This window comes from Franconibacter daqui (genome assembly GCF_014644275.1).
GTDB lineage: Bacteria > Pseudomonadota > Gammaproteobacteria > Enterobacterales > Enterobacteriaceae > Franconibacter > Franconibacter pulveris.
In genome coordinates, this window is the sequence record NZ_BMKJ01000004.1 from 171,150 (window position 1) to 371,509 (window position 200,360).

Consider the following 200,360-nt stretch of genomic DNA (forward strand, 5'->3'; position numbering starts at 1 on the left):
TGCACGTCGCGCAGGCGCGCCAGACGCTGCGAGTCCTGGTCTTGCGGGCTGCGGGCCATGACGTCGTCAATCAGCAGGCGGGCCTGTTCCCACTCATAAAGATCCATTGCCACGTAAGCCTGCTGACGCTCCAGCTCGAGGTTATTCGGCTCCAGCACTTCAGCGATTTTCAGTTCCCGCTCCGCCCGACGGGGCAGACCGCGCGTTTCCAGCACGGAGGCATAACCGATGCGCAAACCCTGGTTGCCGGGGCCGGAACGGGCCAGACGTTCAGAAAGCTCTTCCGCCGCCGGCAGGTCGTTGGTCATCGCGCGATACTGCGCCTGTAATGTCTGACCGAGCAGCCAGTAGTCGTTCGGTTCCGGCGTCGGCGAGCCGTAATAACGGCGCAGATAAGGGGTGTTCTTAACCAGCTCGTCTATTTGCGCCTTCGCCGCTTCGTAATCGCCGTTTTCCATCCGGGTGAAGAAGAGCGCCTGGGTGTCGTCTTGCGAAAGCGACGTGACGCGGAAGGCTTTCGGGTTGTCGCTGCGAAAGACTTCATTCATCAGCACTTCCGCTTTGTCGGGGCGCTGTCGGGTCAGGTAGGCGGAAGCGACCCAGCGTTTGGCGTAGGCGGGCACCGGCTGGCCGTCGGCGCTGAGCGCTTCATACTCGCTAATGGTTTCGTCAATCCTGCCGCGCGCCATCAGGGCGCCGAGGCGGTCAACGCGCGCGCGGCGATAGTCCGCCTGAGCGGCCGGATCGTTGCGCCAGGTATTGAGCAGACGGTCATAGCGAGACAGCGCTTTGTCAGCCAGCAGGTAGCGCTCTTGCTCAGTGCGGGTAGGCATAAAGGCGGTGCGCACCATTTCAGCTGCCGCGTCGGTCTGCAGACGGCGGCCCATTTCCGGGGAGACGGCGGCGCTTTCGGAAAGCTCCAGCGCAGGCGAAGAGACGCGGTTAGCCGAGAGCGTGCCGGTCAGGAACTGCGCGGCGCCCTTGTTCTGCGGGTTCTCTTCCTGCGCGCGCGAGGCGGCGAACAGCGCATCCCAGCTCTTGCCCTGCGCGCGGTACGCGTAAGCCAGCGCTTCGTAGTTAGCCGACGTCGGGGCGCGGGCGACCATCTGACGCGCCTCTGACACCGCCGCGTTATAGTGACGGGCGTCCGCCATGGTCATCACCCAGCCCGCGCGGATATCGTCGTTTTGCGGCTCCATCGCCAGCGCGGATTCCCAGTGCGCCAGCGAGGCGGGATATTGCTTAAGGTTGCGGTAAGACCGGGCGACCGCCACCTCACCGCGCGCCGGGATAGCAAGCGTGTCGTGATAGCGCTGCCAGACCTTAACCACCTCGGTATCCTGGCCGGCCCAGTTCGCGACCTGCAGCCAGTCGGCCACCTGGTTGGCGGTGAGTGGGTTTTGCTGCTCATGCTCACGCAGATAACCAAGCAAGGCGGTGGTATTGCCACTGCGTGCTTCCTGCACCAGCGTGTCATAAACAGGGTCAGCGGCAAGTCCTGCCAGCGGAAACGCCATTGCCAGGCTGGCGGCAAGACAGGTTCTGAGCCGAATACGCAAAACGGCTTTATGATGTAGATGCGGGCTACGCATAGCTCTCCTTAATATATCTACCCTGATTATTGAGCGGCCGATATCCTGGATTGCCTAAGCAATTCATTTCAGCGAGCCGTGCCAGGTAGTTTCTTAATATTTTGTTGCGCCGTAACTCATGCGAAAGTCTGATTGGTCGGTAAATAAAAAATAATAAGCAATGAGCTCGGATTTAAACCTTGGGGCATATCGGTAACGACAGCAGGGTCGTTACTGAATAAATCCTCAGGCAGAATAAATTAACGGTGTTCAGGCTGCTTTTGGTGAGCGCTTTTATCGCTTATTTAAGTCTGATCATTATGAATAAGTTGCCATCATGAATAAGTGCTAATTTCGTCGGGAGGGAGTGAGAATCTAATTCTTTCGTGTGGGTTTAAGGTAAGCTAATGAATTGTATTGTTTTTACTGGCGAGGTGCGGCGGCTTCTTGAGGAGTAATCTGAAAGTTAGCCTGGAAACTAATCATCATGCTTGTGGTCTCTGTCGTTTTACAGAATGATAGGTTTTAACGTGGAGAAGCAGGAAGTTAAACCATGGATTAAATTAACGGATATATATTTTTCTCACCCTTTTGCGGGAATAAAGGAGAGCGAAGATAATACTTCGCAAAGGGAACAAGAAATATCCGTTGTAGCCGGGACATAAGCGGTCATACACGAATTAGTTAATTAAGAAAAATTAAAGCGGTAAAATAGCCCCGCGATATTCTGTAGAGAAAAGTTGAACAAATAATGACGCTAATGAGACAGTTCATTGTTTCTTAAGCGCTCTTTTTGCGTGCAAGAACTGAGCAGCGCGTTTGCGGGCGCCGTTTTTCACAGGGAAAACGGCGCCCGGGAGAGGCGTCGCAGCGGTTACTGCGGGTAGGGCACCCAGTCGCCGCCGCTCAGGCGGACATAAGGTTTGCCCTGGTACTGGATTACCACGGCGTTAGCGTTTTCAGACACTGGCGCGGTTTGCGGCAGATTTTTTGTCAGCGCGTCCCAGTCCACCCGGTCGGCGACAAAGTTTTTGCCATCCACTGAACGCGCCACCAGTTCCGAAATAGCCAGGAAGCTGCTGGGCTGATCGATTTCAATGGCGCTGCCCTGATGCGGCGCTTTCATGCCGACAAACTTCACCCCTACCGGTACATGGGTGATGGCGGGGGATGGAATATCACGCAGGCCGGAAACCTGCATTCTGTCGCCCTGCAGCGCCGCGCCATGTTCCGGCACGATAACCACCATTACCCGACGATTCTCTTTTTCTATCTGCGTCAGGAACGCGTCCAGTTCGTCAAACAGTTTCTGCGCCCGCAGCTTGTAATCTGCGGGTTTGCTGTTGCCAGGGAAATGGTTGCCGTCGTGCAGCGGCAACATATTAAAGAAGGTCGCGCTGCTCTTCGTATTATCGCGCCCCTCCTGTTCCAGCCAGCGGTTCAGTACGGCGGTATCGTTATAAACGGGCGAACCGTCGAAAGAGAGCAGGTTAACAGGCAGGTCAGCCTGGTTCATCAGCGGCGCTTTCATGCCGCCAAAGTCGCGCACTTCTTTTAGAAAATCACCGAACAGGCCGTTATGGTCCATCATCAGATGCTGCGTGAAGCCCAGCTTCTCCAGGTTATCGAACAGATAACAGGCTTCGCCGGCAGGCTGGTAAAGGTTTTTATGCGATGGCTGGCCGCAGCTGGCGCGCAGCAGGCGAATCGCCGCCGGGCCGCTGTAAGAGGTGCCGGCGTTAAAGTTTTTAAAGACGATATCAAAGTGCGACCACAGCGGATGGTTCATCAGCCCGGTGGCTTCAACATCTGACCAGGCGAGCGAGCAGATGTTGATCACTAACAGTTCAAACGGCTGCGCGTCGGCAGGCAGGCTGGCCGGAAGCGGGGTCTGACGTTTGGCTTCGCTGGCGTAAAAGCTGCTGAGCCACGCATTCAGGTTAGCGGTGGTGGGCGGGCCGTCCTGGGCGGGAATATCGCCTGAGACCAGCGCGCCGCCCGTACTGGCGCGCGCGACCGTATTGTCCGCGCCGCCGCCGGTCGCGGTGACCGTGGCGGCGGCGTTCTGGCCTGCAGGCCACAGCGAGATAACCGGGCCGGTCAGCGTAAGCACGTTCAGCCAGAGCATTATCGCCACCACAAAAACGGTAACCCGCAGCCACTGAGAGAGAAACAGCCAGGCTACCAGCAGCACAAACGCCGCGCCGACCATCTGCCAGTTAATAAAGCGCGTAATAAGGTCGAAAATATAGTCGCTGCTAAAGCCCGCGATTTGCGACCCCTGGCTGACCAGGCTTTGCGGCCCCGGCAGCCAGGTATCCCGCCAGAACAGCGCGAAGCCCACAGGCAGCGCCAGCCAGTGGCGCAGGCGGTGCAGGTTGCGGTTCGGTATTGGGAACAGTAAGAAAGCCATAAAAACCAGGTTATCCAGCGCGTGAAAATTGAGGTAACCGGTCCACAGCAGGCCAAACTTCAGTAAAAAATAGTAATTCCAGCCGGAAAGGCCGCGCCAGTATTGCCAGCCAGAGGCTGACGCCGGTGCGGAAGAGGTTTGATTAGTCATGTTGTTGGTCTGCCTTGACGTCGGTGCGGCGATGGAGCGTGCCGACCGGTTTCAGATAGCGGGGTTTAAAAAAAAGCGGTCGTACCAGCGCCGTTAACCGCCTGACGGAATGGCGGGCCGCATACCCCAGCGGAAAGAAAATGACGGCGCACAGCGCGACAAGCTGCAAAATATCGCTGACAGACATCATCTGCGGGGCTCCCCTTCGGGCTCGCTCAATAAGGTGATGAGCGTCGGAACGCGACGCCGGGCGTTGTCGTCATGGCGCTGGCTGGCGATAGGGGCGGCATCGGCAGTCATTTTTAACGGTTTGCTCCACTTTTCTGGCTGCATGGCGCGCATCTGTACGATTTCTGCGGCTATCTGCGCATCCTCATACCAGACCATCCGGTTGGAAAAAATATCGGCGACAGGCAGCGGGAAGATATGCTTCAGCGCGGTATCAAGATCGGGAATACGGCAAAAAGAGAGAAACAGCACCAGACGGTTTTCGCCCAGCGTAACAATATCCCCCGCTCTTGGCGGACGGCATAACGTTAGCGCCTGCTCGATGCGGATCCCCGGCACCGGGCGCAGCGCCACCAGGACGCCCTTGCCGTCTTTCGGCAGAAGCGTGTTATTCATCAATGCGCCGACCGAGTCGCAAAACGTCTCCCACGGCTGGTAACCGCGAAGCTTCAGCGGCTGCATCGATTCCAGCAGGATGGCGATCTCTTGCGGCACCTGACGAGAAAAAGTTTGTCCCTGCACGCTTTCAATCAGCGTCAGACAGCGTGAAAGCGGCGCGTTCCACGGGATCACGATATTGGCGCCGCAACCCAGCAGCAAACGCTCATCCGTCGCGCGCACGCTGCCCTGGCTCTCGCGCACGATGATTTTCATCGCCGAGCCGCGTTGCCGACGCAGCGCATGGATTTGCCGCGCCACGCTCTCCACCTGGCTGTTGCTGCTCAACGCGAAAATAACGGTAGCGGCCTGCGCCTGCCGCGCTTCGGTGAATAACGCATCGTTGCTGTCGAACAGGCTCCAGTTTTCTGACAGCGGCGGGGCGCCTTCCAGTACGGAAAGGTGGCTCAGCACGCGGCGCTCATCGTTGCGTGATTGCGGCGCAATCTCCTGCTGCGGCGGCAGCGTCCAGCGCTGTCCTGCCTCAATCAGGCGCAACTGCTGACGTGCGCTCACCCCTTTCTGGTTGAACCAGAAAGCCACGTCATAAAGCCAGGTATCGCCCTCATAGCGCAGCGTAGTAAGCCCGGACAGCAGCGTATACTGATTTGCCAACGCTGAAATATAGGGGTCGGGATCGAGGCTGGGATTCAATAAAAGCAAGGTACAGTGGTGATATTTCGCCCAGGCGTTAGCATCTTTAACCCAGCGGCGCAAGTGTGTGGCTGATATATTTTGCAAGCCATTTTCGTTGCACAAAATAATAATCATGCAGTGATGCGGATTAAGGCTGCATAATAAGTCCTGCGTCAATCCATCAAATGCCTTAGAATCATGTGGTAATGAAAATAAAAATAATCTTTTCGGACCGTGATCGCCTTCTAATTTTATGTGCTGATGCTGCATTTCGCCTGTGGTAATAACCGCGACTTTTGCGCTTTCATTTTGTGAAGCGACCGTACGATTTACCAGCTTTATGGCGTCTTCATACCTGTCTATGTTGACCCACCAGAGCCCTCCGGCGGGCAGCAGGCGCAATTCGTCCCATAATGCGTTGATGCCAAGATAAAAAACCGGATCCATTGCGCCCCTCATGAAGCAAATAGTCTCTTATTAGCTTACTAGCAAAATTCAAAAACATACCTACCATTGAAATTATAGGCAGCAGATTAGCAATGGGATTAATTTCGTTGCGCGGCAGTACGTTTCTTCCATTATTGACCTGAATGAGCTACAGGAGTGTATGCAAATAGCCGGAATAAATGCGAACCCTTTGTCGACGCCGGAACAGGGGTACACTTTCCAGAATGATTTAGCGACGCTTAAACACGTATTTCATCTGCCTGAAATTAACTATTCGGATATTTCGCAGCAGGAAAACCTTAAAGCGGCAATTAATCGCTGGCCGCTGCTGGCTGAATTGGCTGAATTAAATAAACGTCAGTGAACGGAGCTGCGGATGACAATACTGGGATTACAAGGCGTGCGCGGCGGGGTGGGAACCACCTCATTAACGGCGGCGCTTGGCTGGGCATTGCAACAGCTTGGCGAGACGGTACTGGTTGTCGACGCCTCCAGAGATAACCTGCTGCGGCATTTTTTTAACGTCGATTTTTCCCATGAGCAGGGCTGGGCGCGCGCCATGCTGGAAAAAGGGTCGTGGCGCGCCTGCGCGTGGCGTTATACCCCTGACCTTGATCTGCTGCCCTTTGGACAGTTAACCCAGGCGCAACTGCAACGCTGGCCGGAAACAGAACACTCTCTTATTGAGTTTGCCGCTGCGCTGCAAATGTTAAAGGCCAGCGGGCGCTACCGCTGGATTTTGCTCGATTTGCCGGCGGAGCACACCCTGCTTACCCGCAGCCTGATTAGCGTAACGGATAACGTGCTCAGCATCGCTACGCCAGACGCCAACTGCCATATCCGTCTTCATCAACAGGCGCTGCCGGAGGGCGCGGATGTGCTGGTGAACGGGCGCGCCCTGAACAGTCAGCTGCAGGATGATATTTATCAGCTCTGGCTGCAAACCCAGCGCAACCTGTTGCCGATAGTGATTCATCGCGATGAAGCGGTGGCGGAAGCGCTGGCGATAAAGCAGCCGCCCGGCGAATACCGGGCCGATGCCCTGGCTTCAGAGGAGATCATAACGCTGGCGAACTGGTGCATTCTTCATTACGGCGAAGAGGCGTTGCATGAGGGTCGCTAGTTGGCTGCTCGTCCCGCCAGTCGGCGCCCGTCTGAGCGAGCGCTATGGGCTTTACCGCCGCCATGGCGCGCCCGCCTTCAGCGCGGCCGTAGGCTGCCTGCTGTTTGTTATCGGCTGGATGTTTCTGCCGCTGGAAAATCGCCGCTGGCAGGCTATCCGCGCGCGGCATGATGCGCTGTTTCCCCATATTAATCCTCTGCGCCCGCGCCCGCTGGACTGCGCCCGTTATCTGTTGCAAAGCCTGTGGCTGATGCTGGTTAAGCCGCAAGGGTTGCTGACGACGCCGCGTTGGCGTTCAGTGTCCGGGCTGCAACGCTTACGCGCCCGCTATCATCTGTGGCTGGAAAACCTGCCGCAGCGCTTTAGCGAAAGCACGCAGCGCCATGACGACAAAAAGGAGCTTGAGCATCTTAGCGCGCGCTGGCGGCGGATAATTCTTGGTGTGGTGATTGTTTTCTCCCTGCTGCTGGCGGTGCTCTGCATCACGCAGCCCTTTAACCCTCTGTCGCAGTTCATCTTCCTGCTGCTGCTGTGGGGCGTGGCGCTCATGGTGCGACGGCTGCCGGGGCGTTTCTCCGTGCTCATGTTGGTAGTGCTTTCGCTCACGGTCTCCTGCCGCTATATCTGGTGGCGCTACACCTCAACCCTGAACTGGAACGATCCGGTAAGCCTGGTCTGCGGCCTGGTGCTGCTCTTTGCGGAAACCTATGCCTGGGTTGTACTGGTGCTCGGCTATTTTCAGGTGGTCTGGCCGCTTAACCGCCAGCCGGTTCCGCTGCCAGAGGAGATGGCGCAGTGGCCTTCCGTTGATATCTTCGTGCCGACTTACAACGAAGATCTCAACGTCGTGAAAAACACGATTTACGCCTCGCTTGGCATCGACTGGCCGAAAGACAAGCTCACCATCTGGATCCTCGACGATGGCGGAAGGGAGGCGTTCCGCCGGTTCGCCAAAGAGGTCGGTGTGAACTATATCGCCCGCACCACGCATGAGCATGCCAAGGCGGGCAATATTAATAACGCGCTCAAGCACGCCACCGGCGAGTTTGTCTCTATCTTTGACTGCGACCATGTGCCCACGCGCTCGTTCCTGCAGATGACCATGGGCTGGTTTGTGAAAGACAAAAAGCTGGCGATGATGCAGACGCCGCACCATTTCTTCTCACCGGATCCGTTTGAGCGCAACCTGGGCCGTTTTCGTAAGACCCCGAATGAGGGAACGCTGTTCTATGGTCTGGTGCAGGATGGCAACGATATGTGGGACGCCGCCTTCTTTTGCGGCTCCTGCGCTGTTATTCGCCGCAAGCCGCTGGACGAAATCGGCGGCATCGCGGTGGAAACCGTGACCGAAGACGCCCATACCTCGCTGCGCCTGCATCGCCGGGGGTATACCTCTGCCTACATGCGCATTCCCCAGGCGGCGGGACTGGCGACAGAGAGCCTCTCGGCGCATATCGGCCAGCGCATCCGCTGGGCGCGCGGCATGGTGCAAATTTTCCGTCTTGATAACCCCTTATTTGGCAAAGGGCTGAAATTCGCGCAGCGGCTTTGTTACGTGAACGCCATGTTCCACTTTCTTTCCGGTATTCCGCGGCTTATTTTCCTGACCGCGCCGCTGGCGTTCTTAATGCTGCACGCTTACATCATCTACGCCCCGGCGTTGATGATTGCGCTCTTTGTCTTGCCGCATATGATTCACGCCAGCCTCACCAACTCCAAAATTCAGGGCAAATATCGCCACTCTTTCTGGAGCGAAATCTACGAAACCGTACTGGCCTGGTACATTGCGCCGCCGACCTTCGTCGCCTTAATCAACCCGCATAAAGGGAAGTTTAACGTGACGGCGAAAGGGGGGCTGGTAGAAGAAGAGTATGTCGACTGGGTTATCTCGCGTCCCTACATCTTCCTGGTGCTTCTGAACGTGGTCGGGCTGCTGGTCGGCGTCTGGCGCTACGTCTATGGCCCGCAAAACGAAATTCTCACGGTTATCGTTTCCATGGCCTGGGTTTTCTACAACCTGATTATTCTCGGCGGCGCGGTGGCGGTTTCCGTTGAGAGCAAACAGGTGCGGCGCGCCCACCGCGTGGAAATGGTCATGCCGGCGGCAATCGCCCGTGAAGACGGCCATCTCTTCTCCTGTACGGTGCATGACTATTCGGACGGCGGGCTGGGGATAAAAATCCATGGCCAGGCGCAGGTGCGGGAAGGGCAAAAAGTGAAGCTGCTGCTTAAGCGCGGCCAGCAGGAGTACGCCTTCCCGGCCCGGGTAGCCCGCGTGTTCGGTACGGAGGTGGGGCTGCATCTGGACCAGATGAGCACCCGTCAGCATATCGATTTTGTGCAATGCACGTTTGCGCGCGCGGATACCTGGGCGCTCTGGCAGGACAGTTTCCCGGAAGATAAACCGCTGGAAAGCCTGCTGGATATTCTCAGGCTTGGTTTTCGCGGCTACCGCCATCTCGCGGAGTTCGCGCCTTCCTCAGTAAAAATGGTTTTCAGGGCACTCACTGCGCTGGTCGGCTGGGTAGTGTCGTTTGTTCCTCGCCGTCCGGCGCGTGGGGTTGCCGGGCAAGCGCCGGCCCCGGTTATGAGTCAATGATGATGAAAAGGCAATGAAAAGAAAATTCTCCTGGAGTTGTGCACTAGCTGTTGGAATAAGCGCGCTGTTGACGCTGACCGTTCAGGCGGCGCCCGCGGCGAATCCCCAGGCGACCGCCGCGCCGACGGTGCCGACGGTCGCGCCCGCAACGCAGGGCGTGGTGACGGCGCAGCCGACGCAGGCGGAGCAGGTCACGCCGGATGTGCCGCCGCCGGTCGGGCAGGCGCCGGTGCCTGCCGCAGGCGACCCTGTCGTCGGTCAGGTGATGCCCGGCGTCAACGGTGCCGGCGCGCCGGTTGCGCAGAGCGACACGCCTTCCCGTGAGGTCAAGCTCAGCTTCGCCTCTATTGCGCCTGCGCCAGGCAGCATGGTGCTGCGCGGCGTCAAGCCTGACGGGGCGGTGGAGTTCGGCATGCGCAGCGACGAGGTAGTTTCTAAAGCGATGCTGAATCTGGAATATACGCCATCGCCTGCGCTGCTGCCGGTACAGTCCCAGCTCAAGGTTTATCTTAATGACGAACTGATGGGCGTATTGCCCGTGACCAAAGAGCAGCTTGGTAAGAAAACGTTCGCCCAGATGCCGGTCGACCCGCTCTATATCAGCGACTTTAACCGCGTGCGGCTGGAGTTTATCGGCCATTATCGCGATGTCTGCGAAAACCCGGCCAGCAGCGCGTTATGGATGGATGTGGGGCGCAACAGCTCTGTCGACCTGACTTTCCAGAAGCTTCAGTTGCAAAACGATCTGTCGCATTTCCCGGTGCCGTTCTTTGACCCGCGGGACACGCGCCCGCTGGTGCTGCCGGTGATTTTCGCCGCCTCGCCGGACCTGACCCAGCAGCGCGCCGCAGCGATAGTCGCCTCCTGGTTCGGCGCGCGCGCGGCATGGCGCGGGCAAAATTTCCCGGTGCTCTTTAACCAGTTGCCGGAGAGCAGCGGCATTGTTTTCGCCACCAATGATAAGCGCCCCGACTTCCTGCGCGATCGCCCGCCGGTAAACGCGCCGACTATCGAGATGGTAAACCACCCGCAACACCCCTGGATGAAGCTGTTGCTGGTGCTCGGGCGCGATGACAACGATCTCCTGCAGGCGGCGAAGGGCATCGCCCAGGGCAATATTCTGTTCCGCGGTTCAAGCGTGGTGGTCGGTAACGTTAAGCCGCTGCTTGCAAGGCAGCCTTACGATGCGCCGAATTGGGTACGTACCGATCGCGCTATCACCTTCGCAGAACTGAAAACCTATGAAGAGCAATTGCAGTCGAGCGGTCTGGAGCCTGGCTCCATTAACCTGACGCTGAACCTGCCGCCGGACCTGTACCTGCTGCGCAGCAACGGGATCGATATGCGGCTAAATTACCGCTACAGCGCGCCGGTAGCGCGCGACAGTTCGCGGATGGACATCAGCCTTAATAACCAGTTCCTGCAGTCGTTTAGCCTGCAACCCAAAGAAGAAACTAACCGACTGCTGCTGCGCCTGCCGGTATTGCAGGGGCTGCTGGATGGCAAGACCGATGTCTCTATCCCGGCGCTGAAACTGGGCGCCGTTAACCAGCTGCGTTTTGATTTTCAGTACATGAACCCTATGCCGGGCGGTTCGGTGGACAACTGCGTTACCTTCCAGTCGGTGCGAAATAATGTGGTCATCGGCGATGACTCCACGCTCGACTTCTCGCGTTATCACCACTTTATCGCCATGCCCGATTTACGGGCGTTCGCCAACGCGGGCTTCCCTTTCAGCCGTATGGCGGATCTCTCCGACACGCTGGTCGTGGTGCCGCCTGAACCGCAGGCCGCGCAGGTGAGCGCGCTGCTCAACACGCTGGCGTCCATCGGCGCGCAGACCGGCTTCCCGGCGGTTAACGTCACGGTGACCGATAAGGGTGACGACATAAAAAATAAAGACGCCGATATTTTGATAATCGGCTCGCTGCCGACGCGCTTTAAAGACGATCAGCATCTGGATCTGCTGGTGCAGGCGAATGAAAGCTGGGTGAAAAGCCCGACGCGGGAGTATCAGTTGCCGACGGCGATACCGGATGAGCATGACCGGCAGGCGAAAAGCCAGTCCACCATTATCTCCAGCGCGCCGATGGCGGCCGTCATCGGCTTTCAGTCGCCTTACGATGACCAGCGCAGCGTCGTGGCGCTGCTGGCGGACAGCCCGCGCGGCTACCAGTTGCTTAATGATGCGCTGAATGACAGCGGCAAACGCGCGGCGGTTTACGGCTCGGTGGCGGTCGTCAGGGAATCCGGCGTCAATAGCCTGCGGGTCGGCGATGTTTACTATGTCGGTCATCTGCCGTGGTTTGAGCGGATCTGGTACGCCTTCTCCGGTCACCCCATCATGCTGGCGATTTTCGCCGTGGTTACCGTGGTGCTGCTCGCGTGGGTGTTATGGCGTCTGCTGCGCATCCTGAGCCGCCGCCGTCTGGGCTCAGAGGAGTAAGCGCCAATGACGCGCCTGAGCAAAGGAGCGATAGCGGGACTGCTGCTGGCAGCGACCGCCACGCACGCCGCCTGCGGCTGGCCTGCCTGGGAGCAGTTTAAAAAAGAGTATGTCAGCGAGGGAGGCCGGGTTATCGACCCGAGCAGCGAGCGCAACATCACCACCTCTGAAGGACAGAGCTATGCGCTGTTCTTCGCGCTGGCGGCTAACGATCAAAAGGCGTTCGACAGGCTGCTGGCGTGGACCGAAAACAACCTCGCCGGCGGGTCGCTGAAAACGTCATTGCCCGCCTGGCTATGGGGCAAAAAGGCGGAAAACGACTGGACGGTGCTGGATACCAACTCCGCCTCCGACGCCGATGTCTGGATAGCCTGGGCGCTGCTTGAAGCCGGAAGAGTGTGGCAAACGCCGCGCTATAGCGAAACCGGCAAGGCGCTGCTTGCGCGTATCGCTAAAGAGGAAGTGGTTAAGGTGCCGGGACTGGGGCTGACGCTGCTGCCGGGCAAAGTCGGTTTCGCTGAGCACAACGTCTGGCGCCTCAATCCGAGCTACTTACCGCCCCAGCTGGCGCGTTACTTCACCCGCTACGGTGCGCCCTGGACTGCCGTTCAGGAGAGCAACTTGCGGCTGCTGGCCGAAACCGCACCGAAGGGTTTTTCGCCCGACTGGGTCAACTGGACAGGCGCAAGCTGGCAGATGAAGCCGGAAAAACCGCTGGTGAGCGGCTATGACGCCATTCGCGTCTATTTGTGGGTGGGCATGCTGCATGACGGTGACAGGCAAAAAGCCGCCCTGCTGCAACGCTTCAAACCCATGGCGGCGCTGACGCAAAAGCAAGGCGTGCCGCCAGAAAAAGTGGGCGTGACGGATGGCAAACCGCAGGGGCAGGGGCCGGTGGGCTTTTCCGCGTCGCTGCTGCCCTTTCTTCAGAATCGCGACGCCCAGGCGATTCAGCGCCAGCGCGTGGCCGATAACTTTCCCAAAAATGACGCTTATTACAGCTACGTCCTTACCCTGTTTGGCCAGGGGTGGGATGAGCACCGTTTCCGTTTTTCAGCCCAGGGAGAAGTAGCGCCTGGATGGGGAGAAGAATGTCGAAGTTCTCCATAAGCCTGCTTGGCCTGACGCTCGGCCTCGGCCTGATGCCGCAGGCTTGGGCGCAGGCTGACGTTCGTCAACAATTGCTCGAGCAGATCCGCCTTGGCGAAACGACGCAGCGCGACGATCTGGTGCGCCAGTCGCTCTATCGCCTTGAGCTGATGGACCCGGACAATCCGCAGACGATTAGCGCGCGCCTGCGCTACCAGTTGCGCCAGGGCGATATGGCGGGCGCGCAGAGGCAGCTCGACAGATTAGCGACGCTCGCGCCGGGTTCTGACGCGCTGCGCCAGGCGCAGTTAACCATGACGCTCGCTTCGCAAGAAGTCCGCCAGCAGCTTCAGCAAGCCCGCCTGCTCGGCGCCACCGGCCACGTCCCACAGGCGCTGGCGGCGTACCAGAAACTGTTTAACGGCAAGCCGCCCCAGGGCGAACTGGCCGTGGAGTACTGGACGCTCGCGGCGAAGCTGCCCGCGCAGCGTAACGAGGCGTTAAGCCAGCTTCAGGCGATTAACCGCCAGGAGCCGGGCAACGTGCAGGCCGGCAGCACGCTGGCGCAGCTGTTTTTCGCCAGCGACCGCGATGAAGAAGGGTTCGCCGTTCTTGAACAGCTGGCGAAATCAGCCACCGGCAGAGAAACCGCGTCGCGACAGTGGTATCAACATATTCAGTCGATGCCGATAAGCGACGCCAGCGTAAAAGCGTTGCAGCGCTATTTATTGGTATTTTCTTTTGGCGACAGCGTCGCCAAAGCGCAAACGCAGTTGGCGGAGCAGCAGGCGAAGCTCGCCGACCCGGCGTTTCGCGCCCGCGCGCAGGGGCTGGCGGCGGTGGATGCCGGGCAGGGCGGCGGCGCGCTGCCTGAGCTTGAGCAGGCGCGACGCGCCAATCCGCAGGACAGCGAGGTATTGGGCGCGCTGGCGCAGGCTTACGCCCGCCAGGGCAACCGGGCGAAGGCGGTGTCGCTGCTTGAACAGGCCATGGCTATCGACCCGGCCAGCGACAATCGCAGCAAATGGGACAGTCTGCTGCAGACTAACCGTTACTGGCTGCTCATCGGGCAGGGCGACGCGGCCCTGAAGGCCAACGACATCGCACTTGCGAAGCGGAAATACCAGCAGGCGCGGGCGGTGGATAAGCGCGACAGCTACGCGGTGCTGGGGCTTGGCGATGTGGCGGTGGCGGAAAAGGATGACGCGGCGGCGGAGCGCTATTATCAGCAGGCGCTGCGCCTGGACCGCGGCAACAGCAACGCGGTGCGCGGTCTTGCCAATCTTTACCGCCGCCAGTCGCCGGTACAAGCCAGCGCCTTTATTGCAGGCTTAAGCGCCAGCCAACGGCGCAGCATTGATGATATCGAGCGCAGCCTGACTAACGACCGGCTGGAGCAGGAGGCCGCCGCGCTGGAAAACCAGGGGCGCTTTAGCGAGGCGGTGGCGCGTCACCGCGAACGGCTGGCGCTTTCGCCTGGCGATGTCTGGATAACATACCGGCTGGCGAAAGACCTGGCGGCGGCCGGTCAGCAAACCGCGGCTGACACCGCTTTTGCCGACCTCGCCCGGCTTAAGCCGCAGGATGCTGAACAGGTATACGCTCGCAGCCTCTATCTTTCCGGCCAGGACCGCGACCAGGAGGCGCTGGCGCAAATCGCCGCGCTGCCGCAGGCGAAATGGAACCCGAATATCCACGAACTGGCGCAGCGGCTGGCGAGCAACGGGCTTATTAATCAGGCTAACCGCCTGCGCGACGCAGGCCAGGAGCGCCAGGCCATCACGCTGTTGCTAAGCCAGCCACCCGCCACCCGCATTGATTTAACGCTGGCGGACTGGGCGCAGCAGCGCGGTGACGATGCTGACGCGCGCGCGCTGTATCAGAAAGTGCTGCAACGGGAGCCGGACAACGCCGACGCGCGACTGGGACTTGCGGAAGTGCTGGCGGACGAAGGAGATGGCGCAGGCGCCCGGGCGCAGCTTGCGCAACTGCCTGTCGCGTCCCCCGGTGAGCCGCCCGCGCTGAATGCCGAACGCCGCGTCGCCAACGTGCTGGCGCTGGCGGGGGATAAAACAGCGGCGCGCGAAGGCTTTCGCAAGCTTATCCCGCAGGCGACGTCGCAACCGCCCTCACAGGCCACCGCCCTGGTGTTGCGCGACGCGGCCCGTTTTCAGGCGCAGGATGGCGAGCCGCAGCAGGCGCTGGAAACGTATCGCGACGCCATGGTGGCGTCGGGCATTGCGCCTTCACGGCCACGGGATAACGGCGACTTCACCCGGCTGACGCGCAACCATGAAAAAGATGACTGGCTTAAGCGCGGCGTGCGCAGCGACGCGGCGGCGCTTTACCGTCAACAGGATGTGAACGTCACGCTCGACCACGACTACTGGGGCTCCAGCGGTACGCCGGGCTATTCGGATTTAAAAGCGCACACCACCATGCTTCAGGTGGACGCCCCGCTCAGCGACGGACGGATGTTCTTTCGCACCGACGTGGTGAATATGAACGCCGGAAGCTTTAAAAGCGAAGATGGCGTATATAGCCCCAGTTGGGGAACCTGCGAGGCAACGCCATGCTACGGCAGCGCCTCGCAAAAAGCGCATGGCGTAAGCGTCGCGGCGGGCTGGCGCAACGACACCTGGGAGGGGGATATCGGCACGACGCCGATGGGCTTTAAGGTCGTTGATATCGTAGGCGGCCTGAGCTACAGCGACGATCTCGGCCCTGTTGGCTATACGCTTAACGCGCACCGTCGCCCTCTCTCCAGCTCGCTGCTCGCGTTCGCCGGGCAGAAAGACGCCAGCGCCAATACCGGTACGACCTGGGGCGGGGTTCGCGCCACCGGCGGCGGGGTGAGCCTGAGCTATGATAAAGGCGAGGCGAACGGCGTATGGGCGAGCCTTAACGCCGATATGCTTACGGGTAAAAACGTTCAGGACAACTGGCGCGTGCGCTGGATGACGGGCTATTACTATAAGTTTATTAACGAGGATAATCGCCGCCTGACGCTGGGCCTGAACAACATGATCTGGCACTACGAGAAGGACCTGAGCGGCTATAACCTCGGTCAGGGCGGTTATTACAGTCCTCAGGAGTATGTGTCGTTCGCCGTGCCGCTGACCTGGCGCCAGCGCACAGAAAACTGGTCATGGGAAGTGGGCGGTTCCGCCTCCTGGTCGCATTCGCGTACCCGCAGCGGGCCGCGCTATCCGCTTTCCGGCCTGGTTCCTTCGCCGCAGGACACCGACGGCGACGGCGTTTTTGACCGTTATGGCGATAAGGCGGAGCCGGAATCCGGCGGCACCGGGTCCGGCTTCGGCTATACGGCGCGCGCGCTGGTGGAGAGACGCATCAGCAAAAACTGGTCGATCGGTGCGGGCATTGATATCCAGCAGGCGAAAGATTACACCCCAAGCCATGCGCAGATATTTGTACGCTACTCCCAGGCGGGCTGGCAGGGCGATATGGATATGCCGCCGCAGCCGCTGGTGCCATACGCGGACTGGTAGTCTGAATAAAGGGTTAGCGCCGAGAGTTCGCGGTCAAAATTCTACACAATGCAGTATACTCTGCCCGCAAAGCGCATTATTTGCAGCGGGCAGAGGCACAGTGGAGAGTTAACTTGCGAGTCAGTCGTTCCTTAACGATTAAACAAATGGCGACGGTGTCAGCCGTCTCCCTGGTGTTTATTTTTGTTTTTGTTGTGATTTTGCTGTTTCACTTCGCGCAGTCCAATCGCTATAACGTTGCCATGCAGATGGAGAGCGTGGCGCGCTCGGTGCGCCAGCCTCTCTCCGCCGCCATTCTGAAAGCCGATATTCCCGAAGCGGAAGCGATTTTGCAGCAGATCAAACCGGCGGGCGTTATCAGCCGCGCCGACGTAGTGCTGCCAAACCAGTTTCAGGCGTTAAGGGTGCGTTTCACGCCCGATCGCCCCATCCCGATGATGATTTCGCGCATTTTTGAGCTGCCGGTGCAGATTACCCTGCCGCTGTACTCCCTTGAACGCCCGGCGAACCCGCAGCCCCTGGCCTATCTGGTTTTGCAGGCGGACTCGTGGCGCGTTTATCGCTTTATCATGCACCTGATTTCAACATTGCTTACCGCCTGGCTGCTGCTCTCGCTGATTCTTTCCGTGGCCATTACCTGGTGCGTTAACCGGCTTATCGTCCACCCGCTGCGTAAAATTGCCCGCGAGCTTAACGAGCTGGACGCGGCGAAAGTGCTTCCTCACCAGCTTAAGCTGGCGCGGCTGCATAAAGATGATGAGATAGGCATGCTGGTGCGCAGCTATAACCGCAACCAGCAAACGCTGATGCGCCTGCAGGAAGAGACCACGGCGCTCAGCACCCACTCGCCGATTACCGGCCTGCCGAACCGGGCGCTGCTGATGTCGCTGCTGGAAAAGGTCGTCTCGGGCGGCAAAACCACGGCGCTGGTGTTTATCGCCTGTGAAACCTTGCAGGAAGCGGCGGCGGTGTTGAGTGAAGAAGAACGCAGCCGCGTGCTCGTCACCATTGTGGAAAGAATGCGGTCGGCGCTGTCGCCGAGAATGGTTATCGCCCAGGTCAGCCATTATGACTTCGCCGTTATTGCCCACGGCGTGAAGGAGCGGGGGCATGCGTTAACGCTTGCCCAACAGCTGCTTGCCGCGATCGGTGAAAACCTGCCTGGCGGCGAGTTGCATTTGCGACCTACCGCCAGCATCGGCATCGCGATGTACCATGGCGAACTCAGCGCAGAGCAGCTTTATCGTCATGCCGTGGTGGCCGCCTTCAGCGCGCGACGCAAGGGTAAAAACCAGGTGCTCTTTTTCGACCCCGAGCAGACGCTTCAGGCGCAGCGGCGGCTGACCGAAGAGAGCGATATCCTCAATGCGCTCGACAGCCATCAGTACGCCATCTGGCTTCAGCCGCAGGTCGATTTGCGCACCGGCAAAGTGGTCAGCGCCGAAGCGCTGCTTCGCCAGCAGCAGGCGGACGGCAGCTGGGCCTTGCCGGAAGGGTTGATTGAGACCATTGAATCCAGCGGCCTGATGGTGCTGGTGGGCAACTGGGTGCTGGAGGAGGCGTGTCGGCTGCTGGCGGCCTGGCAAAGCCGCAACATCACGATGCCGCTGTCGGTAAACCTGTCAGCGTTGCAGTTGCTGCACCATGAGATGGTGCCCTCGCTGCTCGCTTTGCTTGAACGCTACCGCATCGCGCCAGGCACGCTGGTGCTGGAGGTCACGGAAAGCCGCCGTATCGACGACCCGGACGCGGCGGTTTCTATTCTGCGCCCGTTGCGTAACGCCGGGGTGCGTATTGCGCTGGATGATTTCGGTATGGGTTACGCCAGCCTGCGTCAGCTGCACCATATGAAAACGGTGCCGGTGGACGTGATGAAAATGGATAAAAAATTTATTGAAGGGCTACCGCAGGAGCATGGCATGGCCGACGTGATTATTCAGCTGGCGGCGAGTTTGTCGCTGGACGTGGTGGCCGAAGGGGTGGAAACCGACGCGCAGCGCGACTGGCTCGCCAGCGCCGGCGTGAGCCTGGCGCAGGGCTACCTGTTCGGTAAGGCGACAACGGCGCAGGAGTTTGAGCGTCTTTATCTTTCTCGCTCCGGCCCTGCGGCGTAAGCGCTGCGATTCAGCGCGACTTATGCGAGCCAGCTCATAATTTTTAACATTAATGTTAACAAGCTGGTGTGTTGTTATTTCTGTGATGTATACCGGGTGTTACTTTTAGCCAACAGGATTGCTAAACAAGCACTTTTCTTGTGGTTATTACCTTCAAGGACACCCTATGAAACTCTCACTCTTCAAGAGCCTCTATTTTCAGGTTTTGACCGCCATCGCTATCGGCATTCTGCTCGGCCACTTCTACCCGGAGCTGGGCGCGCAGATGAAGCCGCTGGGCGACGCCTTCGTTAAGCTCATCAAAATGATTATCGCCCCGGTGATTTTCTGTACCGTGGTGACCGGCATCGCCGGCATGGAAAGCATGAAGGCGGTTGGGCGCACCGGCGCGGTCGCGCTGCTCTATTTTGAGGTCGTCAGCACGCTGGCGCTGATTATCGGCCTGGTTATTGTGAACCTGGTGCAGCCAGGCGCGGGCATGAACGTTGACCCGGCGACGCTGGACGCGAAAGCGGTGGCGGTTTACGCCGAACAGGCGCAGCAGCAGGGCGTAGTCGCCTTCCTGCTGGACGTTATCCCCGGCAGCGTCATCGGCGCGTTCGCCAGCGGCAACATTTTGCAGGTGCTGCTGTTCGCCGTGCTGTTTGGCTTTGCGCTGCACCGTCTTGGCAAAAACGGCCAGCTGATTTTCAACGTTATTGAAAGCTTCTCGCAGGTTATCTTCGGCATTATCAATATGATCATGCGCCTTGCGCCGATTGGCGCGTTTGGGGCGATGGCCTTCACCATTGGGAAATATGGCGTCGGCACGCTGGTGCAGCTCGGCCAGCTGATTGTCTGCTTCTATATCACCTGTATTCTGTTCGTGGTGGTGGTATTGGGCGCTATTGCCCGCGCGACGGGCTTCAATATCTTCAAATTTATCCGCTACATCAAAGAAGAGCTGCTGATTGTGCTGGGGACGTCGTCTTCAGAGTCGGCGCTGCCGCGCATGCTCGATAAAATGGAGAAGCTGGGCTGCAAGAAATCGGTGGTGGGGCTGGTTATCCCGACCGGTTACTCGTTTAACCTCGACGGCACCTCCATTTATCTGACGATGGCGGCGGTGTTTATCGCCCAGGCGACCAACAGCCATATGGATATCTTCCATCAAATCACGCTGCTGGTGGTGCTGCTGCTCTCTTCGAAAGGGGCGGCCGGGGTAACCGGCAGCGGGTTTATCGTGCTGGCGGCGACCATTTCGGCGGTAGGCCACCTGCCTGTCGCGGGGCTGGCGCTGATCCTTGGCATCGATCGCTTTATGTCGGAAGCGCGTGCGCTGACTAACCTGGTCGGCAATGGCGTAGCGACAATCGTCGTGGCGAAGTGGGTTAAACAGCTTGATGAAAAGCAGCTCAAAGCGACGCTGAACCCGAAAAAACGCGACGCCCGCCCGCAACAAATCTCCTCCTGATCTCACTCTTCTGCCCGCTGCCGCTTGCCTCGGCTGCGGGCCCCTGCGCATAATTGGCTTTTATTTCACTTTATTGCGTGACGTTTTGTTAATTTCGCGGTCAAACGAAAAGTTCTGACGTCACCTTTGATGGCCGTACATGCGCGACAGGTCATCGCTTGAATGATTTTTAACCAGGAATGTTGATCAGGGGTACACATGCAGGGCACTAAAATTCGTCTTTTCGCCGGGAGCCTGCTGATGATAGCGGCTACTGGCTACGTGCAGGCAGAAGCGCTCCAGCCCGACCCGGCCTGGCAACAAGGCACGCTGGCGAACGGTTTTCAGTGGCAGGTGCTGGCGACGCCGCAACGCCCCAGCGACCGAGTGGAAATCCGCCTCTCCATTAATACCGGCTCGCTTGCGGAAAGCACCCAGCAGAGCGGTTACAGCCGCTTTCTGCCGCGCCTTGCGTTGACCCAGAGCGGCAGCCTGCAACCCACTCAGGCGCGCTCCTTATGGCAGCAAAGCATCGACCCGAAGCGCCCGTTGCCGCCGGTTATTGTCTCTTATGACACCACGCTGTTTAATCTGAGCCTGCCCAATAACCGCAACGATTTACTCAAAGAAGCGCTGACGTACCTTGCCGACGCGGCAGGACAAACCAAAATCACCCCTGAGAGCATTACAAAGGCGCTGCAGGGACAGGATATGGTCGTTACGTCGCCCATCGATACCAAAGAGGGCTGGTGGCGCTACCGCCTGAAGGGATCGACACTGCTCGGCCACGACCCGGCGGATGAGATCCGCCAGCCGGTGGATGCTAACCAGCTGAAAGCGTTTTACCAGAAGTGGTATACGCCGGACGCGATGACGCTTATCGTCGTCGGCAACATCGACAGCCGCGCGGTGGCGGAGCAGATCAACAAAACCTTTGGCGACCTGAAAGGCAAGCGCGAAACGCCTGCGCCGGTGCCGACGCTCTCTCCGCTGCGCCATGAGCCGGTGAGCATCATGACCGATATGGTGCGCCAGGACAGGCTCTCCATCATGTGGGACACTCCCTGGCAGCCTATCCGCGAATCCGCGGCGCTGCAGCGTTACTGGCGCGCCGACCTCGCCCGCGAGGCGCTGTTCTGGCACGTTCAGCAAAATTTAAGCAAAAACAGCATCAAGGATATCGGCATCGGCTTTGACTGCCGCGTGCTGTTCCAGCGCGCCCAGTGCGCCATTAACGTGGAATCGCCGACCGACAAGCTCAACAGCAATCTGGCGCTGGTCGCCCGTGAGCTGGCGAACGTGCGCGGCAATGGCCTTTCCGGGGATGAGTTCAACGCGCTTATCGCGCAGAAAAAGCTGGAGCTGCAAAAGCTTTTCGCCACCTATGCGCGCACAGATACCGACATCCTTATCAACCAACGGATGCGCTCTTTGCAAAACCAGGTGGTGGATATCGCGCCGGAGCAATACCAGAAGCTGCGCCAGAGCTTCCTGGACAGCCTGACGCTTGAGCAGCTAAACCAGGATCTCCGTCAGCAGCTTTCGCAGACGATGTCGCTGATTCTGCTGCAGCCGAAGGGTGAGCCTGAGTACAGCATGCAGGAGTTGCAAACGACGTGGGATAAGATAATGACGCCTGCCGTCACGCCGGCCGCCGCCGACGACACCCATCAGGATGTGACCGATATTCCGCCTGCGCAGTAAGGCGTGTTGCAGATAAAAAAAGCGCCTCGCGGCGCTTTTTTTATGGCCTCAGGCCGGCATCGCCGAGGCGGGAATAATCGCGCCGCGATACTGAATGACGGTGCTCGCAGTCAGATGGCCGCGTTTTGCCGCCTCTTCTGCGCTGCCGCCGACGAGGCGCACCGCCAGATAGCCGGCGCTGAAGGAGTCGCCCGCGGCCGTCGTATCAATCACTTTCTCTTTTGGCAGTTTCACCGCCGGCACGTCCAGCACCGCCTCGCCCTGAATGGCGACGAGGCAAGAATCCGCGCCGCGCTTGATAACCACTTCCCACACGCCCGCCGCATGGGTGCGCGCAATCACCTCTTCTACCGGCTTTTCGCCCCACAGCGCGTCTTCATCATCCAGCGTCAGAAAGGCGATATCGGTGCAGCTTAACATCTGCTGATAAACCTGCTGTGTCTCTTCGCGGCTGGCCCACAGGCGCGGGCGATAGTTGTTGTCAAAAATCACCTTGCCGCCGTTGGCGCGGCAGTTGCGCAGCAGGTTGAGCAGTTTTTCACGGCTTTGCGGGCTGAGAATAGCAAGGCTGATGCCGCTCAGATAGAGGTAGTCAAAACCTGCAAGCTCGGCGCAGATGGCGTCCGCCTGGTCGCTCTCCAGCCAGTAGCGGGCCGCCGCTTCATTGCGCCAGTAGTAAAACGTACGCTCGCCGCTGGCGTCGGTCTCAATGTAATACAGGCCCGGCAGCCGGTTCTCCATGCGCTGCGTCAGGTCGGTCTTCACATATTCTGCCTGCCAGGCGTCGATCATCTGCTGGCTGAAATTGTCCTGGCCCAGCGCGGTGACGTAGTGCACGGAGAGGGCGGTCGGCGCGACCTGACGGGCAATATAAACTGACGTGTTAAGGGTATCGCCGCCAAAACCACGGTTTACCTCCGTGCCTTTTTGCGACAGTTCAATCATGCATTCGCCAATAACGGCAATCTTTTGCAAAGACATAGTGAAGAACCTGTACAGAGAAAATGAAAGCTAGTGTGTGCTCCGCTGATAAATCCGTCAAACATTTTAAAACATCGTTCCGATATTTATTTGAGCCAAACAGGTATTTTGAAAGTCCCGGAAAAACAGTGATTCATAAACAGGCAGAGATTGAACATAAAGTTCTCACCTGGCGGGCCGATAATTCGTTGGCGAGTCCAGGACAGCCATCACGTTTAACAGGACGACTACGATGAAGTTAAAACAGGTCACTCAACGGCTACCTATGCCTGCCGCGAACATTGAAAATCTCCAGGAGCGGCGTTTCTGGTTGCAGTGTGAGCGTGCCTATACCTATCAACCCATATATAAAACCGATGGGCGACTATTGGCGGTAGAGCTGCTGACGGTGGTCACGCATCCCCGCGAGCCGGATCGGCGCATTCCGCCTGACCGCTATTTTTCGGAACTGCCCGTTCGCCAGCGGCTGATGGTAATTGACGAACAGCTGTCGGTGCTGGAGGCGCGAGCCGCCTTTTTCCAGCAAAACCAGGTGCTGGCCTCGGTGAACATTGACGGCCCCACGCTGCTGACGATGCGCGAACACAGCGAACTGCTGGATCGAGCCAACCGGCTTGAGTGGGTGCGCTTTGAGCTGGTGGAGCATATCCGCCTGCCGCAGGACTCCTCGTTCGCCAGCGTTTGCGAGTTAGGGCCGCTCTGGCTGGATGACTTTGGCACCGGCATGGCGAATTTCTCGGCGTTAAGCGAAGTCCGTTACGACTATATCAAAGTGGCGCGCGAGCTCTTCACGATGCTGCGTAAAACGCCTGAGGGCCAAAACCTTTTCACACTGCTGCTGCAACTAATGAATCGTTATTGCGAAGGGGTGATTGTCGAAGGGGTGGAAACCGAAGAGGAGTGGCGCGACGTGCAGGCTTCGCCCGCGCTTGCCGCTCAGGGATATTTCCTCTCCCGTCCGGTCTCTTTTGATACCCTGGAGCGCGTAATGCTAAGACTTTCCTGATGTTGTTTCCGTTTCCCTAAACTATCTTTACTTAAGGCAAGGTAGAAAGGGAAGGCGCGGAAATGACAAAAACAGGCAAAATAATCAGTGCGGTAGCAGGGATCTTCGTGTTGCTGATCGTGATTTTAATCATTGTTATCGCCACTTTTGACTGGAACCGATTAAAACCGACCATTAACGAGAAAGTCTCCACCGAGCTGAACCGTCCTTTCGCTATTCGCGGCGATCTGGGCGTGGTGTGGGAGCGCAGCAAAGAGGAAACCGGCTGGCGCAGCTGGGTGCCGTGGCCGCACGTCCATGCCGAAGACATTATCCTCGGCAACCCGCCTGAAATCCCTGAAGTCACCATGGTGCATTTGCCTCGCGTGGAAGCCACGCTCGCGCCGCTCGCGCTGCTGACCAAAACGGTCTACATCCCCTGGATTAAACTGGTGCAGCCGGATGCGCGCCTGATTCGCCTGTCGGAAAAAAACAATAACTGGACCTTTAACCTGGCGAACAGCGATAAAAAAGAGGAGAACGCCCAGCCTTCCGCCTGGTCTTTTAAGCTCGACAATATCCTGTTCGATAAAGGCCATATTTCCATTGATGACAAGCTCAGCCGCGCCGATGTGAAAATTACCGTCGATCCGCTCGGCAAACCTCTGCCGTTCAATGAAGTGACCGGCGCAGATGATAAAGAGAACAAGGGCAACGTCGGCAACTATGTTTTTGGCCTGAAAGCGGACGGGCGCTACAACGGCCAGGCCGTTGAAGGCACCGGAAAAATCGGCGGCATGCTGGCGCTGAGAAGCGAAGGCACGCCGTTCCCGGTGCAGGCCGATTTACGCTCCGGTAATACCCGCGTGGCCTTTTTCGGCACCGTTAATGACCCGATGAACATGGGCGGGGTGGATTTAAAACTGAAATTTGCGGGCGATTCGCTGGGCGAGCTTTACGAGCTGACCGGCGTACTGCTGCCGGACACCCCGCCGTTTGAAACGGATGGCCGACTGGTGGCGAAAATCGGCGATAAAACTTCCACCTATGATTATCGCGGTTTTAACGGTCGCATCGGCGACAGCGACATTCACGGTTCGCTCACCTATACCAAAGGCGAACCGCGGCCGAAGCTGGAGGGTGATTTAGAGTCGCGCCAGCTGCGTCTGGCGGATTTGGGGCCGCTTATCGGCGTCGATTCTGGCAAAGAGGCTGACAAGAGCAAACGCGCCGAACAGCGCAAGGGCGAAAAATCGTCGCAGCCGGCGGATAAAGTGCTGCCGTACGATAAATTCGAAACCGATAAATGGGATGTGATGGATGCGGACGTGCGCTTTAAAGGCCGCCGCATTGAACACAGCGCCAGCCTGCCGTTAAGCGACCTCACTACGCATATCATTCTGACCAACGGCGACCTGCGCCTGAAGCCGCTTAAGTTCGGCATGGCGGGCGGCACCATTAATTCCACCATTCATCTGGACGGCAGAAAATCGCCGATGCAGGGCGCGGCGGATATTCAGGCGCGTCGCCTGAAGCTTAAAGAGCTGATGCCGGATGTGGAGCTGATGCAAAAGACGCTCGGCGAGCTGAACGGCGATGCGGATTTCCGCGGCACTGGCAACTCGGTGGCGGCGCTGCTTGGCAGCAGCAACGGCAACCTGAAGCTGCTGATGAATGATGGCTTGATTAGCCGCAACCTGATGGAAATTCTCGGCCTCAACGTGGGTAACTTTGTCGTCGGCCAGATTTTCGGCGATGAGGAGGTGCGCGTGAACTGCGCGGCGGCGAACCTCGATCTGGTGAACGGCGTGGCCCGTCCGCAAATTTTCGCCTTCGATACGGAAAATGCGCTGATTAACATTACCGGCACCACCAGTTTCGCCAACGAGCGGCTCGATCTCACCATTAACCCGGAAAGCAAAGGGGTGCGTATTGTTACGCTGCGCTCGCCGCTTTACGTGCGCGGCTCCTTCAAGAACCCGGATTACGGCGTGAAGCCGGGGCCGCTCATCGCCCGTGGCGCCGTAGCCGCCGCGCTGGCGACGCTGGTGACCCCGGCCGCCGCGCTGCTGGCGTTGATTTCGCCGTCCGAGGGCAGCGAGAATCAGTGCGGCGCGATTTTGTCGCAAATGAAGAAATAAGAAGAGCGGGCCGGTTCGTCTGAATCTCCTGCGGCGGTAAGCAACGCGTTACCCGCCGGGCCCGGTGTCACAGAGATAAAAAAGGCTGCCCGAAGGCAGCCTTTTTCATTAACGCGATGGCGGGATTACAGCGCCTGCTCGCGCGTCTCATGCGTTGCCACCAGCGCAATCAGCGTTAACGCCGCCATTGCCGCAAGGTAAATGCCAACGTAAGTCAGGCCATAGTTCGCCTGCAGCCAGGTGGCGATGTAGGGCGCAACCGACGCTCCCAGAATCGACGACACGTTATAGGAGAACGAGGCGCCGGTGTAACGCACTTCCGTCGGAAACAGCTCCGGCAGCAGCGCGCCCATCGGACCGAACGTCAGCCCCATCAGGCTTAAGCCAATCAGCAGGTAGGCCATCACCATCGCCTGGTTGCCGGAACCGAGCAGCGGCGGGAAGACAAACAGCGCGAACAGCAGGATCAGGCTGGTAATGGTTATCATGCTCTTGCGGCGGCCAAAACGGTCCGCCAGCAGCCCTGCTACCGGCACCATGACGCCAAAGCCAATCACCGCCATCATCAGCATCCACAGCACGCTATTGCGCGAGAAGCCAAGGCCGCCTTGCGCCGCTGGCGTGGTGCTGAAGGTCATGGAGTAGACCGTCATGATGTAAAACAGCGTATAGGTCGCAAGCATAATAAAGGTGCCGAGCACCGTCACGCGCACGTGTTTCGTCAGCAGGGTGCCAAGCGGGATTTTCACCTGTTTCTTCGCTTTGGCGATTTTGGCGAACACCGGCGTTTCATGCAGGGAAACGCGCACGTAGAGGCCAATCAACACCAGCACGGCGGAGAAGATAAACGGCACGCGCCAGCCCCAGCTCATGAACTGTTCGTCGGTCAGCAGCCAGGAGAGCAGCAGGAAGGTGCCGTTGGCGAAGAAGAAGCCGATCGGCGCGCCAAGCTGCGGGAAGGAGCCGTAAAGCGCACGCTTGCGCGGCGGCGCGTTTTCGGTAGCGAGCAATGCTGCGCCGCCCCATTCGCCGCCAAGACCCAGGCCCTGACCAAAGCGCGCCAGCGCCAGCAGCAGCGGGGCGAGCACGCCGATGCTCTCATAGCCTGGCAGCAGGCCGATCAGCACCGTTGAAATGCCCATGGTGAGCAGCGAGGCGACCAGCGTCACTTTGCGGCCCACGCGGTCGCCGAAGTGGCCAAACAGGGCGGAGCCAATCGGGCGCGCCACAAAGGCGATAGCGAAAGTAGCAAGCGATTGTAGCGTGGCGGCGGTCGGGTCGCCCTGCGGGAAGAAGATGTGCGGGAAGACAATTACCGCCGCAGTGGCATAAATGTAAAAGTCGAAGAACTCGATGGCGGTGCCAATGAGCGAGGCGATAACCACTTTACCGCGAGAGTTTACCGGCGTGGCGTCCTGGTCGTTTTCCAGAGTCGTTGCGAGTGATGCTTGCATAGATATTTCTTATTTTTTACCGTCGGACAGCCATATTAGCCACAGCAAAAGCGACATTTCAACGCGCTGCCCGCCGTCGCTTTGCGCAAAAAACAGGCAAAAAGCGAATAATTTTCGGGCTCGCCGAATATCTTCTATGAAATGCTTCACGATTTTTGATAATCAGAAGATAAAACTGGTTTTTGGTTAAACAAAAGTTACAGGCTGGATTTATATGCTGAAGTAGCGGCGGCGGGTGAAAAAAACAGAGGTTTTTCAACCCGCCTGCCGGTTTAGTCGAAGTGTTTGCCCGGCATTTTCGGGTCGTCTTTATATTCCGCGGTGGCTATCCAGGCCGCGCAGAAGAGCGTCAGACGGGCAAAGAAGTAGAAGAACGCCAGCAGCCCCAGTACCGAGCCAAAGGCAGCGCCGGACGGCGACGTCACCAGTGAAGGCAGGGTATAGGTCATGATGACTTTGATGATTTCAAACCCTATCGCGGCGATAAACGAGCCGCGCACCAGCGCTTTACGGCGCGGGCGATGGCGCGGCAGCCGCCAGAAGATCCAGAAGAAAAGCAGGAAGTTGGCGCAGATGGAAATCGCAAGGCCAATCAGATGCCAGACGGGTTTCAGCCAGGGAATGTAATCAAGGTAAAGCCAGCGAATAATCGCCTCCTGCGCGGAGCCGGCGACCGAGGTGATAGAGAGGGTGATGACCAGCGCCACCAGCAGGCCGATGAGCGAGATAAAATCGCGCAGGTATTTCACCCACCACTTTTCTTCGTCCTGCGCGCCACGCTCCCACACCTCGCGCGACTGGGCGCGAATAGCTTCACGTAGGTTGCCCATCCAGCTCACCCCGGAATAGAGCGCCACACCAAGCCCGACAATACCTACCGTGGTGCGCTGCTGCACGGCGGCGTTAATGCTGCTTTGCAGCGTCTGGGCGAGCGTCGGGTCGCTTACGTTCATCAGGATTTTGCTGAAGATGTCCTGCAAAAGCGTGGGGTGAGAGGCGAGAATAAACCCGGCGGCGGCGAATGAGACCATCAGGATAGGGATCATCGACAGGAACGAGAAATAGGTGATAGCCGCGCCGAACTGGCTGCCGAGCCGGTCGTTAAAACGCTCCGTTGCGCGGATAAGATGCGCCACCATCGGGCGACGTTCCAGCTTTTCCACGGTTTGCGTAACGGCGGCGACGGGGCCTTCGCCTTTCTCCTTAGGCTCCGCTTTTTTCTCCTCAGGCGGGCGGGTGTCAAGCTGCGGCACGGGTTTGTAATCCAGGTCTTCCGTTGGCCGTTTTGCAGGCTTCTCCGGTGTCGTCATTAAAAGCGGTTCCTTATGGGTGTTAATCGACATAAACAAAAGTATAGCCTGACGCTAATCAACGTAACTTTTCATCACCCCGCTGAGCCACTCCATAAAGAGATGCACCCGACGCGACAGGTTGCGGCGGTGAGGATAAATCAGCGAGACCGGCATCGGCGCGCCGCGGTATTGCGGCAAAATTTCCACCAGCGTACCGCTGCGCAGCGCCGCTTTGACCCCGACGCGCGGCACCTGAATAATCCCAAGACCCGCCACGCAGGCGGCGTGATAGGTTTCGGTGCTGTTGACGGTCAGTACGCCGCCGGTTTTGACCCAGCGGGTTTCGTTATCGCTCCACACTTCAAACCCCTGTGGGCGCGTGCCGAGGTTGGCGGCGTAATGCACCAGCGCGTGGGTGGCAAGGTCTTCCAGCGTTTGCGGGTAGCCAAACCGGGCGAGGTAGTCGGGGCTTGCGCAGTTCACCATCGTCAGTTTGCCTAGCGGTCGCGCCACCAGCCCCGACTCTTTTAGCTGGCCGACACGCACCACGCAGTCAAAGCCTTCACGCACGACATCCACCAGCCGATCGCTGCTGCTAAGCTCTACTTCAATACCGGGGTAGTGCTGCAAAAAGGCGGGCAGACGCGGGATCACGAGGTTTTTCGCCACGGCCACCGGCATATCGACGCGCAGCCGCCCGCTGACGCTTGCCGGGTCATGCAGGAAGAGGCTGTCCAGCTCATCCAGGTTCGCCAGCAGGTCGCGGGCGCGTTCGTAATAGACCATGCCGTCCTGGGTGAGCTGCACCCGGCGCGTGGTGCGGTGCAGGAGCCTTGCGCCAAGCGTCGCTTCCAGCGCCTGGATCTGGCGGGACACGCTGCCTCTGGGCAGGCCGAGCGTTTCGGCGGCGCGGGAAAAGCTCTCCAGTTCCGCCACCCGTACGAAGAGTTGCATTGCGTGAATTTTATCCATCGGAATGGCTCATTGTTGTTGTTATTGAAACAGTGAAACGCAATTCAGCACATTTATTGTTTTTTTATCAGCTAATAAGCTTTCTCTCAATCACTGCAACGGCAAAGAGGGGGTTTTTATGACGCAACGTATCGCAATCGTAACGGGTGGCAGCCGCGGCCTGGGGAAAAACGCGGCGCTGAAGCTGGCTGAACGAGGAACAGGCATCATCCTGACCTACAACAGCCAGCGTCAGGAAGCGGAAAAAGTGGTCAGCGAAATTGAGCTAAAAGGCGTAAAAGCAGTGGCATTGCAGCTGAACGTCGCCGAAAGCAACACTTTCGCCGATTTTGTTAAAGAGGTGAAGGCGCAGTTGAAAGATGTCTGGCAGCGTGACAGTTTCGATTATTTATTAAACAACGCCGGAACAGGCATCGATGTCCTGTTTGCTGAGACCAGCGAGGCGCAGTTTGATGAGATGATGCGCATCCATCTCAAAGGACCTTTCTTCCTGACTCAGCAACTGCTGCCATTGATGAAAAACGGTGGGCGGATCCTGAATGTTTCCAGCGGGCTGGCGCGCTTCGCGCTGCCGGGCAAGGCGGCCTACGCCATGATGAAAGGGGCGATGGAGGTGCTGACGCGTTATCAGGCGAAAGAGCTGGGCGAGCGGGGCATTTCAGTCAATATCATCGCACCAGGGGCGATTGAAACGGACTTTGGCGGCGGCGTCGTTCGCGACAACGAACAGATGAACCGCGCTATCGCGTCGCAAACGGCGCTGGGCCGGGTTGGCCTGCCGGATGATATTGGCGACGCCATCGCCGCATTGCTCAGCGATGAGTTGCGCTGGATGAACGCGCAGCGCATTGAGGTCTCTGGCGGGATGTTCCTGTAAGAGGCACGGCGTCGGGCAGTCTGCTTGCGGCGTTTGAGGATGTCATCGAATGTGAAAAAGAGAGTAAACAGGGAGGCGGATCGTAACCGATGCGCTAAAGGCCCCTCTCCTTACCGGGGAGAGGGGCGCAAAAACCTGAACTTTACTCTTTGATGATGCGGTCGATGCGCGCTACGGGCGGCTGCTGTTTCTTATCCAGCGTACCGTTAATCGTAATCAGCTGATCGGGTTCGATCTGACGGTCCTGGAACACCGCCATCGGGATCACCACGTCAATCTGATCCGATTTATCGCGAAACACATAGATATCGTTGCCTTTCTTCTGGATCAGGTTGCCCTGAAACGAAACGGAAGCGCCGTCATGCATCTCTTTACCTTCTTTGATGGACATGGTTTTGTGCGTTTCCGCGCCGCGATAGCCGCTATCGATTTTGTGCGGCGGCGGCGGCGCATCGCCCGTTTTCAGTCCCGGCTGGTCTTCAGCGACGGCGGGCAGCGTAAACAGGGTAGTAAATGCAGCGATGATAAGTGCCTTTTTCATACTTCTCCTTAGCATTGGCTTAGGGTCACATGTTTTAAGCCTGGCACACGGAGAAGAAAACGCCGATTAACAATATTCCTGGTTTAACAGGCCAAATACCCAGTCATCCTGCCAGCGGCCGTGCAGAAAGTAGTTTTCCCGCAGCGTGCCCTCAAGCATAAAGCCCGTTTTTTCAAGCAGCCTGCGCGAAGGATCATTGCCCACCGTAACGGTGGCGACAAGCTTACGGATGCCGCATTGCTTGAACGCAAGATGGCAGACCGCGCGCAGCGACTCGTAGCCATAACCTTTCCCCTGATGCCGCTTCGCCAGCAGATAGCCCACCTCGGCTTTATCCTCTTCACGGCGGATAAACCCCGTTACGCCCACCGGCTCGCCGCTTGCCTGCTCGCTTATTAACAGGCCGAGCCAGTGGCGGCTTTCCGGCGTCCAGACGGGCAAACGCGTGGCGAACGCCGCATAAATCTCCTCTTCGCTGCCCCGATCCGCCATAAAGCGCATCACCTCTTCGTCGTGCTGCAGGGAGAGGAAAAAGGGCCAGTCTTCGGCGGTAAGCTGGCGATAAGCGAGGCGGGAGGTGGTGAAAGTTGTCAGCATGGCGTCAATCCACAATAAACAGCGTGGCGCCGGTCAACGTGGAAGAGCGGTGCGCTTCGGCGTTATCCGCTACCTGATAGCTGACGCCCGGCGTCATAACGAAACGGCGGCCATCTTCAAGCTCCGTATGCAGCTCGCCGCTCAGGCAGAGCAGAATATGCCCTTTGCGACACCAGTGGTCGGCCAGATAACCCGCCGTATATTCCACCATTCGCACGCGCACCGCGCCGAATTGCTGAGTGCGCCATAGCGCTTTGCCGCTGATGCCGGCGTGTTCGGTGACTGGTACAGTCGCCCAGTCTGTAATGCCAAAGGGAATATTCTCAAGCTGCATGGTTATCCTTTTAATTCTCTGAAGCGGCGGCGGGTCTTTTACTCTCGCATCAAAAAAAGGTTTACGCAGCAGATTATTACGACGCAGAAGCTCCCTATTATTGGGGATCGATATCGTCCCGCGTCAGGCCGATATCCCGCAGCTTTGCGTCGTCCAGCGTACGCAGTAACCGGCGCGTCTGGTAGCATCGCCATGCGCTGCGAAGAAAGCGCCCCAGCAAAACAAAACCATAAAAGGGACGTACCGGGCGGTTTTCGTGAAATTCCATGATTAAGCTCCTCTTCATCAACGAGCTTTCATGGTCGACTTTTACGGGGGCGCAATACAGGCGCACAAAATCCTTTTCTTTACCATACAGAAGCGGCATAACAGAGGCTGAATCGCATACCGGGCGCGCCATCTGTACTGGTTAACGGCCCTGTATGATGAAAAGAGGGGATACAGCATGACGCGCTATCAGCATTTGGCGGATTTATTAACGCAGCGGATCCGGCAGGGGCTTTATCAACAGGGAGAGCGACTGCCTTCCGTTCGCAGCTTAAGCCAGGAGCATGGCGTTAGCATCAGTACGGTACAGCAGGCCTATAGTTTGCTTGAAGAGCGGCGGCTGGTGCTGCCGCAACCGCGTTCGGGCTATTTCGTCGCGCCGCAGAAAGCGGAGCCGCCCGCGCCGCGTCTCACTCGACCCGAGCAGCGCCCTGTAGAAATTTCTCAGTGGAACGAAACGCTGGCGTTGCTGGAAGCGCGCAAGGATAAAGCCGTATTTCCTTTTGGCGGCGGGTCGCCGGATATCTCCCACCCTACGCTTAAACCGCTGTGGCGAGAAATCGGCCGCGTTGCCTCACCTCAACGGGTGGAAGCGATGTTCGGCTATGACGAACTGGCGGGCAACCGCGAACTGCGCGAACAGATAGCCCGCCTGATGCTTGATGGTGGGGCGCAGGTTAACAGCGAAGAGATTATCGTGACCCCTGGCTGTCATGGCGCGCTGTCTCTGGCCGTTAGCGCGCTTTGCCAGCCTGGCGATATTGTGGCGATGGAATCTCCCTCTTATTACGGCACCATGCAGATGTTGCGCGGGCTTGGCCTCAAAGTTATCGAAATTCCTACTGACTCTCAGACTGGCATTAGCGTGGAGGCGCTTGAGCTGGCGCTGGAACAGTGGCCGATTAAAGCCGTGCTGCTGGTGCCTACCTGTAACAATCCGCTGGGTTTTACCATGCCGCTTGCCCGCAAGCGCGCGGTGCTCAACCTCGCTGCGCGGTTTGATATCGCGCTCATCGAAGATGACATCTATGGTGAAACCGCCTGGCAATATCCTCGTCCGGCGACGATTAAATCAATGGATGAGGAAGGGCGAGTGCTGTTGTGCAGCTCCTTTTCCAAAACCGTGGCGCCGGGGCTGCGCGTGGGCTGGATTGCGCCAGGCCGTTACTATGACCGCGTGTTGCACCGTAAATATATCGCCACGACCTCTTCTCCTCCGGCCACGCAAACAGCGGTAGCTACCTTTATTCGCGAAGGCCACTATCATCGGCACTTGCGGCGCATCCGCCAGCATTATCAGCGCAATTATGACGTATTAAGCTGCAAGGTGCGCTCCTTGTTCCCCTGCGGGATTTGCGTCAGTCGTCCGCAGGGCGGTTTTATGATGTGGGTGGAGCTGCCGGAAGAAATTGATTTAACGCGTTATACCGAACAGATGCAGCAGAGACGCCTCCATCTGGCTGCTGGCCACCTTTTTTCCGCGTCAGAAAAATACCGTAATTGTCTGCGTCTGAACTTCGCCGCGCCGTTTGATGAAAAGTGTGAAAACGCGCTGCGTAACATAGGCGAGTTCTTTCATGAAGTTATGCGCAAGGGATGATTTCATAACGGGTGCTTTGCCATCACTTTTATTCCCGCTATTTTCAGCTATGTTATTTAACTGTCTGTAAAACGGTAAAAATGGGTAACAACAATACGCCTGGAAAAGGCGAGCAAAGACCGTTAGCGAAACGGCAAACATTACTCCGCAAGAGGACGCGGTATGACATATTCCACACAGCAATCTCTACGAGAAGAGTTTGAAACCGCGCTTGGTATTATTAGCCAGGCGTCGGTGGCGATTCTCGCGCTGCTCGATATTCGGGTGGCCGAAGGCAAAGATCCACAGTGGTTTTCACAACAGCTTGAGCAGGCCCGCCAGAATCTGGGGAGCTGGGCGGTGGTTGGGCGTAAGCTCAATCTCGATGATGTGGAAATGTCCCGTTTCAGCCTGCGGCTACGCCATTTGCAGCAGTTGGTCCCCCGTTATGAAAGCGGTCAGGCGATAAGTCAGAACCAGCTTTTTGCCGCACTGCGCTTTGTGGCCTGCCTGGAGCGGCTGCGCGATAACCAGCCGAAGCTTGAGTACTCGACGGTTCTTGCTGCGGATAACGACGCGCAGCAGCGGCAGGCGCTGCAACAGTTACGGGCGCTGGAGTTAACCCTGAAAGGCCTGATAGCAAACGCCTGGCCCGATCAACAACAACTTATAAACCACCTGAAGCAGCGCATTGGCGGCGACAAAGTGCGCCGCTGGTTGAAGCTCGGCAAGCAGGGCGATGTGCTGAGCGGCATGCTGTTCAGCGAACTGGCCTTGTTGGTCATCGATAAAAAAGAGTATGCGCAGCATTACGAACGCCTGTTCAACGCCGCCGATTCGCTGACGCTGTTTGTCGAGCCGCGTAAAACGCTGCAAACCTTTCTGGATGATGTTCGCGTTATCCGCAACGCCGCCGTGCAACAACAGCCGTTGACGAGCGCGCAGATGACTATGCTGGATGCGTTTTATTCAGCTATTGCGGGGCCGGTGCAGGAGGCGTATGCGAAGGGGCGCGTGAGCGTTAATCCGCAGGCGTTCATGTCGATGGATACCGCGAAGCTCGACGCTTTCTTTGAAGAGGCGGCGCAGAAAAACCGCGCCGTTGGCGGCGATATTTTCGATCTGCGCGATACCATTGAACGGCCCGGCGCCCAACGCCAGGGCGCGGAGCGTGATACGCAACAGCTTCTCGTCAGCGTACTCTGGGGCGTAACGGGGGTGGCTTTTATCGCGGTAGCGCTGGGCGCGCTCTATCTTGCCAGCGATCGGGTTAACCCGCCCCAGACAGCGCAGAGCGTTAATCACGCTTCATCCCAGGCAGTGGAGATTTCGCAACCGGTAAACATCAACGAAACGCCGCGTGAAAAGCTGAGTCGCAAGGGAATACGCTGGGATGTAAATCATTTCCGCGCGGCAATCGATCGCAACGAGACGGATGTGGTTCAGCTCTTTCTGGACGGCGGCATGAGCTGGCAGGTCGCCTGGACAGAGCAGGCGCTGGCGGCAAAACAGGATGATTCGCTAAATCTGCTGCTGCGCCACCGGGCGCAGATGGATGAAATCAAGCCCTGCCGGCGAATGATCGCGACCTTAAGCCATGCGTTGGCGCAGGGCGAAACCTTTACGTCGATGCGCAAGCAGTTCCTGAAAAGCTTCTGCGTTACGCCGGGCGTGGTGAAAAGACAACAACACGCTCTCGACCAGGCGGAATTGCGCGCGCAGGCTAACCCGGATGCGAATACGAAAAAGTGGGCCGCGATTCAGCGTTCGATCTACCAGGAAATAAGTTCAGGCGCTTAAGTTGATTCTTAAGTACATAACTTTTAACGCTGCCGGGGCGATACCCCGGCATTATTTCAGGCGGATTAAAAAGCTCAGCGCAGGTTACGTGGGCAGGGAGAAATCGAGCACCGGGTCCCCAGAGTGCATTGTTCATCCGTAATATATTTTTCGCAGCCCGCGTGTTTTTTTAAATTTTCCCAAAGGTTATTGCAATAAAGCGTAACCCGGTAAATCTGGATGCGGTCAATCCGCTCGCCCTGATAGACCCAGGCCATGCCTGCGTGGACATAAAGAGGCTTTCGGGACGTTATCCGGGCGCAGTAAAGGTGCCAGAGAATGAATTTGTTATTGTTAGCGGAAACGACAAGCGTAAAGGCCATGCCGGTTTCCGGGCTAACAAGCGTTTCGAGTACAGTCCATTTCAAACCTTAATCTCCCTCCATTTGATTAAGCGGCCTTATCAAATTAGCGAGAGTGATTATTTCAGGCAACCTTTAAAATTAGAATTCATTCAATATTTTTTCAATTAACTGAAAGTTAAGTAAATAATTGTTTAAATTGGCGGGTTTACGGTTTTTATGCGTGTTATTTTTAGCCATTGCTGTATTTTGCGGAAACTTTAAATAAAAGTAATAACGTAAAAAAATTAAGTAACATTAATGAGAAAGGCTGTAAAAGATACATGTCCTGCATCACGAAATTAAAAAATCTCTTTTTATACAAAAAGGAGGCTTGCCGCTTCGTTGAGGCGCGCTTCTTCCCGTCTGAAACTGCCGCACTTCCGCGCATCACTTGCCTGCCCGCCGCAGCGCTTATCTTAACGTGAGTAACGATCACGCATGTGACCAAATAAAACTAAATGTTGCTAAATGTATTGCCAGCGCTTTGTAAATAATTATCATGTCGAGAATTATTATCATTAAAACAGCCCGGCTGGCGGAGGCGCGGCATCAAAGGAAGCCTTTTCCGCTGTGCTCCATCTGACAATATGGAAATAAAAACAATGAAAATTCAGCAAGTTTCTTTGTGGTCACCTTGCCTGCTGGCGCTTGCCGGCCCGGCTGCACACGCAGAACAAGCGCAAAGCGACAACATCGTCGTATCGGCCAGTCGCGCTCACCGCAGCGTAACGGAGCTGGCGCAAACTAACTGGGTAATTGAAGGGCAGGAGTTACAGCAGCAGGTTCAGGGCGGCAAAGAATTTAAAGATGTGCTGGCGCAGCTTATACCCGGGATGGATGTCAGCAGCCAGGGGCGTACAAATTACGGCATGAATATGCGGGGCCGCTCAATGATGGTGATGGTTGACGGCGTACGTCTTAACTCGTCTCGCACGGATAGCCGTCAGCTGGACGCTATCGATCCATTTAATATCGAACGAATCGAAGTGATTTCAGGCGCCACCTCCCTGTATGGCGGCGGCAGCACCGGCGGGCTAATTAATATCGTTACCAAAAAAGGCCAGCCGGAAAAGCAGGTTGAATTCACTGTCGGCGGCAAAAGCGGCTTCAACAGCCATAACGACCATGATGAGAACGTCGCGGCGGCGGTAAGCGGCGGCAACGAACACGCTTCCGGTCGGCTTTCGGTCGCTTATCAACGTTTCGGCGGCTGGTATGACGGTCGCGGCGAGGAGGTTATCATCGATAACACGCAGACCGGGTTGCAGTACTCTGACCGGCTGGATGTGATGGGAAACGGCACGCTGGACATTGACGATCATCAGCAACTCCAGCTCACCACGCAGTTTTATAAAAGCCAGTCTGATGGTGAGCATGGCCTTGATCTTGGTGAAAATTTTTCTTCGGTCACTGGACAAGGGCAGGCGCATAACGGCAGTAACCTCTCTTCAGACCGCATTCCCGGCACCGAGCGTCATCTGATTAATCTGCAGTATTCCAACACCGATGTCTGGGGTCAGGACCTGGTCGCGCAAATTTTTTACCGTGACGAAAAGCTGGCCTTTTATCCCTTTCCTACGCTTGGCCGCACGGGCGTAACCAGCATTGGCGCCTCGGAGCAGAACACCCATTTCTGGGGCGGCAAGCTAACGCTAAACAGCAATCCGTTCGACGGGCTGGGCCTCACCTGGGGCGTGGATGCGGAACACGAAACGTTCGACGCCAACCAGCAGTTCTTCGACCTGGCGAAAGCGAGCCAGTCAGGCGGGATGCATCTTGAGAGTGCTTATAACGTAGGGCGCTATCCGGGCTACTCGGTCACTAACCTGGCGCCGTTCCTGCAAGCTAACTATGACATTACCCCTGTCTTTACCCTGAGCGGCGGCGTGCGCTATCAGTACACCGAAAACAAGGTGGATGACTTTGTGGGATACGCCCAGCAGCAGGGGATCGCCACGGGGCTTGCGAGCTCGGCCGATGCGGTGCCCGGGGGAAAAACCGATTACAACAACGTTCTGTTTAACGCAGGCGTGCTTGCGCACCTGACGGAGCGTCAGCAAGCGTGGCTTAATTTCTCTCAGGGCTTTGAAATTCCGGACCTCGCAAAATATTACGGCTCCGGCACCTATCAGTTACGCAACGGCCACTACCGCCTGTTGAACAGCGTCAACGTGAACGACTCCCGGCTGGATGGCATTAAGGTTAACGCGTGGGAGCTTGGCTGGCGTTATACCGGCGATGCGGTTCGCACCCAGCTTGCCGCTTACTATTCGCTGTCTGACAAAACGATCTCCATCAACAAAACGGACATGACCATTAATCTGGACGACGACAAGCGCCGCATTTATGGTCTTGAAGGCGCAGTGGATTACTTCGTGCCGGATACGGACTGGAGCGCTGGCGTTACGTTTAATGTTATTCGTTCAGAAACGCGCGTGGCCGGGAAATGGGAAAAACTGACGGTGGATTCCGCAAGTCCTTCCAAGGCGACGGCCTATATTGGCTGGGCGCCTGATGACTGGACGCTGCGTTTGCAATCCCAGCAGGCGTTTGATCTCTCCGATGAGGCGGGCAATAAAATCGAGGGCTATAACACGATTGATTTCCTGGGCAGCTATGCGTTGCCGGTGGGCAAGCTCAGCTTCAGCGTGGAAAACCTGCTGGATAAAAACTACACCACCATCTGGGGCCAGCGCGCGCCGAAACTCTATAGCCCAACCTACGGCAGCGAGGACCTTTACGCTTACAAAGGCCGTGGCCGTACCTTTGGCCTGAACTATTCGCTGCTCTTCTGAGGATGGCCAGCGCGCAGCAATAAAAAAGGCTAAGAGCATTGCTCTTAGCCTGATTTCTTGTCTGAACAGCGCTTAGCGCATAGTCACGAATTCTTCCGCCGCGGTTGGGTGGATAGCGACCGTGTTGTCGAAATCTTTTTTCGTCGCGCCCATCTTCAGCGCTACGGCGAAGCCCTGCAAAATCTCGTCCATGCCGAAGCCGATGCCGTGAATGCCGACGATTTTCTCCTCTTCGCCAACGCAGACCAGCTTCATGCGGCACGGCTGGCGGTGCGAGGTCACGGCGGTGTACATGGCGGTAAAGGACGATTTATATACCTTCACCTTTTCATCACCATACTGTTCGCGCGCCTGCGGCTCGGTGAGGCCCACGGTGCCGATTGGCGGATGGCTGAAGACCACGGTTGGGATGTTGCTGTAGTCCAGATGCTCTTCCGGCTTGTTGTTGAACAGGCGCTCTGAGAGGCGACGGCCCGCGGCTACGGCAACCGGCGTTAACTCCACCGAGCCGGTATTATCGCCCACCGCGTAAATGCCCGGCACGCTGGTGTTCTGGAATTTATCGACAACGATATAGCCGCTTTCCGTGGTTTTAACGCCGGTCACCGCCAGGTTGAAGTTGTCGTTCGACGGCTCGCGGCCAATGGCCCAAATCAGGCAATCCACGGTTTGCGAGCGGCCATCCTCCAGCTCCAGCGTCAGGCTGCCGTCGCTGTTTTTAACTACCGCTTTCGGCGTGGCGTGGGTGTGCAACTGCGGCCCTTCGGCCTGCATCACCTCCACCAGCGTTTCGGAAATCATCGGGTCGAACGTGCGCAGCGGCGCGTGTTTACGCACAAACAGGTGCGTTTGCGCGCCCAGCGCGTTGACCACGCCTGCGATTTCTACCGCAATGTAGCCTGCGCCAACGACAGCGATGCGTTTCGGCATCTCCGGGAGCGCAAAGAAGCCGTCGGAATCAATGCCATATTCCGCGCCGGGGATGTCCGGCTGTACGGGACGGCCGCCGGTGGCGATCAGGATATGATCGGCGGTGATCGTCTCACCATTCACCTCAACGGTATGCGCATCCACAAAACGGGCGAAACCGTGGATAACATCAACGTTGTTTTTCCCCAGCACGTTCTCATACGAGGTGTGGATGCGGTCGATATACGCGGTGCGGCTGTTAACCAGCTTCTGCCAGTCGAAATGGTTGACGGTGGTATCGAAGCCGTAATCGGGGCCGTAAAGGTGAATAGCCTCGGCGATTTGCGCCGCATGCCACATCACTTTTTTCGGCACGCAGCCCACGTTTACGCAGGTGCCGCCCAGCGCTTTCGCTTCGATTAGCGCGCATTTCTGGCCATACATGGCCGCCCGGTTAATGGATGCAATGCCGCCGCTGCCGCCGCCGATAGCGAGGTAGTCGTAATGTTTGCTCATGGCCGTTTCCTTGAATTGCGTCGAAAAAGTTAGCTAAGTGTACGCCCTGGGCGTCTGGCTTGCGCCTATGGTTGCAATAAGCAACTTATTCCGGAACCACCCAACTCAGCGTGGTGTGGCCCGTACCGGTCGGCACCAGCGTTTTATGCAGCCATGGCAGCACGTTCGCCATCTGCTGCTCAAGCTTCCACGGCGGGTTAATAACAATCATGCCGGAGGCGGTCATGCCGCGCTGATCGCTGTCCGGGCGCACCGCCAGCTCAATTTGCAAAATACGGCGAATGCCGGTCGCTTCCAGGTCGTTCAGCATGCGTTTGATCTGCTGTCGCAGCACAACCGGATACCACAGCGCGTAAACGCCGGTCGCAAAACGCTTGTAGCCTTCGCTGATGCCGCTCACTACCGCCTGGTAGTCGGTTTTGATCTCATAAGGCGGGTCGATGAGGATTAATCCCCGGCGGGAGACCGGCGGCAGTTTGGCTTTTAACTGCTGGTAACCGTCGGCGCGCTCCACGCGGGCGCGTTCGTCTTTCTGAAATTCAGAGCGCAGCAGCGGAAAATCGCTCGGGTGCAGCTCCGTCAGTTGCAGGCTGTCCTGCGGACGTAAAAGCTGGCGGGCAATAAGCGGCGAACCGGGGTAATAGCGCAGCTGCCCGCTGCGGTTGAAATGCTGCACTACGCTGATATAAGGCTCCAGCTCGGCAGGCAAGTCGTCCTGCTGCCAGATGCGGGCGATGCCTTCCAGATATTCGCCGGTGCGCTCGGCATGCTCGCCGCTGAGCTGGTAGCGTCCGGCGCCCGCATGGGTATCCAGATAGAGAAAAGGTTTCTCTTTCTCTTTGAGCGACTCAATGATGAGGCTCTGGACGGTATGTTTGAGGACGTCGGCGTGGTTGCCGGCGTGAAAGCTGTGGCGATAACTGAGCATGCGGGATGAATTCCGGAATAAAAGAGGTCAAGCCCTAGTTTATCGCAGATCGCAACGGATTACCGCAGAAGCCATCCCAACGCCAGCACCCCGATGCGTAATCGTGCGCTAAGCGGGCGCCAGGTGGTTAAGCGCATCGCAGCAATAAGCGCTTGCGAGTCCCGCTCGCCATTGAAATTCACTACACTTAACCCCATGCTAAGACGCACAGGCAAAGCGCTGGAACGCGCGCTTCATTCACCCTTTTCGACAGGACTGCGCTTATGACCAATCCGTTACTCACGCCTTTTGAACTGCCGCCTTTTTCCACGATTAAACCTGAGCATGTGGTGCCTGCCGTTACAAAGGCGCTGGAAGATTGCCGCGCGCAGGTAGAAGCCGTGGTCGCCAAAGGCGCGCCTTATACCTGGGATAACCTTTGCCAGCCGCTGGCGGAAGTGGACGACCGTCTGGGACGTATTTTCTCGCCGGTAAGCCATCTGAACTCCGTACAAAACAGCCCGGCGCTGCGCGAAGCTTACGAGCAAACCCTGCCGCTGCTCTCTGAATACAGCACCTGGGTCGGCCAGCATGAAGGGCTTTATCAGGCGTACCGCAACCTGCGCGACGGCGAGCATTATCAGACGCTCGACACCGCGCAGAAAAAAGCGGTGGATAATGCGCTGCGCGACTTTGAGCTTTCCGGCATCGGCTTGCCGAAAGAGAAGCAAAAACGTTACGGCGAAATTGCCGCGCGCCTTTCTGAGCTGGGGTCGACCTACAGCAACAACGTGCTCGACGCCACGATGGGCTGGTCAAAGCTGATTACCGACGAGGCTGAACTGGCTGGCATGCCGGAAAGCGCGCTGGCGGCGGCCAAAGCGCAGGCGGAAGCCAAAGAGCAGCAGGGCTATCTGTTGACGCTCGACATTCCAAGCTACCTGCCGGTGATGACCTACTGCGACAACCAGCCGCTGCGCGAAGAGATGTATCGCGCGTACAGCACCCGCGCGTCCGATCAGGGCCCGAACGCTGGTAAATGGGATAACAGCCCAATTATGGCGGAAATTCTCGCGCTGCGTCACGAGCTGGCGGAGCTGCTGGGCTTTGAAAACTACGCGCAAAAGTCCCTCGCCACCAAGATGGCGGAAAACCCGCAGCAGGTGCTCGATTTCTTAACCGATCTTGCTAAACGCGCCCGCCCGCAGGGCGAGAAAGAGCTGGCGCAGCTGCGCGCTTTCGCCAAAGAGAACTTTGGCGTGGACGAGTTGCAGCCGTGGGACATCGCGTACTACAGCGAAAAACAGAAGCAGCATCTCTACAGCATCAGCGATGAACAGCTGCGCCCGTACTTCCCGGAGCAGAAAGCGGTTAGCGGCCTGTTTGAAGTGGTGAAACGCATTTACGGCATCACCGCCAAAGAGCGCAAAGATATCGACGTCTGGCATCCGGACGTGCGCTTCTTCGAGCTGTATGACGAAAACAACGAACTGCGCGGCAGCTTTTATCTCGACCTCTACGCCCGCGAAAACAAACGCGGCGGCGCGTGGATGGATGATTGCGTCGGCCAGATGCGCAAAGCGGACGGTTCGCTGCAAAAACCGGTGGCTTACCTTACCTGTAACTTCAACCGCCCGGTGAACGGCAAACCAGCGCTCTTCACCCATGATGAAGTGATTACGCTGTTCCACGAGTTTGGCCATGGCCTGCACCACATGCTGACCCGCATTGAAACCCCAGGGGTGGCGGGCATCAGCGGGGTGCCGTGGGATGCCGTCGAGCTGCCGAGCCAGTTTATGGAGAACTGGTGCTGGGAGCCGGACGCGCTGGCCTTTATCTCCGGCCACTTTGAAACCGGCGAGCCGCTGCCGCAGGCGCTGCTCGACAAAATGCTGGCGGCGAAGAACTACCAGGCGGCGATGTTTATTCTGCGCCAGCTGGAGTTCGGCCTGTTCGATTTCCGCCTGCATGCCGAATTCAGCCCGGAGCAGGGCGCGAAGGTGCTGGAGACCCTCGCGGAAATCAAACAACAGGTGGCGGTGCTGCCGGGGCCGTCGTGGGGCCGTTTCCCGCACGCCTTCAGCCATATCTTCGCAGGCGGCTACGCAGCGGGTTATTACAGCTATCTGTGGGCCGACGTGCTGGCGGCGGATGCCTATTCCCGCTTCGAGGAAGAGGGGATTTTCAACCGCGAAACGGGCCAGGCGTTCCTGGATAACATCCTGACCCGCGGTGGTTCCGAAGAGCCGATGGAGCTGTTCAAACGCTTCCGCGGCCGTGAACCGCAGCTCGACGCGATGCTGGAACACTACGGCATCAAAGGCTAAAGCATCACGTGAACATTTGCTTAATGGATGAATCAGGCGCCGGAGACGGCGCCTTATCTGTTCTTGCCGCTCGCTGGAGCTTAGAACACGACGCGGAGAACCCGATGGCGCTGGTCATGACGACAACGCATCTGGAACTGCGCAAGCGCGATGAGCCAAAACTTGGCGGTATTTTTGTCGATTTCGTCTCCGGCGCGATGGCGCACCGCCGCAAGTTTGGCGGCGGGCGCGGCGAGGCGGTGGCGAAAGCCGTAGGGGTAAAGGGCGACTATTTACCGGACGTGGTGGACGCCACGGCGGGGCTGGGACGCGACGCCTTCGTGCTGGCCTCGGTGGGCTGTCGGGTGCGCATGCTTGAGCGCAACCCGGTCGTCGCAGCGCTGTTGGATGACGGTTTGCGTCGTGGTTATGAAGACCCGGAGATTGGCCCCTGGCTGCGCGAGCGGCTCACGCTTATTCACGCCTCCAGCCTGACGGCGCTGGAGCGTATTACGCCGCGCCCGCAGGTGGTTTATCTCGACCCGATGTTTCCCCATAAGCAAAAAAGCGCGCTGGTGAAAAAAGAGATGCGGGTGTTTCAGTCGCTGGTGGGGCCGGACGAAGACGCTGACGGTCTGCTGGCCCCGGCTTGCCTGCTTGCCACAAAACGCGTGGTGGTGAAGCGCCCCGACTACGCGCCGCCGCTTGCGAACGTCGCTACGCCGAACGCGGTGGTGACCAAAGGGCACCGGTTTGATATTTACTCCGGCACGCCGGCGTAAAAGCGTAATAAAACGCCCCGCGAAAGCGGGGCTTATCTTTTAGGCTCCTGATGGCGCTTACTCGTCGTCTTCGTCACGCAGCGGCACAATCAGCATGTCGATATGCACCGTGTTGATGAGCTGGCGAGCGGAGGACATCAGCTTGCTCCAGAAATCCTGGTGATGGCCGCAGACGACCAGGTCGACGTCATATTTTTTAATGGCGTCCACCAGCACCTGGCCTAAATCGCCGCTGCCGCTTAAGGTTTCGGTAATCGGGTAGCCTGCATTGGTGGAAAGCTCGGTCAGCGCGTTGTGGGTCTCCTCGGAGATGCGCTTTTGCATATCGCCCAGGTTCACGTCGATAAGGCCGGTATAGAGATCGGAGTAATTCACATCGACATGAATCAAAGAAATTTTCGCGTTGTAAGGACGCGCCATGGATACCGCTTTTTCTACCAGCACTTTGCTTTCCGGTGACAGGTCGACCGCGATAAGAATATGTTGATAAGCCATAGTGTTACTCCTTCCATAAGATGTCGATGACCAGTGGACTGAACGGCGTTTTTGCTTTGCCGCTCGCGTGCCGGCGTCCTGCGTACCACCCTTGCGGGAGCTGACTCCAGCGTAAGGACTTCAATTATAGAGGCTATTTGTACCTTATAGCGCTCTGACTTATCCGTCAATTGACCCTGGTCACCCTTATTCAAATGAAAAATAGCTCGACTGGCATTGATAAGGATTAACGTTGTGGTAAAAAAATTAACGGATCTCCTACACTATTTAATGAGCCGTTCGGGTGAATAAATGTGATCCCCGGCGGGTTTTACTGCATCCATTTACTGAAATGTCAGACTGGGTATCCGGGGCGTCCGCGCCGGATAGAGCGACCGGGGGTGGGGTATGGTCAGCACTGTTGCGCTGTTTTGGGCCTTGTGTGTGGTATGTGTTGTCAATATGGCGCGCTACTTCTCGTCGTTGCGTGCGTTGCTGGTCGTGCTGCGTGGTTGCGATCCCTTGCTTTATCAGTATGTCGACGGCGGCGGATTTTTTACCGCCCACGGTCAGCCCAGCAAGCAGATCCGCCTCGTCTGGTATATCTACTGGCAGCGCTACCTCGACCATCATGATGATGAGTTTATCCGCCGCTGCGAGCGGGTGCGCCGGCAGTTCATCCTGACCAGCGCCCTGTGCGGCCTGGTAGTGGTAAGCCTGGTGGCGCTGCTTATCTGGCACTGAGCATAAAAAAAGCGGGCCAGTTGCCTGACCCGCTTTATTTTTCTTAAGCCTGATGCTTACACAAAGCGCAGCGCTATCCAGTACAACACGCCGGAAAGCATAATCGACGCAGGCAGAGTAAAGACCCAGGCCATCAGGATGTTGGTTACGGTTTTACGCTGCAGACCGCCGCCATCCACAATCATGGTGCCCGCCACGGAAGAGGAAAGCACATGGGTGGTGGAAACCGGCATCCCGGTGTAGCTGGCGATACCGATAGAGACCGCCGCTGTCATCTGCGCGGACATGCCCTGCGCGTAGGTCATGCCTTTCTTACCGATTTTTTCGCCGATAGTGGTCGCCACGCGGCGCCAGCCGATCATCGTGCCAATACCCAGCGCCAGCGCTACGGCCATGATTATCCAGACCGGCGCATACTCGATAGTGCTAAGCATATCGCCTTTCAGCTTATTCAACAGACGCTTGTCATCCGCGCTGGTCTCCGGCAGCTTCGCGACTTTATCCGTCGTGTCGGAGATGCAGAGCATAATGCGGCGCAGTTGGCTGCGCTGGTCAACGCTCAGCTTGTCATAGTTGTCGATAGAACCCAGCATCGCTTTAGCGCGGTCCAGCGCGATAATGGCGCGGCTGGCGTCGCAGTGGAACTCTTTCGGGTTCACTGTCGAGCTTACCTGTTCCGGCGTCGGGATCAGCGGATCGACCCCTGCTACCTGGCGGACCGCTGTCGGGTGCTGCTGGAAGTAAGTTTCGACGTTGTTGACCGCATCGCGGGTACGCGTAATGTCGTAACCGGAGGCGTTCATGTTAACCACGAAACCCGCCGGCGCCACGCCAATCAGCACCAGCATGATAAGACCGATGCCTTTCTGGCCGTCATTCGCGCCGTGGGAGAAGCTCACGCCGATAGCCGAAAGGATGAGCGCGATACGCGTCCAGAATGGCGGCTTCTTCTTGCCGTCTTTCTTTTCACGCTCGGCCGGGGTCAGGTGGATACGGGCGCGTTTTTTCGTGCCGCTCCAGTAGCGACGCAGCAAAAACACCAGCCCGCCCGCAAAGACCAGGCCGACAATAGGCGAAATGATTAGCGAGCCGAAAATATTAATGACTTTCGGGATGTTCAGCGCGTCCACCACTGACGTGCCGGTCATCAACGCATTGGTGAGGCCAATGCCGATGATAGCGCCAATCAGAGTATGGGAGCTGGACGCCGGCAGGCCGAAATACCACGTGCCCAGGTTCCAGATGATGGCCGCCAGCAGCATGGAGAAGACCATCGCCAGGCCGTGCGCGGAGCCAACGTTCAGCAGCAGATCGGTGGGCAGCATATGCACGATGGCATAAGCCACGCTCAACCCGCCTAACAGCACGCCGAGGAAGTTAAAGATTGCCGCCATCGCCACCGCGAGTTGCGATCGCATAGCGCGAGTGTAGATAACCGTTGCTACTGCGTTTGCCGTATCATGGAAGCCGTTAATGGCTTCATAAAACAGTACAAATCCCAGAGCAAGTAATAACAACAGGCCAGTATGCAGATCCAGCCCGGCAAACAAATGTAGCATAGGACGTTACGCCATTTTGAGGACATGAACGCGGCGCATTATCTAAGACAACCGCGGCGCGGGCAAAGTGAAATATAGACTTTTTTAAGGATTTACGTGCGGTTGTCATTTTTATTAATAATTTTATCCTTTAAATTCAAAGATATAAATTTTGAAACAGGTGTTACGCTGGTGCGACCAGCGCCGAATATTTACAATTCGCGGCCCAGTCATTAAGAGGAAAAGGCAGTGGAACAGTTTGATGCCGTCATTATCGGGGCGGGCGCAGCGGGGCTTTTCTGTGCGGCGCAGGCCGGGCAGGCGGGCTGCCGGGTGTTAGTGCTGGATAATGGTAAAAAGCCAGGACGAAAAATTCTCATGTCAGGCGGCGGGCGCTGCAACTTCACCAACCTCTATGTCGAGCCCGCCGCCTACCTGAGCGAGAACCCGCATTTTTGTAAATCGGCGCTGGCGCGTTATACCCAGTGGGATTTTATCGAGCTGGTGGGTAAGCACGGCATCGCCTGGCATGAGAAAACCCTCGGCCAGCTTTTCTGCGATGATTCCGCTCAACAGATAGTCGACATGCTGATGGCGGAATGCGAGAAGGGGAGCGTCACGCTGCGCCTGCGCACCGAGGTGCTCAGCATTGAACGTGACGACAATGGCTATACCCTGCAGCTTAATGGCGCGGAAGTAAAAACGCCGAAGCTGGTTATCGCCACCGGCGGGCTTTCCATGCCAGGCCTTGGCGCCACGCCGTTTGGCTATAAGGTCGCGGAACAGTTTGGTTTAAACGTTTTGCCGACGCGCGCAGGCCTGGTGCCCTTTACGCTACACAAGCCCTTGCTGGAGCAGCTACAGACGCTCTCCGGCGTGGCGGTGCCCTCGGTCGTCACGGCGGAAAACGGCGTCACCTTCCGCGAAAATATTCTTTTTACCCATCGCGGGCTTTCCGGCCCGGCGGTACTGCAAATCTCCAGCTACTGGCAGCCGGGCGAATGGGTTTCGGTAAACCTGCTGCCCGATACGGATTTGTCAGCGTTTCTTAACGCGCAGCGTGAAGCGCACCCCAACCAGAGCCTGAAAAATACGCTTGCCATGTTGCTGCCAAAGCGGCTGGTGGAGTGTTTACAGGAGCTCAAACAGATCCCCGATGCAACGCTTAAGCAACTCAATGGCCGCCAGCAACAGGCGCTTGAAGAGACGCTGCAAAACTGGCGCGTACAGCCTAACGGCACAGAAGGCTACCGTACTGCGGAAGTGACGCTTGGCGGCGTGGATACCCATGCGCTCTCCTCGCGCACCATGGAAGCGCGAAACGTGCCAGGCCTCTATTTTATCGGCGAGGTGGTGGACGTGACCGGTTGGCTGGGGGGCTACAATTTCCAGTGGGCGTGGGCCAGCGCCTGGGCCTGTGCGCAGGCGCTGGCGGAAAGCCGTCGCTAAACGCGCTTCGCTTCTTCGCGCCGGTAAACGTCATCTACCGGCGCGTTTTTATTTTATGTGTTAGCCCAACAGCGAATAAATTATCCGTGCCGTCACTGGTTCTTTTTTATTAATTTAAAACCGCTACTGATTAATTTCATTGGAAGAAGCGCTTTAATTTTCGTTGCGCTTGTTGAGCTTTAATTTATATATTTTTGCTATTGACCGAAACGACAGTGATTATTTATTCACCGTTTTAGATTTATTTTTCCCTCGCCGCTACGTTTTTGTTTTTTCCTGCCTTCAGGCCTTTTGTAGCAAGGTTTACAGGCTATAAAGGTTAATTAGCGAAGCGCTGAATAATGCCTTGAAAATACCGCTTTTATGGTTGCCGGCTGCATAACCTTGCAGAAAGGGTGACGTTACCTATACTTTTCATTGATGGATTTCTGCGAGCAACTATTCATTATTAAATTATAAATGAACGTGACCGGGAGATATTTCTCCCGTCTTTTTCTTTCACCTGCGCGATATTTTTCACCCGGCGCAGATACATTTTTCCGCTTCGTTTAATAAGGCTCTGTCGGGTATCCGGCGAAAAGGGTCGGCCACCTTTAGGCGCGCCGCTTTCGCCACGCTTTCGGCTTTTTTTACGCTGCTGAACCATCCCTTACGGGTGGGTTTGGTAGGGAGGTTTTGTCTGTAATAAACAGGGGAGTAGGAACGCGTGGCGATATTCTCAACGTTCTGGCAGGCAGGTTATGAAGGGGCGGACCATATCAATCCGCAAGGTATCCCGCTCTCGCTGAATACGACGACGGGCCATCTGCTTCGCGTGCAGGAAGATTATGCCGCGCTCGCCGCCTTTTCTATCGCCACCGTGCGGGAAAGCGTGGGGTGGCGGCTTACGGAAACGCCGCAGGGTTATGATTTCACTGATGTCGCGGCCCGCATGGAGGCGGCGCGCGAGCATGGCGTGCAGGTGTGCTGGACGTTATGCCACTACGGCTGGCCTGATGGCCTGAGCCTTTTTTCCGCTGATTTTGTTTCTCGCTTCGCCCGTTTTTGCGGCGCGCTGGCGCGCTTTCTCGCCCCTTACTACGACCAGCCGCCGGTCTATTCGCCGGTTAATGAAATCTCTTTTATGAGCTGGGGGATTGAGGTGGGGGTATTTCCCTGCCCGGACCGACCGGAAAGCGGCGTTGCCGATGCGGCCAAACGCCAGCTGATCCGCGCCGCTATCGCTGCGTGCGACGCCATCTGGGAAGCGGACAGCCGCGCCCGCATTCTGCATTGCGACCCGATTATCCATGTCATCTCCCGGGATGCCGACCCGGAGGCGCAAGCCGCGGCCCGGACATGCTCTGACGCACAGTTTCAGGCATGGGATATGCTGAGCGGCCGCCTCGCGCCGGAGCTTGGCGGCGCGCCGCGCTATCTCGATATGATCGGCGCGAACTATTACCACAGCAACCAGTGGGAAGACACAACCCACTACCGCCTGCCCTGGCATTTGGGCGACAGACGGCGTAAGCCGCTCCACGAAATGCTTTACGAACTTCATCAGCGTTACCAGAGGCCGATATTGCTGGCGGAAACCAGTCATGTCGGCAGCGGGCGCAGCGCCTGGGTTCGCCATATCACCGCGCATGTGGCGCAGGCGCAGCTTTCTGGCGCCGATATTTGCGGCATCTGCCTTTACCCGATTGTAGACCGACCTATGTGGGAGGACCCCACGCACTGGACGCAAAGCGGCTTATGGGATCTCGACCTGAGCGGGCCGGACCCGACCGCTCGTCGTCTCCACGCGCCCTACGCCGCCGCGCTCCTTCAGGCGCAGCGCACGCTACGCCATTTTCAATCGTTTATTCACCCGGCGAACCGGGTCGAGGAGAAGGGTATGCATCAGAAAACACTGCTTGTATTCAGCCACTTACGCTGGGGTTTTGTTTTCCAGCGACCTCAGCACCTGTTAAGCCGTCTGGCAGAATATTACCGGGTGTATTTTATTGAGGAACCGGTGTTTGAAGCTGGCCCTGCCGGGTTATACCAGACCGCTCCCGCCCCTAACGTGACGGTTATTCAGCCCCACACGCCTGTGGAAGCGCATGGCTTTCATGACGATCAGATTGCCGTGCTGCAGCCGCTGCTGAGCGAGTTGCTGAGCGAAGGACAACAGCCGGTCGTCTGGTTCTACACGCCGATGGCGCTGCCGCTGCTGACCACGTTTAAGCCCGCCGTAGTGGTTTATGACTGCATGGATGAGCTTTCCGCGTTTCATCAGGCGCCTCGCCAACTGCAACAGCGCGAATCGGCGCTGCTTGGACGAGCCGATCTGGTCTTTACCGGCGGTTCGAGCCTCTATGAAGCCAAGAAAAACCGCCACAGCAGCGTTCACTGTTTTCCGAGCAGTGTTGATGCCGCGCACTTTGAGCAGGCGCTCGATCGCGGCAATGGGCATCCGCTCCAGCAGGCCGTGCCGGGTCCCCGGCTTGGCTATTACGGCGTAATAGACGAACGTATGGACCTGGGGCTTATCGCCGCGCTCGCCGACAGCCATCCGGAGTGGCAAATCGTGATGGTGGGACCGGTGGTCAAAATCGACCCGCAAAGCCTGCCTCAGCGCGACAATATTCACTGGTTCGGCCAGCAGACTTACGAAGCATTGCCTCATTTCCTTGCTGGCTGGGATGTCTGCCTTATGCCTTTCGCCATTAACGCGTCGACTAAATACATCAGCCCGACCAAAGTGCTGGAATATATGGCCGCGCAGTTGCCTGTGGTCAGTACCGCCATTACGGATGTGGAGCGCCATTATGCAGGCCTGGTGGCGATTGCCCGCAGCGAGGAAGAGTTTATACGCGCCTGTGAACAGGCGCTCGGCTTAACCTCTGAGGTGCGTGAAACCATGGCGCGGCAGATGGCTGACGTGGTGGCGGCCACCTCCTGGGATGACACTGCGAAGCGTATGCACTCGCTGATTGAAAATGCGCGCACTGCCGGGCAGACGCCCACGGCGCAGACGACGCCTGATGGCGAGCCGCAAACGCGGGAGAGCGCGGTGGTGCGGCTTAAAACGCTGGCGGCCGATGACGACATCATCCCCTGCCTGGTTATCGGCGCCGGGCCGACCGGGCTGAGCGCGGGTTATCACTACGGGGAAGGGGCCGTACTGTTGGAGAAAAATGCCGCGCCAGGCGGCTGGTGCCGCTCGATAACTGATAAAGGTTTCACCTTCGATTATGCCGGGCACATTATGTTTTCTGACGACGCTTATGTGCTGGAGATGTATAAACTGCTGCTCGGCAACAACCTGCACTGGCAGATGCGGGAAGCCTGGGTCTATAGCGAAGGCGTGCATACTCGCTACCCGTTCCAGGCCTCGCTGTTCGGGCTGCCGCCGGAAGTGATAAAGGAGTGTATTCTGGGGGCTATCGAAGCGCGCTATGGCGCGGCGCAAAAAAGCGGCGTAGCCGCTGTGAACGGGCCTAAGCTCGCCGAAGCCTCCGCGCAGTTCCGGGATTGCTGCGCCGACGGCGCGGTGCCGGACGGCGAAGCGTGCCGCGCGGCGAATGAAAGCGAAGGCGAAGAGAACTTCGAGCGCTTTATCCTGAAAACCTGGGGCCGGGGCATCGCCAAATATTTCGCCATTCCCTACAACAAAAAGCTCTGGACGGTGCCGCTTAGCGAGATGGAAACCTCCTGGCTCGGCGGGCGCGTGCCGCTGCCGGATCTCGGGCAGATTATCGAAGGGGCGCTCGCGCCGCTCGCCAAACCCATGGGACCCAACGCCCGCTTCGGCTATCCGCTGCGCGGCGGCTTTCAGGCGCTAATGTCAGGGTTTCTTCCGCATCTCAAGTGCAAGCTTGAAACCAATACGAAGCTTGTAAAAGTGCAGCCGCGCGAACATATCGCCGTGCTTTCCGATGGCCGCCGCTACCGCTACGAGCAGCTCATCAACACCATGCCGCTGCCGGAGCTTATCAACCTGATGGGCGACGAAGCGCCGGAGGCGGTCCAGGAGGCGGCGAAAGGGTTGCGGCACGTCTCGATACGCTGCGTCAACCTGGGTGTCGGCCGTGCGGATCTCACTGAAAAGCACTGGATCTATTACCCCGGCGAGACGATCTTCCACCGGATTTTCGTACAGGGCAACGCCAGCCCGTTTTGCAATCCGCCGGGCGGCTGCGGGTTGACGTGCGAAATAAGCTACTCGCCCGAAAAACCGCTGCCGGTGGATGGCGATGCGCTTATCGCCCGCTGCGTGGAAGAGTGTATTGCGGTGGGAATGATAACGCGGGAAGACCCGATCCTGACGGCGAATATGATTGATATCCCTTACGCTTACGTGGTTTATGACCATGCGCGCAAGGCCAACGTTTCGCTGATTCGCGAGTGGCTGCTGGGGTATGACATTCATCTGTCAGGGCGTTACAGCGAGTGGGAATATTATAATTCCGACCATGCTTTCCTGGCCGGGAAGCGGGCGGCGGAATATGTGAAAACGCGGGTGAAAACCCGCGGCACGCTGGCCTGACAATAGGTTCAGGTGTGTAAAAATAACCAACAGGCCCTGGGCCTGTTGGTTGCTTTTCAGAAGCGGTACTGAATACCGGCAGTGATCATATAGCTTTCGTTTTCAATTCCTGAAGTGTTGCTGCCATAATAATCACGCTCGCCAGTACGGTAATTGATAACTTCCATGCTGCCTTTTTCTTTTTCATATTTAGCCCAGCTTAATTCAGTAAAGACTTTTACGTTTGGCGTGACGTAATAGCCCGCATCGACAGAGGCAAAATAATAGCGTGAGTTTTTAGTATTAGAGCGGAAAGTGGTATCGCGAAGATAGTGCTCATCATTATCTTTAGCTTCAACCCAGGGGCTGAACTTAAACAGCGCGTTAAATTCAATGTCCTGATAGCGGTACATACCCGCTACGCCCATATAGGGCGCGCTAAATTTTTGCTGGTAGCCGATGCCGGTTTCACCGCGGGGAAACTCGCCTTTGTCCGTACCGTTATTGTAATTATACGTGCCGCCATACGAGGTCCAGCTATAACGAGTCTGTTGATAACCGACTACGCCGCCAAAGCGGTAGTTGGGCTGGTTAAAAATCCAACCTTTGATATTAATATCAAACTCATTGGCGTAATTAAGAGGCGTATCAGGATGGGTAGATTTATCTGTCCAGTGCGACTGGTTTTCATCCTGCCAGTCATAGTCTTCCATTTCGCCGCTGCCGGAAGCAAGGGTCGTCCAGCCACGCGCGTTAAGTGTTATATAAGACACCGGCGTCCATGAAATGTCGCCTTTAATAATCGCCGCGTTTTTTATCTTCCAGTCAAGCTGGCTGACCTTATGCCCTTCATCATAAACATATTCTTTAGATTCGCCGCCAAGCCAACCCAGACTGGTATTAAACGTAACTTCATTATTTATAGACTGCCAGTTTTGTGCAGTTGCAGGAAAACATACGATAAAAGTAGTCATCCCAAGGGGAAGGATATATTTCTTAAGCATCAATAAATTCCTTTTGATAAGCGTGGGTCAGTCCGGTTCGATTAACGAGCTTAACCTTTATATTTTGTATATCTAAAAAAAGACAGAGCATCCTCGATTTGGCGGCGGTACTATAACCAAACTAAAAAACATTAAAAATTGCGCAGGTCTACATATTTCCTTAATGCATTTTTTTATTCTTTTTGAAACTTCTTCATTGGTGGATTGTTTCACTGTAAGTGAAGCGGTTAATCATTCATGAGTGGCAGCTGCGGAAAAAAAAGATTTTATCAATCTATGCAGGGAATCAATAAACCCCTGTAAAAGTTAAAGCGGGCAATTGCCCGCTTTAACCTATTCTTTATTTTTATGCTATCCCGGCAAGCGGCTTTTCGGTCTACCGGGCCCCAGCAGAATCGCGAGTTTGGCGCCGCCGGTGGTGGTTTCCATCCAGATTTTACAGACGCTGGTGAGCGGCACGGAGAGCAGCATGCCCACCGGGCCGAGCAGCCAGCCCCAGAAAAGCAACGAGAGAAAGACCACCAGCGTCGACATGCCGAGGCGGTGTCCCATCATGCGCGGTTCCACCATATTCCCCAGCACCATATGTACCGCCAGGAAAAGCAGCCCCACCATCACGCATTCGTAAAAGCCGTTAAACAGCAGCGCCTGGATCATGGGCGGAATGGCTGAAAGCACAGAGCCGATGTTAGGAATGTAGTTAAGCAGGAAGCCGAGCACGCCCCACATCAGCGCGAACTGCACGCCAAGCAGCGTTAACCCGAGCCAGATAATGGCCCCGGTCCAGAGGCTAATGAGCGTCTTAAGCGCCAGATAATGGGTCACTCCCTTCAGCGCGCGGTGCAGCCCGGCGATATGAATCTGCGGGTTGGAAAGGGCGAAACGCAGTTTGTAGGGCAGATGGCGCACTTCAAAAAGCATAAACACGACGGTCATCACCAGCAGCACGATGCTTGCCATCGCGCCGGAAAGCTGTGTCATCAGCATGGTGGCATAGCCCATCATCTTTTCGGAATCCATTCGCTGCAGCATGCGCTCCGGCGAGAGATGCAAATGCATAAACGGCACCATCCGTTCCAGATGCATTATCTTGCGTGAGAATTCGTTCGCATATTTTGGCAACAGCGCAACGAACTCATTGAGCGAAGCGGCCAGCAGGCCGAGCAGCAGCGTGAGCACGAAAAGCATCACGATGACCACAATAGTAATGGCGAACGAGCGTTTAAAGCCCCGGCGCACAAACCACGTGACCAGCGGGTTAAGCACGATGGCGAAAAACAACGCCAGCAATAATGGAACAATAATGTCGGCGGCGGCGTGGATGCCGGCCAGAATAATGACCAGCGCCGCCAGCTTTTGCAGCATATGCAGGCCAGCCTTCTGCGTGGCCGCAACCTCGTTGCTGCTGCCCGTCTTTCTGAGCATGGTGAAGTCCTTTTAAGTAGTCGCCCGTACTGTGTGGTTGTTTACAGTGTAGCCCTTTGCAGAAAGCGCGCCGGAGTAGAGCGTTCTGAAAGTGAAGGCTGATTTTCCGGGGTCGACATGTTTATACTGGCGCACTGTTGTTAATTTCCGGTGATTTCCATGCCCGACCGCGCCGCTGAACCGGCTATTAGCGGATTACGCCTTAATCTGCGCATCGTATCTGTTGTTATCTTTAACTTCGCCAGCTTCTTAACCATCGGCCTGCCGCTTGCGGTGCTGCCCGGCTATGTGCACGACGTGATGGGCTTTAGCGCCTTCTGGGCGGGGCTGGTCATCAGCCTGCAATACTTCGCCACTCTGTTAAGCCGCCCGCACGCCGGACGCGCCGCCGATACGCTCGGGCCAAAGCACGTCGTGATCCTTGGCCTGTGCGGCTGTTTCTTAAGCGGGCTTTGTTACTGGCTGGCGGCAGAAACGCAAGCCTGGCCACTTGCGAGCCTGGCGCTGCTCTGCCTTGGACGACTTATTCTTGGCGTAGGGCAGAGTCTTGCGGGAACCGGGGCGACGCTCTGGGGCGTGGGCGTTGTGGGTTCGGTGCATATCGGTAAAGTGATTTCGTGGAACGGCGTAGTGACTTACGGGGCGATGGCGGTTGGCGCGCCGCTGGGGGCGCTGTGCTACGCGTGGGGCGGGCTGCGGTTGCTGGCGGGCGTGATTATGGGCGTATCGCTGCTGGCGGCGCTGCTGGCGCTGCCAAGACCGAAGGTGACGGCCAGCAAGGGCAAACCGCTGCCGTTTCGCGCGGTGCTGGGGCGCGTCTGGCCCTATGGCATGGCGCTGGCGCTCTCTTCGACCGGCTTTGGCGTTATCGCCACCTTTATCACACTCTTTTATCAGGCCAAAGGCTGGGATGGCGCGGCTTTCGCGCTGACGCTCTTCAGCGCCGCGTTCGTCGGCGGGCGCCTGCTGTTCCCCAACGGCATTAACCGTCTCGGCGGGCTGAACGTGGCGATGATCTGCTTTGCTGTAGAAGCACTGGGGCTGCTGTTGGTGGGGCTCGCCGTTACGCCGCTGATGGCGAAGATGGGCACGCTGCTCGCAGGCGGCGGGTTCTCTCTGGTCTTCCCGGCGCTTGGCGTGGTGGCGGTGAAAGCGGTGCCGCAGCATAACCAGGGTAGCGCGCTGGCGACCTACACGGTGTTTATGGACTTATCGCTCGGTATGACCGGGCCGCTGGCGGGCGTGATGATGGCTTACGCGGGCGTGCCGATGATTTATCTGGCGTCGGCGGCGCTGGTGCTGGCAGCGATGGGGTTGGCGTGGCGGCTAAAAAAACGGCCTCTGACGCAGGCGCCAGAGGCCGGTGAAACGCGGCAGTGATTACTTCAACACGATGGTGTTGATGATATTTTCCGCCGCGCTCTGCGCCTGCTGCTGATTGTCGGCAGGCAGGGTGATTTGCATGGTCAGCAGTTTGTTATCCACATGGCCCAGCACAACAGACGAGTAGGCGGTCTGGCCTTTGGCGGAGATAATGCTGTCAAGCTGCTGCAGCTTCTGGCCTTTGATCTCAACGGCTTTGTTGGTGACCACTTGCAGGTTCGGATCGCGGCTGCGCTGCTGGTCTTCCAGCCGTTTAGCCAGCACATCGAGCGGCTCCTGGGTGTTGTCGCCAAGAATGACGATAACCGCTTTCTCGCCGGTGGTGTCCGAGTAAACGTGCATGTTGTTCGCCTGGGTGCCGAGTTTGCCGCTCTGGTCGGACATATCCGCTGGCAGGGAGAAGCTCAGCTTGCCATCCAGCAGGCTTACCGGCTGACCGCTGGCGGCGCTGCTTTCGGCCGCGTTGCCGGCAGCAGGCGCTTTGCTGTCGTTGTTGTCACAGGCCGCCAGCCCCATTACCAGCAGGCCAATACCGACATATTTTACCAGGTTGCGCATTGACTTATTCCTTTACATAAACGGTCATAACGACCCATCCCTGCATCTTAACACAAGAAATTCCGCGAACGTTTAACCGTGCTGCAACGCGGAGAAATCGGATTTATCTGCCAGTTTTTTCAACAGCATATTCAGCAGCACGCCATACATCGGCAGGAAGAAAATAATGCTGATAAGCACCTTAAAGCAGTAGTCCACCGCAGCGATTTCCATCCAGTGCTCGGCCATGAACGGATCGGGGCTTCGCCAGAAGGCGATAAAGAAGAACGACAGCGTGTCGCTGATATTGCCAAGCAGCAGGGAGGCACCAGGCGCAAGCCACCACTGGCGGCTCTGGCGCAGACGGTTAAAGACATGCACATCCAGAATCTGCCCAAGGGCGTAAGCCATAAAGCTCGCCGTGGCGATACGGGCAACGAACAGGTTAAAGTGCGCAAGCGCGCCGAACCCTTGCCAGCTTCCCATGTAGAAAAGCGACGAGACCACGTAAGAAATCAGCAGCGCCGGCACCATTACCGCGAAAATAATGCGGCGAGCCAGCGGCGCGCCAAAAATGCGCACGGTCAGGTCGGTTGCCAGAAAAATAAACGGGAAGCTGAACGCGCCCCAGGTGGTGTGAAAACCGAAAATGGAAACCGGCAGTTGCACCAGGTAGTTACTGGACGTGATAACCAGCAAATGAAACAGCGAAAGCCAGACGAGCGCACGGCGGCGCTGGCTTGAAGTAAAGGACGTCATATTGTGACCTTTTTGTTAGTTGGGGTGAGGGAACCCAGTTCATTCTTGCTTGAGGGCAGACGCGGCGCGTTTGCGCAAAAGCCGCCGCATAATACTGCTTTACGTCGTCAATGCAATGGTTAATTTTAACGCAATCGTTAAGCTCGCTTGCGCCTCTGCCTTCTGCGCGTAAACTAAGGCGGTTTTTGACTGATCCGAGAATAAAATGACCGACCTGTTCGCCAATCCCGACCATACGCTGGACGCCCAGGGGCTGCGTTGCCCGGAACCGGTAATGATGGTGCGTAAAACCGTTCGCCATATGCAGACAGGCGAGACGCTGCTCATTATTGCCGATGACCCGGCCACTACCCGTGATATACCGGGCTTTTGCCGTTTTATGGAACATGAATTGCTCGCCCAGCAGACGGAAACGCTGCCCTATCGCTATATCTTGCGCAAAGGGCACTGATAATGCGTGGGCAGTCCCGATTAAGCGGCTGCCCTGAACCTTCGTCACATTCTTTTTAAAACCTTGTTTCAAAGCTTTCACTTTTGTGAGGCGCTTCACCTCCGTTTTACCAGGCTTAAGCTAGTTTTAAGCGGCAAATCAAAACAGCGTTTTATATCTTGCCTCTTACTCTGCTGGAGCTGACCCGATGAAAAAGACCTTATTAACAGGCCTGGCTGGCCTGTGCCTGTCCACCGCGTCACTGATGTTTGCGACCGCCGCGTCGGCGCAGGTGATCAAAGCTGCCGATGTGCATCCGCAAGGGTACCCGAATGTCGTCGCCGTCCAGCATATGGGCGATAAACTCAAACAGCAGACTAACGGCGAGCTGGAGATTAAAGTGTTTCCGGGCGGCGTGCTGGGCGATGAAAAACAGATGATTGAACAGGCGCAGATGGGCGCCATCGACATGATTCGCGTCTCGATGGCGCCTGTCGCCGCCATCCTGCCGGAAATCGAAGTCTTCACGCTGCCTTACGTTTTCCGCGATGAAGACCATATGCACAAGATTATCGACGGCGACATCGGCAAGCAGATTGGCGATAAACTCACCAGCAATCCGAAATCTCGTCTGGTTTTCCTGGGCTGGATGGATTCCGGCACCCGCAACCTCATTACCAAAAACGCAGTGGCGAAGCCGGAAGACCTGAACGGGATGAAAATCCGCGTACAGGGCAGCCCGGTGGCGCTCGCCACGCTGAAAGACATGGGCGCGAGCGCGGTCGCGATGGGGGTGAGCGAGGTTTACAGCGGCCTGCAAACCGGCGTGATTGACGGCGCAGAGAACAACCCGCCGACTTATATCGCCCACAACTACCTGCCGGTCGCTAAAAACTACACCCTGAGCGGCCACTTTATCATTCCGGAAATGCTGCTTTATTCCAAAGCGAAGTGGGACAAGCTCAAGCCTGAACAGCAGCAAACCATCCTGAAGCTCGCCCGCGAAGCGCAAATGGAGCAGCGCGAGCTGTGGAATGCCTATAACAAGCAGGCCCTCGACAAGATGAAAGCGGGCGGCGTGCAGTTCCACGACATCGACAAAGCCTGGTTTGTGAAGGCCACTGAGCCTGTGCGCCAGCAGTATGGTGAAAAGCATCAGGATCTGATGAAAGCGATAGCGGACGTTCAGTAATTCCCTGCGCCGGACAACCGGCGCTGCACCTTTTCCCGGAGGCGTTATGTCCCGCTTTTACTTATCCTGTATGGACAAGCTTTACCTGTTCGCCATGGCCGTCGCCGGGCTGGCGCTGGTGGTGATGACCGTTATTATCCCGATTAACGTTTTCTCCCGCTATGTTCTCAATCGGGCGGAGTCCTGGCCGGAGCCGGTCGCCATTATCTGCATGGTGACGTTCACCTTTATTGGCGCAGCCGTGGGGTATCGCGCCGGGTCGCACATCGCCGTGAACATGCTGACCGACCGTCTGCCGCCGTTCTGGCAGGGCCTGCTGGCGCGCGTTGTGGACGTGCTGATGCTGGTCATCTCGCTGGTAATGTTTTACTACAGCTACTTTCTTTGCCTCGAACTGTGGGAGCAGCCTGTCGCGGAGTTCCCTGTCGTCACCTCCGGGGAAACTTACCTGCCGCTGCCTGTCGGCGCGGCGATCTTAATCCTGTTCGTCATTGAACGCCTGCTGTTCGGTTCCCAGGAGAACCGCCCAGTAGTGCTGATTGGCAACCACAGCTGACGGGGTGACATACCAATGGACGCATTCATTTTACTGGCCACCCTCGCGGTGTTGCTGGCGGTGGGCATGCCGGTGGCTTTCGCCGTAGGGTTAAGCGCTGTGGCGGGCGCGTTATGGATCGAGCTGCCGCTGGAAGCGCTGATGATTCAAATCACCAGCGGGGTGAATAAGTTCACGCTGCTGGCTATTCCGTTCTTTATCCTCGCGGGCGCCATTATGGCGGAAGGGGGCATTGCGCGCCGTCTGGTGAACTTCGCCTACCTGTTTGTCGGATTTGTGCGCGGCGGCCTGTCACTGGTGAACATTGTCGCTTCCACCTTTTTCGGCGCCATTTCCGGCTCGTCGGTTGCGGATACGGCCTCTATCGGCAGTGTGATGATCCCGGAGATGGAAAAAAAGGGCTACCCGCGCGACTACGCGGCGGCGGTGACAGCGAGCGGTTCGGTGCAGGCTATCCTCATTCCGCCAAGCCATAACTCGGTGCTTTATTCACTGGCGGCGGGCGGCACGGTCTCCATCGCCACGCTGTTTATCGCCGGCGTCTTGCCGGGATTGCTGCTCGGGATGTGTCTGGTTGTGCTCTGTCTGGCCTTTGCCCGCAAGCGCGGCTACCCGAAAGGCGAGCGCATTCCGATGAAACAGGCGCTGAAAATTTTTGTCGACGCGCTCTGGGGGCTGATGACGGTGGTGATTATCCTGGGCGGCATTCTGACGGGGGTATTTACCGCGACGGAATCGGCGGCGGTCGCCTGCGTCTGGGCCTTCTTCGTCACAATGTTTATTTACCGCGACTACAAATGGAATGAGCTGCCGAAACTGCTTTGCCGTACGGTAAAAACCGTCACTATCGTCATGATCCTGATAGGCTTCGCGGCGGCGTTTGGCGCGGTAATGACCTACATGCAGCTGCCGACGCGCATCACCGAGTTTTTTACGTCGCTCTCGGATAACAAGTACGTCATTCTGATGTATCTCAACGTCATGCTGCTGCTTATCGGCACGCTGATGGATATGGCGCCGATTATCCTTATCCTCACGCCCGTATTGCTGCCGGTGACCAATACGCTTGGCATCGATCCGGTGCATTTCGGCATGATCATGATGGTGAACCTCGGGATCGGCCTGATTACCCCGCCGGTGGGCTCGGTGCTGTTTGTGGCAAGCGCAGTCAGCAAGCAGAAGATTGAGGCGGTGGTGCGCTCTATGCTGCCCTTTTACGCCGTGCTGCTGATTGTACTGGCGATGGTGACTTACATTCCGGCGATATCGCTCTGGCTGCCGGGAATGTTGGGGATGATGTAAGAGGTTGGTTAACGTTGCGCTTAGCCGCCCTGGATACGCTGTTCGGGCGGCGGAAGAGCCTGTTTGCTGAAGCGCGGGCTTTCCATGACGCGCTCCCTCACGCGAAGAGGTTACGGGGGCGCGCCGCCCCCTTAATCATCCTGATTTGCGGCAAAAGGGCCGCCGCCATAAACAACCGCCGCATCGACGGTGGTTGTTTTGTCGTATGGGTAAGCGCAGCGCCACCCCATTTTACCTGTATACCCCTCACCGCCCTTTACGCAGCAGCCGCAGGGCGTTGGCGGTTACCAGCACCGTGGCGCCCGTATCCGCCAGCACCGCCAGCCACAGGCCGGTCATGCCGAGCAGCGTGGTGACCAGGAAAATGCCCTTTAACCCCAGCGCGATAGCGACATTCTGCCGGATGTTGCGGTGAGTCGCGCGAGCGAGTTTTATCATCGACGGCAATTCCGTCAGGCGGCTGTGGGTCAGCGCCGCATCGGCGGTTTCCAGCGCCACGTCGGTGCCGTTGCCCATGGCGATGCCAATGGCGGAAGCCTTCATGGCGGGCGCGTCGTTAATGCCGTCGCCCACCATCGCCAGCGGCGCGCGGCGGTTAAGCTCGTTAATGGCCGCGACTTTATCGCCAGGCAGCAGGTTTGCGCGATAATCCATGCCTGCTTCACCGGCGATGGCTGCCGCAGCGCGCGGATTATCCCCGGTCAGCATTACGCTCTGAATGCCCAGCGCGCGAAGGCGTTCTACCGCCTCGCGAGCGTCCGGGCGAAGCGTGTCGCGCAGCGCCAGCGTGCCGAGCAGTTCGCCTTCACATTCTACAAGCACCACGGTCTGCCCCTGCGCCTCTTGCTCGCGGATCCGCTGTCGCCAGCGGTCCGGTATCTCCATCTGCGTTTTATCCGGCGCGCTAAGGCGCACGACGCGTCCTTCCACTTCGGCTTCCACGCCCACGCCCGCCAGCGTACGCTGCGCCCGGGTTCGCAACGGCGCCACGTTACGCTGGGCCGCCTCATGAATGATGGCCTGCGCCAGCGGGTGCGTGCTGCCCTGTTCAACGGCGGCGGCAAAAGCCAGCAAGGCGGCCTCTTCCAGGCCTCGCTCAGCGGTTATCGCCGTGACGTGCGGCTTGCCGGCGGTCAGCGTGCCGGTTTTATCAAACGCTATCTGTCGCACGCGGCCTAACATCTCCAGCGCCGCGCCCCCTTTTATCAGCACGCCGCGCCGCGAAGCGGCGGCAAGGCCCGACGTGATAGCCGCAGGCGTGGAGATAACCAGCGCGCAGGGGCAGCCAATCAGCAGCAGTGCCAGCCCTTTATAAATCCACTCCTGCCAGGCGGCGGCGAAAAAGAGCGGAGGGATAACCATGACCAGCAGCGCCAGCAGCATGATCGCAGGCGTATAGAGGCGGCTGAAGCGGTCAATGAAACGCTCGATGGGCGCGCGGCGCTCTTCCGCTTCTTCAATCAGCCGAAGAATGCGGTCTATAGCGCTGTCGCCCGGTTCGCTCACCACCTCAAGCTGCACCAGCCGGTCCACGCTGGTGGCGCCCGCCGCCACTTTTTCCCCCTGCTGACGTTCAACGGGCAGCGACTCACCCGTCAGAGCGCTTTCATCAAAGCTTGCGAAAGGAGAAAGCAGCCTGCCATCCGCGGGCAAACGTCCGCCCGCCGCCACCTCTATCACATCGCCGGGACGCAGCGTTTCCAGCGCCACGCTTTCACGCTGGCCGTTGTGCAGACGAACGGCGGTCTCCGGGCGCAGCGCCACCAGCGCGCTGACGCCTTTTCGCGCGCGCTTCGCCGCCCAGCCTTCCAGCTGCTCGCCAATAAGAAACAGCAGCAGCACCATCGCCGCTTCAGCGGTCGCGCCGATAATTAAGGCGCCCGTCGCCGCCACGCTCATCAGCGTCTCTATGGCAAACCAACTGCCGCTGCGCATCAGCCGGAACGCCTGCCGCGCCACGGGCCACAGGCCGACCAGCGTGGTCGCCACAAAAGCCAGCTTGCCGTAAGGGTGATTGACATGCTCAAGCCCCCAGCTGATAAGCATCAGCGAGAGGAGGGTAATAATGGGCAGGTAATCGCGCCAGCTGGCAGTGTCGGCCACCGGCGCGCGGGCGTCGCGTAGCGTATAGCCTGCGGCGTTGACGGCGCGCGCTATCGCTTCACGGGCCTCATCCGGCGCGTCCACCAGCAGTTTTTCGGTAGCGAACGCGACCTGCACCTGGCGTACGCCGGGAACCTGACGCACGGCATTCTCTACCTTGCGCGCGCAGGCGGCGCAGTCCATCCCCTCCACGCGCCAGCTCAGGCGAGCGGCGATATCCGGCGTCGCTTCCGGCGCATCCGCTGCACACGTACCGCCCGGGCAGCAGGGCTTCGCTTCAGGCAATGGATTAAGTTTCATCTTCTCGAATTGCGGTGTTTTAACGGGGCCAGGAGAAGAAGAGGGCATGGCATCCTCCGGTAACGATAATTTTCTCATTACCGGAGGATACACTCTGGAGTCGACTCCAGAGTCAAGGGGGGATGTGAGTTTTCGTCGGCTATCAGAGATAGAGCGAACGTACGATCATGAAGTGGCCGGCGAAGTAACAGGCCGCTGCGATGGCGCTGTCGCCGGTAAAGCGCTTACGGTAATGGCTGCCGAGCCAGACGATAACGCCGAGCAGCAGCAGCGACGCGCCCACAAAGCCGGAGAAACTGGTATCGGTCGGGCGGAAGAAGTAGAGCTCGCCCGCAAGCCACACCATCACCAGCGTCATGCCGATATACGTGCAGACCGGCCAGCGCAGCGTATCAAGCCGCGTCCAGATGGTGGCGATAAGCGCCGCGCCAATCACCAGCAGCGCCAGCGGCAGCGGCCAGAAGAAAGACATCGACATCTGGCTGGCGAAATAGATGGTGTAAAGCAGGTGCGAAAGGAAAAACGCCCCGGTGGCATAGAGCAACTGCTGGCGCGGCAGCAGCGTCAGCGCATCGCCCGCAAGCGTCGCGACCAGCCCGGCAAGCACCAGATAGCCCACGGGTTCCGCCAGCGGCGCCTGCCAGGCGAGCAACAGCAGCAAGAGCAGCGTAAGCGGCTTAAATACCCAGCGTTGCCACGCCGGACCACGGTAGGAGGCATCCACATACAGCCAGCCGGAAAGAAGGACAGCAATAAACGACCAAAGCATGATAAGTCCCTGAATCAGTTATGGTAACGGGTGCGCTCAGCGCACGGCTCTACCTTTCAGTCTAGTGGTCGAAGCGTCGGGATGACAACGTCAGTCGCTACGGGGTATTCTTAAAATGTATCCGCGATTCAGGCAGCCAGCATGAGTAAACCACCGCTTTTTTTCATTATTATCATCCTCTTAATCGTTGTTGCCGCTTCATTTCGCTTCATGCACCAGCGGCGCGAAAACGGCGCCAATGACGCCGCGCCCGTGGTGGAAAAGCGTATGAAAGTGATGAACAAACGTGAAAAAGCGGCGAACGAGCAGCGCTCGCGCCAGCGTGAGGTGGCGCCGCCTGCGCAGACGATGCGTTATGAGGCGAGCTTTCGGGCGCCAGACGGCGGGCTGGCGATGACGTTTCGTCTGGAGGCGGAGCAATATCATGCGTTAGCGGTGGGAGAGACCGGCACGCTCAGCTATCAGGGGACGCGCTTTATTCGCTTCGTCCTCGACCCGGCCCGTTAACGCGGGCGCTTTTGCTGTTTCTGCCAGGCGAGAAGTTCAAACACGCCAAAGATAAAAATGCGCAACTGCTGTGCGCGGCTAAGCGCCGGCCCCTCTTTCGGCTGTGTCGCTTTCAGCAGGCTCAACTGCAGGCCATGCATCAGCACCATAAAGATCAGCGCCACGTTGACAAAGATATTGAGCGGCCGCGGAAAAGGCTGAACGATATTCAGAATAAGAAAGGCCCAGACGCAGAGCATCAACAGGCGACCCAGATTAATCAACATCTTCTTCTCCTTGTGTTTCAAGCGAATAAAGGCGGTAAGCAACCTGTCCCGCGACTTTTTCGCGATGCAGCCGCCAGCTTGCCGGCACTGGCGGCAAGCCGTTTTCCACTTCGCTTTCAACATAGACCATCGCGCCGCTGGCAAGCCAACCCTGCGTTTCCAGCAGTTTCAGCGTCTCTTCCAGCAAGCCTTTACGAAAAGGCGGGTCGACAAAAACAATGTCGTACGGTTCGCCCGGCTGGTTAAGGTAATTAAGTGTGTTAGTGTTCACTACCTGTGCGTTGCTCGCCTTTAGCGTCGCCAGGTTCTTTTGCAACTGCTGCGCGACGCCGCGCTCCATCTCAAGCAGCGTGGCTTTGGCCGCATAGCGAGAGAGCGCCTCAAGGCCCAGCGCGCCGCTGCCGGCGAAACAGTCGAGGCAGCGGGCGTCTACCAGATAAGGGGCGAGCCAGTTAAACAGGGTTTCGCGCACCCTGTCAGTGGTAGGACGAAGGCCGGGGCTGTCGGGGACCGGAAGTTTCCGGCCGCGCCACTGCCCGCCAATAATGCGGATCTGTCCGCTGCCGGAGGTGGTGGGTTTCTTCATTATGCTCACTGCGCTCAACAATCTGGCCTGCTATTCTAGCGGCGCAGAGGGGCGGACGAAACCTCAATCCCCTCGCGTGCCGCCCCGCAGGGAAAGTGGTAGACTAACGTATTCATTTGCAATTTTTTCAGTACCCGCGCGGTGACGACGGGACTGCGCCATGACTTAACCGCGAGGAGTGTATTCGCCAATGGCAAAAGAGAAAAAACGTGGCTTTTTTTCCTGGCTCGGTTTTGGCCAGAAAGACGAGGCGCCAGCGCAGGAAGAACAACAAGTAGCAGAGCAGCAGGCGGTTGAAGAAAAACCGGCTGAAGCCGCGCCCGTCGCGCCTGAAGAAACGCAGCGCGAAGAACAGGCCGAGCCGCACACGCTCGCGGAGTCGGAGACGTTTGCGCAGGATGTGGTTGAAGTCAGCGAGCAGGTAGCGCAAGAGCAAGAGGCGGCCGCCGCTCATGAAGAGCAGGAAACCGTCCAGCAAGCCGCGCCGCTTGAGGCGGAACCCGAGGTCGTTGCCGAAATTGAGCCAGAGCCCCTCGCTGAGATTGAGCACGAAACGCTGCCGCTGCCGGAAGAGGTAACCGCAGAAGCGGAGCCGGAAGCCTGGCAGCCGGAGCAGGAAATCGAGTCGCAGGAAGAGGCCATCGACGAGGAAGAACTCGCGGCGCTGGCCCTGGCGGCGCAGCCGGAAGCGGAAGAGATCCTTGATGACATCGAGGCGCAAGATGCGCCGGAAACCGCTGAAGAAGCGGCGCCCGTTGAGCAAGAGAAGCCGACCAAAGAGGGTTTCTTCGCCCGCCTTAAGCGCAGCCTGCTGAAAACCAAAGAGAATCTCGGTTCCGGATTTATCAGCCTGTTCCGCGGCAAAAAAATCGACGACGATCTGTTCGAGGAACTGGAAGAACAGCTGTTGATTGCGGATGTCGGCGTGGAAACCACGCGCCGCATCATCAACCATCTCACCGAAGGGGCCAGCCGTAAACAGCTGCGCGACGCCGAAGCGCTCTACGGTCTGCTGAAAGAAGAGATGGGTGATATTCTCGCGAAAGTGGATGAGCCGCTTAATATTGAAGGCAAGAGCCCGTTCGTGATTCTGATGGTCGGCGTAAACGGCGTGGGTAAAACTACCACCATCGGCAAGCTGGCGCGCCAGTTTGAGCAGCAGGGCAAGACCGTCATGCTGGCGGCCGGGGATACGTTCCGCGCGGCGGCGGTTGAGCAGCTTCAGGTCTGGGGCCAGCGCAACAATATTCCGGTTATCGCTCAGCACACCGGCGCGGATTCCGCCTCGGTTATCTTCGACGCCATCCAGGCGGCGAAAGCGCGTAATGTTGACGTGTTGATTGCCGACACCGCAGGGCGTTTGCAGAATAAAGCGCACCTGATGGAAGAGTTGAAAAAGATTGTGCGCGTGATGAAAAAGCTCGATGTGGACGCGCCGCATGAAGTGATGCTCACCATCGACGCCAGCACCGGGCAGAACGCGGTAAGTCAGGCGAAGCTGTTCCACGAAGCGGTTGGGCTGACCGGCATTACGCTGACCAAGCTCGACGGCACCGCCAAAGGGGGCGTTATCTTCTCGGTGGCGGACCAGTTCCACATTCCGATTCGCTATATCGGCGTCGGTGAACGTATTGAAGATTTGCGTCCGTTTAACGCGGGCGATTTTATTGAGGCACTTTTTGCCCGAGAGGATTAACAATGATTCGCTTTGAACACGTCAGCAAAGCCTATCTCGGTGGGAGACAAGCGCTGCAGGGGGTGACTTTTCACCTGCAGCCGGGCGAGATGGCGTTTCTGACCGGCCATTCCGGCGCCGGGAAAAGCACCCTGCTCAAGCTCATTTGCGGCATTGAGCGGCCCAGCGCCGGCAAGATTTTTTTCAGCGGTCATGAAATCAGCCGCCTGAAAAACAGCGAAGTGCCGTTCCTGCGCCGCCAGATTGGCATGATCTTTCAGGATCACCATCTGCTGATGGACAGAACGGTTTACGATAATGTGGCGATCCCGCTGATTATCGCTGGCGCCAGCGGCGAAGACATTCGTCGTCGCGTGTCGGCGGCGCTGGATAAAGTGGGGCTGCTGGACAAAGCGAAAAACTTTCCGATTCAACTCTCCGGCGGCGAGCAGCAGCGCGTCGGCATCGCCCGTGCGGTGGTGAACAAACCGGCGGTGCTGCTGGCGGATGAACCGACCGGCAACCTGGACGACGCGCTCTCGGAAGGGATTTTGCGTCTTTTTGAGGAGTTTAATCGCGTAGGGGTAACCGTATTGATGGCGACGCATGACACCGGGCTTATCTCCCGCCGTGCGTACCGTGTGTTATCCCTGAGCGACGGGCATTTGCATGGAGGCCTGGCTGGTGAATAAACGCGACGCGCTTAATCAGATTCGCCGCTTCAGCAACAAGCTGAACGATTACAACCAACAGCGGCGCGGGGGCGAGCCGGGCAAGCCTTCGCCAAAGCGTGCGAAAGCGACGAGCGGCAAAGGTAAATCCCGTAAGGGCGGCATTAACGAACAGATGCGTTACGCCTGGCAGGGCGCGCTGGCGGACCTGAAAAGCAAGCCGTTCGCGACGTTTCTGACGGTGATGGTTATCGCCATCTCTCTGACGTTGCCAAGCGTCTGCTATATGGTTTACAAAAACGTCAACCAGGCGGCCTCGCAGTATTATCCTTCGCCGCAAATCACCGTCTATTTCGACAAGGCGCTGGATGATGACGCAGCGCAACAGGTAGTGGGTCAGCTTCAGGCCGAGCAGGGCGTGGAAAAGGTGAATTATCTTTCGCGCGATGAGGCGCTTGGCGAATTCCGCAACTGGTCGGGCTTTGGCGGCGCGCTGGATATGCTGGAAGAAAACCCGCTGCCCGCCGTGGCGGTCGTCGTGCCAAAGCTGGATTTCCAGAGCACCGAAGCGCTTACTACGCTGCGCGATCGCATCTCCCGTATCCACGGCATTGATGAAGTGCGTATGGACGACAGCTGGTTCGCCCGGCTGGCGGCGCTGACAAGCCTTGTGGGCCGCGTGTCGGCGATGATCGGCGTGCTGATGGTCGCCGCAGTGTTCCTGGTTATCGGCAACAGCGTGCGTCTGAGCATTTTCGCCCGGCGCGACACCATCAACGTGCAGAAACTGATTGGCGCAACGGATGGGTTTATCCTGCGTCCGTTCCTGTACGGCGGCGCTTTACTTGGCTTTTCGGGCGCTTTACTTTCACTGATTCTTTCAGAAATTTTGGTGCTGCGGCTCTCGAGCGCGGTTTCTGACGTGGCGAAAGTTTTCGGAACCACTTTTGAAATCAACGGCTTGTCTTTCGATGAGTGCCTGTTGTTGCTGCTGGTTTGCTCGATGATCGGCTGGCTGGCTGCCTGGCTTGCCACCGTGCAACATTTACGTCACTTTACCCCCGAATAAAAAATATTTGTTATAATCATCCCCTGCTACGAGTTCCCGTTGCAGGGGATGCAGTAACGCTTATCACCGCTGTACCTCTTGCCGCGTTTTCATTGCTCTGTCACAGAATGTGTGTAATTTATTCACAGCTTCGCATGGAACTTGTGGATAAAATCACTGTCATAGTAATGAGTGAATGGTAGTCTCGTTGCTCACAACGCCGGTGCGTCTGTTGCCTGATGGGGACATACCAACGCCGGTAAGATGTCGAATGAGAGGATTTGAATGACCAAAGAAATGCAAAATTTAGCTTTAGCCCCGGTAGGTAACCTGGAGTCTTATATCCGGGCCGCCAACGCCTGGCCGATGTTGTCGGCAGACGAAGAGCGGGCGCTGGCTGAAAGGCTGCATTACCAGGGCGATCTGGAAGCAGCTAAAAAGCTGATCCTGTCTCACCTGCGCTTTGTTGTTCATATTGCCCGTAATTACGCAGGCTATGGCCTGCCGCAGGCGGATTTGATTCAGGAAGGCAATATCGGCCTGATGAAAGCCGTGCGTCGCTTTAACCCAGAAGTGGGCGTGCGCCTGGTTTCCTTCGCCGTACACTGGATTAAAGCGGAAATTCACGAGTACGTGCTGCGCAACTGGCGCATCGTGAAAGTCGCTACCACTAAAGCGCAGCGCAAGCTGTTCTTCAACCTGCGTAAAACCAAGCAGCGTCTGGGCTGGTTTAACCAGGACGAAGTGGAAATGGTGGCCCGCGAGCTGGGCGTTTCCAGCAAAGACGTGCGCGAGATGGAGTCGCGTATGGCGGCGCAGGACATGACGTTTGATATGTCCTCCGATGATGACGCTGGCGAGGGTCAGCCCATGGCGCCGGTGCTTTATCTGCAGGATAAATCGTCGAACTTCGCCGATGGCATCGAAGACGATAACTGGGATGAGCACGCTGCGGACAAACTCACCTACGCGATGCAGGGTCTGGACGAGCGCAGCCAGCAGATCATCCGCGCCCGTTGGCTGGATGAAGACAACAAGAGCACGCTGCAGGAGCTGGCCGACCGTTACGGCGTTTCCGCCGAACGCGTGCGTCAGCTTGAAAAGAATGCGATGAAAAAACTGCGCGCCGCTATCGAAGCGTAACCCCCGTCAGTCCCGTGAACGCCCCGCTGAGCCTCTGGCCGTGGGGCGTTTTGTTTTTATAGCCCTTCGGCTGCCTGCGGACAGACGTCATTGATGCACTGCATCAATGCCTTAAACGCCCCTTCCATTTTTTCCTCCGGCACGCAGGCAAACCCCATTAGCAGACCGCGCCGCCGGTTTTCCGTCAGGTAGTAGCTGGAGAGCGGCCGCACCAGGATATCGCGCGCGTTGGCACGCTTTGCGATGGCGATATCGTCCGCCTCTGGCGGCAGGTTCAGCACCAGGTGCAGCCCGGCGTTATCGCTGAAGTCGGAAAGCGCCTGCGGGCCAAGATAGCGGGTTATCAGCCCGGTGAGGAAGGCGCGCCGCCGCCCGTAAAGCAGGCGCATGCGCCGGATGTGGGCGCTGTAATGGCCCGCTTCGATAAACTCCGCCAGCGCCGCCTGAATAAGCGAATGGCCGCCACGGTAAAGCTCGGCGTGCGCCGCTTTCATCTCCTGCGCCAGGGCGCGCGGCAGCACGACATAGCCCAGCCGCAGCCCCGGATAGAGCGTTTTGCTGAAGGTGCCGATGTAAATCACCGGCGGGTCGGGCATCAGCCCCTGCAGCGCCGGAATTGGCTGGCCGGAGAAGCGAAATTCGCTGTCATAATCATCTTCCACAATCCAGCTGCCGTTCTGGCGCGCTAACGCCAGCAGCCGTTGACGGCGCTCCAGGCTCATCACCGCGCCGAGCGGATACTGGTGAGACGGGGTAACGAAGATCAGGCGCGGCGCGGCGCTTGTGCGCTCCGGCGGAACCAGGCCGGCGGAGTCCACCGGCACCGGACAAATCTTCACGTCGTTCATCTGGAGGACGTTGCGTATCCCCCAGTAGGAAGGCTCTTCCACCCAGGCTTCATCGCCGCTGTCGCACAACATGCGCGCCACCAGATCGATGGCCTGATGAATGCCTTCGGTGATCAGCACCTGTTCGGGCGAGCACTGAACCGAACGGGCTACCCGCAGGTAATTCGCCAGCGCATGTTGCAGCTCCGGCGTGCCGCCCTGGCTGCTGTAGGTGAGGCGCTGCGGCGTAGGACGGCGGCTGATGCGCGCCTGCATTTTACTGAAAAGCTGATGGGGAAAAGCGTTCACATCCGGCACGCCGGGAATAAAGGCTCCCCACTGGCGCGGGCTGGCGCTGATGTGATCCAGCAGCCATTTCCCTCGGGAAGAGAAGCTAACAGGGGGCGCGTCAATATGCTCCCCAGGCGCCATCACCGGCGCAGATAACAATTTGTCCGGCGCCACATCGGCGACGAATGTTCCGCTTCCCTGACGAGATAAAACATATCCTTCCGCCAGCAGTTGTTCATAAACTGTTAAAATTGTGTTGCGTGAAAGGCCGAGTTCACGGGCAAGATCCCGGGTAGGCGGAAGGCGGCATTGCGGCGGCAGGCTGCCATCCAGAATCGACAGGCGGATAGCGTTATAGAGTCGCTTGTGTAGCAATTCGTCCTGCTGCTCGCCGAGCCGGACGGCTAAGAGATCGGCCACTAAAGAACGCAATTGGATCCCTCAATTAAACCAGACTGGTACTCGATTATAGGGCCATAGACTGTGTAAATAAACGTCACTGTTTCAGGTTTGTTGCTAAAAAGTGACGTTTATCAGCAGGAGATTGAGGGTGAAAAATTCAGATTTGAATCAACGTCGTCAGAGCGCCACCCCACGCGGTGTTGGCGTCATGTGCGGTTTTTACGCCGAGAAAGCCGAAAACGCGACCCTGTGGGACGTGGAAGGCAACGAAGTTATCGACTTTGCCGCGGGCATCGCGGTGCTGAACACGGGTCACCGTCACCCGACGGTCGTCGCGGCGATTGAAAAACAGCTGCAGGCGTTTACCCATACCGCCTACCAGATCGTTCCTTACGAAAGCTATGTGTCGCTGGCTGAGCGCATCAACGAGCGCGCACCGGTCAACGGCCCGGCGAAAACCGCGTTTTTTACTACCGGCGCGGAAGCGGTGGAAAACGCCGTTAAAATCGCCCGCGCTTATACGCGCCGCCCGGGGCTGATTACCTTTGGCGGCGGGTTCCATGGCCGTACCTTTATGACCATGGCGCTTACCGGCAAAGTGGCGCCTTATAAAATCGGCTTCGGGCCGTTCCCCGGTTCCGTTTATCACGGACAGTATCCGAACGAGCTGCACGGCGTTTCGGTTGACGACGCCATGGCGAGCCTTGAGCGCATCTTCAAAGCGGATATCGCGCCGGATCAGGTGGCGGCCATCATCCTTGAGCCGGTGCAGGGAGAAGGGGGCTTTAACGTGGCGCCGCCCGCCTTTATGCAGGCGCTGCGCGCGCTGTGCGACGAGCACGGCATTCTGCTGATTGCCGACGAAGTGCAGACCGGCTTCGCCCGTACCGGCAAGCTCTTCGCCATGGAACATTACGGCGTGAAGGCAGACCTTATCACCATGGCGAAAAGCCTGGCGGGCGGCATGCCGCTCTCTGGCGTGGTCGGGCGTGCCGAAGTAATGGATGCGCCCGCGCCGGGCGGCCTTGGCGGCACCTATGCCGGCAACCCATTAGCGGTAGCGGCGGCCCACGCCGTGCTGGATGTTATTGAGCAGGAAAACCTGTGCCAGCGCGCCCAGGAGCTCGGCCTGCATCTGGTTGAAGTACTGAAGCAGGCGCGCGAGCGCTGTCCAGCCATTGCCGATATCCGCGCGCAGGGTTCGATGGTGGCGGTGGAGTTTAACGATCCGCAAACCGGCAAGCCTTCCCCGGAATTCACTCGCGAAGTGCAGGCCCGTGCCCAGCAGGAAGGGCTGCTGCTGCTGAGCTGCGGCGTTTATGGCAACGTTATCCGTTTCCTCTATCCGCTCACTATTCCCGACGCGCAGTTCCGCAAAGCGCTCGACATTCTCTCCCGCGCCTTAACGCGCTAAGGGAACCGGACATCCCGAGGGCGCCTGCGTTATGGCCTGTTATCGTTCGACAGGCCATGACAGCGCGCCTTTGGGCTCTCAGGCAGGGACCGCGCCTTTAAGCCGGACGCTTAACTCTCATTAAAAGCAAAAAAATCAAACACGTGAACACACTCGCTACCGGCGCCTTCAGCCGCCGGATATTTAAGGAAGAATTATGTCTGAAAACACGACTCCCGCCTCGCTCTGGCGCGCCCGCGAACGGGCCGCCGCACCCGCTAAATCGTTAAGCTTCGTGGAAGGCGTCGCGATGATCGTCGGCACTAATATTGGCGCCGGGGTGCTTTCCATCGCTTACGCCTCCAGCAAAGCCGGCTTTTTGCCGCTGCTCTTCTGGCTGGCGCTCGTCGGCACGCTGACCACCATCACCATGCTCTATGTTGCGGAAGCCACGCTGCGCACCCGCTCGCACTTACAGCTGAGCGGCCTGGCGGCGCGCTATGTCGGGCGGTTCGGCGCCTGGATGATGTTCGCCTCGGTTTGCGTCAACAGCGTAGGGGCGCTCACCGCCTACATGACCGGCAGCGGCAAACTCCTTCACTCGCTGTTTGGTCTGTCGCCCGCCATGGGCAGCCTGCTTTTTTTTATCCCGGCGGCGGGCGTGCTCTGGCTCGGCCTGAAAGCCATCGGCCGCGGCGAGAAATTTATCAGCATCGGCATGGTGGTGATGATAAGCGTGCTGGTGGTGGCCACGCTGCTAAAAGAGACAACGCAGGTTCGTTACCTGCTGGATGGCGACTGGCGTTATATGGTGCCGGTTTTTAACGTCACGGCCTTTTGCTTTGCGGCGCAATATATCGTGCCGGAGATGGCGCGCGGTTTTGCCGATAAGCCGGAAAAGCTGCCGAAGGCGATTATCGTCGGCATGGCGCTGACTTTTCTTTTGCTCACCCTCGTACCGCTTTCGGTGATTGCGCTCAACGGGCTGGAGCAGGTTTCAGAAGTGGCGACTATCTCCTGGGGACGCGCGCTGGGCGAGTGGGCTTTCTTCTCCGCCAATATTTTCGCGCTCTGCGCCATGCTCACTTCCTACTGGGGGCTTGGCGGCAGTTTCCTGACCAATATCTTTGATAAATTCCGCCTGGGCGACGACGCGCAGCCGCTTAAGCGCGTTGGCGTGCTGCTTATTGTGGCGCTGCCGCCTTTCGCGCTGGCCTACAGCGGCATGGTCTCCTTTGTGAACGCCCTCTATTTCGCCGGGGTATTCAGCGGAGTTATCCTCTCCATCATGCCTATTCTCATTCTTAAAGGCGCCCGCCGCAGAGGAGAGCTTACGCCGCGCTGGCAGTGCAGCTGGAGCACGCATCCGCTGATTCAGGCGACCATCGTGTTGCTCTATCTTGCGAGCGCGGTTTATGCCGTTCTCTCCGCCCTCGGTTATCTGCCCGCAGGCTGGTAAACCCCGATATCACGCCGCCCGACTGGCGCGGCGTATGTTTTTTCGCCATATCCTGCCGATATTGACGTGAAAAATAGTGATTCCAAATTCAAAAAAATGGGGTATGTTTTAGCAGAGTATGCTGCCAGGACACGGGCGGTATTCGCCGTACATGGCATTAAATGCTGAACTCTATTGTGAGGCTAAAATAAAGTGTCAAAACAAAACAACAACACAACTGCAAAAACCACAACAATGGGGAAGCTCAGGATGAAAATGATGGGTAAAGCCTTACTGGCGGGATGTATCGCTCTGGCAATGAGCAGCGCGGCGATGGCGGAAGATATTAAAGTCGCGGTGGTCGGGGCGATGTCCGGTCCGGTAGCGCAGTACGGCGACCAGGAGTTTACCGGTGCCGAGCAGGCGATTAAAGACATCAACGCCAAAGGCGGCATTAAGGGCAATAAGCTCGTAGCGGTAAAATATGACGACGCCTGCGACCCGAAACAGGCGGTCGCGGTAGCGAACAAAGTGGTTAACGACGGCATTAAATATGTTATTGGCCACCTCTGCTCCTCTTCCACGCAGCCTGCGTCTGACATTTACGAAGACGAAGGCATTCTGATGATCACCCCGGCCGCCACCGCGCCGGAGCTGACCGCTCGCGGTTATCAGCTGATCCTGCGCACTACCGGTCTGGACTCCGATCAGGGGCCGACGGCGGCGAAATACATTCTGGAGAAAGTGAAACCGCAGCGCATCGCCATCATCCATGACAAACAGCAGTATGGCGAAGGCCTGGCGCGCGCGGTGCAGGACAACCTGAAAAAAGGTAAAGCGAACGTGGTCTTCTTTGACGGCATTACCGCGGGCGAGAAAGATTTCTCCACCCTGGTGGCGCGCCTGAAGAAAGAAAACATCGACTTCGTTTACTACGGCGGTTATCACCCGGAAATGGGGCAGATTCTGCGCCAGTCCCGTGCGGCGGGCCTGAAAACCCAGTTTATGGGGCCTGAAGGGGTAGCGAACGTGTCGCTCTCGAACATCGCAGGCGAATCTGCCGAAGGAATGCTGGTTACCAAGCCGAAGAACTACGATCAGGTGCCGGCAAACAAACCGATTGTAGACGCCATCAAAGCGAACAAGCAGGATGCGAGCGGCGCTTTCGTCTGGACCACCTACGCCGCGCTGCAATCGCTGGCGGCAGGCCTGAACCAGAGCGACGACCCGGCGGCTATCGCCAAATACCTGAAAGGCAGCTCCGTGGAAACGGTGATGGGCCCGCTCTCCTGGGATGAAAAGGGCGACCTGAAGGGCTTTGAGTTCGGCGTGTTTACCTGGCATGCTAACGGCACGGCCACCGACGCCAAATAATTTCCCCGGCGCCTTTCGCGCTACAGCGGCGTTAGCTGCACCCTTCAACCCCGGTCACTTACGGATGTAAGCTCCCGGGGATTTCAGGGTTTGCCGCCTTGCTGTAGCACGAAATCCCTGGGAAAATATGCTGCGGCGCCTTTGGCGCTACAGCGGCGTTAGCTGCACCCTTCAACCCCGGTCACTTACGGATGTAAGCTCCCGGGGATTTCAGGGTTTGCTGCCTTGCTGTAGCACGAAATTCTTGGGGAAATATGTTGCGGCGCCTTTGGCGCTGCAGCGGCGTGAGCTGCACCCTTCAACCCACGACGGTGGGTGTGCACGCTTACCCGTCCTGTAACGACTGTGGTGCGGGCGGTTTTGTCGGGTGGATAAGCGAAGCGCATCCACCCTTTAACAGCGACGCCGCCGCCATCACGCTTCTAAGCGCTTCACCCAGCTATCCTGCTGTGCGGTAAAGCCCAGCGCCGCCATAAACGCATTCATCACGTTGCGGTCTTCCACGCCGGTATCCGTTACGCGCCAGTCGGTAATCGACGGGTTATCGCGAATCGCTTCTTCTATCAGGTAATGCCCGACGCCACGACGGCGCGTAACTTCACGCACGCGCAGCGAGTCCATCGTCCCTTCGGTGCCGTTTAGCAACACGCGCACAGCCCCAAGCAGACGGTCATTAAAACGAGCGGCGTAAATACGGTGCGTTTCATCTACGCGCAGCGAGTCGGCGGGGTATTCAGGCCAGATTTTGCCGAGATCGAGATAGTCCTGCTCGCTAAAGGTGTCGAGGCGAATAATGGTAAGTTTCATGACGGGCGTTTCCGCAAACAGAAATAAAGCTAAGTTTACCTAATTTCTTTTACCGGCGGCTTTTACTTTCTTATCTATTCACTAGCTGATTACTTTTTGTGTTAACAGCAAAGCAGTCGTAACCGTTGCGGATCGAAAGAACACCCGCAGATAACGCTGAAAGGCAGCGATTTATCTGGCTCATAATATCGATATTTTATGCTAATCGCTGCACTTTTTTTTGTTTATCTCCGCATTAATACAGAATATTATCTCTGCTTAATCGCCTGAAAAATAGAGGATTTAGTTAGTATTCTCCGCAAATACTACGCTAAGCCATTAAAGAAACAGGCAAAAATAGCGTTGTCTATAAAATCAACAGAATAATTTTTAACCATAATAAAACCAATTAGCAACACACGTCACAAATGGGGTATTTGAGAATGAACAGGAACGCGAAGTCATTTATCGCGGGGATGATTGCACTGGCGGTATCGCAAACGGCTTTCGCTGAAGAAATTAAAGTGGCCGTTGTCGGCGCAATGTCCGGGCCGGTAGCGCAGTGGGGCGATATGGAGTTCAACGGCGCGCGCCAGGCGATTAACGATATCAATGCTAAAGGCGGCATCAAGGGCGACAAGCTGGTGGGCGTGGAATATGACGACGCCTGCGATCCAAAACAGGCCGTGGCGGTGGCGAACAAAATCGTCAACGACGGTATTCAGTATGTGATTGGTCACCTCTGCTCCTCTTCCACGCAGCCTGCATCAGACATCTATGAAGACGAAGGCATTCTGATGATAACGCCGGGCGCCACTAACCCGGAGCTGACGCAGCGCGGCTATAAGATGATTATGCGCACCGCAGGCCTCGATTCCGCTCAGGGACCGACCGCCGCGCAATACATTCTGAAGACGGTCAAGCCGCAGCGCATCGCCATCATCCATGATAAGCAGCAGTACGGCGAAGGGCTGGCGCGTTCGGTGCAGGACGGGCTGAAAAAGGGCGGCGCCAACGTGGTTTTCTTTGACGGCATTACCGCAGGCGAGAAAGATTTCTCCGCGCTGCTGTCGCGTCTGAAAAAAGAGAATATCGACTTTGTTTACTACGGCGGCTACTACCCCGAAATGGGCCAGATGCTGCGCCAGGCGCGCGCCACCGGTCTGAAAACGCAGTTTATGGGGCCGGAAGGGGTAGGCAACGCGTCGCTTTCTAACATTGCGGGCAAGGCGGGCGAGGGGATGCTGGTCACTATGCCGAAACGCTACGACCAGGAGCCTGCCAACCAGGCGGTGGTGGAAGCGCTGAAAGCGCAGAAGAAAGATCCGAGCGGACCGTATGTCTGGATAACGTACGCCGCCGTGCAGTCGCTCGCTGCCGCGCTTGAGCGCGCCGACAGCCGCGAACCGGCGGAGCTGGTTAAAGAGTTAAAAGCGCACGGTGCGAATACCGTGATTGGGCCGCTGAACTGGGATGAAAAAGGCGATCTGAAAGGATTTGAGTTTGGTGTCTTCCAGTGGCACGCCGACGGCTCGTCCACAGTGGCGAAATAAGGCGAGGCGCTTGTTCATCCCCCCTGCGGGCAATCCCGCAGGATTGAAGAAGGTTACGTTATGTCCGAGCAGTTCCTCTATTTTCTCCAGCAGATGTTTAACGGCGTCACGCTGGGCAGCACTTATGCGCTGATAGCCATCGGTTACACCATGGTTTACGGCATTATCGGCATGATTAACTTCGCTCACGGCGAGGTTTACATGATTGGCAGTTATGTGTCGTTTATGATCATCGCCGCGCTGATGATGATGGGCATCGACACCAGCTGGCTGCTGATTAGCGCCGCGTTTGTGGGGGCGATTGTTATCGCCAGCGCTTACGGCTGGAGTATTGAGCGCGTGGCCTACCGCCCGGTGCGCAGCTCCAAGCGCCTGATCGCGCTGATCTCTGCGATTGGCATGTCTATCTTTTTGCAAAACTACGTCAGCCTGACGGAAGGCTCGCGCGATATCGCGCTGCCAAGCCTCTTTAACGGCCAGTGGACGGTAGGCAGCAGCGAAAACTTCTCCGCCAGCATCACCACCATGCAGCTGGTTATCTGGGTTGTGACCGTGCTGGCGATGCTCGCGCTGACGCTGTTTATCCGCTACTCCCGCATGGGCCGCGCCTGCCGCGCCTGCGCGGAAGATTTAAAAATGGCGAGCCTGCTTGGCATCAACACCGACCGCGTTATTGCGCTCACCTTCGTGATTGGCGCAGCGATGGCGGCGGTGGCGGGCGTGCTGCTCGGCCAGTTCTACGGCGTTATCAACCCTTACATCGGCTTTATGGCCGGGATGAAAGCCTTCACCGCCGCGGTGCTGGGTGGCATCGGCAGCATTCCGGGCGCGATGATCGGCGGGCTCATTCTCGGCGTGACCGAAGCGCTCTGCTCTGCTTATCTGAGCACTGAATATAAAGATGTGGTCTCGTTCGCGCTGTTGATCGGCGTGTTGCTGGTGATGCCCACCGGCATCCTGGGCCGTCCGGAGGTGGAAAAAGTATGAAACCGATGCATTTTGTCGCGGCCATTCTTTCCGCCGCCATGTTCTTCGTGCTGGCGTCCGTTTTCATGGGCGTCCAGTTAAGCCTCGACGGCACCCGTCTGGTGGTGGGTTCCGCCGCCGACGTGCGCTGGGAGTGGATCCTCATCGGCACCGCCGTGGTCTTCTTCTTCCAGCTGCTGCGCCCGTTCTTCCAGCAGAGCCTGAAAAGAGTCTCCGGGCCGAAGTTTATTCTGCCGGCCATTGATGGCTCGACGGTGAAGCAAAAGCTGTTCCTGCTGCTTCTGCTGCTGATTGCCGTCGCCTGGCCGTTTATGGTTTCGCGCGGCACGGTGGATATCGCCACCCTGACGATGATTTATATCATCCTCGGCCTTGGCCTGAACGTGGTGGTGGGGCTTTCCGGCCTGCTGGTGCTGGGCTACGGCGGTTTCTACGCCATCGGCGCGTATACCTTCGCCTTACTGAACCACTATTACGGCCTGGGCTTCTGGACCTGCCTGCCGCTCGCGGGCCTGGTTGCCGCGGCGGCGGGTTTCCTGCTTGGCTTCCCGGTACTGCGTTTGCGCGGCGACTACCTGGCGATTGTGACGCTGGGCTTCGGCGAGATTGTGCGCATCCTGCTGCTCAATAACACCGAAATTACCGGCGGCCCGAACGGCATCAGCCAGATCCCGAAACCGACCTTCTTCGGGCTGGAGTTTAGCCGCACCGCGCGCGAAGGCGGCTGGGATACTTTCAGCAACTTCTTCGGCGTGAAGTACGACCCGTCCGACCGGGTTATCTGGCTTTATATGGTGGCGCTGCTGCTGGTGGTCTTTTCGCTGTTTGTGATTAACCGTCTGCTGCGTATGCCGCTGGGTCGCGCCTGGGAAGCGCTGCGCGAAGATGAAATAGCCTGCCGCTCGCTGGGCCTGAACCCGACGCGCATCAAGCTGACCGCCTTTACCATCAGCGCCGCGTTCGCCGGTTTCGCCGGTACGCTGTTCGCTGCGCGCCAGGGCTTCGTCAGCCCGGAGTCCTTCACCTTCGCGGAATCCGCGTTTGTGCTGGCGATTGTGGTGCTGGGCGGCATGGGCTCGCAGTTCGCCGTGATCCTCGCGGCCATTCTGTTGGTCGTTTCCCGTGAACTGATGCGTGACCTGAATGAATACAGCATGCTGGTGCTGGGTGGCCTGATGGTGCTGATGATGATCTGGCGCCCGCAGGGGTTGTTGCCGATGACGCGCCCGCAGCTGAAACTGAAAAGCGGTAAAGGAGAGCAGGCATGAGTCAGCCATTATTATCCGTCAGCGGCCTGATGATGCGTTTTGGCGGTCTGCTTGCCGTGAATAACGTCTCGCTGGAGCTGCGCCCACAGGAAATCGTCTCGCTGATTGGCCCCAACGGGGCGGGCAAGACCACGGTGTTTAACTGCCTGACCGGCTTTTACAAGCCCACCGGCGGCACCATCCTGCTGCGCGACCAGCATCTCGAAGGGCTGCCGGGCCAGCAGATCGCCCGTATGGGCGTGGTGCGCACCTTCCAGCACGTTCGACTGTTTCGTGAAATGACGGTGATCGAAAACCTGCTGGTGGCGCAACACCAGCAGCTTAAATCGGGCCTCTTTTCCGGCCTGCTGAAAACCCCGGCGTTTCGTCGCGCCCACAGCGACGCGCTGGATCGCGCCGCCGCCTGGCTTGAGCGCATCAATCTGTTGCAGCACGCCAACCGCCAGGCGGGCAACCTCGCCTACGGCGACCAGCGACGTCTGGAAATCGCCCGCTGCATGGTGACGCAGCCGGAGATCCTGATGCTCGATGAACCGGCGGCGGGCCTCAACCCGAAAGAGACCAAAGAGCTGGACGAGCTTATCGTTGAACTGCGTAATCATCACAACACCACGATTTTGCTGATTGAGCATGATATGAAGCTGGTGATGGGGATTTCGGACCGAATCTATGTGGTGAACCAGGGGACGCCGCTTGCCAACGGCACGCCGGAGCAGATCCGCAACAACCCTGACGTTATTCGCGCTTATCTCGGTGAGGCTTAAGATGGAAAATGTGATGTTGTCTTTTGACCGGGTGAGTGCGCACTACGGCAAAATCCAGGCGCTGCACGAGGTGAGCCTGCACATTAAGCAGGGCGAAATCGTCACGCTTATCGGCGCCAACGGCGCGGGGAAAACCACGCTGCTCGGCACGCTCTGCGGCGACCCGCGCGCCAGCACCGGCAAAATCGTCTTTGATGGTAAAGATATCACCGACTGGCAGACGGCGCGCATCATGCGCGAGGCGGTGGCGATTGTGCCGGAAGGCCGCCGCGTCTTTTCCCGCATGACGGTGGAAGAGAACCTGGCGATGGGCGGCTTCTTCGCCGACCGCGCGCAGTATCAGGAGCGTATTCAACGCGTTTATGAACTCTTCCCGCGCCTGCACGAGCGCCGCATCCAGCGCGCCGGCACTATGTCCGGCGGCGAGCAGCAGATGCTGGCGATTGGCCGCGCCTTGATGAGTCAGCCGCGCCTGCTGCTGTTGGATGAACCGTCGCTGGGGCTTGCGCCCATCATCATTCAGCAGATTTTCGACACCATCGAACAGCTGCGCAAAGAGGGCATGACCATCTTCCTGGTCGAGCAGAACGCCAACCAGGCGCTGAAGCTGGCCGACCGCGGCTACGTGCTGGAAAACGGTCACGTGGTGCTGGAGGATACCGGGGAGGCGCTGCTCGCCAACGAGGCGGTGCGCAGCGCCTATCTCGGCGGGTAAAGCACTATTCTGTAAAAGGGGCCGCAAGGCTCCTTTTTATTTTCCGCCGTGCTAATTTCTCGGGCGTTTATTTATCGCGCGCCCGGTCAGGGCAGGGAGGAAATATGCGTCTGGCAACATATCATCTGCTCTCTCTGTTCATGTTTTACAGCTCGCTTACCGTCGCTGGCGTTGAACTGGCTGCGCCGGGAAAGCGGGATCTACGCGACCCTGCTGTCTGGCAGGAAAAAACGCCGACGCCCACCGCCCGCGATATGGATGAACAGTGCCGCCGCGTGCGTTACTCCCCCTGCGACTATGAACAGCGAGCCCTGTCTGATGGCGAACGGGAGGCGGAACGCCGCGAGATCAACCGCACCTATAACCAAATCAAAAACGGCGAATGGCAGAAGGCCAAAACGCGATAACCGGCTGGCGGCTAACGCAGCGGCTGAGCGTCTCTCGCCTGAAGCTATCGCCGCCCGGCTACGCGAGTGAAACCCGTCACCCGGGCATCACGTTAGCGTCATCTCTGCGCCGTTTGAATGTAACAATCTCGTAACTTAGCAGTTATTTTTCTGTCATACGCGCGTGTCATGTTACCTCGCGAGCATAAAACGCGTGATTTCGCGCATCTCAAACGACGCATAATCAGAGAGATAACAGACATGACAGCTTCGTTACGACGTACAGCAATTTGTGTGGCTCTGGGATGGGCGCTGAGCGGCCCGGCAATGGCCGCAACCACCATTCCTTTCTGGCATTCCATGGAAGGCGAACTGGGTAAAGAGGTCGATTCACTGGCGCAGCGCTTCAACCAGGCGCACCCGGAATACAAAATCACCCCGGTTTACAAAGGCAACTATGAGCAGAGCCTGGCGGCAGGCATCGCGGCTTTCCGCACCGGCAACGCCCCGGCGATTTTGCAGGTGTATGAAGTGGGCACCGCCACCATGATGGCTTCCAAAGCCATCAAGCCCGTGTACGAAGTTTTTAACGACGCTGGCATTAAGTTCGATGAAACCCAGTTTGTACCGACCGTCGCCGGTTACTACACCGATGCCAAAAGCGGGCACTTACTCTCTCAACCGTTTAACAGCTCCACCCCGGTGCTCTACTACAACAAAGACGCGTTCAAAAAAGCGGGCTTAGACCCGGAGCAGCCGCCGAAAACCTGGCAGGATCTCGCCGCCTATACCGCGAAGCTGAAAGCGGCAGGGATGAAGTGCGGCTACGCCAGCGGCTGGCAGGGCTGGATCCAGATTGAAAACTTCAGCGCCTGGCATGGTCTGCCGGTCGCCACCCAAAATAACGGCTTCGACGGCGCCGACGCGGTGCTGGAGTTCAACAAGCCGGAGCAGGTGAAGCATATCGCGCTGCTGCAGGAGCTCAACAAGAAGGGCGATTTCAGCTATTTCGGCCGTAAAGACGAATCAACCGAGAAGTTTTACAACGGCGACTGCGCCATTACCACTGCGTCTTCCGGTTCGCTTGCGGATATCCGCCACTACGCCAAATTCAATTATGGCGTAGGCATGATGCCTTACGACGCCGACGTAAAAGGCGCGCCGCAAAACGCCATTATCGGCGGGGCGAGCCTGTGGGTGATGCAGGGCAAAGACAAAGCGATGTACAAAGGCGTGGCGGAGTTCCTGAACTTCCTTGCGCAGCCGGAAATCGCCGCGGAATGGCATCAGAAAACCGGTTACCTGCCTATCACCACTGCCGCTTACGACCTGACGCGCGAGCAGGGCTTCTATGACAAGAACCCGGGCGCGGATATCGCCACTCGCCAGATGCTGAACAAGCCGCCGCTGCCGTTCACCAAAGGGCTGCGTCTGGGCAATATGCCGCAGATCCGCACCATTGTTGATGAAGAGCTGGAAAGCGTCTGGACCGGTAAGAAGACGCCACAGCAGGCGCTGGACTCCGCCGTTGAGCGCGGCAACCAGCTGCTGCGCCGTTTCGAGCAGTCGACGAAGTCCTGATAACGCGATGCCCCTCACCCTCTCCCAGCGGGGAGAGGGCTGCGGTGAGGGATAAAGCCAGAACGCGCCGTTGAATAACGCCGTTGTCGGGCGGATAAGCAAAACGCCTCCGCCTTTCACGTTTTTCCGCAACGTTGGGCGGCCTGTCCGCCGCCCGCTGCTGTTAAAGAGTTACGCTATGTCTTCATCTCGTCCGGTGTTTCGCTCAGGCTGGCTGCCCTACGCACTGCTGGCGCCGCAGTTGATTATCACCATTATCTTTTTTATCTGGCCTGCCGGCGAAGCGCTCTGGTACTCCGTGCAAAGCGTTGACCCGTTTGGGCTCTCCAGCCAGTTTGTCGGGCTCGCAAATTTTACCCAGCTCTTCCACGACAGCTACTATCTGGACTCCTTCTGGACCACCATTAAATTCAGCGCGCTGGTCACCGTCAGCGGCCTGCTGGTGTCGCTCTTTTTCGCAGCCCTTGTGGATTACGTGGTGCGCGGCAGCCGTTTTTACCAGACGCTGATGCTGCTGCCCTATGCGGTGGCGCCCGCTATTGCCGCGGTGCTCTGGATCTTCCTGTTCAACCCGGGGCGCGGGCTTATCACCCACGTGCTGGAGCATGTCGGCTATTACTGGAACCACGCGCAGAACAGCGGCCAGGCGATGTTCCTGGTGGTCTTCGCCTCGGTCTGGAAGCAGATAAGCTACAACTTCCTTTTCTTTTTCGCCGCGTTGCAGTCCATCCCGCGCTCGCTGGTGGAAGCCGCCGCCATTGACGGCGCGGGCCCCATTCGCCGCTTCTTTATGCTGGCGCTGCCGCTTATCGCACCGGTGAGCTTTTTCCTGCTGGTGGTGAACCTCGTTTACGCCTTCTTCGACACCTTTCCGGTTATCGACGCCGCCACGGCGGGCGGACCGGTGCAGGCCACCACCACGCTTATCTACAAAATTTATCGCGAAGGCTTCGCCGGGCTGGATCTCTCGGCTTCCGCCGCGCAGTCCGTGGTGCTGATGCTGCTGGTTATCGTGCTGACGGTCGTGCAGTTTCGCTATGTGGAAAAAAAGGTGCGCTACCAATGATTGAGAACCGTCGCGGACTGGATATCTTCTGTCATGTGATGCTGATTATCGGCATCACCGTCATCCTTTTCCCGCTCTATGTCGCGTTTGTGGCGGCAACGCTCGATAACCAGGCGGTGTTCGCTACGCCGATGACGCTTATCCCGGGCGGCCATCTGTGGGAAAACATGAGCAACATCTGGCGCAACGGCGTCGGCGCCAACAGCGCGCCCTTCTGGCTGATGCTGCTTAATAGCTTCATCATGGCTTTCAGCATCACCGTGGGCAAAATCGCCGTCTCCATTCTTTCCGCTTTCGCCATCGTCTGGTTTCGCTTTCCGCTGCGCAATCTTTTCTTCTGGATGATTTTTATCACCCTGATGCTGCCGGTCGAGGTGCGTATTTTCCCGACGGTAGAGGTGATTGCGAACCTGAAAATGCTCGACAGCTACACCGGGCTGACGCTGCCGCTGATGGCGTCGGCTACGGCTACCTTTCTGTTCCGCCAGTTTTTTATGACGCTGCCGGATGAACTGCTGGAAGCGGCGCGCATTGACGGCGCCTCGCCGATGCGCTTTTTCCGCGACATCGTGCTGCCGCTGTCGAAAACCAACCTGGCGGCGCTGTTCGTCATCACTTTTATCTACGGCTGGAACCAGTATCTCTGGCCGCTGCTGATAGTCAGCGACCCGAGCCTCGGCACGGCGGTGGCAGGCATTAAAGGGATGATTTCGCTTGGCGAGGGGAGCACCCAGTGGAACCAGGTGATGGCGGCGATGCTGCTGACCCTGATCCCGCCGGTAGTGATTGTTTTGGCAATGCAGCGCGCCTTTGTTCGCGGGCTGGTGGATAGCGAGAAATAAGATGGCAGGTTTAAAACTTCAGGCCGTGACCAAAAGCTGGGATAACGGCAAAACGCAGGTTATCCAGCCGTTGACGGTGGACGTGGCGGATGGCGAATTTATTGTGATGGTCGGCCCCTCCGGCTGCGGCAAGTCCACGCTGCTGCGCATGGTGGCGGGGCTTGAGCGGGTGACGAGCGGCGATATCTGGATAGATCGCCAGCGCGTCACGGAAATGGAGCCGAAAGCGCGCGGCATCGCCATGGTGTTCCAGAACTACGCGCTCTATCCGCATATGAATGTGGAAGAGAACATGGCCTGGGGGCTGAAAATTCGCGGTATGGGTAAAGCGCATATCGCCGAGCGGGTGAAAGAGGCGGCGCGCATTCTGGAGCTGGATGGGTTGCTCAAGCGCCGCCCGCGCGAGCTCTCCGGCGGTCAGCGTCAGCGCGTGGCAATGGGCCGCGCCATCGTGCGCGACCCGGCGGTGTTTCTCTTTGACGAGCCGCTCTCCAACCTCGACGCCAAACTGCGCGTACAAATGCGTCTTGAACTGCAACAGCTGCACCGCCGTCTGCGCACCACCTCGCTGTACGTCACGCACGACCAGGTGGAGGCGATGACGCTCGCCCAGCGCGTAATGGTGATGAATAAAGGCGTGGCGGAGCAGATTGGCACGCCGGTGGAGGTCTACGAAAAGCCCGCCAGCCGCTTTGTGGCGAGCTTTATCGGCAGCCCGGCGATGAACCTGCTGGAAGGGCGCGTTAACGCCGACGGCGCTCATTTCGACGTAGACGGCGGTCTCTCTCTGCCGCTGGGGCGGCTGCATAAATCGCTCGCCGGGCGAAAGGTGACGCTGGGTATCCGCCCGGAACATATTGCGCTAAGCTCACAAACCGCAGGCGGCGTGCCGTTGCCGCTGGATACGCTTGAAATGCTCGGCGCGGATAACCTCGCTCACGGGCGCTGGGGACAGCAGAGCGTAGTGGTGCGCCTGGCGCACCAGGAGCGTCCGCAGCCGGGCAGCACGCTGTGGCTGCACCTGCCGGAAAATCATCTGCACTTTTTTGACGGTGAAACAGGACAACGACTATGAGCAACTGGCCTTACCCTCGCATCGTCGCCCACCGCGGCGGCGGCAAGCTGGCGCCGGAAAACACGCTGGCGGCGATTGACGTCGGGGCGCGCTTCGGTCACGCCATGATTGAGTTTGACGCCAAGCTCTCACGCGACGGGCAGATCTTCCTGCTGCATGACGATACGCTTGAGCGTACCAGCAACGGCTGGGGGGTGGCGGGGCGCCTGACGTGGGACGAATTGCTGAAAGTGGATGCGGGCGGCTGGTATAGCGGCGAGTTTAAAGGCGAGAAGCTGCCGCTGCTTTCAGAAGTGGCGCAGCGCTGCCGTCAGCACGCGATGATGGCGAATATCGAGATCAAGCCGACGACCGGCGCAGATGCCGAAACGGGGAGCGTCGTGGCGCTGGCCGCCCGCGCACTGTGGCAGGGAATGACCGCGCCGCTGCTCTCCTCGTTCTCCATTGAGGCGCTGGAGGCGGCGCAGCAGAGCGCGCCGGAACTGCCGCGCGGCCTGCTGCTGGATGCGTGGCGCGACGACTGGCGCGCGCTGGCCTCCCGGCTCGGCTGCGTTTCCCTGCACCTTAACCATCGCTTGCTGGATGAGGCGCGGGTGGCGCAAATTAAATCCGCCGGGCTGCGCATTCTGGTTTATACCGTGAATGACCCGCAGCGCGCCGCGCTATTGCTGAGCTGGGGCGTAGACTGCATCTGCACCGACCGGATTGACCTCATCGGTCCCGATTTTCACGCTTAAGGCCCGATAGTTTTCAGCGGCACGTTGGGCTGCGGCATCGTACCGGTGCTGTTGTTGTTCAGCGTGCCGTTGTTCTGTTGCAGCATATCGCCGTTATTTCTTTGCGGCAGCATATGGCTCTCCTGCGTCATGCTGGCGCTGTTGTTCAGCATGCGATCATGACCGCCGCCGCTCATCATCCCGCTCTGGTTTACAGAGGGATTCAGCATTCGCTGTTCGCCGCCGCTGCTTAGCATGCTGCCGCTGGTGTTGGGCAGCACCTGCTGCGTTTGCGGGTTCAGCTCCCCCGGCTGCGACTGCCGCATCCGCTGCGTGTTGTTGTTAATTTGCGATTCCAGATGTTGCTGCTGCAGGCGAGTTTGCGACTGCACCTGCTGGTTAAGCATGGTTTGCCGCTGATTTTGTTCTATTTGCATTTGCGTTTGCAGCCGCTGCTGAGCGGGGATCTGATAGCCCGGCAGGTTTGGGTTATTGGTCACATTCAAAGGCTGCGCCAGCGCGCAGCAGGGCAGCAGAGCCGCCAGTAGCCATGTTCGTTTCATGCTCACTTCCTCCGTCTCGGGGGCATTCTTTTAGTGTATCTCCTTTAGCGCAGTACGATGATTTTTTAAGCATTGTGAACCAGGCTTAAGCGGGGGCTGGCCCCGTTTGAGCAGGAGAGCAGCAATGACGATGAGGTGGAACACGGCACGCTGGGCCGTCATCCCGGCGCTGGTGGCAGGGCTATGTTTATCGGTGACGGCCGCGCCGCCGCCTACGGCAGCCCCTGCTCCGGTTTCTTATGGCGTCGAGCAGGATATCTTTCATCCGGTGCGCGCCCAGCACGGCATGGTGGCATCGGTAGACGCTACCGCCACCCAGGTGGGCGTGGATATCCTTAAGCAGGGCGGCAATGCGGTGGATGCGGCGGTGGCGGTGGGCTTTGCGCTGGCGGTCACGCACCCGCAGGCGGGCAACCTGGGCGGCGGCGGCTTTATGATGCTGCGCACCAAAGAGGGCAAGGTCACCGCCATTGATTTTCGCGAAATGGCGCCGGAAAAAGCCACGCGGGATATGTTCCTCGACGATCAGGGGAACGCCGACAGCAATAAATCCCTGACGTCGCATCTGGCGACCGGCACGCCGGGCAGCGTGGCGGGCTTTACGCTGGCGCTGGAGAAGTACGGCACGCTGCCGCTTAACAAGGTGATGCAGCCTGCCATTAAGCTTGCGCGCGACGGGATAACTATTAACGAGGCGCTGGCCTCGGACCTGAAAACGTACGGCACCGATATCCTGCCCAAACATGAAAACAGCAAGGCGATTTTCTGGAAGCAGGACGGCACGCCGCTACAGCAGGGCGACAGGCTGGTGCAGACCAATCTGGCGAAAAGTCTGGAGATGATTGCCGAAAACGGCCCGGACGCCTTTTATAAAGGCCCGATTGCCGACCAGATAGCGCAGGAGATGGAAAAAAACGGCGGGCTTATCACCAAAGCCGATCTCGCCAACTACCGGGCGGTGGAGCGTACGCCGATTAGCGGCGACTATCGCGGCTACCAGATCTACTCCATGCCGCCGCCTTCATCCGGCGGGATCCACATCGTGCAGATCCTGAATATTCTGGAGAATTTCGACCTGCATAAATACGGTTTCGGCAGCGCTGACGCCATTCAACTGATGGCGGAAGCGGAGAAATACGCCTATGCCGACCGCTCGGAGTACCTTGGCGACCCCGACTTTGTGAAAGTGCCGTGGGAGGCGCTCACCAGCAAGGGTTACGCGAAGTCGCTCGCGCAGCAAATCGATATCAACAAAGCGAGGCCGTCAAAGGAGATTAAGCCTGGCAATATCTCGCCCTATGAGAGCAACCAGACCACCCACTTCTCGGTGGTGGATAAAGACGGCAACGCGGTGGCGGTGACTTATACGCTCAACACCGATTTCGGCAGCGGCATCGTGGCGGGCAATACCGGCATCTTGCTGAACAACGAAATGGATGACTTCTCCGCCAAGCCCGGCGTGCCGAACGTTTACGGGCTGGTGGGCGGCGACGCCAACGCCGTGGGGCCGAAGAAGCGCCCGCTCTCTTCCATGTCGCCGACCATCGTGGTGAAAGAGGGCAAAACCTGGCTGGTGACCGGCAGCCCGGGCGGCAGCCGCATCATCACCACCGTGCTGCAGATGATAGTCAACACTGTGGATTACGGCATGAACGTGGCGGAAGCGACCAGCGCGCCGCGCTTCCACCACCAGTGGTTGCCGGACGAGCTGTGGCTGGAGAAGGGGTTTAGCCCGGACACGCAGCGTCTGTTAAAAGAGAAAGGGCAGAACGTGGCGGTGAAAGAGGTGATGGGCAGCACGCAGAGCATCATGGTCGGCCCGGACGGCATGCTCTATGGCGCTTCCGACCCGCGCACGGTGGAGGATTTAACGGCGGGGTACTAATCGTGGCATTAAACCGCGGGCGACTCAACGCCAGCGGCTTAAAGAAGAGAAAGGATGGCCGCTTAACATGCGGCTATCCCTGTTCGCTTAGTTATTTACCGGAATGACCGCGCCTTTATATTTGGTGCGGATCCAGTCCTGAATCTCTTTAGAGTGCAGTACGTTCACCAGCGCGACGATATCTTTTTTCTTCTCGTCGCCGCGGTGTACGGTAATGATATTGGCGTACGGGTTGTTTTCGCCGCTTTCCACCGCAATCGGGTCTTTCACCGGATCCAGACCAGCGTCGATGGCGTAGTTCGCGTTAATTACCACTGCGTCGCCTTCGTCGTTGGCATACATCTGCGGCAGCAGGGAGCCTTCAACGTTCGGCAGGAACTGCAGTTTTTTCGGGTTTTCCACCACGTCGCTGATGCGTGCGGCGACTTTATCCACGCCCGGCTTCAGCTTAATCACGCCTTCTTTTTCAAAGATAGAGAGAATGCGGCCCTCTTCCGCCACGGCGTCACGCATAATTACTTTGCCGCCCTGAGGCAGCTCTTTCAGCGATTTGTATTTTTTAGAGTAAATGCCGATCGGCTCAATATGAATAGCGCCCGCGCTGACAAAGTCATAAGACTTATCGTCGGCGTGATCTTTCAGCACGCTGTTCAGATACGGGATGTGCTGGAAATAGTTAGCGTCGATATCATGGCTCGCCAGCGCGGTATTCGGCAGGATGTAATCCTGGAACGGACGAATTTCGAGGTCGATGCCCTGTTTAGCAAGAATAGGCTTCGCCTGCTCCAGAATTTCCGCATGCGGAACGTTAGAGGCGCCAACGGTTAAGGTATCAGCCCAGGCGGAAAAGCTTAATGTGGCGGCGGCAATCAGTGTCAGAACTTTTTTCATGTGGTTAATTCTCTGTTGTGTGTTTAACGTTTGTCTAAATACTTCGTCAGCGCGTCGCCTATAAACTGAATAATAAAGACGATGACGAGTATGGTTACCGTTGCCACCAGAGTGACATCGTTGTGGTTGCGCTGGAAACCTTCCAGATAAGCCAGGTTGCCTAAACCGCCTGCGCCAATAACGCCAGCCATCGCGCTGTAGCTCACCAGCGCGATAAGCGTAACGGTAATGCCGGAGACCAGCGCCGGTGAGGATTCAGGAATTAATACCCGGAAAATAAGCGTGCTCAGGCGAGCGCCCATAGAACGCGTGGCTTCAATCACGCCTTTATCCACTTCGCGCAGCGCGATTTCAACGAGACGCGCATAAAAGGGCGCCGCGCCGACAATCAACGCTGGCAACGCGGCATTGGCGCCGAGAATGGTGCCGATAATCGTTTTGGTAAACGGGATCAGCAGCACAATCAAAATAATAAAAGGAATAGAACGGAAGACGTTTACTACAACAGAAATAACGCCATAAATAGTTCGGTTCTGGAATAAGCTGCCTCTGGCCGTTAAAAATAACGCCAGCCCCAGAATCAGCCCGAGAATAAACGTCGCAATACCCGACAGCGCCGTCATATAAAGCGTTTCCTGCGTGGCCGCAATAAGCTGGTCCCATTTCAGATGGGGAAAATATGAATCAGCCACGTTTAATTACCTCACTCTGAATATCATGCTGGCGTAAATCATTAAGAATGTTGTCAAGCTGCTCTTCGCTGGCGTCGACATGCAGCCAGAGCTGGCCGAATACCCCCTGCGCGGTTTGCGTCATCCGCCCGTGGAGAATATTAAACGGTACGCCGTAGCGCAGTGTCAGTTCGCCGACGACCGGCTGGTGAGTGCTGTGGCCGACAAACGTGAGTTTGATAATGGTGCCGCGCAGGTTATCGGCCAGTTCCGGCTGAAACGCGTCATCGTCGTCATGCTGGCTGATCTGGCGCACAAACTGCCGCGTAATTTCCTTTTGCGGATGGGTAAAGACCTGCAATACGTCGCCTTCTTCCACCACTTTGCCGTTTTCCATCACCGCCACGCGATCGCAAATTTTGCGTACCACGTGCATTTCATGGGTAATCAATACGATGGTCAGGTTGAAGCGCTTATTGATGTCCTTTAGCAGGTCGAGAATTTGATCGGTGGTTTGCGGGTCAAGCGCCGACGTGGCCTCGTCGCACAGCAGCACGTCGGGGTTGTTGGCCAGCGCCCGCGCTATGCCCACGCGCTGCTTCTGCCCGCCGCTCAGGCGGGAAGGGTAGGCGTTTTCGCGTCCTTTCAGCCCAACCAGTTCAACCAGCTCCGCCACGCGCTTTTTGATGTCCGCTTTAGGGACGCCGGCAATCTGCATCGAAAAAGCGATGTTCTCGCTGACGGTTCTCGACCACAGCAGGTTGAAATGCTGGAACACCATACTGATTTTCAGACGCGCGCGGCGCAGCGCTTCGCCCTTCGCCGCCGAAATATCGTGGTCGGCAATCACAACGCTGCCGGCGGTCGGCTTCTCAAGGCCGTTCAGCAGGCGTATCAGGGTGCTTTTCCCGGCGCCGCTGTAGCCGATAATGCCGTAGATCTGCCCGCGCGCGATGGACAAGCTAACGTCATCAACGGCGGTCAGGCTCTCTTTTCCCGTGTGAAAAATTTTGGATATGTTTTTTAGAACAATCATTAACTTTCTTTATCCTGCAAACCGTCATGAGCGCTGAAAGGGCGGGTATGGCGTATGAAGTTTTTTGCCTGGGGCGTTTTTCAGACAAATATATAGAGAGGGTTTATAGCTTTAAAATGACCAAAAAATATTTCATATGAATTTTGGGTATATGCCAAACGGTATGGTCATAAAGCGTAAGAAACGGGGAAAAGAGAACGGCGCTGTCAGGCGACAGCGCCGGAAGATTTCACGGTAAAGCGTGAAGTAAAAGGGTTAACGCGCTTTCATTCGCGCCATGTAGTAAGCATCCACATATTCGCCGTTGCGCAGGGCGAATTGCTTTCCGGTGCCTTCCAGCGCAAAGCCAAACTTACGGTAGACCGCCAGCGCGGGGGCGTTGTCGGCAAATACGGTCAGTTCGATGCGCTCAATGCGCAGCCAGTTATCGCAGAGGTTCACCATCTCCGCCATCAGCGCGGAAGCGACGCCGCGGTTGCGGTGCGCCGGGTGAACGCTCATGCCGAAGGTAGCCACGTGGCTGCGGCGCGGGTTTTGCTCCACCGTCAAAGCAAGATGGCCTGCCACCACATCGTCAATGCAGGCCACTAACTGGCGCCGCCCGGCAGGCGGCTGGCTCATGCGCGCTTGCCACATTTCAAAAGAGGGATGAGGAATTTGCAGCGTGTCGTGGTAGACCTCCGGCAGGGCGTTGAGCTGGCGCAGGGCTTCGGTATCCCGGGCTTCGGCGTGACGGACAACCACTTGTGCAGACATGCTTTTCTCCTCATTGAGTGACGGTAATTACCACCTTCCGGGGTTTCGCTTTTGGGGTCAACTGCCATTTTTTGCTAAAAATCGCTGGACACATGCGAATGATAATGATTATTATTGCCGTGCGTTCAGGGAGTCCCCAACGGAGAACCTGAAAGCACGACATTGCTCACATTGCTTCCAGTATTTCTTAGCCAGCCGGGTGCTGGCTTTTTTTTTGCCTGAACGCCGCGGGGTGGGTTAACGTTCAGGCCTGCTTTTTCTCTTTTGCGGGTTTCTGCGGCCCGACTATCGCTTCGCTTTCCGCCGCTTCCGCCGCTATCGGTTGCTCGACGCTGAAATCAAGGATGTTGGTCTGCGTTTCAACCGGCGTCCAGATCTCCGACTGGCCTACCAGCGCGCCGCCTTTTTTAATCGAAAGCGTCGCATAGGCAATCGCGCCGTGGATTTTGCCGTGCTCGTAAATATCGATGGATTCAGACCGGCACTGGCCGTTGACGGTGCCGTCGACAATCAGTTCGCGGCTGTTGATGTTGCCTTCCACCAGCCCGCTGCGCATGATTTTGATAATGCCGCCGCTGGAGTCGATGTTGCCGTACACCGCACCGTAGATATAAACCTGCCCGGCGGCGGTAATATTGCCTTCAAAACGTACGTCGGCGGCGACCACGGTATTGTTTTGCTTCTCTTCGCGCGCCGGCTCTTTTTCAACCGGCTGCGGGGCAGTGACCACTTTATTTTGCGGCGTCTCTGCCGTCGTTTTCATTTTTCCAAACATAGTAAAAACCTGCTGTTGTAAGGGATGAAGGGTAAAAGCCAATAAGGTCAGGCAGGCGAGCGGCAGCGCCCAGTTCCGGGCGTGATAACACCAGGCCGCCAGCGCCAGCGACCAGAAACAGAGTCCCGCATTTAAAAAGAGAAAACGCCGATCCATGGTGGCTTGCCTGCGGCTCCGTTGCCCGCCTGTGAAAAGATAAAAGCGCCGGGTTATCCGGGCCGCGCATACTACCACGCACCCGTAACGCTTCAGGGCTAAACACATTCCTGGTTTACAGCAGCGGTCAAATTCCTTAGCGGAATCAACGAGCCAGGAATAGTGTGCTTTTCGCATTCAGAAAAGCGCCCGGACTGGCGCATGCCCGCATCGGGAGTTAAGGTAAATTGAGTGTCTGAAATAAGGAAAAGAGTATGACCCTCAATTGCGCTTTTATCGGCTTTGGCAAAAGCACTACCCGTTACCATCTGCCTTACGTGCTTATTCGTAAGGATAAATTTCACGTTGCCCATATTTTCCGCCGCCACGAGAAACCGGCGCTGGAGCAGCAGCCGGAATATCAGCATATCCACTTCACCAGCAATCTTGACGAGGTGCTGGGCGACGATTCTGTAAAGCTGGTGATTGTCTGCACCCACGCAGACAGCCATTTCGACTACGCGAAGCGCGCGCTGGAGGCGGGCAAAAACGTGCTGGTGGAGAAGCCCTTCACGCCGACCATTGCCGAGGCGCGGGAGCTGTTCGAACTGGCGCGCAGCAAAGGGCTGACCGTCACGCCTTACCAGAACCGCCGCTTCGACTCCTGCTTCCTCACTACCCGACAGGTGATTGAGAGCGGCAAGCTTGGGCAGATTGTCGAAATCGAAAGCCACTTCGATTACTACCGCCCGACGGCGGAGACCAAACCAGGCCTGCCGCAGGACGGCATGTTCTACGGCCTTGGCGTGCATACGATGGACCAGATAATCTCGCTGTTCGGCCGACCGGACCATGTCAGTTACGACATCCGCAGCCTGCGCAATAAGGCGAACCCGGACGATACGTTTGAAGCGCAGCTTTTCTATGGCGATATGAAAGCCATCGTTAAAACCAGCCACTTCGTCAAAATCGATTACCCGAAGTTTATCGTGCACGGTACCCAGGGTTCGTTTCTGCGCTACGGCATCGACCAGCAGGAAACCAGCCTGAAAGCGGGCGTTATGCCAGGCGAGCCGGGCTTTGCGGCCCATGAGGGCGAAGGGGTGCTGGAGTATGTCAACGGCGCCGGGGAAACCGTGCGTGAGAAGGTCGATGCCGTGCCGGGCGACTACGGCCGCGTCTACGATTCGCTCTATGAAACGCTCGTTAACGGCGCGCCAAATTACGTCAGAGAATCTGAAGTGCTGACCAATCTGGAAATCCTCGAACGCGGTTTCGAGCAGGCCTCACCCGCTACGGTAACCCTTGCGAAATAAGGCTTTCTGGCTCCTCTGGACTTATTCATATTTTTTGAACAGAGGAGTCAATTTTCACCCTCTATGATCCTCATCGTTCTCGGTCCACACTACATCCATCGAAACGAACATGGCCTGATGACTCAGGCGCAACGAGGGTATAAAAGATGATTTTCTTACGCAAAGCAGAAGAACGTGGTCACGCAAATCATGGCTGGCTGGATTCCTGGCACACCTTTTCCTTCGCCAACTATTACGACCCGAACTTTATGGGCTTTTCCGCGCTGCGGGTGATTAACGATGACGTCGTGGCGCCCGGACAAGGGTTCGGCACCCATCCGCACAAAGACATGGAAATCCTGACTTACGTGCTGGAAGGGGCGGTGGAGCACCAGGACAGCATGGGCAACAAAGAGCAGGTGCCTGCGGGCGAGTTCCAGATTATGAGCGCCGGGACCGGGGTGCGTCACTCCGAGTACAACCCGAGCAGCACCGAGCGCCTGCGTCTGTACCAGATCTGGATCATTCCGGAAAAAACCGGCATTGAGCCGCGCTACGAACAGCGCCGCTTCGACGCCGCTCAGGGCCGCCAGCTGGTGCTGTCGCCGGACGCCCGTGACGGTTCGCTGAAAGTTTACCAGGATATGGAGCTTTCCCGCTGGGCGATGGCGAAAGAGGAGCAGTCGGTTTATCCGATAGCCGCCGAGCGCCGCGTCTGGATCCAGGTAGTGAAAGGTGAAGTGACGATTAACGGCACGAAAGCGAAAACCAGTGATGGTCTCGCCATCTGGGATGAGCAGGCGCTCTCCATTCATGCCGACAGCGAAAGCGAAATTCTGCTCTTCGATCTGCCGCCAGTTTAATAACTTAACGCACTTCTCAACCTTCCCTGAAACTGGGGAAGGTTGAGCATCGTCCGTGCTAGACTGAGCGACAATTTTCACCTCACGCTTATTCAGGACGATGAAAAAGAAAAGACCGGTTCTTCAGGACGTAGCCGATCTCGTCGGCGTTACCAAAATGACCATCAGTCGTTATCTGCGCAACCCTGAGCAGGTTTCGACGGCGTTGCGTGGGAAAATCGCCGTGGCGCTGGATGAGCTTGGCTACATTCCCAACCGGGCGCCCGATATCCTTTCCAACGCCACCAGCCGGGCGGTGGGCGTCTTGCTTCCCTCTTTAACCAATCAGGTGTTCGCCGAGGTGCTGCGCGGTATCGAAAGCGTGATTGACGCGCACGGCTACCAGACCATGCTCGCCCACTATGGCTATAAGCCAGAGCTGGAAGAGGAGCGGCTGGAGTCGATGCTCTCATGGAATATCGACGGCCTGATCCTGACCGAGCGCACCCATACGCCGCGCACGCTGAAAATGATTGAAGTGGCCGGCATTCCGGTGGTGGAGCTGATGGACAGCGTGTCGCCGTGTCTGGATATCGCCGTGGGGTTTGATAACTTCGACGCGGCGCGGCAGATGACCGCGGCGATTATCGCGCGCGGCCATCGTCACGTCGCCTATCTGGGCGCGCGCCTTGATGAGCGCACCATCATGAAACAAAAAGGGTATGAGCAGGCGATGCGGGACGCGGGGCTGACGCCTTACAGCGTCATGGTGGAGCAATCGTCGTCTTATTCCACAGGCATTGAATTACTGCGCCAGGCGCGACGCGAATACCCGCAGCTCGACAGTATCTTTTGCACTAACGACGACCTCGCCATCGGCGCGGCGTTCGAGTGCCAGCGTATGGGGTTGCGCATTCCGCAGGATATGGCGATTGCCGGTTTTCACGGCCACGATATCGGGCAGGTGATGGAGCCGCGCCTCGCCAGCGTCCTGACGCCGCGCGAGCGGATGGGGCGTATCGGCGCCGAGCGTTTACTGGCGCGCATTCGCGGCGAAACGGTAACGCCGACGCTGCTGGATCTCGGTTTTACCCTGTCGCCGGGCGGATCGATTTGATCGCGCAAATTTGAAGTAGTTCACACTTATCCACTCTCAAAAGCTATGGTTATTGCTAATTAAGAATATGAGCCAGACAATGTTACCGATAACAGTTACCCGTAACAGTCTTGCCCGTAACGCTTTGTGTAATCTGTGCCACCAGGAGCCACGCGATGAGCACAACCAATAACGATCACCATATCTTTGTTCTGATGGGCGTTTCCGGCAGCGGCAAATCCGCCGTGGCCGCTGAAGTGGCGCACCGTCTGAACGCCGCCTTTCTGGATGGCGACTTCCTGCATCCGCGCCGCAACATCATGAAAATGGCGGCAGGCGACCCGCTAAACGATGACGATCGCAAGCCCTGGCTGCAGGCGCTCAACGACGCCGCTTTCGCCATGCAGCGCACCAATAAAGTTTCGCTGATTGTCTGCTCGGCGCTGAAAAAGCGCTATCGCGACATTCTGCGCGACGGCAACCCGAATCTCTCTTTTATCTACCTGAAAGGCGATTTCGACGTGATTGAAAGCCGCCTGCGCGCGCGTAAAGGCCACTTCTTCAAACCGCAGATGCTGGTGACCCAGTTTGAAGCGTTAGAAGAGCCGAAAAACGACGAAGGCGATGTGCTGATTGTCGATATCAACCAGACGCTGGATGAGGTGGTGGAGAGCACCATTGCGCTAATCAATCAAAAATAAAAGGCTATAAAAGTTGTGAATACATTAACCCTCGTGTTAACGGCTGTAGGGTCGGTTCTCCTTTTGCTGTTTTTGGTCATGAAGGCAAGGATGCATGCGTTTGTGGCGCTGATGGTGGTTTCAATCGGCGCCGGGCTTTTCTCCGGCATGCCGCTCGATAAAATCGCGGCGACAATGGAAAAGGGGATGGGCGGTACGCTCGGCTTTCTGGCTGTGGTGGTGGCGCTTGGCGCGATGTTCGGCAAAATCCTGCATGAAACCGGCGCGGTGGACCAGATAGCCCTGAAGATGTTGAAATCTTTCGGTCATAACCGGGCGCATTATGCCATTGGCCTTGCCGGGCTTATCTGCGCGCTACCGCTCTTCTTTGAAGTGGCGATTGTGCTGCTTATCAGCATCGCGTTCTCTATGGCGCGCCACACCGGCGCCAACCTCGTAAGACTGGTGATCCCGCTGTTCGCAGGCGTGGCCGCCGCCGCCGCCTTCCTGCTGCCGGGGCCCGCGCCGATGCTGCTCGCCTCCCAGATGCACGCCGATTTCGGCTGGATGATTTTGATTGGCCTGTGCGCCGCCGTTCCGGGCATGCTTATCGCCGGTCCGCTGTTCGGCAATTTTATTAGCCGCTATGTGGAGCTGCGTATTCCGGACGACATTAACGAGCCTGACTTTGGCGACAGCAAGCTGCCGTCGTTTGGCTTCAGCCTGTCGCTTATCCTGCTGCCGCTGGTGCTGGTGGGAATGAAAACCATCGCCGCCCGCTTTACGGAGCAGGGCTCCCGCCTGTATGAATGGCTGGAGTTTATCGGCCATCCGTTTACCGCGATTCTCGTCGCCTGCCTGGTGGCTATTTATGGCCTGGCGATGCGCCGCGGCATGCCGAAAGATAAAGTGATGGCGGTGTGCGGCCAGGCGCTGCAACCGGCGGGCATTATCTTGCTGGTGATCGGCGCAGGCGGCGTGTTTAAACAGGTGCTGGTCGACTCTGGCGTCGGCCCGGCGCTGGGCTCAGCCCTGACCGGCATGGGGCTTCCCATTGCCCTGACCTGTTTCGTGCTGGCGGCGGCGGTGCGCATTATTCAGGGTTCCGCCACCGTCGCCTGCCTGACGGCGGTAGGCCTGGTGATGCCGGTTATCGAAAATTTGCACTATTCCGGTGCGCAGCTTGCCGCGCTGTCCATTTGCATTGGTGGCGGCTCGATTGTGGTGAGCCACGTTAACGACGCCGGGTTCTGGCTCTTCGGCAAGTTTACCGGCGCGACGGAAGGGCAGACGCTAAAAACCTGGACGCTGATGGAAACCATCCTCGGCACCACCGGCGCCCTCGTCGGGGCGATAGCCTTTACGCTGCTCTCCTGAAAAAAAGGGCTTCCCGGCGGAAGCCCTTTTTCTTACCCCTTCATCCACGCCCTGATGCCGTCCAGGAACATCTGGGTGGCGAGCATCACCAGCACTAACCCCATTAACCGCTCCAGCGCATTCACCCCTTTTTCGCCAAGCAGCCTTAAGAAAAGCGAGGACTGCAACAGAATGACGAAGGTGCCGCCCCAGGCGAGCAGCAGCGCGATAACCAGGTGGCCCATCTGGTTTGGATATTGATGCGAAAGCAGCATCAGCGTGGCGAGCAGCGTCGGCCCCGCCACCAGCGGAATGGCAAGCGGCACAATGAAAGGCTCTTCCCCCGCCGGCAGCCCGGTGCTGCTGCCCTCGTGGCTTGGGAAGATCATTTTAATGGCGATTAAGAAAAGGATAATGCCGCCGGAAATCGAGACGGTTTCCGCCCGCAGATTAAGAAATGCCAGAATTTTTTCGCCCGCAAAGAGAAAGATGAGCATCAGCAGCAGCGCGATAAACAGCTCCCTGACCATAATGGCCCGCCGACGTTTAGGCTCGGTATGTTTCAGCACCGACATGAAAATCGGCAGGTTGCCCAAGGGATCCATAATCAGGATCAATAACACGGCGGCAGAGATGATTTCATTCATGAACTATTTTCCTGTATGCCATTGAGCAAGGCGTCTCAATAAGCGACTTTTCTAATGGTCACGCGATCATTGATTAATTTCACTTGCGACTTTAGCTGCATTTTGTAAGGTGAAGGAATGTCCCGGTGGGCTCACCGGACGCACAATACGCACACACCTCTGCAGGAATGACTCGCTATGAAAAATGTTGGTTTTATCGGCTGGCGCGGTATGGTCGGCTCCGTCCTCATGCAACGCATGGTTGAGGAGCGCGATTTCGACGCCATTCGCCCCGTCTTCTTCTCCACCTCCCAGCTTGGGCAGGCCGCGCCCGCGTTCGGCGGCAAGGCTGGTGGCACGCTCCAGGACGCTTATGACCTGGAAGCGCTGAAGGCGCTCGATATTATCGTTACCTGCCAGGGCGGCGATTATACCAACGAAATTTATCCAAAGCTTCGTGAAAGCGGCTGGCAGGGGTACTGGATTGACGCGGCTTCTTCGCTTCGCATGAAAGATGACGCCATCATTATTCTTGACCCGGTGAACCAGCACGTCATTACTGAAGGGCTGAATAAAGGCGTGAAAACCTTTGTTGGCGGCAACTGTACCGTCAGCCTGATGCTGATGTCGCTGGGCGGCCTCTTTGCCAACGATCTTATCGAGTGGGTCTCTGTCGCCACCTATCAGGCGGCTTCCGGCGGCGGCGCGCGCCACATGCGGGAATTGCTGACCCAGATGGGCCTGCTGCATAACTACGTTGCCGATGAACTGGCCAACCCGGCTTCCGCCATTCTGGATATCGAGCGCAAAGTCACGGCGCTTACCCGCAGCGGAGACCTGCCGGTGGATAACTTCGGCGTGCCGCTGGCGGGCGGTCTGATCCCCTGGATAGACAAACAGCTCGACAACGGCCAGAGCCGTGAAGAGTGGAAAGGCCAGGCGGAGACAAACAAAATTCTCAACACGGCGCACACCATTCCGGTAGACGGTCTTTGCGTACGCATCGGCGCGCTGCGCTGTCACAGCCAGGCCTTCACCCTTAAATTGAAAAAAGATGTTTCTATTGCAACGGTTGAAGAGATGCTCGCTGCGCATAATCCATGGGCGAAAGTGGTGCCGAACGACCGTGAAATTACCATGCGCGAACTGACGCCAGCCGCCGTCACCGGCACGCTGACGACGCCGGTAGGCCGCCTGCGCAAGCTCAACATGGGCCCGGAATACCTCTCGGCGTTCACAGTGGGCGACCAGCTCCTGTGGGGCGCAGCGGAGCCGCTACGGCGCATGCTGCGTCAGCTGGCTTAAACCTTGATATTAAGGGAGCGATTATCGCTCCCTTTTTTGTGTCTGTAAGCGAAGGATTAACGCTGATGATCACTATTTTTAGCAGGAGTAAAATTACGTGTTGGCTATGCTTAGGGTAAGGCGGAATTAACGCGCCAAACCTCAAGGTGGAACGGAGCAGAAAAGGGCCATTTATCTCTGCCCGTTCAGGTCAATAAAAAAGTGCCGCTACCGGACGCGAAGGCGTAAGGCTGGAGAGGGGCGGCACAAAAAAACAGGATGAATGCCATGTCTGATCGTGTAGATAGAGACGTGATTAATGCGCTTATCGCAGGCCACTTTGCGGATCCCTTTTCCGTACTCGGCATGCATAAAACCGAAGCTGGACTGGAAGTCCGCGCGCTCCTTCCCGATGCCACCGAAGTGTGGGTCATTGAACCAAAAACCGGACGCAAGGTAGGAAAACTTGAATGCCTTGATTCCCGAGGTTTTTTTAGCGGCGTTCTGCCGCGACGCAAAAATTTTTTCCGCTATCAACTGGCGGTTATCTGGCACGGGCAACAGAATCTGATCGATGACCCTTACCGTTTCGGACCGCTGCTGCAGGACCTGGACGTCTGGCTGCTTTCTGAGGGCACCCACCTTCGCCCTTATGAAACGCTGGGCGCGCATGCGGAGACGATGGACGGCGTCACCGGCACGCGCTTTTCAGTATGGGCGCCTAACGCTCGCCGCGTTTCGGTCGTGGGGCAGTTTAACTACTGGGACGGCCGTCGCCACCCGATGCGTCTGCGTAAAGAGAGCGGCATCTGGGAGCTTTTCATTCCCGGCGCCCATAACGGCCAGCTTTATAAATTCGAGCTAATCGATGCCGAAGGAAACCTGCGCATTAAAGCGGACCCGTATGCGTTTGAAGCGCAAATGCGCCCGGAGACCGCCTCGCTGATTTGCGGTCTGCCGGAAAAGACGCCGATTACTCCGGCGCGCCAGAAGGCGAATCAGTTTGACGCGCCCATCTCCATTTATGAGGTTCATCTGGGTTCATGGCGCCGTCACCCGGAAAGCAACTTCTGGTTGAGCTATCGCGAGCTGGCGGAGCAACTGGTGCCTTACGTTAAAGGCATGGGCTTTACCCACATTGAACTGCTGCCGATTAACGAGCACCCCTTTGACGGCAGCTGGGGCTATCAGCCCACCGGCCTGTATGCCCCGACCCGCCGCTTCGGCACGCGTGACGACTTTAAATACTTTATTAACGCCGCGCATGCCGCCGGCCTGAACGTGATCCTTGACTGGGTGCCCGGACACTTTCCTTCAGACGATTTCGCCCTCGCCAAATTCGACGGCACTGAGCTGTATGAGCACAGCGACCCGCGTGAAGGCTATCACCAGGACTGGAACACGCTTATCTACAACTATGGTCGGCGTGAAGTGAGCAACTTCCTGGTGGGCAACGCCCTTTACTGGATTGAGCGCTTCGGCATTGACGCGCTGCGCGTGGATGCGGTGGCCTCAATGGTTTATCGCGACTACAGCCGCGCGCCGGGCGAGTGGATCCCGAACGAGCACGGCGGGCGTGAAAACCTTGAAGCGATTGAATTCCTGCGCAACACCAACCGCATCATTGGCGAACAGGTCTCCGGCGCCGTCTCGATGGCGGAAGAGTCGACTGATTTCGGCGGCGTGACCCGTCCGCCGTCAACAGGCGGCCTCGGCTTCTGGTACAAGTGGAATATGGGCTGGATGCACGACAGCCTGAATTACATGAAGCTCGATCCTATTCACCGCCAGTACCATCACGACCAGATGTCTTTCGGCATGGTCTACAACTACTCGGAAAACTTCGTGTTGCCGCTGTCGCACGATGAAGTGGTGCATGGCAAAAAATCGATTCTGGATCGCATGCCGGGCGACGCCTGGCAGAAGTTCGCTAACCTGCGCGCTTACTACGCCTGGATGTGGGCCTTCCCGGGCAAAAAACTGCTGTTTATGGGTAACGAATTCGCCCAGGGGCGTGAATGGAACCACGACAGCAGCCTGGACTGGCACCTGCTGGAGGGGGGCGACAACTGGCACCACGGCGTACAGCGTCTGGTGCGCGACCTGAACTTCGCTTATCGCCACCATAAGGCGCTGCACGAGCTGGACTACGACCCGTATGGCTTTGAATGGCTGGTGGTGGAAGACCGCGCGAACTCCGTATTTGTTTTCGTCCGCCGCGACAGGCAGGGCAATGAAATTATTGTTGCCAGCAACTTTACGCCGGTAGTGCGCCACAATTACCGCTTCGGCATTAACCAGCCTGGCCGCTGGCGCGAAGAGGTCAATACCGACTCCATTCACTATCATGGCAGCAACGCCGGTAATGGCGGGGCGGTGGAGAGCGAGGCGATTCCAAGCCATGGTCATGATCATTCCCTTTCCCTGACGCTGCCGCCGCTGGCCACCATCTGGCTGGTACGGGAGGGTGAATGACGCAGTTGCAGGAGGGGCAACCCGCGCCGCCTGGCGCGCACTATGACGGTCATGGCATTAATTTCACCCTCTTTTCCGCTCACGCGGAAAAGGTGGAGCTGTGTGTTTTCGACGACGACGGCAACGAGCAGCGTTATGCGCTGCCTGGACGCAGCGGCGACATCTGGCATGGCTATCTGCCGAAGGCCAGGCCCGGCGTGCGCTACGGTTATCGCGTGCACGGTCCCTGGGATCCGCGCAACGGGCATCGCTTCAACCCGGCCAAGCTGTTGCTGGACCCCTGCGCGCGGGTAGTGGTTGGACGTACCGCCGACGAGCCGCGCCTGCACGGCGGCCATGATGAACCCGATCTTCGCGATAATGTTGATGTCATGCCGAAAGCGGTCGTCATGCAGGATCGTTACGACTGGGAGGACGATGAGCCGCCGGGTACTCCCTGGTGCAGCACAGTCGTTTATGAAGCGCATGTGCGCGGCCTGACACTGCGCCATCCGGATATTCCGGAGGAGATTCGCGGCACCTATGCGGCGCTCGCGCATCCCGTCATGCTCGACTACTTTAAACGGCTGGGCATTACGGCGCTGGAGTTGCTGCCTGTTCAGCACTACGCCAGCGAAATGCGTCTGCATCGGCTCGGCCTGACGAACTACTGGGGTTATAACCCGCTGGCGCTCTGGAGCGTTGAGCCGCGTTACGCCGTCAACCAGAACCCTTTCGGCGCGCTGGATGAGTTTCGCGACGCCGTGAAAGCGCTGCACAAAGCGGGTATCGAAGTCATTCTCGATATTGTATTGAATCACAGCGCGGAGGCGGACCTCGACGGGCCGACCTTCTCTCTGCGCGGAATCGATAACCGTAGCTATTATTGGTTAAGGAGCGACGGCGATTATGAGAACTGGACCGGCTGCGGCAACACCCTCAACCTCAGCAATCCAGGGGTGGTCGACTATGTGATGGGGTGCCTGAAGTTCTGGGTCGAAGAGTGCCACGTCGACGGTTTCCGCTTCGATCTCGCGACGGTGATGGGGCGCACGCCCGAGTTTCGCCCCGACGCGCCGCTGCTGGAAGCGATTAAAAACGATCCGCACCTCTCCCGCGTCAAGCTTATCGCCGAAGCGTGGGATGTCGGGCCGAACGGCTATCAGGTAGGCGCCTTTCCGGCCTCTTTCATGGAGTGGAACGACCGCTTTCGCGACGCCATGCGCTGCTTCTGGCTGCATGACGCGCTGACTCTTGGCGATTTCGCTGAAAGCTTCGCGGGCTCCAGCGCGATCTTTCGCCGCAACGATCGTCCTGCCTGCGCTTCCGTTAACTTCATTACGGCGCATGATGGTTTCACGCTGCGCGACTGTGTCAGCTTTAACCATAAGCACAACGAAGCCAACGGCGAAGATAACCGGGACGGCCATAACCATAACCATACTAACAACCATGGTTATGAGGGGCTGGGCGGTAATCTGGATACGATTGAACGGCGGCGGGTGAGCACTCACGCGCTGCTGCTTTCGCTTTTGCTGTCACGTGGCACGCCGATGCTGCTGGCCGGGGACGAACATGGCCATAGCCAGCATGGCAATAACAACGCCTACTGCCAGGATAACGAACTGACCTGGATGGACTGGGAGCAGGCGGATGAGGGATTAATTAATTTCACGGCGGCATTGATACATCTGAGAAAGAGTATCCCGGCGCTTACCTGCCAGGCATGGTGGGATGAGGATGACGGCAATGTTCGCTGGCTAAACAACGAGGCGCAGCCTCTGAGGACCGACGAGTGGCAAGGCGGAATTCGTCGCATGCAGATCCAGCTTTCCGATCGTTGGTTAATTACGATTAACGCCACCGCAGAAGTTGGCGACATCGTATTACCCGAAGGGGAATGGCGTGCTATCCCCCCATTTGCCGGAGAGGATAATCCGGTCGTAATGGCTGTATGGCATGGGCCCGCGCACGGTGTGTGCGTATTCCAGAAGTCATAAATAAGGAGTCAGTCATGGTAAGGTTTGAGAAGAACGATCCTCTGATGTTGGCAAGACAGCTGCCCTTAAAATCTGTCGCACTTATTCTGGCTGGCGGGCGTGGCACACGACTGAAAGACCTCACTACGACTCGCGCCAAACCTGCCGTTCACTTCGGCGGGAAATTCCGCATCATCGACTTTGCCCTATCCAACTGCATTAACTCGGGCATTCGACGTATCGGGGTTATTACCCAGTACCAGTCTCATACGCTGGTGCAGCACATTCAGCGCGGCTGGTCGTTTTTCAGCGAAGAGATGAACGAGTTCGTCGATTTGCTGCCCGCCCAGCAGCGCGTCCATGGGGAAAACTGGTATCGCGGTACGGCGGACGCTGTGACGCAAAACCTCGACATCATCCGCCGTTATAAAGCGGAATATGTCGTTATCCTCGCAGGGGACCATATCTACAAACAGGACTATTCGCGCATGCTTATCGACCACGTCGAAAAAGGCGCGCGCTGCACGGTAGCTTGTTTGCCGGTCCCCAAAGCGGAGGCGACGGCGTTCGGCGTCATGGCGGTGGATGAAAACGACAGGGTTATCGACTTCGTTGAGAAGCCGGCCAACCCGCCTACCATGCCTGGCGACGACACGAAATCGCTCGCCAGCATGGGGATTTATATCTTTGATGCCGACTATCTCTACGAGTTGCTGGAAGAAGACGACAAGGATGAGAAATCCAGCCACGATTTCGGTAAAGACATTATTCCGAAAGTGACCCGCTCGGGCGAAGCGTTCGCCCATCCGTTCCCGCTCTCCTGCGTGCAGTCTGACCCGGACGCCGAGCCGTACTGGCGCGACGTAGGGACGCTCGAAGCTTACTGGAAAGCGAACCTCGACCTGGCCTCGGTCACGCCGGAACTGGATATGTACGACCACAACTGGCCGATTCGCACCCATATGGAATCGTTGCCGCCAGCGAAATTCGTGCAGGACCGCTCCGGCAGTCACGGCATGACGCTCAACTCGCTCGTCTCCGGCGGCTGCATTATTTCCGGCTCCGTTGTCGTGCAATCCGTGCTTTTCCCCAGAGTGCGCATAAACTCATTCTGTAACATCGACTCGGCGGTGCTGTTGCCCGATGTCTGGGTAGGCCGCTCCTGTCGCCTGCGTCGCTGTGTTATCGACCGGGCCTGTGTTATCCCTGAAGGCATGGTGATAGGTGAAAACGCTGAGGAAGACGCTCGCCGTTTCTACCGTTCCGAAGAGGGAATTGTGTTAGTGACGCGCGAAATGCTGGCCCGTTTAGCGGGTTGATTCGCGCAGGGAGGTAAACCGCGCGCGGAAGGCTCCGCGCGTTGTGTTTTTCACGTTCGGCGCGCTGTTCGCGCTGAATCTTTGAACGGGAGCGATAATGCAGGTCTTACATGTATGTTCTGAAATATTCCCTCTGCTGAAAACCGGCGGACTGGCAGACGTTATCGGCGCATTACCTGCTGCGCAAATTGCCGGAGGGGTGGATACTCGTGTGCTGTTGCCCGCGTTTCCTGATATTCGTCGCGGCATTACCGATGCCCGGATTGTGGCGCGCAGGGAGACCTTCGCGGGTGAAATCACGCTTTTGTATGGACACTTTAACGGGGTTGGCATTTACCTTATTGACGCCCCGCACTTATACGATCGTCCCGGAAGCCCGTATCACGATACCAACCTTTACGCCTATACCGACAACGTGATTCGCTTCGCGCTGCTGGGTTGGGTGGGCAGCGAAATGGCCTGCGGGCTGGATCCTTACTGGCATCCTGACGTGGTGCACGCGCACGACTGGCATGCGGGGCTGGTGCCTGCTTATCTGGAGCTGCGCGGTCGTCCGGCGAAATCAGTCTTCACCGTACATAACCTGGCCTACCAGGGGATGTTCTTCGCGCAACACATGGATGACATTCAACTGCCGTGGTCTTTCTATGATGTGGAGGGGCTGGAGTTCAACGGCCAAATCTCCTTCCTGAAAGCGGGGCTATACTATGCAGACCATATCACAGCGGTAAGCCCGACCTACGCGCGTGAAATTACTGAGCCGCAGTACGCTTACGGGCTGGAGGGGCTGTTACGCCAGCGCCACCGCGAAGGCCGGCTTTCCGGCATTCTCAACGGCGTGGATGAGAACATCTGGGACCCGGCGCACGATCTCCTGCTCGCCTCGCGCTATACCCGCGATACGCTGGAGGAGAAGGCGGAAAACAAACGCCAGTTGCAGATTGCGATGGGCCTGAAGGTTAACGATAAAGTGCCGCTGTTCGCCGTGGTGAGCCGTCTTACCAGCCAGAAAGGGCTGGATCTGGTGCTCGAGGCGCTGCCGGGGCTGCTGGAGCAGGGCGGTCAGCTGGCGCTGCTCGGCGCGGGCGACCCGGTGCTCCAGGAAGGCTTTCTCGCCGCCGCCGCGGAACATCCGGGGCAGGTGGGCGTGCAAATCGGCTATCACGAAGCGTTTTCACACCGCATCATGGGCGGCGCGGACGTCATTCTGGTGCCGAGTCGTTTCGAACCGTGCGGTCTTACACAACTTTATGGCCTGAAATATGGAACACTGCCGCTTGTGCGGCGCACGGGGGGCCTTGCGGATACCGTTTCCGACAGCTCGCTGGAGAACTTAGCAGACGGAATTGCCAGTGGATTCGTCTTTGAGGACAGTAATGCCTGGTCGCTTTTGCGGGCGATTCGGCGTGCTTTCGTGTTGTGGTCCCGCCCTTCGCTCTGGCGTTTTGTTCAGCGTCAGGCGATGGGCATGGATTTTAGCTGGCAGGTCGCCGCGCAGTCTTATCGCGATCTCTATCAACGCTTGTTGTAACCATCCAGGAATCACGTAAATGAATGCACCGTTTAGCTATGCGTCACCTACGCTGAGCGTCGAGGCGCTAAAACATTCCATTGCCTATAAGCTGATGTTCACCATAGGCAAAGACCCGGCCATCGCCAATAAACACGAGTGGCTGAACGCCACGCTGTTCGCGGTGCGTGACCGCATGGTTGAACGCTGGCTGCGCTCTTACCGGGCGCAGCTGTCGCAGGAAGTGCGCCAGGTTTACTATCTATCGATGGAGTTCCTGATTGGCCGCACCTTGTCTAACTCGCTGCTTTCGCTCGGTATTTATGAAGATGTGAAAAACGCGCTGGAGGAGATGGGGCTGGATCTGGAAGAGTTGATCGACGAAGAGAACGACCCCGGGCTTGGCAACGGCGGCCTGGGACGTCTCGCCGCCTGCTTCCTTGACTCGCTCGCCACGCTCGGCCTGCCGGGTCGCGGCTACGGCATTCGCTACGATTACGGCATGTTCAAGCAGAACATCGTCGACGGCCAGCAAAAAGAGTCGCCGGACTACTGGCTCGAATATGGCAACCCATGGGAGTTTGAGCGCCACAATACGCGCTACAAAGTGCGTTTCGGCGGGCGTATCCAGCAGGAGGGCAAACGCACCCGCTGGGTCGAGACCGAAGAAATTCTCGCCGTCGCTTATGACCAGATTATTCCCGGTTACGACACCGACGCCACCAACACGCTGCGCTTGTGGAGCGCCCAGGCGAGTAGCGAAATCAACCTCGGTAAATTCAACCAGGGGGATTACTTCGCGGCGGTGGAAGATAAAAACCACTCGGAAAACGTATCGCGCGTTCTCTACCCGGATGATTCGACCTATTCGGGGCGTGAGTTGCGCCTGCGTCAGGAGTACTTCCTGGTGTCGGCCACAATTCAGGACATCCTGAGCCGTCACTATCAGCTGCATAAAACCTACGCCAACCTGGCGCAGAAAGTCGCTATTCACCTGAATGACACGCACCCGGTGCTCTCCATTCCGGAGCTCATGCGGGTGCTGATTGACGAGCATAAGTTCGGCTGGGACGAGGCGTTCGAGACGACCTGCCAGGTTTTCTCTTACACCAACCATACGCTGATGAGCGAAGCGCTGGAGACGTGGCCGGTGGATATGCTGGGTAAAATCCTGCCGCGCCATCTGCAGATTATTTTCGAAATTAACGACTACTTCCTGAAAACCCTTCAGGAGCAGTACCCCACCGATACCGGCCTGCTGAGTCGTGTCTCGATCATCGACGAATCGGGCGGTCGCCGCGTGCGCATGGCGTGGCTTGCGGTAGTGGTGAGCCATAAAGTGAACGGCGTATCTGAGCTGCACTCCAATCTGATGGTGCAGTCGCTGTTCGCCGACTTCGCGAAAATCTTCCCGATGCGCTTTACCAACGTCACCAACGGCGTGACGCCGCGCCGCTGGCTGGCGCTGGCCAACCCGTCGCTTTCGGAAGTGCTGGATAAAAACATCGGCCGCACCTGGCGCACCGATCTCAGCCAGCTAAGCGAGCTTGAGCAGCATATTGACTATCCGTCGGTGAACCAGCAGGTGCGCAACGCCAAGCTTGCCAACAAGCGCCGGCTCGCCGTCTGGGTAGCGCAGCAGCTCAACGTGGTGGTAAACCCGAAAGCGCTGTTTGACGTGCAGATCAAACGCATCCACGAATATAAGCGTCAGCTGATGAACGTGCTGCACGTTATCACTCGCTACAACCGCATCAAAGCGGACCCGGAAGCTGACTGGGTGCCGCGCGTGAACATCTTCGCCGGGAAAGCGGCGTCGGCCTATTACATGGCCAAGCACATCATTCACCTGATTAACGACGTGGCGCAGGTCATCAACAACGACCCGCAGGTGAAAGACAAGCTGAAGGTGGTCTTTATCCCTAACTACAGCGTCAGTCTTGCGCAGCTTATCATTCCGGCGGCGGATCTCTCTGAGCAGATCTCGCTTGCCGGGACGGAGGCGTCCGGCACCAGCAACATGAAATTCGCCCTTAACGGCGCGCTGACCATCGGCACGCTGGATGGCGCGAATGTTGAGATGCTGGAGCATGTTGGTCCCGAAAATATCTTTATCTTCGGTAATACCGCCGATGAGGTGGAAGCGCTGCGTCGGCAGGGCTATAACCCGCGCGACTACTACGATAAAGATGAAGAGCTGCGCCAGGTGCTGACGCAGATTGGCACCGGCGTCTTCAGCCCTAACGATCCGGGCCGCTACCGCGACCTGGTGGATTCGCTAATTAACTTTGGCGACCACTATCAGGTGCTGGCGGATTACCGCAGCTATGTAGACTGCCAGGATAAAGTGGATGAGCTTTACAACCAGCAGGAAGAGTGGACCACGCGGGCGATGCATAATATCGCCAACATGGGTTACTTCTCCTCTGACCGGACCATTCAGGAATATGCCGATAACATCTGGAATATTAAGCCGGTGCGCCTGTAACCGCTGAGGACGTAAAAAAGCCAGAGCATTCGCTCTGGCTTTTTTTATGCCTCCAGCGGAGAGGGTGGCAGGTCGCAGCGTCCGCTCTGCGTCGCGATACAGTCGCGACCCGCGTGCTTCGCCTGATAAAGCGCCTCGTCGGCCATATTCTTCAGCGTGGCGACACTGGCTGATTCGCCGGCTACGGTGCCCACGCCCGCGCTTATGGTCAGGAATTTTGTCGCAAGCTGTGTCGCCGGATGCGGCAGCGCCGCGTTGCGAACCGCCATCACTGCACGCAGCGCAACCTGTTCCGCCGCATATTCGCTGGCGCCAGGCAGAATAATGGCGAACTCCTCGCCGCCGTAGCGGGAAACCCGGTCGGTATTGCGCAGCGGCAGATAACGCAGGATTTCGCCTACCGCCGCGAGGCACTGATCGCCCGCCACATGGCCTAAGGTATCGTTATAAGCCTTAAAGAAGTCGATATCGCACAGGATGAGCGAAACCGGCACGCCGGTTTTCGTCGAGCGCGCTACGCACTGCTCAAGATAGATATCGAACTGACGCCGGTTGCCAAGGCCGGTTAAGCCATCCACCAGCGCCAGGTCCTGCAAAATATGGTTGGAGCGGGTCAGTTCGTCACGCAGCACGATAAGCTCGCGCTGATAGCGCAGACTGGCGCGGATTTGGCGCAGCACCAGAATGCCGAACACAAACACCGCGCACAGCAGGACGCCGTTGAGCGCCAGCACCGGCAGGTTATTGCGCCACCACACCGCCCGCAGCGAGCTGCGGTCATAGCCTGCGGAGACGACCAGCGGATAGCGCGCCAGGCTCGCATAGCCAAAAATGCGCGTTACGCCGTCCAGCGCCGAACGCCAGGTGCCGCCGCCTACCGGGCTGATTTTGAGCATGCGGGTGAAAAGCGGGCTGGAGGCCAGCGTCTTATTGATAAACGCGTCGGAGAAAGGGCGGACGTAAAGCACGGTGCTGTCGGCAAGCGTCAGGCCCAGCGTGTCGGTGGGGCCCATTTCGTAGTAACCATAAAACTGACGGAAATAATCCACGCGGATAGTGGCCAGCGCCACGCCGCGAAAGCGTCCCTCATTATTATTAAGCCGCACGGAAACGGGAATCACCAGATCGCCCGTTGAGCGGCTGCGGATAACCCGACCGATATGCAGCCTGTCGTCATTATGCTGGCTATGCCAGGTGAAATAATCCCTGTCGGCGTTATTCGCCTGCGCCGGAACATAGCTGCTGGAGGTGGCGAGCCAGTCGCCTTGCGTATCGTAGACAAAAAGGCCGTGCAACTGCGGAAGCTGCCGCTGCTGCTGGGCGAGCAGGCCGCGGATGCCGCGCCAGGCGGCCGGGTTAGCAAAAATGTCATCCGCCCGGCGCGACATTTCATCCAGCGTTAACTGCACCTGCAAAAAGGTATCTTCCGCCTGACGCGCCAGCGAAATCGACTGGTTTCGCGCCTGACGCTCCGTCTCTTCAACATTGTGTTGCCAGGACTGCCAGAGCGACCAGCCGCTGATAACCGTCACCGCGAGCGTTATCAGCAGCAGGAAAGTCAGCATCACCGTATCCGGCGCGCGTATAGTCTTCGACCGCAAAATCTTCTCCCTCTCTTTAAGCGGGAAAGTATAAGCGCAGGGACGATGTTTTATACCTAACCGTTACGGTAAGCATGAACCACACCAGAAAATCCGGCGTCCGGGCGGGGTGCCCGAACGCGCTTTTCGGATAAACCTCAGGAGGCGAGAGAGAGGGCGACGCGGCCTTTCGATTGATGCGCTTCAAGCCACTGCGCCACGCGGGATTGCTCTTCCGCGTTCAGCCACATACCAAGCTTGGTGCGACGCCACAGCGCGTCGTCCAGGCGGCGCACCCATTCGTGTTCGACCAGATAACGCAGTTCGGCCTCATACAGCTCATGGCCGAAATGCTCGCCCAGCGCGCTGATGTCGGTTGCACCATTAAGAATAAGCTCGCTGTTGCTGCCGTAGGTGCGCGCAAAGCGACGGGCCAGCGACTCGCTGATAAACCCGTAGCGGCGGCGCAACTGCGCGGCATAAGCGTCGCGATCGCCGTTGATCTCGCCGCCCGGCAGTACGCCGTTTTTCGTCCAGGCTTCGCCCATCGTCGGGTACCAGGGTTTCAGTTTTTCCAGCGCATGCTCGGCAAGTTTACGGTACGTAGTCAGCTTGCCGCCAAACACAGAAAGCAGGGGCGCTTTGCCGTTTTCGTCGCGGATATCCAGCGTGTAATCGCGAGTGATAGCCTGCGGCGAATCTGACTCGTCGTCGCAAAGCGGACGCACCCCGGAATAGGTCCAGACCACGTCGTCGCGGCCCAGCTGCTTTTTAAAGTGCGCGTTATAGACCTTCAGCAGGTAGCTGATTTCGCTTTCATCGATGGCCACCTGTTTGGGGTCGCCTTTGTACTCCACGTCGGTGGTGCCGATGATAGAAAACTCATCCATCCATGGGATAACGAAGACGATACGCTTATCTTCGTTTTGCAGGATGTAAGCCTGCTTCTGGGTATGGACGCGCGGCACCACGATGTGGCTGCCTTTGATAAGCCGGATGCCGTAAGGGGAAGGCAGCTCCAGGCCGTTGTCGAAGAAGCTTTTCACCCACGGCCCGGTGGCGTTCACCAGTCCCCGGGCGCGCCAGGTAAAGGTTTCGCCGGTATCAACATCTTCGCCCTGCACGATCCACTCGCCGTTTTCACGCTTCGCGGAAGTGGCGCGAGTGCGAGTTAATACCTCGCCGCCTTTTTTCTGCACCATCTGCGCGTTCGCCAGCACCATGCGCGCATCGTCCACCCAGCAGTCAGAATATTCGAATCCGCGCGTTATCTCAGGCTTGAGGACCGAATCCGCGCCAAAACGCAAACCGGTAGAGCCAGGCAGGCTGGTGCGCTTGCCCAGATGATCATACATAAACAGGCCAACGCGGATCATCCACGCCGGGCGCAGGTGAGGGCGGTGCGGCAGGCGAAAGCGCATCGGGAAAGCGATGTGCGGGGCCATTTTCAGCAATACTTCACGCTCGGCGAGCGCTTCGCTCACCAGGCGGAACTCGTAGTGCTCAAGGTAGCGCAAGCCGCCGTGAATAAGTTTAGAGCTGGCGGAGGAGGTGGCGCAGGCGAGATCCTGCGCTTCCAGCATCAGTACGGAAAGCCCGCGCCCGGCGGCGTCTGCCGCGATACCGGCACCGTTGATGCCCCCACCTATCACAATCAGATCTTTGGTTTCCATACTGCCCTCATTCACTTTCGTTAAAGCTCAAAAATGTTCGATATCGCTCATAATAGCAAACAAACGCGCTTTTGGTAACAGTAAAAAAACAATTCAATGTGATATGAATAACAATATGGCGTCCTGATAGGGTTCCCACGTAAACTTAAGGCCAAGAGCCTTTGTCCTGTACCAACGATGAGAAGCACCATGGATCAATTTGAATGTATTAATGTGGAAGAAGCGCACCAGAGACTTCACCAGGGCAGCGCGGTTCTGGTCGATATCCGCGATCCGCAGAGTTATGAGCTGGGCCATACGCCGGGCGCGTTCCACCTGACCAACGCCACGCTGGTTAACTTTATGCAGAACACCGATTTTGATACGCCGGTAATGGTGATGTGCTATCACGGCAACAGCAGCAAAGGCGCGGCGCAATATCTCCTGCAACAGGGATATGACCAGGTCTACAGCGTGGACGGCGGTTTCGACGCCTGGCACCGTCATTTTCCGGCGGAAGTGGCGCGCGGCGAGGAGTAATTGTCGGTAGCGGCCCTTTTACCCGGTATACTCATCGCATTTTCCGCTAACGAAAGAGCAGGCGATGTTAATTACCTCTTTTGCTAATCCGCGCATGGCGCAGGCGTTTGTCGATTACATGGCAACGCAGGGCGTCACGCTGACCATTAAGCCGCAGCAGGAGTATGAAGTCTGGCTTGCCGATGAGAGCCAGGCGGAACGGGTGCAGGCTGAACTGGCGCGCTTTCAGCAAAATCCCTATGACCCGCGCTATCTGGCCGCCAGCTGGCAGACCGGGCAGGCGGGCAGCCATTTGCAGTATCGACGCTTTCCTTTTTTCGCCACCGTGCGCCAGAACGCCGGACCGCTCACGCTGCTGGTGATGGCGGCGTGCATCGTGGTCTATCTGCTGATGCAGGCGGTCGGCGACCAGATAATAATGGTGTGGCTGGCATGGCCGTTCGACCCTTCGCTGAAATTCGAGGCGTGGCGTTATTTCAGCCACGCTTTGCTGCACTTCTCCATACTGCATATCACTTTCAACCTGTTATGGTGGTGGTATCTGGGCGGCCCGGTGGAAAAGCGCCTCGGCAGCGGCAAGCTGCTGACGCTGTTTCTTATCGCTGCGCTGTTAAGCGGTTTTATCCAGCATTACTATAGCGGCGCGTGGTTTGGCGGCCTTTCCGGCGTGGTTTACGCGCTGATGGGCTATGTCTGGCTGCGCGGCGAGCGCGATCCGCAAAGCGGGCTGCATATGCCGCGCGGGCTGCTCGCTTTCGCCCTTATCTGGCTGATTGCGGGCTGGTTTGATCTCTTTGGCCTTTCTGTCGCCAACGCGGCGCATGTCACCGGGTTGCTGGTTGGGCTGGCGATGGCGCTGACGGATACCTTTCATGCGCGAAAACGAACATAAGATCCGGGGATACTTCAGGAGAAGAGTGTGAAGCAAACACAACGTCATGACGCGATTATCGAACTGGTAAAAAAGCAGGGCTATGTCAGCACGGAAGAGCTGGTCGAGCAGTTTGCGGTTAGCCCGCAGACTATTCGCCGCGACTTAAACGATCTGGCCGATCAGAACATGATCCTGCGCCATCACGGCGGCGCCGCCTTGCCTTCCAGTTCGGTTAATACCCCCTGGCACGATCGTAAAGCGACGCAGACGGCGGAAAAAGAGCGTATCGCCCGGCGCGTGGCAAGCCAGATCCCCAATGGCGCCACCCTGTTTATCGATATCGGCACGACGCCGGAAGCGGTGGCTCACGCGCTGCTTGATCACAACAATTTGCGTATCGTGACGAATAACCTGAACGTGGCGAACACGCTGATGGTGAAAGAGGACTTCCGTATTATCCTCGCGGGCGGCGAACTGCGCAGCCGCGACGGCGGCATTATCGGCGAAGCGACGCTCGATTTTATCTCTCAGTTCCGTCTCGACTTCGGCATTCTCGGCATCAGCGGCATCGACAGCGATGGCTCGCTGCTGGAGTTCGACTACCACGAAGTGCGCACCAAGCGCGCCATTATCGAAAACTCCCGCCACGTGATGCTGGTGGTGGACCATTCCAAGTTCGGCCGTAACGCGATGGTTAACCTCGGTAGCATCAATCTGGTAGACGCGGTGTATACGGATGTCATGCCGCCAGCAGGCGTGATGAAGGTGATTAGCGAGAATAATGTGCAGCTGGAGCTGTGCTGAGAATGGGGTAACGGCGGGCGGCGCTCTGGTAAATCAGGCATGAACGATTACGTTCGCCAGAGCGCTGACTGACTAATTCGCTATGCAGCGGGGATACCGTTAAACCCCATATCCCATCATCTTCAGTAGCTGCTGGGCATGCTGTACGGCATCCTGGCGGTGCGCTACGCCGAGTTTCTGGTACAGGTTGCGAATGTGTGTCTTGATGGTGGTCGCCGCCACTTCAAGCTCGCCGGCTATTTGATCGTTGCTGTAACCGGAATAAATCAGCCCCAGCACCTGCCATTCGCGCTGAGTAAGCGGGCTGGTGCGGATAAGCTCCGGCACCTCCGGGTGCGTCAGCAGACGGTTAACAAAGCTCTCGTCGAAGTGGGCGAATTTATGGCGATGATGCTGGTTAATTTCACGCAAAATGCGCTGCGCGCGGTGCTGCTCCAGCTCTGGCAGCGTATTGAGCTGAATGAGCTGGCGAAGTTGCTGCGCCATCGCTTCGCCCTCAATCACAAAGTGGCTGATGAAGCCGGTGCGGTTGGCGAGCGTCAACGCTTCCATCAGCACCCGTTGGGCGTCGCTCTTGCGTCCTGCCTGCCAGTAGAGCTGGTTAAGCAGCAGCAGGTTGCGGTTGATGTCGCTCATCAGCCGCAGGCCGCGGGCGTTTTCGTTCAGCTCTTCCAGCACCATCTCCGCCGGGTCGTAATCGCCAAGCAGGATCTGCACCCGGGCGATGTTGCGCCACTGGCTTTGCAGAAAATGATTATTAGCGAAAGCGGGTTTCGGCGTCTGACGCAGCCAGTTGGCGGCCGATTTTTTATCCCCCGTCATCTGCCAGTAAATGACGCGAACCTTATCGGCGTTCGACACCCAGTCTGTGTGATAAGGGCCATTGCCAAGCAAGTTTTCCAGACGATTCAGGTGGCTGCGAGCGTTATCGAGATCCCCGCGCGCCAGCGAACACTGCACAAGCAGCGCCAGACACTGAAGCTGCTGCTGCGGCTGATAGCTCGACAGCACGTCCATGCCCATGCGCGCCGACGCTTCGGCTTCATCAAGGCGCGACCAGGCCCACAGCAACTGCGCGCGAATGCGCAGTAAAAATTCATGCAGCGGCAATTGCTCAAGGTGCTGCTCGCGGATAAGCGTGAAGGCTTTATCCTGGGTCTCCCAGGCGGCCTGCAAAAAGCCCTGGGCGAAAAGAATTTCGCTTTGCTGAATAAGACTCCAGAGCGCGTAATGCCAGACGTCGTGTCGGCGCGCCATCTGCTCCGTTTGCTGCATCGTCGAGAGCGATCTCGTGAGTTCGCCTTTGCAGTGCAGCACTTCGCCGTGCACCGAGGTCGCCACAATGCGGCTGTAAAAACTCGCCAGCGGCAAGGTGTCGAGCGCGATCATCGCCAGCCGCTCCGCCTCTTCCGGGTCGCCGTCGTTAATGGCGACCTGCGCGCGCAGGGCGTTGAATTCGCCATGCAGCGTTTCGTCCATCGCCTCCTGCATCTCCTGCTCGGCGCGCGCCAGCAACGTATTCACTTCGCTATAACGGTGCTGGCTTTGCATCAGCCAGGCCTGCAACAGCACCAGTTTAGGATTAGCAAGCAGGCTCTCCCACGGCAGCGCCTTGAGCGACTCTTCAAGCAGCGCCAGCTCGCTGTGGTTAAACAGACCCCACGCATGATTAAGCAGAATATCGCGCAACATACGGGAATCGCCCGCCGCCAGCGCGTGGTGAATCGCCTCGCTCGGGAAGCCTTGCGCCATCCAGCTTTCCGCTGCCGCGCGGTGAATATCCGGCAGCTCTGTTGCCAGTTCCCACTGGCAACGCTGGCGCAAAAAGCCGCCAAACAGCGGGTGATAGCTAAACCATTCGCCCGAGTCGTCCATGCGCTGCAAAAACAATCCCTGGCGTTCAATCTCTTCCAGCCGCATCTGGCCGTTTTCTTCACCCGTTACGCGCACGATCAGCGCGTCGTTCATCGAACGCAGCAGCGAGCTTTTCAGCAGGAACTGGCGCGTGCTGTCGTCTACGTTATCGAGCACCTCATCCACCAGATAATCGGAGAGATGGGAGGCGTTAATGCCCGCCAGGCGACGCGCGGAATGATGCGCGGAACTGGCGCTCTGACGCGCCGACAGGGCGATAAGCTGCAGGGCGGTGGCCCAGCCTGCCACATCGTCGCACAGGCGACTGCTTTCAGCAGGCTCGATAGGGGAGTTAAGGCGGCAGTCGAAAAATTGTTTCGCCTCCTGGTGCGTAAAAGCGAGCTGCTGACTGCCAATTTCCAGCAGCTGGTCACGTACGCGCAGATTAGCGATGCCAAGCTGCGGCAGATTGCGTGAGAGCACCACCAGCGTCAGGTTTTCCGGCTGATGACGCAGGAAAAAGCGCATCGCTTCATGAATAACCGGGTTAGAAATGAGGTGGTAGTCGTCTATCACCAGATAGAGCGGACGCTCCCACTGCGCAAGCTCAATAAAGAGTTGCGAGAAAAGCGATGAGAGGCTGGCGTACTGGCGCTTTTGCGCCATCACCTCGCTGCTGACACAGTGTCCGCCCGTCGCCTGTTGCACGGCGGCAATAAGATAGCTGGCAAAACGTTCCTGCTGATTATCGCCTTCGTCAAGCGAGTACCAGCCCAGCTCGTTTTTACCTGCGGCCCACTGGGAGACCAGCGTTGTTTTACCGTATCCGGCCGGGCTGGTAATCAGTGCCAGACGATAATTGTTGGCGCCGGATAATTTAGCCAGCAGACGGTCGCGTACTACGGTGTGCTCCAGACGAACCGGGCGACTTAATTTAGACGGTATCAACATAATCGGTCACTTCACTGTGCAGGAATCAGGAGGAATGGAGAATTTTTTTGTGCCTCGTAATTAATGCTGATTATAAGGTCGTTCAGAACGGGAATTATTGCAAGTTATGTCCGGTTTCTGAGAGCTTAAAGTTGCTCTCTGTCACACTTCTATTTATTAGTTCAATAAATTTCACCCGATAGTAGCAAAGCGCCGTCTGGTGCGGCCTGGCGCGCAATGTTGGCCGTTACAGGCAAAGGGGGAATAAAGACTTCGCGCCGCCAGATTACGGCTATTTGCGTATTTACTGATGCAAAAATAATCAATTCTCAGCGATCGGTAAATTTTGTTTACTTTATTTAAAACGGTGATTAATTATTTCTGTTCATTAATTGTTTTTCAAAACGTTATTTCATAAAAATAAAACGTAAACCTTTAGGTCCATTTTTTATCTTTTCCATCCACCACCAAAAACAAATAAGCGCAGGGCGCGTCAGTAAAGAAGAGCGCTATTTTTGGGTGTTTCCGAAGTGATGGTTTGCACGGTTTTTTGCCGCTCCAGGCGGCTTTAAGTGCCGCCGATCACAGTTTTCGCTACTCCCCGCTACTCCTCCCCGTCTAATACCTGGCAGGATGAGGAAGTTAGCCAGGGGGCGCGGCACACTATTATAAAAGATGTTTATTTTGCTACAGGATCCCGATTCCCTATGTCACAGCCTATTTTTAACGAAGAACAATTTCAGGCCGCCCTGACGCGCCAGTGGCAGCAGTTTGGTTTAACGTCTGCAAAAGAAATGACCACGCGCCAGTGGTGGCACGCGGTAAGCGGCGCGCTGGCGGAAATGCTCGCCGCTCAGCCTGCGGTAAACAACACCTCTGCTCAGCGCCACGTTAATTACATTTCCATGGAGTTCCTGATTGGCCGTCTGACCGGTAATAACCTCCTGAATCTTGGCTGGTATTCGCAGGTTGCAGGACTGCTTGAGGCCCATGATGTCAACCTGAGCGATTTGCTGGAAGAGGAGATCGATCCGGCGCTCGGCAACGGCGGGCTTGGCCGCCTCGCCGCCTGCTTTTTGGATTCGATGGCAACCGTTGGCCAGCCCGCCACCGGTTACGGCCTGAACTATCAGTACGGCCTGTTCCGCCAGTCTTTTGACGACGGCAAGCAGATGGAGGCGCCGGATGACTGGCATCGCGGCAGCTATCCGTGGTTTCGCCACAATGAACAACTGGACGTGCAGGTAGGCATCGGCGGCAAAGTGGTGAAGGAAGGCAAAACGTCGCGCTGGCAGCCTGGGTTTATCATTACCGGCCAGGCATGGGACTTGCCAGTGATAGGTTATCGCAACGGCGTGACGCAGCCGCTGCGCCTGTGGCAGGCCACGCACGCGCACCCGTTCGATCTCACGCGCTTTAACGACGGCGACTTCCTGAAGGCCGAGCAGCAGGGCATCGACGCCGATAAACTCACCAAGGTGCTCTATCCGAACGACAACCACCTGGCCGGTAAAAAGCTGCGCCTGATGCAGCAATATTTCCAGTGCGCTTGTTCGGTTGCGGATATCCTGCGTCGTCATCACCTGGCGGGGCGTAATCTGCACGATCTGGCGGACTATGAAGTTATCCAGCTTAACGATACCCACCCTACCATCGCGATTCCCGAACTGCTGCGCGTCCTTATTGATGAGCACCAGTTGAGTTGGGATGAAGCCTGGGCTATCACCAGCAAAACGTTCGCCTACACCAACCATACGCTCATGCCGGAAGCGCTGGAGACCTGGGATGAACGCCTGGTGCGCACGCTGCTGCCGCGCCACATGCAAATCATCAAAGAGATTAACGCCCGCTTTAAGAAGCTGGTGCAAAAGACCTGGCCTAACGATGAAGCCGTATGGGCGAAACTGGCGGTGGTGCATGCCAACCAGGTGCGCATGGCGAACCTGTGCGTGGTCAGCGGCTTTGCGGTAAACGGCGTGGCGGCGCTGCACTCCGATCTGGTGGTGAAAGATCTCTTCCCGGAATATCACACGCTCTGGCCGAACAAATTCCATAACGTCACCAACGGCATTACCCCTCGACGCTGGATTAAGCAGTGCAACCCAGCGCTGGCGGCGCTGATTGATAAAACGCTGAAAAAAGAGTGGGTGAACGACCTCGATGTGCTGTCAGGGCTGGAGAAGTATGCCGACGACGCGGCTTTCCGCAAGGCTTACCGCGCTATTAAGCAGGAAAACAAAGTTCGCCTGGCGGCCTTTGTGAAAGCCCGCACCGGCATAGAAATTAACCCGAATGCGCTCTTCGACGTGCAGATTAAGCGCCTGCATGAATACAAACGCCAGCACCTTAATCTGCTGCATATCCTCGCGCTTTATAAAGAGATCCGTGAGAACCCGCAGGCGGACCGCGTGCCTCGCGTGTTCCTGTTCGGCGCAAAAGCGGCGCCGGGCTACTACCTGGCTAAAAACATTATCTTCGCCATTAATAAAGTGGCGGAAGCGGTAAACAACGACCCGCTCGTGGGCGACAAGCTGAAGGTGGTTTTCCTACCGGACTACAACGTGTCGGTGGCGGAGAAGATGATCCCGGCGGCGGATCTTTCCGAGCAGATCTCCACCGCAGGCAAAGAAGCGTCCGGCACCGGCAACATGAAGCTGGCGCTTAACGGCGCGTTGACCGTCGGCACGCTGGATGGCGCTAACGTTGAGATTGCCGAACAGGTTGGCGAAGAGAACATTTTTATTTTCGGCCATACCGTGGAAGAGGTGAAAGCGCTGAAGGCCAAAGGCTACGACCCGGTGAAATGGCGTAAAAAAGACAAGCTGCTCGACGCAGTCCTTAAAGAGCTTGAAAAGGGCGTTTACAGCGACGGCGACAAGCACGCGTTCGACCTCATGCTGCGCAGCATGGACAAACAGGGCGGCGATCCTTATCTGGTCATGGCGGATTTCAACGCCTATGTGAAAGCGCAGCGAGAGGTGGATGTGCTCTATCGCGATGAGGAAGCCTGGACGCGCGCGGCTATACTCAACACGGCGCGTTGCGGCATGTTCAGCTCGGACCGGTCGATTCGCGATTACCAACAACGTATCTGGCAGGCGAAACGCTAAGGATAATTCATGGATAGCAAACGCCTGGATAATGCCGCTCTGGGAGCGGGCATTGCAGCGAACTACATCAATGCGCACGGCAAACCGCAGGCTATTGGCGCTGAAACCAAGCAGCGTTTGCTGGACGCGATGAACCGTACCGCCGTCAGCGCGAATAAACGCGTGGCGGCGACGCCGGTGCCGAATGTGAAAGTGTTCATCCGGGGCAACCGGATGCAGTTTTCTCTTGAGGGGAAAGGGGACTATCAGTGGCTGCTCGACACCGAACAGGGGCAGCAGCACACCGGCGAGGCAAAAGGCGGTGAAACGCTTGTCCTGCCTACGCGTCTGCCGCTGGGCTATCACACGCTGACGCTGACGCAGCAGAAAAAGCGCTGGGAATGCCGGGTCATCGTCGCGCCTAAGCGCTGTTATGAGCCGCAGCCGCTGCTGGATGGCAAGAAGCTCTGGGGCGCCTGCGTGCAGCTTTACACGCTGCGCTCAGAAGCCAACTGGGGGATCGGCGATTTTGGCGATCTGAAAAAGATGCTGGCGGAAGTCGGCGAGCGGGGCGGGGCGTTTATCGGCCTCAACCCGATCCACGCGCTTTACCCGGCGAACCCGGAAAGCGCCAGCCCCTACAGCCCCTCTTCCCGCCGCTGGCTCAATGTGATTTATATCGACGTGAACGCGGTGGAGGATTTTCACTTAAGCGAAGAGGCGCAGGCCTGGTGGCGGCTTCCTACCACGCAGCAATCGCTGCAGGCGGCCCGCGACGCGCAGTGGGTGGATTACGCCACCGTCACGGCGCTGAAACTCACCGCGCTGCACATGGCATGGAAACGCTTTTCCACCCGCAGCGAGGAAGATGAGCAGGCCGTGGCGTTTCACGCGTTTGTCGCCGAGCAGGGGGAGAGCCTTTACTGGCAGGCGGCGTTCGACGCGCTGCACGCCGCGCAAATGAAAGAAGACAAAATGCGCTGGGGCTGGCCCGTCTGGCCTGAGGCTTACCGGGACATTCACAGCCCGGAGGTTAACGCGTTTTGCGAAGCGCAGGCTGATGAGGTTAATTTTTACCTCTGGCTGCAATGGCTGGCTTATACCCAGTTCGCCGGGTGCTGGCAAACCAGTCAACAGCATGAAATGCCGATAGGCCTCTATCGCGACCTTGCGGTAGGCGTGGCGGAAGGGGGGGCGGAAACCTGGCGCGATCGGGAGCTCTACTGCCTGAAAGCGTCCGTCGGCGCGCCGCCGGATATTCTTGGGCCGCTTGGGCAGAACTGGGGCCTGCCGCCGATGGATCCGCACATTATTGCCGCGCGCGGCTACGAGCCTTTTGTGGAGCTGCTGCGCGCTAATATGAAGAACTGCGGCGCGCTGCGCATCGATCACGTTATGTCGATGTTGCGCCTGTGGTGGATCCCCTACGGCGAGACGGCGGATAAAGGCGCCTATGTGCACTATCCGGTAGACGATCTGCTCGCTATCCTGGCGCTGGAAAGCCAGCGTCATCGCTGTATGGTTATCGGCGAAGATCTCGGCACCGTGCCGGCGGAGATTGTCGGCAAGCTGCGCAGCACCGGTGTTTACTCTTATAAGGTGCTCTACTTCGAGAGCGACCATGAGAAGCAGTTCCGCGCGCCGAAAGCCTGGCCGGTGCAGTCAATGGCGGTCGCCACCACCCATGACCTGCCGACGCTGCGCGGCTACTGGGAAAGCGGTGACCTGACGCTTGGTAAAACGCTTGGCCTGTATCCGGATGCCGAGGTGCTGCACGGCCTGTATGAAGATCGCGAGCGCGCCAAACAGGGCCTGCTGGAGAGCCTGCATAAATCTGGCTGTCTGCCGAAGCGAACCGGACATAACGCGTCGTTAATGAAGATGACCTCCACGCTAAACCGCGGGCTGCAACGCTACATCGCCGACAGCAACAGCGCGCTGCTTGGCCTGCAACCGGAGGACTGGCTGGATATGGCGGAGCCGGTGAACATCCCGGGCACCAGCTACCAGTATAAAAACTGGCGGCGCAAACTCTCGACAAGCCTTGAGCAGATGTTCGCCGATGAGGGTGTCAACCGGCTAATTAAGGATCTCGATAATCGCCGTAAAAAAGCGGCGATGGCGAGCTCGCCTGCCGGTAAGCGCAAGAAATAAAAAAAGCCCGCGCAATGCGGGCTTTTTTATAACTGGACGCCGGAGGTAAAAGCGGATGGCGCTGCGCTTATCCGCCCCGTGGACCCTGGCGTTAAAGGTGTTGTAAGGCAAGCGCAAACAGCACTCGCCATCTACAGCCGCGCTCTGTTAGTAGTAGGAGTGCTCGCCGCGCTGGTGCTCGGTGAGATCGCGCACGCCTTTCAGTTCCGGGAACTCATTCAGCAGCTGTTTCTCGATACCTTCTTTCAGCGTCACGTCCACCATGGAGCAACCGTTGCAGCCGCCGCCGAATTGCAGAATGGCGTAACCTTCATCGGTGATTTCCATCAGCGTGACGCGACCGCCATGGCCTGCCAGCTGCGGGTTGATCTGCGACTGCAGCAGGTACTCGACGCGCTCCATCAGCGGGGCATCGTCGGAAACTTTACGCATTTTGGCGTTAGGCGCTTTCAGCGTTAGCTGGGACCCGAGCTGGTCGGTCACGAAATCGATTTCCGCATCTTCCAGATACGGGGCGCTCAGCTCATCCACGTAAGCGGTAAGCTGGTCGAATTTCAGGGCAGTGTCCGTTGCTTCCACGGCGTCCGGCGGGCAATAAGAAACGCCGCATTCGGCATTCGGGGTGCCTGGGTTGATGACGAACACGCGGATTTGCGTCCCTTCTTCCTGATTTGCCAGCAGTTTGGCAAAGTGTGATTGGGCAGCATCGGAAATACGGATCATAACAATGGCCTAATAGTTGACTATTTTAGTCGGTTATAATACGCCCATCATCGAGGCTCTACAAGGTTCGACACAGGCACCATACCTGGACAGTCGCCGCGCCGTGCTGCAAAAGCAGGCGCGCGATTTGGGCGACCGTACTGCCGGTCGTAACGACATCATCCACAATAACGATATGGAGTCCTTTAACCGGCAATTCAAGCCGGAAGGCGTTTTTCAGGTTCCGTCGGCGCAGCCGGGCGCTCAGATGATGTTGAATGGCCGTTGCGCGCACCCGACTGATGGCGCGGGCTTCATACTGACAACCAAGCCAGCGCGCCAGGCATCTGGCGAGCAAATCGCTCTGGTTATAACCGCGGCGCCAGGCGCGGCGGCGATGCAGCGGCACGCTAATAATCCTGTCTGCCGGCGGCAGTCCTGCCGTTCTCCTTTCCTGTAACACGTTCAGCAGCAACAGGCGCGCCAGTGCGGCGGCAAGCGTGGTCTGGCGCTGAAATTTAAGCCTGTGCACCAGCGAACTTAACGGCGCGGCGTAATTGCTGATATACACCAGTCGCTGCCACGGCGGCGGCTTTTGCAAACAGCGCCCGCACGGCAAGCGGCCGTGCGCGGCAGGTAAACCGCACTGCGGGCAGTGAGGCGGCGATTTCAGGCTCCTGGCGCAGCGTGAGCAGACTCCCCAGCCAGAACGGGCAAGCGGCATCCGGCATAGCCAACATATCCCCGGTATTGTTAGCATGACGACCTCCTTGTACATCAATCATGAGAAGAGTAACGGATGAACGACATCTGGTGGCAGACCAAAGGGAAGGGAAATTGTCATCTTGTGCTGCTGCACGGATGGGGGCTGAACGCCGAAGTGTGGCATTGCATTTCTGAGGAATTAAGCTCGCATTTTACGCTGCACCTGGTAGACCTGCCGGGCTTTGGCAGAAGCCAGGGCTTTGGCGCGCTTTCGCTTGACGCGATGGCGGAAATCGTACTGCGTCAGGCGCCGGAGCGGGCCGTGTGGCTTGGCTGGAGCCTTGGCGGGCTGGTGGCGAGCCAGATTGCGCTCACGCATCCGCAGCGCGTACAGGCGCTGGTGACCGTGGCGTCGTCGCCCTGTTTCAGCGCTCATGGCGAATGGCCCGGCATCAAACCCGATGTGCTGGCCGGATTCCAGCGGCAGCTGCGCGAAGATTTTCAGCGCACGGTAGAGCGCTTCCTGGCGCTGCAAACGCTCGGCACGGAAACGGCGCGACAGGATGCCCGTACGCTCAAGGCGGTGGTGCTGGCTCAGCCAATGCCCGCGGCGGATGTGCTGGATGGGGGGCTTGAGATCCTGAAAACCGTTGATTTGCGCGAGCCGCTCGCCGCGCTTTCGCTGCCCTTTTTGCGTATTTACGGCAGGCTCGATGGGCTGGTGCCGCGCAACGTCGCAGCCTTGTTAGACGAAGCCTGGCCGCAAAGCGATTCTCTGGTGTTTCCAAAGGCGGCACACGCCCCGTTCATCTCGCATCCGGCGGAATTTTGTCTGGCCTTACGAGAATTTTCTTCGCCCTTTTTATAAAAATAAGACTGCTTAAGCGCGCCCGTCGTTAATACTTAAAACGTAACTGTCTGCTGACGTTTACGAGGTAGTCAGGGCAGGGGCAAAGGAAGTCTGCGCCTGTCCTGCGTCGGTATCTTTTACTCCTTCGATTGTTTTCAGGAGAGTCATGGCTATGAAAATCATCACTGGCGTAACTACGGCTTTGTTTATCGGTTCTGTTTCCTTCGGCGCGCTGGCGGCGGAAGAGATTCAGAAAGAGAAAGTGAAAGAGATGAATCTGACCAAAATCGGCACCATTGTTACGGACGACGCCACGGCGCCGATGGATGCCAGACAGGAACTGTCGAAAAAAGCCGATGCGATGGGCGGCAAGTATTATGTTGTCATCAGCGCGCAGAAACCGGGAAAGGATATTCACGCTACGGCGGACGTGTATAAATAAAAAAACGGCGGGGCGACCCGCCTTTTTAATGCGTAAGCATCCACAGCTCGCGCTGGCAGCCCTGGCTCTCCGGGCAACCTTTGCAACCGCTGCTGAGGCAGGCGTCCGGCTCCGCCTGCACCCTTTGCGCTTTGCCCATTCTTTCCAGTTGCTCCAGCATTGCCGCCACCCGGGGCAGGGGCAGCGCCAGCATCTTGCCGATGCGCTGCGCCTCCATGCGCCCCTGGAGCGCCAGCAGATCGCGTACGTCAACCAGGCTCGCCATCGCGCCTCCTTAATGGCATTCGCCTGCCGGGCTTTCGCAGCAGGCAGCAGGCGTACGGCGGCGGGCAAGCAGTGAAATATCCACACGGCTGCGTACGCGTCGCAGTCCAGTCAACAGCAGGGCGTTAAACAACGCCACCGCCAGAATGCAAACCAGGCTGTACTGCGGATGTTGATGAAAAGTCACGCTCTGGTAGAAGAGCGTTGCCAGCGAGTAAGCCACATTCAGCCCCCACAGAATGGAAAAGCCCATCCAGCCGCGGCTCGATTCACGGGCGATAGCGCCCATGACGGAAATGCAGGGGATATAAAGCAGCACAAAGATGAGATAGCTATAGGCGGCCGCTTCGCTGCCGAATTTGCTGCTCATGACGCCCATCGCCCCTGTCGCCATCTCGCCGTCGCCTTTGCTTGCTTCAATGGGGTTGGCGAGCACGCTCAGGCTGAAGGTCTCTTTGAGACTTTGCCAGGTTTCCTGGGCCGCGCTCTTTAATTCTTCCGCCAGGTTGAACGTCGTCGCGTCGAAGGCATCCTCATGGATGTTCTCTGCGGTGTAGAGGGTGTTCAGCGTGCCGACGACGACCTCTTTCGCCATTGCGCCGGTGAACAGGCCGACAGTCGCCTGCCAGTTATCGTCCCGCACGCCAATCGGCTGGAGCAGCGGCGTCAGCGCCTGGCTTACCGAGGCCAGCGCGGAGTCGTTAATGTTATTTACCGGTTTGCCGCTGAAAGAGAAGCTGTTTAGCGCGCCAATGAAAACGCTTACCACCACAATCACTTTCCCTGCGCGCAGGGTGAAGGCTTTCAGGCGCTGCCAGGTTTGCAACAGCAGGCTTTTAAGATGCGGCACATGGTAAACGGGCAGTTCCATCACGAACGGCGTGGCTTCGCCGCGCATGATGGTGTGTTTCAGCATCAGGCCGGTGAGAATCGCCATGACGATGCCGAGCAGATAAAGCGAGAAGACCACCAGCGCCCCCTGCTGGCCGAAAAAGGCGGCGGCGAAGACGGCGAAAATCGCCAGACGCGCGCCGCAGGACATAAAGGGCGCCATCATCACCGTCATCAATCTTTCGCGCGGCGCATCAAGCGTGCGGGCGCCCATCACCGAAGGCACATTGCAGCCAAACCCGACAATCAGCGGCACGAAGGATTTGCCCGGCAGCCCCAGCGACTGCATCAGGCGGTCCATGACAAACGCCGCGCGAGCCATATAGCCGGAGTCCTCCAGAAAAGAGAGGAAGAGGTACATCATGCCAATCTGCGGCACCAGCGGCAGAACGGTATTAATGCCGCCGCCAATCCCCTGAGCGAGGAAAATGGTCAGCCAGTCCGGAAAGTGGAACGTGTATCCCACCCATTGCAGGCCATGAATAAACAGGGCGACGGAGCCGGCGTCGAAGATGGGCTGCAGCGCGCCGCCGATATTAATCGCCAGTAAAAACATCAGGTACATCACCAGCAAAAAGACCGGCAGGCCGAGAAAGCGGTTGAGGATAATTTTATCCATCGCCACGGTCAGGCGGTGCGGCTCGGCGGTGAGGCTGTTGCTGACCGCATCGCAAATGGCGGCGATACTCTGATAGCGCGCGTCGGCGATAAGCAGCGCCGGGTCGTCCAGCGCATCAGCAAGACGCGCCTGCACGGCGGGGAGCAGGCTTTCCGCTTTGCCTGCAAACGCGCGGCTGTAGATGTCGCCTTCCAGCATTTGCAGGCCCAGCCAGCGGCGCTGGCGCGGCGGCAGCTCGCCCGGCATAACGGCTGCCAGCGCATCGGCTTCGCGCAGCAGCAGGGAGGGGTAGCGCACCAGCTCAACACGCAGGTTTTGCGGCTGGCGGTCAATGGCGAGCCTGAGGCTTTCGATACCGCGGGCGCGGGTGGAGACCAGCGGCACCACCGGGCAGCCCAGGCGGGCGGCCAGCGCGTCGATATCGATACGGATATTTTGCTTTTCGGCAATATCGAGCATGTTAAGCGCTACCACGCAGGGAATGCCGAGCTCCAGCAGCTGTAGCGTGAGATAGAGGTTGCGCTCAAGGTTCGAGGCGTCCACTACGTTGATGAGCATATCCGCTTCGCCGCCAAGAATGTAATGACAGGCGATCTGCTCATCCAGCGACGTCTGAGAAGAGATAGTGGTGAGCGAGTAAGTCCCCGGCAGGTCCACCAGAGTGACGTGGTGCTCAAGGGTGGAGAAAAACCCCTCTTTACGCTCGACCGTCACGCCTGCCCAGTTTCCCACGCGCTGGCGCGCGCCGGTCAGCTGGTTGAAAAGGGTGGTTTTACCGGAGTTAGGGTTGCCAATTAAGCCAATGGTTAACTTTTTCATAGTCGCGTGAACTCAATAACGGGTCGCCGTCAGGCGGCTTCAACCTGCAACAGCGCCAGATCTTTTTTTCTCAGCACCAGATTTACGCGTCGGGTTTCAATATGAATAGGGTCGCCAAGCGGCGCCACGCGCACCACGTTAAAAGAAGAGCCTGGCAACATGCCCAGCGACAGCAGTTTTTGACGATATGCCGGGCTGATGGCTGGCGCGAAGCCGGTAATTTTCCACGTGCTGTTAAGAGTGAATCGCATAAAGCCTACTTATCTTTCAGTTGCGGACGGGCTTTTCGGCATGACCGGTAGCCGACAATAAGCCGGAAATCACGCAGGAGAAGGGAATCGATTTATATGGCAGGATGATAATGATAATGGTTTTTATCTTCAACGCCTCGATAAAGCGAAAGGGTGCTTATTTACGGTTTATTTGTTCTGGCGCAAAAAAGAGAAAATAAGTTGCTGAATCTTTTGGGTTTTTACTTTTATTTTATACTTTTCAATGTATTAGGCTGGACAGGAAGGCGAAATAATTTCATTTTTAGCATGAATGTTATTATTTGGTTTCATCTGTTATTTGAATGAGAAAATAAAAACGGTGGGGAATGCCTGCGACAATCGCGACAAAACGTAATGGTTATTTCATCCCGTCTTTTTATTAATTATCGCGTTTAGCCGTGGCGCCGATTTTTGGTCAGCCAATGGGCGAACAGCGCTACGTTTATTCGTGCAGAGAAAGGGAAGCCAACGCGCAAGCGGGAGCTTCGGCTGACCTTCTGCGGGCGAGCCGGAATGATTAAGGGGGCGATAAGCCCCCCTTAACACATTCACAGGATGAGAGGCGCCATGATCATGCAACGCTTTGGTGAAGGCGCCGTCCGCCTTGCCCTGGCGCTTCTCATTTCCGCCGCTTCCCTGGCAAAGGGAAGAGACCGCGGCGTTTACCGCTTCTTGCCAAAGGCGGCGGCGAGCGCATCGCTCATCGCGCTGTTGCCGCTGGCGGCATTATCGCGCGGCGGCTTGCGGTTTTGCGCCGGGCGATTGCCCTGCTCACGGCCATTGCCGCCGCCGCGGCGGGCGTTGCCTTCGCCTGGCTGTTCATCCAGACGCATGGTCAGCGCAATACGCTTGCGTTGCAGGTCTACCTCCAGCACTTTCACCTTCACGATATCGCCCGCTTTCACCACTTTATGCGGATCGTCTACGAACTTATCGGCAAGGGAAGAGATATGCACCAGGCCATCCTGATGTACGCCGATATCCACAAACGCGCCGAAATTGGTGACGTTGGTCACCGCGCCTTCCAGCACCATGCCTGGCTGGAGATCGTTCATGGTCTCCACCCCTTCGGCGAACTGCGCAGTTTTAAATTCCGGACGCGGGTCGCGGCCCGGTTTTTCCAGCTCTTTGATGATGTCGGTTACCGTCGGCACGCCGAAACGCTCATCGGTGAAATCCACCGCCTTCACGTTACGCAGCGCATTGCTGTTGCCCATCAGGTCGCGCAAGGACTGCTCGGTCGCCGCCAGGATGCGTTCTACCACCGGGTAAGCCTCCGGGTGAACAGTTGAGGCGTCGAGCGGGTTGTCGCCGTGATTGATGCGCAGGAATCCGGCGCACTGCTCAAACGCTTTCGGCCCGAGGCGGCTAACTTTCAGCAACTGCTGGCGGTTGCGGAACTGCCCGTTCTCGTCGCGCCAGGCAACGATATTCTGCGCCATCATGCGCGTCAGCCCCGCCACGCGGGTCAGCAGCGGCACCGAGGCGGTGTTGAGGTCAACGCCCACGGCGTTTACGCAGTCTTCCACTACCGCGTCGAGCTTGCGGGCAAGCTGGCTCTGGCTTACGTCATGCTGATACTGGCCCACGCCGATGGATTTCGGGTCGATTTTCACCAGCTCCGCCAGCGGGTCCTGCAGACGGCGGGCGATGGAAACCGCGCCGCGTAAGGAGACATCCAGGTCCGGAAACTCCTGCGCCGCCAGTTCGGAAGCGGAGTAAACAGAAGCGCCCGCTTCGCTGACGATCACCTTCTGCGCCGTCACCTTCGGGAACTGCTTTTGCACGTCGAGGAAGAAACGCTCGGTTTCGCGCGACGCGGTGCCGTTGCCGATGGCGACCAGCTCCACGTTATATTTTTCACACAGCGCGGCCACGACCACCGCCGCTTTCGCCGCCTGTCCGGTATGCGGATAAACCGTATCGGTGGCGACCAGCTTGCCGGTGGCGTCCACTACCGCCACTTTCACGCCGGTGCGCAGGCCTGGATCAAGGCCCATGGTGGCGCGCAGGCCCGCCGGCGCGGCCATCAGCAGATCGTGCAGGTTGCGGGCGAAAACATTAATAGCTTCCTCTTCCGCGCGCTCGCGCACGGTGCTCATCAGCTCGGTTTCCAGGTGCATTAGCACTTTGATGCGCCATGTCCAACTGACGACGCCTTTGCGCCAGCTATCCGCCGGGGCGTTGTTCAGGCGCAGGCCGAGGTGGTCGATGATGATCTGCTCGCAGTGGCTTTCGCGCGGCGGCTCGTCAAACTGCGGGTCGGCATTCAGAGAAAGCTGTAAAACGCCTTCGTTGCGTCCGCGGAACATCGCCAGCGCGCGGTGCGAAGGCACCGTGGAAATGGGCTCATGGTGGGAGAAATAGTCGCGGAACTTCGCCCCTTCTTCCTCTTTGCCCGGCACTACGGTTGCAACGAGGTGCGCGTTCTTCCACAAATAGTCGCGAACGCGGGCCAGCAGCGTCGCGTCTTCCGCGAAACGCTCCATCAGAATATAACGCGCGCCGTCGAGCGCCGCTTTGGCGTCGGCGACGCCTTTATCGGCATCAATAAACGTCGCCGCTGCCGCTTCCGGCTCGTTGGCAGGGTCGTTCCACAGCAGGTCCGCCAGCGGCTCGAGGCCTGCTTCGATGGCTATCTGCCCGCGGGTGCGGCGCTTGGGTTTGAAGGGCAGGTAAAGGTCTTCGAGTTCGGTTTTGCTGAGCGTGCCGTTAATGGCGGCGGAGAGGTCGTCGGTGAGTTTGCCCTGCTCGGCGATAGATTTCAGAATAGCCTGGCGGCGCTCTTCCAGTTCGCGCAGGTAGCCCAGACGCGTTTCAAGCTGACGCAGCTGCGTGTCGTCCAGGCCGCCTGTCACTTCCTTACGATAACGTGCGATAAACGGCACGGTGTTCCCTTCATCAAGCAGGCGAACGGCAGCTTCTACCTGTTCCGTCCTGGCCTGAAGTTCGCCGGCGATAATGCGGCTGAGCGAATCATTCATCATGGCAATGTCATCTGTTGAGTACGAAAAGTCAGGGCACAGTTATACGGATTGAGCGGGGAAAATGCCAGCCACAGCCGCGCCGGGGGGAGGAATCGGACACTTCTGTGGCGCAGGATTATTTAACGTATTCGATCTCGTTCACATACCAGGTGGCAAGGCCTGCCGGGGTCTGAACGGTCGCCACGTCGCCAGGCTCTTTTTTCAGCAGCGCGCGCGCCATTGGGGAGTCGATAGAGATGTAATCTTTGCGGCCGAAAATTTCGTCATAACCGACGATGCGAAAGCGCTTAATGTCGCCGTCGTCGTTTTCCACCTCAACCCAGGCGCCGAAGAAGACTTTGCCTTCCTGCTGCGGCGAGTAATCGACGATTTTAAGCTGCTCCAGGCATTTGGTGAGATAGCGGACGCGGCGGTCAATTTCCCGCAGCCGCTTTTTGTTGTACTGGTAGTCAGCATTTTCGCTTCGGTCGCCAAGGCTTGCCGCCCAGGTCACTTTTTTTGTGACTTCCGGGCGCTCTTCGCGCCAGAGATAATCGAGCTCTTTTTTCAGCTTTTCATAGCCTTCGCGGGTGATTAAGGGCGTTTTCATCTGCGGATTTTCCAAAGTAACCGTGCACCGGCGTACCTTAACGAGCGCTGCCGACAAAGGGAAGCGCCGCTGTTAAGAAATGCGCGCCGCAGGCGTGGCGGTTTTTGGTTCGAGCGGCAAGCCGGACGCAAAAGCGAAAAGGGCGGCGCGCCACATTCATCCGTTTTACTTTATCCGGGAAAAAGCGTTGTGGGAAAATAAAGACGCCTTGCCTGTAAAAACTCCCTTTGTTATTTCAGATCATGCTTTAAAAAATAAATAAGCACGGATAATGCGCAAACAGAACGTGAATAACAGGACGTTATTTTATGGTAATGGCAACCTTCCCTTTAACGATTTATCAAACACGCCGCGGCTTTAATGATGTTGGCGCGGATGACATGCGTTACGGGGATATATCACAGGAACAACTCATAAAAAGATTCCGGCTCACCGCGGTATCGAACGTTATCGATCCTTATACTCTGACGCGATTAACGCCTTTTAATACGCCGCAGTCGCGCTTTGCTGGCGTATATGGCAACAGAAACGGCGGCCAGCTTAGCGTTCATGAGTGCGCCAGATTACTGTTTGAAGAACTCCAGGCCACTTCTTTGCCTTTCGCTTTTTATGGGCCTTACCGGCAGCTTATCAATCAGATGCTGACGCACCTTTATCGCTCCACCGGCGCGCCCTGGCGCGACGCACGGTTAGATTTGGCCTACCGTAATCAAATCCTTAGGGATAACTCAAAAAACAGTACCCGGATTGCGATTAAGCAAGTTATCGACACTTACATTGATTACCAACAAAAGGGGTATCCTGGCGACAAGGTTTTCGCGTTTGCTGAAGCTATTCGCGACAAAATCTTGCCGAAGTTTGATTCATTTATTGATAAAATTAACGGTATGGGAGTCTGTGTGCATGATGTACATGCTACGCAGATTAAGGTGTTGAGTTTAAAGGTTGAAGAAAAACGGTGGCGAGCCAAAATTCTCTTCCAGGGGCAAGACCATTTTGGCCTCGGTATTGAAGACATTCAAAAACGAAAATTTATGCAACTTCAATTTTTTAGGATATGGTTCATTTTGCAACGCTTTAACCGGTTCGGCTTTCGGCCATTTCTGACTAATATGGAAGCAGTCATTGATCTGGAGGGAGGTAGCAGATGAAAAAGCTGCTGCTCATATTAGGGATTGTCGCCATTATGTTGGGGTGTTATTTCTATCTGAATAACAGGAAAGTTACCGTTATAGATGCTCACCATGGACACTATGCTGCGCAAGTCCTTGTGAATCACTTACCTTTATCAAACTCGGCGCGTATTCAGTGGTGGATTACAAATCAGCCTGAAATATTTTCCAAATATAAAATTGCCCACCACGATGCTGGCGGGCCTTCTCTGATTACTATTTTTGCTTTTGGCAAAGGTTATCAGGAAGATAATGGTGAAGACAGATTATGTTTTAAGGATATGGATACTCCGAAAAACTGCATTGATAAAGACAGTATTATGACTGTTTTTTATTCGCGTAACGGCGACACTGAATTCCGGTTTGATAACGCGGTTTATATTCGTAATAAAGAAGGGCAAATTTATCAATCTGAAGAGGAATAAACGGCCTGCGCGCATTCCCGGCGTTTCTCCTGCCTCAGCAACCTTTTCTACCCACCCTCTTTTTCTCAGCCGCTGGCGGCGCTTTTTTAGTCGCGTCGCGCAGGCAACACGGCGCGCTTTCAACGTTATGAGACTGACAGGGTTCCCGCTGCCCTTTGCGTACCCTCCTGACAGCAAGTTTTCCGCTTTTCCGATACCCAACGTAGCGCAAGGAAGCTTACTCTTTATGACAAAGCGCGTATTTAAGCTGCTGTTAAATATGCTTTGTAACAATTTAGGCTAGAATATATACCAGATTTAATTCACCCCGTGGACGCTCAGTTTCTTAGAATACGCCCACCACTGTCCGAGCCTTTGGGAGTAAACACATGCAAGAAAATTATAAGATTCTGGTTGTTGATGACGATATGCGCCTGCGCGCGCTGCTGGAACGTTATCTCACCGAACAGGGCTTCCAGGTTCGCAGCGTAGCCAACGCCGAGCAGATGGATCGACTGCTGACCCGCGAGTCTTTCCATTTGATGGTGCTCGACCTGATGCTGCCAGGAGAAGACGGGCTTTCTATCTGCCGCCGTCTGCGCAGCCAGAGCAACCCGATGCCGATAATCATGGTCACCGCAAAAGGGGAAGAGGTGGATCGTATCGTGGGGCTGGAAATCGGCGCCGACGACTATATTCCTAAACCCTTCAACCCGCGTGAGCTGTTGGCCCGTATCCGCGCCGTGCTGCGTCGCCAGGCGAACGAACTGCCGGGCGCGCCTTCGCAGGAAGAGGCCGTTATCGCTTTCGGTAAATTCAAGCTCAACCTGGGCACCCGCGAAATGTTCCGCGAGGATGAGCCGATGCCCCTTACCAGCGGCGAATTCGCCGTACTGAAAGCGCTGGTCAGCCATCCGCGTGAGCCGCTCTCCCGCGACAAACTGATGAACCTGGCGCGCGGTCGCGAATACAGCGCCATGGAGCGCTCTATCGACGTGCAAATCTCCCGCCTGCGCCGCATGGTGGAGGAGGATCCGGCGCATCCGCGCTATATCCAGACCGTCTGGGGACTGGGCTACGTCTTTGTGCCGGACGGTTCTAAAGCATGAAGCGAGTGCGCTTCTCGCCCCGAAGCTCCTTTGCCCGTACGCTGCTGCTCATCATCACTCTGCTGTTCGTCAGCCTGGTGACGACGTACCTTGTGGTGTTGAACTTCGCTATTCTGCCGAGCCTTCAGCAGTTTAACAAAGTTCTCGCCTACGAAGTGCGTATGCTGATGACGGATAAACTGCAGCTGGAAGATGGCACGCAGCTGGTGGTGCCTCCGGCGTTTCGTCGGGAGATCTACCGGGAACTGGGCATTTCGCTCTATTCCAACGAAGCGGCAGAGGACGCGGGCTTGCGCTGGGCGCAGCACTACGAATTTTTAAGTCAGCAGATGGCCCAGCAGCTCGGCGGCCCGACAGAAGTCCGCGTCGAGGTGAACAAAAGCTCGCCGGTGGTGTGGCTGAAAACCTGGCTGTCGCCCAACATCTGGGTACGCGTGCCGCTCACGGAAATTCATCAGGGCGACTTCTCGCCGCTCTTCCGTTACACGCTTGCCATCATGCTGTTGGCGATAGGCGGCGCCTGGCTCTTTATCCGCATTCAGAACCGGCCGCTGGTGGATCTCGAACACGCCGCCTTGCAGGTAGGGCGGGGGAATATCCCGCCGCCGCTGCGTGAGTATGGCGCTTCTGAAGTGCGCTCGGTAACGCGCGCCTTCAACCATATGGCGGCGGGGGTGAAGCAGCTGGCGGACGATCGCACTTTGCTGATGGCGGGCGTAAGCCATGACCTGCGCACGCCGCTGACGCGTATTCGCCTCGCTACGGAGATGATGAGCGAAGGTGACGGCTACCTCGCTGAGTCCATTAACAAGGATATCGAAGAGTGCAACGCCATCATCGAACAGTTCATTGATTCAACGCGGTGCTGGGCGAGGTGATTGCCGCGGAAAGCGGCTATGAGCGTGAAATTGAGACGGCGCTGGAGAGCGGCGAAATTATGGTACGTATCCATCCGCTTTCCATCAAACGCGCCGTCGCTAACATGGTGGTCAACGCCGCTCGCTACGGCAATGGCTGGATCAAAGTGAGCAGCGGCACCGAGCTCAACCGCGCCTGGTTCCAGGTGGAAGATGACGGGCCTGGCATTAAGCCCGAGCAGCTTAAACACCTGCTGCAGCCGTTTGTGCGCGGCGACAGCGCCCGCAGCACCAGCGGCACCGGGCTGGGGCTTGCTATCGTGCAGCGTATCGTTGACAACCACAACGGCGCACTGGATATCGATACCAGCGAGCGGGGCGGTTTACGCATTCGCGCCTGGTTACCCATTCCGGTGATGAAAAGCCCGCAGCTGAGCAAAAACAGCGTTACCGCGTAAGCATAAAAAAACCACCCGAGGGTGGTTTTTTTTCGCCTTGCGGCTTCAGAGCCGCGGCCCGGCGCTCACCAGCGCGGCGCCAGCCGGCGTGTCGGTGTACTTCTCGAAGTTGGCGATAAACAGCTTCGCCAGCTGCTGCGCTTTCTCCTGCCACTGCTCCGGCGAAGCGTAGGTGCTGCGCGGGTCGAGAATACGTTCATCCACCCCAGGCAGGCTGGTTGGGATCGCCAGATTAAACAGCGGCAGAGTAAAGGTTTCCGCATCATCGAGCGAACCATTCAGAATGGCGTCGATAATGGCGCGAGTGTCCTTAATGGAGATGCGCTTGCCGGTGCCGTTCCAGCCGGTATTCACCAGATAAGCCTGGGCGCCCGCCGCCTGCATGCGTTTCACCAGCACCTCAGAATATTGCGTTGGATGCAGCGACAAAAACGCCGCGCCGAAGCAGGCGGAAAACGTAGGCGTGGGTTCTGTTACGCCGCGCTCGGTGCCTGCCAGTTTGGCGGTAAAGCCAGAAAGGAAATGGTACTGCGTCTGGCTCGCGGTCAGGCGTGAAACCGGCGGCAGCACGCCGAAGGCGTCGGCCGTCAGGAAAATCACTTTGGTTGCGTGACCAGCTTTCGATACCGGCTTCACGATATTGTCGATGTGATAGATAGGATACGAGACGCGGGTGTTTTCCGTTTTCGACGCATCGTCGAAATCGATGCTGCCGTCGTCGCGCACGGTGACGTTTTCCAGCAGCGCGTCGCGACGGATGGCGTGATAAATATCCGGCTCCGCCTCTTCAGACAGGCGAATGGTTTTGGCGTAGCAGCCGCCTTCAAAGTTAAACACGCCGTCATCGTCCCAGCCGTGTTCGTCGTCGCCAATCAGGCGGCGTTTCGGGTCGGTAGAAAGCGTCGTTTTACCGGTGCCGGAAAGACCGAAGAACACCGCCACATCGCCCTTCTCGCCCACGTTCGCCGAGCAGTGCATGGAAGCGATGCCTTTCAGCGGCAGCAGGTAGTTCATCACCGAGAACATCCCTTTTTTCATTTCACCGCCGTACCAGGTGCCGCCAATCAGTTGGATGCGCTCGGTCAGGTTAAAGGCGATGAAATTCTCGGAGTTCAACCCCTGCGCTTGCCAGTCCGGGTTAGTGCACTTCGCGCCGTTCATCACCACGAAATCCGGCGTAAAGTTCTCCAGCTCCTCATCGGTAGGACGAATAAACATGTTCTTAACGAAATGCGCCTGCCAGGCGACTTCGGTAATAAAGCGTACCGACAGGCGGGTATCGGCGTTGGCGCCGCAGAACGCATCGATGATAAAGAGGCGCTTGCCGGAGAGTTGTCGGGTGACGAGATGCTTGAGGTGCTGCCAGGTTTCAGGGGAGAGCGGTTTATTGTCGTTCTTGCCTTTGCCGTTATCCGCCCACCAGAGCGTATCACGGGTAGTTTCGTCGCGGACGATATATTTATCTTTTGGCGAACGGCCCGTGAAAATGCCCGTGTCGACAGCAACGGCGCCGAGATTCGTCAGGACGCCGCGCTCATAGCCTTCAAGGCCAGGAGCCAGTTCTTCCTGATACAGCGTATCGTAATCGGGGTTGTAGACCACGTCGTGGGCGTCACAAATACCATAAGCTTCGAGATCCTGGGGAGTTATACCTTTAACACGCATATCACTGCTCCTTAGCCATTTTTACTGCCATAAATTGTAGGGTTGTTCAGAGAGAGTTAACCGCGATGGGCTTCATATATTTACTTCTTCAATGGATAGCCGCAGCGGAAAATACTGTCAGACCGGTCACGACGCGAGACAGAGTATGGCAGGAGTGTATACCGTAAAGCGGGGATTGTTCCGAATATGTTAAAAAAGGTGGGCGGTAAACGAACAGTTTGTGAGTGTAAGCGCTTTCTCAGGAAACGGTTGCGCGCGGCTGGTGGTAAAACCCGGAAAAGATCGCACTCTTTTGCTGGCTGACTGATAACGACAAGCGGAAAACCCATGCCCGTTCAGGTCATAAAAAAAGCGCCGCCCGGACGGGAAGCGCTTTTTATGAAGAAGCAGGGGAAATTAATGTACCTGCGGGTCCGCCGGGGAGGCGTTATTGCGAATAGCGACAATATCCATTGCATCGAAAACGTAATGGTTGCCGCAATAATCGCAGTGCATATCCACTTCACCATCTTCAGCAATGATGGTATCCACCTCTTCCGCAGGCAGCGTTTTCAGCGCTTCGGCGCAGCGCTCGCGGGAGCAAGTGCACTTAAACTCCACCTCTTGCGGATCGTAGAGCGTCACTTCTTCTTCGTGATAAAGGCGCCACAGCACGTCGTTGGCCGGCAGCGTCAGCAACTCTTCTGCGGTAATGGTTTCGGTAAGCGTCGCCAGGTGCGCGAAGTCGTCCGCCTGGGCGTTTTGCGCTGGCAGCACCTGCAACAGCATACCGCCCGCCGCCGTGCGCCCTTGCGCTTCACCCGTGCGGATGAAAAGGCGCGTCGGCAACTGCTCAGAGCGCAGGAAGTAATCTTCCAGGCATTCCGCCAGCGTATCGCCTTCCAGGCCTACCACGCCCTGATAGCGTTCGCCTTCGCTCGGGGTGATAGTGATAACCAGGTAGCCGTTGCCCACCAGCGTTTTCAGATCCGCATCAGCCGGAACGTCACCCTGTACACGAGCCACGCCACGCATCTGCTGATTGTTATCGCCGTTGATGACCGCAAGGCTCATCGGGCCGTCGCCCTGCAACTGCACGGTGATATCGCCAGAGAATTTCAGCGTAGCCGTCAGCAGGCTGGTGGCGACCAGTAACTCGCCCAGCACGTTTTTCACCGGCTGCGGGTAGTCATGGTTTTCAAGGATGCGCTTCCAGGTATCGGAAACTGTCACCAGTTCGCCGCGTACGGCATAGTTTTCAAACAGATAGCGGTGTAATTGGTCGTGTTGGGCCATAATTGTCTCTCTTGGCGCGACGGTTATTCATTGTCGCTGTATTTAAATTTCATCAGATCGCGGCGCTCTTTTTTATCCGGGCGGCGGTCCGGATGCGGCATGGAGAGCGCGTTGAGTTTGCGCGCCAGAGCGAGTTTTTCGCGCTTCTCAATGCTTTCCGCCGTCTCTTCATAGAGCTGTACCGCTTCGGCTGCCGGGCGACGCTGGTCGGTAATGGCTTTCACCACCACGGTTCGCTCGTCGTTGCCCTGGCGCAGCACCAGCACCGCGTTCAGTTCAATTATCTTGCTGGGTTTGGCGCGCTGTCCGTTGTAGTGCACCTTACCGCCTTCAATCATCTCGCGCGCCAGCGCGCGGGTTTTGTAGAAGCGAGCCGCCCAGAGCCATTTATCCAGGCGCACCCCTTCTGCGGTTTTCTCTTTCATGGCGACTCCCTGAGTTGCAGTGCGGGGATCAACCGTCGGTAGTCATTGAGCGCCGGATGACGCTGATAAAGTTTATCCGCCATCCCTGAATCGGGATTGGTCACGCCCAGGCAGTAACGAATGCCAAACTTCGCGGCGGCATCCAGAATCGGTTCGCTGTCGTCAATAAACAGCGTTCTCGCCGCTTCCAGACCGGTATGGCGGGCGACCGCCTGCCACAACCGCTGATCCTCTTTGGGATAACCAAATGTGTGGGTGGAAAGTAATAAATCAAGGTGCTGAGCAAGGCCGGTATGCTCAAGCTTCACCGCCAGATTATGAGGATGCGCATTGGTCAGCAAAATACGGCGCTTGCCGCGGGCCTTCAGGGCGTCGAGAAACGGCACAGTATCTTCACGCAGTACGGCTTTCGGCCCCTGGGCGGTGGTCATCGCGCAGATATCCAGCCCCAGACGTTCGCTCCAGTAATCCAGACAATACCAGTTTAGCGTATGCTGCACCGCGTGATACTCCTGGCGGATATAGCTGTGGGCTTCGTCGAGCGTAATGCCGCGTTTGGCGCTCAGGGTTTCCGGCACCAGCTGGAGCCAGAAATGGCTGTCAAACGCCAGGTCGAGCAGCGTGCCGTCCATATCCAGCAAGACGGTATCAACGTCCTGCCAGGCGATATCTATATGCATGGTTTCTCCAGCCGGAAGAGCAAAGGGCGTCAGGTTATCATACTCCTGACGCCCTTTTTCATCAGAACAGAGAGCGGACCTCGGGGGAGGGGACCAACTGCGGATTCAGGCAGCTTTCATAGTAGTGCTGAATTTGCGCCAGTCGGCTGCGGTTGCGCTGCCAGCGGCGCAGCGCCATAAAGCCGTTATAAATTACGCAAACCAACATGGCGACCATCAGCAGGGTGGTGCCGATGTAGCGCCACAGGCCCGCGCTGTCGGGAATACTGTGCAGCGCCACGTGTTGCGTGCCGTTCGCATCGGTGCGGATGCTGGTGATAATGCCTTCCGCATGGAAAGGCGTTTGCATCAGCATTTCCGCCAGCCGCTGGAACTCTTTCCATTGCTCCTGCGCCGGATAGTCATAGAGCGACATTGGCGGGTAGGGCTGGTCGACTAAATCTTCGCCTTCATCGCTGACTATCATAAAGCCGCCCGGCGGCGGACTATTAAGCGCCTGCGCCGCCCGGTTGGTTTCACGCTGGAAGAACGGCGCGGTGGAGGTCGTGACCAGACTATCCAGCGACTCTGCGCTGACCGGGCGCAGCAGGACGTTAATACCGTCGAGCTTGCCGGCGCTGGCGCGGTGGGTCAGCGTCTCCCAGTCTTTCGTGTTGCCAAGGTTCACCAGCGCGTTTTTAAGGCGAACACACTCATCTTCGCCGGTGCAGAGCGCTTCGGTCAGCAGCACGATTTCCGAGAAATCATCCAGCAGGATCATGCCCGATTTCTGGATAGCGGAGGCCAACTGCGGGTTGATTTTACTTTCGCCCGCCATCGGATGAAGCTGGCGGTTCACCGCTTCGGTCAGCGCCGTGGCTTTGGCGACGACATCAGACTCCGGCAACGGCAGCAGCCGTGCGTTATTCCAGAGGATTTGCGAACAGTCGAACGGCATGAACGGATAGTTTTGCCGCGGCGAATAGCTGCCCGGCAGATGAATATTACACATCCCGGTACCGTTGACGCGCAGGGTATCGCCAACGCGCAGCCCGGCCTGCTCCAGTTGCTCTACGCTTGTCGCTTCAACGGTTTGCGCGCCCTTAAGCCAGGAAACGGTTAGCTTAAACGGCATATCGAGCGGCACCCAGAGCGTGAGCAGCGTTAATACCACCAGCGCGCCCAGCGAGATGATGGCGTTGCGCAGCCAGGGCTGCAGCGGGAAGTTTTTCACCTCTTCATGCAGGGAGAGAAAACGACCCTGCCGCACGACATGGCGATCAAGGTAGATATCAATATCAGTTTTCTGGCCTAAATCCTGGTGAATAAACGGCTGCCAGTGCGGCGGATAGACGAGGTCGATAATGCCAAGCGAAATATTATTGATTTGTTCCTGGTCCGACTCGCCAAACAGCCCCCAGCGCTTTGGCGTGCCGCGCAGGCAATGAATTTCCCGCAACGCGGTTTTCGCAGGCGGCGCGAAAAGCCCCCACAGCCCCGCCGCCAGCAGCATAATGCCGCCGCCCAGCAGCCACGGCAGAAACATCTCTGGCGTCACCAGACAGAGAAAGAAAAGCATAAACGCGCCGCAGATGAGCAGCGCTTCGCGCAGGCCGTCCGGCCGCCCCAGGGAGTGCTCCTCGTGAGTCTCCTGGCGAATGTTAAGCAGTTCGATCTGCTCGCTCTCTTCGCCGCGAATCGAGGCCTGGCGAGAGGGGTTGTGCTCCAGCGCGTAGCCGCGCGTTTCGGGTGCCGAATTCTCCAGGCTATAGCCATTTAGCGAGATAACCAGCGGCAGCGTTGCGGTAAGGATAAGCTCGACGCTGTTGTCATCGGTGATGTGCTGCTCCCAGAAAGGCGGCAGGTGCACTTCCACCGAATCCAGGTAGTAACGCCATTTATTGGGGTCGTCAGTGCTCAAACCGTAACGCGTAATGGAGCGCGTTAAAGCATAGACCGTGTTGCTTTGTGAAGTGAGCGTCAGGCTAATGGGCGCTTTGCTGGCGCCCGTCGGGCCAGGAGCGTCCTGATAGCGGGCCAGCGTCTCAAGATAGCTTTCTACCGCGCTGCGCTCATCCGCAGAAAGTTTACGGGTAGTAGCGCCAGTAAAAGTGTGAGCGGACAGCCTGCCGCCGCGGTGATGTTTTTTACGCTTCAACCACCATCCTGCAATCACCATACAGGCCAGCATAGCAGCTACGAAAATCAATAAGGTGCTCATGCTTTCCCCATCAAACTACGGTTCCTGGTACAGATATCGACAAACGTCACCAGCAAAAAGCAAGTGTGCAAAAGAGCTTTATCGGCAGGTATGAGGTGCAACTTGAGTGAAATTACTGAGGCATACCAGCGGCTGTGAAATGGTAGCAAAGGCGGATCGGCCTAAATATCAGCAAATTCTTATTTCAATTTCAGCCTCTTGACAATTGTTCGCAATTGCGAAATATCTCGAAACAAGGTTACAAAAATGTAAATAACAGCCAATTCACATTGCTCAAACCGTGCGGCATGTCGCACAATGAAGACTATTTCTTACCTCTGTGATCCATGCGATGAGTAAACCATTACAAAAACCCACCATTCTCCGTGTTGAATCTGTAGCCCGTTCCCGTCTGTTTAACGTGGAAACTGTGGATCTGGAGTTCAGCAACGGCGAGCGCCGGGTCTATGAGCGTATGCGCCCCTCCACCCGTGAGGCGGTAATGATTGTGCCCATTATTGATAATGAACTGGTGCTGATCCGCGAGTACGCGGTGGGTACAGAGTCTTATGAATTGGGCTTTCCCAAGGGGTTGATCGACCCGGGCGAAACCGTGTTTGAAGCCGCTAACCGCGAATTGAAAGAAGAGGTGGGCTTCGGCGCGCATGAGCTCACGTTTTTGAAAAAGCTCACCATGGCGCCGTCGTATTTCTCCAGCAAAATGAACATTGTGATGGCGGAAAACCTCTATCCCGAATCGCTGCAGGGCGATGAGCCGGAGCCGTTAGTTCAGGTGCGCTGGCCGCTTGCGGAAATGATGACGCTGCTGGAAGACCCGGATTTTAGCGAGGCGCGTAACGTTAGCGCATTGTTCCTGGTGCGCGAATGGCTCCGGTCCCAGGGCCGCTTTTAACCTGCGCACCGTCATAAAAAAACGCCCCTTTGCAGGGGCGTTTTTGTTTTGGCCATCAGAACAATTCGTGCGTTTCGCCATTATCGATGAGCGTGGTGCCCACCTCATGCACGGCGTGCTGCGTTGGCTGCGTACCTTCAATAAAATACTCTTCGCGGCTGTTGCCGCCGTTCGCTAACTGTCCGGTGCTGCGGTCGATGTTCACCGTCACGATGCCCGGCGGCGGCGTCAGCGGCTCTTCCGGCACGCCCTCGAGCGCGGCTTTCATATAAGCGTCCCAGGCGGGCTGGGCGCTCTTGGCGCCGCCTTCGTAGCCGGAAATCTGGTCCGCAATCGCGCCGGAAGCGCTGGTGCGTCCAAGATCGCGACGATGATCGTCAAAGCCAATCCAGACCGAGGTCACCACGCCCGGACCATAGCCGGAGAACCAGGCGTCTTTGGAGCTGTTGGTGGTGCCGGTTTTACCGCCGATATCACGACGCTGTAAATCCCGGCCCGCGCGCCAGCCCGTACCCTGCCAGCCCGGTTCGCCAAAGATATTGGTATTCAGCGCGCTCTTAATCAAAAACGACAGTGGCGTATTGATGACATGCGGCGCGTACTGCGGCGCAGGGCTCTGCGCGACCAGCGCTTTGTTAGCCTGCTCAAGCTGCGGCATCGGCACGGTAGCGTTCTGCTGCTCCTGCGACGTCGCCACCTCTTCCACATCTTTATTTTCAAGCACATTGGATTTTGGCGTATCGCCGTAAATCACCGGAATATCGCAATCCGCGCAGGCCACTTTTGGCATCGCCTGGAAGAGCGTATCGCCCTGTTCATTGAGGATTTTAGTAATGAAGTAGGGGTCGACCAGGTAGCCGCCGTTCGTCATTACCGCATAGCCGCGTGCCACCTGCATCGGCGTAAAGGAAGCGGAGCCAAGCGCCAGCGATTCGGTATGGACAATATTCTGCGCCGGGAAGCCGAAGCGCTGCAGATACTCCGCCGCGTAATCGACGCCCATGGCGCGCATGGCGCGCACCATCACCACGTTTTTGGACTGTCCCAGCCCCTGGCGAAGACGAATTGGGCCATCGTATTGCGCAGGCGAGTTTTTTGGCCGCCAGTCGGAGCCTGCACCCGCATCCCAGCGTGAAATCGGCACATCGTTGAGGATGCTGGCAAGCGTTAGCCCTTTATCCATCGCCGCAGTATAGAGGAAAGGCTTAATGTTGGAGCCTACCTGGCGCAGCGCCTGCGTGGCGCGGTTAAACTTGCTTTGGTTAAAGTCGAAGCCGCCTACCAGCGCCATGACGGCGCCATCTTTCGGGTTGATGGAGACCAGCGCCGAGTTCACGTCCGGCACCTGGCCAAGCCACCAGCTGTCGCCGACTTTACGCACCCAAATTTGCTGGCCGGTCTGCACCACATCGGTCACTTTACGCGGCGTTGGGCCTTGCGCGGTGTCGGAGCGGTAAGGGCGCGCCCAGCGCATGCCGTCCATGGAGAGCGTAATAGACGAACCATCCGCCAGCAGCGTCGTCGCCTCCGCAGGCGATGCCTGTGTGACCACCGCGGGCAGCAACGGCCCGTAAGTCGGCAGGTTTTTCAGCGAATCCACAATACGTTGTTGATCCCACGCCGCTTCGCCCACTTTCCACAATACGTTCGCCGGGCCGCGGTAGCCGTGGCGCATATCGTAATCCATCACGTTGTCGCGCACCGCCTGCTGCGCCGCCTGTTGAAGCCGGCGGGTAATCGTGGTGTAGACCTTGTAGCCGTCGGTGTAGGCGTTTTCGCCGTAGCGATTCACCATCTCCTGGCGCACCATTTCAGAAAGATAAGGCGCGGAGAAAGCGATTTCCGGAGCGTGGTAAGCCGCGTCGATAGCTTCATCGCGCGCGCTATCGTACTGCATCTGGGTGATATAGCCCTCGCTCAGCATGCGCGAAAGCACCACGTTGCGCCGCGCCGTTGCGCGGTCAAGCGAATAGAGCGGGTTGAAGGTGGAGGGCGCTTTTGGCAGGCCGGCGATGACGGCCATTTCGCTTAGGCTCAGCTGGTCGATAGTCTTGCCGAAATAGACCTGCGCCGCCGCCCCGACGCCATAGGCGCGGTAGCCGAGGTAAATCTTATTCAGGTAGAGCTCAAGGATTTCATCCTTGCTCATGAGTTGCTCAATGCGTATCGCCAGGAACACTTCCTTGATTTTACGCACCAGCGTGCGCTCCGGGCTTAAGAAGAAGTTACGCGCCAGCTGCTGCGTGATGGTGCTCGCCCCTTGCGAAGCGTGGCCGGAAAAGAGCGCCACGCTTGCCGCACGAAATATCCCTACCGGGTCGACCCCGTGGTGTTCGTAAAAGCGGCTGTCTTCGGTGGCGATAAACGCTTTCACCATCACCGGCGGGATCTGATCAAGCGTTAGCGGAATACGGCGCTTTTCACCGTACTGGGCGATAAGTTCGCCGTCGGCGCTGTAAACCTGCATAGGGATCTGGAGCCGCACATCTTTCAACGTGGCGACATCGGGTAACTGTGGCTCTATGTACTTGTAAAGACCATAGATCGAGCCGGCTCCCAGCAGAATGCAAAAGACTGCAAGGATGAATAAATACTTTACGAACTTCACCGGGAATTTCTCATTTGGTTTCGTTTGGGCAGTTTATAAACAATCGCGCGGTAGTATAAAGGCAAGCCTGAAGCATTGATATGTCATTTTCACCCGGCACGATAAGGAGATCGGCAATCATGACAAACGGCAGATGGCAAATTGGCTTGCATATTCAAGAAGATAGTGTAAAGGCGGTGGCGTTGAGCCGCAGGCGCGGCGGCTGGGCGCTGTGCCGCTGGTGGCATATTCCTGCCCATGAACCTCTCTGGCGCGAAGGGGTAATAACAGGCGATAGCGCGCTGGTGTCGACGTTGCGTCAGTGGCGCGCGCAGTTGCCGCGCGGACATAGCCTGCGCATCGCTTTCCCGGCTCAGCGTACCCTGCAACGTGACATTCCGCGTCCGACCGCCACGCTGTGCGAATCGGAATGCGAAACATGGCTGGCGAGCGCGACCGCTCGCGATCTTCATCTCCCGGCAGACACGCTCTGGCTTGACTACGCGCTTGCTGAAGAGCCTGCCCGGTTTCAGGTAACGGCTGCGCAGAAAAGGGAAGCCGAAGCGCTGCTAGCCAACCTTCGCGCGGCAGGGCTCCAGCCCGAAGCGCTAACGCCGGACGCCTGCGCATTAACGGCCTTCTGGCCTTACGCGCCCGATAATGTAGCGCTTATCGCTTGCGAAGCCGCAGGGCAGTGGTTATGGGCTTCCCGCTCGCGCTGGGGGGTAATCGAGCGGGGCGGTCTGCTGCCCCTGGCCAAACAACTGGCAATAAGCGTCGAACGCGTAGCGGTATGCGGTCCGTTGCCGGCAGAAGCGGAAGGTTGCCTGCGTCTGGATCCGCTTGTTTTTATCACTTTTCAGCAGCCGCCGTTATTAAAAACGCCTGAATGTTACGCGGTGGCGCTTGGCCTTGCGATGGGCGAGGTCGCGCGATGAGCGCGCTTATCAATCTGCTTGCCTGGCGCGCCCGACGACGCAAAGGACGCATGCGGCTCTGGGCCGGGCTGTTTGCCAGCGGCGCGCTGGCGGTGGGAGCTGCAACGCTGCTCTGGTTCTGGCTTCTCATACAGGCGCAGGCGCAATGGTCCGTCCGCACAGAAGCTGCGCAGCTTGAGCAGCGCGCCCAGGCAAGCCGGCTTGCGAACATCGCGGCGCTTAAGCAGCGCATAGAGACGTTACGGCAACAGGTTGAGCGGCGAGTCGCCCGACAAACGAGCCTTGCGGCGTGGGAACCTCGTTTGCTTGCGCTCGCGGAGTTCACGCCGTCGGTTCTCTGGTTCACCAGCCTGAGCCTCACTGAAAACTCATTGCTGTTGCAGGGAAAATCGCGCGATCCCGATGCAATAGCGGCGCTGCAGCAAAGCCTGCGGCAGTTGCCCGGTTTTCCGGCCAGCGAGATGGGAGAGACGGCAAAAGCGAGTCATCGCGAATGGCGTTTCTCTATTGCGCTTTATCCGGAGGTGAAGCATGACGCCGCACCTTGAACGCTGGCTCACGGCTCCCGTTAGCGTGCGCCTGCTGTGCTGGTTGGCGTGGACGATGGCATGGCTTGTCGTCGGCTGGCTTGCGCTGGCCCCGACCCGGCAGGAAAACGCGGCGCAGGCGCTTCGTTATCAGAAACTCATGCAGACGGTGGAGCAGCAGCGCCAGCAGCTTGCAGGACATCAGGATGAAGCGCAGCACAATCGTCAGATAACGGCGCTGGAGGCGAAGCTCAAACCGGAACCTTTCTCTGCGCTGGAGCTGGTGCAGGCGCATGGCGGACGACTGGCGCGCTGGTCGCCGGATGGTCAGCGCGGCGAACTGGTAGTCGATCTTGCGTGGCCGCAGGTGCCCGCTTTTTTTGCCCGACTGGCGCGCTACGACATTGAAGCGACGGCGTTTACGTTAGCGCCCCATGAGAAATCGTTGCGCCTTTCGCTACAGCTGGAGATGAAACATGCGCAGTGAATGGTTGCTTATCGCGGCGTTAATGCAGCCCGCTATCGCCAGCCGTAATCCTTTTGAACCTCCCGCCGGAGATTGCGATACAGAAAAAACGGAGCGCTGGCGTTATCTCGGCATGGTTGGTCGGGAAGAGGCGGTACGCGGAATTGTCAGGACGCCGGAAGGAAAGTCGCTTCGGGTAAATGTGGGAAGCAGGCTGTACGAAGGCTGGCGCGTTAGCGCCATCGCTGCCGCGCAAATCACGCTTGTGGCGGATGGCGCCTGCGAGGAAACGCCGCAACACTGGAAGCTTAAGGAGCAATCCCATGGAAAGGAAACTTCTTCTTTTATTAGCATTGAACGCGGCGGCAAGTCAGAACCTGGGCGCAACGGCCAGCCCGCCGCTTTCCGTGGTGGTGGACGAAGCGCCGGTAGCGCAAGTGCTGCAGGCGCTGGCGGAGAGCGAAAAGCTGAATCTCGTCGTGGCGCCAGGCGTTGAGGGAACGCTTTCTTTGCACCTTATTGATGTGCCATGGCGGCAGGCTTTTCAGGCGGTCATCGACAGCGCCCGGCTGCACTGGCAAAAAGAGGGCGCCATCTTGCGCGTCTATCCGCAGGATTGGGAAGCGCAGCAGCAGGCGCGGCGTTTAGCGGCGCGCCAACAGCGCCAGCTTAGTCAACCTGTCGGGAACGAGACTTTTACGCTGGGGCATGCAGACGCGACAGAGCTGGCCGCCGCCATCGGCGCGCTGGGCGATAAGCTCTTAAGCCTGCAAGGAAGCGTGACGGTAGATAAACGCACTAACCGGCTGCTGGTGAGCGATAACGCCGCCGCGATGAAGCGGGTGCGCGACTGGATAGCGCAAATGGATATCCCGGTAGGGCAAGTGGAACTGGCCGCCCATATTGTTACCATGAATGAACAAAGCCTGCGCGAGCTGGGCGTGAAATGGGGGCTGGCGGAGCCGGAAGGGGATATCAAACGCTGGCATCCCACAAGCCTTTCTGCCGATCTTAGCGTGGCGAACGCGACCACGCATGTGGGTTTTAACGTCGGGCGCATCGATGGACGAATGCTGGACGTTGAGCTCTCGGCGCTTGAGCAGAAAAATCAGGTAGAGATTATCGCCAGCCCGCGACTGCTGGCGGCTCATCAGCAGCCCGCCAGCATCAAACAGGGTAGCGAGATCCCGTATCAGGTCTCCAGCGGCGAAAGCGGCAAAACCTCGGTCGAGTTTAAAGAGGCGGTGCTGGGTATGGAAGTGACGCCCACGATTGGCAACAAAGGCACCATTCGCCTGAAGCTGCGCATCAGCCAGAATATGCCGGGACAAGTGTTGCAGCAGGCGGATGGCGAAACGCTAGCCATTGATAAACAAGAGATTGAAACACAGGTAGAAGTGAAAGATGGCGAAACCCTGGCGCTGGGCGGCATCTTTCAACAAAAAAATAAATCTGGCAAAGACAGCGTGCCGTGGCTTGGGCAAATTCCATTACTGGGAAGGGTATTTAGCCATGACGGTAAGGGAAACGAACGGCGGGAGCTGGTGGTTTTTATTACGCCGAGGATTGTTAAGAGCCGTTGATGTATTAGCGTGAGCTATGATTTTTACGTTTTAAGTCCTCCGGATGTTTGACGAAGGGGTGGAATTAGCATACAAGGAGTACCGATTTGAGAGTCGGTAAGAAACGGTGCTTCCCGTGATGTTTTTTCACTCCCTCGCACCCGGTACGGTAATTTATTCGGTTGCCAAACTACCTGGAGTGTTGAGATAATTTTTGATCTGACTCTCGCACTATCGCATAAGAGGTTTCAGTTCATTTCCCGTGACGCAGGGTTGTGGCGCACCGGGTTTATCATCAACGAATTGTCTTAGTAGTACCGAAAAAATGGCAGAAAAACGCAATATCTTTCTGGTTGGGCCTATGGGCGCTGGCAAAAGCACCATTGGGCGTCAGTTAGCTCAGCAGCTCAATATGGAATTTTACGATTCTGATCAAGAGATTGAGAAACGGACGGGCGCTGACGTGGGCTGGGTCTTCGATGTCGAAGGCGAAGAAGGTTTCCGCGATCGTGAGGAAAAGGTTATCAACGAGCTGACGGAAAAACAGGGTATTGTGCTCGCGACGGGCGGTGGTTCTGTCAAATCCCGCGAAACCCGTAACCGTCTTTCCGCCCGTGGCGTCGTGGTTTACCTGGAAACGACCATCGAAAAGCAGCTCGCCCGTACCCAGCGTGATAAAAAACGCCCCTTGCTTCAGGTAGAGACGCCGCCGCGCGAAGTGCTCGAAGCGTTAGCTAACGAACGCAATCCGCTTTATGAAGAAATTGCCGACGTGACCATTCGCACCGACGATCAAAGCGCGAAAGTGGTGGCTAACCAGATTATCCATATGCTGGAAAATAACTGATTCCAGTTAACCCAATACTCGTCTGCGGGTACTAGCACATAAGGTTACTGAGCGTCATGGAGAGGTTGACAGTCACTCTCGGGGAACGTAGTTACCCTATCACCATCGCGGCCGGATTGTTCAACGATCCGGCTTCCTTTTGGCCCTTGCGCGCGGGTGACCAGGTAATGCTGGTAACCAACGAAACGCTGGCGCCGCTTTACCTCACCATCGTTCGCCAGGTGCTGGAACAGGCGGGAGTGAAAGTCGACCAGGTTATCCTGCCCGACGGCGAGCAATACAAAAGCCTGGCGGTGCTTGATACTGTCTTTACCGCGCTGCTGGAAAAACCGCATGGCCGCGATACTACGCTTATCGCTTTGGGCGGCGGCGTAGTGGGCGACCTGACCGGTTTTGCCGCAGCTTGCTACCAGCGAGGCGTGCGCTTCATTCAGGTGCCGACCACGCTGCTCTCGCAGGTGGATTCCTCCGTTGGCGGCAAGACGGCTGTCAATCATCCCCTTGGCAAAAACATGATCGGCGCTTTCTACCAGCCTGCTTCGGTGGTTATCGATCTCGATTGTCTGAAAACCCTTCCTGCGCGTGAACTCTCTTCCGGCCTTGCTGAGGTCATTAAGTACGGCATTATCCTTGACGGCGATTTCTTCAACTGGCTTGAAGAAAACCTGGATGCGTTGCTGGCGCAGGATGGTGCGGCGATGGCTTACTGCATTCGCCGTTGCTGCGAGATAAAAGCGGAAGTCGTGGCGGCGGATGAGCGTGAAAGCGGCTTACGTGCTTTACTCAATCTTGGCCATACTTTCGGCCACGCTATCGAAGCGGAAATGGGCTATGGCAACTGGCTGCACGGCGAAGCGGTCGCGGCGGGCATGGTCATGGCGGCGCGCACGGCGCAACGCCTGGGCAATTTTAGCGAGGCGGATACGCAGCGCGTTATCGCTCTGCTCAAACGCGCAGGCTTGCCGGTAACGGGGCCGGAATCTATGGCTCCGGAAGCCTATTTACCGCACATGATGCGTGATAAAAAAGTGCTGGCGGGAGAGCTGCGTTTAGTGCTGCCGCTGGCTATAGGGAAAAGCGAAGTGCGCGGCGGAGTGCCGCACGAGGTAGTTATTGGCGCTATTGCTGACTGTCAGCAGGCGTAACTATTAGAACGGCCTGTCGCCAGTTTTTGGCGGCGTTTTTTTTCGGGCGATGTGCGTAGCCGCGGGCCGCAATAAGCCTTAGTGTGGGGTGTTAAATGGATGAATTCAAACCAGAAGACGAGCTGAAACCCGATCCCAGCGATCGTCGTCCTGGTCGTTCTCGTAAATCTGCCGACTATGATAACGAGCCGCAGCTGAACATCGATGACGTTGAGCTGGACGCTGAAGATCCGCGCCCTTCGCGCGCCCGTCGCGCTCGTGATGAAGACCGCGTACGCGAAGAGGAAGAGTACGAAGCGGAGGCAGCGGCAGACGAAGAAGTGGTTGAGCGTCGTCCGCGCAAGCGTAAAAAAGCGCCGGCGAAAGGGCCGGTTTCTCGTCAGCACTTGATGATGGCGCTCGGCATTTTGGTGCTGCTGGTGCTGATTATCGGCATTGGTTCCGCATTGCAGGGGCCGTCGACCGATTCCAGCGCGCAAAACCAGTCAGCGGAAAAAAATATCGATCTCGCAGGCGGCGCCAATAACGGCGGCACGCCAGCCGATCAGGCTAACGGCGTGCAGCCGCAGCCAGGCGAAACCTCTGCGGTAAACGCGGCGCCCGGCAACAATCCGCAGGATGTCTCTTTGCCGCCTATTTCTTCCACGCCGACTCAGGGCCAGGCTCAGACGCAGCCTGCCGGTCAACAGCGCGTTGAAGTGCAGGGCGACCTGAATAACGCGCTGACCCAGCAGCAGGGACAAATTGATAACGCCGCAACCGGCTCTTCTACGCTGCCGACCGAACCTGCAACGGTTGCCGCGGTAGGCAACAACAATGCCGCTTCCCGTCAGGCCGCGCCGCAGGAGCCCGCTACACGCCAGGCTGCCGCGCCGCAGCGCCATGAGCGCAAGCAGGTAGTGATTGAGCCGGAACCGCGTAATGCGCAGCCGACCCAGAGCAAACCGCAAACGACCGCGAAAGCGCCGACAAGCGAGCAGAAACCTGCAACGACGGCGAAGCGCAGCGAACCGGTTTCCGCGCCTGCCAGCGGTACGGCCTCTGAACCGGTGAAGGCGCCTGCCGCGACTACCGCCGCGCCGAAGGCTTCCGCTCCGGCAGCCACGGCGACGACCAGCGCGCCAAAAGCGGCCGCGCCTGCGCAATCTTCCAGCGCGCCTGCCGCCGCGACGGGCAACGTCGGCTCGCTGAAGTCAGCGCCGTCCAGCCACTACACGCTGCAGTTGAGCAGTTCTTCGAACTACAACAACCTCAACGCGTGGGCGAAAAAAGAGAACCTGAAAAACTACGTGGTTTATCAGACGACCCGTAACGGTCAACCGTGGTATGTGCTGGTAAGCGGCGTTTATGCTTCTAAAGATGAAGCGAAGCGTGCGGTTGCCACGCTGCCTGCCGATGTCCAGGCGAAGAACCCGTGGGCGAAGCCGATTCACCAGGTTCAGTCCGATCTGAAGTAATGAGTAAAAGCGCAGTATGCTGTCGGAGCCCTTCTCCACAGCGGGGAAAGGTAAAGTCACAAGCAGCATGAAAAAACATCGCGCTTTTCTGAAATGGGCAGGGGGGAAATACCCCCTGCTCGACGAAATCAAACGTCATCTCCCGGAAGGGGAGTGTCTTATTGAGCCTTTTGTCGGCGCAGGCTCGGTATTTCTCAACACAGACTATTCGAGCTATATCCTCGCGGATATCAACAGCGACCTGATAAGCCTCTACAACACGGTGAAAGATCGCCCGGACGACTACGTTAACGAGGCGCGTTTGCTGTTTACGTCGTCGAATAATCAGTCTGAAGTGTACTATCAGTTGCGTGAAGAGTTTAATCAGAGCGCCGATCCTTTTCGTCGCTCGCTGCTCTTCTTGTATCTCAACCGCCACGGCTACAATGGTCTGTGTCGATACAATATGCGCGGCGAATTTAATGTGCCGTTTGGCCGCTATAAAAAGCCCTACTTCCCGGAAGAGGAGCTGTACCGGTTTGCCGAACGGGCGCAGAACGCGCTGTTTATCTGCGAATCGTATGATGCGAGCATGGCGCGGGCGGGCGCGGGATCGGTAGTTTATTGCGATCCGCCCTACGCGCCACTTTCCGCGACGGCGAACTTTACCGCTTACCACACCAATAGCTTTAACCTGGAGCAGCAGCAGCATCTGGCCCAGCTTGCCGAGCAACTGCACAGCAACCGCATTTCGGTGCTTATCTCCAACCACGATACGGCGCTGACGCGTCAGTGGTATCAGCAGGCGAAGCTCCATAAGGTGCGGGTAAGACGCAGCATTAGCAGCAACGGCGGCACGCGTAAGAAGGTGGACGAACTGCTGGCGCTCTATAAAGCCTGAGCCGTTTCGCCCGCCGTAAAACACTTTTAATGGAGAAGCGGATGAAACAGTATTTGATTGCCCCCTCAATCCTGTCGGCAGACTTCGCTCGCCTGGGCGAAGATACCGCCCGCGCCCTGGCCGCTGGCGGCGATGTCGTCCATTTTGACGTTATGGATAACCACTATGTGCCTAACCTCACCATGGGGCCGATGGTGCTGAAAGCGCTGCGCGATTACGGCATTACCGCGCCTATCGACGTGCATCTGATGGTTAAACCCGTCGACAGAATTATCCCGGACTTCGCCGAAGCGGGCGCAACCTACATCACCTTCCATCCGGAAGCTTCCGAACACGTTGACCGCTCGCTGCAGCTTATCAAAGAGCATGGCTGCAAAGCAGGTCTCGTGCTGAATCCCGCCACATCGCTCAACTGGCTCGATCACGTTATGGACAAGCTGGACGTTATCCTGCTGATGTCGGTGAACCCGGGTTTTGGCGGTCAGTCGTTTATTCCGCACACGCTGGATAAGCTTAAAGAAGTGCGTAAGCGCATCGACGCTTGCGGGCGCGATATCCGTCTGGAAGTGGATGGCGGCGTGAAAGCGGATAATATTGGCGAAATTGCCGCCGCGGGCGCCGATATGTTTGTCGCAGGCTCCGCTATCTTCAATCAGCCTGATTACAAAAAAGTGATTGAGGAAATGCGCAGCGAACTGGCGAAGGTAAGCCATGGATAAATTACAGGCCATTCGCGGCGTGGCGTTTGACCTTGACGGCACGCTGGTGGACAGCGCGCCGGGGCTGGCGTATGCCGTAGACAGCGCGCTTTATGCGCTGGAGCTGCCGCAGGCCGGCGAGCCGCGCGTTATCACCTGGATTGGCAACGGCGCGGATGTGCTGGTGCAGCGCGCGCTGAAATGGGCGCGTGAAGAAAAAGCGGCGCAGCGCATTGCTGCCGGGAAACCTGCGCTGGATGCGATGGATATTCCTGAAGAAGAACAGGCTCGCATGCTGCGAAAACTCTTCGACCGCTATTACGGCGAGGTGGTCGAAGAAAGCAGCTTTCTTTTCCCGGATGTCGAGCAGACGCTGCATGCGTTGCATGACAACGGCATGCCGATGGCGCTGGTGACCAACAAGCCGACCCCTTTCGTGGCGCCGCTGCTGGAAGCGCTGGGCATTGCTAAGTTCTTCACCGTGATTATTGGCGGCGATGACGTGACGAACAAAAAGCCGCATCCTGAGCCATTGCTGATGGTGCTGGAAAAGCTTGGGCTTGCCGCGCCGGAATTGCTGTTTGTCGGCGATTCGCGTAATGATATTCTGGCCGCTCAGGCTGCTGGCTGCTGCTCGGTAGGCCTGACTTATGGCTATAACTATGGCGAAGCGATAGCGTTAAGCAAACCCGATATTATCTTCGACCACTTCCGTGATCTTTTGCCCGCTCTCGGGCTACCCCACAGTGACAATCAGGAATTGAAAAATGAGTAAGCCCATCGTTTTTAGCGGCGCACAGCCATCAGGTGAATTGACCATTGGTAACTACATGGGTGCGCTGCGTCAGTGGGTTAACATGCAGGACGACTACCATTGCATCTACTGTATCGTTGACCAGCACGCCATCACTGTGCGTCAGGACCCGGCGGCGCTGCGCAAAGCCACCCTTGATACGCTGGCGCTCTACCTCGCCTGCGGCATCGATCCGAAAAAGAGCACCATCTTCGTTCAGTCCCACGTACCGGAGCACGCGCAGCTCGGCTGGGCGCTGAACTGCTACACCTATTTCGGCGAGCTGAGCCGTATGACGCAGTTTAAAGATAAATCCGCCCGCTATGCGGAAAACATTAACGCCGGTCTGTTCGACTACCCGGTGCTGATGGCGGCGGACATCCTGCTGTATCAAACGAACCTCGTGCCGGTAGGCGAAGATCAGAAACAGCACCTGGAGCTGAGCCGCGACGTGGCGCAGCGCTTCAACGCTATCTATGGCGATATCTTTAAGGTGCCGGAGCCGTTTATTCCGAAATCGGGCGCGCGCGTCATGTCGCTGCTGGAGCCGACGAAGAAGATGTCCAAGTCAGACGATAACCGTAACAACGTCATCGGCCTGCTGGAAGATCCGAAATCGGTCGTGAAGAAGATCAAACGCGCGGTAACGGACTCCGATGAGCCGCCGGTTGTGCGTTATGACGTGGCTAACAAAGCGGGCGTGTCTAACCTGCTGGATATCCTTAGCGCCGTAAACGGCCAGAGCATCGCCGAGCTGGAGCAGCACTTCGAAGGCAAAATGTACGGTCATCTGAAGGGCGAAGTGGCGGATGCCGTTTCCGGCATGCTGACTGAGCTTCAGGAGCGCTACCACCGCTACCGTAACGATGAAGCCTTCCTGCAGAGCGTGATGAAAGAAGGCGCGGAAAAAGCTCGCGCCCGCGCGTCTGAAACGCTGAAAGCGGTTTATGAAGCCATCGGCTTTGTCGCCCAGCCGTAAAAAACAAAAAAACCGGGAAATTTCCCGGTTTTTTTATGCCTGCGCTTAGCGCTTGTCTGTTACTGGTCTGCCGCCGGACCACAACCGCCAATGATTCTGGAGATTGAAATCGCCGGGTGGAGCAGATAGTCATAGCTGCAATCTTTCTTTTTGTTTTCAACGTGCCCGGAGCAAGCGGTGAGAGTTGAGAGCGCGACGGCCAGAACAGCCAATTTCATCATACGATTCATCATGTATCCCTTTAGATTAAGTAGTCCTGAGAGTGGCTATGAATTACTCGTTAATGCATAGCGGAAGAGATATAAACGCTTTGCAGGGTTCTCCGTCAATGTCCCCTGAAATGCTGCCTGCAACATAAAAGACTGCTTTCTCTTCATCATCTGGCACAGGAAAAGGGATAAGCGAAACGCGCTGGCTTAAAGCTTCAGCGGCGCTGGTTATCGATAGTCAGGCTGACGCGGTTGGCCCGGCAGAACAATTCGGAAATGTGCACGGGACGATCGTGCTGATCGAAAGCGATTTTGCTGATGCGAAACAGCGGCTCGCCCAGTTCGCATTTAAGCCACTGCGCTTCAGATTTGGTGGCGGTGAAAATATCGATGGTCTTTTTATCGCTCACCACGCGCGTATCGAACCGCTCCTGAAAAAGCTGGTAGGTCGACGCGCCCGCAGTGTAAATCTCGTCGAAACCCGGGTAGCGGGCAAGCGGGATCCAGGAGCCGTCGATAAACAGCGGCTCGCCGTCAAGATACATGACCCGGCGCAGCAGGAACATCTCGCTGCCGCCCGGAATGTTCAGCCTTTCGCAAAACGGGTCGGCGCTCACGCGCGCCTGCTCTATCACCTCTTCTTTGGTCGGTTTGCCCTGCGATACGCCGAAATCGGTAAAGCCGCTCACCGTCAGCAGCGCGTTCTCCACTTTCTTGCTCTGCACAAACGTGCCTTTTCCCTGCCAGCGGATCAGCACGCCATCTTTAACGAGGTCGCTGATGGCTTTGCGGATAGTAATGCGGCTAACGTTGTAGAGTGCGCAGAGCTCGCTTTCGGTTGGGATCTGCTGGCCTGCCTGGTAGACGCCCTGCGCTATCTCATCAAGCAGGCGCTGACGCACGGTGGCGTAGAGAAGTTGGTGGGAGTAGCGCTCCGTAGCTGGCATGAATCGACCCTGAAGTAGTAAAAAGCGTGGGGTTGATTATAGGAGCCTTTATTGTGGAGTAACAGGGCGTTGGCGTGAGGCTCGTCACGCCAACGCAGACCTCACCACGCGCCGTGGTAGCCGATGGTCCTTGCGGCGCACTGCGTGCCCTGCTTCATGGCGTCGTGCAGCGGCAGGCCTTCGGCGATGGCGCAAAGGAAACCGGCAATGTAAGAGTCCCCGGCGCCCATGGTATCGACCACCTCCACTAACTCCGGCGGCATCCGCCAGAACTGTTTACCGTCCCACGCCAGGCTGCCGTTTTCGCCGAGGGTGGCGATAGCCGCGCCCGCGCCGCACTGCACCACCGTTTGCAGCCGATCGCGCAGCCACGGCGTGTCGTCGTTCGCGGAGGCGAATACGTAGTCCAGATGCTCCGGCAGCGTGCGCCACAGCGGGCTTTCCCATTTGTCGGCGAAATCAAACGAGAGGATTTTCCCGGCGGCTTTCAGGGCAGGGAAGGCCGTTTCGGCATGGCCCCAGATGGCGGAGTGGATGATGTCAAAGCTATTCAGCCAGGCCAGATCCTCTTCATTGAGCGCAAAATTCGCCATTACGCCTTCGGTATAGTCGCCGAGGATGCGGTCGTTGTTGCGCAGCTCCACCTGGGTTTGCGCCGTCACGCCCGGCTTCACGCGCAAGCGAAACGTATTCACCCCCTTTTGCTCCAGGTCACGCCTGAGCATTTTGCCGTAATCGTCATCGCCTACCCAGCTTACGCAGGTGGGCTGCATGCCGTAGCGGGTGCTGTAAACCGCCACGTTCACGGCGTTGCCGCCGGAGAAAGCCTTGCCGAGCTGCGGATAGATATCGACGCAGTTATCGCCTACCGTCGCCAGCTTTTTCATTGCGCCTCCTGCGTCAGCAGTTCGCGAAAGCGCGCCAGCGCCTTGCGGGCATACAGCCGCGGCTCGTTCATATACATCGTCACCAGTTCGATGGTGCAATAGCCGTCATAGCCCCGGTCGAGGATATCGCGCATCAACTCACGCAGCGGCATTTTGCCTTCGCCTGGAATGTAGTGGCTGTCGCTTGCGCCGTCGCTGTCGACGATATGCAGATGACGCAGCTTATCGCCAAGCTTGTCGAAATAGCTCATTACCGGCTCGCCCTGCACAAACGGCGCGCAGATATCGACCATGCTGTAAAGGCGCGGCGAAGGCACGAGCGAGAGCGCGCGCAGCACATCGTTAGCGTTGCAAACCACGTTGGATTCATACGGCGTGAGCGGCTCCAGCAGCAGATCCATGCCGATATCTTCCGCGAAATCGCATAATTCGCGCAGGTTATCAGCAAGCCGCTGCCAGATGGCGTCCGGCGTGGCGAGGTAGCCCGCATGGGCGGCGGAAATCAGCGTAAAGCCCGCCTCCATCTCTTTAGCCATCTCCATGGCGAGCTTAATCATGTCGAGGCTTTCGCGACGCATCCGTTCATCGCCCAGCATCATGTTATACGGATAGCCGTTAGTTTCTGGCGTATAGCCGATGATCGGCATCTGATAGACGCGGGAGAGTTCTTTAACGTGGCGGATGCCGCCCGCGTTTAAGTCCGGCGCGAAGGCGTGCGGCCTGCCGCCCCATAGCTCCAGCCCGTCGTAGCCCAGTTCGTGCGCGTCGCGAAAGGCGTGCTCCAGCGGTAAACGCTGATGCCCGCAGGTAAACATACCCGTTTTCATACCCTTCTCCTTGCATGAATGTCCCGGCCTCCGCAGAGGCCGGGCGGGGGATTAATACTCGACAATGCCGCCGTAGTAGCGACGGTCGTCCGGGTTGTGGTCTTTGTAAATAGAGAGGTAGTAGCAGAGCCACTCCATCGGCACGAACATCAGGAACGGCGCGAGCCATGGGTGCAGCCCCTGGGCAATCTCTTGGTAGTCGATAACGATGACATTATCGGTACGCTCGCGCACGAAGCGGATGGCGCGTTCGGTAGTGTGGCGGCTTTCATCGTTGCCCAGCAGGAAGAGGAACGGCACGCCTGGCTCGACAATTTCCAGCGGGCCGTGGCGGAATTCGCCGCTCTCAATCACCGAGCCGTGAGTCCAGGTAAATTCCATTAGCGTGACGATGCCCTCTTTGTAGCCAAGCGGGCGCAGCGGGCCTGCGGAAACGGTGTAGATCATCGGCCACTGCGACGCCTGCTCGCCAAGCTGACGGCCCTTGTCTTCCCAGGTGCGCACCAGGTGGCCCAGTGCCTGCGGCAGCTTGCGCAGGTCGTTTTTGATTTTGCCGATTTCGGCGTGCGGCGCGAGACGGGTGATCATCTCCAACACTACGCTGTAGCAGAGCAGCAGATGGATTTCCCAGATGCAGTCCGCTTCATACGCCACCACATGTTCAGCCGCATGAACAATCGGGCTGTCCGGGCGTTTCGTGAAGGCGGCGGTGAGCGCGCCGCAGGCGGCGCCCAGCTCCAGCGCCTTGATCACCTCTTCGGTTTTGCCGTAATCGGACACGCCGATAACCGCGCATTTTGCGTCGAGACGGTAAGGCGTGTTGTCGCAGAACTCCCAACCGGAAACGGCGTAAACCTGCAGGCTGGAGAAGCGGTCCGCCAGATGCTTCGCTGTCTGCGCGGCGTTGAGCGGCGAGCCGCAGGCGACGAAGTAGATGCGGTCGATGCCGCGCTTGATCATCTCATCGACGATAGCGTGCACGCGCGGCACATCCTTCTCCAGAATCTTTTCCACTTCCTGCACCATATTTTCGGTTACCAGGAAATCCACGGTGCTTTTATCGATATTCAGCATGAAACAACTCTCCAGACAGGGTTAGGAAACATGAGCCAGACGGCGGTTGCGCTTTTCCCAGAAGGCGTAAGCGGGCAGGCCAGTGGCGATAACAATCAGGGCGCAGATTAGGCCCGGGACGGGCGCCCACACGAAGGTGGAAGCGACCAGGATGAGGCTTGACGCGATGGCGGCGAAGGTCATCAGACCAAAGGCCGGGGTGCGCCACAGCGGTTTGTAATCCTCACGTTTGCGACACCAGATGATGGAGCCGAAGGTGAGGGTGTTTTTGAAGCACATCACCAGCGTGAAGTAGCCGAGCAGGCTGGTGAGGTCGGAAACAAAGATAAAGAAAATGCCGAGCGCGCATTGCAGGATGATGGAAACATCCGGCGTGTTGTATTTCGGGTGTACGTGGCCGAAACATTTGAAGAACAGGTTATCTTTCGCCATCGCATACTCGAGTCGCGGCTGATACATCACGCAGCTGGAAAGCGAGCCCAGAATCACGATCATCGCGGTGACGGCGACGAAAACGCCCGCCACGCTGCCAAGCGCCGGAATATAAGTCAGCGCGTCAGAGATAGGCGTGCCGGAGGCGGCGAGCTTGTCAAACGGCATCAGCCCGGAGATAACCAGCGCTAACAGCGAGTAGAGCACCAGCACCAGCAAACAGGAGCCAATCAGCGCCCGCGGCATCGTTTTGCCGGGGTTTTTGATTTCGCCGGTCATGTAACAGATGGACGCCATGCCGGTATAAGACCAACTGGTGGCGGAAATGCCCGCCAGCAGCGCCATGATGCCCGCCGCCGCGCTGGTGGTCGCCGCTGTCGCAGGCGCCGCGAAGTTATCGCCTTTCAGCCAGAAAATGCCGACGCCGATAACGATGGCGAAGGGGATGATTTTGGCGATGGTAATAAGCGTCTGGAACGTCGCGCCGCCTTCTACCGAACGCAGGTGCAGCAGCATAAACGCGAGTATTAACCCGGTGGCGATAAGCTTGCCGGTGAACGGGTCTATCGCGACCAGAAAACCGAGGTTGCTGACTATCGCCAGCGCCATAATGGAGAGCGAAGGCGCATCGTTCGCCCAGAAGCTCGCCCAGCCGGAGAGAAACGCCAGCGGCCGGCTGCCGGCGTTTTTCAGGTAGACATAATCTGCGCCGTTTTCGGGATAGGCGGTAGAGAGCTCCGCATAAACGCACATCTGCGGGATCACAATCAAACCGCCAATGACGAAAGCGAGCACCGTGAGCCACGGGGAGCCTGCCGCTTTCGCCACTTCACCAACCGAAACGAAAATACCGGAACCGACGGTCGTTCCGACGGAAATGGCCAGCACGGCCCAGAAGCCGAGCTTGCGTTGGAGTTCCTGGCCTTCCATATCGTTACCTTTTTTAGTTTTCAAATGGAGTTGTAGGGGTTCAGAGCGCGTCGCCTGGATGAAGGCAGCAGGAGGCCGCATGACCCGAAACGGCGCGGGTCATGAAGAATTCGCTATGCTGTTTTCATTATGAGATGACGCATAACGAATATAACAACATATAATGAATTGTATTGGCGAGATGGATCACAAAATCGCCACTTGTTAGCGGCATGTAACGCCTTATGGCGGCATCTTATTGAAAGATAAGGAAAGAAAGTAGCGGGCAAGCACAGCTAGCCCGCACAGGGAGGTTTATTTCGAAGAGAACCAGTTGAGTTTATTACGCAGCGCGACCACGCGCCCGACGATAATCAGGCTCGGGCTTTCAACCTGCTGCGCCAGTTCGCCAAGCTGCATGAGCGTGCCGTCGACCACGCGCTGCTTGACGCTGGTGCCGTTTTCGACCAGCGCAACCGGCATAGCGGCATCCATCCCATGTTCCAGCAGTTTTTCCTGAATGGCGCCCGCCTGGTTTAAGCCCATATAAAACACCAGCGTCTGTTTTTCCGCCGCCAGGTTATGCCAGTCCAGCTCGCCGCCAGTTTTCAGATGGCCGGTGACCAGCCTCACGCTCTGGGCGTGATCGCGGTGGGTGAGCGGAATGCCGGCGTAGGCGGAGCAGCCGGAGGCGGCGGTAATGCCCGGCACCACGGAGAAGGGAATGCCTGCGTGGCACAGGGTTTCCAGCTCTTCGCCGCCGCGCCCGAAGATAAACGGATCGCCGCCTTTCAGGCGCACCACGCGTTTGCCGCGCTGGGCCTCGCGCAGCAGGATCTGGTTAATCTCTTCCTGCGGCACGCAGTGGTAGCCAGCGCGTTTGCCGACAAACACGCGATCGGCGTCGCGGCGCACCAGATTCATGATCTCATCGGAAACCAGGCGATCGTAAACCACGATGTCCGCCTGTTGAATCTGCTGCAGCCCTTTTAGCGTCAACAACCCCGGGTCGCCGGGACCTGCGCCCACCAGCACCACTTCACCGCGGTTTTCCAGCGGTTCGCTGAACAGCGTTTCGGTAATATCCGCCACGTTGGGTTGGTCATTATTGGCGAGCGACTGGGCGAGGCGGTCGTTAACAAACAGTTTTTCCCAGAAACGGCGACGTTCGCTCATGGTGGCGAACGTCTCTTTCACCCGCTTGCGCAGGTTGCCTGCATAGCGCGCCAGTTCGCCGATGTGCTGCGGCAGCAGCGCTTCGAGTTTTTCCCGCAGCAGGCGGGCGAGCACTGGCGAGGTGCCGCCGGAGGAGATTGCCACCATAAGCGGCGAACGGTCGATGATAGAAGGCATGATGAAGCTCGCCTGCTTTGGCGCATCCACCACGTTGCAGAAAATTCGGCGCGCTTCAGCAGCGTCGCTCACCTGTTGGTTAACGGCGTCGTCGTCCGTAGCGGCTATCGCCAGCCAGCAGGTATCGAGCAGGCGGGCGTCGAATTCGCCCGCCGCCAGGTACAGCATGCCCTGTTGCGCCCAGATCTGAAACTGCGGCGTGAAATCCAGGGCGTTAACGGTGACGATGGCTCCTGCCTCCATCAGCAGACGCGCCTTGCGTTCTGCCACATCCCCGCCGCCAACCAGCAGGCAAGGACGATTGCGTAACTGACAAAATATGGGCAGGTGATCCACGGCTTATCCTTCTTATCGGGCTTATCGGACGGTTTCAGTAGCGGTCTGCGCGGCAGGCTGCGGGCGCTCTGCGCGCGGGGTAGCATACCAATAACCTAAACCCATGAATACGACGCCGGAAAGGGTATTCCCGAGAGTTACCCACAATAGGTTATGGCCGATGCCGGAGAGGGTATAGGCTTCGCTGTGATGACCAAACCATGAGAGCGCGAAGAGCGTCATGTTGGCGACGGAGTGTTCGTAGCCGGAGGCGATAAAAGCCAGCAGGCACCACCAGATAGCGATGAATTTCGCCGCGCCTTCGGTGCGGATAGCCATCCAGATAGCAAGACAGACCAGCCAGTTGCAGAGCGCGCCTTTAAAGAACAGCACGGTGGCGGGCGCGGTGGTTTTGGCGAGCGCCACGGTGTGGACGAGACTGGTATCCACCGGCAGCAGGCTGCCGCCGCCCCAGCTGTAGAGCAGGGCGACAAACACCGAGCCTACGAGGTTGCCAAGCCAGGTTTGCGGCAGAATGGCCCACATCTGGCCGTGGCTGATTGCGCCCGCTTTAACGCCAAGCGTCAGGAACATGGTGTGGCCGGTGAAAAGCTCGGAGCCTGCGATGATAACGAGCGTGAGCGCGATGCCGAACGTGGCCCCCATCACCAGCGGGCGCACTGACGGGTCAAGCAGGTTGCCGAGCGTGAAAATCAGGATGATGCCAAGCCCTACATAAGCGCCCGCCATGGCGGAACTGACCCAGAAGCCCAGCGGATTATTTGCCGAGAGGCGAGCGATGCGGGCGGCATTCGCCGCGCACTTGTTGATCGTATCGGTAAACATAGTGGTTATCCTAAAAAGTGAGTGAAATTAAAACGTAAAAAGGTTCGCCTTGTGGCGGTGCGGCGGTTTTCCGCACGTGTAATCGTTGTTGTCCTTAACTGACGCTCCGGTAAGCAGAACGCCGATGGAACATTTTTAATGAGCGGAGGCTTGTGCCTCTCTGCTTTACTGCTTTTCTTCGCGTGGCGCGAAGGCACGGGAAAAAACGGGTGGGTGCGCTTATTCATCCTGCCTTGCGCTTGCCCCTCACCCTGACCCTCTCCCCGGACGGGAGAGGGAACCGGGCAGTGCCGAGCCTGGCGTAAAATTTCGCGCGACCCGCCTGAAACCCTGAAGGCGTTGTTGTAGCCTTTCTGGGTTACGCCTTCACCTGCACCTGACCGTCCTTCACGCGCGCCTCAAAATGCGCGACAGAACGGCTTTCATCTTCCATACACAGCCCGTCGCGCAGGCGGAAACGCTGCTTTTTCAGCGGGCTCGCCACCCACAGCTCGCCCTGATGTTCAGCGATGATGCCGCGGGAGAGGACGCTCGCTTCAAAGAACGGGTCGATATTGCTGATGGCGTAAACCTCCTCGTTGGCGCGAGGGCGGAAAATCGCGACCTGTTTATTGCCAAGCAGGGCGCAGACGCCGGTTGCCGGGATAATGTCATCAAGCTGGCAGACGGTGTTCCACTGGCTCATACAGTTTCCTCCTCCACGAAGGTGACCGGAATGCGCTCATACGGCGTGGCCGGACGGTGTTGCTGGCGCTCCGCCACGACCTGCACGTTCGGGTCGCGACGATCGCTGTTGATAAAGTGTTTGAAGCGAACCTGCGCCTGCGGGTTGTTGACCGTTTCAGTCCATTCGCAGATAACCGCTTCGCGCAGACGGGCCATCTCCGCTTCCAGCTGTGCGTTCAGACCCAGCTTGTCGTCGATGATGACGCTCTTCAGGTAGTTGATGCCGCCTTCCATTGCGTCCAGCCATGGCGCGGTGCGGGTCAGCTTATCCGCGGTGCGGATGTAGAACATCATGAAGCGGTCGAGGTAACGCACCAGCGTGTCGCGGTCGAGATCCGCCGCCAGCAGATCCGCGTGGCGCGGTTTCATGCCGCCGTTGCCGCACACATACAGGTTCCAGCCTTTCTCGGTGGCGATAATGCCGACATCTTTGCCCTGTGCTTCCGCGCATTCGCGGGTGCAGCCGGAGACGCCAAATTTCATCTTGTGCGGGGTGCGGATGCCTTTATAGCGGTTCTCAAGTTCAACCCCCAGGCCCACGCTGTCGCCGACGCCGTAGCGGCACCAGGTGCTGCCGACGCAGGTTTTCGCCATACGCAGCGCTTTAGCGTAAGCGTGGCCGGTTTCAAAGCCCGCGTTGATAAGCTGGCGCCAGATCTCCGGCAGGTCGTCTTTGCGCGCGCCGAACAGGCCAATGCGCTGGGAACCCGTGATTTTGGTGTAGAGGTTAAACTCGCGGGCGATGCGGCCTACTTCCATCAGCCCCTCGGGGGTGATTTCGCCGCCGGCGGAGCGTGGAATGACTGAGTAAGTGCCGTCTTTCTGGATATTCGCCAGGAAGTTGTCGTTGGTGTCCTGCAGCGGAGTGTGCTGCGGTTTCAGCACATATTCGTTCCAGCAGGAGGCAAGCAGCGAACCAACGGTGGGTTTACACACTTCGCAGCCATAGCCGCTGCCGTATTTCGCCAGCAGTTCGTCGAAGGTTTTGATCCCTTCCACGCGAATGAGGTGATACAGCTCCTGACGAGAAAAAGCGAAGTGTTCGCACAGGTTATTGGTTATCTCAATACCCTGTTTAGCCAGTTCGGCGTTCAGCACCTGCGTCACCAGCGGGATACAGCCGCCACAACCGGTGCCGGCTTTGGTTTCCGCTTTCAGCGCCGCAACGGTGTGGCAGCCGCGGCCGATGGCGGCGACCAGGTCGCCTTTGGTCACATCGAAGCAGGAGCAAATCTGCGCGCTGTCCGGCAGCTTATCCACGCCGATGGCTGGTTTGCCCTGGCTTGCATGCGCAGGCAGGATGAGCGAATCCGGGTTTTCCGGCAGTTCGATGGCGTTCAGCACCAGCTGCAGCAGGTTGCCGTAATCGCTGGTGTCGCCCACCAGCACGGCGCCGAGCAGGGTTTTGTTGTCCGCGCTTACCACGAGGCGTTTGTAGACCTCTTTGCTTTCATCCAGAAAGACGTAGCTGCGGGAGTTCGGCGTACGGCCATGCGCGTCGCCGATGCCGCCCACGTCAACGCCGAGCAGCTTCAGCTTGGCGCTGAGGTCCGCTCCTTCGAAGGCGTTCGCGTTGCCAAGAATATGGTCGACCGCGACCTGCGCCATTTTGTAGCCCGGCGCCACCAGCCCGTAAACGCGGCTGTTCCAGCTGGCGCATTCGCCGATAGCGTAGATATCCGGGTCGGACGTCTGGCACTGGTCGTTAATCATAATGCCGCCACGCTGGGCGATAGCGAGATCGCACTGTTTCGCGAGCTTATCGCGCGGGCGAATACCGGTGGAGAACACAATGAAGTCCACTTCCAGCTCGCTGCCGTCGGCAAAACGCATGGTTTTACGCGCTTCAACGCCTTGTTGAACGATCTCTTGCGTATTTTTGCTGGTGTGAACTTTCACGCCCATGCTTTCAATTTTGCGACGCAGCTGTTCGCCGCCCATCTGATCAAGCTGTTCGGCCATCAGCATCGGCGCGAATTCGATAACGTGCGTTTCCACGCCTAAGTTTTTCAGCGCCCCGGCGGCTTCCAGACCGAGCAGGCCGCCGCCCACGACCGCGCCGCGCTTACTGCGACGCGCGCAGGCTTCAATGGCGTTCAGGTCTTCAATGGTGCGGTAGACGAAGCAATCCTGGGTTTCCGCGCCTTTGATAGGCGGGATCCACGGATAAGAGCCGGTCGCCATGATCAGCTTGTCGTAATAGACGCTGCGCCCGGAGCTGGAGTGAATCACCTTCTCCTGACGGTTAATGGTAATGGCGCGTTCGCCCACCAGCACTTTCACGCCGTGTTTTTCGTAAAAGCCTTCACGAACAAGAGAGAGTTCTTCAGCGGTATGGTGAGAGAAGTAAGAGGAGAGATGCACGCGGTCATAGGCGATGCGCGGCTCTTCACAGAAGACGGTAATGTCGAACTGGCCCGGTTCGGCTTTGTCGAGAAGGTCCTCGATAAAGCGGTGGCCGACCATGCCGTTACCGATAATAGCGAGTTTGACGTTGCTCATTTTTGCCTCGATTTCTTTTCTATTACTGCCTACCTTAACGATTCAGCACCCCCGCTTATTGATATGGATCAAGTGCGCTTCTATATACCCATTAAGAGGTATATGTTTGATTTTCCTTTTATTTTCTAAGTTATGGAAATTTCTGGAAATTCACGTTTGAGGATTTTCTGAACAAAAAAGGACAATTAAGGCGGCGAGGCGCTAATTTTTTCACAAGGTGTTAACAACTAAAGAAACTGACCAGAAATGCCTGTGAAGGGGAGGCCATGCGCAAGAGGAAAAGCGTTAACCGGGGACGGAGCGGCGTTCATGGCTGAACGCCGGGATCTGAACGATGTCCCCTTCCAGGCGGAAAGGGGACATTAGGCTTATTAGTGCGCGGCGGCGGCGGCCGAGTGCTGGCGATGACGAGTCACAAAGCCCAGCGCGAAGCACATAACAAACACTACAGCGTAAAGGCCGTTAGCGGTAAACAGCGCAGCCTGCGCGCCGTGATTCGCCACAATCGGGCCGGTCACGATAAAGGTCAGCATGGTGCCGACGGTGCCGCAGGTCAGGATAAAGTTAACCAGCTTCGGCGAGGCGACTTTGGTCTGCAGCGAGCCCAGCGTAATGATGGTGGTGTAAATCGCGCTGGAGAAGAAGCCCAGCGCCAGGATGAACCACGACATGTGCTCCGGTTTGCTGGTGATGAAAAAGTACATCAGCACCGTGGCGAGGCCCGCCAGCACGGTCAGGATACGCTGCAAGTCAAAGAAGCGCAGTACGAAGCTGAACACCCACATACCTATCATGTAAGACATCCAGAAGTTGCTCACCAGCGTACCGGCATCATTCAGGTTCATGCCAAGGCCTTTGGTAGCGTACTCCGGCACCCAGCCGATAAAACCGAGCTGACCCAGAATGTAGCAAAGCGCAGCGATGGAAAGGAACAGCACGCCGACGCCCCATTTTTCTTTCGCAACCGGCAGATCGGCTTTCGGCGCATGTTTGCCGAGCACCGGGAAATCGCAGCCGAAAGTCAGGATGAAGATAGCGACGTAGACCAGACCGATGCAGGCGTACACCCAGTACCACTCAATGGCGCGCGCCAGCAAGAACGCGGCGACCATCGGGAAGATCATCCCGGCCATACTGAAGAAGGAGTCGGTAAACAGCAGGCGGGAACCGCGCTGACGGCCTTCATACATATGGGTGATAAGGAAGGTGCCGATAGACATGGTGATCCCGCTGACCAGGCCCAGCACGAACATTGCCGCCGAGAACAGCGCAAGGCTCTGGCTGTACATCAGGGCGGCAACGGCGACAACCATCAGCAAAAAGCCGAAACGCAGTTGGGTTTTCAGCGGCACAATTTCCATCAGCCAGGCGTTCAGGAAGATAGAGATAAGAATGCCGGCGTTAAGGAACGTAAAGGTATTGCTCATGCTGGATACAGGCAGATGAAAATACTCTGCAATGTTGCCCATCACCATGCCGGTGACGATAACCAACGCGCCGGTTAACGCGTAGGAGAAGAAACTGATCCATGTGAGTCTGATGCGGTTACTGTTAGTCATGGGGAGCCTGTGCATAGATATGTAAAGCGCGTTGACAGCGCCGGAAGCATGCGCATTTTATGCTCGAACGTGATCCAATTAAACATTGAGATACTTTTTTGCTGCAACTTATCTGTTATTACTTGAGATCTATCACATAAATTAACCGGTCAGGATAAAGTGAGAGCGACAATGCGGGCTTTTAGCGTTACGTAAAGCCTGGTAAATCGCTGGCACGTTAAACAAACGCTCTTTAGAATCGATCCACTTGCATTCATCACTGCCCACGTAAGGAATTTTTCATGTTTAAAACGACTCTGGCGGCTGTCGCGGCTGTGTTTGCTCTCTCTGCGCTTTCTCCGGCCGCGCTGGCGGCGAAAGGCGATCCACGCGTACTGCTCACCACTTCAGCAGGCAACATCGAGCTGGAGTTAAACAGCCAGAAAGCCCCTGCAACGGTGAAGAATTTTGTCGATTACGTGAACAACGGTTTTTATAACAACACCATTTTCCATCGCGTTATTCCGGGCTTTATGGTCCAGGGCGGCGGTTTTACGGCGGACATGCAGCAAAAAACCACGAACCCGCCGGTGAAAAACGAAGCGGACAACGGTCTGCCGAACACGCGCGGCACCATCGCTATGGCCCGCACCGCCGATAAAGACAGCGCCACCAGCCAGTTCTTTATCAACGTGGCCGATAACGCTTTCCTGAATCACGGCCAGCGCGACTTTGGTTACGCCGTATTTGGTAAAGTTGTGAAAGGCATGGATGTGGCCGATAAAATCGCTCAGGTGCCGACGCACGATGTGGGTCCGTACCAGAATGTGCCGTCAAAACCGGTAGTTATCCTCTCTGCGAAAGTCCTGCCTTAATCTTTTCCGACGCGGGTGGCCCTCACCCGCGTTTCTTCCTGCTTTCTGCGCATCTGCCAATTGCTGCTTATACTTGTGGCAAATACGGTTACGTTCAGGGAGGCGTTATGGCGAAAAAACTTACCGACAAACAGAAGGCCCGGCTGTGGGAGCGGCAAAAGAACGCCAACTTCCAGGCCAGCAACCGTCTGGAAGGGATCGATATCCCTCTTATCACCCTGTCGCGCGAAGAAGCGCTGGCGCGCATCGACGAACGGAGGGGGCACTATGAGCGATAAATTTGGCGAAGGGCGCGACCCCTATTTCTGGTCGGGCAGCGAAGTGCTGCGCAACCGGCTGAACATCCATTCTTTGCAGGACTTGCAGCACGCCGAGCGTGAGCTTACCTCGCTGCGAGCCGCCACCCTTGAACTGGGGCCTTTGCCGCGTGGGTTGCCGCACCTGTGCGCCATCCACCGCCAGCTTTTTCAGGATGTCTATGAATGGGCGGGCGAGCTGCGCGAGGTGGATATCTACCAGGGCGATACCCGCTTTTGCCACTTCGAATATATCGAAAAAGAGGGCAACGCCCTGATGCAGGAACTGGAGGACGAAAAGTATCTGGTCGGCCTGGAGCCTGACGCTTTCATTGAGCGCCTTGCCCACTACTATTGCGAGATAAACGTCCTGCACCCGTTTCGTATCGGTACCGGCCGCGCCCAGCGGGTTTTCTTCGAACAGCTGGCGCTGCATGCGGGTTACAGCCTCGACTGGCGCGACGTGGATGTAACGGCCTGGAATGCGGCCAACCAGGCGGGCGCTATGGGCGACCTCGCGCCGCTGCGCGAGATCTTCAGCAAAGTGGTGAGCGAGGCGCGCGAAAGCGAGTAGAATGACGCGGTTCTTTTTTCCGGAGCCGCCATGCTACTGCTTATCGACAACTACGACTCGTTTACCTGGAACCTCTATCAGTACTTTTGCGAGCTGGGGGCGCAGGTGGTGGTGAAGCGCAACGACGAGCTAACGCTTGCCGACATCGCGACGCTGGCACCGCAAAAGCTGGTTATCTCTCCCGGCCCCTGTACCCCCAACGAAGCGGGTATTTCGCTTGCGGCCATTTCCCACTATGCGGGCAGGCTCCCGATCCTTGGCGTTTGCCTCGGTCATCAGGCTATCGGCCAGGCCTTTGGCGCTTCGGTCGTACGGGCAGAAAAAGTCATGCATGGCAAAACGTCGCAGATTCAGCACACCGGAGAAGGCGTCTTTGCCGGGCTAAATAATCCGCTTACCGTTACGCGTTATCATTCGCTGGTTATCGACCCGCCGACGCTGCCGGATGATTTTTCCGTCACCGCCTGGAGCGATCGTCAGGAGATTATGGGCATTCGGCATAAGCGATGGGATCTCGAAGGGGTGCAGTTTCACCCGGAGAGCATTTTGAGCGAGCAGGGGCATCAACTGCTGGCAAACTTCCTTAACCGCTGAATTTTCATTGCCATTAATTGATTTATTATGCATATTTTATGCTTATCTTTTCATATGCGGTTTCGCATTAACTGGATGGGCATGACATGGCGACTGAACAAACTGCAATTACCCGCGCAACTTTTGATGAAGTGATCCTGCCGGTTTATGCACCGGCGGAGTTTATTCCGGTAAAGGGCAAAGGCAGCCGGGTGTGGGATCAGCAGGGTAATGAGTATGTGGATTTTGCCGGTGGCATCGCGGTGACGGCGCTGGGTCATTGCCATCCCGCGCTGGTAGAGGCGCTGAAAACGCAGGGTGAAACCCTCTGGCATACCAGCAACGTGTTTACCAACGAACCGGCGCTGCGCCTCGGTCGTAAAATCATTGAAGCCACCTTTGCTGACCGCGTGCTGTTTATGAACTCCGGCACCGAAGCCAATGAAACGGCGTTCAAACTGGCTCGTCATTACGCGATTACCCGCCACAGCCCTTACAAAACGAAAATCATCGCGTTTCATAATGCGTTTCATGGCCGCTCGCTGTTTACCGTTTCGGTCGGCGGGCAGCCGAAATATTCCGATGGCTTTGGTCCTAAGCCAGCCGACATCATCCACGTGCCTTTTAATGACCTGAGCGCCGTTAAAGCGGTAATGGACGACCACACCTGCGCGGTGGTGGTTGAGCCTGTGCAAGGAGAAGGTGGCGTTACCGCCGCCACGCCGGCGTTTTTACAGGGGCTGCGCGAACTTTGCGACCAGCATCAGGCGCTGCTGGTGTTTGATGAAGTACAGAGCGGCATGGGCCGCACCGGCAAGCTTTTTACCTATATGCATTACGGCGTGACGCCAGACATTCTGACCAGCGCGAAGGCGCTTGGCGGCGGTTTCCCGGTAAGCGCGGTGCTGGCGACGCAGGATGTGGCCTCGGCGTTCCATGTCGGCTCGCATGGCTCCACCTATGGCGGCAACCCGCTGGCCTGCGCGGTGGCGGGCGCGGCGTTTGATATCATCAACACGCCGGAAGTGCTGGACGGCGTTAACGCGAAGCGCGAGCAGTTTGTACGTCACCTGCGCGCTATCGATGAGCAGTACGACCTTTTTAGCGACATTCGCGGGATGGGCCTGCTGATCGGCGCGGAGCTGAAACCCGCTTATAAAGGCCGCGCGCGGGATTTCCTGTACGCCGCCGCCAGTGAAGGGCTGATGGTGCTGAACGCCGGGCCGGATGTGATGCGCTTCGCCCCGTCGCTGGTGGTGGAAAGCGCGGATATCGACGAAGGGATGGCGCGCTTTGCGAAAGCCGTAGCGCGCGTAACAGGCTAATCAGCCCAGACGGCGCTTAAGCCAGATGCCGTGATGGGGCCGCTGACGCCATGCTACCGAAGAGATCGTATGCATGGTGTTCAGGTGGCCGAGAATACGGTGCACATGCTGTTCCATGACGCTCAACGCGGTATCCGGCAGCGTCTCTGGCCCTTCCAGAATATTCGCGTCGTGGGATTCCCCCGGCTCATCATATTCCAGCCGTTGCTGGCAGCGCTGCAACGCAATTTCACAGGACTCCAGATAACGCGCCGCCAGTTCCGGCGTCAGCATATGGTGCTCGCGCGCCATCGTCGTCATGGCGTTGATATGCTCAACGATAAACTGGCTGTGCGTAACCCAAAGCTTCATATCATCCAGGTAGTGGGCGTTGAAGCCAGGCTCCTGCATCGCCTGGTTCAGCGAGTTATAAAGCGCGTTATGCGCCTGGTTGACACGCATCCGCTGCCAGGCAAGCGGCGCAGGCTGCGGGTCGTCGCTCAGGATAAGGCGCAGCGCCTCCTGGTCCGCCTCCAGCGCGTCGTGGGCGTTCTGGCGCAGCAGCCCGCTTTGCCACTGCGGCCACAGCCAGACCATACCGCCGAAAGCGATAAAGCAACCAATCAACGTGTCGATAAGCCGGGTGACGATAAACTGTTCGCCGTTCAGCGACAGCAGCTGTAAGGAGTAAACCGCCGTCACCGTGAAGCCAATCATCGCCCAGCCATAGTTTTTGCGAAGGATAAGGTAGCTAATGAGCGTGATAGCCAGCATCACCAGCAGCATGTAGCCCTGCGGCACATGCAGGTGCAGCGTGACGCCCGCGATGATTAACCCCGCCAGCGTGCCGGCCGCTCGCTGGAGAATGCGCACCCGCGTCGCCCCGTAGCCATTCTGCGTCACAAACATTACGGTCATGAGGATCCAGTACGGTTTGGGCAGATGGAACGCGTTGCCAACGAGGCTTGCGATGCTCAGCATCACTCCCAGCCGTGCGGCGTTGCGCAAAGCGGCGGATTTGAGCGAAAGGTAGCTTTTCAGCGCCGGGAATAGCGGCAGCCGTTTCTGCCGGTCGGCCATCAGGTCGCGGGCATAGAGTGGGCGCTGCGTGCGCAGGATGCGGGCGATGCGACTGAAGTGGTATTCGCAGAAATGCCCTACAAGGTTGTCCGGGTGCTGGCGGGCGATTTTCTCCAGCGCGGCGATTTGCTTATCCATGGCGAAACGCTGCGGATAACGATGGTAGAGGATGTCGTCGGCCATGACGCGCAGTCGCGCGCTGATGGTCTGTGCGTTCCAGCGGATCACCGCCTCGGCGTGGCTGCGCTCCACCAGCTTTTGCACCTCCTCCGGCTGATGCAGGCTGACCGAAATATGTTCTTGCAAATCCAGCGCCATCTGGAAGGTGCGCAGCAGACGCTTATAGCCGCTCTGTTTCCCGGCCGCCAGCATGTGCAACTGCTGGTAGCACTGGCTGATAAGGTCCACCACTTTTTGCTGATGCGTAAGCAGCGGGGGCAGGGCGGTCTCCGGGTCGGTATGCTGCGTCAGCAGGTTATATTTCGCTTCGCAATAGTCCGCCAGCTGGCGATACAGCAAGCTTAGCGACTCGCGAAGCGGCTGCTCGCGCCACAGCCAGAACCAGAACCAGTTAAACAGCCCGTACCAGAGCGTGCCGAAAATATAGAGCAGGATAGGCTCCCAGACCGGCATGTTCCCCGCAAGGCTTAGCGTAAAAATAGCGGCGATAAGCGAAGCGGGCAGCAGCCGGGCATGCAGCGAGCTTATCTCCGCCGTCACGCCAAGCAGCAGCGCCATGCCTAAAAAGATAAGCGGCAGCGGCAGATTGTCCGCCAGTAACAGTTGCACGGTAAAACTGCTGACGGCAAAGAGCGAAGCGCCGACCGCCAGACGTTTGAAAAAGCGCTTGTGGGGCGTATCGAGCCCGGCGATGTTGCAGCAGGCAGGCACCAGCGAAAAAAGCAGGCCCTGTTGCAGATGGCCCAGCAGTAACCCAACCGCCACCGGCAGACACAGGATCAGCGTCTGGCGCAGGGCGTAGTTCACTTCCGGGTGATAAATGAGACGGCGAAACATAGAGGTAAGTGTAGAAACAAAAACGGCGTGTTACCGAAGCGACACGCCGTTTTTTTAAGGCGGCTTAGCGGGTGCCGTAAACCACGATGGTCTTACCGTGCGCGGAGATCAGGTTTTGATCTTCAAGCATTTTCAGGATGCGGCCAACGGTTTCGCGGGAGCAGCCCACGATCTGGCCGATTTCCTGACGGGTGATTTTAATCTGCATGCCGTCGGGATGGGTCATGGCGTCCGGCTGTTTCGCCAGGTTGAGCAACGTCTGGGCGATGCGGCCCGTTACGTCGAGGAACGCCAGGTTGCCGACTTTTTCAGAGGTGACTTGCAGACGACGCGCCATCTGCGAAGAGAGGCGCATCAGGATGTCCGGGTTCACCTGGATAAGCTGGCGGAATTTTTTATAGGAAATCTCGGCGACTTCGCAAGCGGTCTTGGCGCGAACCCAGGCGCTGCGCTCCTGGCCCTCTTCAAACAGGCCCAGTTCGCCGATAAAGTCTCCCTGATTCAGATACGAGAGGATCATCTCCTTGCCCTCTTCGTCTTTGATCAGCACTGCCACTGAGCCTTTAACGATGTAATACAACGTTTCCGCTTTTTCACCCTGGTGAATCAGCGTGCTCTTCGATGGGTACTTATGAATGTGGCAATGTGACAAGAACCATTCGAGAGTCGGGTCTGTTTGCGGTTTGCCAAGCACCATGCGCTGTTATCCTCTGTTTAAACTGGCTCCAAAGACGGGGCGCGGGTCCCCCATCTGGCTTTGCAATCATTATCTTCCCGCATCCCGGGAAGTTGGCTGTCCATGTCGTCGCAGCCGGTAAATTGTCTTGTCCTCTGCATACATGCATAACATCAATGTATCGCCGCAGCATCCAGACTGTTTTAGCATAGCTTTTCATGGGTGTCTTCTATTGTCTCGTTTCAGCTTGACGCAGGTCGCCCTTCCGTTGCCTCTTTCGCAACTGGCGCGTAATCTGTCAAAAATTTTTATACATCGGAGTGATGATTATGCAGGCACGAGTAAAGTGGGTTGAGGGATTGACGTTTCTGGGCGAATCCGCTTCAGGGCACCAAATCCTGATGGACGGCAATTCCGGCGATAAAGCGCCAAGCCCGATGGAAATGGTGCTGATGGCGGCGGGCGGTTGCAGCGCTATCGACGTGGTGTCTATTTTGCAAAAAGGGCGTCATGACGTTCAGGATTGCGAAGTGAAACTGACCTCAGAACGCCGCGAAGAAGCGCCGCGGTTGTTCACTCACATTAACCTGCACTTTATCGTAACGGGTAAGGCGCTGAAGGAGGCGGCCGTGGCGCGCGCGGTGGATCTCTCCGCTGAGAAATATTGCTCTGTGGCGCTGATGCTCGGCAAAGCGGTCAACATCACCCACTCTTATGAGGTGGTAGAGGTCTGACTCGGGGCGGCGTCAGCCGCCTTATTCAATTTTTTTCCCTTCCATCAATCGCTGCACCAGCGGCAGCATGATTAATTCCATCGCCAGCCCCATCTTGCCGCCGGGAACGACAAGCGTATTGATGTGAGAAATGAAGGAACCCTGAAGCATGGCGAGCAGCCAGGGGTAATCGATGTCTTCAAGGTTGCGAAAGTGGATAACCACGAAGCTTTCATCGAGCGAAGGAATGCCTTTCGCCGCGAAGGGGTTCGACGTATCCACTGTCGGCACGCGCTGGAAGTTAATATGGGTGCGGGAAAACTGCGGCGTGATGTAGTTAATGTAATCTTCCATTGATCGCACCACGGAATCCATCACCGCCTCGCGCGAATGCCCTCGCTCGCTGGTATCGCGAATCAGCTTCTGGATCCACTCAAGGTTGACGATAGGCACTACGCCCACCAGCAAATCCACATGCTGCGCCACATTGTGATGCGGCGTGACCACGCCGCCGTGCAACCCTTCATAAAACAGCACGTCGGTAGGCTCCGGCAGCGGCTGCCAGGGCGTAAAGGTGCCCGGCACCTGGTTCCACGGCACCGCTTCATCATAGGTATGCAGGTATTTGCGCGATTTCCCCTGGCCGCTGCGTCCATACTCGATAAAGGTTTGTTCAAGCAGGCCAAAGTCGTTGGCGTCGGGGCCAAAATAGCTGATATGCCGGCCTAAATCGCGCGCCTTGCGGATAGCCATATCCATTTCCGGGCGCGTATAGCGGTGAAAGCTGTCGCCTTCCACTTCCGCAGCATGAAGGTTTAGCTGAGCGAAGATCTTACGAAACGCAAGGCTGGTGGTGGTCGTGCCTGCGCCGCTGGAACCTGTAACGGCGATAACCGGGTGTCTTGATGACATAGCGAGAACTCCATGGATACGCGAAAAAGGTACGCCACTGACGCCAGCGTTCCGGCGCTGGCGGAATAGTTTGCTTCGCTCTGGCGTCAGCCTGACAACAAGTCAGGCTGACCATCAGCCACGGAACTGCCCGCGCGGCATGATATTGACCGTTTCGTGCAGTTCAGACCACACCAGAACGGCTTCGCCGTTCTGTAATTGCCGCTTAACGTCGGCCACTTTTTGTTCGAGCGAACGTTCATGTTCACCATAATCGGTGCCTTCGCGCAAGACAAACGCTTCAATCAGGTTGTCCAGCGTCTCGGGCGGTAGGTCTTGCCAGGGAATGATCATTTATCGGTCCAGATAAGTCGTTAACCAGTCGGGAATACGCTTTTCCAGCCACATCTGCGGACGTCGCAGCGTGCCGCCAACGAAGCCTACATGTCCGCCATGATCGGTCAGTTGATACTCGATATTAGCAGGCAGCGTTTCACGTTGCGGGATCACGTGATGATCCATAAACGGGTCATCTTTGGCATGGATGATAAGCGTAGGTCGCGTTATCTGGTTCAGTAAAGGCAGAGCGCTACACTGGCGGTAGTAGTCGATGGCGTCGCGAAACCCGTGGATTTTCGAGGTAATGGCGTCATCGAAATCGCGGATGCGGCGCAGGCGCTTAAGCTGCGCCAGGTCTATCGGCAGCGTGCCGGGCCACGCCTTAAGCTTGCGGCTCGCGTTCGCCTTCAGCAGGTTCAGCAGATAGCGCTGATAAACGCGGGAGAAGCCTTTATCCATATGGTAGCTGCACGCTTCCAGCATCAACGGCGCGGAAACCACCACGCCCGCCGCCAGCGGAAAGTCTGCGTTCAGCTTCGCCATCAGGCAGGCCAGCATATTACCGCCCAGCGAAAAGCCCACCGCCGCAGTCGGCGCTTCGCCGAAGCGCCGGTTCAGCCAGTTCAGAAACCAGGTGCCGTCTTCGGTTTCGCCAGAATGATAGATGCGCGGCATTTTGTTCGGCACGCCGCTGCAGCCGCGAAAATGCATCACGACGCCAAGCCAGCCGCGCTGCTTCGCCGCATGGATAAGCCCATGCGCGTAGGGGCTGTGCAAGCTGCCTTCCAGCCCATGAAAAACGACCAGCCGGGGCTTGTGGCGAGCGGCTTGCGGTTCTTCGCTAAAGGCGAGATCGACAAAATCGCCGTCCGGCAAGTCGAGGCGTTGCCAGTGCGGCGTAAACTGTAGCCGACGGCGTAGCAGCCGCGGCAGCATGGTTTGCAGATGCGCGTTGCTCAGGCCCGGCATCGGCTGAAAATGTTGCGAGCCGGTGGGTGGAGCGGTCAGTTCTGCAGGGGTTATTTCGGCCATAGCACCAGATTAATGTAATGAGTTCGCGAATGACTATAACGATTGTTATTCATATTGTTGATGATTTGGTGCGGCGGGGCACGATAACGAACCGGGCGTTTGGAAAAAAGACTATTCCGCCAGCAGATTACGTGAGAAAAGGTGAATGTTGGCATCTGCCTTGCGTCGCCAGAGCCGCGCTTTGCGTGCGCCGGTCGCCACGCTTTCGCCGGTTTCTTCAAACATGCCGGAGGCTTCAAACCGGCGAATCAGGCTCTTACGCTGGATTGGCTGGCCAAGAATGATTTCCGTCGCCTCATGCAGCTGCGTCAGGGTAAAGCGCTCCGGCAGACAGTAGACCGGCAACAGCGAATACATGGTTTTCTGGCGCAGGCGATGAAGGGCTGCCTGGATAATCTCGCTGTGATCGAAGGCGAGTTCCGTGTTCGGCAGCGCCGATACCGGCACCCACTTCGCGTCGCTCACCGAGGCGATATGGGGCTGGCAATCGACCCAGGCGATAAGCGCAAACCAGGCGGCGGTCAGGCTCCAGCCGCGCGGGTCGCGCGTCGGGCCGGAAAACGTCTCCAGCTGCTCCAGCCAGGAAGGGCTGACCCCGGTTTTTTCGGTAAGCTTACGCAGCGCCGTGGCGTGGGTTGAATCATCCTTTTCAATATCAATAAACCCGCCTGGCAGCGCCCAGCGCCCCTGCTGCGGCTGTCTGGCGCGCTGTACCAACAAAACGCTTAGCGCCTGCTCCGCAATTGTGAACAGCACGCTGTCCACCGTCACCAGCGGCGAAGGAAAACGCGAGGGATCGTATTGCTGCAGGTATTCCGCTTCTGTCGTCATGGTCAGTTCAGGCTAATTGTCGGAGGGACAAGTTTAACAGTCTCGCTCTGTCGGGCAAAGTAAACCTTTATTTTATTAATAATCAGTATGTTAACTTCGCGGTGAGGAAAGCGCGAAAATTAGTGCTTGCCATTTAATGTCTCATGGACAATATTAAATGTGTCGCACGGACAATAACTAAATTTGAGGAGCGAACCATGATGCAGCCGCAACTGAAACTGGATGGTAAAGAGATAGAGGTTGAAACCGGGCGTTTTCCTGACGGCGCCGTCTGGGCGAAAGTGGCGGGCGAGCTGCCTGCCACGGCTTCGCTGATGCAGATTCGCGCCGCCGCCATGAAAAACATGGATGACTTCATGCTGCTGGCGCAACTGACTGAAGCGGTACGGCACGGCTGCGATGTCCGCTTCAGCCATCTTGAGCTGCCGTGGCTGCCTTATGCCCGCCAGGATCGCCATATGCAGCAAGGCGACAGCTTTGCACTGAAGGTTTTCGCCAGCCTGCTTAATCAACTGGCGTTCGACAAAGTTATTGTGCTGGACCCCCATAGCGAAGCGGCAGCCGCGGCTATCACTAATCTGGTAGCTATTCCTCAGGAGCGCTGCCTGCTACAAAGCGAAACGCTGAGCGCCGCGTTGCGCGCCGGAGAACTAATGCTGGTGGCGCCTGACGCGGGCGCGCTTAAAAAAATCCACGCCGTGGCGCAGGCTGTCGGTGCAGACGGGTTCGCTACGCTTACGAAACAGCGCAACGTAGCGACCGGCGAGCTAACCGGTTTCCGCCTGGTGGAAGGCGATGTAAAAGGCAAGGCGGCGCTGATTGTTGACGACCTGTGCGACGCCGGAGGCACCTTCATCGGTTCCGCTCAGGTGTTGCGCGATGCCGGCGCTCTTAGCGTCAGCCTGTATGTCACCCACGGCGTTTTCTCTAAAGGCGTGGAAAACCTGTTAAGCCAGGGAATCGATCGGATCTATACCACCACCTCGCTCGCAAGCGCTGAGCTTGCCGCGAATAATGTTGACGTGATTGATATCAATAAAATTTATAACGCTTAAGGAGAAAGAAAATGATGAACCCGATTCTGGCTATCGATGGTTACAAAGTTTCACACCGCGAGCAGTACCCGGCAGGAACGACAAAGGTTTATTCAAACTTTACGCCGCGCAGCGATCGTCATTTTCATTCTCCGGTAGCGGACGGCAAGCTGGTCTTTTTCGGCCTGCAGGGCTTTTTGCAGTGGTTCCTGGTTGATCTCTTCAACGAGCGCTTCTTTGCCCGTGACGAGCAAGAAGTGGTGGCGGAATACCAGACGGTTATGGACAGCTACATGGGCAAAGGGGCGGTCAGCGCTGAGCATATCCGCGCCCTGCACCAGTTGGGTTATCTGCCGCTGCACATCAAAGCACTGGATGAAGGCAGCAAAGTGGCGATGAAGGTGCCGGTCCTTACCATTACCAATACCCGCGATGAGTTTTTCTGGCTGGTGAACTACCTGGAGACGGTGCTTTCTGCCGAGCTGTGGAAAGCGTCGACCAACGCTACCATCGCGCACCACTATCGCCTTATCTGCGAGCGCTGGGCGAAGGAAACCTGCAGTGATGCGAGCCATCTCGATTTCCAGTGTCATGACTTCTCGTTTCGCGGCATGTCCGGGCTTCAGGACACCGCCCAGGCAGGCTGCGGCCACCTGCTGAGCTTTAAAGGCACCGACAACATCCCTTCCGTGCTTTACGCCCGCGATTACTACACCCAGGGCGAGGAGTACTTTATCGCGGCGTCGGTACCGGCGACCGAGCACAGCGTGATGTGCATGGGCGAGCAGGCCGGGGAAATCGAAACTTTCCGCCGACTTATTTGCGACCTTTACCCGAACGGTATTGTCTCGATTGTTTCCGATACCTGGGATTACTGGCGCGTTTTGACCGAATACACCCGCGAGCTGAAGGGTTCAATCATGGCGCGGGAAGGCCGCGTAGTGTTTCGCCCGGACAGCGGCGACCCGGTAGATATTCTGTGCGGCACGGCGGCAGATGACGATACGCGTGCAGAACGCACGCCCGAAGAGAAAGGGTCGGTGGAAGTGCTGTGGGAGATTTTCGGCGGCGCCGTGAACGAGAAAGGATTTAAGGTGCTCGACCCGCACGTCGGGCTGATTTACGGCGACTCCATTACCCTTGAGCGCGCCGATGAGATTTTGCGCCGTCTGGCGGCAAAAGGTTTCGCCAGTTCTAACGTGGTGTTTGGCGTGGGCTCTTTTACCTACCAGTACAACACCCGCGACACGTTCGGTTTTGCAATGAAAGCCACTTACGGCGAGGTCAACGGCGTCGGGCGTATGATTTTCAAAGAGCCGAAAACCGACAATGGCCTGAAACGCTCCGCGCGCGGTCTGCTGCGGGTTGAGCGCAACGAGGCGGGGGATTATCAGCTCTTTGACGAGCAAACCTGGGCGCAGGAGCAGCAGGGTGAGCTAAAAACCCGTTTCCTGGACGGTAAGCTTTATCACACCGAACATCTGGAAACGCTGCGCCAGCGCCTGGCGGCAGAGCAATAACGCCGCTGTGCCTGGCTGATTAATCGCCCTGAGTCATCGCTTCGAGGCGCTCATGGGCATCCAGCCAGGCCATTTCACACTCTTCCAGCGTCGCTTTCGCTTTGGCCTGCGTTTGCAGGCACTCCGTCAGTTCCGCCTTACGGCTCTGATCGTAAAGGGCGCTGTCGCTCAGCTTTTCTTCCACCTGCGCCAGCTCGGCGTTGAGCTTCTCCATCTGTTTTTCCAGCTGGGTTATCTCTTTACGCAGCGGCTGCGTGAGAGTGCGCAGTTCCGCCTCGCGGCGTTTTTGATCTTTACGCGCCTGAGCGCTGTTGGCGTTCTCTTTCGACGACTCTGCAGGCTGACTTTCCTGTTTTTGCAGGTCGCTCAGCCACTGCTGGTAATCCTCCAGATCGCCGTCGAACGGCTCCACTTTGCCGTCGTGAACCAGATAGAGATCGTCGGTGGTGGAGCGCAGCAGGTGGCGGTCGTGCGATACCACGACCAGCGCGCCTTCAAATTCAATCAGCGCTTCGGTCAGCGCCTGACGCATATCGAGGTCGAGGTGGTTAGTCGGTTCGTCGAGCAGCAGCAGGTTAGGGCGCTGCCAGACGATCAGCGCCAGCACCAGGCGCGCTTTTTCACCGCCGGAGAAGCGCTCGGTCACTTCCGTGACTTTATCGCCCTGGAAGCCAAACCCGCCCAGATAATCGCGCAGCTGTTGCTCCAGCTCGCGCGGCGCGAGGCGCGCCAGATGCTGCAACGGCGACTCGTCCGCACGCAGGAACTCCAGCTGATGCTGGGCGAAGTAGCCAAGCTTGATGCCCTTCGCTAACCCGATTTCGCCGCTTACCGGCGCCAGTTCGCCCGCCAGCAGCTTGATCAGCGTGGATTTACCCGCGCCGTTGCGGCCAAGCAGGCCGATGCGCGAGCCGGGCACCAGGTTAAGCTTGATGGAGTCGAGAATAATTCGCTCGCCGTAGCCTGCGCTGACTTTCTCCATTTTCAGCAGCGGGTTGGGCAGGCTTTCCGGCGCGCGGAAGCTGAAGTGGAACGGGTTATCGACATGCGCCGGGGCAATCAGCTCCATTCGCTCCAGCATCTTCACGCGGCTTTGCGCCTGTTTGGCTTTGGAGGCTTTGGCTTTAAAGCGGTCGATGAAGCTCTGCAGGTGCGCGACGCGCTGCTGCTGGCTTTCATACATCGACTGTTGCTGGGCAAGGCGCGTGGCGCGCTGGCGCTCAAACGAGCTGTAGTTGCCGGTGTACTCGAACAGCGTCTGCTGCTCAATATGAATAATTTTGTCCACCACTGGGTCAAGGAAGTCGCGGTCGTGGGAAATCAGGATCAGCGTGCCCTGATAGCTCTTCAGCCATTTCTCCAGCCAGATCACCGCGTCGAGATCGAGGTGGTTAGTCGGTTCGTCGAGCAGCAGCAAATCGGAGCGGCAGATAAGCGCCTGCGCAAGGTTGAGGCGCATGCGCCAGCCGCCGGAGAAGTCGCTTACCGGGCGCTCCAGCTGCTCATTGCTGAAGCCCAGGCCGTGCAGCAGGCTCGCGGCGCGGGAACGGATGCTCCAGGCGTCGATGGCGTCGAGCTTGCCATGCACCGTGGCGATGGCGTGACCGTCGTTGCGTTCGTTAGCCTGATTCAGCTCGCTCTCCAGCTGGCGATATTCACGATCGCCGTCAATCACATATTCCATAGCGGGCTGCGGCAGGGCGGGCGTCTCCTGGTTTACCCAGGCGAGTTGCCAGGTGCCCGGATAGCTGAAGCTGCCGCCATCGGCGCTCATCTCGTTTTTTAACAGCGACAGCAGCGTGGATTTGCCGCAGCCGTTTTTACCCACCAGCCCCACTTTCTGACTGGGATTAATGGTGGCGGTGGCATTGTCCAGCAGCACGCGCGTGCCGCGGCGGATTTGTAACGAGGAGAAAACAATCATAAGGCGCCGTATGTTCAGACTATGTTAAGTTGTCATTATAATCAGGTAACGTAGCGCTAAGCGCGCCGCGTGGGGCCGCCATGGTAGCCCAAAATAATGACAATGACGACGCCCTGGAGGGGAATGATGTCACAGACAGCGAGAGTTTTGCTGCTGTATGCCCATCCGGAATCTCAGGACTCGGTAGCCAACCGGGTTTTGCTTAAGCCGGCTTTACAGCTTCCAAATGTCACGGTGCATGACCTCTATGCACACTATCCCGATTTTTTTATCGATATTGCCCATGAACAGGCGTTGCTGCGCGAGCACGACGTGATTGTTTTTCAATTTCCGCTTTATACCTATAGCTGCCCGGCGCTGTTGAAAGAGTGGTTTGACCGCGTGCTGAGCCGCGGCTTCGCCAGCGGGACTGGAGGCAACCAATTGGCGGGAAAGTACTGGCGTAACGTCGTCACCACCGGTGAGCCGGAGGGAGCGTACCGCTACGACGGCGCTAACCGCTATTCCCTTAGCGATATTCTGCGGCCTTTTGAATTGACCGCCGCCATGTGCCGCATGCAGTGGCTAACCCCCATCATTGTTTACTGGGCGCGCCGCCAGACGCCGGAAGCGCTGGCAAGCCATGCCAAAGCCTACGGCGACTGGCTGGCTTCGCCGCTGGCAGCAGGAGGCCGCTGATGGAAGGGTCTGATTTGTTGCTGGCGGGCGTGCTGTTCCTTTTTGCCGCCGTCGTGGCGGTGCCGGTTGCGGCGCGCCTCGGCATCGGCGCCGTGCTGGGCTATTTGCTGGCGGGGATCGCCATCGGCCCGTGGGGTCTCGGTTTTATCAGCGACGTGCAGGAAATTTTGCACTTCTCCGAGCTGGGCGTGGTCTTTCTGATGTTCCTCATCGGCCTTGAGCTTAATCCTTCGAAACTCTGGCAGCTCAGGCGCTCAATATTTGGCGTGGGGGCGGCGCAGGTTGTTTTCAGCGCGCTGATCCTGGCCGGGCTGTTAATGCTGACAGAGTTTTCATGGCAGGCGGCGCTGGTAGGCGGCATTGGTCTGGCGATGTCCTCTACCGCTATGGCGCTGCAGCTTATGCGCGATAAAGGGATGAATCGCAGCGAGTCGGGGCAGCTTGGCTTCTCTGTTCTGCTGTTTCAGGATCTGGCCGTGATCCCGGCGCTGGCGCTGGTGCCGCTGCTTGCAGGCAACAGCGACGAGCATCTCGACTGGATGAAGGTCGGTATGAAGGTGCTAGCTTTCGCCGGCATGCTGCTGGGCGGGCGCTACCTGTTGCGTCCGCTGTTTCGTTTTATCGCCGCATCCGGCGTGCGGGAAGTGTTTACCGCCGCCGCGCTGCTGCTGGTGCTGGGTTCGGCGCTGTTTATGGATGCGCTGGGCTTTTCTATGGCGCTTGGAACTTTTATCGCTGGCGTGCTGCTGGCGGAAAGCGAATACCGCCATGAGCTGGAAAGCGCCATCGAGCCGTTTAAGGGGCTGCTGCTGGGACTCTTTTTCATCTCGGTGGGTATGGCGTTGAACCTTGGCGTGCTCTATACCCATATTCTGTGGGTGGTGATGAGCGTCGCGGTGCTGGTGGCTGTAAAAATGCTGGTGCTTTACGTGCTTTCGCGCATTTATGGCCTGCGTAACTCCGAAAGGCTGCAGTTTTCCGGCGTGTTGAGCCAGGGCGGCGAATTCGCGTTCGTCCTCTTTTCCACCGCCTCTTCGCAACGGCTGTTTCATGACGACCAGATGGCGCTGCTGCTGGTCACCGTCACCCTGTCGATGATGACGACGCCGCTGGTGATGAAAGGCATAGATAAGCTTCTGGCGCGCCAGTTTAATACGCCCGATGAAACGGATGAAAAGCCCTATGTCGAGGACGATCAACCGCAGGTGATTATTGTCGGCTTTGGTCGTTTCGGACAGGTTATTGGGCGCTTGCTGATGGCCAATAAAATGCGCATCACGGTGCTGGAGCGGGATATCAGCGCGGTGAATCTGATGCGTCGGTATGGTTATAAAGTTTATTACGGCGACGCCACCCAGGTTGATTTGCTGCGGGCGGCTGGCGCGGAGGCAGCCAAATCCATTGTGATTACCTGCAACGACCCGGAGGACACGATGAAAATAGTCCATCTGTGCCAGCAGAACTTTCCACAGCTAGAAATCCTGGCGCGCGCAAGAGGGCGTGTGGAGGCGCATGAGCTGCTGCAGGCGGGCGTGAAGCAATTTTCTCGTGAGACGTTTTCCAGCGCGCTGGAGCTTGGGCGCAAGACGTTAATGTCGCTTGGCATGCATCCTCACCAGGCGCAGCGCGCGCAACTGCATTTTCGCCGCCTTGATATGCGCATGCTGCGAGAGCTTATGCCTGTGCACACTGATAACGCGCAGATTTCCCGCGCACGGGAAGCGCGACGCGAGCTGGAGGAGATCTTCCAGCGGGAGATGCAGCAGGAGCGGCGTCAGCTTGATGGCTGGGACGAATTTGAATAGAAGGTGAGTTATGGCGGTTCGTAAACGTTTTATTGCCGGGGCGCGCTGCCCTGCCTGCCAGGCCCAGGATTCGCTGGCGATGTGGCGGGAAAATAATGTCGATGTGGTGGAGTGCGTGAAATGCGGACACCAGATGCGTGAAGCGGATAAAGAAGCTCGCGAGCATGTACGCAAAGAAGAGCAAGTGATTGGGATTTTTCATCCCGACTAGCGATATGCCCCAGCTTTCTTTAAGCTTAAGGGTACACGGGCGCTGATTTGGGCTACAATCGCGCCTGACATTTTTTTCCGCTCAGGAGATATCATGAAAGTAGCAAAAGACCTGGTGGTCAGCCTGGCCTATCAGGTACGTACAGAAGACGGTGTGTTGGTTGATGAGTCTCCGGTGAGTGCGCCGCTGGACTACCTGCATGGTCACGGCTCCCTGATTTCAGGGCTGGAAAAAGCGCTGGAAGGTCACGATGTTGGCGATCGCTTCGACGTTAGCGTCGGCGCGAACGACGCTTACGGCCAGTATGACGAAAACCTGGTGCAGCGCGTACCGAAAGACGTCTTCATGGGCGTTGACGAACTGCAGGTCGGCATGCGCTTCCTGGCGGAAACCGATCAGGGTCCGGTACCGGTAGAGATTACCGAAGTGGAAGACGACCACGTTGTGGTTGACGGCAACCACATGCTGGCGGGCCAGAACCTGAACTTCAACGTAGAAGTGGTTGCGATTCGCGAAGCGACCGAAGAAGAGCTGGCTCACGGCCACGTTCACGGTGCGCATGGCCATCATCACGACCATGACCACGACCACGACGGCTGCTGCGGCGGTCACGGCCACGATCACGATCATGGCAACAAAGGTGGTTGCGGCGGCGGTGGCTGCGGCTGCCACTAAGCACAAAGAAAAGGGCGTTGAATACGCCCTTTTTTATTACCTTTAATAATGCGGCGGCGGCGTCTCTTCCGCCTGCGACGCAATCATCGATGTCTGGCTCGCTTTGACTTTTTCTATCAGAAGCCGTTGCTGCTCACGCAGTTTCACCATTTCGAGTTCGTGAGCCGTCACGGTCTGGTTCAGCTCTTCGATAGTGATCTCCTGAAATGCCAGCCGGCTTTCCAGCTCCGCCAGACGCGCTTCTAAAGACTTATGCTGCATGATGTTCCTCCGTCAGAGCGGCGATTTTACGAAAAATTTGCCGCGCTTGCTGAACTTTGCCGTCAGGAAACGTATTTAAACAAAAATAATCTGAAATAAATCGATTACCGGTGGGGAGGGTGTGTAGATTTCCTCCGCAACGTTTTATATTAGTTTCCTTATTTTATATAACTCTGGGGTGAGAGGCCCCGGTCCTGGAGAAAATGGATGAAATCACTGTTTAAAGTCACGCTGCTGGCGACCACCATGGCCGTTGCGCTGAATGCACCGCTGGCCTCCGCGGCCGCACCGGCGAAAGATGCGCCTGCCGCGGCAAGCGCGAATGCGGCATTCAAAAATGACGATCAGAAATCAGCTTATGCGCTGGGCGCATCGCTGGGTCGTTACATGGAAAACTCGCTGAAAGAGCAAGAGAAGCTGGGCATCAAGCTGGATAAAGCGCAGCTGATCGCAGGCGTGCAGGATGCGTTTGCTGACAAGAGCAAACTTTCCGACCAGGAAATCGAACAGACCCTTCAGGCTTTCGAAACCCGCGTGAAGACCGCCGCGCAGGAAAAAATGGAGAAGGACGCGAAGGAAAACGCCGATAAGGGCAAAGCCTTCCGCGACACCTTCGCCAAAGAGAAAGATGTGAAAACCTCTTCTACCGGTCTGATGTACAAAGTTGAGAAAGCGGGCAGCGGCGACGCGCCGAAAGACAGCGATACCGTAGTAGTTAACTACAAAGGTACGCTGATCGACGGTAAAGAGTTCGATAACTCTTACACCCGCGGCGAGCCGCTCTCTTTCCGTCTGGATGGCGTTATTCCGGGCTGGACTGAAGGCCTGAAGTACATCAAGAAAGGCGGCAAAATCAAGCTGGTCATTCCGCCTGAACTGGCTTACGGTAAAACCGGCGTTCCGGGTATCCCGGCTAACTCCACGCTGGTGTTCGACGTAGAGCTGCTGGATATCAAACCGGCGCCGAAAGCGGATGCGAAGCCGGAGGCCGCAGCGGGAGATAACGCTGCTGCTGGTGCGAAAGCCAAATAAGTCGCTTCGAGCCGCCGCCCAATTGGGCGGCGGTTTTTTATTTTGAGCACGATATAATAAAAACTGGAAAGCACATCTTACGCTGTATTACTTTAGCGGTCTGTGTAACAACTGAGTGATGAGTCTGCCCTGACTGAAAACGACAGGCTCTCTGTAGAGGGTGGTATTTTTTCATGTCCAATTCGCTTTTAACCAATGAAACCAGCGAACTTGATTTGCTGGATCAACGTCCTTTTGATCAAACCGACTTCGATATTCTTAAATCCTATGAAGCGGTGGTGGACGGGTTAGCGATGCTCATCGGCTCCCATTGTGAAATCGTCCTGCATTCGCTTCAGGATCTTAAATGCTCGGCGATCCGCATCGCCAACGGCGAACACACTGGCCGTAAAATCGGCTCGCCGATTACCGATCTCGCGTTGCGCATGCTCCATGATATGACTGGCGCAGACAGCAGCGTCTCCAAATGCTATTTCACTCGCGCTAAAAGCGGCGTGTTGATGAAGTCGGTGACCATCGCTATTCGCAATCGTGACCATCGCGTCATTGGCCTGCTGTGCATCAATATGAACCTGGACGTCCCTTTCTCGCAGATCATGAGCACCTTCGTTCCGCCTGAAACTCAGGATCAGGAAGTGCCTTCTTCCGTTAACTTCGCCTCGTCGGTAGAAGATCTGGTGACGCAGACGCTTGAGTTCACCATTGAAGAGGTGAATGCGGACCGTAACGTTTCCAATAACGCCAAGAACCGCCAGATTGTGCTCAACCTGTATGAGAAAGGCATCTTCGATATTAAGGATGCGATAAACCAGGTCGCAGATCGGCTGAATATCTCCAAGCACACGGTCTACCTTTATATCCGCCAGTTCAAGAATGGGGATTTTCAGGGGCAGGATCGCTGATGCGTTTTGCCCTGATGGTAACGGGGCCGGCCTATGGAACACAGCAGGCCAGTACCGCTTACCAGTTCGCCGAAGCCCTACTTGCGGAAGGCCATACGCTTGTGAGCGTCTTTTTTTACAGGGAAGGGGTGTACAACGCCAACCAGTTGACCTTGCCGGCAAGCGACGAGTTTGACTTGGTTCGCGCCTGGCAGCAGCTTCATATCCGGCATGGCGCGGAATTGCATATCTGCGTAGCGGCTGCGCTGCGACGTGGCGTAACGGATGAAAGCGAAGCGAAGCAGGCGGGTCTGCCGGCTGCTAATCTCCAGCCCGGCTTTACCTTAAGCGGGCTTGGCGCGCTGGCGGAAGCGACGCTGACCTGCGACAGAGTGGTGCAGTTTTGATGAAACGCGTGGCTTTTCTGTTTACCTCTGCTCCTCACGGCTCTTCCGCTGGCAGAGAGGGGCTGGATGCGCTATTAGCGACTTCCGCGCTGACGGAAGATATCGGCGTCTTTTTTCTGAGCGACGGTGTGATGCAAATCTTGCTTGGTCAGAATCCGAAAAAAATCCTCGCGCGTGACTACATCTCAACGTTTAAAGTGCTGCCCCTGTATGACATCGAACAGTGCTGGGTGTGTGCGCAGTCGCTGCGCGAACGCGGCATTTCCGCCGGGCAGGATTTTGTTATCGAGGCAGAGGCGCTGGAGCCAGAGGCGCTTCGCGCCCACCTCGATGAGTTTGATGTGTTGTTAACTTTCTGAGGCTGGCATGCTACATACGCTTTCTCATTCTCCCTGGCAGTGCGACATTGAGGCGCTGCTGCGTACGCTTAGCGCTGGCGATGACCTGTTGCTGATTCAGGACGGCGTGCTGGCCGGTATTGAAGGCGGTCGCTTCCTTGAATTATTGCTTAGCGCCCCCATCTCTGTGTACGCGTTGAACGATGACATCGAAGCGCGTGGCTTGTCCGCTCAATTTTCGAACAGTATCGACAGGGTTGGCTATACTCATTTCGTCAGCCTCACGGTAAAACATCGCAATCAAATCGCCTGGTAACGCAAGTTCGGATCAGAACTGCTGGCTAAATTTGTGAACATCCTGATGGTAGATGGTAAAAAATCTACTGCCGAAGCAATCGTATACAGCGCGCTGGAGACCCTGGCTCAGCGTTCTGGTAAATCTGAACTGGAAGCTTTCGAAGTAGCTCTCGAAAACGTGCGCCCGACTGTTGAAGTTAAGTCTCGCCGCGTTGGTGGTTCTACTTATCAGGTACCAGTTGAAGTCCGTCCGGTTCGCCGCAATGCTCTGGCAATGCGTTGGATCGTTGAAGCTGCTCGTAAACGCGGTGATAAATCCATGGCTCTGCGCCTGGCGAACGAACTTTCTGATGCTGCAGACAACAAAGGTACTGCAGTTAAGAAACGTGAAGACGTTCACCGTATGGCAGAAGCCAACAAGGCGTTCGCACACTACCGTTGGTAATCCCTTCGGCATGTTAGTCACCAGACGGGCGCTTGAGATAAGTCGCCCGTTCTGGGTAACTTAATCTGAGCGCCTAAAGAAACAAACGAGGAATCAAATGGCTCGTACAACACCCATCGCACGCTATCGTAACATCGGTATCAGTGCGCATATCGACGCCGGTAAGACCACTACTACCGAACGTATTCTGTTCTACACCGGTGTAAACCACAAAATCGGTGAAGTTCATGACGGCGCCGCAACCATGGACTGGATGGAGCAGGAGCAGGAGCGTGGTATCACCATTACCTCCGCTGCGACTACCGCATTCTGGTCTGGTATGGCTAAGCAGTATGAACCGCATCGTATCAACATCATCGACACCCCGGGGCACGTTGACTTCACCATCGAAGTAGAACGTTCCATGCGTGTTCTTGACGGTGCGGTAATGGTTTACTGCGCAGTTGGTGGTGTTCAGCCGCAGTCTGAAACCGTATGGCGTCAGGCTAACAAATACAAAGTTCCGCGTATCGCGTTCGTTAACAAAATGGACCGTATGGGCGCGAACTTCCTGAAAGTCGTTAACCAGATCAAAACCCGTCTGGGCGCGAACCCGGTTCCGCTGCAGCTGGCGATTGGTGCTGAAGAAGGCTTCACCGGTGTTGTTGACCTGGTGAAAATGAAAGCCATCAACTGGAACGACGCAGACCAGGGCGTAACCTTCGAATACGAAGATATCCCGGCTGAGATGCAGGACCTGGCTGACGAATGGCACCAGAACCTGATCGAATCCGCAGCTGAAGCTTCTGAAGAGCTGATGGAGAAATACCTGGGTGGTGAAGAACTGACTGAAGAAGAGATTAAATCTGCTCTGCGTCAGCGTGTTCTGAACAACGAAATCATCCTGGTAACCTGCGGTTCTGCGTTCAAGAACAAAGGTGTTCAGGCGATGCTGGATGCGGTAGTTGACTACCTGCCATCCCCGGTAGACGTTCCTGCGATCAACGGTATCCTGGACGACGGTAAAGATACTCCGGCTGAGCGTCACGCAAGCGACGACGAGCCGTTCTCTGCACTGGCGTTTAAAATTGCTACCGACCCGTTCGTTGGTAACCTGACGTTCTTCCGTGTGTATTCTGGCGTGGTTAACTCCGGTGACACCATCCTGAACTCCGTAAAAGCTGCTCGTGAGCGTTTCGGTCGTATCGTACAGATGCATGCGAACAAACGTGAAGAGATTAAAGAAGTTCGTGCAGGCGACATCGCTGCTGCTATCGGTCTGAAAGACGTGACTACTGGTGACACCCTGTGTGACCCGAATGCGCCGATCATTCTGGAGCGTATGGAGTTCCCTGAGCCGGTAATCTCTATCGCGGTTGAACCGAAAACCAAAGCTGACCAGGAAAAAATGGGTCTGGCTCTGGGCCGTCTGGCTAAAGAAGACCCGTCTTTCCGCGTATGGACTGATGAAGAATCTAACCAGACCATCATCGCTGGTATGGGTGAACTGCACCTGGACATCATCGTTGACCGTATGAAGCGCGAGTTCAACGTTGAAGCTAACGTAGGTAAACCTCAGGTTGCTTACCGCGAAGCGATTCGCAGCAAAGTTACCGATATCGAAGGTAAACACGCTAAGCAGTCTGGTGGTCGCGGTCAGTATGGTCATGTTGTTATCGACATGTACCCGCTGGAGCCGGGCTCAAATCCGAAAGGTTACGAGTTCATCAACGACATCAAAGGCGGCGTAATTCCTGGCGAATACATCCCGGCCGTTGATAAAGGTATCCAGGAGCAGCTGAAGTCTGGCCCGCTGGCTGGTTATCCGGTAGTTGACATGGGCGTGCGTCTGCACTTCGGTTCTTACCATGACGTTGACTCCTCTGAACTGGCGTTTAAACTGGCTGCTTCTATCGCCTTTAAAGAAGGCTTTAAGAAAGCAAACCCAGTTCTGCTTGAGCCGATCATGAAGGTTGAAGTAGAAACTCCGGAAGAGAACACCGGTGACGTTATCGGTGACTTGAGCCGTCGTCGCGGTATGCTGCGTGGTCAGGAGTCCGAAGTAACTGGCGTTAAGATCCACGCTGAAGTTCCGCTGTCTGAAATGTTCGGATATGCAACTCAGCTGCGTTCTCTGACCAAAGGTCGTGCATCATACACTATGGAATTCCTGAAGTATGATGATGCGCCGAACAACGTTGCTCAGGCCGTAATCGAAGCCCGTGGTAAATAAGCCGCAGGGTTAAAAACAAAGTCCCGTGCCCCCTCGATGAGGGGGCGCTATAGTAAGGAATATAGCCGTGTCTAAAGAAAAATTTGAACGTACAAAACCGCACGTCAACGTCGGTACTATCGGCCACGTTGACCATGGTAAAACTACCCTGACTGCTGCCATCACTACCGTTCTGGCTAAAACCTACGGTGGTTCTGCTCGTGCATTCGATCAGATCGATAACGCGCCGGAAGAGAAAGCTCGTGGTATCACCATCAACACCTCTCACGTTGAATACGATACCCCGACCCGTCACTACGCGCACGTTGACTGCCCGGGCCACGCCGACTACGTGAAAAACATGATCACCGGTGCTGCTCAGATGGACGGCGCTATCCTGGTTGTTGCTGCGACTGACGGCCCGATGCCNAAACAAAGCAAAAACCCGGTCTGACGACCGGGTTTTTTGCTATCTGGCGTTTAACTCTTTTTCGAAATTATCTTGAGTCCTACTCTCTTTTTGCTCTCTTCTGCCTGTTTCTCCGTTTCATTCATCTGTGCGCTACAAGCCATCTGTTGCAGGATCGGGTAAACTAGCCGCAAGAATGATTCAGGAAACTACCATGAGTATTTCTCTTAAGCCCTTCAATACTTTTGGCATTGAAAGCCAGGCGCTCAAGCTTGTTGAAGTACAAACCGCAGAAGCATTGATCCAAACGTGGCGGGAAGCGCAGACTGACCATTTACCTGTTTTGATTATGGGTGAGGGGAGTAATGTTTTATTCACTGAAAACTTTGACGGCGTGGTAATCGTTAACCGTATCCGAGGAGTAACGGTACGGGAAGAGAGCGATAAATGGTTGCTGCACGTAGGCGCAGGAGAAAACTGGCATCAGCTGGTCGAGTATACGCTGGAAAGAAATATGCCGGGCTTAGAGAATTTGGCGTTGATCCCCGGATGTGCTGGCTCTTCACCTATTCAGAATATTGGCGCTTATGGTGTGGAATTAAAACAAGTTTGCGATTACGTAGAATGCGTTGAGCTCTTAACGGGCACACTTCACCGTTTGCCAGTTGAAGCATGCCGCTTTGGTTACCGTGACAGCATCTTCAAGCATGAATATCAGGATCGGTTTGCCATTACCGCCGTAGGTTTCCGCCTGGCTAAAATATGGCAACCCGTTCTTACCTATGGCGACTTAACCCGGTTTGATCCTACCACTGTTACACCTCGCCAGGTTTTTGATGCAGTATGCCATATGCGCCGTACAAAGCTTCCTGACCCTCGGGTAAACGGCAATGCTGGCAGCTTCTTTAAAAACCCAGAGGTCTCGAAAGCTCAAGCCGCAACGCTCTTACAAGCCTATCCTGATGCTCCTCATTACCCACAAAAAAATGGCAGCGTGAAGCTTGCTGCTGGCTGGCTTATCGACAAATGCGAGCTCAAGGGGCATCGGATTGGCGGTGCGGCCGTACATCGCCAGCAAGCGCTGGTACTAATTAATGAAGAAAACGCTACGGCAGAAGATATAGTGCGACTGGCCAGATTTGTTCGCCAGACCGTCGGTAGCAAATTTGATATCTGGCTCGAACCAGAGGTGCGGTTTATCGGCCGTACGGGCGAAGTGAGCGCTGTGGAGACAATTACATGAAAGACAATACGGTTCCCCTTACGCTTATGTCTACCCTTGCGGATGGCCAGTTCCACTCAGGCGAACAGCTTGGCGATACGCTGGGCATGAGCCGCGCAGCCATTAATAAGCATATACAAACCTTACGTGATTGGGGGGTAGACGTTTTTACGGTGCCTGGTAAAGGTTACAGCTTGCCGGAACCCATTCAGCTCCTTAATGAAGACATCATTCGCTCCCAAATCGAGACAGGTTCGGTTGCTGTATTGCCAGTTATTGATTCTACTAATCAGTATTTACTGGATCGCCTTTCCTCCTTACAGTCTGGGGATGCCTGCATTGCAGAATACCAACAGGCGGGGAGAGGGCGGCGCGGGCGTAAATGGTTCTCCCCTTTCGGCGCTAACCTTTATCTATCCATGTACTGGCGTCTTGAGCAGGGGCCAGCTGCTGCTATCGGCCTGAGTCTTGTCATCGGAATCGTTATGGCTGAAGTCCTGCATGATCTTGGCGCCGATCAAGTGCGGGTTAAATGGCCCAACGACCTTTATCTTCAGGATCGTAAACTGGCAGGAATCCTGGTTGAGCTAACCGGTAAAACTGGCGATGCAGCGCAGATTGTTATTGGCGCGGGGATAAACCTTGCAATGCGTCGTGTTGAAAGCGAAGTCGTTAATCAGGGGTGGATTAATCTTCAGGAGGCGGGCATTAAAATAGATCGCAATCAGTTAGCTGCTCGTCTTATTAATGAACTGCGGGTTGCCCTGGAGCAATTTGAAAAAGAGGGGCTTTCGCCTTTTCTGGCGCGCTGGGAGAAGTTAGATAATTTTATTCATCGCCCGGTTAAGTTGATTATCGGCGACCGAGAAATTTACGGTATCTCGCGAGGAATTGACGAGCAAGGTGCCCTGCTATTGGAGCAGAACGGAGCAATCAAAGCCTGGGTAGGCGGTGAGATCTCTTTACGAAGCGCAGAATAAAACAGGGGAGCATAGCTCCCCTGTTTTATTTCCTGAGCCGGACAGATTCCACAGCATGATTCGCGCTTTTGGTCATTATCAGGCTAGCTCTTTCCCTGGTGGGGAGAATGTTTTCCTTCAAATTCAACCAGTTAATTTCCTTCCAGAGCTGAGTGGCGACATTTACCGCTTCATCTTCAGAAAGTTTGGCGTAATTATGGAAATAAGAGTCAGGATCGGTGAAAGCCCCTTCCCGGAATTTCAGGAAGCGATTGATATACCACGTTTGCAATAAGTCTTCTGGCGCATCGACATAAATTGAGAAATCAACGAAGTCAGAGACAAATACATGATGCGGGTCGTGAGGATAATCCATACCGCTTTGTAAAACGTTTAAGCCTTCGAGGATCAATATATCTGGCTGTGTAACTACTTTATCGCCGTCAGGAATAACGTCATAAATTAAATGCGAATAAACAGGTGCTGTCACATCAGGCACACCTGATTTTATATCCGCCACAAATTTCACCAGCCTGTGCATGTCGTAAGACTGAGGAAACCCTTTCTTCTTCATCAAATTGCGCTCTTTGAGCACTTTATTTGGATGCAGAAAACCATCAGTGGTAATAAGTTCAACGCGGCGATGTTCAGGCCAGCGGCTCAGCAACGCCTGCAGCACACGCGCTGTCGTGCTTTTACCTACGGCGACGCTGCCTGCAATGCTGATGATATAGGGGATGCGCTGACCGTTTGTGCCAAGAAACTGCTCCAGCACGGCCTGGCGGCGAAGATTAGAGCTGATATAGAAGTTCAGCAGACGGGATAACGGCAGATAAATTTCAGCCACTTCCTCAAGAGAAAGATCTTCGTTAATCCCTTTTAAGCGGGCAATTTCACCTTCGGTTAGCGTCATCGGCACCGAGTCGCGAAGTGCAGCCCATTGGCTCCGGTTAAACTGAAGATAAGGAGTCGTTAACATTTGCTCTTTATTACTCATAAGCATGCTTCTGCCTGTCATTCAGGACAAAATGAGAGCTTTTCGCTTAACGAAACGAAGCTCTCATCTTCGAGCGCTCAATGGCACGCTACGTGTATCATTTTTGACAATGGGCAGGAGGTTAACACCAGATGACGGCGAATAATAAGAAAAAATCATAATCATGATGCTTTCCAGGGGAAGCGTCACGGTTAGCGTACTTTACAAGCGCTTAAGCCCTGAGATCTTGTGAAGGAATAAGGTACTTTGATGAAGAACGCCTGGCCAAACATTCGATGTTATGACATGGCATTTACATAAAATCGCAGGCCTTAGAATGACCTTTTAAGCGGAAGCACACGTTCTGGAATACCCTTTGAGAAGATTATGCGGCAGTGTTTGACGCTTTATGAAGCCCGGAACGGTTGAAATAGCGTCAGATTTGCGCGCTGATGCGCAAAATGTGAGCAATAGAGCAGTTTATGCAATTTTTTTGTTGCATAGGCGAGCCGCTATTCCTAGAATGCGCGCTACTTGATGCCGGCTTAGCTCAGTAGGTAGAGCAACTGACTTGTAATCAGTAGGTCACCAGTTCGATTCCGGTAGCCGGCACCATCAAGTTCGTTTCGGCCACGCGTTGGCGTAGCCCGAGACGATAAGCTCCAGCTAATCGGCTCGAATATTGAGAGGTTTTCTCTCATATTCACTACAGAAAGAATCAGGTAGCCGAGTTCCAGGATGCGGGCATCGTATAATGGCTATTACCTCAGCCTTCCAAGCTGATGATGCGGGTTCGATTCCCGCTGCCCGCTCCAAGATGTGCTGATATAGCTCAGTTGGTAGAGCGCACCCTTGGTAAGGGTGAGGTCGGCAGTTCGAATCTGCCTATCAGCACCACTTCTCTTTTCCTCCCTGCTTCTCTTCTGTTATGAATTCAACAAATTCAGGCGATAGCCTGGTTGATGTGGTGATATCACCGATTTATCCGTGTCTTAGAGGGACAATCGATGTCTAAAGAAAAGTTTGAACGTACAAAACCGCACGTTAACGTCGGTACTATCGGCCACGTTGACCATGGTAAAACAACGCTGACCGCTGCCATCACTACCGTTCTGGCTAAAACCTACGGTGGTTCTGCTCGTGCATTCGATCAAATCGATAACGCGCCGGAAGAGAAAGCTCGTGGTATCACCATCAACACCTCTCACGTTGAATACGACACCCCGACCCGTCACTACGCGCACGTTGACTGCCCGGGCCACGCCGACTACGTGAAAAACATGATCACCGGTGCTGCTCAGATGGACGGCGCTATCCTGGTTGTTGCTGCGACTGACGGCCCGATGCCGCAGACCCGTGAGCACATCCTGCTGGGTCGTCAGGTAGGCGTTCCGTACATCATCGTGTTCCTGAACAAGTGCGACATGGTTGATGACGAAGAGCTGCTGGAACTGGTAGAGATGGAAGTTCGCGAACTGCTGTCTCAGTACGACTTCCCGGGCGACGACACCCCGATCGTACGTGGTTCCGCTCTGAAAGCGCTGGAAGGCGACGCTGAGTGGGAAGCGAAAATCATCGAACTGGCTGGCTTCCTGGATTCCTACATCCCGGAACCGGAGCGCGCAATTGACAAGCCGTTCCTGCTGCCGATCGAAGACGTATTCTCCATCTCCGGTCGTGGTACCGTTGTTACCGGTCGTGTAGAGCGCGGTATCATCAAAGTGGGTGAAGAAGTTGAAATCGTTGGTATCAAAGATACCGCGAAATCCACCTGTACCGGCGTTGAAATGTTCCGCAAACTGCTGGACGAAGGCCGTGCGGGCGAGAACGTGGGCGTTCTGCTGCGTGGTATCAAGCGTGAAGAAATCGAACGTGGTCAGGTACTGGCGAAGCCGGGCACCATCAAGCCGCACACCAA

170 protein-coding genes, 3 tRNA genes and 4 pseudogenes (1 of these 177 only partly in view) are annotated in these 200,360 nt (G+C 57.1%); 107 read left to right on the plus strand and 70 right to left on the minus strand.

Annotated features, from left to right (window positions below; all coding sequences use genetic code 11):
• The 4 genes from pgaA to bcsE form a co-directional block, all read right to left on the minus strand.
• On the minus strand, positions 1–1,592 hold the 5' portion of the coding sequence (pgaA, locus tag IEX01_RS14805; protein WP_048888752.1) for a poly-beta-1,6 N-acetyl-D-glucosamine export porin PgaA. 880 nt of this gene lie to the left of the window's left edge; only the first 1,592 of its 2,472 coding nucleotides appear in the window; the start codon lies at positions 1,590–1,592; its stop codon lies off the left edge, out of view.
• Between the two features lie 853 nt (positions 1,593–2,445).
• Positions 2,446–4,134 (minus strand): cellulose biosynthesis protein BcsG, encoded by a 1,689-nt coding sequence (gene bcsG / locus IEX01_RS14810; protein ID WP_028019747.1) that lies wholly within the window; start codon positions 4,132–4,134, stop codon positions 2,446–2,448.
• Positions 4,127–4,324 (minus strand): cellulose biosynthesis protein BcsF, encoded by a 198-nt coding sequence (bcsF, locus tag IEX01_RS14815; RefSeq protein WP_188724093.1) that lies wholly within the window; start codon positions 4,322–4,324, stop codon positions 4,127–4,129. The genes bcsG and bcsF overlap by 8 nt, the downstream gene beginning before the upstream one ends.
• Complete coding sequence (gene bcsE, locus IEX01_RS14820; RefSeq protein ID WP_188724094.1) at positions 4,321–5,883, minus strand: cellulose biosynthesis protein BcsE; 1,563 nt, start codon at positions 5,881–5,883, stop codon at positions 4,321–4,323. The genes bcsF and bcsE overlap by 4 nt, the downstream gene beginning before the upstream one ends.
• A gap of 160 nt (positions 5,884–6,043) precedes the next feature.
• On the opposite strand from bcsE, the gene bcsR reads away from it, so the two are divergent.
• The 9 genes from bcsR (at position 6,044) to IEX01_RS14865 (ending at position 21,899) form a co-directional block, all read left to right on the plus strand.
• Positions 6,044–6,247: a cellulose biosynthesis protein BcsR gene (gene bcsR / locus IEX01_RS14825; protein WP_029590659.1), complete on the plus strand. Its 204-nt coding sequence runs from the start codon at positions 6,044–6,046 to the stop codon at positions 6,245–6,247.
• 12 nt (positions 6,248–6,259) lie between these two features.
• The gene (gene bcsQ, locus IEX01_RS14830) at positions 6,260–7,006 is read left to right on the plus strand and encodes a cellulose biosynthesis protein BcsQ (protein ID WP_024560530.1); all 747 of its coding nucleotides are present in this window, start codon (positions 6,260–6,262) and stop codon (positions 7,004–7,006) included.
• Entirely contained in the window at positions 6,993–9,605 is a 2,613-nt protein-coding gene (gene bcsA / locus IEX01_RS14835) for a UDP-forming cellulose synthase catalytic subunit (protein ID WP_188724095.1), read from the plus strand. Before bcsQ ends, bcsA begins: the two co-directional genes overlap by 14 nt.
• A gap of 13 nt (positions 9,606–9,618) precedes the next feature.
• The gene (gene bcsB, locus IEX01_RS14840) at positions 9,619–12,051 is read left to right on the plus strand and encodes a cellulose biosynthesis cyclic di-GMP-binding regulatory protein BcsB (RefSeq protein WP_188724096.1); all 2,433 of its coding nucleotides are present in this window, start codon (positions 9,619–9,621) and stop codon (positions 12,049–12,051) included.
• 6 nt (positions 12,052–12,057) lie between these two features.
• Positions 12,058–13,161, plus strand: coding sequence for a cellulose synthase complex periplasmic endoglucanase BcsZ (gene bcsZ, locus IEX01_RS14845; protein ID WP_188724097.1), 1,104 nt, complete (start codon positions 12,058–12,060; stop codon positions 13,159–13,161).
• Positions 13,143–16,649, plus strand: a complete 3,507-nt coding sequence (bcsC, locus tag IEX01_RS14850) for a cellulose synthase complex outer membrane protein BcsC (protein WP_188724098.1) — start codon at positions 13,143–13,145, stop codon at positions 16,647–16,649. The genes bcsZ and bcsC overlap by 19 nt, the downstream gene beginning before the upstream one ends.
• A 113-nt stretch (positions 16,650–16,762) precedes the next feature.
• A complete protein-coding gene (gene hmsP, locus IEX01_RS14855; RefSeq protein WP_229701860.1) occupies positions 16,763–18,763 on the plus strand; it encodes a biofilm formation regulator HmsP in 2,001 nt (666 codons plus the stop codon).
• Between the two features lie 166 nt (positions 18,764–18,929).
• Positions 18,930–20,216 carry a dicarboxylate/amino acid:cation symporter gene (locus IEX01_RS14860; RefSeq protein WP_024556166.1) on the plus strand — a complete coding sequence of 429 codons (1,287 nt, stop codon included), beginning with the start codon at positions 18,930–18,932 and terminating at the stop codon, positions 20,214–20,216.
• 198 nt (positions 20,217–20,414) lie between these two features.
• The gene (locus IEX01_RS14865; protein WP_024556167.1) at positions 20,415–21,899 is read left to right on the plus strand and encodes a M16 family metallopeptidase; all 1,485 of its coding nucleotides are present in this window, start codon (positions 20,415–20,417) and stop codon (positions 21,897–21,899) included.
• Between the two features lie 48 nt (positions 21,900–21,947).
• Here IEX01_RS14865 and kdgK read toward each other — a convergent pair whose 3' ends face one another.
• The gene (gene kdgK, locus IEX01_RS14870) at positions 21,948–22,880 is read right to left on the minus strand and encodes a 2-dehydro-3-deoxygluconokinase (RefSeq protein WP_188724100.1); all 933 of its coding nucleotides are present in this window, start codon (positions 22,878–22,880) and stop codon (positions 21,948–21,950) included.
• A 232-nt stretch (positions 22,881–23,112) separates the two neighbouring features.
• Between kdgK and pdeH the strand changes: the two genes are divergently transcribed.
• Together pdeH and IEX01_RS14880 are read left to right on the plus strand one after the other, a co-directional pair.
• On the plus strand, positions 23,113–23,886 hold the full coding sequence (gene pdeH, locus IEX01_RS14875) for a cyclic-guanylate-specific phosphodiesterase (protein ID WP_024556169.1): 774 nt from the start codon (positions 23,113–23,115) through the stop codon (positions 23,884–23,886).
• Between the two features lie 62 nt (positions 23,887–23,948).
• On the plus strand, positions 23,949–26,006 hold the full coding sequence (locus tag IEX01_RS14880) for an AsmA family protein (RefSeq protein ID WP_188724101.1): 2,058 nt from the start codon (positions 23,949–23,951) through the stop codon (positions 26,004–26,006).
• 125 nt (positions 26,007–26,131) lie between these two features.
• On the opposite strand, the gene IEX01_RS14885 is transcribed toward IEX01_RS14880, so the two are convergent.
• From IEX01_RS14885 to IEX01_RS14895, 3 genes are all read right to left on the minus strand, one after another.
• On the minus strand, positions 26,132–27,460 hold the full coding sequence (locus tag IEX01_RS14885) for an MFS transporter (RefSeq protein ID WP_024556171.1): 1,329 nt from the start codon (positions 27,458–27,460) through the stop codon (positions 26,132–26,134).
• A gap of 272 nt (positions 27,461–27,732) precedes the next feature.
• Positions 27,733–28,770, minus strand: a complete 1,038-nt coding sequence (gene yhjD / locus IEX01_RS14890; protein ID WP_024560522.1) for an inner membrane protein YhjD — start codon at positions 28,768–28,770, stop codon at positions 27,733–27,735.
• Between the two features lie 54 nt (positions 28,771–28,824).
• A complete protein-coding gene (locus IEX01_RS14895; RefSeq protein WP_024560521.1) occupies positions 28,825–29,724 on the minus strand; it encodes a LysR family transcriptional regulator in 900 nt (299 codons plus the stop codon).
• A 118-nt stretch (positions 29,725–29,842) separates the two neighbouring features.
• Here IEX01_RS14895 and IEX01_RS14900 point away from each other — a divergent pair, with 118 nt between their 5' ends.
• The gene (locus IEX01_RS14900; RefSeq protein ID WP_024556174.1) at positions 29,843–30,601 is read left to right on the plus strand and encodes an SDR family NAD(P)-dependent oxidoreductase; all 759 of its coding nucleotides are present in this window, start codon (positions 29,843–29,845) and stop codon (positions 30,599–30,601) included.
• A 142-nt stretch (positions 30,602–30,743) separates the two neighbouring features.
• On the opposite strand, the gene IEX01_RS14905 is transcribed toward IEX01_RS14900, so the two are convergent.
• The 4 genes from IEX01_RS14905 to IEX01_RS14920 all read right to left on the minus strand — a co-directional run bounded on the left by IEX01_RS14905 (position 30,744) and on the right by IEX01_RS14920 (position 32,341).
• A complete protein-coding gene (locus IEX01_RS14905) occupies positions 30,744–31,142 on the minus strand; it encodes a YdeI family stress tolerance OB fold protein (protein ID WP_048888761.1) in 399 nt (132 codons plus the stop codon).
• Between the two features lie 66 nt (positions 31,143–31,208).
• Entirely contained in the window at positions 31,209–31,739 is a 531-nt protein-coding gene (locus IEX01_RS14910; protein ID WP_024556176.1) for a GNAT family N-acetyltransferase, read from the minus strand.
• Between the two features lie 4 nt (positions 31,740–31,743).
• The gene (locus IEX01_RS14915; protein ID WP_188724102.1) at positions 31,744–32,073 is read right to left on the minus strand and encodes a DHCW motif cupin fold protein; all 330 of its coding nucleotides are present in this window, start codon (positions 32,071–32,073) and stop codon (positions 31,744–31,746) included.
• A gap of 97 nt (positions 32,074–32,170) precedes the next feature.
• A complete protein-coding gene (locus IEX01_RS14920; protein ID WP_071788436.1) occupies positions 32,171–32,341 on the minus strand; it encodes a DUF1127 domain-containing protein in 171 nt (56 codons plus the stop codon).
• Positions 32,342–32,518: 177 nt separating this feature from the next.
• On the opposite strand from IEX01_RS14920, the gene IEX01_RS14925 reads away from it, so the two are divergent.
• Both IEX01_RS14925 and IEX01_RS14930 read left to right on the plus strand, forming a co-directional pair.
• Entirely contained in the window at positions 32,519–33,940 is a 1,422-nt protein-coding gene (locus IEX01_RS14925) for an aminotransferase-like domain-containing protein (protein ID WP_024556178.1), read from the plus strand.
• Between the two features lie 162 nt (positions 33,941–34,102).
• Positions 34,103–35,719: an STY4199 family HEPN domain-containing protein gene (locus IEX01_RS14930; protein ID WP_048888764.1), complete on the plus strand. Its 1,617-nt coding sequence runs from the start codon at positions 34,103–34,105 to the stop codon at positions 35,717–35,719.
• 74 nt (positions 35,720–35,793) lie between these two features.
• On the opposite strand, the gene IEX01_RS21955 is transcribed toward IEX01_RS14930, so the two are convergent.
• On the minus strand, positions 35,794–36,126 hold the full coding sequence (locus IEX01_RS21955; protein ID WP_491008676.1) for a hypothetical protein: 333 nt from the start codon (positions 36,124–36,126) through the stop codon (positions 35,794–35,796).
• Positions 36,127–36,704: 578 nt separating this feature from the next.
• On the opposite strand from IEX01_RS21955, the gene IEX01_RS14935 reads away from it, so the two are divergent.
• A complete protein-coding gene (locus IEX01_RS14935; protein WP_188724103.1) occupies positions 36,705–38,897 on the plus strand; it encodes a TonB-dependent siderophore receptor in 2,193 nt (730 codons plus the stop codon).
• A 72-nt stretch (positions 38,898–38,969) separates the two neighbouring features.
• On the opposite strand, the gene gorA is transcribed toward IEX01_RS14935, so the two are convergent.
• Both gorA and IEX01_RS14945 read right to left on the minus strand, forming a co-directional pair.
• The gene (gorA, locus tag IEX01_RS14940) at positions 38,970–40,322 is read right to left on the minus strand and encodes a glutathione-disulfide reductase (RefSeq protein WP_188724104.1); all 1,353 of its coding nucleotides are present in this window, start codon (positions 40,320–40,322) and stop codon (positions 38,970–38,972) included.
• A gap of 85 nt (positions 40,323–40,407) precedes the next feature.
• Positions 40,408–41,250, minus strand: coding sequence for a 23S rRNA (adenine(2030)-N(6))-methyltransferase RlmJ (locus tag IEX01_RS14945; protein WP_188724105.1), 843 nt, complete (start codon positions 41,248–41,250; stop codon positions 40,408–40,410).
• 263 nt (positions 41,251–41,513) lie between these two features.
• Here IEX01_RS14945 and prlC point away from each other — a divergent pair, with 263 nt between their 5' ends.
• Together prlC and rsmJ are read left to right on the plus strand one after the other, a co-directional pair.
• The gene (prlC, locus tag IEX01_RS14950; RefSeq protein WP_188724106.1) at positions 41,514–43,556 is read left to right on the plus strand and encodes an oligopeptidase A; all 2,043 of its coding nucleotides are present in this window, start codon (positions 41,514–41,516) and stop codon (positions 43,554–43,556) included.
• 8 nt (positions 43,557–43,564) lie between these two features.
• Positions 43,565–44,317 carry a 16S rRNA (guanine(1516)-N(2))-methyltransferase RsmJ gene (rsmJ, locus tag IEX01_RS14955; protein WP_188724107.1) on the plus strand — a complete coding sequence of 251 codons (753 nt, stop codon included), beginning with the start codon at positions 43,565–43,567 and terminating at the stop codon, positions 44,315–44,317.
• Positions 44,318–44,374: 57 nt separating this feature from the next.
• Here the strand turns inward: rsmJ and uspA are convergent, their stop codons facing one another.
• Positions 44,375–44,812, minus strand: a complete 438-nt coding sequence (gene uspA / locus IEX01_RS14960; protein ID WP_024556186.1) for a universal stress protein UspA — start codon at positions 44,810–44,812, stop codon at positions 44,375–44,377.
• A 387-nt stretch (positions 44,813–45,199) separates the two neighbouring features.
• Here uspA and uspB point away from each other — a divergent pair, with 387 nt between their 5' ends.
• Entirely contained in the window at positions 45,200–45,535 is a 336-nt protein-coding gene (uspB, locus tag IEX01_RS14965; protein ID WP_024553139.1) for a universal stress protein UspB, read from the plus strand.
• A gap of 56 nt (positions 45,536–45,591) precedes the next feature.
• Here uspB and pitA read toward each other — a convergent pair whose 3' ends face one another.
• On the minus strand, positions 45,592–47,094 hold the full coding sequence (gene pitA / locus IEX01_RS14970) for an inorganic phosphate transporter PitA (RefSeq protein WP_024556187.1): 1,503 nt from the start codon (positions 47,092–47,094) through the stop codon (positions 45,592–45,594).
• A 228-nt stretch (positions 47,095–47,322) separates the two neighbouring features.
• Here pitA and IEX01_RS14975 point away from each other — a divergent pair, with 228 nt between their 5' ends.
• Both IEX01_RS14975 and IEX01_RS14980 read left to right on the plus strand, forming a co-directional pair.
• On the plus strand, positions 47,323–48,522 hold the full coding sequence (locus tag IEX01_RS14975; RefSeq protein ID WP_028019743.1) for a BaiN/RdsA family NAD(P)/FAD-dependent oxidoreductase: 1,200 nt from the start codon (positions 47,323–47,325) through the stop codon (positions 48,520–48,522).
• A 706-nt stretch (positions 48,523–49,228) separates the two neighbouring features.
• Positions 49,229–53,038, plus strand: a complete 3,810-nt coding sequence (locus tag IEX01_RS14980; protein ID WP_188724108.1) for an NAD(P)-binding protein — start codon at positions 49,229–49,231, stop codon at positions 53,036–53,038.
• Positions 53,039–53,094: 56 nt separating this feature from the next.
• Here the strand turns inward: IEX01_RS14980 and IEX01_RS14985 are convergent, their stop codons facing one another.
• Together IEX01_RS14985 and IEX01_RS14990 are read right to left on the minus strand one after the other, a co-directional pair.
• The gene (locus IEX01_RS14985) at positions 53,095–54,021 is read right to left on the minus strand and encodes an omptin family outer membrane protease (protein ID WP_188724109.1); all 927 of its coding nucleotides are present in this window, start codon (positions 54,019–54,021) and stop codon (positions 53,095–53,097) included.
• A gap of 351 nt (positions 54,022–54,372) precedes the next feature.
• A complete protein-coding gene (locus IEX01_RS14990; RefSeq protein ID WP_125454283.1) occupies positions 54,373–55,446 on the minus strand; it encodes an AI-2E family transporter in 1,074 nt (357 codons plus the stop codon).
• 159 nt (positions 55,447–55,605) lie between these two features.
• Here IEX01_RS14990 and IEX01_RS14995 point away from each other — a divergent pair, with 159 nt between their 5' ends.
• On the plus strand, positions 55,606–56,826 hold the full coding sequence (locus tag IEX01_RS14995; RefSeq protein ID WP_048888768.1) for an MFS transporter: 1,221 nt from the start codon (positions 55,606–55,608) through the stop codon (positions 56,824–56,826).
• Here the strand turns inward: IEX01_RS14995 and IEX01_RS15000 are convergent, their stop codons facing one another.
• Positions 56,827–57,387, minus strand: coding sequence for a DcrB family lipoprotein (locus IEX01_RS15000; RefSeq protein ID WP_024557078.1), 561 nt, complete (start codon positions 57,385–57,387; stop codon positions 56,827–56,829).
• A gap of 72 nt (positions 57,388–57,459) precedes the next feature.
• The gene (locus IEX01_RS15005) at positions 57,460–58,125 is read right to left on the minus strand and encodes a 7-cyano-7-deazaguanine/7-aminomethyl-7-deazaguanine transporter (protein WP_024557077.1); all 666 of its coding nucleotides are present in this window, start codon (positions 58,123–58,125) and stop codon (positions 57,460–57,462) included.
• A 205-nt stretch (positions 58,126–58,330) separates the two neighbouring features.
• Here IEX01_RS15005 and tusA point away from each other — a divergent pair, with 205 nt between their 5' ends.
• The 4 genes from tusA (at position 58,331) to IEX01_RS15025 (ending at position 61,605) form a co-directional block, all read left to right on the plus strand.
• Positions 58,331–58,576, plus strand: a complete 246-nt coding sequence (tusA, locus tag IEX01_RS15010) for a sulfurtransferase TusA (RefSeq protein ID WP_048888769.1) — start codon at positions 58,331–58,333, stop codon at positions 58,574–58,576.
• Between the two features lie 187 nt (positions 58,577–58,763).
• Positions 58,764–59,747: a TRAP transporter substrate-binding protein gene (locus IEX01_RS15015; protein ID WP_024557075.1), complete on the plus strand. Its 984-nt coding sequence runs from the start codon at positions 58,764–58,766 to the stop codon at positions 59,745–59,747.
• A 46-nt stretch (positions 59,748–59,793) separates the two neighbouring features.
• The gene (locus tag IEX01_RS15020) at positions 59,794–60,303 is read left to right on the plus strand and encodes a TRAP transporter small permease (protein ID WP_024557074.1); all 510 of its coding nucleotides are present in this window, start codon (positions 59,794–59,796) and stop codon (positions 60,301–60,303) included.
• Between the two features lie 15 nt (positions 60,304–60,318).
• Positions 60,319–61,605 carry a TRAP transporter large permease gene (locus IEX01_RS15025; RefSeq protein ID WP_188724110.1) on the plus strand — a complete coding sequence of 429 codons (1,287 nt, stop codon included), beginning with the start codon at positions 60,319–60,321 and terminating at the stop codon, positions 61,603–61,605.
• Between the two features lie 246 nt (positions 61,606–61,851).
• Here IEX01_RS15025 and zntA read toward each other — a convergent pair whose 3' ends face one another.
• Both zntA and IEX01_RS15035 read right to left on the minus strand, forming a co-directional pair.
• Positions 61,852–64,086, minus strand: a complete 2,235-nt coding sequence (gene zntA, locus IEX01_RS15030; RefSeq protein WP_373289690.1) for a Zn(II)/Cd(II)/Pb(II) translocating P-type ATPase ZntA — start codon at positions 64,084–64,086, stop codon at positions 61,852–61,854.
• A gap of 64 nt (positions 64,087–64,150) precedes the next feature.
• Positions 64,151–64,777: a lysoplasmalogenase gene (locus IEX01_RS15035; RefSeq protein ID WP_024557071.1), complete on the minus strand. Its 627-nt coding sequence runs from the start codon at positions 64,775–64,777 to the stop codon at positions 64,151–64,153.
• Positions 64,778–64,918: 141 nt separating this feature from the next.
• Here IEX01_RS15035 and IEX01_RS15040 point away from each other — a divergent pair, with 141 nt between their 5' ends.
• On the plus strand, positions 64,919–65,284 hold the full coding sequence (locus IEX01_RS15040) for a DUF2500 domain-containing protein (protein ID WP_188724112.1): 366 nt from the start codon (positions 64,919–64,921) through the stop codon (positions 65,282–65,284).
• On the opposite strand, the gene IEX01_RS15045 is transcribed toward IEX01_RS15040, so the two are convergent.
• Together IEX01_RS15045 and rsmD are read right to left on the minus strand one after the other, a co-directional pair.
• A complete protein-coding gene (locus tag IEX01_RS15045) occupies positions 65,281–65,550 on the minus strand; it encodes a DUF1145 family protein (protein WP_024557069.1) in 270 nt (89 codons plus the stop codon). The genes IEX01_RS15040 and IEX01_RS15045 overlap by 4 nt on opposite strands.
• Positions 65,540–66,136: a 16S rRNA (guanine(966)-N(2))-methyltransferase gene (rsmD, locus tag IEX01_RS15050; protein ID WP_024557068.1), complete on the minus strand. Its 597-nt coding sequence runs from the start codon at positions 66,134–66,136 to the stop codon at positions 65,540–65,542. The genes IEX01_RS15045 and rsmD overlap by 11 nt, the downstream gene beginning before the upstream one ends.
• A 190-nt stretch (positions 66,137–66,326) precedes the next feature.
• Between rsmD and ftsY the strand changes: the two genes are divergently transcribed.
• The 4 genes from ftsY to rpoH all read left to right on the plus strand — a co-directional run bounded on the left by ftsY (position 66,327) and on the right by rpoH (position 70,673).
• Complete coding sequence (gene ftsY, locus IEX01_RS15055; RefSeq protein ID WP_048888772.1) at positions 66,327–67,832, plus strand: signal recognition particle-docking protein FtsY; 1,506 nt, start codon at positions 66,327–66,329, stop codon at positions 67,830–67,832.
• Between the two features lie 2 nt (positions 67,833–67,834).
• The gene (gene ftsE / locus IEX01_RS15060; RefSeq protein WP_024557066.1) at positions 67,835–68,503 is read left to right on the plus strand and encodes a cell division ATP-binding protein FtsE; all 669 of its coding nucleotides are present in this window, start codon (positions 67,835–67,837) and stop codon (positions 68,501–68,503) included.
• Positions 68,496–69,551 carry a permease-like cell division protein FtsX gene (gene ftsX / locus IEX01_RS15065; protein ID WP_034881892.1) on the plus strand — a complete coding sequence of 352 codons (1,056 nt, stop codon included), beginning with the start codon at positions 68,496–68,498 and terminating at the stop codon, positions 69,549–69,551. Before ftsE ends, ftsX begins: the two co-directional genes overlap by 8 nt.
• Positions 69,552–69,815: 264 nt before the next feature.
• Entirely contained in the window at positions 69,816–70,673 is an 858-nt protein-coding gene (gene rpoH / locus IEX01_RS15070) for an RNA polymerase sigma factor RpoH (RefSeq protein ID WP_024557064.1), read from the plus strand.
• A gap of 56 nt (positions 70,674–70,729) precedes the next feature.
• Here rpoH and pdxR read toward each other — a convergent pair whose 3' ends face one another.
• Positions 70,730–72,223, minus strand: coding sequence for a MocR-like pyridoxine biosynthesis transcription factor PdxR (gene pdxR / locus IEX01_RS15075; RefSeq protein WP_024557063.1), 1,494 nt, complete (start codon positions 72,221–72,223; stop codon positions 70,730–70,732).
• 118 nt (positions 72,224–72,341) lie between these two features.
• On the opposite strand from pdxR, the gene IEX01_RS15080 reads away from it, so the two are divergent.
• The 3 genes from IEX01_RS15080 (at position 72,342) to IEX01_RS15090 (ending at position 76,398) form a co-directional block, all read left to right on the plus strand.
• Positions 72,342–73,607 carry a 4-aminobutyrate--2-oxoglutarate transaminase gene (locus IEX01_RS15080; RefSeq protein ID WP_024559793.1) on the plus strand — a complete coding sequence of 422 codons (1,266 nt, stop codon included), beginning with the start codon at positions 72,342–72,344 and terminating at the stop codon, positions 73,605–73,607.
• Between the two features lie 196 nt (positions 73,608–73,803).
• Positions 73,804–75,045: an aromatic amino acid transport family protein gene (locus IEX01_RS15085; protein ID WP_048888775.1), complete on the plus strand. Its 1,242-nt coding sequence runs from the start codon at positions 73,804–73,806 to the stop codon at positions 75,043–75,045.
• A 249-nt stretch (positions 75,046–75,294) separates the two neighbouring features.
• Entirely contained in the window at positions 75,295–76,398 is a 1,104-nt protein-coding gene (locus IEX01_RS15090; protein ID WP_139025662.1) for a branched-chain amino acid ABC transporter substrate-binding protein, read from the plus strand.
• A gap of 414 nt (positions 76,399–76,812) precedes the next feature.
• Here the strand turns inward: IEX01_RS15090 and panM are convergent, their stop codons facing one another.
• Complete coding sequence (gene panM / locus IEX01_RS15095) at positions 76,813–77,205, minus strand: aspartate 1-decarboxylase autocleavage activator PanM (protein WP_024557059.1); 393 nt, start codon at positions 77,203–77,205, stop codon at positions 76,813–76,815.
• A gap of 422 nt (positions 77,206–77,627) precedes the next feature.
• On the opposite strand from panM, the gene livK reads away from it, so the two are divergent.
• The 11 genes from livK (at position 77,628) to ugpQ (ending at position 88,158) form a co-directional block, all read left to right on the plus strand.
• Positions 77,628–78,737, plus strand: a complete 1,110-nt coding sequence (gene livK / locus IEX01_RS15100; protein ID WP_024557058.1) for a high-affinity branched-chain amino acid ABC transporter substrate-binding protein LivK — start codon at positions 77,628–77,630, stop codon at positions 78,735–78,737.
• 60 nt (positions 78,738–78,797) lie between these two features.
• On the plus strand, positions 78,798–79,724 hold the full coding sequence (gene livH / locus IEX01_RS15105) for a high-affinity branched-chain amino acid ABC transporter permease LivH (RefSeq protein ID WP_024557057.1): 927 nt from the start codon (positions 78,798–78,800) through the stop codon (positions 79,722–79,724).
• Positions 79,721–80,992, plus strand: coding sequence for a high-affinity branched-chain amino acid ABC transporter permease LivM (locus IEX01_RS15110; RefSeq protein WP_188724113.1), 1,272 nt, complete (start codon positions 79,721–79,723; stop codon positions 80,990–80,992). Before livH ends, IEX01_RS15110 begins: the two co-directional genes overlap by 4 nt.
• Positions 80,989–81,756: a high-affinity branched-chain amino acid ABC transporter ATP-binding protein LivG gene (gene livG / locus IEX01_RS15115; protein ID WP_024557055.1), complete on the plus strand. Its 768-nt coding sequence runs from the start codon at positions 80,989–80,991 to the stop codon at positions 81,754–81,756. The genes IEX01_RS15110 and livG overlap by 4 nt, the downstream gene beginning before the upstream one ends.
• A 1-nt stretch (position 81,757) precedes the next feature.
• The gene (livF, locus tag IEX01_RS15120; RefSeq protein WP_024557054.1) at positions 81,758–82,471 is read left to right on the plus strand and encodes a high-affinity branched-chain amino acid ABC transporter ATP-binding protein LivF; all 714 of its coding nucleotides are present in this window, start codon (positions 81,758–81,760) and stop codon (positions 82,469–82,471) included.
• A gap of 104 nt (positions 82,472–82,575) precedes the next feature.
• Positions 82,576–82,878, plus strand: a complete 303-nt coding sequence (locus tag IEX01_RS15125; protein WP_024557053.1) for a hypothetical protein — start codon at positions 82,576–82,578, stop codon at positions 82,876–82,878.
• Positions 82,879–83,118: 240 nt separating this feature from the next.
• Positions 83,119–84,438, plus strand: a complete 1,320-nt coding sequence (gene ugpB / locus IEX01_RS15130; RefSeq protein ID WP_188724114.1) for a sn-glycerol-3-phosphate ABC transporter substrate-binding protein UgpB — start codon at positions 83,119–83,121, stop codon at positions 84,436–84,438.
• 178 nt (positions 84,439–84,616) lie between these two features.
• Complete coding sequence (gene ugpA / locus IEX01_RS15135) at positions 84,617–85,504, plus strand: sn-glycerol-3-phosphate ABC transporter permease UgpA (RefSeq protein ID WP_024557051.1); 888 nt, start codon at positions 84,617–84,619, stop codon at positions 85,502–85,504.
• Positions 85,501–86,346 (plus strand): sn-glycerol-3-phosphate ABC transporter permease UgpE, encoded by an 846-nt coding sequence (ugpE, locus tag IEX01_RS15140; RefSeq protein WP_024559789.1) that lies wholly within the window; start codon positions 85,501–85,503, stop codon positions 86,344–86,346. The genes ugpA and ugpE overlap by 4 nt, the downstream gene beginning before the upstream one ends.
• Position 86,347: 1 nt before the next feature.
• Positions 86,348–87,421: a sn-glycerol-3-phosphate import ATP-binding protein UgpC gene (locus IEX01_RS15145; protein WP_024557049.1), complete on the plus strand. Its 1,074-nt coding sequence runs from the start codon at positions 86,348–86,350 to the stop codon at positions 87,419–87,421.
• Positions 87,418–88,158 carry a glycerophosphodiester phosphodiesterase gene (gene ugpQ, locus IEX01_RS15150; protein WP_024557048.1) on the plus strand — a complete coding sequence of 247 codons (741 nt, stop codon included), beginning with the start codon at positions 87,418–87,420 and terminating at the stop codon, positions 88,156–88,158. The genes IEX01_RS15145 and ugpQ overlap by 4 nt, the downstream gene beginning before the upstream one ends.
• On the opposite strand, the gene IEX01_RS15155 is transcribed toward ugpQ, so the two are convergent.
• Positions 88,155–88,700 carry a DUF2756 family protein gene (locus IEX01_RS15155; protein ID WP_188724115.1) on the minus strand — a complete coding sequence of 182 codons (546 nt, stop codon included), beginning with the start codon at positions 88,698–88,700 and terminating at the stop codon, positions 88,155–88,157. The two genes, ugpQ and IEX01_RS15155, sit on opposite strands and share 4 nt — an antisense overlap.
• Before the next feature lie 124 nt (positions 88,701–88,824).
• Here IEX01_RS15155 and ggt point away from each other — a divergent pair, with 124 nt between their 5' ends.
• A complete protein-coding gene (gene ggt / locus IEX01_RS15160) occupies positions 88,825–90,585 on the plus strand; it encodes a gamma-glutamyltransferase (protein WP_024559786.1) in 1,761 nt (586 codons plus the stop codon).
• Positions 90,586–90,672: 87 nt separating this feature from the next.
• Here ggt and IEX01_RS15165 read toward each other — a convergent pair whose 3' ends face one another.
• From IEX01_RS15165 to IEX01_RS15185, 5 genes are all read right to left on the minus strand, one after another.
• A complete protein-coding gene (locus tag IEX01_RS15165) occupies positions 90,673–91,476 on the minus strand; it encodes a MetQ/NlpA family ABC transporter substrate-binding protein (RefSeq protein ID WP_024557045.1) in 804 nt (267 codons plus the stop codon).
• Positions 91,477–91,499: 23 nt separating this feature from the next.
• On the minus strand, positions 91,500–92,168 hold the full coding sequence (locus IEX01_RS15170) for a methionine ABC transporter permease (RefSeq protein WP_024557044.1): 669 nt from the start codon (positions 92,166–92,168) through the stop codon (positions 91,500–91,502).
• Complete coding sequence (locus IEX01_RS15175) at positions 92,161–93,183, minus strand: methionine ABC transporter ATP-binding protein (RefSeq protein WP_024559785.1); 1,023 nt, start codon at positions 93,181–93,183, stop codon at positions 92,161–92,163. The genes IEX01_RS15170 and IEX01_RS15175 overlap by 8 nt, the downstream gene beginning before the upstream one ends.
• A 255-nt stretch (positions 93,184–93,438) precedes the next feature.
• Positions 93,439–93,939, minus strand: coding sequence for an N-acetyltransferase (yhhY, locus tag IEX01_RS15180; protein WP_024557042.1), 501 nt, complete (start codon positions 93,937–93,939; stop codon positions 93,439–93,441).
• A gap of 244 nt (positions 93,940–94,183) precedes the next feature.
• Positions 94,184–94,870, minus strand: coding sequence for a bactofilin family protein (locus tag IEX01_RS15185; protein WP_188724116.1), 687 nt, complete (start codon positions 94,868–94,870; stop codon positions 94,184–94,186).
• Positions 94,871–95,124: 254 nt separating this feature from the next.
• Here IEX01_RS15185 and IEX01_RS15190 point away from each other — a divergent pair, with 254 nt between their 5' ends.
• From IEX01_RS15190 to gntU, 5 genes are all read left to right on the plus strand, one after another.
• The gene (locus tag IEX01_RS15190; protein WP_024559783.1) at positions 95,125–96,165 is read left to right on the plus strand and encodes an oxidoreductase; all 1,041 of its coding nucleotides are present in this window, start codon (positions 95,125–95,127) and stop codon (positions 96,163–96,165) included.
• A gap of 146 nt (positions 96,166–96,311) precedes the next feature.
• Entirely contained in the window at positions 96,312–97,007 is a 696-nt protein-coding gene (locus IEX01_RS15195) for a pirin family protein (RefSeq protein ID WP_024557039.1), read from the plus strand.
• A gap of 100 nt (positions 97,008–97,107) precedes the next feature.
• Entirely contained in the window at positions 97,108–98,103 is a 996-nt protein-coding gene (gene gntR / locus IEX01_RS15200; RefSeq protein WP_024557038.1) for a gluconate operon transcriptional repressor GntR, read from the plus strand.
• 155 nt (positions 98,104–98,258) lie between these two features.
• Positions 98,259–98,783, plus strand: coding sequence for a gluconokinase (gntK, locus tag IEX01_RS15205; protein ID WP_024557037.1), 525 nt, complete (start codon positions 98,259–98,261; stop codon positions 98,781–98,783).
• A gap of 15 nt (positions 98,784–98,798) precedes the next feature.
• Positions 98,799–100,139 (plus strand): gluconate transporter, encoded by a 1,341-nt coding sequence (gene gntU / locus IEX01_RS15210; RefSeq protein WP_024557036.1) that lies wholly within the window; start codon positions 98,799–98,801, stop codon positions 100,137–100,139.
• A gap of 32 nt (positions 100,140–100,171) precedes the next feature.
• On the opposite strand, the gene IEX01_RS15215 is transcribed toward gntU, so the two are convergent.
• Positions 100,172–100,765: a YhgN family NAAT transporter gene (locus IEX01_RS15215; RefSeq protein WP_024557035.1), complete on the minus strand. Its 594-nt coding sequence runs from the start codon at positions 100,763–100,765 to the stop codon at positions 100,172–100,174.
• Positions 100,766–100,942: 177 nt separating this feature from the next.
• Here IEX01_RS15215 and asd point away from each other — a divergent pair, with 177 nt between their 5' ends.
• The 6 genes from asd (at position 100,943) to glgP (ending at position 111,778) form a co-directional block, all read left to right on the plus strand.
• Positions 100,943–102,049, plus strand: coding sequence for an aspartate-semialdehyde dehydrogenase (gene asd / locus IEX01_RS15220; RefSeq protein WP_024559782.1), 1,107 nt, complete (start codon positions 100,943–100,945; stop codon positions 102,047–102,049).
• A 267-nt stretch (positions 102,050–102,316) separates the two neighbouring features.
• Positions 102,317–104,503: a 1,4-alpha-glucan branching enzyme gene (gene glgB, locus IEX01_RS15225; RefSeq protein WP_024557033.1), complete on the plus strand. Its 2,187-nt coding sequence runs from the start codon at positions 102,317–102,319 to the stop codon at positions 104,501–104,503.
• The gene (gene glgX / locus IEX01_RS15230; protein ID WP_024557032.1) at positions 104,500–106,482 is read left to right on the plus strand and encodes a glycogen debranching protein GlgX; all 1,983 of its coding nucleotides are present in this window, start codon (positions 104,500–104,502) and stop codon (positions 106,480–106,482) included. The genes glgB and glgX overlap by 4 nt, the downstream gene beginning before the upstream one ends.
• 14 nt (positions 106,483–106,496) lie before the next feature.
• Positions 106,497–107,780 (plus strand): glucose-1-phosphate adenylyltransferase, encoded by a 1,284-nt coding sequence (gene glgC, locus IEX01_RS15235; RefSeq protein WP_024557031.1) that lies wholly within the window; start codon positions 106,497–106,499, stop codon positions 107,778–107,780.
• A 97-nt stretch (positions 107,781–107,877) separates the two neighbouring features.
• Positions 107,878–109,311, plus strand: coding sequence for a glycogen synthase GlgA (gene glgA, locus IEX01_RS15240; protein ID WP_024557030.1), 1,434 nt, complete (start codon positions 107,878–107,880; stop codon positions 109,309–109,311).
• Positions 109,312–109,330: 19 nt separating this feature from the next.
• Positions 109,331–111,778, plus strand: coding sequence for a glycogen phosphorylase (glgP, locus tag IEX01_RS15245; protein ID WP_048888783.1), 2,448 nt, complete (start codon positions 109,331–109,333; stop codon positions 111,776–111,778).
• A gap of 44 nt (positions 111,779–111,822) precedes the next feature.
• On the opposite strand, the gene IEX01_RS15250 is transcribed toward glgP, so the two are convergent.
• Together IEX01_RS15250 and glpD are read right to left on the minus strand one after the other, a co-directional pair.
• Positions 111,823–113,379 (minus strand): sensor domain-containing diguanylate cyclase, encoded by a 1,557-nt coding sequence (locus tag IEX01_RS15250; protein ID WP_024557028.1) that lies wholly within the window; start codon positions 113,377–113,379, stop codon positions 111,823–111,825.
• Between the two features lie 137 nt (positions 113,380–113,516).
• Positions 113,517–115,031, minus strand: coding sequence for a glycerol-3-phosphate dehydrogenase (glpD, locus tag IEX01_RS15255; RefSeq protein ID WP_024557027.1), 1,515 nt, complete (start codon positions 115,029–115,031; stop codon positions 113,517–113,519).
• 189 nt (positions 115,032–115,220) lie between these two features.
• Between glpD and glpE the strand changes: the two genes are divergently transcribed.
• The 3 genes from glpE (at position 115,221) to IEX01_RS15270 (ending at position 117,228) form a co-directional block, all read left to right on the plus strand.
• On the plus strand, positions 115,221–115,550 hold the full coding sequence (glpE, locus tag IEX01_RS15260) for a thiosulfate sulfurtransferase GlpE (protein ID WP_024557026.1): 330 nt from the start codon (positions 115,221–115,223) through the stop codon (positions 115,548–115,550).
• 64 nt (positions 115,551–115,614) lie between these two features.
• Positions 115,615–116,442, plus strand: a complete 828-nt coding sequence (gene glpG, locus IEX01_RS15265; RefSeq protein WP_024559779.1) for a rhomboid family intramembrane serine protease GlpG — start codon at positions 115,615–115,617, stop codon at positions 116,440–116,442.
• A gap of 27 nt (positions 116,443–116,469) precedes the next feature.
• Positions 116,470–117,228 (plus strand): DeoR/GlpR family transcriptional regulator, encoded by a 759-nt coding sequence (locus IEX01_RS15270; protein WP_188724117.1) that lies wholly within the window; start codon positions 116,470–116,472, stop codon positions 117,226–117,228.
• Positions 117,229–117,327: 99 nt separating this feature from the next.
• On the opposite strand, the gene malT is transcribed toward IEX01_RS15270, so the two are convergent.
• Entirely contained in the window at positions 117,328–120,033 is a 2,706-nt protein-coding gene (malT, locus tag IEX01_RS15275; protein WP_188724118.1) for an HTH-type transcriptional regulator MalT, read from the minus strand.
• 686 nt (positions 120,034–120,719) lie between these two features.
• Here malT and malP point away from each other — a divergent pair.
• Both malP and malQ read left to right on the plus strand, forming a co-directional pair.
• Positions 120,720–123,122: a maltodextrin phosphorylase gene (gene malP, locus IEX01_RS15280; protein ID WP_188724119.1), complete on the plus strand. Its 2,403-nt coding sequence runs from the start codon at positions 120,720–120,722 to the stop codon at positions 123,120–123,122.
• A gap of 9 nt (positions 123,123–123,131) precedes the next feature.
• Positions 123,132–125,255, plus strand: a complete 2,124-nt coding sequence (malQ, locus tag IEX01_RS15285) for a 4-alpha-glucanotransferase (RefSeq protein WP_188724120.1) — start codon at positions 123,132–123,134, stop codon at positions 125,253–125,255.
• Between the two features lie 147 nt (positions 125,256–125,402).
• Here malQ and nfuA read toward each other — a convergent pair whose 3' ends face one another.
• Both nfuA and gntX read right to left on the minus strand, forming a co-directional pair.
• The gene (gene nfuA, locus IEX01_RS15290; protein WP_024554015.1) at positions 125,403–125,978 is read right to left on the minus strand and encodes a Fe-S biogenesis protein NfuA; all 576 of its coding nucleotides are present in this window, start codon (positions 125,976–125,978) and stop codon (positions 125,403–125,405) included.
• A 58-nt stretch (positions 125,979–126,036) separates the two neighbouring features.
• On the minus strand, positions 126,037–126,717 hold the full coding sequence (gene gntX, locus IEX01_RS15295) for a DNA utilization protein GntX (RefSeq protein ID WP_188724121.1): 681 nt from the start codon (positions 126,715–126,717) through the stop codon (positions 126,037–126,039).
• A 39-nt stretch (positions 126,718–126,756) separates the two neighbouring features.
• On the opposite strand from gntX, the gene bioH reads away from it, so the two are divergent.
• Positions 126,757–127,530 carry a pimeloyl-ACP methyl ester esterase BioH gene (gene bioH / locus IEX01_RS15300; RefSeq protein ID WP_024557019.1) on the plus strand — a complete coding sequence of 258 codons (774 nt, stop codon included), beginning with the start codon at positions 126,757–126,759 and terminating at the stop codon, positions 127,528–127,530.
• 154 nt (positions 127,531–127,684) lie between these two features.
• Positions 127,685–127,954: a YdgH/BhsA/McbA-like domain containing protein gene (locus IEX01_RS15305; protein WP_024557018.1), complete on the plus strand. Its 270-nt coding sequence runs from the start codon at positions 127,685–127,687 to the stop codon at positions 127,952–127,954.
• Positions 127,955–127,979: 25 nt separating this feature from the next.
• Here IEX01_RS15305 and feoC read toward each other — a convergent pair whose 3' ends face one another.
• From feoC to greB, 5 genes are all read right to left on the minus strand, one after another.
• Entirely contained in the window at positions 127,980–128,219 is a 240-nt protein-coding gene (gene feoC, locus IEX01_RS15310; protein ID WP_024557017.1) for a [Fe-S]-dependent transcriptional repressor FeoC, read from the minus strand.
• A 9-nt stretch (positions 128,220–128,228) separates the two neighbouring features.
• The gene (feoB, locus tag IEX01_RS15315; protein ID WP_188724122.1) at positions 128,229–130,547 is read right to left on the minus strand and encodes a Fe(2+) transporter permease subunit FeoB; all 2,319 of its coding nucleotides are present in this window, start codon (positions 130,545–130,547) and stop codon (positions 128,229–128,231) included.
• A 29-nt stretch (positions 130,548–130,576) separates the two neighbouring features.
• Positions 130,577–130,798 carry a ferrous iron transporter A gene (feoA, locus tag IEX01_RS15320; RefSeq protein WP_024557015.1) on the minus strand — a complete coding sequence of 74 codons (222 nt, stop codon included), beginning with the start codon at positions 130,796–130,798 and terminating at the stop codon, positions 130,577–130,579.
• A gap of 683 nt (positions 130,799–131,481) precedes the next feature.
• Positions 131,482–133,806: a Tex family protein gene (locus tag IEX01_RS15325; RefSeq protein ID WP_188724123.1), complete on the minus strand. Its 2,325-nt coding sequence runs from the start codon at positions 133,804–133,806 to the stop codon at positions 131,482–131,484.
• A 115-nt stretch (positions 133,807–133,921) separates the two neighbouring features.
• A complete protein-coding gene (gene greB / locus IEX01_RS15330) occupies positions 133,922–134,395 on the minus strand; it encodes a transcription elongation factor GreB (protein ID WP_024558209.1) in 474 nt (157 codons plus the stop codon).
• A gap of 79 nt (positions 134,396–134,474) precedes the next feature.
• Here greB and IEX01_RS15335 point away from each other — a divergent pair, with 79 nt between their 5' ends.
• The 5 genes and pseudogenes from IEX01_RS15335 to envZ all read left to right on the plus strand — a co-directional run bounded on the left by IEX01_RS15335 (position 134,475) and on the right by envZ (position 138,395).
• Positions 134,475–134,657 (plus strand): hypothetical protein, encoded by a 183-nt coding sequence (locus IEX01_RS15335; protein WP_024558208.1) that lies wholly within the window; start codon positions 134,475–134,477, stop codon positions 134,655–134,657.
• 46 nt (positions 134,658–134,703) lie between these two features.
• Positions 134,704–135,546 (plus strand): DUF3289 family protein, encoded by an 843-nt coding sequence (locus IEX01_RS15340; protein WP_188724124.1) that lies wholly within the window; start codon positions 134,704–134,706, stop codon positions 135,544–135,546.
• Positions 135,543–135,992, plus strand: a complete 450-nt coding sequence (locus IEX01_RS15345; protein WP_188724125.1) for a DUF943 family protein — start codon at positions 135,543–135,545, stop codon at positions 135,990–135,992. Before IEX01_RS15340 ends, IEX01_RS15345 begins: the two co-directional genes overlap by 4 nt.
• A 368-nt stretch (positions 135,993–136,360) precedes the next feature.
• Positions 136,361–137,080: an osmolarity response regulator transcription factor OmpR gene (gene ompR, locus IEX01_RS15350; RefSeq protein WP_001157751.1), complete on the plus strand. Its 720-nt coding sequence runs from the start codon at positions 136,361–136,363 to the stop codon at positions 137,078–137,080.
• Positions 137,077–138,395 (plus strand): annotated as a pseudogene (envZ, locus tag IEX01_RS15355) (two-component system sensor histidine kinase EnvZ). Before ompR ends, envZ begins: the two are co-directional and overlap by 4 nt.
• 45 nt (positions 138,396–138,440) lie before the next feature.
• Here envZ and pckA read toward each other — a convergent pair.
• The 5 genes from pckA to IEX01_RS15380 form a co-directional block, all read right to left on the minus strand.
• Positions 138,441–140,060: a phosphoenolpyruvate carboxykinase (ATP) gene (gene pckA / locus IEX01_RS15360; protein ID WP_024561146.1), complete on the minus strand. Its 1,620-nt coding sequence runs from the start codon at positions 140,058–140,060 to the stop codon at positions 138,441–138,443.
• 396 nt (positions 140,061–140,456) lie between these two features.
• A complete protein-coding gene (gene hslO, locus IEX01_RS15365; protein ID WP_188724126.1) occupies positions 140,457–141,335 on the minus strand; it encodes an Hsp33 family molecular chaperone HslO in 879 nt (292 codons plus the stop codon).
• 23 nt (positions 141,336–141,358) lie between these two features.
• Entirely contained in the window at positions 141,359–141,760 is a 402-nt protein-coding gene (hslR, locus tag IEX01_RS15370; RefSeq protein WP_024558202.1) for a ribosome-associated heat shock protein Hsp15, read from the minus strand.
• Positions 141,757–142,440 (minus strand): GMP/IMP nucleotidase, encoded by a 684-nt coding sequence (yrfG, locus tag IEX01_RS15375; protein ID WP_024558201.1) that lies wholly within the window; start codon positions 142,438–142,440, stop codon positions 141,757–141,759. Before yrfG ends, hslR begins: the two co-directional genes overlap by 4 nt.
• A gap of 61 nt (positions 142,441–142,501) precedes the next feature.
• Positions 142,502–144,640 (minus strand): intracellular growth attenuator family protein, encoded by a 2,139-nt coding sequence (locus IEX01_RS15380; protein WP_048888792.1) that lies wholly within the window; start codon positions 144,638–144,640, stop codon positions 142,502–142,504.
• A 331-nt stretch (positions 144,641–144,971) separates the two neighbouring features.
• Between IEX01_RS15380 and nudE the strand changes: the two genes are divergently transcribed.
• Positions 144,972–145,532, plus strand: coding sequence for an ADP compounds hydrolase NudE (gene nudE / locus IEX01_RS15385; RefSeq protein WP_048888793.1), 561 nt, complete (start codon positions 144,972–144,974; stop codon positions 145,530–145,532).
• Positions 145,533–145,587: 55 nt separating this feature from the next.
• Here the strand turns inward: nudE and mrcA are convergent, their stop codons facing one another.
• The gene (gene mrcA, locus IEX01_RS15390; protein ID WP_048888794.1) at positions 145,588–148,140 is read right to left on the minus strand and encodes a peptidoglycan glycosyltransferase/peptidoglycan DD-transpeptidase MrcA; all 2,553 of its coding nucleotides are present in this window, start codon (positions 148,138–148,140) and stop codon (positions 145,588–145,590) included.
• Positions 148,141–148,259: 119 nt separating this feature from the next.
• On the opposite strand from mrcA, the gene pilM reads away from it, so the two are divergent.
• From pilM to trpS, 12 genes and pseudogenes are all read left to right on the plus strand, one after another.
• Positions 148,260–149,057 (plus strand): type IV pilus biogenesis protein PilM, encoded by a 798-nt coding sequence (pilM, locus tag IEX01_RS15395; RefSeq protein WP_188724127.1) that lies wholly within the window; start codon positions 148,260–148,262, stop codon positions 149,055–149,057.
• A complete protein-coding gene (locus IEX01_RS15400) occupies positions 149,054–149,605 on the plus strand; it encodes a PilN domain-containing protein (protein ID WP_024560238.1) in 552 nt (183 codons plus the stop codon). The genes pilM and IEX01_RS15400 overlap by 4 nt, the downstream gene beginning before the upstream one ends.
• Positions 149,589–150,071, plus strand: coding sequence for a HofO family protein (locus IEX01_RS15405; protein WP_188724128.1), 483 nt, complete (start codon positions 149,589–149,591; stop codon positions 150,069–150,071). The genes IEX01_RS15400 and IEX01_RS15405 overlap by 17 nt, the downstream gene beginning before the upstream one ends.
• Before the next feature lie 22 nt (positions 150,072–150,093).
• A pseudogene (locus tag IEX01_RS21850) lies at positions 150,094–150,333 on the plus strand (HofP DNA utilization family protein); the annotation flags it as partial.
• Between the two features lie 40 nt (positions 150,334–150,373).
• Positions 150,374–151,633, plus strand: coding sequence for a DNA uptake porin HofQ (gene hofQ, locus IEX01_RS15410; protein WP_188724129.1), 1,260 nt, complete (start codon positions 150,374–150,376; stop codon positions 151,631–151,633).
• Between the two features lie 304 nt (positions 151,634–151,937).
• Positions 151,938–152,459, plus strand: coding sequence for a shikimate kinase AroK (gene aroK, locus IEX01_RS15415; RefSeq protein ID WP_024552823.1), 522 nt, complete (start codon positions 151,938–151,940; stop codon positions 152,457–152,459).
• Positions 152,460–152,515: 56 nt separating this feature from the next.
• Positions 152,516–153,604, plus strand: coding sequence for a 3-dehydroquinate synthase (gene aroB, locus IEX01_RS15420; protein ID WP_188724130.1), 1,089 nt, complete (start codon positions 152,516–152,518; stop codon positions 153,602–153,604).
• Positions 153,605–153,699: 95 nt separating this feature from the next.
• On the plus strand, positions 153,700–155,061 hold the full coding sequence (damX, locus tag IEX01_RS15425) for a cell division protein DamX (RefSeq protein ID WP_188724131.1): 1,362 nt from the start codon (positions 153,700–153,702) through the stop codon (positions 155,059–155,061).
• 67 nt (positions 155,062–155,128) lie between these two features.
• Entirely contained in the window at positions 155,129–155,941 is an 813-nt protein-coding gene (gene dam / locus IEX01_RS15430; protein WP_024558190.1) for an adenine-specific DNA-methyltransferase, read from the plus strand.
• A gap of 41 nt (positions 155,942–155,982) precedes the next feature.
• Complete coding sequence (gene rpe, locus IEX01_RS15435; protein ID WP_024560244.1) at positions 155,983–156,660, plus strand: ribulose-phosphate 3-epimerase; 678 nt, start codon at positions 155,983–155,985, stop codon at positions 156,658–156,660.
• Positions 156,653–157,414: a phosphoglycolate phosphatase gene (gph, locus tag IEX01_RS15440; RefSeq protein WP_024558188.1), complete on the plus strand. Its 762-nt coding sequence runs from the start codon at positions 156,653–156,655 to the stop codon at positions 157,412–157,414. The genes rpe and gph overlap by 8 nt, the downstream gene beginning before the upstream one ends.
• Positions 157,407–158,411 carry a tryptophan--tRNA ligase gene (gene trpS / locus IEX01_RS15445; protein ID WP_024558187.1) on the plus strand — a complete coding sequence of 335 codons (1,005 nt, stop codon included), beginning with the start codon at positions 157,407–157,409 and terminating at the stop codon, positions 158,409–158,411. The genes gph and trpS overlap by 8 nt, the downstream gene beginning before the upstream one ends.
• A 59-nt stretch (positions 158,412–158,470) precedes the next feature.
• Here the strand turns inward: trpS and IEX01_RS15450 are convergent, their stop codons facing one another.
• The 11 genes from IEX01_RS15450 to tsgA all read right to left on the minus strand — a co-directional run bounded on the left by IEX01_RS15450 (position 158,471) and on the right by tsgA (position 170,997).
• On the minus strand, positions 158,471–158,641 hold the full coding sequence (locus IEX01_RS15450) for a YhfL family protein (RefSeq protein ID WP_024558186.1): 171 nt from the start codon (positions 158,639–158,641) through the stop codon (positions 158,471–158,473).
• 194 nt (positions 158,642–158,835) lie between these two features.
• Positions 158,836–159,567, minus strand: a complete 732-nt coding sequence (locus tag IEX01_RS15455) for a GntR family transcriptional regulator (RefSeq protein ID WP_024558185.1) — start codon at positions 159,565–159,567, stop codon at positions 158,836–158,838.
• A 101-nt stretch (positions 159,568–159,668) separates the two neighbouring features.
• Entirely contained in the window at positions 159,669–160,454 is a 786-nt protein-coding gene (gene frlD / locus IEX01_RS15460; protein ID WP_024558184.1) for a fructoselysine 6-kinase, read from the minus strand.
• A complete protein-coding gene (gene frlC, locus IEX01_RS15465; RefSeq protein WP_024558183.1) occupies positions 160,451–161,281 on the minus strand; it encodes a fructoselysine 3-epimerase in 831 nt (276 codons plus the stop codon). Before frlC ends, frlD begins: the two co-directional genes overlap by 4 nt.
• A 51-nt stretch (positions 161,282–161,332) precedes the next feature.
• A complete protein-coding gene (frlB, locus tag IEX01_RS15470) occupies positions 161,333–162,355 on the minus strand; it encodes a fructoselysine 6-phosphate deglycase (RefSeq protein ID WP_188724132.1) in 1,023 nt (340 codons plus the stop codon).
• Positions 162,356–162,376: 21 nt separating this feature from the next.
• Entirely contained in the window at positions 162,377–163,717 is a 1,341-nt protein-coding gene (gene frlA, locus IEX01_RS15475) for a fructoselysine/psicoselysine transporter FrlA (protein ID WP_024558181.1), read from the minus strand.
• A 294-nt stretch (positions 163,718–164,011) separates the two neighbouring features.
• Positions 164,012–165,385, minus strand: a complete 1,374-nt coding sequence (gene cysG / locus IEX01_RS15480; protein ID WP_188724133.1) for a siroheme synthase CysG — start codon at positions 165,383–165,385, stop codon at positions 164,012–164,014.
• 21 nt (positions 165,386–165,406) lie between these two features.
• Positions 165,407–166,210, minus strand: a complete 804-nt coding sequence (gene nirC, locus IEX01_RS15485; protein WP_024560248.1) for a nitrite transporter NirC — start codon at positions 166,208–166,210, stop codon at positions 165,407–165,409.
• Between the two features lie 358 nt (positions 166,211–166,568).
• Positions 166,569–166,895, minus strand: coding sequence for a nitrite reductase small subunit NirD (gene nirD / locus IEX01_RS15490; protein ID WP_024558178.1), 327 nt, complete (start codon positions 166,893–166,895; stop codon positions 166,569–166,571).
• The gene (gene nirB, locus IEX01_RS15495) at positions 166,892–169,438 is read right to left on the minus strand and encodes a nitrite reductase large subunit NirB (RefSeq protein ID WP_024558177.1); all 2,547 of its coding nucleotides are present in this window, start codon (positions 169,436–169,438) and stop codon (positions 166,892–166,894) included. The genes nirD and nirB overlap by 4 nt, the downstream gene beginning before the upstream one ends.
• Positions 169,439–169,809: 371 nt before the next feature.
• A complete protein-coding gene (tsgA, locus tag IEX01_RS15500) occupies positions 169,810–170,997 on the minus strand; it encodes an MFS transporter TsgA (RefSeq protein ID WP_024558176.1) in 1,188 nt (395 codons plus the stop codon).
• Positions 170,998–171,278: 281 nt separating this feature from the next.
• Between tsgA and ppiA the strand changes: the two genes are divergently transcribed.
• The 5 genes from ppiA to argD all read left to right on the plus strand — a co-directional run bounded on the left by ppiA (position 171,279) and on the right by argD (position 174,619).
• The gene (gene ppiA / locus IEX01_RS15505) at positions 171,279–171,851 is read left to right on the plus strand and encodes a peptidylprolyl isomerase A (RefSeq protein ID WP_024558175.1); all 573 of its coding nucleotides are present in this window, start codon (positions 171,279–171,281) and stop codon (positions 171,849–171,851) included.
• Positions 171,852–171,958: 107 nt separating this feature from the next.
• Positions 171,959–172,129, plus strand: coding sequence for a FicA/YhfG family antitoxin (gene ficA, locus IEX01_RS15510; protein WP_071788492.1), 171 nt, complete (start codon positions 171,959–171,961; stop codon positions 172,127–172,129).
• The gene (locus IEX01_RS15515; protein WP_024558174.1) at positions 172,119–172,721 is read left to right on the plus strand and encodes a putative adenosine monophosphate-protein transferase Fic; all 603 of its coding nucleotides are present in this window, start codon (positions 172,119–172,121) and stop codon (positions 172,719–172,721) included. The genes ficA and IEX01_RS15515 overlap by 11 nt, the downstream gene beginning before the upstream one ends.
• Before the next feature lie 30 nt (positions 172,722–172,751).
• Positions 172,752–173,315 carry an aminodeoxychorismate synthase component 2 gene (pabA, locus tag IEX01_RS15520; RefSeq protein WP_188724134.1) on the plus strand — a complete coding sequence of 188 codons (564 nt, stop codon included), beginning with the start codon at positions 172,752–172,754 and terminating at the stop codon, positions 173,313–173,315.
• Positions 173,316–173,401: 86 nt separating this feature from the next.
• On the plus strand, positions 173,402–174,619 hold the full coding sequence (gene argD / locus IEX01_RS15525) for a bifunctional acetylornithine/succinyldiaminopimelate transaminase (protein ID WP_024558172.1): 1,218 nt from the start codon (positions 173,402–173,404) through the stop codon (positions 174,617–174,619).
• Here the strand turns inward: argD and IEX01_RS15530 are convergent, their stop codons facing one another.
• Both IEX01_RS15530 and crp read right to left on the minus strand, forming a co-directional pair.
• Entirely contained in the window at positions 174,620–176,695 is a 2,076-nt protein-coding gene (locus IEX01_RS15530) for a YccS/YhfK family putative transporter (protein WP_048888806.1), read from the minus strand.
• Positions 176,696–176,759: 64 nt separating this feature from the next.
• Positions 176,760–177,392, minus strand: a complete 633-nt coding sequence (crp, locus tag IEX01_RS15535; RefSeq protein ID WP_000242758.1) for a cAMP-activated global transcriptional regulator CRP — start codon at positions 177,390–177,392, stop codon at positions 176,760–176,762.
• Between the two features lie 308 nt (positions 177,393–177,700).
• On the opposite strand from crp, the gene IEX01_RS15540 reads away from it, so the two are divergent.
• Positions 177,701–178,105 (plus strand): OsmC family protein, encoded by a 405-nt coding sequence (locus tag IEX01_RS15540; RefSeq protein WP_024558170.1) that lies wholly within the window; start codon positions 177,701–177,703, stop codon positions 178,103–178,105.
• Between the two features lie 21 nt (positions 178,106–178,126).
• On the opposite strand, the gene IEX01_RS15545 is transcribed toward IEX01_RS15540, so the two are convergent.
• The 4 genes from IEX01_RS15545 to IEX01_RS15560 all read right to left on the minus strand — a co-directional run bounded on the left by IEX01_RS15545 (position 178,127) and on the right by IEX01_RS15560 (position 181,177).
• A complete protein-coding gene (locus IEX01_RS15545) occupies positions 178,127–178,996 on the minus strand; it encodes a phosphoribulokinase (RefSeq protein WP_024560250.1) in 870 nt (289 codons plus the stop codon).
• A 114-nt stretch (positions 178,997–179,110) separates the two neighbouring features.
• Positions 179,111–179,329, minus strand: coding sequence for a YheU family protein (locus IEX01_RS15550; RefSeq protein WP_024558168.1), 219 nt, complete (start codon positions 179,327–179,329; stop codon positions 179,111–179,113).
• Entirely contained in the window at positions 179,330–180,346 is a 1,017-nt protein-coding gene (locus IEX01_RS15555; protein WP_024560251.1) for a hydrolase, read from the minus strand.
• Between the two features lie 111 nt (positions 180,347–180,457).
• Entirely contained in the window at positions 180,458–181,177 is a 720-nt protein-coding gene (locus tag IEX01_RS15560; RefSeq protein ID WP_188724135.1) for an NUDIX hydrolase, read from the minus strand.
• A gap of 197 nt (positions 181,178–181,374) precedes the next feature.
• On the opposite strand from IEX01_RS15560, the gene prs reads away from it, so the two are divergent.
• Both prs and IEX01_RS15570 read left to right on the plus strand, forming a co-directional pair.
• Positions 181,375–182,232: a ribose-phosphate diphosphokinase gene (gene prs, locus IEX01_RS15565; protein WP_188724136.1), complete on the plus strand. Its 858-nt coding sequence runs from the start codon at positions 181,375–181,377 to the stop codon at positions 182,230–182,232.
• Positions 182,233–182,243: 11 nt separating this feature from the next.
• Complete coding sequence (locus IEX01_RS15570; RefSeq protein WP_188724137.1) at positions 182,244–183,731, plus strand: nicotinate phosphoribosyltransferase; 1,488 nt, start codon at positions 182,244–182,246, stop codon at positions 183,729–183,731.
• A 19-nt stretch (positions 183,732–183,750) separates the two neighbouring features.
• On the opposite strand, the gene IEX01_RS15575 is transcribed toward IEX01_RS15570, so the two are convergent.
• The gene (locus IEX01_RS15575) at positions 183,751–185,655 is read right to left on the minus strand and encodes an ABC transporter ATP-binding protein (RefSeq protein WP_188724138.1); all 1,905 of its coding nucleotides are present in this window, start codon (positions 185,653–185,655) and stop codon (positions 183,751–183,753) included.
• A gap of 123 nt (positions 185,656–185,778) precedes the next feature.
• Here IEX01_RS15575 and kefG point away from each other — a divergent pair, with 123 nt between their 5' ends.
• The 4 genes from kefG (at position 185,779) to slyD (ending at position 189,024) form a co-directional block, all read left to right on the plus strand.
• Positions 185,779–186,333 (plus strand): glutathione-regulated potassium-efflux system ancillary protein KefG, encoded by a 555-nt coding sequence (gene kefG, locus IEX01_RS15580; RefSeq protein ID WP_034881878.1) that lies wholly within the window; start codon positions 185,779–185,781, stop codon positions 186,331–186,333.
• Positions 186,333–188,138, plus strand: a complete 1,806-nt coding sequence (kefB, locus tag IEX01_RS15585; RefSeq protein ID WP_188724139.1) for a glutathione-regulated potassium-efflux system protein KefB — start codon at positions 186,333–186,335, stop codon at positions 188,136–188,138. Before kefG ends, kefB begins: the two co-directional genes overlap by 1 nt.
• A 10-nt stretch (positions 188,139–188,148) precedes the next feature.
• Positions 188,149–188,349 (plus strand): YheV family putative zinc ribbon protein, encoded by a 201-nt coding sequence (locus IEX01_RS15590; RefSeq protein ID WP_024558549.1) that lies wholly within the window; start codon positions 188,149–188,151, stop codon positions 188,347–188,349.
• A 93-nt stretch (positions 188,350–188,442) separates the two neighbouring features.
• The gene (slyD, locus tag IEX01_RS15595) at positions 188,443–189,024 is read left to right on the plus strand and encodes a peptidylprolyl isomerase (RefSeq protein ID WP_024558550.1); all 582 of its coding nucleotides are present in this window, start codon (positions 188,443–188,445) and stop codon (positions 189,022–189,024) included.
• A 42-nt stretch (positions 189,025–189,066) separates the two neighbouring features.
• Here the strand turns inward: slyD and IEX01_RS15600 are convergent, their stop codons facing one another.
• Positions 189,067–189,285 carry a protein SlyX gene (locus IEX01_RS15600; RefSeq protein WP_024558551.1) on the minus strand — a complete coding sequence of 73 codons (219 nt, stop codon included), beginning with the start codon at positions 189,283–189,285 and terminating at the stop codon, positions 189,067–189,069.
• Positions 189,286–189,492: 207 nt separating this feature from the next.
• Between IEX01_RS15600 and fkpA the strand changes: the two genes are divergently transcribed.
• The 10 genes and pseudogenes from fkpA (at position 189,493) to birA (ending at position 197,487) form a co-directional block, all read left to right on the plus strand.
• A complete protein-coding gene (gene fkpA / locus IEX01_RS15605) occupies positions 189,493–190,317 on the plus strand; it encodes an FKBP-type peptidyl-prolyl cis-trans isomerase (protein ID WP_024558552.1) in 825 nt (274 codons plus the stop codon).
• A gap of 173 nt (positions 190,318–190,490) precedes the next feature.
• The gene (locus IEX01_RS15610; RefSeq protein ID WP_024558553.1) at positions 190,491–191,219 is read left to right on the plus strand and encodes a helix-turn-helix transcriptional regulator; all 729 of its coding nucleotides are present in this window, start codon (positions 190,491–190,493) and stop codon (positions 191,217–191,219) included.
• Positions 191,219–191,605: a sulfurtransferase complex subunit TusD gene (gene tusD, locus IEX01_RS15615; protein WP_024558554.1), complete on the plus strand. Its 387-nt coding sequence runs from the start codon at positions 191,219–191,221 to the stop codon at positions 191,603–191,605. Before IEX01_RS15610 ends, tusD begins: the two co-directional genes overlap by 1 nt.
• Positions 191,605–191,964: a sulfurtransferase complex subunit TusC gene (tusC, locus tag IEX01_RS15620; protein ID WP_188724140.1), complete on the plus strand. Its 360-nt coding sequence runs from the start codon at positions 191,605–191,607 to the stop codon at positions 191,962–191,964. Before tusD ends, tusC begins: the two co-directional genes overlap by 1 nt.
• 7 nt (positions 191,965–191,971) lie before the next feature.
• Entirely contained in the window at positions 191,972–192,259 is a 288-nt protein-coding gene (gene tusB / locus IEX01_RS15625; RefSeq protein ID WP_024558556.1) for a sulfurtransferase complex subunit TusB, read from the plus strand.
• A gap of 3 nt (positions 192,260–192,262) precedes the next feature.
• Positions 192,263–192,685: pseudogene (rpsG, locus tag IEX01_RS15630) on the plus strand (30S ribosomal protein S7); the annotation flags it as partial.
• A 97-nt stretch (positions 192,686–192,782) separates the two neighbouring features.
• On the plus strand, positions 192,783–194,897 hold the full coding sequence (gene fusA, locus IEX01_RS15635; protein WP_024558558.1) for an elongation factor G: 2,115 nt from the start codon (positions 192,783–192,785) through the stop codon (positions 194,895–194,897).
• 67 nt (positions 194,898–194,964) lie between these two features.
• Positions 194,965–195,303, plus strand: a pseudogene (locus IEX01_RS15640) (GTP-binding protein); the annotation flags it as partial.
• Positions 195,304–195,481: 178 nt separating this feature from the next.
• Entirely contained in the window at positions 195,482–196,528 is a 1,047-nt protein-coding gene (murB, locus tag IEX01_RS15645) for a UDP-N-acetylmuramate dehydrogenase (RefSeq protein WP_188724141.1), read from the plus strand.
• The gene (gene birA, locus IEX01_RS15650; protein WP_188724142.1) at positions 196,525–197,487 is read left to right on the plus strand and encodes a bifunctional biotin--[acetyl-CoA-carboxylase] ligase/biotin operon repressor BirA; all 963 of its coding nucleotides are present in this window, start codon (positions 196,525–196,527) and stop codon (positions 197,485–197,487) included. The genes murB and birA overlap by 4 nt, the downstream gene beginning before the upstream one ends.
• 25 nt (positions 197,488–197,512) lie before the next feature.
• Here birA and coaA read toward each other — a convergent pair whose 3' ends face one another.
• Complete coding sequence (gene coaA / locus IEX01_RS15655; protein WP_024559460.1) at positions 197,513–198,463, minus strand: type I pantothenate kinase; 951 nt, start codon at positions 198,461–198,463, stop codon at positions 197,513–197,515.
• 518 nt (positions 198,464–198,981) lie between these two features.
• On the opposite strand from coaA, the gene IEX01_RS15660 reads away from it, so the two are divergent.
• The 4 genes from IEX01_RS15660 to tuf form a co-directional block, all read left to right on the plus strand.
• Positions 198,982–199,057 (plus strand) — tRNA-Thr (locus tag IEX01_RS15660).
• Positions 199,058–199,182: 125 nt separating this feature from the next.
• Positions 199,183–199,257, plus strand: a tRNA-Gly gene (locus IEX01_RS15665).
• A gap of 6 nt (positions 199,258–199,263) precedes the next feature.
• A tRNA-Thr gene (locus IEX01_RS15670) sits at positions 199,264–199,339 on the plus strand.
• A gap of 110 nt (positions 199,340–199,449) precedes the next feature.
• On the plus strand, positions 199,450–200,360 hold a 911-nt coding region (gene tuf / locus IEX01_RS15675; RefSeq protein WP_188724143.1), incomplete at its 3' end, for an elongation factor Tu.

Excerpts from the sequence above, each read along its gene's own strand:
- IEX01_RS15175 (WP_024559785.1), bottom strand. The coding sequence starts at position 93,183 with ATGATTGTTCTAAAAAACATATCCAAAATTTTTCACACGGGAAAAGAG.
- nudE (WP_048888793.1), top strand. The coding sequence starts at position 144,972 with ATGAGTAAACCATTACAAAAACCCACCATTCTCCGTGTTGAATCTGTA.
- uspB (WP_024553139.1), top strand. The coding sequence starts at position 45,200 with ATGGTCAGCACTGTTGCGCTGTTTTGGGCCTTGTGTGTGGTATGTGTT.
- pckA (WP_024561146.1), bottom strand. The coding sequence starts at position 140,060 with ATGCGTGTTAAAGGTATAACTCCCCAGGATCTCGAAGCTTATGGTATT.
- coaA (WP_024559460.1), bottom strand. The coding sequence starts at position 198,463 with ATGAGTAATAAAGAGCAAATGTTAACGACTCCTTATCTTCAGTTTAAC.
- bioH (WP_024557019.1), top strand. The coding sequence starts at position 126,757 with ATGAACGACATCTGGTGGCAGACCAAAGGGAAGGGAAATTGTCATCTT.
- aroK (WP_024552823.1), top strand. The coding sequence starts at position 151,938 with ATGGCAGAAAAACGCAATATCTTTCTGGTTGGGCCTATGGGCGCTGGC.
- IEX01_RS15040 (WP_188724112.1), top strand. The coding sequence starts at position 64,919 with ATGAGTAAACCACCGCTTTTTTTCATTATTATCATCCTCTTAATCGTT.
- IEX01_RS15145 (WP_024557049.1), top strand. The coding sequence starts at position 86,348 with ATGGCAGGTTTAAAACTTCAGGCCGTGACCAAAAGCTGGGATAACGGC.
- panM (WP_024557059.1), bottom strand. The coding sequence starts at position 77,205 with ATGAAACTTACCATTATTCGCCTCGACACCTTTAGCGAGCAGGACTAT.
- IEX01_RS14990 (WP_125454283.1), bottom strand. The coding sequence starts at position 55,446 with ATGCTCAGAAAGACGGGCAGCAGCAACGAGGTTGCGGCCACGCAGAAG.
- glgB (WP_024557033.1), top strand. The coding sequence starts at position 102,317 with ATGTCTGATCGTGTAGATAGAGACGTGATTAATGCGCTTATCGCAGGC.
- IEX01_RS15455 (WP_024558185.1), bottom strand. The coding sequence starts at position 159,567 with ATGCCAGCTACGGAGCGCTACTCCCACCAACTTCTCTACGCCACCGTG.
- frlA (WP_024558181.1), bottom strand. The coding sequence starts at position 163,717 with ATGGAAGGCCAGGAACTCCAACGCAAGCTCGGCTTCTGGGCCGTGCTG.
- bcsA (WP_188724095.1), top strand. The coding sequence starts at position 6,993 with ATGAGGGTCGCTAGTTGGCTGCTCGTCCCGCCAGTCGGCGCCCGTCTG.
- tusC (WP_188724140.1), top strand. The coding sequence starts at position 191,605 with ATGAAACGCGTGGCTTTTCTGTTTACCTCTGCTCCTCACGGCTCTTCC.
- livK (WP_024557058.1), top strand. The coding sequence starts at position 77,628 with ATGAACAGGAACGCGAAGTCATTTATCGCGGGGATGATTGCACTGGCG.
- IEX01_RS15045 (WP_024557069.1), bottom strand. The coding sequence starts at position 65,550 with ATGTTGATTAATCTGGGTCGCCTGTTGATGCTCTGCGTCTGGGCCTTT.
- IEX01_RS14880 (WP_188724101.1), top strand. The coding sequence starts at position 23,949 with ATGACAAAAACAGGCAAAATAATCAGTGCGGTAGCAGGGATCTTCGTG.
- fusA (WP_024558558.1), top strand. The coding sequence starts at position 192,783 with ATGGCTCGTACAACACCCATCGCACGCTATCGTAACATCGGTATCAGT.
- damX (WP_188724131.1), top strand. The coding sequence starts at position 153,700 with ATGGATGAATTCAAACCAGAAGACGAGCTGAAACCCGATCCCAGCGAT.
- pitA (WP_024556187.1), bottom strand. The coding sequence starts at position 47,094 with ATGCTACATTTGTTTGCCGGGCTGGATCTGCATACTGGCCTGTTGTTA.
- zntA (WP_373289690.1), bottom strand. The coding sequence starts at position 64,086 with ATGAGAAAATTATCGTTACCGGAGGATGCCATGCCCTCTTCTTCTCCT.
- IEX01_RS15110 (WP_188724113.1), top strand. The coding sequence starts at position 79,721 with ATGAAACCGATGCATTTTGTCGCGGCCATTCTTTCCGCCGCCATGTTC.
- livF (WP_024557054.1), top strand. The coding sequence starts at position 81,758 with ATGGAAAATGTGATGTTGTCTTTTGACCGGGTGAGTGCGCACTACGGC.
- trpS (WP_024558187.1), top strand. The coding sequence starts at position 157,407 with ATGAGTAAGCCCATCGTTTTTAGCGGCGCACAGCCATCAGGTGAATTG.
- IEX01_RS15005 (WP_024557077.1), bottom strand. The coding sequence starts at position 58,125 with ATGACGTCCTTTACTTCAAGCCAGCGCCGCCGTGCGCTCGTCTGGCTT.
- IEX01_RS15575 (WP_188724138.1), bottom strand. The coding sequence starts at position 185,655 with ATGATTGTTTTCTCCTCGTTACAAATCCGCCGCGGCACGCGCGTGCTG.
- frlC (WP_024558183.1), bottom strand. The coding sequence starts at position 161,281 with ATGAAAACGGGTATGTTTACCTGCGGGCATCAGCGTTTACCGCTGGAG.
- IEX01_RS15400 (WP_024560238.1), top strand. The coding sequence starts at position 149,054 with ATGAGCGCGCTTATCAATCTGCTTGCCTGGCGCGCCCGACGACGCAAA.
- pabA (WP_188724134.1), top strand. The coding sequence starts at position 172,752 with ATGCTACTGCTTATCGACAACTACGACTCGTTTACCTGGAACCTCTAT.
- frlD (WP_024558184.1), bottom strand. The coding sequence starts at position 160,454 with ATGAAAAAGCTGGCGACGGTAGGCGATAACTGCGTCGATATCTATCCG.
- glgA (WP_024557030.1), top strand. The coding sequence starts at position 107,878 with ATGCAGGTCTTACATGTATGTTCTGAAATATTCCCTCTGCTGAAAACC.
- IEX01_RS15090 (WP_139025662.1), top strand. The coding sequence starts at position 75,295 with ATGAAAATGATGGGTAAAGCCTTACTGGCGGGATGTATCGCTCTGGCA.
- hslR (WP_024558202.1), bottom strand. The coding sequence starts at position 141,760 with ATGAAAGAGAAAACCGCAGAAGGGGTGCGCCTGGATAAATGGCTCTGG.
- asd (WP_024559782.1), top strand. The coding sequence starts at position 100,943 with ATGAAAAATGTTGGTTTTATCGGCTGGCGCGGTATGGTCGGCTCCGTC.
- IEX01_RS15345 (WP_188724125.1), top strand. The coding sequence starts at position 135,543 with ATGAAAAAGCTGCTGCTCATATTAGGGATTGTCGCCATTATGTTGGGG.
- uspA (WP_024556186.1), bottom strand. The coding sequence starts at position 44,812 with ATGGCTTATCAACATATTCTTATCGCGGTCGACCTGTCACCGGAAAGC.
- IEX01_RS15600 (WP_024558551.1), bottom strand. The coding sequence starts at position 189,285 with ATGCAGCATAAGTCTTTAGAAGCGCGTCTGGCGGAGCTGGAAAGCCGG.
- argD (WP_024558172.1), top strand. The coding sequence starts at position 173,402 with ATGGCGACTGAACAAACTGCAATTACCCGCGCAACTTTTGATGAAGTG.
- tsgA (WP_024558176.1), bottom strand. The coding sequence starts at position 170,997 with ATGACTAACAGTAACCGCATCAGACTCACATGGATCAGTTTCTTCTCC.
- gntK (WP_024557037.1), top strand. The coding sequence starts at position 98,259 with ATGAGCACAACCAATAACGATCACCATATCTTTGTTCTGATGGGCGTT.
- glpD (WP_024557027.1), bottom strand. The coding sequence starts at position 115,031 with ATGGAAACCAAAGATCTGATTGTGATAGGTGGGGGCATCAACGGTGCC.
- glgX (WP_024557032.1), top strand. The coding sequence starts at position 104,500 with ATGACGCAGTTGCAGGAGGGGCAACCCGCGCCGCCTGGCGCGCACTAT.
- kefG (WP_034881878.1), top strand. The coding sequence starts at position 185,779 with ATGATGTCACAGACAGCGAGAGTTTTGCTGCTGTATGCCCATCCGGAA.
- malQ (WP_188724120.1), top strand. The coding sequence starts at position 123,132 with ATGGATAGCAAACGCCTGGATAATGCCGCTCTGGGAGCGGGCATTGCA.
- IEX01_RS14925 (WP_024556178.1), top strand. The coding sequence starts at position 32,519 with ATGACGCGCTATCAGCATTTGGCGGATTTATTAACGCAGCGGATCCGG.
- livG (WP_024557055.1), top strand. The coding sequence starts at position 80,989 with ATGAGTCAGCCATTATTATCCGTCAGCGGCCTGATGATGCGTTTTGGC.
- IEX01_RS15155 (WP_188724115.1), bottom strand. The coding sequence starts at position 88,700 with ATGAAACGAACATGGCTACTGGCGGCTCTGCTGCCCTGCTGCGCGCTG.
- IEX01_RS14865 (WP_024556167.1), top strand. The coding sequence starts at position 20,415 with ATGCAGGGCACTAAAATTCGTCTTTTCGCCGGGAGCCTGCTGATGATA.
- tusB (WP_024558556.1), top strand. The coding sequence starts at position 191,972 with ATGCTACATACGCTTTCTCATTCTCCCTGGCAGTGCGACATTGAGGCG.
- IEX01_RS15545 (WP_024560250.1), bottom strand. The coding sequence starts at position 178,996 with ATGTCATCAAGACACCCGGTTATCGCCGTTACAGGTTCCAGCGGCGCA.
- feoB (WP_188724122.1), bottom strand. The coding sequence starts at position 130,547 with ATGAAAAAGTTAACCATTGGCTTAATTGGCAACCCTAACTCCGGTAAA.
- bcsZ (WP_188724097.1), top strand. The coding sequence starts at position 12,058 with ATGACGCGCCTGAGCAAAGGAGCGATAGCGGGACTGCTGCTGGCAGCG.
- IEX01_RS15195 (WP_024557039.1), top strand. The coding sequence starts at position 96,312 with ATGATTTTCTTACGCAAAGCAGAAGAACGTGGTCACGCAAATCATGGC.
- nirD (WP_024558178.1), bottom strand. The coding sequence starts at position 166,895 with ATGAGCCAGTGGAACACCGTCTGCCAGCTTGATGACATTATCCCGGCA.
- frlB (WP_188724132.1), bottom strand. The coding sequence starts at position 162,355 with ATGCTGAATATCGATAAAAGCACCGTGGATTTCCTGGTAACCGAAAAT.
- IEX01_RS14920 (WP_071788436.1), bottom strand. The coding sequence starts at position 32,341 with ATGGAATTTCACGAAAACCGCCCGGTACGTCCCTTTTATGGTTTTGTT.
- IEX01_RS15015 (WP_024557075.1), top strand. The coding sequence starts at position 58,764 with ATGAAAAAGACCTTATTAACAGGCCTGGCTGGCCTGTGCCTGTCCACC.
- bcsB (WP_188724096.1), top strand. The coding sequence starts at position 9,619 with ATGAAAAGAAAATTCTCCTGGAGTTGTGCACTAGCTGTTGGAATAAGC.
- IEX01_RS14915 (WP_188724102.1), bottom strand. The coding sequence starts at position 32,073 with ATGCAGCTTGAGAATATTCCCTTTGGCATTACAGACTGGGCGACTGTA.
- IEX01_RS15325 (WP_188724123.1), bottom strand. The coding sequence starts at position 133,806 with ATGATGAATGATTCGCTCAGCCGCATTATCGCCGGCGAACTTCAGGCC.
- prs (WP_188724136.1), top strand. The coding sequence starts at position 181,375 with ATGATGCAGCCGCAACTGAAACTGGATGGTAAAGAGATAGAGGTTGAA.
- IEX01_RS14945 (WP_188724105.1), bottom strand. The coding sequence starts at position 41,250 with ATGCTCAGTTATCGCCACAGCTTTCACGCCGGCAACCACGCCGACGTC.
- aroB (WP_188724130.1), top strand. The coding sequence starts at position 152,516 with ATGGAGAGGTTGACAGTCACTCTCGGGGAACGTAGTTACCCTATCACC.
- nirC (WP_024560248.1), bottom strand. The coding sequence starts at position 166,210 with ATGTTTACCGATACGATCAACAAGTGCGCGGCGAATGCCGCCCGCATC.
- tusD (WP_024558554.1), top strand. The coding sequence starts at position 191,219 with ATGCGTTTTGCCCTGATGGTAACGGGGCCGGCCTATGGAACACAGCAG.
- pdeH (WP_024556169.1), top strand. The coding sequence starts at position 23,113 with ATGAAGTTAAAACAGGTCACTCAACGGCTACCTATGCCTGCCGCGAAC.
- IEX01_RS14910 (WP_024556176.1), bottom strand. The coding sequence starts at position 31,739 with ATGCTGACAACTTTCACCACCTCCCGCCTCGCTTATCGCCAGCTTACC.
- IEX01_RS15515 (WP_024558174.1), top strand. The coding sequence starts at position 172,119 with ATGAGCGATAAATTTGGCGAAGGGCGCGACCCCTATTTCTGGTCGGGC.
- IEX01_RS15570 (WP_188724137.1), top strand. The coding sequence starts at position 182,244 with ATGATGAACCCGATTCTGGCTATCGATGGTTACAAAGTTTCACACCGC.
- IEX01_RS15000 (WP_024557078.1), bottom strand. The coding sequence starts at position 57,387 with ATGCGCAACCTGGTAAAATATGTCGGTATTGGCCTGCTGGTAATGGGG.
- murB (WP_188724141.1), top strand. The coding sequence starts at position 195,482 with ATGATTCAGGAAACTACCATGAGTATTTCTCTTAAGCCCTTCAATACT.
- IEX01_RS15540 (WP_024558170.1), top strand. The coding sequence starts at position 177,701 with ATGCAGGCACGAGTAAAGTGGGTTGAGGGATTGACGTTTCTGGGCGAA.
- kefB (WP_188724139.1), top strand. The coding sequence starts at position 186,333 with ATGGAAGGGTCTGATTTGTTGCTGGCGGGCGTGCTGTTCCTTTTTGCC.
- dam (WP_024558190.1), top strand. The coding sequence starts at position 155,129 with ATGAAAAAACATCGCGCTTTTCTGAAATGGGCAGGGGGGAAATACCCC.
- ugpB (WP_188724114.1), top strand. The coding sequence starts at position 83,119 with ATGACAGCTTCGTTACGACGTACAGCAATTTGTGTGGCTCTGGGATGG.
- IEX01_RS15380 (WP_048888792.1), bottom strand. The coding sequence starts at position 144,640 with ATGAGCACCTTATTGATTTTCGTAGCTGCTATGCTGGCCTGTATGGTG.
- feoC (WP_024557017.1), bottom strand. The coding sequence starts at position 128,219 with ATGGCGAGCCTGGTTGACGTACGCGATCTGCTGGCGCTCCAGGGGCGC.
- IEX01_RS15530 (WP_048888806.1), bottom strand. The coding sequence starts at position 176,695 with ATGTTTCGCCGTCTCATTTATCACCCGGAAGTGAACTACGCCCTGCGC.
- ftsE (WP_024557066.1), top strand. The coding sequence starts at position 67,835 with ATGATTCGCTTTGAACACGTCAGCAAAGCCTATCTCGGTGGGAGACAA.
- IEX01_RS14985 (WP_188724109.1), bottom strand. The coding sequence starts at position 54,021 with ATGCTTAAGAAATATATCCTTCCCCTTGGGATGACTACTTTTATCGTA.
- ugpA (WP_024557051.1), top strand. The coding sequence starts at position 84,617 with ATGTCTTCATCTCGTCCGGTGTTTCGCTCAGGCTGGCTGCCCTACGCA.
- IEX01_RS14995 (WP_048888768.1), top strand. The coding sequence starts at position 55,606 with ATGCCCGACCGCGCCGCTGAACCGGCTATTAGCGGATTACGCCTTAAT.
- malT (WP_188724118.1), bottom strand. The coding sequence starts at position 120,033 with ATGTTGATACCGTCTAAATTAAGTCGCCCGGTTCGTCTGGAGCACACC.
- IEX01_RS15340 (WP_188724124.1), top strand. The coding sequence starts at position 134,704 with ATGGTAATGGCAACCTTCCCTTTAACGATTTATCAAACACGCCGCGGC.
- IEX01_RS15125 (WP_024557053.1), top strand. The coding sequence starts at position 82,576 with ATGCGTCTGGCAACATATCATCTGCTCTCTCTGTTCATGTTTTACAGC.
- IEX01_RS15165 (WP_024557045.1), bottom strand. The coding sequence starts at position 91,476 with ATGAAAAAAGTTCTGACACTGATTGCCGCCGCCACATTAAGCTTTTCC.
- ppiA (WP_024558175.1), top strand. The coding sequence starts at position 171,279 with ATGTTTAAAACGACTCTGGCGGCTGTCGCGGCTGTGTTTGCTCTCTCT.
- gorA (WP_188724104.1), bottom strand. The coding sequence starts at position 40,322 with ATGAGCAAACATTACGACTACCTCGCTATCGGCGGCGGCAGCGGCGGC.
- nfuA (WP_024554015.1), bottom strand. The coding sequence starts at position 125,978 with ATGATCCGTATTTCCGATGCTGCCCAATCACACTTTGCCAAACTGCTG.
- ftsY (WP_048888772.1), top strand. The coding sequence starts at position 66,327 with ATGGCAAAAGAGAAAAAACGTGGCTTTTTTTCCTGGCTCGGTTTTGGC.
- crp (WP_000242758.1), bottom strand. The coding sequence starts at position 177,392 with ATGGTGCTTGGCAAACCGCAAACAGACCCGACTCTCGAATGGTTCTTG.
- gntR (WP_024557038.1), top strand. The coding sequence starts at position 97,108 with ATGAAAAAGAAAAGACCGGTTCTTCAGGACGTAGCCGATCTCGTCGGC.
- bcsR (WP_029590659.1), top strand. The coding sequence starts at position 6,044 with ATGCAAATAGCCGGAATAAATGCGAACCCTTTGTCGACGCCGGAACAG.
- prlC (WP_188724106.1), top strand. The coding sequence starts at position 41,514 with ATGACCAATCCGTTACTCACGCCTTTTGAACTGCCGCCTTTTTCCACG.
- IEX01_RS15215 (WP_024557035.1), bottom strand. The coding sequence starts at position 100,765 with ATGAATGAAATCATCTCTGCCGCCGTGTTATTGATCCTGATTATGGAT.
- fkpA (WP_024558552.1), top strand. The coding sequence starts at position 189,493 with ATGAAATCACTGTTTAAAGTCACGCTGCTGGCGACCACCATGGCCGTT.
- IEX01_RS14930 (WP_048888764.1), top strand. The coding sequence starts at position 34,103 with ATGACATATTCCACACAGCAATCTCTACGAGAAGAGTTTGAAACCGCG.
- ugpE (WP_024559789.1), top strand. The coding sequence starts at position 85,501 with ATGATTGAGAACCGTCGCGGACTGGATATCTTCTGTCATGTGATGCTG.
- IEX01_RS15555 (WP_024560251.1), bottom strand. The coding sequence starts at position 180,346 with ATGGCCGAAATAACCCCTGCAGAACTGACCGCTCCACCCACCGGCTCG.
- ugpQ (WP_024557048.1), top strand. The coding sequence starts at position 87,418 with ATGAGCAACTGGCCTTACCCTCGCATCGTCGCCCACCGCGGCGGCGGC.
- slyD (WP_024558550.1), top strand. The coding sequence starts at position 188,443 with ATGAAAGTAGCAAAAGACCTGGTGGTCAGCCTGGCCTATCAGGTACGT.
- IEX01_RS15590 (WP_024558549.1), top strand. The coding sequence starts at position 188,149 with ATGGCGGTTCGTAAACGTTTTATTGCCGGGGCGCGCTGCCCTGCCTGC.
- ompR (WP_001157751.1), top strand. The coding sequence starts at position 136,361 with ATGCAAGAAAATTATAAGATTCTGGTTGTTGATGACGATATGCGCCTG.
- IEX01_RS15550 (WP_024558168.1), bottom strand. The coding sequence starts at position 179,329 with ATGATCATTCCCTGGCAAGACCTACCGCCCGAGACGCTGGACAACCTG.
- nirB (WP_024558177.1), bottom strand. The coding sequence starts at position 169,438 with ATGAGCAACGTCAAACTCGCTATTATCGGTAACGGCATGGTCGGCCAC.
- IEX01_RS15305 (WP_024557018.1), top strand. The coding sequence starts at position 127,685 with ATGAAAATCATCACTGGCGTAACTACGGCTTTGTTTATCGGTTCTGTT.
- hslO (WP_188724126.1), bottom strand. The coding sequence starts at position 141,335 with ATGGCCCAACACGACCAATTACACCGCTATCTGTTTGAAAACTATGCC.
- bcsE (WP_188724094.1), bottom strand. The coding sequence starts at position 5,883 with ATGGATCCGGTTTTTTATCTTGGCATCAACGCATTATGGGACGAATTG.
- bcsF (WP_188724093.1), bottom strand. The coding sequence starts at position 4,324 with ATGATGTCTGTCAGCGATATTTTGCAGCTTGTCGCGCTGTGCGCCGTC.
- feoA (WP_024557015.1), bottom strand. The coding sequence starts at position 130,798 with ATGCGATTCACTCTTAACAGCACGTGGAAAATTACCGGCTTCGCGCCA.
- ficA (WP_071788492.1), top strand. The coding sequence starts at position 171,959 with ATGGCGAAAAAACTTACCGACAAACAGAAGGCCCGGCTGTGGGAGCGG.
- IEX01_RS15035 (WP_024557071.1), bottom strand. The coding sequence starts at position 64,777 with ATGCTTTGGTCGTTTATTGCTGTCCTTCTTTCCGGCTGGCTGTATGTG.
- livH (WP_024557057.1), top strand. The coding sequence starts at position 78,798 with ATGTCCGAGCAGTTCCTCTATTTTCTCCAGCAGATGTTTAACGGCGTC.
- kdgK (WP_188724100.1), bottom strand. The coding sequence starts at position 22,880 with ATGTCTTTGCAAAAGATTGCCGTTATTGGCGAATGCATGATTGAACTG.
- rpoH (WP_024557064.1), top strand. The coding sequence starts at position 69,816 with ATGACCAAAGAAATGCAAAATTTAGCTTTAGCCCCGGTAGGTAACCTG.
- IEX01_RS15190 (WP_024559783.1), top strand. The coding sequence starts at position 95,125 with ATGACCCTCAATTGCGCTTTTATCGGCTTTGGCAAAAGCACTACCCGT.
- IEX01_RS15025 (WP_188724110.1), top strand. The coding sequence starts at position 60,319 with ATGGACGCATTCATTTTACTGGCCACCCTCGCGGTGTTGCTGGCGGTG.
- IEX01_RS14885 (WP_024556171.1), bottom strand. The coding sequence starts at position 27,460 with ATGCAAGCATCACTCGCAACGACTCTGGAAAACGACCAGGACGCCACG.
- glpE (WP_024557026.1), top strand. The coding sequence starts at position 115,221 with ATGGATCAATTTGAATGTATTAATGTGGAAGAAGCGCACCAGAGACTT.
- greB (WP_024558209.1), bottom strand. The coding sequence starts at position 134,395 with ATGAAAACGCCCTTAATCACCCGCGAAGGCTATGAAAAGCTGAAAAAA.
- rsmD (WP_024557068.1), bottom strand. The coding sequence starts at position 66,136 with ATGAAGAAACCCACCACCTCCGGCAGCGGACAGATCCGCATTATTGGC.
- rpe (WP_024560244.1), top strand. The coding sequence starts at position 155,983 with ATGAAACAGTATTTGATTGCCCCCTCAATCCTGTCGGCAGACTTCGCT.
- IEX01_RS15560 (WP_188724135.1), bottom strand. The coding sequence starts at position 181,177 with ATGACGACAGAAGCGGAATACCTGCAGCAATACGATCCCTCGCGTTTT.
- IEX01_RS15085 (WP_048888775.1), top strand. The coding sequence starts at position 73,804 with ATGTCTGAAAACACGACTCCCGCCTCGCTCTGGCGCGCCCGCGAACGG.
- IEX01_RS14860 (WP_024556166.1), top strand. The coding sequence starts at position 18,930 with ATGAAACTCTCACTCTTCAAGAGCCTCTATTTTCAGGTTTTGACCGCC.
- IEX01_RS14900 (WP_024556174.1), top strand. The coding sequence starts at position 29,843 with ATGACGCAACGTATCGCAATCGTAACGGGTGGCAGCCGCGGCCTGGGG.
- IEX01_RS15610 (WP_024558553.1), top strand. The coding sequence starts at position 190,491 with ATGTCCAATTCGCTTTTAACCAATGAAACCAGCGAACTTGATTTGCTG.
- malP (WP_188724119.1), top strand. The coding sequence starts at position 120,720 with ATGTCACAGCCTATTTTTAACGAAGAACAATTTCAGGCCGCCCTGACG.
- birA (WP_188724142.1), top strand. The coding sequence starts at position 196,525 with ATGAAAGACAATACGGTTCCCCTTACGCTTATGTCTACCCTTGCGGAT.
- bcsQ (WP_024560530.1), top strand. The coding sequence starts at position 6,260 with ATGACAATACTGGGATTACAAGGCGTGCGCGGCGGGGTGGGAACCACC.
- bcsC (WP_188724098.1), top strand. The coding sequence starts at position 13,143 with ATGTCGAAGTTCTCCATAAGCCTGCTTGGCCTGACGCTCGGCCTCGGC.
- yhjD (WP_024560522.1), bottom strand. The coding sequence starts at position 28,770 with ATGACGACACCGGAGAAGCCTGCAAAACGGCCAACGGAAGACCTGGAT.
- pilM (WP_188724127.1), top strand. The coding sequence starts at position 148,260 with ATGACAAACGGCAGATGGCAAATTGGCTTGCATATTCAAGAAGATAGT.
- IEX01_RS15335 (WP_024558208.1), top strand. The coding sequence starts at position 134,475 with ATGCGCGCCGCAGGCGTGGCGGTTTTTGGTTCGAGCGGCAAGCCGGAC.
- yhhY (WP_024557042.1), bottom strand. The coding sequence starts at position 93,939 with ATGTCTGCACAAGTGGTTGTCCGTCACGCCGAAGCCCGGGATACCGAA.
- gph (WP_024558188.1), top strand. The coding sequence starts at position 156,653 with ATGGATAAATTACAGGCCATTCGCGGCGTGGCGTTTGACCTTGACGGC.
- IEX01_RS15185 (WP_188724116.1), bottom strand. The coding sequence starts at position 94,870 with ATGGATCGGCGTTTTCTCTTTTTAAATGCGGGACTCTGTTTCTGGTCG.
- IEX01_RS15450 (WP_024558186.1), bottom strand. The coding sequence starts at position 158,641 with ATGAATCGTATGATGAAATTGGCTGTTCTGGCCGTCGCGCTCTCAACT.
- gntX (WP_188724121.1), bottom strand. The coding sequence starts at position 126,717 with ATGCTAACAATACCGGGGATATGTTGGCTATGCCGGATGCCGCTTGCC.
- IEX01_RS14935 (WP_188724103.1), top strand. The coding sequence starts at position 36,705 with ATGAAAATTCAGCAAGTTTCTTTGTGGTCACCTTGCCTGCTGGCGCTT.
- ggt (WP_024559786.1), top strand. The coding sequence starts at position 88,825 with ATGACGATGAGGTGGAACACGGCACGCTGGGCCGTCATCCCGGCGCTG.
- IEX01_RS14895 (WP_024560521.1), bottom strand. The coding sequence starts at position 29,724 with ATGGATAAAATTCACGCAATGCAACTCTTCGTACGGGTGGCGGAACTG.
- glgP (WP_048888783.1), top strand. The coding sequence starts at position 109,331 with ATGAATGCACCGTTTAGCTATGCGTCACCTACGCTGAGCGTCGAGGCG.
- glpG (WP_024559779.1), top strand. The coding sequence starts at position 115,615 with ATGTTAATTACCTCTTTTGCTAATCCGCGCATGGCGCAGGCGTTTGTC.
- yrfG (WP_024558201.1), bottom strand. The coding sequence starts at position 142,440 with ATGCATATAGATATCGCCTGGCAGGACGTTGATACCGTCTTGCTGGAT.
- IEX01_RS15405 (WP_188724128.1), top strand. The coding sequence starts at position 149,589 with ATGACGCCGCACCTTGAACGCTGGCTCACGGCTCCCGTTAGCGTGCGC.
- IEX01_RS14905 (WP_048888761.1), bottom strand. The coding sequence starts at position 31,142 with ATGAAAAAGGCACTTATCATCGCTGCATTTACTACCCTGTTTACGCTG.
- hofQ (WP_188724129.1), top strand. The coding sequence starts at position 150,374 with ATGGAAAGGAAACTTCTTCTTTTATTAGCATTGAACGCGGCGGCAAGT.
- IEX01_RS15020 (WP_024557074.1), top strand. The coding sequence starts at position 59,794 with ATGTCCCGCTTTTACTTATCCTGTATGGACAAGCTTTACCTGTTCGCC.
- bcsG (WP_028019747.1), bottom strand. The coding sequence starts at position 4,134 with ATGACTAATCAAACCTCTTCCGCACCGGCGTCAGCCTCTGGCTGGCAA.
- tusA (WP_048888769.1), top strand. The coding sequence starts at position 58,331 with ATGACCGACCTGTTCGCCAATCCCGACCATACGCTGGACGCCCAGGGG.
- glgC (WP_024557031.1), top strand. The coding sequence starts at position 106,497 with ATGGTAAGGTTTGAGAAGAACGATCCTCTGATGTTGGCAAGACAGCTG.